The 224,293-nt window shown below is 67.6% G+C and carries 207 protein-coding genes, 3 tRNA genes, 5 pseudogenes and 1 other annotated feature (2 of these 216 only partly in view); of the genes and pseudogenes, 95 read left to right on the top strand and 120 right to left on the bottom strand.

The window, feature by feature from the left end; genetic code table 11:
* The gene (locus tag AC0QTQ_RS10160; protein WP_480256465.1) for an IS3 family transposase occupies window positions 1–71 on the top strand (it extends 1,158 nt beyond the left edge of the window). Within the gene, window positions 1–71 belong to an annotated coding region that runs on past the window's edge; the region does not span the whole gene.
* 214 nt (window positions 72–285) lie between these two features.
* Here the strand turns inward: AC0QTQ_RS10160 and AC0QTQ_RS10165 are convergent.
* The 6 genes from AC0QTQ_RS10165 to AC0QTQ_RS10190 are packed head-to-tail and all read right to left on the bottom strand — an operon-like array spanning window position 286 to window position 4,111.
* Window positions 286–759, bottom strand: a complete 474-nt coding sequence (locus tag AC0QTQ_RS10165; RefSeq protein ID WP_480256466.1) for a c-type cytochrome — start codon at window positions 757–759, stop codon at window positions 286–288.
* The gene (locus AC0QTQ_RS10170; protein WP_480256467.1) at window positions 756–1,211 is read right to left on the bottom strand and encodes a c-type cytochrome; all 456 of its coding nucleotides are present in this window, start codon (window positions 1,209–1,211) and stop codon (window positions 756–758) included. The genes AC0QTQ_RS10165 and AC0QTQ_RS10170 overlap by 4 nt, the downstream gene beginning before the upstream one ends.
* Window positions 1,208–1,747, bottom strand: coding sequence for a methylamine dehydrogenase light chain (locus tag AC0QTQ_RS10175; protein ID WP_480256468.1), 540 nt, complete (start codon window positions 1,745–1,747; stop codon window positions 1,208–1,210). The genes AC0QTQ_RS10170 and AC0QTQ_RS10175 overlap by 4 nt, the downstream gene beginning before the upstream one ends.
* A gap of 27 nt (window positions 1,748–1,774) precedes the next feature.
* The gene (locus AC0QTQ_RS10180) at window positions 1,775–2,380 is read right to left on the bottom strand and encodes a thioredoxin domain-containing protein (RefSeq protein WP_480256469.1); all 606 of its coding nucleotides are present in this window, start codon (window positions 2,378–2,380) and stop codon (window positions 1,775–1,777) included.
* A gap of 28 nt (window positions 2,381–2,408) precedes the next feature.
* Window positions 2,409–2,939 (bottom strand): MauE/DoxX family redox-associated membrane protein, encoded by a 531-nt coding sequence (locus AC0QTQ_RS10185; protein WP_480256470.1) that lies wholly within the window; start codon window positions 2,937–2,939, stop codon window positions 2,409–2,411.
* Between the two features lie 5 nt (window positions 2,940–2,944).
* Window positions 2,945–4,111, bottom strand: a complete 1,167-nt coding sequence (locus AC0QTQ_RS10190) for an amine dehydrogenase large subunit (RefSeq protein ID WP_480256471.1) — start codon at window positions 4,109–4,111, stop codon at window positions 2,945–2,947.
* 114 nt (window positions 4,112–4,225) lie between these two features.
* Between AC0QTQ_RS10190 and AC0QTQ_RS10195 the strand changes: the two genes are divergently transcribed.
* Window positions 4,226–5,320, top strand: coding sequence for a helix-turn-helix domain-containing protein (locus AC0QTQ_RS10195; protein WP_480256472.1), 1,095 nt, complete (start codon window positions 4,226–4,228; stop codon window positions 5,318–5,320).
* Here the strand turns inward: AC0QTQ_RS10195 and AC0QTQ_RS10200 are convergent.
* Window positions 5,286–6,090: pseudogene (locus tag AC0QTQ_RS10200) on the bottom strand (transposase). The gene AC0QTQ_RS10195 and the pseudogene AC0QTQ_RS10200 overlap by 35 nt on opposite strands.
* 118 nt (window positions 6,091–6,208) lie before the next feature.
* Window positions 6,209–7,594, bottom strand: coding sequence for an efflux transporter outer membrane subunit (locus AC0QTQ_RS10205; protein WP_480256473.1), 1,386 nt, complete (start codon window positions 7,592–7,594; stop codon window positions 6,209–6,211).
* Window positions 7,595–8,051: 457 nt separating this feature from the next.
* Between AC0QTQ_RS10205 and AC0QTQ_RS10210 the strand changes: the two genes are divergently transcribed.
* Entirely contained in the window at window positions 8,052–8,312 is a 261-nt protein-coding gene (locus tag AC0QTQ_RS10210) for a hypothetical protein (RefSeq protein WP_480256474.1), read from the top strand.
* A 13-nt stretch (window positions 8,313–8,325) separates the two neighbouring features.
* Window positions 8,326–8,520, top strand: a complete 195-nt coding sequence (locus AC0QTQ_RS10215; RefSeq protein ID WP_480256475.1) for a hypothetical protein — start codon at window positions 8,326–8,328, stop codon at window positions 8,518–8,520.
* Between the two features lie 675 nt (window positions 8,521–9,195).
* Here AC0QTQ_RS10215 and AC0QTQ_RS10220 read toward each other — a convergent pair.
* Entirely contained in the window at window positions 9,196–9,732 is a 537-nt protein-coding gene (locus tag AC0QTQ_RS10220; protein WP_480256476.1) for a TetR/AcrR family transcriptional regulator, read from the bottom strand.
* A gap of 85 nt (window positions 9,733–9,817) precedes the next feature.
* Between AC0QTQ_RS10220 and AC0QTQ_RS10225 the strand changes: the two genes are divergently transcribed.
* Window positions 9,818–11,338: an MFS transporter gene (locus AC0QTQ_RS10225; protein ID WP_480256477.1), complete on the top strand. Its 1,521-nt coding sequence runs from the start codon at window positions 9,818–9,820 to the stop codon at window positions 11,336–11,338.
* Window positions 11,339–11,355: 17 nt separating this feature from the next.
* Here AC0QTQ_RS10225 and AC0QTQ_RS10230 read toward each other — a convergent pair whose 3' ends face one another.
* From AC0QTQ_RS10230 to AC0QTQ_RS10290, 13 genes and pseudogenes are all read right to left on the bottom strand, one after another.
* The gene (locus tag AC0QTQ_RS10230; RefSeq protein ID WP_480256478.1) at window positions 11,356–13,128 is read right to left on the bottom strand and encodes an ABC transporter ATP-binding protein; all 1,773 of its coding nucleotides are present in this window, start codon (window positions 13,126–13,128) and stop codon (window positions 11,356–11,358) included.
* Window positions 13,121–14,200: an ATP-binding protein gene (locus AC0QTQ_RS10235; protein ID WP_480256479.1), complete on the bottom strand. Its 1,080-nt coding sequence runs from the start codon at window positions 14,198–14,200 to the stop codon at window positions 13,121–13,123. Before AC0QTQ_RS10235 ends, AC0QTQ_RS10230 begins: the two co-directional genes overlap by 8 nt.
* Entirely contained in the window at window positions 14,190–14,888 is a 699-nt protein-coding gene (locus AC0QTQ_RS10240) for a response regulator (protein ID WP_480256480.1), read from the bottom strand. Before AC0QTQ_RS10240 ends, AC0QTQ_RS10235 begins: the two co-directional genes overlap by 11 nt.
* A complete protein-coding gene (locus AC0QTQ_RS10245) occupies window positions 14,885–17,995 on the bottom strand; it encodes a multidrug efflux RND transporter permease subunit (protein WP_480256481.1) in 3,111 nt (1,036 codons plus the stop codon). The genes AC0QTQ_RS10240 and AC0QTQ_RS10245 overlap by 4 nt, the downstream gene beginning before the upstream one ends.
* Window positions 17,996–18,007: 12 nt before the next feature.
* Window positions 18,008–19,237 (bottom strand): efflux RND transporter periplasmic adaptor subunit, encoded by a 1,230-nt coding sequence (locus tag AC0QTQ_RS10250; protein ID WP_480256482.1) that lies wholly within the window; start codon window positions 19,235–19,237, stop codon window positions 18,008–18,010.
* Between the two features lie 421 nt (window positions 19,238–19,658).
* On the bottom strand, window positions 19,659–20,036 hold the full coding sequence (locus tag AC0QTQ_RS10255) for a single-stranded DNA-binding protein (protein WP_480256483.1): 378 nt from the start codon (window positions 20,034–20,036) through the stop codon (window positions 19,659–19,661).
* Between the two features lie 202 nt (window positions 20,037–20,238).
* A pseudogene (locus AC0QTQ_RS10260) lies at window positions 20,239–21,471 on the bottom strand (IS3 family transposase).
* A gap of 60 nt (window positions 21,472–21,531) precedes the next feature.
* Window positions 21,532–22,130: pseudogene (locus AC0QTQ_RS10265) on the bottom strand (antitoxin of toxin-antitoxin stability system).
* Entirely contained in the window at window positions 22,123–22,365 is a 243-nt protein-coding gene (locus tag AC0QTQ_RS10270) for a hypothetical protein (RefSeq protein ID WP_480256484.1), read from the bottom strand. Before AC0QTQ_RS10270 ends, AC0QTQ_RS10265 begins: the two are co-directional and overlap by 8 nt.
* A gap of 877 nt (window positions 22,366–23,242) precedes the next feature.
* Entirely contained in the window at window positions 23,243–24,091 is an 849-nt protein-coding gene (gene pdxY / locus AC0QTQ_RS10275) for a pyridoxal kinase (RefSeq protein ID WP_480256485.1), read from the bottom strand.
* Window positions 24,088–24,783: an MOSC domain-containing protein gene (locus AC0QTQ_RS10280; protein WP_480256486.1), complete on the bottom strand. Its 696-nt coding sequence runs from the start codon at window positions 24,781–24,783 to the stop codon at window positions 24,088–24,090. The genes pdxY and AC0QTQ_RS10280 overlap by 4 nt, the downstream gene beginning before the upstream one ends.
* A 485-nt stretch (window positions 24,784–25,268) precedes the next feature.
* Entirely contained in the window at window positions 25,269–25,514 is a 246-nt protein-coding gene (locus tag AC0QTQ_RS10285) for a hypothetical protein (RefSeq protein ID WP_480256487.1), read from the bottom strand.
* 43 nt (window positions 25,515–25,557) lie between these two features.
* Window positions 25,558–26,502: a hypothetical protein gene (locus tag AC0QTQ_RS10290; protein WP_480256488.1), complete on the bottom strand. Its 945-nt coding sequence runs from the start codon at window positions 26,500–26,502 to the stop codon at window positions 25,558–25,560.
* An 80-nt stretch (window positions 26,503–26,582) separates the two neighbouring features.
* On the opposite strand from AC0QTQ_RS10290, the gene AC0QTQ_RS10295 reads away from it, so the two are divergent.
* Both AC0QTQ_RS10295 and AC0QTQ_RS10300 read left to right on the top strand, forming a co-directional pair.
* Window positions 26,583–27,878, top strand: a complete 1,296-nt coding sequence (locus AC0QTQ_RS10295) for a hypothetical protein (RefSeq protein WP_480256489.1) — start codon at window positions 26,583–26,585, stop codon at window positions 27,876–27,878.
* Window positions 27,875–29,782, top strand: coding sequence for an acyltransferase family protein (locus AC0QTQ_RS10300; protein WP_480256490.1), 1,908 nt, complete (start codon window positions 27,875–27,877; stop codon window positions 29,780–29,782). The genes AC0QTQ_RS10295 and AC0QTQ_RS10300 overlap by 4 nt, the downstream gene beginning before the upstream one ends.
* 10 nt (window positions 29,783–29,792) lie before the next feature.
* On the opposite strand, the gene AC0QTQ_RS10305 is transcribed toward AC0QTQ_RS10300, so the two are convergent.
* From AC0QTQ_RS10305 to AC0QTQ_RS10350, 10 genes are all read right to left on the bottom strand, one after another.
* Entirely contained in the window at window positions 29,793–30,992 is a 1,200-nt protein-coding gene (locus tag AC0QTQ_RS10305; protein ID WP_480256491.1) for a glycosyltransferase, read from the bottom strand.
* A gap of 4 nt (window positions 30,993–30,996) precedes the next feature.
* Entirely contained in the window at window positions 30,997–32,133 is a 1,137-nt protein-coding gene (locus AC0QTQ_RS10310; protein WP_480256492.1) for a glycosyltransferase, read from the bottom strand.
* A 109-nt stretch (window positions 32,134–32,242) separates the two neighbouring features.
* Complete coding sequence (locus AC0QTQ_RS10315) at window positions 32,243–33,607, bottom strand: polysaccharide biosynthesis protein (protein ID WP_480256493.1); 1,365 nt, start codon at window positions 33,605–33,607, stop codon at window positions 32,243–32,245.
* Window positions 33,608–33,891: 284 nt separating this feature from the next.
* Window positions 33,892–34,635, bottom strand: coding sequence for a hypothetical protein (locus AC0QTQ_RS10320; protein WP_480256494.1), 744 nt, complete (start codon window positions 34,633–34,635; stop codon window positions 33,892–33,894).
* 131 nt (window positions 34,636–34,766) lie between these two features.
* The gene (gene fcl / locus AC0QTQ_RS10325; protein ID WP_480256495.1) at window positions 34,767–35,702 is read right to left on the bottom strand and encodes a GDP-L-fucose synthase; all 936 of its coding nucleotides are present in this window, start codon (window positions 35,700–35,702) and stop codon (window positions 34,767–34,769) included.
* A 40-nt stretch (window positions 35,703–35,742) separates the two neighbouring features.
* Window positions 35,743–36,291, bottom strand: a complete 549-nt coding sequence (locus tag AC0QTQ_RS10330; protein WP_480256496.1) for an acyltransferase — start codon at window positions 36,289–36,291, stop codon at window positions 35,743–35,745.
* A gap of 130 nt (window positions 36,292–36,421) precedes the next feature.
* On the bottom strand, window positions 36,422–37,540 hold the full coding sequence (gene gmd / locus AC0QTQ_RS10335; protein ID WP_480256497.1) for a GDP-mannose 4,6-dehydratase: 1,119 nt from the start codon (window positions 37,538–37,540) through the stop codon (window positions 36,422–36,424).
* A gap of 19 nt (window positions 37,541–37,559) precedes the next feature.
* The gene (locus tag AC0QTQ_RS10340; RefSeq protein WP_480256498.1) at window positions 37,560–38,765 is read right to left on the bottom strand and encodes a glycosyltransferase family 4 protein; all 1,206 of its coding nucleotides are present in this window, start codon (window positions 38,763–38,765) and stop codon (window positions 37,560–37,562) included.
* Between the two features lie 43 nt (window positions 38,766–38,808).
* Window positions 38,809–39,810 (bottom strand): NAD-dependent epimerase/dehydratase family protein, encoded by a 1,002-nt coding sequence (locus tag AC0QTQ_RS10345; RefSeq protein WP_480256499.1) that lies wholly within the window; start codon window positions 39,808–39,810, stop codon window positions 38,809–38,811.
* 716 nt (window positions 39,811–40,526) lie between these two features.
* Complete coding sequence (locus AC0QTQ_RS10350) at window positions 40,527–40,793, bottom strand: spike base protein, RCAP_Rcc01079 family (protein ID WP_480256500.1); 267 nt, start codon at window positions 40,791–40,793, stop codon at window positions 40,527–40,529.
* A gap of 428 nt (window positions 40,794–41,221) precedes the next feature.
* Between AC0QTQ_RS10350 and AC0QTQ_RS10355 the strand changes: the two genes are divergently transcribed.
* The 10 genes from AC0QTQ_RS10355 (at window position 41,222) to AC0QTQ_RS10400 (ending at window position 49,797) form a co-directional block, all read left to right on the top strand.
* On the top strand, window positions 41,222–41,701 hold the full coding sequence (locus AC0QTQ_RS10355) for an Lrp/AsnC family transcriptional regulator (protein ID WP_121534962.1): 480 nt from the start codon (window positions 41,222–41,224) through the stop codon (window positions 41,699–41,701).
* Window positions 41,702–41,809: 108 nt separating this feature from the next.
* The gene (locus tag AC0QTQ_RS10360) at window positions 41,810–42,391 is read left to right on the top strand and encodes an RBBP9/YdeN family alpha/beta hydrolase (protein ID WP_480256501.1); all 582 of its coding nucleotides are present in this window, start codon (window positions 41,810–41,812) and stop codon (window positions 42,389–42,391) included.
* Between the two features lie 120 nt (window positions 42,392–42,511).
* Window positions 42,512–42,664, top strand: a complete 153-nt coding sequence (locus AC0QTQ_RS10365; protein WP_480256502.1) for a hypothetical protein — start codon at window positions 42,512–42,514, stop codon at window positions 42,662–42,664.
* Window positions 42,664–44,046 carry an FAD/NAD(P)-binding protein gene (locus tag AC0QTQ_RS10370; protein WP_480256503.1) on the top strand — a complete coding sequence of 461 codons (1,383 nt, stop codon included), beginning with the start codon at window positions 42,664–42,666 and terminating at the stop codon, window positions 44,044–44,046. Before AC0QTQ_RS10365 ends, AC0QTQ_RS10370 begins: the two co-directional genes overlap by 1 nt.
* A gap of 124 nt (window positions 44,047–44,170) precedes the next feature.
* A complete protein-coding gene (gene msuE / locus AC0QTQ_RS10375; RefSeq protein ID WP_480256504.1) occupies window positions 44,171–44,737 on the top strand; it encodes an FMN reductase in 567 nt (188 codons plus the stop codon).
* A gap of 113 nt (window positions 44,738–44,850) precedes the next feature.
* Window positions 44,851–45,747, top strand: coding sequence for a TauD/TfdA dioxygenase family protein (locus AC0QTQ_RS10380; RefSeq protein WP_480256505.1), 897 nt, complete (start codon window positions 44,851–44,853; stop codon window positions 45,745–45,747).
* A 30-nt stretch (window positions 45,748–45,777) separates the two neighbouring features.
* Window positions 45,778–47,145 (top strand): LLM class flavin-dependent oxidoreductase, encoded by a 1,368-nt coding sequence (locus tag AC0QTQ_RS10385; protein WP_480256506.1) that lies wholly within the window; start codon window positions 45,778–45,780, stop codon window positions 47,143–47,145.
* A gap of 13 nt (window positions 47,146–47,158) precedes the next feature.
* Complete coding sequence (locus AC0QTQ_RS10390) at window positions 47,159–48,001, top strand: ABC transporter permease (protein WP_480256507.1); 843 nt, start codon at window positions 47,159–47,161, stop codon at window positions 47,999–48,001.
* 31 nt (window positions 48,002–48,032) lie between these two features.
* The gene (locus AC0QTQ_RS10395) at window positions 48,033–49,013 is read left to right on the top strand and encodes an ABC transporter substrate-binding protein (protein WP_480256508.1); all 981 of its coding nucleotides are present in this window, start codon (window positions 48,033–48,035) and stop codon (window positions 49,011–49,013) included.
* A 13-nt stretch (window positions 49,014–49,026) separates the two neighbouring features.
* Window positions 49,027–49,797 carry an ABC transporter ATP-binding protein gene (locus AC0QTQ_RS10400; protein WP_480256509.1) on the top strand — a complete coding sequence of 257 codons (771 nt, stop codon included), beginning with the start codon at window positions 49,027–49,029 and terminating at the stop codon, window positions 49,795–49,797.
* A gap of 38 nt (window positions 49,798–49,835) precedes the next feature.
* On the opposite strand, the gene AC0QTQ_RS10405 is transcribed toward AC0QTQ_RS10400, so the two are convergent.
* The 3 genes from AC0QTQ_RS10405 to AC0QTQ_RS10415 are packed head-to-tail and all read right to left on the bottom strand — an operon-like array spanning window position 49,836 to window position 52,902.
* On the bottom strand, window positions 49,836–50,660 hold the full coding sequence (locus tag AC0QTQ_RS10405) for a hypothetical protein (protein ID WP_480256510.1): 825 nt from the start codon (window positions 50,658–50,660) through the stop codon (window positions 49,836–49,838).
* A complete protein-coding gene (locus AC0QTQ_RS10410; protein WP_480256511.1) occupies window positions 50,657–51,364 on the bottom strand; it encodes a hypothetical protein in 708 nt (235 codons plus the stop codon). Before AC0QTQ_RS10410 ends, AC0QTQ_RS10405 begins: the two co-directional genes overlap by 4 nt.
* A gap of 5 nt (window positions 51,365–51,369) precedes the next feature.
* Entirely contained in the window at window positions 51,370–52,902 is a 1,533-nt protein-coding gene (locus AC0QTQ_RS10415) for a PAN domain-containing protein (RefSeq protein WP_480256512.1), read from the bottom strand.
* A 141-nt stretch (window positions 52,903–53,043) separates the two neighbouring features.
* Here AC0QTQ_RS10415 and AC0QTQ_RS10420 point away from each other — a divergent pair, with 141 nt between their 5' ends.
* A complete protein-coding gene (locus tag AC0QTQ_RS10420) occupies window positions 53,044–54,798 on the top strand; it encodes a bifunctional helix-turn-helix transcriptional regulator/alpha/beta hydrolase (RefSeq protein ID WP_480256513.1) in 1,755 nt (584 codons plus the stop codon).
* A gap of 378 nt (window positions 54,799–55,176) precedes the next feature.
* Window positions 55,177–55,365, top strand: a pseudogene (locus AC0QTQ_RS10425) (IS3 family transposase); the annotation flags it as partial.
* A 227-nt stretch (window positions 55,366–55,592) separates the two neighbouring features.
* On the opposite strand, the gene AC0QTQ_RS10430 reads toward AC0QTQ_RS10425, so the two are convergent.
* Complete coding sequence (locus AC0QTQ_RS10430; protein ID WP_480256514.1) at window positions 55,593–56,795, bottom strand: M24 family metallopeptidase; 1,203 nt, start codon at window positions 56,793–56,795, stop codon at window positions 55,593–55,595.
* 992 nt (window positions 56,796–57,787) lie between these two features.
* On the opposite strand from AC0QTQ_RS10430, the gene AC0QTQ_RS10435 reads away from it, so the two are divergent.
* From AC0QTQ_RS10435 to AC0QTQ_RS10455, 5 genes are all read left to right on the top strand, one after another.
* Entirely contained in the window at window positions 57,788–58,624 is an 837-nt protein-coding gene (locus AC0QTQ_RS10435) for a TniQ family protein (RefSeq protein WP_480256515.1), read from the top strand.
* A gap of 54 nt (window positions 58,625–58,678) precedes the next feature.
* Window positions 58,679–59,290: a hypothetical protein gene (locus tag AC0QTQ_RS10440; RefSeq protein ID WP_480256516.1), complete on the top strand. Its 612-nt coding sequence runs from the start codon at window positions 58,679–58,681 to the stop codon at window positions 59,288–59,290.
* Between the two features lie 714 nt (window positions 59,291–60,004).
* Window positions 60,005–60,145 carry a helix-turn-helix transcriptional regulator gene (locus AC0QTQ_RS10445; RefSeq protein WP_480256517.1) on the top strand — a complete coding sequence of 47 codons (141 nt, stop codon included), beginning with the start codon at window positions 60,005–60,007 and terminating at the stop codon, window positions 60,143–60,145.
* 92 nt (window positions 60,146–60,237) lie between these two features.
* Entirely contained in the window at window positions 60,238–60,816 is a 579-nt protein-coding gene (locus AC0QTQ_RS10450) for an SOS response-associated peptidase (protein ID WP_480256518.1), read from the top strand.
* Between the two features lie 288 nt (window positions 60,817–61,104).
* The gene (locus tag AC0QTQ_RS10455) at window positions 61,105–63,624 is read left to right on the top strand and encodes a DEAD/DEAH box helicase family protein (RefSeq protein WP_480256519.1); all 2,520 of its coding nucleotides are present in this window, start codon (window positions 61,105–61,107) and stop codon (window positions 63,622–63,624) included.
* A gap of 70 nt (window positions 63,625–63,694) precedes the next feature.
* On the opposite strand, the pseudogene AC0QTQ_RS10460 reads toward AC0QTQ_RS10455, so the two are convergent.
* A pseudogene (locus AC0QTQ_RS10460) lies at window positions 63,695–63,937 on the bottom strand (IS5/IS1182 family transposase); the annotation flags it as partial.
* A 566-nt stretch (window positions 63,938–64,503) separates the two neighbouring features.
* Between AC0QTQ_RS10460 and AC0QTQ_RS10465 the strand changes: the two are divergent.
* Window positions 64,504–65,732 (top strand): IS3 family transposase gene (locus tag AC0QTQ_RS10465; RefSeq protein WP_480256520.1). Its coding sequence is split into 2 segments (ribosomal slippage): window positions 64,504–64,792 and window positions 64,792–65,732, totalling 1,230 coding nucleotides; the frame shifts between segments, so codons are not numbered across the junction.
* Window positions 64,785–64,901 (top strand) — a sequence feature (AL1L pseudoknot). It overlaps the preceding gene by 117 nt.
* Before the next feature lie 99 nt (window positions 65,733–65,831).
* Here the strand turns inward: AC0QTQ_RS10465 and AC0QTQ_RS10470 are convergent.
* The 24 genes from AC0QTQ_RS10470 to AC0QTQ_RS10585 all read right to left on the bottom strand — a co-directional run bounded on the left by AC0QTQ_RS10470 (window position 65,832) and on the right by AC0QTQ_RS10585 (window position 89,674).
* A complete protein-coding gene (locus AC0QTQ_RS10470) occupies window positions 65,832–66,203 on the bottom strand; it encodes a bacteriophage spanin2 family protein (RefSeq protein WP_480256521.1) in 372 nt (123 codons plus the stop codon).
* Complete coding sequence (locus AC0QTQ_RS10475; protein ID WP_480256522.1) at window positions 66,200–66,880, bottom strand: lysozyme; 681 nt, start codon at window positions 66,878–66,880, stop codon at window positions 66,200–66,202. The genes AC0QTQ_RS10470 and AC0QTQ_RS10475 overlap by 4 nt, the downstream gene beginning before the upstream one ends.
* A 73-nt stretch (window positions 66,881–66,953) precedes the next feature.
* Complete coding sequence (locus AC0QTQ_RS10480) at window positions 66,954–67,250, bottom strand: hypothetical protein (RefSeq protein WP_480256523.1); 297 nt, start codon at window positions 67,248–67,250, stop codon at window positions 66,954–66,956.
* 15 nt (window positions 67,251–67,265) lie between these two features.
* The gene (locus AC0QTQ_RS10485) at window positions 67,266–68,279 is read right to left on the bottom strand and encodes a pyocin knob domain-containing protein (RefSeq protein WP_480256524.1); all 1,014 of its coding nucleotides are present in this window, start codon (window positions 68,277–68,279) and stop codon (window positions 67,266–67,268) included.
* Window positions 68,279–69,199 (bottom strand): hypothetical protein, encoded by a 921-nt coding sequence (locus AC0QTQ_RS10490; RefSeq protein WP_480256525.1) that lies wholly within the window; start codon window positions 69,197–69,199, stop codon window positions 68,279–68,281. Before AC0QTQ_RS10490 ends, AC0QTQ_RS10485 begins: the two co-directional genes overlap by 1 nt.
* On the bottom strand, window positions 69,196–75,696 hold the full coding sequence (locus AC0QTQ_RS10495) for a coiled-coil domain-containing protein (protein ID WP_480256526.1): 6,501 nt from the start codon (window positions 75,694–75,696) through the stop codon (window positions 69,196–69,198). The genes AC0QTQ_RS10490 and AC0QTQ_RS10495 overlap by 4 nt, the downstream gene beginning before the upstream one ends.
* A gap of 39 nt (window positions 75,697–75,735) precedes the next feature.
* Window positions 75,736–76,038: a hypothetical protein gene (locus tag AC0QTQ_RS10500; protein ID WP_121535063.1), complete on the bottom strand. Its 303-nt coding sequence runs from the start codon at window positions 76,036–76,038 to the stop codon at window positions 75,736–75,738.
* 53 nt (window positions 76,039–76,091) lie between these two features.
* Complete coding sequence (locus AC0QTQ_RS10505; protein ID WP_480256527.1) at window positions 76,092–76,538, bottom strand: hypothetical protein; 447 nt, start codon at window positions 76,536–76,538, stop codon at window positions 76,092–76,094.
* An 80-nt stretch (window positions 76,539–76,618) separates the two neighbouring features.
* Window positions 76,619–77,062: a hypothetical protein gene (locus AC0QTQ_RS10510; RefSeq protein ID WP_480256528.1), complete on the bottom strand. Its 444-nt coding sequence runs from the start codon at window positions 77,060–77,062 to the stop codon at window positions 76,619–76,621.
* A 2-nt stretch (window positions 77,063–77,064) separates the two neighbouring features.
* The gene (locus tag AC0QTQ_RS10515) at window positions 77,065–77,301 is read right to left on the bottom strand and encodes a hypothetical protein (protein WP_480256529.1); all 237 of its coding nucleotides are present in this window, start codon (window positions 77,299–77,301) and stop codon (window positions 77,065–77,067) included.
* Between the two features lie 112 nt (window positions 77,302–77,413).
* Window positions 77,414–77,827 carry a hypothetical protein gene (locus tag AC0QTQ_RS10520; protein WP_480256530.1) on the bottom strand — a complete coding sequence of 138 codons (414 nt, stop codon included), beginning with the start codon at window positions 77,825–77,827 and terminating at the stop codon, window positions 77,414–77,416.
* Entirely contained in the window at window positions 77,824–78,150 is a 327-nt protein-coding gene (locus AC0QTQ_RS10525) for a head-tail joining protein (RefSeq protein ID WP_480256531.1), read from the bottom strand. The genes AC0QTQ_RS10520 and AC0QTQ_RS10525 overlap by 4 nt, the downstream gene beginning before the upstream one ends.
* Window positions 78,150–78,482: a DUF2190 family protein gene (locus tag AC0QTQ_RS10530; protein WP_480256532.1), complete on the bottom strand. Its 333-nt coding sequence runs from the start codon at window positions 78,480–78,482 to the stop codon at window positions 78,150–78,152. The genes AC0QTQ_RS10525 and AC0QTQ_RS10530 overlap by 1 nt, the downstream gene beginning before the upstream one ends.
* 81 nt (window positions 78,483–78,563) lie before the next feature.
* Window positions 78,564–80,693: a head maturation protease, ClpP-related gene (locus AC0QTQ_RS10535; protein ID WP_480256533.1), complete on the bottom strand. Its 2,130-nt coding sequence runs from the start codon at window positions 80,691–80,693 to the stop codon at window positions 78,564–78,566.
* On the bottom strand, window positions 80,677–82,146 hold the full coding sequence (locus AC0QTQ_RS10540) for a phage portal protein (protein WP_480256534.1): 1,470 nt from the start codon (window positions 82,144–82,146) through the stop codon (window positions 80,677–80,679). Before AC0QTQ_RS10540 ends, AC0QTQ_RS10535 begins: the two co-directional genes overlap by 17 nt.
* The gene (locus tag AC0QTQ_RS10545; RefSeq protein WP_480256535.1) at window positions 82,146–82,352 is read right to left on the bottom strand and encodes a phage head-tail joining protein; all 207 of its coding nucleotides are present in this window, start codon (window positions 82,350–82,352) and stop codon (window positions 82,146–82,148) included. Before AC0QTQ_RS10545 ends, AC0QTQ_RS10540 begins: the two co-directional genes overlap by 1 nt.
* A 5-nt stretch (window positions 82,353–82,357) precedes the next feature.
* Window positions 82,358–84,526 (bottom strand): phage terminase large subunit family protein, encoded by a 2,169-nt coding sequence (locus AC0QTQ_RS10550; protein WP_480256536.1) that lies wholly within the window; start codon window positions 84,524–84,526, stop codon window positions 82,358–82,360.
* On the bottom strand, window positions 84,526–85,188 hold the full coding sequence (locus tag AC0QTQ_RS10555; protein WP_480256537.1) for a hypothetical protein: 663 nt from the start codon (window positions 85,186–85,188) through the stop codon (window positions 84,526–84,528). The genes AC0QTQ_RS10550 and AC0QTQ_RS10555 overlap by 1 nt, the downstream gene beginning before the upstream one ends.
* Window positions 85,189–85,330: 142 nt before the next feature.
* The gene (locus AC0QTQ_RS10560; RefSeq protein WP_480256538.1) at window positions 85,331–86,047 is read right to left on the bottom strand and encodes a hypothetical protein; all 717 of its coding nucleotides are present in this window, start codon (window positions 86,045–86,047) and stop codon (window positions 85,331–85,333) included.
* A 95-nt stretch (window positions 86,048–86,142) separates the two neighbouring features.
* A complete protein-coding gene (locus AC0QTQ_RS10565; RefSeq protein WP_480256539.1) occupies window positions 86,143–86,958 on the bottom strand; it encodes a hypothetical protein in 816 nt (271 codons plus the stop codon).
* Between the two features lie 44 nt (window positions 86,959–87,002).
* Window positions 87,003–87,587: a hypothetical protein gene (locus AC0QTQ_RS10570; RefSeq protein WP_480256540.1), complete on the bottom strand. Its 585-nt coding sequence runs from the start codon at window positions 87,585–87,587 to the stop codon at window positions 87,003–87,005.
* A 202-nt stretch (window positions 87,588–87,789) separates the two neighbouring features.
* Window positions 87,790–88,401: a hypothetical protein gene (locus AC0QTQ_RS10575; RefSeq protein ID WP_480256541.1), complete on the bottom strand. Its 612-nt coding sequence runs from the start codon at window positions 88,399–88,401 to the stop codon at window positions 87,790–87,792.
* Between the two features lie 36 nt (window positions 88,402–88,437).
* On the bottom strand, window positions 88,438–88,785 hold the full coding sequence (locus AC0QTQ_RS10580) for a hypothetical protein (protein WP_480256542.1): 348 nt from the start codon (window positions 88,783–88,785) through the stop codon (window positions 88,438–88,440).
* A 448-nt stretch (window positions 88,786–89,233) separates the two neighbouring features.
* Window positions 89,234–89,674 (bottom strand): hypothetical protein, encoded by a 441-nt coding sequence (locus AC0QTQ_RS10585; RefSeq protein ID WP_480256543.1) that lies wholly within the window; start codon window positions 89,672–89,674, stop codon window positions 89,234–89,236.
* Between the two features lie 46 nt (window positions 89,675–89,720).
* Here AC0QTQ_RS10585 and AC0QTQ_RS10590 point away from each other — a divergent pair, with 46 nt between their 5' ends.
* Window positions 89,721–90,170: a DUF4236 domain-containing protein gene (locus tag AC0QTQ_RS10590; protein WP_480256544.1), complete on the top strand. Its 450-nt coding sequence runs from the start codon at window positions 89,721–89,723 to the stop codon at window positions 90,168–90,170.
* A 113-nt stretch (window positions 90,171–90,283) separates the two neighbouring features.
* Here the strand turns inward: AC0QTQ_RS10590 and AC0QTQ_RS10595 are convergent, their stop codons facing one another.
* Window positions 90,284–90,487 carry a hypothetical protein gene (locus AC0QTQ_RS10595; RefSeq protein WP_480256545.1) on the bottom strand — a complete coding sequence of 68 codons (204 nt, stop codon included), beginning with the start codon at window positions 90,485–90,487 and terminating at the stop codon, window positions 90,284–90,286.
* Window positions 90,488–90,575: 88 nt separating this feature from the next.
* Here AC0QTQ_RS10595 and AC0QTQ_RS10600 point away from each other — a divergent pair, with 88 nt between their 5' ends.
* Both AC0QTQ_RS10600 and AC0QTQ_RS10605 read left to right on the top strand, forming a co-directional pair.
* Entirely contained in the window at window positions 90,576–91,211 is a 636-nt protein-coding gene (locus AC0QTQ_RS10600) for a LexA family transcriptional regulator (RefSeq protein ID WP_121534994.1), read from the top strand.
* A gap of 77 nt (window positions 91,212–91,288) precedes the next feature.
* Window positions 91,289–91,729 carry a glycine zipper family protein gene (locus AC0QTQ_RS10605; RefSeq protein ID WP_480256546.1) on the top strand — a complete coding sequence of 147 codons (441 nt, stop codon included), beginning with the start codon at window positions 91,289–91,291 and terminating at the stop codon, window positions 91,727–91,729.
* A gap of 241 nt (window positions 91,730–91,970) precedes the next feature.
* Here AC0QTQ_RS10605 and AC0QTQ_RS10610 read toward each other — a convergent pair whose 3' ends face one another.
* Window positions 91,971–92,762: a hypothetical protein gene (locus AC0QTQ_RS10610; protein ID WP_480256547.1), complete on the bottom strand. Its 792-nt coding sequence runs from the start codon at window positions 92,760–92,762 to the stop codon at window positions 91,971–91,973.
* 440 nt (window positions 92,763–93,202) lie between these two features.
* Between AC0QTQ_RS10610 and AC0QTQ_RS10615 the strand changes: the two genes are divergently transcribed.
* The 9 genes from AC0QTQ_RS10615 (at window position 93,203) to AC0QTQ_RS10655 (ending at window position 97,748) form a co-directional block, all read left to right on the top strand.
* Window positions 93,203–93,337 (top strand): hypothetical protein, encoded by a 135-nt coding sequence (locus AC0QTQ_RS10615; protein ID WP_480256548.1) that lies wholly within the window; start codon window positions 93,203–93,205, stop codon window positions 93,335–93,337.
* Window positions 93,337–93,603, top strand: coding sequence for a hypothetical protein (locus AC0QTQ_RS10620; protein WP_480256549.1), 267 nt, complete (start codon window positions 93,337–93,339; stop codon window positions 93,601–93,603). The genes AC0QTQ_RS10615 and AC0QTQ_RS10620 overlap by 1 nt, the downstream gene beginning before the upstream one ends.
* A gap of 255 nt (window positions 93,604–93,858) precedes the next feature.
* Window positions 93,859–94,185, top strand: coding sequence for a DUF2312 domain-containing protein (locus tag AC0QTQ_RS10625; RefSeq protein ID WP_480256550.1), 327 nt, complete (start codon window positions 93,859–93,861; stop codon window positions 94,183–94,185).
* Window positions 94,185–95,357, top strand: a complete 1,173-nt coding sequence (locus tag AC0QTQ_RS10630) for a DNA polymerase III subunit beta (RefSeq protein WP_480256551.1) — start codon at window positions 94,185–94,187, stop codon at window positions 95,355–95,357. Before AC0QTQ_RS10625 ends, AC0QTQ_RS10630 begins: the two co-directional genes overlap by 1 nt.
* Window positions 95,357–95,551 (top strand): hypothetical protein, encoded by a 195-nt coding sequence (locus AC0QTQ_RS10635; protein ID WP_480256552.1) that lies wholly within the window; start codon window positions 95,357–95,359, stop codon window positions 95,549–95,551. Before AC0QTQ_RS10630 ends, AC0QTQ_RS10635 begins: the two co-directional genes overlap by 1 nt.
* Window positions 95,552–95,645: 94 nt before the next feature.
* Entirely contained in the window at window positions 95,646–96,335 is a 690-nt protein-coding gene (locus AC0QTQ_RS10640; RefSeq protein WP_480256553.1) for a hypothetical protein, read from the top strand.
* Window positions 96,332–96,484 carry a hypothetical protein gene (locus AC0QTQ_RS10645; protein WP_183077537.1) on the top strand — a complete coding sequence of 51 codons (153 nt, stop codon included), beginning with the start codon at window positions 96,332–96,334 and terminating at the stop codon, window positions 96,482–96,484. Before AC0QTQ_RS10640 ends, AC0QTQ_RS10645 begins: the two co-directional genes overlap by 4 nt.
* Window positions 96,484–96,720, top strand: coding sequence for a DNA-binding protein (locus tag AC0QTQ_RS10650; protein WP_121534710.1), 237 nt, complete (start codon window positions 96,484–96,486; stop codon window positions 96,718–96,720). Before AC0QTQ_RS10645 ends, AC0QTQ_RS10650 begins: the two co-directional genes overlap by 1 nt.
* A complete protein-coding gene (locus AC0QTQ_RS10655; protein ID WP_480256554.1) occupies window positions 96,720–97,748 on the top strand; it encodes a tyrosine-type recombinase/integrase in 1,029 nt (342 codons plus the stop codon). The genes AC0QTQ_RS10650 and AC0QTQ_RS10655 overlap by 1 nt, the downstream gene beginning before the upstream one ends.
* Before the next feature lie 101 nt (window positions 97,749–97,849).
* On the opposite strand, the gene AC0QTQ_RS10660 is transcribed toward AC0QTQ_RS10655, so the two are convergent.
* From AC0QTQ_RS10660 to AC0QTQ_RS10685, 6 genes are all read right to left on the bottom strand, one after another.
* Window positions 97,850–98,596 carry a hypothetical protein gene (locus tag AC0QTQ_RS10660; protein WP_480256555.1) on the bottom strand — a complete coding sequence of 249 codons (747 nt, stop codon included), beginning with the start codon at window positions 98,594–98,596 and terminating at the stop codon, window positions 97,850–97,852.
* Window positions 98,596–99,678, bottom strand: coding sequence for a hypothetical protein (locus tag AC0QTQ_RS10665; protein WP_480256556.1), 1,083 nt, complete (start codon window positions 99,676–99,678; stop codon window positions 98,596–98,598). Before AC0QTQ_RS10665 ends, AC0QTQ_RS10660 begins: the two co-directional genes overlap by 1 nt.
* Before the next feature lie 2 nt (window positions 99,679–99,680).
* Window positions 99,681–101,915, bottom strand: a complete 2,235-nt coding sequence (locus tag AC0QTQ_RS10670; protein WP_480256557.1) for a sensor histidine kinase — start codon at window positions 101,913–101,915, stop codon at window positions 99,681–99,683.
* Window positions 101,912–103,465 (bottom strand): N-6 DNA methylase, encoded by a 1,554-nt coding sequence (locus tag AC0QTQ_RS10675; RefSeq protein WP_480256558.1) that lies wholly within the window; start codon window positions 103,463–103,465, stop codon window positions 101,912–101,914. Before AC0QTQ_RS10675 ends, AC0QTQ_RS10670 begins: the two co-directional genes overlap by 4 nt.
* 580 nt (window positions 103,466–104,045) lie before the next feature.
* Window positions 104,046–104,122, bottom strand: a tRNA-Arg gene (locus AC0QTQ_RS10680).
* A 52-nt stretch (window positions 104,123–104,174) separates the two neighbouring features.
* A complete protein-coding gene (locus tag AC0QTQ_RS10685; RefSeq protein ID WP_480256559.1) occupies window positions 104,175–104,633 on the bottom strand; it encodes a GNAT family N-acetyltransferase in 459 nt (152 codons plus the stop codon).
* Between the two features lie 246 nt (window positions 104,634–104,879).
* On the opposite strand from AC0QTQ_RS10685, the gene AC0QTQ_RS10690 reads away from it, so the two are divergent.
* The 5 genes from AC0QTQ_RS10690 to AC0QTQ_RS10710 are packed head-to-tail and all read left to right on the top strand — an operon-like array spanning window position 104,880 to window position 110,371.
* Window positions 104,880–106,490, top strand: a complete 1,611-nt coding sequence (locus tag AC0QTQ_RS10690) for a peptide ABC transporter substrate-binding protein (protein ID WP_480256560.1) — start codon at window positions 104,880–104,882, stop codon at window positions 106,488–106,490.
* 52 nt (window positions 106,491–106,542) lie between these two features.
* A complete protein-coding gene (gene oppB, locus AC0QTQ_RS10695; RefSeq protein WP_480256561.1) occupies window positions 106,543–107,466 on the top strand; it encodes an oligopeptide ABC transporter permease OppB in 924 nt (307 codons plus the stop codon).
* Window positions 107,467–107,491: 25 nt separating this feature from the next.
* Complete coding sequence (locus tag AC0QTQ_RS10700; protein WP_480256562.1) at window positions 107,492–108,397, top strand: ABC transporter permease subunit; 906 nt, start codon at window positions 107,492–107,494, stop codon at window positions 108,395–108,397.
* 1 nt (window position 108,398) lies between these two features.
* The gene (locus tag AC0QTQ_RS10705; RefSeq protein ID WP_480256563.1) at window positions 108,399–109,370 is read left to right on the top strand and encodes an oligopeptide/dipeptide ABC transporter ATP-binding protein; all 972 of its coding nucleotides are present in this window, start codon (window positions 108,399–108,401) and stop codon (window positions 109,368–109,370) included.
* Window positions 109,367–110,371, top strand: coding sequence for an oligopeptide/dipeptide ABC transporter ATP-binding protein (locus tag AC0QTQ_RS10710; RefSeq protein ID WP_480256564.1), 1,005 nt, complete (start codon window positions 109,367–109,369; stop codon window positions 110,369–110,371). Before AC0QTQ_RS10705 ends, AC0QTQ_RS10710 begins: the two co-directional genes overlap by 4 nt.
* 36 nt (window positions 110,372–110,407) lie before the next feature.
* On the opposite strand, the gene AC0QTQ_RS10715 is transcribed toward AC0QTQ_RS10710, so the two are convergent.
* The 6 genes from AC0QTQ_RS10715 to cysS form a co-directional block, all read right to left on the bottom strand.
* Window positions 110,408–110,926 carry a chemotaxis protein CheD gene (locus tag AC0QTQ_RS10715; RefSeq protein ID WP_121534703.1) on the bottom strand — a complete coding sequence of 173 codons (519 nt, stop codon included), beginning with the start codon at window positions 110,924–110,926 and terminating at the stop codon, window positions 110,408–110,410.
* A 10-nt stretch (window positions 110,927–110,936) separates the two neighbouring features.
* A complete protein-coding gene (gene cheB, locus AC0QTQ_RS10720) occupies window positions 110,937–111,941 on the bottom strand; it encodes a chemotaxis-specific protein-glutamate methyltransferase CheB (protein ID WP_480256565.1) in 1,005 nt (334 codons plus the stop codon).
* A gap of 58 nt (window positions 111,942–111,999) precedes the next feature.
* Window positions 112,000–115,053 (bottom strand): methyl-accepting chemotaxis protein, encoded by a 3,054-nt coding sequence (locus AC0QTQ_RS10725; protein WP_480256566.1) that lies wholly within the window; start codon window positions 115,051–115,053, stop codon window positions 112,000–112,002.
* A gap of 116 nt (window positions 115,054–115,169) precedes the next feature.
* On the bottom strand, window positions 115,170–115,943 hold the full coding sequence (locus AC0QTQ_RS10730) for a squalene/phytoene synthase family protein (RefSeq protein WP_480256567.1): 774 nt from the start codon (window positions 115,941–115,943) through the stop codon (window positions 115,170–115,172).
* Complete coding sequence (cimA, locus tag AC0QTQ_RS10735) at window positions 115,940–117,562, bottom strand: citramalate synthase (protein ID WP_480256568.1); 1,623 nt, start codon at window positions 117,560–117,562, stop codon at window positions 115,940–115,942. Before cimA ends, AC0QTQ_RS10730 begins: the two co-directional genes overlap by 4 nt.
* 46 nt (window positions 117,563–117,608) lie before the next feature.
* Complete coding sequence (gene cysS, locus AC0QTQ_RS10740; protein WP_480256569.1) at window positions 117,609–119,066, bottom strand: cysteine--tRNA ligase; 1,458 nt, start codon at window positions 119,064–119,066, stop codon at window positions 117,609–117,611.
* A gap of 235 nt (window positions 119,067–119,301) precedes the next feature.
* Here cysS and AC0QTQ_RS10745 point away from each other — a divergent pair, with 235 nt between their 5' ends.
* A complete protein-coding gene (locus AC0QTQ_RS10745; protein WP_480256570.1) occupies window positions 119,302–120,246 on the top strand; it encodes an alpha/beta hydrolase family protein in 945 nt (314 codons plus the stop codon).
* A gap of 3 nt (window positions 120,247–120,249) precedes the next feature.
* On the opposite strand, the gene AC0QTQ_RS10750 is transcribed toward AC0QTQ_RS10745, so the two are convergent.
* From AC0QTQ_RS10750 to recA, 4 genes are all read right to left on the bottom strand, one after another.
* Entirely contained in the window at window positions 120,250–121,044 is a 795-nt protein-coding gene (locus AC0QTQ_RS10750) for a class II glutamine amidotransferase (protein ID WP_480256571.1), read from the bottom strand.
* 84 nt (window positions 121,045–121,128) lie between these two features.
* On the bottom strand, window positions 121,129–121,419 hold the full coding sequence (locus tag AC0QTQ_RS10755) for a DUF1330 domain-containing protein (protein WP_121534696.1): 291 nt from the start codon (window positions 121,417–121,419) through the stop codon (window positions 121,129–121,131).
* Window positions 121,419–124,076: an alanine--tRNA ligase gene (gene alaS, locus AC0QTQ_RS10760; protein WP_480256572.1), complete on the bottom strand. Its 2,658-nt coding sequence runs from the start codon at window positions 124,074–124,076 to the stop codon at window positions 121,419–121,421. Before alaS ends, AC0QTQ_RS10755 begins: the two co-directional genes overlap by 1 nt.
* A 114-nt stretch (window positions 124,077–124,190) precedes the next feature.
* Window positions 124,191–125,258, bottom strand: coding sequence for a recombinase RecA (gene recA, locus AC0QTQ_RS10765; protein ID WP_480256573.1), 1,068 nt, complete (start codon window positions 125,256–125,258; stop codon window positions 124,191–124,193).
* Between the two features lie 193 nt (window positions 125,259–125,451).
* On the opposite strand from recA, the gene AC0QTQ_RS10770 reads away from it, so the two are divergent.
* Window positions 125,452–126,045 (top strand): hypothetical protein, encoded by a 594-nt coding sequence (locus AC0QTQ_RS10770; RefSeq protein ID WP_480256574.1) that lies wholly within the window; start codon window positions 125,452–125,454, stop codon window positions 126,043–126,045.
* Window positions 126,046–126,060: 15 nt separating this feature from the next.
* Here AC0QTQ_RS10770 and AC0QTQ_RS10775 read toward each other — a convergent pair whose 3' ends face one another.
* The 4 genes from AC0QTQ_RS10775 to AC0QTQ_RS10790 form a co-directional block, all read right to left on the bottom strand.
* A complete protein-coding gene (locus tag AC0QTQ_RS10775) occupies window positions 126,061–128,259 on the bottom strand; it encodes an ATP-binding protein (protein ID WP_480259220.1) in 2,199 nt (732 codons plus the stop codon).
* A gap of 202 nt (window positions 128,260–128,461) precedes the next feature.
* Window positions 128,462–129,634: an RsmB/NOP family class I SAM-dependent RNA methyltransferase gene (locus AC0QTQ_RS10780; RefSeq protein ID WP_480256575.1), complete on the bottom strand. Its 1,173-nt coding sequence runs from the start codon at window positions 129,632–129,634 to the stop codon at window positions 128,462–128,464.
* A 267-nt stretch (window positions 129,635–129,901) separates the two neighbouring features.
* Entirely contained in the window at window positions 129,902–131,350 is a 1,449-nt protein-coding gene (gene guaB / locus AC0QTQ_RS10785) for an IMP dehydrogenase (RefSeq protein ID WP_480256576.1), read from the bottom strand.
* A 69-nt stretch (window positions 131,351–131,419) separates the two neighbouring features.
* Window positions 131,420–132,385 (bottom strand): TDT family transporter, encoded by a 966-nt coding sequence (locus AC0QTQ_RS10790; RefSeq protein ID WP_480256577.1) that lies wholly within the window; start codon window positions 132,383–132,385, stop codon window positions 131,420–131,422.
* Window positions 132,386–132,893: 508 nt separating this feature from the next.
* Between AC0QTQ_RS10790 and AC0QTQ_RS10795 the strand changes: the two genes are divergently transcribed.
* The 6 genes from AC0QTQ_RS10795 to AC0QTQ_RS10820 all read left to right on the top strand — a co-directional run bounded on the left by AC0QTQ_RS10795 (window position 132,894) and on the right by AC0QTQ_RS10820 (window position 138,799).
* Window positions 132,894–134,003: an OmpP1/FadL family transporter gene (locus AC0QTQ_RS10795; protein WP_480256578.1), complete on the top strand. Its 1,110-nt coding sequence runs from the start codon at window positions 132,894–132,896 to the stop codon at window positions 134,001–134,003.
* Between the two features lie 136 nt (window positions 134,004–134,139).
* Window positions 134,140–135,000: an ATPase gene (locus AC0QTQ_RS10800; protein WP_480256579.1), complete on the top strand. Its 861-nt coding sequence runs from the start codon at window positions 134,140–134,142 to the stop codon at window positions 134,998–135,000.
* A gap of 55 nt (window positions 135,001–135,055) precedes the next feature.
* Window positions 135,056–135,976, top strand: coding sequence for a homoserine O-succinyltransferase (locus tag AC0QTQ_RS10805; RefSeq protein ID WP_480256580.1), 921 nt, complete (start codon window positions 135,056–135,058; stop codon window positions 135,974–135,976).
* An 87-nt stretch (window positions 135,977–136,063) separates the two neighbouring features.
* On the top strand, window positions 136,064–137,002 hold the full coding sequence (gene ppk2 / locus AC0QTQ_RS10810; RefSeq protein WP_480256581.1) for a polyphosphate kinase 2: 939 nt from the start codon (window positions 136,064–136,066) through the stop codon (window positions 137,000–137,002).
* Complete coding sequence (locus AC0QTQ_RS10815) at window positions 136,995–137,612, top strand: TetR/AcrR family transcriptional regulator (protein WP_480256582.1); 618 nt, start codon at window positions 136,995–136,997, stop codon at window positions 137,610–137,612. Before ppk2 ends, AC0QTQ_RS10815 begins: the two co-directional genes overlap by 8 nt.
* 14 nt (window positions 137,613–137,626) lie before the next feature.
* A complete protein-coding gene (locus AC0QTQ_RS10820; protein ID WP_480256583.1) occupies window positions 137,627–138,799 on the top strand; it encodes a pyridoxal phosphate-dependent aminotransferase in 1,173 nt (390 codons plus the stop codon).
* An 80-nt stretch (window positions 138,800–138,879) separates the two neighbouring features.
* Here AC0QTQ_RS10820 and AC0QTQ_RS10825 read toward each other — a convergent pair whose 3' ends face one another.
* From AC0QTQ_RS10825 to AC0QTQ_RS10840, 4 genes are all read right to left on the bottom strand, one after another.
* Entirely contained in the window at window positions 138,880–139,491 is a 612-nt protein-coding gene (locus AC0QTQ_RS10825; RefSeq protein ID WP_480256584.1) for a LysE family transporter, read from the bottom strand.
* A gap of 2 nt (window positions 139,492–139,493) precedes the next feature.
* Entirely contained in the window at window positions 139,494–139,940 is a 447-nt protein-coding gene (locus AC0QTQ_RS10830; protein ID WP_480256585.1) for an Lrp/AsnC family transcriptional regulator, read from the bottom strand.
* 193 nt (window positions 139,941–140,133) lie between these two features.
* A complete protein-coding gene (locus AC0QTQ_RS10835) occupies window positions 140,134–140,727 on the bottom strand; it encodes an outer membrane protein (RefSeq protein WP_480256586.1) in 594 nt (197 codons plus the stop codon).
* A 265-nt stretch (window positions 140,728–140,992) separates the two neighbouring features.
* Complete coding sequence (locus tag AC0QTQ_RS10840) at window positions 140,993–141,832, bottom strand: DUF2059 domain-containing protein (protein ID WP_480256587.1); 840 nt, start codon at window positions 141,830–141,832, stop codon at window positions 140,993–140,995.
* 190 nt (window positions 141,833–142,022) lie between these two features.
* On the opposite strand from AC0QTQ_RS10840, the gene AC0QTQ_RS10845 reads away from it, so the two are divergent.
* The 14 genes from AC0QTQ_RS10845 to AC0QTQ_RS10910 all read left to right on the top strand — a co-directional run bounded on the left by AC0QTQ_RS10845 (window position 142,023) and on the right by AC0QTQ_RS10910 (window position 157,549).
* Window positions 142,023–142,112: transfer RNA gene (locus tag AC0QTQ_RS10845), tRNA-Ser, on the top strand.
* Window positions 142,113–142,548: 436 nt separating this feature from the next.
* Complete coding sequence (gene kdpF / locus AC0QTQ_RS10850) at window positions 142,549–142,635, top strand: K(+)-transporting ATPase subunit F (protein ID WP_121534678.1); 87 nt, start codon at window positions 142,549–142,551, stop codon at window positions 142,633–142,635.
* Window positions 142,636–142,644: 9 nt separating this feature from the next.
* Window positions 142,645–144,330, top strand: coding sequence for a potassium-transporting ATPase subunit KdpA (gene kdpA / locus AC0QTQ_RS10855; RefSeq protein ID WP_480256588.1), 1,686 nt, complete (start codon window positions 142,645–142,647; stop codon window positions 144,328–144,330).
* A 53-nt stretch (window positions 144,331–144,383) separates the two neighbouring features.
* Window positions 144,384–146,408 (top strand): potassium-transporting ATPase subunit KdpB, encoded by a 2,025-nt coding sequence (gene kdpB / locus AC0QTQ_RS10860; protein WP_480256589.1) that lies wholly within the window; start codon window positions 144,384–144,386, stop codon window positions 146,406–146,408.
* Between the two features lie 10 nt (window positions 146,409–146,418).
* Window positions 146,419–146,997 (top strand): potassium-transporting ATPase subunit KdpC, encoded by a 579-nt coding sequence (gene kdpC, locus AC0QTQ_RS10865; protein ID WP_480256590.1) that lies wholly within the window; start codon window positions 146,419–146,421, stop codon window positions 146,995–146,997.
* An 8-nt stretch (window positions 146,998–147,005) separates the two neighbouring features.
* Window positions 147,006–149,699: an ATP-binding protein gene (locus tag AC0QTQ_RS10870; protein WP_480256591.1), complete on the top strand. Its 2,694-nt coding sequence runs from the start codon at window positions 147,006–147,008 to the stop codon at window positions 149,697–149,699.
* Entirely contained in the window at window positions 149,696–150,382 is a 687-nt protein-coding gene (locus tag AC0QTQ_RS10875; RefSeq protein WP_480256592.1) for a response regulator, read from the top strand. The genes AC0QTQ_RS10870 and AC0QTQ_RS10875 overlap by 4 nt, the downstream gene beginning before the upstream one ends.
* A gap of 176 nt (window positions 150,383–150,558) precedes the next feature.
* Window positions 150,559–151,503, top strand: coding sequence for a LysR family transcriptional regulator (locus tag AC0QTQ_RS10880; RefSeq protein ID WP_480256593.1), 945 nt, complete (start codon window positions 150,559–150,561; stop codon window positions 151,501–151,503).
* 82 nt (window positions 151,504–151,585) lie between these two features.
* Window positions 151,586–152,434: an ABC transporter ATP-binding protein gene (locus tag AC0QTQ_RS10885; protein ID WP_480256594.1), complete on the top strand. Its 849-nt coding sequence runs from the start codon at window positions 151,586–151,588 to the stop codon at window positions 152,432–152,434.
* Window positions 152,434–153,231: an ABC transporter permease gene (locus AC0QTQ_RS10890; RefSeq protein ID WP_480256595.1), complete on the top strand. Its 798-nt coding sequence runs from the start codon at window positions 152,434–152,436 to the stop codon at window positions 153,229–153,231. The genes AC0QTQ_RS10885 and AC0QTQ_RS10890 overlap by 1 nt, the downstream gene beginning before the upstream one ends.
* Before the next feature lie 17 nt (window positions 153,232–153,248).
* A complete protein-coding gene (locus tag AC0QTQ_RS10895; RefSeq protein WP_245965310.1) occupies window positions 153,249–154,328 on the top strand; it encodes an aromatic ring-hydroxylating oxygenase subunit alpha in 1,080 nt (359 codons plus the stop codon).
* A gap of 3 nt (window positions 154,329–154,331) precedes the next feature.
* A complete protein-coding gene (locus AC0QTQ_RS10900) occupies window positions 154,332–155,288 on the top strand; it encodes a PDR/VanB family oxidoreductase (protein WP_480256596.1) in 957 nt (318 codons plus the stop codon).
* A 9-nt stretch (window positions 155,289–155,297) separates the two neighbouring features.
* Window positions 155,298–156,368 (top strand): Rieske 2Fe-2S domain-containing protein, encoded by a 1,071-nt coding sequence (locus AC0QTQ_RS10905; protein ID WP_480256597.1) that lies wholly within the window; start codon window positions 155,298–155,300, stop codon window positions 156,366–156,368.
* A 188-nt stretch (window positions 156,369–156,556) separates the two neighbouring features.
* Window positions 156,557–157,549 (top strand): ABC transporter substrate-binding protein, encoded by a 993-nt coding sequence (locus tag AC0QTQ_RS10910; protein ID WP_480256598.1) that lies wholly within the window; start codon window positions 156,557–156,559, stop codon window positions 157,547–157,549.
* Window positions 157,550–157,593: 44 nt separating this feature from the next.
* Here AC0QTQ_RS10910 and AC0QTQ_RS10915 read toward each other — a convergent pair whose 3' ends face one another.
* The 5 genes from AC0QTQ_RS10915 to AC0QTQ_RS10935 all read right to left on the bottom strand — a co-directional run bounded on the left by AC0QTQ_RS10915 (window position 157,594) and on the right by AC0QTQ_RS10935 (window position 161,454).
* A complete protein-coding gene (locus tag AC0QTQ_RS10915) occupies window positions 157,594–158,184 on the bottom strand; it encodes an NYN domain-containing protein (RefSeq protein WP_480256599.1) in 591 nt (196 codons plus the stop codon).
* Window positions 158,185–158,307: 123 nt separating this feature from the next.
* Window positions 158,308–158,883, bottom strand: coding sequence for a YceI family protein (locus AC0QTQ_RS10920; RefSeq protein ID WP_121534667.1), 576 nt, complete (start codon window positions 158,881–158,883; stop codon window positions 158,308–158,310).
* Window positions 158,884–159,016: 133 nt separating this feature from the next.
* Window positions 159,017–159,541 carry a hypothetical protein gene (locus AC0QTQ_RS10925; protein WP_480256600.1) on the bottom strand — a complete coding sequence of 175 codons (525 nt, stop codon included), beginning with the start codon at window positions 159,539–159,541 and terminating at the stop codon, window positions 159,017–159,019.
* 108 nt (window positions 159,542–159,649) lie between these two features.
* Window positions 159,650–161,059, bottom strand: coding sequence for a type I glutamate--ammonia ligase (glnA, locus tag AC0QTQ_RS10930; protein WP_480256601.1), 1,410 nt, complete (start codon window positions 161,057–161,059; stop codon window positions 159,650–159,652).
* A 56-nt stretch (window positions 161,060–161,115) separates the two neighbouring features.
* Entirely contained in the window at window positions 161,116–161,454 is a 339-nt protein-coding gene (locus tag AC0QTQ_RS10935; RefSeq protein WP_113901462.1) for a P-II family nitrogen regulator, read from the bottom strand.
* Window positions 161,455–161,654: 200 nt separating this feature from the next.
* Here AC0QTQ_RS10935 and AC0QTQ_RS10940 point away from each other — a divergent pair, with 200 nt between their 5' ends.
* Both AC0QTQ_RS10940 and AC0QTQ_RS10945 read left to right on the top strand, forming a co-directional pair.
* Entirely contained in the window at window positions 161,655–162,290 is a 636-nt protein-coding gene (locus AC0QTQ_RS10940; RefSeq protein WP_480256602.1) for an NAD(P)H-hydrate epimerase, read from the top strand.
* 61 nt (window positions 162,291–162,351) lie between these two features.
* A complete protein-coding gene (locus tag AC0QTQ_RS10945; protein ID WP_480256603.1) occupies window positions 162,352–163,206 on the top strand; it encodes an NAD(P)H-hydrate dehydratase in 855 nt (284 codons plus the stop codon).
* On the opposite strand, the gene AC0QTQ_RS10950 is transcribed toward AC0QTQ_RS10945, so the two are convergent.
* Window positions 163,203–163,724: a Hint domain-containing protein gene (locus AC0QTQ_RS10950; RefSeq protein ID WP_480256604.1), complete on the bottom strand. Its 522-nt coding sequence runs from the start codon at window positions 163,722–163,724 to the stop codon at window positions 163,203–163,205. The genes AC0QTQ_RS10945 and AC0QTQ_RS10950 overlap by 4 nt on opposite strands.
* Window positions 163,725–163,866: 142 nt before the next feature.
* Here AC0QTQ_RS10950 and AC0QTQ_RS10955 point away from each other — a divergent pair.
* A tRNA-Leu gene (locus AC0QTQ_RS10955) sits at window positions 163,867–163,950 on the top strand.
* Between the two features lie 106 nt (window positions 163,951–164,056).
* Here AC0QTQ_RS10955 and AC0QTQ_RS10960 read toward each other — a convergent pair.
* The 7 genes from AC0QTQ_RS10960 to AC0QTQ_RS10990 form a co-directional block, all read right to left on the bottom strand.
* Window positions 164,057–164,836: an SDR family NAD(P)-dependent oxidoreductase gene (locus AC0QTQ_RS10960; RefSeq protein ID WP_480256605.1), complete on the bottom strand. Its 780-nt coding sequence runs from the start codon at window positions 164,834–164,836 to the stop codon at window positions 164,057–164,059.
* 82 nt (window positions 164,837–164,918) lie between these two features.
* Window positions 164,919–165,758 (bottom strand): fumarylacetoacetate hydrolase family protein, encoded by an 840-nt coding sequence (locus AC0QTQ_RS10965; protein WP_480256606.1) that lies wholly within the window; start codon window positions 165,756–165,758, stop codon window positions 164,919–164,921.
* Between the two features lie 125 nt (window positions 165,759–165,883).
* The gene (locus AC0QTQ_RS10970) at window positions 165,884–166,576 is read right to left on the bottom strand and encodes a GntR family transcriptional regulator (protein ID WP_480256607.1); all 693 of its coding nucleotides are present in this window, start codon (window positions 166,574–166,576) and stop codon (window positions 165,884–165,886) included.
* 108 nt (window positions 166,577–166,684) lie between these two features.
* Window positions 166,685–168,193 (bottom strand): TRAP transporter large permease, encoded by a 1,509-nt coding sequence (locus AC0QTQ_RS10975; protein ID WP_480256608.1) that lies wholly within the window; start codon window positions 168,191–168,193, stop codon window positions 166,685–166,687.
* On the bottom strand, window positions 168,193–168,732 hold the full coding sequence (locus AC0QTQ_RS10980) for a TRAP transporter small permease (protein WP_480256609.1): 540 nt from the start codon (window positions 168,730–168,732) through the stop codon (window positions 168,193–168,195). Before AC0QTQ_RS10980 ends, AC0QTQ_RS10975 begins: the two co-directional genes overlap by 1 nt.
* A gap of 146 nt (window positions 168,733–168,878) precedes the next feature.
* Entirely contained in the window at window positions 168,879–170,084 is a 1,206-nt protein-coding gene (locus AC0QTQ_RS10985; protein WP_480256611.1) for a type 2 periplasmic-binding domain-containing protein, read from the bottom strand.
* Window positions 170,085–170,234: 150 nt separating this feature from the next.
* The gene (locus AC0QTQ_RS10990) at window positions 170,235–171,176 is read right to left on the bottom strand and encodes a LysR family transcriptional regulator (protein WP_480256612.1); all 942 of its coding nucleotides are present in this window, start codon (window positions 171,174–171,176) and stop codon (window positions 170,235–170,237) included.
* 108 nt (window positions 171,177–171,284) lie between these two features.
* Here AC0QTQ_RS10990 and AC0QTQ_RS10995 point away from each other — a divergent pair, with 108 nt between their 5' ends.
* The gene (locus tag AC0QTQ_RS10995) at window positions 171,285–172,037 is read left to right on the top strand and encodes an SDR family NAD(P)-dependent oxidoreductase (RefSeq protein WP_480256613.1); all 753 of its coding nucleotides are present in this window, start codon (window positions 171,285–171,287) and stop codon (window positions 172,035–172,037) included.
* Between the two features lie 38 nt (window positions 172,038–172,075).
* On the opposite strand, the gene AC0QTQ_RS11000 is transcribed toward AC0QTQ_RS10995, so the two are convergent.
* The 5 genes from AC0QTQ_RS11000 to AC0QTQ_RS11020 all read right to left on the bottom strand — a co-directional run bounded on the left by AC0QTQ_RS11000 (window position 172,076) and on the right by AC0QTQ_RS11020 (window position 178,061).
* Entirely contained in the window at window positions 172,076–173,314 is a 1,239-nt protein-coding gene (locus AC0QTQ_RS11000; RefSeq protein ID WP_121534205.1) for a pyridoxal phosphate-dependent aminotransferase, read from the bottom strand.
* 8 nt (window positions 173,315–173,322) lie between these two features.
* On the bottom strand, window positions 173,323–174,834 hold the full coding sequence (gene amaB / locus AC0QTQ_RS11005) for an L-piperidine-6-carboxylate dehydrogenase (protein WP_480256614.1): 1,512 nt from the start codon (window positions 174,832–174,834) through the stop codon (window positions 173,323–173,325).
* A gap of 22 nt (window positions 174,835–174,856) precedes the next feature.
* Window positions 174,857–176,272 (bottom strand): hypothetical protein, encoded by a 1,416-nt coding sequence (locus AC0QTQ_RS11010; RefSeq protein ID WP_480256615.1) that lies wholly within the window; start codon window positions 176,270–176,272, stop codon window positions 174,857–174,859.
* 250 nt (window positions 176,273–176,522) lie between these two features.
* Window positions 176,523–177,281, bottom strand: a complete 759-nt coding sequence (locus AC0QTQ_RS11015; protein ID WP_480256616.1) for an HpcH/HpaI aldolase family protein — start codon at window positions 177,279–177,281, stop codon at window positions 176,523–176,525.
* Window positions 177,282–177,362: 81 nt separating this feature from the next.
* The gene (locus AC0QTQ_RS11020; protein WP_480256617.1) at window positions 177,363–178,061 is read right to left on the bottom strand and encodes a response regulator transcription factor; all 699 of its coding nucleotides are present in this window, start codon (window positions 178,059–178,061) and stop codon (window positions 177,363–177,365) included.
* An 89-nt stretch (window positions 178,062–178,150) separates the two neighbouring features.
* Here AC0QTQ_RS11020 and AC0QTQ_RS11025 point away from each other — a divergent pair, with 89 nt between their 5' ends.
* The 3 genes from AC0QTQ_RS11025 (at window position 178,151) to malQ (ending at window position 182,050) form a co-directional block, all read left to right on the top strand.
* The gene (locus tag AC0QTQ_RS11025) at window positions 178,151–179,770 is read left to right on the top strand and encodes an FAD-dependent monooxygenase (protein ID WP_480256619.1); all 1,620 of its coding nucleotides are present in this window, start codon (window positions 178,151–178,153) and stop codon (window positions 179,768–179,770) included.
* A 1-nt stretch (window position 179,771) separates the two neighbouring features.
* Window positions 179,772–179,942: a hypothetical protein gene (locus tag AC0QTQ_RS11030; protein ID WP_480256620.1), complete on the top strand. Its 171-nt coding sequence runs from the start codon at window positions 179,772–179,774 to the stop codon at window positions 179,940–179,942.
* A gap of 107 nt (window positions 179,943–180,049) precedes the next feature.
* On the top strand, window positions 180,050–182,050 hold the full coding sequence (gene malQ / locus AC0QTQ_RS11035) for a 4-alpha-glucanotransferase (protein ID WP_480256621.1): 2,001 nt from the start codon (window positions 180,050–180,052) through the stop codon (window positions 182,048–182,050).
* A gap of 3 nt (window positions 182,051–182,053) precedes the next feature.
* Here the strand turns inward: malQ and AC0QTQ_RS11040 are convergent, their stop codons facing one another.
* Complete coding sequence (locus AC0QTQ_RS11040) at window positions 182,054–183,019, bottom strand: XdhC family protein (protein WP_183077531.1); 966 nt, start codon at window positions 183,017–183,019, stop codon at window positions 182,054–182,056.
* A 251-nt stretch (window positions 183,020–183,270) separates the two neighbouring features.
* Here AC0QTQ_RS11040 and AC0QTQ_RS11045 point away from each other — a divergent pair, with 251 nt between their 5' ends.
* From AC0QTQ_RS11045 to AC0QTQ_RS11055, 3 genes are read left to right on the top strand one after another with little or no spacing between them, the layout of a single operon-like run.
* Window positions 183,271–184,569, top strand: coding sequence for a c-type cytochrome (locus AC0QTQ_RS11045; RefSeq protein ID WP_480256622.1), 1,299 nt, complete (start codon window positions 183,271–183,273; stop codon window positions 184,567–184,569).
* A gap of 14 nt (window positions 184,570–184,583) precedes the next feature.
* A complete protein-coding gene (locus AC0QTQ_RS11050) occupies window positions 184,584–185,057 on the top strand; it encodes a (2Fe-2S)-binding protein (protein WP_128147259.1) in 474 nt (157 codons plus the stop codon).
* The gene (locus AC0QTQ_RS11055; RefSeq protein ID WP_480256623.1) at window positions 185,050–187,368 is read left to right on the top strand and encodes a xanthine dehydrogenase family protein molybdopterin-binding subunit; all 2,319 of its coding nucleotides are present in this window, start codon (window positions 185,050–185,052) and stop codon (window positions 187,366–187,368) included. Before AC0QTQ_RS11050 ends, AC0QTQ_RS11055 begins: the two co-directional genes overlap by 8 nt.
* A gap of 78 nt (window positions 187,369–187,446) precedes the next feature.
* On the opposite strand, the gene AC0QTQ_RS11060 is transcribed toward AC0QTQ_RS11055, so the two are convergent.
* The 4 genes from AC0QTQ_RS11060 to speB form a co-directional block, all read right to left on the bottom strand.
* Window positions 187,447–189,060: an FMN-binding glutamate synthase family protein gene (locus AC0QTQ_RS11060; RefSeq protein WP_480256624.1), complete on the bottom strand. Its 1,614-nt coding sequence runs from the start codon at window positions 189,058–189,060 to the stop codon at window positions 187,447–187,449.
* A 157-nt stretch (window positions 189,061–189,217) separates the two neighbouring features.
* A complete protein-coding gene (locus tag AC0QTQ_RS11065) occupies window positions 189,218–190,255 on the bottom strand; it encodes a DUF475 domain-containing protein (protein WP_480256625.1) in 1,038 nt (345 codons plus the stop codon).
* A gap of 118 nt (window positions 190,256–190,373) precedes the next feature.
* Window positions 190,374–190,799 carry a DUF1499 domain-containing protein gene (locus AC0QTQ_RS11070; protein ID WP_480256626.1) on the bottom strand — a complete coding sequence of 142 codons (426 nt, stop codon included), beginning with the start codon at window positions 190,797–190,799 and terminating at the stop codon, window positions 190,374–190,376.
* Window positions 190,796–191,764 (bottom strand): agmatinase, encoded by a 969-nt coding sequence (speB, locus tag AC0QTQ_RS11075; protein WP_121534191.1) that lies wholly within the window; start codon window positions 191,762–191,764, stop codon window positions 190,796–190,798. Before speB ends, AC0QTQ_RS11070 begins: the two co-directional genes overlap by 4 nt.
* Before the next feature lie 513 nt (window positions 191,765–192,277).
* Between speB and AC0QTQ_RS11080 the strand changes: the two genes are divergently transcribed.
* The 4 genes from AC0QTQ_RS11080 (at window position 192,278) to AC0QTQ_RS11095 (ending at window position 194,962) form a co-directional block, all read left to right on the top strand.
* Window positions 192,278–193,375 (top strand): hypothetical protein, encoded by a 1,098-nt coding sequence (locus AC0QTQ_RS11080; RefSeq protein WP_480256628.1) that lies wholly within the window; start codon window positions 192,278–192,280, stop codon window positions 193,373–193,375.
* Between the two features lie 336 nt (window positions 193,376–193,711).
* A complete protein-coding gene (locus AC0QTQ_RS11085; protein WP_480256630.1) occupies window positions 193,712–194,215 on the top strand; it encodes an RrF2 family transcriptional regulator in 504 nt (167 codons plus the stop codon).
* 133 nt (window positions 194,216–194,348) lie between these two features.
* Complete coding sequence (locus AC0QTQ_RS11090) at window positions 194,349–194,483, top strand: hypothetical protein (RefSeq protein WP_281272464.1); 135 nt, start codon at window positions 194,349–194,351, stop codon at window positions 194,481–194,483.
* A 122-nt stretch (window positions 194,484–194,605) separates the two neighbouring features.
* Window positions 194,606–194,962 carry a TfoX/Sxy family DNA transformation protein gene (locus AC0QTQ_RS11095; protein ID WP_480256631.1) on the top strand — a complete coding sequence of 119 codons (357 nt, stop codon included), beginning with the start codon at window positions 194,606–194,608 and terminating at the stop codon, window positions 194,960–194,962.
* Window positions 194,963–194,984: 22 nt separating this feature from the next.
* Here the strand turns inward: AC0QTQ_RS11095 and ndk are convergent, their stop codons facing one another.
* The gene (gene ndk / locus AC0QTQ_RS11100; RefSeq protein WP_121534187.1) at window positions 194,985–195,407 is read right to left on the bottom strand and encodes a nucleoside-diphosphate kinase; all 423 of its coding nucleotides are present in this window, start codon (window positions 195,405–195,407) and stop codon (window positions 194,985–194,987) included.
* Window positions 195,408–195,619: 212 nt separating this feature from the next.
* Between ndk and AC0QTQ_RS11105 the strand changes: the two genes are divergently transcribed.
* Complete coding sequence (locus AC0QTQ_RS11105; protein WP_480256633.1) at window positions 195,620–197,476, top strand: ABC-F family ATP-binding cassette domain-containing protein; 1,857 nt, start codon at window positions 195,620–195,622, stop codon at window positions 197,474–197,476.
* Between the two features lie 171 nt (window positions 197,477–197,647).
* Entirely contained in the window at window positions 197,648–198,652 is a 1,005-nt protein-coding gene (locus AC0QTQ_RS11110) for a Fe(3+) ABC transporter substrate-binding protein (RefSeq protein WP_480256634.1), read from the top strand.
* A gap of 51 nt (window positions 198,653–198,703) precedes the next feature.
* Here the strand turns inward: AC0QTQ_RS11110 and AC0QTQ_RS11115 are convergent, their stop codons facing one another.
* Window positions 198,704–199,483 (bottom strand): hypothetical protein, encoded by a 780-nt coding sequence (locus AC0QTQ_RS11115; protein WP_480256635.1) that lies wholly within the window; start codon window positions 199,481–199,483, stop codon window positions 198,704–198,706.
* Window positions 199,484–199,641: 158 nt separating this feature from the next.
* On the opposite strand from AC0QTQ_RS11115, the gene AC0QTQ_RS11120 reads away from it, so the two are divergent.
* The 6 genes from AC0QTQ_RS11120 (at window position 199,642) to AC0QTQ_RS11145 (ending at window position 206,287) form a co-directional block, all read left to right on the top strand.
* A complete protein-coding gene (locus tag AC0QTQ_RS11120) occupies window positions 199,642–200,577 on the top strand; it encodes a nucleoside hydrolase (protein WP_480256636.1) in 936 nt (311 codons plus the stop codon).
* A 106-nt stretch (window positions 200,578–200,683) separates the two neighbouring features.
* On the top strand, window positions 200,684–202,111 hold the full coding sequence (locus AC0QTQ_RS11125) for a protein adenylyltransferase SelO (protein ID WP_480256638.1): 1,428 nt from the start codon (window positions 200,684–200,686) through the stop codon (window positions 202,109–202,111).
* Between the two features lie 38 nt (window positions 202,112–202,149).
* Window positions 202,150–202,851 carry an endonuclease/exonuclease/phosphatase family protein gene (locus AC0QTQ_RS11130; protein WP_480256640.1) on the top strand — a complete coding sequence of 234 codons (702 nt, stop codon included), beginning with the start codon at window positions 202,150–202,152 and terminating at the stop codon, window positions 202,849–202,851.
* A gap of 105 nt (window positions 202,852–202,956) precedes the next feature.
* The gene (locus AC0QTQ_RS11135; RefSeq protein WP_121534180.1) at window positions 202,957–203,853 is read left to right on the top strand and encodes a DMT family transporter; all 897 of its coding nucleotides are present in this window, start codon (window positions 202,957–202,959) and stop codon (window positions 203,851–203,853) included.
* Between the two features lie 87 nt (window positions 203,854–203,940).
* Window positions 203,941–205,215 carry a phosphopyruvate hydratase gene (gene eno / locus AC0QTQ_RS11140; RefSeq protein ID WP_121534179.1) on the top strand — a complete coding sequence of 425 codons (1,275 nt, stop codon included), beginning with the start codon at window positions 203,941–203,943 and terminating at the stop codon, window positions 205,213–205,215.
* A gap of 13 nt (window positions 205,216–205,228) precedes the next feature.
* Window positions 205,229–206,287 carry a hypothetical protein gene (locus AC0QTQ_RS11145; protein WP_480256642.1) on the top strand — a complete coding sequence of 353 codons (1,059 nt, stop codon included), beginning with the start codon at window positions 205,229–205,231 and terminating at the stop codon, window positions 206,285–206,287.
* Between the two features lie 58 nt (window positions 206,288–206,345).
* Here the strand turns inward: AC0QTQ_RS11145 and AC0QTQ_RS11150 are convergent, their stop codons facing one another.
* On the bottom strand, window positions 206,346–206,600 hold the full coding sequence (locus tag AC0QTQ_RS11150; protein WP_480256643.1) for a DUF2798 domain-containing protein: 255 nt from the start codon (window positions 206,598–206,600) through the stop codon (window positions 206,346–206,348).
* Window positions 206,601–206,765: 165 nt separating this feature from the next.
* Window positions 206,766–207,875, bottom strand: a complete 1,110-nt coding sequence (locus tag AC0QTQ_RS11155; protein ID WP_480256644.1) for an anhydro-N-acetylmuramic acid kinase — start codon at window positions 207,873–207,875, stop codon at window positions 206,766–206,768.
* A 61-nt stretch (window positions 207,876–207,936) separates the two neighbouring features.
* On the opposite strand from AC0QTQ_RS11155, the gene tyrS reads away from it, so the two are divergent.
* Complete coding sequence (gene tyrS / locus AC0QTQ_RS11160) at window positions 207,937–209,187, top strand: tyrosine--tRNA ligase (RefSeq protein WP_480256645.1); 1,251 nt, start codon at window positions 207,937–207,939, stop codon at window positions 209,185–209,187.
* A gap of 140 nt (window positions 209,188–209,327) precedes the next feature.
* Here the strand turns inward: tyrS and AC0QTQ_RS11165 are convergent, their stop codons facing one another.
* Window positions 209,328–209,915: a peptidylprolyl isomerase gene (locus AC0QTQ_RS11165; RefSeq protein WP_121534174.1), complete on the bottom strand. Its 588-nt coding sequence runs from the start codon at window positions 209,913–209,915 to the stop codon at window positions 209,328–209,330.
* Window positions 209,902–210,414, bottom strand: a complete 513-nt coding sequence (locus AC0QTQ_RS11170; RefSeq protein WP_121534173.1) for a peptidylprolyl isomerase — start codon at window positions 210,412–210,414, stop codon at window positions 209,902–209,904. Before AC0QTQ_RS11170 ends, AC0QTQ_RS11165 begins: the two co-directional genes overlap by 14 nt.
* A 162-nt stretch (window positions 210,415–210,576) precedes the next feature.
* Here AC0QTQ_RS11170 and AC0QTQ_RS11175 point away from each other — a divergent pair, with 162 nt between their 5' ends.
* The 8 genes from AC0QTQ_RS11175 (at window position 210,577) to AC0QTQ_RS11210 (ending at window position 218,213) form a co-directional block, all read left to right on the top strand.
* Entirely contained in the window at window positions 210,577–211,767 is a 1,191-nt protein-coding gene (locus AC0QTQ_RS11175; RefSeq protein WP_480256646.1) for a phosphoglycerate kinase, read from the top strand.
* A 136-nt stretch (window positions 211,768–211,903) separates the two neighbouring features.
* A complete protein-coding gene (locus AC0QTQ_RS11180) occupies window positions 211,904–212,794 on the top strand; it encodes a fructose bisphosphate aldolase (RefSeq protein ID WP_480256647.1) in 891 nt (296 codons plus the stop codon).
* An 83-nt stretch (window positions 212,795–212,877) separates the two neighbouring features.
* Window positions 212,878–213,513 carry a hypothetical protein gene (locus AC0QTQ_RS11185; RefSeq protein ID WP_480256648.1) on the top strand — a complete coding sequence of 212 codons (636 nt, stop codon included), beginning with the start codon at window positions 212,878–212,880 and terminating at the stop codon, window positions 213,511–213,513.
* A gap of 127 nt (window positions 213,514–213,640) precedes the next feature.
* The gene (locus AC0QTQ_RS11190) at window positions 213,641–213,937 is read left to right on the top strand and encodes an FtsB family cell division protein (RefSeq protein WP_480256649.1); all 297 of its coding nucleotides are present in this window, start codon (window positions 213,641–213,643) and stop codon (window positions 213,935–213,937) included.
* Window positions 213,938–214,069: 132 nt separating this feature from the next.
* Window positions 214,070–215,074, top strand: coding sequence for a pyruvate dehydrogenase (acetyl-transferring) E1 component subunit alpha (gene pdhA, locus AC0QTQ_RS11195; protein ID WP_121534169.1), 1,005 nt, complete (start codon window positions 214,070–214,072; stop codon window positions 215,072–215,074).
* A 12-nt stretch (window positions 215,075–215,086) separates the two neighbouring features.
* A complete protein-coding gene (locus AC0QTQ_RS11200; RefSeq protein WP_480256650.1) occupies window positions 215,087–216,454 on the top strand; it encodes a pyruvate dehydrogenase complex E1 component subunit beta in 1,368 nt (455 codons plus the stop codon).
* A 10-nt stretch (window positions 216,455–216,464) separates the two neighbouring features.
* Complete coding sequence (locus tag AC0QTQ_RS11205) at window positions 216,465–217,751, top strand: pyruvate dehydrogenase complex dihydrolipoamide acetyltransferase (protein WP_480256651.1); 1,287 nt, start codon at window positions 216,465–216,467, stop codon at window positions 217,749–217,751.
* A 126-nt stretch (window positions 217,752–217,877) separates the two neighbouring features.
* A complete protein-coding gene (locus AC0QTQ_RS11210) occupies window positions 217,878–218,213 on the top strand; it encodes a carboxymuconolactone decarboxylase family protein (protein ID WP_113898795.1) in 336 nt (111 codons plus the stop codon).
* A 42-nt stretch (window positions 218,214–218,255) separates the two neighbouring features.
* Here the strand turns inward: AC0QTQ_RS11210 and cysE are convergent, their stop codons facing one another.
* The 4 genes from cysE to AC0QTQ_RS11230 form a co-directional block, all read right to left on the bottom strand.
* Window positions 218,256–219,074: a serine O-acetyltransferase gene (gene cysE / locus AC0QTQ_RS11215; protein ID WP_480256652.1), complete on the bottom strand. Its 819-nt coding sequence runs from the start codon at window positions 219,072–219,074 to the stop codon at window positions 218,256–218,258.
* A gap of 87 nt (window positions 219,075–219,161) precedes the next feature.
* Window positions 219,162–223,079, bottom strand: coding sequence for a baseplate multidomain protein megatron (locus AC0QTQ_RS11220; protein ID WP_480256653.1), 3,918 nt, complete (start codon window positions 223,077–223,079; stop codon window positions 219,162–219,164).
* Entirely contained in the window at window positions 223,079–223,534 is a 456-nt protein-coding gene (locus AC0QTQ_RS11225) for a C40 family peptidase (RefSeq protein WP_480256654.1), read from the bottom strand. The genes AC0QTQ_RS11220 and AC0QTQ_RS11225 overlap by 1 nt, the downstream gene beginning before the upstream one ends.
* On the bottom strand, window positions 223,531–224,293 hold the 3' portion of the coding sequence (locus tag AC0QTQ_RS11230) for a DUF2163 domain-containing protein (protein WP_480256655.1). It continues 128 nt past the right edge of the window; only the last 763 of its 891 coding nucleotides appear in the window; its start codon lies beyond the right edge, outside the window; the stop codon is at window positions 223,531–223,533. The genes AC0QTQ_RS11225 and AC0QTQ_RS11230 overlap by 4 nt, the downstream gene beginning before the upstream one ends.

The raw sequence follows: 224,293 nt of genomic DNA on the forward strand, positions 1-224,293 counted from the left end.
GGAACATCCCGCCCGCAGAAGCCGAGGCCAACTTCCATGCGGCTCTGGAAACTGAGACAATGGCCGCGTAACTGACGTCAATCAGCCTCCGGAAAACCCGGAGCGGTTCACTTTCAGCCCGGGCTCGCCCCCTCAAATAGGGGGCGATAGGGCTCACCGGATTTGATCACGGCGTGAATGGTGCGGCCCGTCTTCGCGGCGCTTACAGCATAGTTATGCCCGCTGCTTACTCGGCCTTATCTTGCCGAATAGTCTGCGACACATCCGCGCAGTGCGCTGTCATCGTCAGGGCCACGGGTAGGCCGACGGCGTGTACCCCTCTGCGGCAAGATGATCCACCACATCGCGACGGATATCGACGACATTACCTGTCGTATTCTGCCGTAATTGTCCGAGCTCCTCCGCATCGAAAGGGATAAAGTCCGTTGGCTTGGATTTGCCGGCCCAGACATCAATGATGAAGTTCAGCAGCGCCGCTGTATCGGCGTCCGACAGACCGTCACCGCGCACATTCGGAACATTGGCCAAATAGGCCCTTCTCACAGGCGAACTGGCGAAGTATCCGATCGAATCCACAAAATCCGGGATCCCCGCCTGTGGAAGCCCCCGGCCATTGGCCATATGGCAACCGATGCACTTCAGGACGTAATTGGTGGCAACGCTGCGCTGAGGTCCCGGCATGATCTTGTCGATGTCGGCAAGGGCGAAACCGGGCAGCAAGGCGAGGAAACTGCACAGAAAGAACGACTTGAGTTTCATGGCGCCGCCCTCTCTCTCATCTTGAATAACGCAGCATGGTCGGGCGGCGCCTCGCGCAGGGCCGCCAGTTTCGCGGGGGCCAGTCTTGGGCTGACCCCGTTCAGGTCGCCCAGAACGTAACCCGTGATGGCGAGCACCTCCGCATCGGTCAGCCCGGCATGCGATGGCATGACAAGACCGACATATTCCATGCCGTTGGCGGAAATGCGCCCGGTCAGCCCCGAAAGCAGCACTCCGCCCAGATAGGTGGGCGCCTCCTCGCCAAGGCTCGCGAAAAGCGCGCGATCTGCCAGAGGAGGGGCCAGCCCGGGGGCGCCGGCGCCTGCCTTCTGATGGCAGGCCGCGCAGATTTTGTCGAAGAGTTCCGCCCCCGCGCTCTGGTCCTGCGCGGCGGCCGACGCCGCAAGCGCAGTCAGGCAGAAGGCGAGTGTCACCCTGGCGCCGATGATCATTCCGCAAGCCCCACAACGATGGCCAGTGTGCAAAGAATGCTGTTGTCGGTATTCGCCAGGCACCAGCTCGATTCCGACGCAAGGCCCATGCGATAGCCCGGTCGGTCCCCTTCTTGCCGCGAGCAACCCTCGGTCTCGCAGCCGCCGGAGCCGCAGCAATCGTTATAGCTGACGAGATAGTCCTTGTTGTCATTGGGGTTGCGGCAGGTGCCGACCCAGGCGACTTTTGAAGGGGTAGAACCGGGCGGGCACTGCGTGACCGTCCCGCCGCAATGGCTGCACAGCCCGCCATGCAGCGAACAGTAGCGCCAGTATTCACAATCCTCGGGCAATTCGTCAGGCTCGCCGAAACCGCGCGCCATGGCGGCGCCGCCGATCGTCTCATAGGGCAGCATCGGCAGGACGGTGCCGCCGACCAGTGCCCACCCGGCCCGGCTGAGGAATGACCGGCGCCCGGCCCGATGGGCGATTCCGCGCGACGTGTTCTCGACCCGCGCGTCGAGCCAGTCGAAGAACTGGGAGATCAGGTTTTTCACAGGGTGTCTCCTTTGCTTGATGACGATCTAGTGCGCGGGCTGCGCATCTTGGGTGGACAGATAGGTCTGGATTGACGGGGCCTTGAGATCGAAAGCATTGAACAGGCTGTCGAACTGTTCACGGCTGTTGATCAACCCCTTGGCCCGGATGACGCCGTGCTGATCCAGAAGCACGGCATAAGGCAGCCGCGCAACACGGTAGCTCAGCCCCAGTTCGGTCGAGACCACATAGGGATAATCCTCCAGCTTGGCCGATGTGATGAACCGGTCATGCAGGGCCAGATCGCCCCCGTCCGAGGCAAGCACCACCTCGAGCCAGGCCCCTTCGGCCTTGCGGATATGGTTCAGAATAGGCAGCAGCTTCTTGCAGACCGGGCAGGTCGGCGACAGAAAGAAGACAAGCGTGCTCTTGTCGGCACGCGGGCCGATCGTGAGCAAGCCGCCAGTTCGGCTCTCAAGGGTGAATCGCGGCGATGCCATGCCGACCTGCGGGCCGGCGTCGTTCACCAAGGCGCCCATCGGCGCGACCCGCTCGAACAGGATCCCGATTTGTCGCCCCATGGCGAGCAGACCGAACGCGAGGCCAAGGATCATGACGAACATGGCCACATTCAGAAATACGAGTGCAGTCATTTCATTCTCTCTTCAGATGGTTGCGGCATCAGATCGTGCGCTGTGCAAGCGCAGCGTTGGACAGGATGCGATCGACGATGAGGAAGGCGAGGGTCAGCATCGCGCCCACCGCAAGCGCGGCAAGCGTGGCGCCCATTGAGGGCGCGGTCGCCGGCGCTGCCACCGCCGAAAGCCCCGCGATCGTCGCCAGAACGAGGTTGCGCAGCACCAGCGGCGCGCCGAGCGGTTGCGCCGCGCCGCCGCAGCCGCATTCCACCGTGGTGCGGCCCCGCAGGACATTGATGCCCATCGCCAGCGCGTAAAGCAGGAACAACCCCGCCCCCAGAGCAAGCGCAGCGACCGTGAGGCCCGGCATCACCGTTCCGATCACCACCGCCACCTCGGCCAGAACCAGCGCCGCGGCGGCAGGGCGCACCAGCGCCGCCGGCAGGATGCGGTAATCGGCGACAAAGCCGGTGAACTCGGTGAACTCGGTCAGTTTGTGAAAGGCGGCGCGGGCGAAGATCAGCGCGGTGCTCGTCGCCCCAGCCATGCCAAGCAGCGAGAAAGACTGTTCCATGCGTCTCACTCGGCCCCGGGCGCCATGTCGATCACCGTCGCGAAGCCCGTGCCCGTGGCGGCAGCCGTGCGGCGCAGCGCGAATTGCGCTTCGGGGACGACCTCGTAGCGAACGATCTCATCCTCTTTGAGGCTCAGCGAATACAGTGAAGGCGTCTCGGCGTCGGAGACGAAAACCGAGGACACCGCATTGACCTGTGACCGGAACAGACGCTTCCGCGCCTTGAGGTCATAGGCCCAGATCTCGGCGGACGCGTGATAATGCGCGCCCGGCTCTTTGATCTCCTTCATCGCCATGAAGAGGACGCCATGCGCCTCATTGATCGTGAAGGGATTGTAGCCGCCGGGGGCCCACTTGAGATCGGCGCCGATCGCAGGGATGGTCTCGACCAGCTTCACCGTGTCGCCGGCATCCGACAGACGCACGATCGCTCCGCCGTAGGTGATGAAATAGAGGTCCCCCTTATAACGATCATAGGTCAGATAGATGGGGTCTTTGTTCGGGTCGAAGACGGGCTTACCGCGGCTTGTGGTGAAAGTCTTGCCGGTCTCGTCCAGCTTCACACTCATGAACGCTCCATCGGCGCAAATGGTCGAGAAGCCGCTTCCCTCAAGCGTCGGATAGATGCCAAAGCAGCCCGGCGTCGGGATCTCGACCGCGAAACTGGAGGCGGCCAGATCCACCACCGTCACCGATGTTGCCGGGGTCGAATTCTGGATGAACAGAAAGCGTTCATCCGCGCTGAGCCGCGTCAGGGACTGATTGGTGGTAAATTGCGCGATCTGCGTCGGCAAGACAATTTCCTTGCGCACGCTGAGCGTCGGGATATCGAACACGGTCAGCACATCGGAGCGCGGACCGCGCACCATCCGCGCCTGAAAGTTCGAGGCGTAATAGGCGGTCCGCCCATCTCGCGAGATCGCCGAATGGGCCTGAAAGCCCGCGGCCATGGTGCCCTTGAAAGCCAGATCATCGGCCCCATAGACCTTGATTGCGCTGGCTGCGTTCCACCCTTGACTGTTCACAAAGACATTCGGGCCAGGTGCAATGGCCGCGAGTGCGGTCGGGGTTTCGAATTCGAAGGGGGGATGGGGGGCCTCGTCCTGGGCAAACGCGGCCCGGGTGGCCAGGCTGGCAAACAGCAAAAGCCCCAAGGCAAGTTTTCGTGTCATCGAGATCTCCATGCAGATCAATGTCGCTCGAACCTGCATCCTCACTGCAGCGCGGCGAAAGCCAGATTTTCCCGTAAATTTCGCCTGGGTTTTGAGCGGTTTGCAAAACCGCTCATGTTCCGGACCAGTTGTGCCGCGCCCGATCTTGCTGCGCTGCGCCGCCAGAACGACGGTGACGCGGCTCTGCCAGATGGGATTACCGCGATGAATGCTCCGTGCCTGACCTATTCCGTGAGGTCCTTCTTCGATGCCACTGACCAGGAAGCCGGGCTTCCGGGCTGGGAGCAGCGCTACATGCGAACGCGGGGCGGCAGTTTCGAGGGAAGCGTGACGAGGGCGAGTCTTGGGCCGGTAACAATTATCGAAGAGCGTAGCAGCGTCGGCATGCTTCAGTGGAGCGCGCCGCCTCCCGGCAAGATCGTCATCGCCGTTCTCGCCTCGGACCAGAAACGTGGCTTCAATGGCAAGGCCGTCGCTGATTGCCTGATGTTGCAGCGCGGAGGGAGTGAGATCCTCTGCCACAGCAACGCCGCGCTTCCCGTAAGAGGTCTGATGATCGAGGTCGACGAGGCTGCCGTTGATCTCCCAACAGGGCTGTTCCGGAGGACAGCCATCGTCGTACGCCCGTCCAGCAAGCAGATTCTGGATATTTCACGCTACTTCGAGCAAATCCTGCAATCGGCGCCCACGACCATGCGGATCGCCCCAACGATCCTTCAGCAGGAGATTGTCCAAATCCTCATGGATAAGGTGCAGTACTTGGTCGATCAATTCAAACAAAACGAATGCCGCCTCTTGGACGGCCGAACGACCGCCGCCGATATACTGCTGCGTGCCGAGGGCTTCTTCATTGAAAACAAGCCTGAGGACATCACCATCCAATCGCTATGCGAAGGTCTGGCCATAAGTCAGGCCACCTTGCGCAACGCTTTTGCTGAACTTCTGTCCATGACGCCGCGCGAGTGGCTCATCGCACGAAAGCTCGATATCGGACACAGGTTGTTGTGGGAAGGAACTACCACGACGACGCAACTGGCCATGGCAAGCGGTTTCGGGCATCTGGGCCGCTTCTCGACCTACTATAGAGAAATTTACGGAGACCTGCCGTCCACCAAAGATGATGTCCCGGGAGGTGGTGTAGCTCGCTGCGGGCCTCGCGCTTTCAAGCGGGCGGTCAGTCGCTCTGCGCTGCAGGCAGGCCGACAGTGAGATCATCGCAGACGGGTGCGAGCGTTTCCAGCGTCATGTATCTGGGGCGCAGGACCGTCCATTCCTCGGCCTGTTCCATCAGGATGGCGCCGACGAGGCGCCGGATCGAGGCCTCGTGGGGAAGAGCCCGACGACATCGGTCCGCCGCTTGATCTCGCCGTTCAGGCGCTCGACCGGATTCGTGCTGTGCAACTTCGCGCGGTGCTGGGCGGGGAAGGTCATGTCGGCCAGCACGTCCTCTTCGGCCCTGTCCATGAGCGTGGCGAGTTTCGGCAGCTTGGGCTGCATCTGATCCGCCACCAGCGGCCACTGGGTCTTGGCCGTGGCGATAAAGGCCGAGACCACCCTGCGGCTGCTCCTTCCGGCATGGGCGAGCGCATTGCGCTCGAAATGTCCCTGGCCGCGCTGCCAGGTGGTCGACAAAACCCGGGCCGTGGCCGCTGTGATGCCCGCATGCGCATCGCTGATCACCAGCTTCACACCCGAGAGGCCGCAGCGGACAAGATCGCGTGAGACACCTCGGTCCAGAACGGCTCGGCCTCGGAAGCGCCGATCGCCGGTCGACACTGCCGGCCCGCGTCTGCCGGTCGCGATCGCGATCGCGATAGCCGTTGCGCTGCGCCAGTCGCTCGGGGCTGTTCTCGCCGGCGTCGGCGCCCGAACTCCAGCTCCATCAGACGTTCGGCGGCAAAGCCGATCATCTCACGCAGAAGATCGGCATCTCCGCTCTTCTTCACCAGCGCGCCCAGGTCCATCATCCGTTTGGTCATCGGCTCTGTTCCTCGGTTCAGATTAGTGGTCGCAGCCCGACCCTACCGAGAAACCCGATTGCCACCGACACCTACACCACGCCAAGGGGCGTCACCCTTTGCGGTGAAGTAGCTTCTCTCAGCGGAAAGGTGCGGCGGCGGCGACCGAGACCGATGTATAGGCAAGCGCGTAATCGCGCAGCGCCTCGGCAAGGCTGCTTTGAGCCGTCAAAAGATCGCGTTCCGCATCGAGGACGATGAAGAACTCCCCTTCCCCGCCACGCCAAGTTTCGCGTGACAGATTGGCGGTCTCTTGCGATGTGGCGACTAGGCGCCTTTGGATTACTACGTTGTTCGCGCCCCGGCTCCAGGCCGTGAGACCGTTTTCGACATCCTCGATTGCAGCGAGCACGGTCGCACGCCATTTGATCTCGGCCTGAACAGCGCGCGATTCCGCCGCCGAAAGATTGGCCTTGTTCGCGCCACCACTAAAGATCGGCAGGTTGATCTGCGGGCCGATCTGCCAGGGCGTCACATTTCCGCTGCCTCGGGTGTGGGTGGGCAGGATGCTGCCACTGATCGAGACCGAGGGCCAAAAGGCAGCCTCGGCCACGCCGACACGGGCAACAGCAGCGGCAAGGCGCCGCTCAGCCACTTTCACGTCCGGACGCGCCCGGATGACCTCGGCCGGCACACCGACCGAGGGCTTGCCGCGTGCCACGGGCTGCGATGCGCCGCGCTGGACGGTGTCCAGAATATCGGCCCGGCGGGTGCCGGTGAGGGTGGCGAGGCGATTGACCGCTCGGTCGACGCCGATCTGAAGCGCCGGTAGCGCCGCATCGGACTGCGTGACGGCCTTTTGCGCCTGCAGCTCTTCCAGCTTGCCCGACTGGCCAAGTCGCACCATATCCCGTGTCATCTTCAGCGTCTCGCCGCGGCTGGCGATGCTCTTGCGAGTCAAGGCGATGCTTTCCTGATAATAGCGCAGTTCGATATAGCTGTTGGTGATCGCCGCCGCGACGGAAAGGCGTGCAGCCTCTTCGGAAAGCTTCGCGGCCTCCAGTTCGGCAAGGGCGGCGGTGCGCGCCGCACCGTTGCCACCGAGAATATCCAGGAGCCAAGAGGTCGAAAGACCGGCCGAGGTTTGCTCGGTGATCACTTTCGTGCCCTCGGCGTCACCTCGCTGCTCGCTCGCATTGGCCGAAAAGGTGGGAAACATGGCGCTGCGGCTGCCCTGATACGCAGCCTCGGCCTCATCGATGACGGCGACGGCTTCCTTTATGTCGAGGTTGCGCGCCAGCCCCTGAGCTACCAGCCTATCCAGCGTATCGTCGCGGAAGGCTTGCCAGAACGGGCCGGCAGCGCTTCGGCTCATGGTCTCGCCAGAAAAGCCTGCGGGAAGCTCTGCCATGGGCGCGGAATATTCGGTGGTGACACAGCCTGTCAGAAAGAGCGTCAGAGTAATGGCGATCAGTTTTCTGGCGACGCGCTTGGTTTTCCGCGTGCCGGTTTTCTGGGGTTCCATGCTCGATTTTCCTATGATTGAAGGCTGCCGTGAGCAGAGGTCGCGCTGAAAACGCTGATCGGTTGGTCTCTGGCGGGGGGACCGTATGAGCCGCTCCTGTTGTGTATTGGAGTGAAATGGCTGGTTGTCGGCACAACTTTTCCGGGAACAGATCTTCGCACTGAGGGCTCCAGATAATGGCAAGCCTATGCTATGGCTCAAAACTGTCCAGAATCCGTGCAGGACTGATCCAGAAATCATCCGCATGCAAAAGCTCTACGGACTTTCATGGAACGGGGAGCGAGATCGTGTTCCTCTTCTGATGCGAGGAAAGCACCCGCTCCAGTCCCTACCAGAACATCAAGATTTCAGGCGGCGGCTCAGCTGTCGCTCAGGGGCGCGGCATAAAGCCCGCCCTTCGCCACCAGTGAGCTGCTGCCGGTTTCGTGGACAGCTGGTTATCCTTGTGGCGGCCGTGATGGTGATCGCCGGCGTCATTGTCGCCCAGAAGGGGGAGAAAGGCAGAGGGAGAACTAAGTGGATGAACGGCCTTTCCACCAACCCGCTGCTATCGTGGCGGCATAGGTGGAGACCCGAAGACGTCGGGCTGCGCGAGCGCATGCGCCTGCTGGCAGGTGAACAGCGCCGGTTTGGCCATCGGCTGCGCCACGTTCTGCTGAGACAGAAGGGGCTGGTGACCAACCGCAAGAAGACCCCGCGACTTTTCCGCGAAGACTGAGGAGGATCAGAGAATGAACCAGTGGATCTTTTCCCCTGCGAAGCTCTCGGTTCGCAAGCAGCGGGGGAGCAAGAAGGCAACTGGGTCCCGGCCGCCGCCACTGACCGTCGCCGTGCCGAACGCGCGCCGGTCGGTGGATTTCGTCCACGACCAGTTCGCCCATGGCCGCCGGTCCTGCGTCTTCGACGTGATCGACGACGTCAGTTAGGAATGCCCCGCCGTCGTCGACACCTCAATCTCTGCCCGCGGTGTCGCGCGGGCACTCTCAGCTGTGATCGCCTGGCGCGGCGAACCCGGTCTGATCGTCAGCGATCAAGATGAGATGGGACTGTGACCCCGGTTGGGCCGCGTAAGCTCATCGAATGAGTTCACCTCGAACACAATGCGGCATTACCCCCACCCAGAACTGAAAATGGATGCGTGAAGTTTACTTTATCCCCCGTCAAGACGGGGAGGGCTACCGGGGCCTTCCCCCCCCAAAAAAAAGCTGATGTGAGGCTGAGAGGCCGGTTGGGGCGGATTCTGGAGGTTCGCCGCATATGCAGGAATATCCCTGACCGACTGAGAAAGCAGACATTCAAACAGAGCTTTAGTGCCGAGCCCAGCCCTATGACGCGGAGGGCTTTTTGCCGTCCGTGCGACGCACGGCCGGGCATCCGCAGGACTCGGTGAGAGCGGTTCTTCGACCAATGCTCTGCACTTCTGGCAGCCGGTCGTCGTGGCGCGAAGAACTTCTGCCGGATGGCGGCGCGACATGGCCACCGCAGCAAGTTGCAAAAGGCGGCCGACCATGTTGGACGTTACGGACGCCCCCCGCGCTGCACCGAACACGATGACCGCTATGCACCTCCGTCGAGAATGCCTCGACAGCAGTCGGGAGCGCTCAGCTGGTCAGATGATCCAAGATCGCCTCGACATCATCGAGGAATGCCGTCCAGTCCCCCTTTTCGTCGATACCGTTCAGTCGCATGAGGAAGAGACCCTCCACTGCCAGAAAGGCGACGCGCGCGGTCCGGGCCGCGGCCGAGCAGCCGCCGAGCCGGTGAAAGATGCCACGATACCAGTTGCGCGTCTCGCGTCGGTTGACCGGGTCTTCCAGATAGCTGACCAGAAGTCCCGCCATCTTGGCATTCATCGCCTGCTGCGAGGCCCGGGTCGCCGCGATGTAACGCCGGACAAATGCCACGGGATCGACGTCTTCCTCGGTCCCCATCACGGCATCGAACTGGCTGGTCCAGCGCTCGACCAGAGCGCGCACCAGATCATCCTTGCTGGCAAAGGAATATTGCACCCCGCCCTTCGAGATCCCCGCCGCTTGCGCCAGCGCCCCGATGGTCAGCGCCGCCCCACCGCCGGTGCGCACGATCTCCTCGGCAACATCCAGCAATCTGTCGCGGGTGATCGTCGGCTTCCGGCCCATTGGTCTTTTCGTCCATGAGTTCTCTATTGAATTCCATACGTATGTATTTATTTGGGGGGACGCAACAGGTCTATACAGGTGCCCGATGCCCACTCGCCCCCTCGATCCGAAACGCTGGCTGGTGCTGCTGGCCGTGATGCTGGCCTTCCTGCCGGTGGTGCTGGACATGACGATCCTGCATGTGGCGGTGCCGACGCTGACCCAGGCCATTGCGGCGTCGAATACCCAGGTGCTGTGGATCATCGACATCTATCCGCTGCTGATGGCGGGGCTGCTGGTGCCGATGGGCACCTTGGCCGACCGGGTCGGCAACCGACGCATCCTGCTGACCGGGCTGACAGTTTTTGGGCTGGCCTCGGCGCTGGCGGCCTTTGCGCCCTCTGCGCCGATGCTGATCGCGGCGCGGATGCTGCTGGCGCTTGGCGGGGCGATGATCATGCCCTGCGTTCTTGGCATCATCCGCCGCACCTTCGAGGACCCGGCCGAGCGCGGCCTTGCACTGGGGCTGTGGGGCACGGTGGGCGCGGCAGGTGCGGCGGTGGGGCCGCTGATCGGCGGCGCACTTCTGGGGCATTTCTGGTGGGGGTCGGTCTTCCTGGTCAATGTTCCGGTGATGCTGATCGTGCTGCCCGCCTGCTGGCTGCTGCTGCCCCGGCGCGAGGAGATCACCCCCGGCCATTGGGCCATCGGCCAGGCGCTGCTGCTGATCCTTGGCATGATCGCCACCGTCTATGCGATCAAGGCGGGGTTTGGCGCGAAGCAGCCGTTGTCGGTCGTCCTGCTGGTCCTGGCTCTCGGCGCGGTGCTCCTGTCGATTTTTGTCCGCCTGCAGCTGCGCAGCCCTGAACCGATGCTGGATCTGTCGCTGTTCTCGCGCCCGGCGATCGTGGCAGGGATCATCATGGCGGTCGTGGCCAGCGGCTCGCTGGCAGGGGTCGAACTGACCCTGGCGCAGGAGCTGCAATATGTGCTGGACAAGACGCCGCTTCAGGCCGGGCTGTTCATGATCCCGATCATGGCGGCCGCGGCGCTCGGCGGGCCTGTGGCCGGCTGGTTGTCGGGGCGCTTCGGGCTGCGGCCGGTGGCCTGCCTGTCGCTGGCGGTCTCGGCAGGGGCGCTTGCGGGCCTTACCGTCACGGATTTCCGTGCCCCCGGGCTGATCGTGCCGGCGCTGCTGGCGGTGCTCGGTCTTGCCCTGAGTATCGGACTCACGGCCTCGTCCATCGCGATCATGGGCGCCGCCGACGCCAGCGAGGCGGGGGCGGCGGGTTCGCTTGAGGCAACGGGGTATGAACTGGGCAGCGGTCTGGGGATCACCCTGTTCGGCGTCTTCATGTCGGTGGTTTTCGAACGCCATCTGGTGCTGCCCGAGGGCGTTCCCGAGGCGCTGGCCGATCAGGCGTCGCGCTCGATCGGGGATGTCTATATCGCCGCCCAGCACCTTGGCCCCGGCCCGGGGGCGGCGGTGATCTCCGCCGGCAAGGCCGCGTTTTCCGCGACCCATTCGGTGCTGCTGACCACCGCGGCCCTCTTGATGAGCCTGCTGACGGTCCTGGTGTTTTTCCTGCTGTCGCGGGCGCGCTCAAAGGCCGCCGGCCAGCCCTGAACGCTTCTCGCCTGCGGTCACGTGCCGGCGAGAAGCCCGGCATAGACACCGCCCCGTGCGGCCAGCGCCGCATGGGTGCCGGTCTCGACCACCCGCCCGTGCTGCATGACCACGATCAGATCGGCATCGCGGATGGTCGAGAGCCGGTGCGCGATGGTGATGGTGGTGCGCCCCTTCGACAGCCCCTCCAGCGCCTGCGACATCGCGCGCTCGGTCCGGGTGTCGAGTGCGCTTGTCGCCTCGTCGAGAAGCAGGATCGGCGGATCACGCAGGATGGTGCGGGCCAGCGCCAGCCGCTGTTTCTCACCGCCCGAAAACCGGAAACCGCCCTCGCCGACCAGAGTGTCATATCCCTTGGGCAGGGCAACGATATGATCGTGGATCTGCGCCACCTTCGCGGCCGCGATCATCTCGGCTCCGGTCGCCTCAGGCCGGGCAAAGCGCAGGTTCTCGGCGACCGATGCATGGAGCAGATAAGGTTCCTGCGACACCACCCCCAGCATCTGCGACAGCGTCGCAAGGCTCAGATCGCGCAGGTCCGCCCCGTCAAACCGGATCGCGCCCGCCTCGACATCGTAAAGCCGCGCCAAAAGGTAGCCGAGCGTCGTCTTGCCCGAGCCTGTCGGGCCGACAATCGCGACATGGCTGCCGGCGGGGATGGTCAGGCTGACATCATTCACCGCCGGGCCGCGCCCGTCGGCATAGGCAAAGCTGACATGATCGAGCTGCACCGCACCGCGCATCTCGGAGCGCGGGATCGTGACCGGGTCCGTGCGCTCGGTGATCTCGACCGGCTTGTCGAGATAGTCGAAGATGCGGGCAAAGAGGGCGCGGGTCTTGCGGGTGTCGCGGCCGATCTCAAGGAGCTGCTCGAACGGCCACAGCAGCTGTTCCTGAAGCGCGATCATCGCCACCAGCGTGCCGATGCTGGCCGCGGTCCCGCTGTGCATCAGCAAACCGCCCGCAAGCAGCGTCAGCGCGGGCAGCGTGGCCAGCGCGAAGCCGATCAGCGACCACTGCCATTCGCCCGCCGTATGCGACCGGACCTCCAGCTGCGCCAGATCGCGAGAGATGCGCGCAAAGCGCTGCGTCAGCCAGGGGCCACGCCCCATGGTGCGGGCCAGGATGATGCCAGGGGCCGACAGCGTTTCCTGCACCGCGGCGGACATGTCGGCGGCACGCGCCTGCTGCTGAAAGGTCAGCGCCTCGCGGCGCCTGGCAACCCGGGCGCTGATCAGCACGGTCATCGGCACGATCAGCAGAACGAACAGGGCCAGCCTCCAGTCCAGAAGAATGATCGCCACCGCTGTCATCGCGACCGCGCTGAGCGAGCGGCCGAGCTCGTTCGCAGTATCGGTCATCAGCGATTGCAGCCCGGCAATGTCGCCCGCGATCCGCGACTGCACCTCGCCGCTGCGGGTACCAGTGAAGAACCGCAGCGACAGCGTCTGCAGATGCGCGTAAAGCCGGACCCGCAGGTCATGCAGGATTGCCTGACCGATGCGGGCGCTCAGCACGATCTGCAGCGCGCCGATCCCGGCCGAGGCCAGCGCCGCCGCGATCATCCCCCCCGCCAGCCAGATCAGCAGCGAAAGATCCTGCTGCGGCAAGGCGATGTCGATGATCGCGCGCAGCAGGAACGGCCCGGCAAGCCCGATGGCCGACGCAAGGATCATCAGGCCCCCCACCGCCGCGATCCGCGCCCGGTAAGGGGCGAACAGCCGCAAGACGCGCCGCATCGACACATGCCGCGCGGCCAGGGCGTCATACTCCTCGAAATCGTCAGTCATCGGTTTCTCCAGCGGGTGAGGCGCGTTTGGGCAGCCGGATTTCCACGGTCAGCCCCGGGGAGGCCTGGGGCAGGATCCGCGCCTCGCCGCCATGGGCGCGGGCGATGGCGCGCACGATGGACAGGCCGAGACCCGAGCCGCCAAGGCTGCGCCCGCGCGAGGCCTCGGCCCGCCAGAACCGGTCGAAGGCACGTGCCTGATCTTCCGCGCAGAGGCCCGGTCCGGTATCGCAACAGCGAAAGATCACTTCGTCGCCTTCGGCCCGGGTCTCGACATGGACCTGGCTTTGCGGCGCATAGCAACGGCAGTTTTCCAGCACCGCGACACAGGCCTGACGCAGCCGCGCCCGGTCGGCCACGATCCGGGCCGGAGCGAGCGCGCGGGTCAGCGTGATGCCCGCCGCGGTCAGCTCCGCCTCGAGCCCGTTCAGCGCGGCGCCGACCTCCTCGGCCAGATCGAAGCTGCCATAGCTCAGCTCCAGCTGGCCTGCGTTGCTGAGCGCGAGCGTGCGCAGCTCCTCGACAATGGCCGAGAGCTGATCGACATGCGCGATCAGCCGCGCATAAAGCTGTGGCGTCGGATCGAAGACGCCGTCCGACAACCCCTGCAAGCGGCCGCGCAGGATGGTCAGCGGAGTGCGCAACTCATGCGCGATGGCCGAGTTGGAATAGGCAAGCTCGGCCTCGGCGCGTTCCAGACGCTCGGCCATCCCGTTGAAATCCGCAAGCAGATCTGCGGCTTCGCGGAAGCTGCCCGCCGGCAGGGCGGCGCGGGCGGAAAAATCGCCGGTCGCGATCCGCCGTGCGGCCCCGGCAACCGATTTCAGCGGCTCGACGATGCGCCGCGCCAGCCGCCAACCGATCCCCGAGGCCGTCAACAGGCCGAAGGCGAGCACCGTCAGCACCATGACGGTGTCGGCCGTGCGCCAGCCGGCATATCCCTCGGGCTCGGGATAGAGCCATTCGTAGATGAAGAGGAAATAGGCCATCAGCCCCAGATAGACGATCAGCGCCGCAATCAGCGTCAGCGCGATCATCGTGCGGGAAATACGTGCGTTCAGGTTAGCGGGCATCGGGCGCATACAGTCGGTAGCCGATCCCGCGCACACCTTCGAGCATGTGGTCTGAGCCCGCAGCAGCCAGCTTGCGGCGCAGATTGCTCATGTGGCTGTCAACGGTGCGATCCAGCGCAGAGCCCTCGGGCAGACAGGCGTCCACCAGATCGCCCCGGCTGAAGGCCCGCCCCGGAAAGCGCGCCATATGGGCGAGGATGCGGTATTCCGTGGGTGTCAGATCCAGCACGACCGGCCCGGCTTCGCCGGCGAGCACGGCGCGATAGGCCTCAGGATCGACCGTCAGGGGGCCCACGCGCAACAGGTGATCGGGGCCATGCCCCCTCGTGCGGCGCAGCACGGCGCGGGCGCGGGCCACCACCTCCAGCGGGTTGAAGGGCTTGACGACATAGTCATCGGCGCCGATCCGCAGGGCCTGCAGCTTGTCCAGATCCTCTGCCAGCGCGGTGACCATGATCACCGGCGTCTCGCCGCGGCGGCGGATCGCGGCCAGCACTTCATAGCCGTCCTGCCCGGGCAGCTTGATGTCCAGCACCACCAGATCCGGGCGCAGGCGCAGATGATGCGCCAGCCCCGTCGTGCCGTCGCGGGCACAGATCACGCGGAACCCCTCGCGCGCGAAATAGGTTTCGAGGATCTCGGCGATCTCGGGCTCGTCTTCGATGATCAGGATCAGGGCATCACTCATGGCGCGGCCTTTCGGAGTCTGTCGGGCACCGCCCCACGATTCAGGCGGCTGACAGTGACATAAAGCACCGGCACGAAGAAAACGGCCAGCACCGTGGCCGAGACCATCCCCCCGAAGACGCCGGTGCCGATCGCATTCTGAATTTCGCAGGCGGCGCCCTGCGCCAACATCAGCGGCACGACACCCAGGGCAAAGGCAAGCGAAGTCATCAGGATCGGGCGCAGGCGCAGGCGCGCAGCCTGCATGATCGCGCGATGCAGCCCCAAACCCCGCTCGCGCAAATGGCGGGCATATTCCACCATCAGGATCGCGTTCTTGGCCGATAGCCCAATGATGGTGACAAGGCCGACCTTGAAGAACACGTCATTGTCCGCACCGCGCAGCAGCACCGCGCTTACCGCCCCCAGAACCCCCAAGGGCACCACCAGCATCACCGCGAAGGGCACCGACCAGCTTTCGTAAAGCGCCGCCAGCACGAGGAACACGACCAGCATCGAGGCCGCGAGCAGCATCGGCGCCTGATTGGCCGACTGCTGTTCCTGCAGCGATTGCCCGGTCCATTCCACGGCAAAGCCCTGCGGCAGCTGTTTTGCGAGCCGCTCCATCTCGGCCATGGCCGCCCCGCTCGACACACCGCTTGCCGCCTCGCCCGAAATGCGCGCCGCCGGATAGCCGTTGTAGCGGTCCAGTTGCAGCGGCGTGCTTTCCCAGACCGGGGTCACCACCTCGGACAGGGGCACCATGCCGCCGTCCAGATTGCGCAGTTCCAGCCGCAGCACGTCTTCGACATGCATCCGCGCGGCGGCGTCCGCCTGCACGATCACCTGTTGCATACGCCCCTGATTGGGGAAGTCGTTCACATAGGTCGATCCGATGGCGGTCCCTATCGTCTCGCTGATCATGTCGAACCGAAGCCCGAGAGCCTGGGCCTTTTCCCGGTCGATGTTGAGCGCGATGCTCATGCCGTCGGGCAGGCCCTCGCTCATCACACCGGACAGCAGCGGGCTCGCCGCCGCCAGGGCGAGCAGCTGGTCTTCTGCCGCTTTCAGGGCGGCGGGGCCAGCATTGGCGCGATCCTCCAGCCGCAGCGAAAAACCCGAGGTGGTGCCCAACGCTTCGATCGCCGGGGGGTTCATGATCGTCGCGATGCCTTCGGGGATATCGGCCATTGCGGCTTCGGCGGCGGCGATTTCCTCATCCACGCTGGTCTTGCGCGCGCCCCAGTCCTTCATGCTGGTGAAGGCCTGCGCCGCATTCGGGCCCGAGCCCGAGAAGCCGAAGCCGAGGATCACGGTGTTCTCGGTGATGTCGGGGCGGGTCGCGGTATGGGCCTCGTAGGCGGCGATCACGGCGCGGGTGCGCTCTGCGGTGGCGCCGGCGGGCAGTTCGAACATGGCCATGAAACTGCCCTGATCCTCTTCGGGAACGAAAGAGGTCGGAATGCGCATGTAGCCAAATGCCATGCCACCGATCAGCGCGACATAGAGCACCAGCATCCGCCCGCCGTGCCGCAGGGTCAGGCCGACCCAGCCGGTATAGCGTCGGGTCAGCGCGTCAAAGCGGCGGTTGAACCAGCGGAAGAAGCCGCGAGCCTCGCCATGCCCGCCGGTCGGTTTCAGCAGCGTCGCGCAAAGCGCCGGCGTCAGCGTCAGGGCGAGGAAGGCAGAGAACAGGATCGACACCGCCATCGACAGCGTGAACTGGCGATAGATCGCGCCGACCGATCCGCCGGCCAGCCCCATCGGAATGAAGACGGCGGCCAGAACCAGCGTGATGCCGACGATGGCGCCCGAGATCTCGCGCATCGCCTGCTGCGTCGCAGCCCGGGGCGAAAGGCCCTGCCGCGCCATGATACGTTCGACATTCTCGACCACGACGATGGCGTCATCGACGATGATGCCGATCGCCAGCACCATACCGAACATCGTCAGCACATTGATCGAATAGCCCGCGAGCCACATCACCGCGAAGGTGCCCAAGAGCGCGATCGGCGCAACGATGATCGGGATCAGCGTGTAGCGCAGCTTTTGCAAGAACAGCAGGATCACCAGAAAGACCAGAACCATCGCCTCGATCAGCGTCTGGATCACCTTGTTGATCGACACCTTCACGAAGGGCGCAGTGTTGTAGGAGATCGAGACCTCGATATCCTCCGGCATGGCAAGGCGCAGTTCCGCCAGCCGGGCCTCGATCGCGGCGGAGGTGCGAACGGCATTGGCGCCGGGCGACATCTGGATCGCGGCGGCCGCCGCCCCCTTGCCGTTGCTGCTGACGCTGAAGGCCATGGTCTGCGCGCCAAGCTCCAGCCGCGCGACATCGCCCAGCACAAGGCGCGCGCCGTCGGTATTGGCGCGCAGGGGGATCGCGGCAAAGGCTTCGGGCGAGGTCAGCTGCCCGCGGATGGTCAGCGGCGTCGAGATGCGGGTGCCCGGAACCGTCGGCTCGTCGCCCACCCGGCCGGGTGCAGCCGCCGCGTTTTCGCGCGCGACGGCCTCGGTCACGTCGCTCATCGTCAGACCATAGGCAGACAGCTTCGCCGGATCGACCGAGATCCGCATCGCCCGTTCCGAGCCGAATTGCTGCACGCGCCCGACCCCGGGAACCCGCTTGAGCTCCTCAGCCAGGTTGCGGGTCAGATACTCGCCAAGGCTCAACTCATCGGTCGCACCTGCGCGCGACTTGAGCGTGATGACCATCAGAAAGCCCGTCTCCGCCGCCTCGACCCCGATGCCAGCACGGCGCACGGAGTCGGGCAGCAGCGCCTCGACGGTCTTCAGGCGGTTTTGCACCTCCACCTGGGCCATCTCGGCGTTTGTTCCGGGTTTGAAGGTGACGGTGATAGTCGCGCCGCCTGTCGAATCCACGCTCGACTCGTAATACAGCACGTTCTTGACGCTGGAGAGTTCCTTCTCGATCGGGCGGATCACGCTGTCGCTGACGGTTTGTGCGTCGGCCCCGGCATAGCTGGTGAAAATGCTCACGCTGGGCGGCGCGAGATCGGGGAACCGAGCGACCGGCAGCTGTGGGATTGCGACGATCCCGGCAAGCGCAATGAAAATGGCGATCACCCAGGCAAAGACCGGGCGCAGGATGAAGAATTGCGGCATTGCACCTGTCTCTCAGAGGTGGGGATTTGACGAGGGGACATCTGCGGCACGGGGGGTGACCGCTGTCACGCTCCCCGCGGGCACCCGGTCCTGCCCACGGATCGCCACAGTCTCGCCGGGCATCAGGCCCGAGGCGATGACGACACGGTTGCCGACGCGTGCGCCCAGCTGCACGTCGCGGCGCATCGCCATGCCCTCTGGCGAGACGATGACAAGCTGTGCCCCACCGCTCGCGGTCCGCAACACCGCTTCCTCGGGCACCAGCAGCGCATCGGGAAGCACGCCGTACGGCAGTCTTGCGCGCACGAACATTCCGGGCAGCAGGGCAAGGTCGGGGTTTGCGGCCTCGATGCGGACGCTGACATATCCCGTCCCCGGATCGACAATCACGTCCGAGGATTTGAGCTTGCCCGTCAGCGGCTTTGCCCCGTTGCGGTCAGGCAAGATCCGCACCGGCCCCACCCCGTCTTCGGCGGCGAACAGGATGGCATCCAGATCCTCGGCTGGCAGGCGCAGGTCCACAAAGATCTTCTCAAGATCCTGCAGCACTGCCAGCGGATTCTCGCTGCCCGGTGAGGCAAGCGCGCCAACATCGGCCAGCCCGGCCGCGACGTAGCCATTGATCGGGGCGCGCAGGGTGGCGAAATCGAGATCCAGCCGCTTGCGCTCCACCACGGCGCGCGCCTCCGCGACACCCGCACGGGCAAGCAGGAGATCGTTGTTCGCCGTGTCGCTCTTTTCCCGGCTGATCGCATTCATGGCAAGCAATCCTTCCGCGCGTGCGGCGGTGCGCTGCGCATGGGCCTCGACGGCTTCGGCGCGCGCAAGCGCCGCTTCTGCCATGACAAGATCAGCCTTCAGCGGAGCCGGATCGATACGGAACAAAACCTCGCCGACCGGGATTCGGGTTCCTTCATCCACATGCCGCTCCAGGATCAGGCCACCGACCTGCGGACGGATCTCGACCCGCCGAAAGGCGGCAACTCGGCCCGAGCGCTCGGTCTCGAGGATGATCCGCTCGGGCTGAACCGTCGCGACGCTCAGCAGAACGGCCATCTCCTCCCCGATTGCATCCGCCGGAGCCGCATCGGGGTGAGTGGCCAACTTGGCCAGGGCAAGCGTTCCTGCCATCAGGCCAAGGAATGCGAGGATCAGGATATTGCGGCGTGCCATATTGCATCCCATCGGTTTCATACCGCCGACAAATGGCACCGCACGATGGACATCCCGCCGATGTTTCATGGAGGCATTGTGGAGACCGGATCGGGGCGACGATCGCACCACACGCCCGGCTCGTCGTGAGACGACCGGGCGCGGCCTATCCTCCGCGGCGCCCCGCCAGAGGTGCCGGGCGCGAGCGCCCCGAGGTCACATGTAGTGCGACCGCCCGTCGAGGTCCGCGAAAGTTGGAGAGGAGCGGTGACAGCATGAAACATCGATATAATGCTCCGAAGTTGCGCTGAGCGCTGATGCTGCACCACGCTAGAGAGGCCGCTTCGAGAGAAGCGGAGATTCGACATTCCGGCCTGTTGAAGGGCCGAAATGGACCGAAAGGTCGTTTCCTCGTCGCAAAACGGCCCTGCAGGACGATAGTCGCCCGCCTTTTCCGAAACGCGCTCCGATGGCGCCCGGCGCCTCTCGCCGCCGGGGCTTCGTATCCGGCTCAGAACGGGACGTCATCGTCATCGATGCACTTGCCCTCGTCGTTCTCGGTCTGCTTGGCGCGGCTCAGGAAATCGACCGTCTCGGCGATGATCTCGCAGCCGTCGCGGTCAACGCCCGCAGCATCGGTCCACTTCGTGTCGTGGATGCGGCCGCGGACCAGAACCTTCATGCCCTTCTCGCAATGCTCCTGGACCGTCTTGCCGAGGCCGTTGGAGCAGGTGATCCGGTAGCCGTTTTCATCACGGATGACGCGGCCTTCGGCATAGCGCGGGCGCGAGGTGACTAGGCTGAAGTGGGTGATGCCGGTGCCGCCCTGGGTGGTGCGGCTCTCGGGGGCCTGACCGATGTTGCCAGCGCGGATGACGATGTTCTGCATGGGTTTTCTCCGTTGCTTCCTCGTAGGGACCTTCCCTCCGACGAGACCCGGCCAAGGCCGTCGGGAGACACCCGCAACTGCCGCCTTGGCGGCAGCCCGCCCGCCCCCAAGGCCCCAGGTGGAGCGGGCAGCCGCGCCCGGCGCGGCAACACGGCTGGGAGCCGCGGGGGTTGCTGGTGGAAGCTGACCTGCCACGGGTCTTTCATCCAGCCGCGACCGGAGCCCGGTTGGTATTTACGCCGATCGACGCGGGTTGAGCAATCGCCCGACGCGCGGAGCTTTCATCTCGCGCAGCGGGGCGGGCGATTGCGGTGGTCAGGGCCCGCGCGTAGTCAGCCGGGGCTTGGTAATCCAATGCCGAATGGGGACGCTCGGTGTTGTAGTCTGCGGCCCAAGCCGCGATCACGACGCGCGCATGTGCCAGGTTGCGAAACATTGTCTCGTTGAGCAGCTCGTCGCGCATCCGCCCGTTGAAGCTTTCGACGAAACCGTTCTGCATGGGTTTGCCCGGCGCGATGTAGTGCCACTCGATCCGGTGCTCGGAACACCACCGCAGGATGGCGTTACTGGTCAGCTCCGTCCCATTATCGCTGACAATCATGCCGGGTTTGCCGCGACGCTCGATCAGAGCGGTCAATTCCCGCGCCACACGGCGCCCCGAGATCGAGGTGTCCGGGATCGCCGCGAGGCATTCCCGGGTGACGTCGTCGACCACGTTGAGCACCCGAAAGCGCTGGCCGCCCGCGAACTGGTCATGGACGAAATCCAGCGACCAGCGCGCATTGGGCCGCGCCTCGACCAGGATCGGGGCTCGCGCCCCGATAGCCTTGCGCCGGGCCTTTCGCTTGCGCACCGTCAGTGTTGTCGGGAAAACAGTCCCCCGGACTGTTTTCTGATCCTCCTCCATCCTCGCGGTAGAGCCGATAGATCCGGTTGATCCCGGAAGGCTCGCCCTCGCGCCGTAGCAGCACGAAGAGGCGCCGATAGCCGAACCGCCGACGCTCGTTGGCCAGCTCCCGCAACCGCCCGCGCAGCACCGTGTCCGGCGCGCGCTGCGCCTGGTAGCGGACCATCTTGCGATCCGCCCCGGCAATCCGGCACGCCCGCCGTTCCGAGAGCCCGAGAAGAGCCTTCAGGTGCGCGACCGCCTCGCGCTTCACAGCGGGCGTCACCACTTTTTTGAAACCAGTTCCTTCATCGCCGCCAAGTCCAGCATCTGCTCGGCCAGCAGCTTCTTCAGCTTGGCGTTCTCATCCTCAAGCATCTTTAGCCGCTTCGCCTCCGACACCGTCATGCCACCGAACTTGGCCTTCCAGTTGTAGAAGGTGCCTTCCGACATGCCGTGCTTGCGGCACAGATCCGCGCACTTTGCGCCTGCCTCGTGCTCAGCCAGGATGCCGATGATCTGTTCGTCCGTGAACCTCGTTCGCGTCATTGTCCGTCCTCAGGTTGGGCCGGACTCTAATCGACGGTGGAGGAAAAATCCCGTGGCAGGTCAGATGGTCTCATCGACGACGTCATCCGAAGACAGATAGTCGTATTCGCGCTCGAGCTGGCGGTAGAGCCAGCGAGCGAGATCGCGCAGAGCCTCGATCATGGTGTCCTCCGCATCGGCGGTCATGTCTGGCAGCTCGGGCTGTCACGCCCGACTGAGATCGCCATGCAATATTCGTGATGATAGTGGCCACGATGGCTGGCCTCGGCGCGAAGCTGATAGAAATTGCGGCGCTGGGTCGCCAGAAGAACATCAGCGATGCGATGCAGTTCGGTATCCTGCGGCGCGTATTCCCTGATCCCGCGCGGCGCGCCCTTGCGGTAGGCATAGAAGGTTTCGAAGCAGGCACCATCGCCCTGACTTCAGAACCCCCGGAACCAGATGCAGGGTTCCTGCCGTGTGCCGCCGCCCATCAACCGGACGGTTCGGGTCTTGAGGTTCAGCCCGAGGATTTCGGCGACGCGCTGGAAATCCTCATAGACGGTATTGTCCCAGTCATCGTCGAAGCCACCCTCGCGATACCAGGCGCGGGCCTTGTCCCTGGCTGCATCAGAAAGCTCCTCGAGGCGATAGACGGTGATCTCGATGACCTCACTCATAGGGATTGCCTCCCTCCAGAACGGTGGAAAGCCAGCCATCGGTATTGATCCAGTCCACCGTCTCGTCGGTAGCGAGATCGAGGACCTGCGCCCCGCCGCCGAACCCGTCGATCCTCGGGCGTGAGCAGCTATTGGCGTTCTGCATCCCCCATAGGCCGGTCAGGCGGAACTCCTTGGCGCAACGAAGCACGAAATTTATGATATGCTCGGGATCACCACTGCCATCATCATGCATCCAGAGTTCCGACCATTGTGCTCCGGCTGGATGGAAAGCTGAAGGCCATTCTCGGGCGGGTCTTCCCCGGCACTATGATCCGACAGCGCGGAGTAGAGGTGGAGCGCACCGCAGGCAGGAGAAGTGGGTGAAAGAGTCGGCCATGTCAGCCTCCTGAAACAAGAAAGCCCGGCGCAGGTCCAGGCGAGATGACGTGGAATGGGTGAGGTTCATGCCGCCTGCGGCAGGCAGAGGAGATGGGCCGAGGTTTCGCGCCAGAAGGAATCGAGCAGACGGGCCTTCCAGCACAGCGGCGCGGCAACGCAAGGCAAGGGCCTCGGCATGAGCGCGAGTCCTGAAGGCCATGCCGCGCAAACGGCATGCCTCGGTCACGACCCGCACCAAATGATAAATTTGGTACTTGGTACAGATTCAGATTGCCTTGCTAATTGAATGCACAGTGCAAATTGAAAACAAACCGTCCAGTCCATCATCGGCGCAACGGACAGTCTATCGGCTTGATGTTTCGTCATGTTTTCCAGTGTCATCAACTCGTTGCGCGGCGGCTTGTGCATCTCGTGTTTCGGCCCGACACCCGCCTTTCGCCCGTTTCGACCGCGCACGGCACAGATGGAGCGCCGAAAATGGCGACGCCATCAAAGCGTCCTTCGGGCTTCCGGCGGGGCCGGCTCAGGCGCCATGGCCACCACATCAGTCACTCCGTCCTGCGTCGCGGAGCTGTGACCACGGACCCGTGCGGGCAAGATCGATCGGGGCAACCCTAAACACGCTGGCGTTGCCACGGCCAAGACATTCGGCGCGCGCCGATCGTCCCGTCCGGCGTTCACCGTGTCTGCGGAAGAATCGGTGAGAAAGCCGCTGTCCATGTCCTGCGGGCTCAGCTGGGGCCCAGCGTCAGCAGCACGCGGCGGAACTCCGGATCGCTCAGAACCACCTCTCCCGCGCCGAGCGCCTGCGCATGACTGAGCGCGCGGGTGGTGAGGGTTTGCGCGGTTTCGATGGCATCGGGAAGCGCCAGGCCCCGCCCGATCCCCGCGACCACCAGCCCGGCGAAAAGATCGCCGGTGCCCGAAAGCGCGATGGGCAGGCGCCGGATCGGATGGCGGCTGATGTCGTCGGGGCCGAGCCGAACGGTTTCGAGCTGGCCGTCGGGGGTATCGTCAAGCACGCAACCGGTGGCGATCAGATGCGCCGCGGGGGCGATGCGCAGCGCCTCGCGCGCTGCCTGAAGATCGGTCAGCGCATGGATCTCCCGCCCGATCAGCCAGGCGAGCTCGAACGGGTTCGGCGTGGCGAGATCGGCCATCGGCAAGAGCCGGTCGCGCATCACGTCGGCGATGGCCTCGGGGACATAGAGACCCGGCCCCTCGTCGCCCATCACCGGGTCGCACAGATAGCGCAGGCGCGGGTTCGCGGCCTTCGCCTCGGCGACGAAATCCGCCACCATCTCGGCCACGTCGAGCGAGCCGATATAGCCCGTGACGATGTAATCCGCCCGTTCCGGCAGCCCGCGTTCGCGCGCCCCCTGCAGCAGGTCCGAGAAGAACTCGGGCGGCAGCGCACGGCCGCGCAGGGTCGGGTAATCGGGGGTGTTCGAGAACACCACGGTGGGGATCGCCGCCACCTCGAGCCCCGCCGCCTGCATCGGGAACAGCGCGGCGGAATTGCCGACATGGCCGAAGACCACCTGGCTCTGGATCGAGATCACGAAGGGGGGTGGGGTCATGCGGTGCCGTCCAGTCTTGCGCTCCAGTCCTCGACCCGGCGGCTCTCCAGCCGCCGGACCGCGTATTTGCGCCAGCCCTCGGCCAGAACCCCGAGCGCGGCGATGCCCTCGAGTTCGCCGAGGTTCATCCGGTCCACATAGAGCGCATGCCAGAGCCGGCGCAATGTCCAGTCGGGGGCCACCCGCTCGATCAGCTTCAGCCGGTCGCCCGGCGAGACGGTGCCGGGCTGCAGCACCCGGTAATACCAGCCGGTGCGCCCGGTCTGTTGCACCCGGCGCGCCATGTCGGGCACATCGAAGCGGCGGTTCAGCTTCCAGCAGGGCTGGCGCCCCTGCGACACCTGGATCAACGCCGTGCCCAGACGGAAGATGTCGCCCACGGCCACGGCCTCTTCGGTCAGCCCCGAGGTCGAGAGATTCTCGCCGAAGCCGCCGGGCGCGCCGAGCGGCGGCAGATCACCGAGCTCGGCCCGCCACCGGGCGTAATGCTCGAGCGGATAGTGGTGCACCGCCTTCTCGACCCCGCCATGCACCCGCCGGTCGGCCTGTTCGTCGCTCTCGAACCCCTCTGGGCCAAGCGTCAGCGGACGGTCCACCGGCGTCTTGCAGATCCCGCTCGGCGCCTCGCTGCCCGGCAGGGGCGCGACCTGGCCGGTCAGCAATGTGATCCGGGGATTGGGGACAGGGATCATCGGGGACCTCAGACGTTTTGCGCCACTTTGGCAAATCGCTGGCCCGTTCAAAAGTGCCCGCGTCGAAGAAACTGACTGGCCCACCCCCCCTGCACGGCAATCATCCGGCCGCCGCTGTGGCGCAGGGCGTCGACGACGCGGCGCCGCAAAGACCGCCGGTGGCGGAAGGCGGCCCTGGGGCGCAGGTGCCGGGGGGCTGCCTGGATCACCACCGGGGACCGGACGCGACATCCCGCCGAGCAGGCGTTCCAGCTGCGCCTCTGGCAGCAGCGGGAAATTCCGTTCGTGGATCAGTCGCGGCTTGCCGGAAAAGGACGGCACCTTCTTCAGATCGTCCAGCCTGGTGTCGAGCCGGGCCGGCGACAGAGATATCGGTGTCGAGAAGGAGAATGCGGTCGAGCCCGCGGATCTCGAGGCCAAGCGGATCAGCCCGGGGACGGTTCCGCAGATCCTCCGACACGCGGATCAGCCCGGGGATCTCCGGGTCAGTCCGGCGCTGGCCGGAGCGCCTGCAGGCCGGCGCTGTCGCGCGCAGCCGCCCATTCCGTGGCCACGACGCAGCCCGCGAGGGCCGCGAGCGCATCGGCCACGGCGTGCGGACAATTCACCCAGTTGCAGCCCCAATGCGTGATGGGCTCCAGGCCATCGGGCGAAAGCGGCACGGTGAACTGCTCGCCAGCGAGCGCTGTCGCGGCCGCGAGCGCGGCCCTGGTCACGATGAATGCGGTCATCTCGGTTCCTTTCTCCGGATTGCGGATGGGCGGTCGCGCCGCGTCACGGCGCCACGCCGGATCTGGCGGCGACCCAGGCCTCGGCGATGGCCCGTTTCGTCGCGTCGTCCGAGGCGAGCACCACCAGCGCATAGAGTCGGCATTTCACCCCGGCGGCCGCCGCATCCTGACCGAACAGTGCCGTCTTGGCGCCCGTGTTGGTCGGAACGAGCGTTCCGCCGGCGATCGCGATCAGCGGCATCTCGACGCCGTTGCGCGCGAATTTCTCTTCCTGATAGGCGGCATTCTGGGCGCGGTGCCAGGACAGCACCGCATCGGCGCCCGAGGCGATGTCGCCGAAGGCGCTGGCGCCGTTGCCATGGCGCCAGCTCATGCCATTCACCCCAATCCCGGGGTTCAGCATTCCGTAGGTTGCCTCATCCCCGATCGCCATCACGATCCCCGCGTTCATCGTCTCGAAGCGCAGCCCAGCGGTGACCGTCAGCGCCGGATTTGTCGCAAGACCGAAACGGTGCGTGCCGATCATGATGTCGTCGACACCGTCGCTCTCGATCCAGTGCAAGATCCCGTCGGTGCGGTAGACCGGCTTTTTCGCCGCCGTCGCCTGAAGGAAGCGATGGCCATTCCCGCTCCTGTCGAGAATGGCACCGACCGGGTTTCCGTCTGCCGTGACCGGAATCGTCATCGCCGCATCCTGAAACAGGGTCGAACGGTCGGAGGGGTCATACCAGGCGGCAGCCCCGGCCGCGGCGGGTGACGCCGCCCGGCGCTGGTTTACGGCGAGGGCGGTGAGGGAGAAACTGTTGCCGAGCATGCCGGTTTTCCTTCTGATGATGGGATATCGCGCCGAGAGGTTTTTCCGGCGCAAGAAAGCGGTCGCGACCGCCCTGCCCCACGTCTCCAAACCAAGGGGCCCGATCTGCCGGACGAAGACTGGCAAGAACTCGTTAATACCGGTTTTTTCCTGCGTGCGCGGGGGTCGGCGCATTCTGTCCTTTCGTCTTGCAGTTGCAGCATGCTAGCCTTCTGAGCGACAGATCCGGGACGAACCAGTGAAAGGGACTTTCCGTGAATTTCAGCAAGGCATTGGGTTCTTTATTCAAGCATGTGATCTTTTTCCTGACCATCATCGGGTTTTATCTGCAGTTCTCTCTCGGTTTTCCTTATTCGGTTTTCATTCTGGCGGGGATTTTGCTCGCCTTGCCGGCACTGGTCGCGCGGCCCCTTCTCTTTGTTCCCGCGGCACTGATGTCTTTTGTCGGGCTCGTGTCCGTTTTGGGCACTCTTCTGGGCGGCATTTTCGACAGCGGTCAGATCATGTCGCTCGGGCTTCTGGTGCTCAGCCTCGTCTCGGCGACAGGGCTTGCGGCGGCCGCCCGTCGCTTCGGGCCGCAGAAGGTCTCGATCTGGTTCTGGCGCCTGTCCCTGCTTCTCATCATCGGCGCGGCGCTCGAGGTTCTCGGCCCCCTGCGGCCCCTCAGCGACGCGGTGAGGGCATCCATCTACCCGACGGGCCTCCTATACGAAGGCGAAGCGCGGGACCTGAGCAGTGCCGGCTTCATCCGGCCGATGCTGTTCACCTCGGAACCCTCGCACCTCGGCAAGATGCTGGCGGTGTTTCTGATCGTCTCGGCCGCGAATACGAACCGACGCGTCAAGCACATGCTTGCAGGCGCCGTCGGTTTTGCCGTCGTCGCCAGCCCCGTCATCCTGCTTGCGATTGTGGTGCCTGCGCTGCTGATCTTGCGCGATCGCGGGATCCGCCGGGTGTTCGGCTCGCCACCGATGCTCTTGCTGCTGGCGCTGATGTCGGCGGGAACCGTCTATTTCCTGTTCGAAGCGGCCCGCACGCGGCTTGGGCTCTTCGGCGGCGCGCTGGACCCAAGCGCCTATCTGCGCATCGTTCGGCCGATATACATGCTGCGCGAGGCGACCCTGCACCGGCCGCTCTTCGGTTATGGCCTCGGGGCGGATGACAGTCTCGAGCAGGTCACCCGCGCCGCAACCGCCGCGGGCCCCTATGTGGGCTTCGTCAGCCAGAACCTCGCCAAGGTCGGCTCCCAGTACGGGTTTTCCCAGATCGGGATCCTGCTCAGCTTCGGCTGGCTGGGCGGCCTTGGCTGGCTTGCGGCGACCGCCTCCCTGCCCCGGACATTCGGCGGAGACAGGCTGGCCTTCTGGGCGTTCTGGATCGGCTACGGCTTCTTTCAGGGCGCCATCAATACGCCCCTTCACCTCGCCCCCCTGTTCCTGCTGGCCACCGCGCGCCCCTTCGAAACCTGCGCCCGCGCCCCGACACACCGGTCCAGGCCCCTGACCGGCGCCATGCCTCAGCCCTTGCCGCGTCTCGGGTCAGCCACATGACTGCACGCTCCCAATACCGCTCGGACATCGACGGTCTGCGCGCGATCGCCGTGCTCTCCGTCACCCTGTTCCATCTCTCCCGGCCGCTCGTGCCGAACGGCTATCTCGGCGTCGACGTGTTCTTCGTCATTTCCGGTTACCTGCTCACCGGGATCATCTGGGCCGAGATGCACGACGGCGCGTTCTCGATCCTCACCTTCTACAAGCGCCGGATCCGTCGGATCCTGCCTGCCCTGATGGTGTTCCTGCTGATCGTCAGCGCCGCCTCGAGCGTGATCCTGCTGCCGACGGATCTCATCGGCTATGCCAGGAGTCTGCTCGCCAGCCTTGTCTTCGTGCCGAACATCTACTTCTGGCGCGACACCGATTATTTCGCCCGTGCCGCCGAGGACAAGCCGCTGCTCAACCTCTGGTCGCTCGGGGTCGAGGAGCAGTTCTACATCGTCGTCCCGCTTCTTCTTCTGCTGCTGCTGCGGTTCATGCCGCGACAGGCCACGCGGATGATCTGGCTTCTCGTCCTGCTCTCGTTCTGTTCGAACTGGTTCCTCAACGGAGCCGGCGGGGCGAGTCCGGCCTTCTATCTGCTGCCCACCCGTGCCTGGGAACTCGGTCTGGGCTCGGCCTTCGCGATGACCCGTCACCGCCCCGGATCGCCGCTCTGGGCCTGGGCCGGGCTGGCAATGATCCTCGTCGCGCTGGTGGTCCCCATGCCGCGTCTCGGAGGCCTTCCCGCCGGCACTCTTGCGGTGCTCGGAACCGGTCTCGTGCTGTGGAAAGGGATGTCCGCGACCGACCTTACGGGCCGACTTCTGGCCTCTGGCCCCTTCGCCTTCTTCGGCAAGATTTCCTATTCCCTCTACCTCTGGCACTGGCCGCTGATCGTCCTGGCCAGCTACCGGCTGGTGCGCCCGCCGTCGCCGCTGGAACTCGCGGCCATCGGTCTCGCCTCGGTCGTCGCCGGCTGGCTCAGCTGGCGCTACGTCGAAACCCCGTTCCGGCGTCGCACGACCCCGTTTCCGATCGTGGGCTGGTCCGTCCTCTCCGGCGCCCTTGCGGTGACGGTGGTCGGGCTCGGCCTTCTGCAAAGCGGCGGATTGTCCGGACGCCTGAGCGCGGAGGCCGCGCGCATCAATGCCGCCGTCGGAACCCATTACCGCTGCGAGGTGACGCGACTGTTTTCCTTCGGAGCCTCCCGCGCCTGCGACCTGACGCTCGACGCCCGCGGGATCGACGGCGCCGAAATCGTGCTGCTCGGCAATTCCCACGCCCAGATGTATGCGCCGCTGGTCCGGGACTGGGCCGAGGCGCATGGCGTTTCCGCCGTCCTGGTGCCGCTCAATGGCTGCCTGCCCACCACCACGCTCAACATCGGCCCCGGCTGCCTGCAGATGGCACGCAAAAACCTCGATGCGGTCAGACGCCTGCCCGCCGTCAGGCTGTTCATCGTGGCGCAGAGCTGGCCCACGGAAACGCTTTACGACGCCGAGGGCACGCCGGTGGCCGCGCCGGACGAGCCCGCCCAGGCCGATGCCACGGTGAGCCTCGCCCGGGAGCTCGCGGGCAACGGCGCCAAGGTCCTGCTGGTCGGCCCGCTTGCCGTTCCCGGTGCCGACATCGCCTCGATCGCCAGTCGCGAAGCCGCCTATGGCCTGCCGCAAACCGCGCCGTGGCAGCAGGACCGCGCCGTCTGGGAGGATCGCTTCGCGCTGGCCGTGCAGCGCCTCGAAGCCTCGGGATTCGGCGTGATCCGGCCCGACACGGTGCAATGCGCCGGCCGGAGCTGCACCTTCATCGACGCGGCGGGCTCGATCTTCGCCGATGACAACCACGTCGCGCGCGCGGCCCTGCCCAGATTTGCGCCGCTGTTCGACGCGGCCCTCGACGCGGCGGCGCCCCCGAAATAGGTCCGGTGGTTCAGACGCCGTCGCCTGACCCGGTTTTCAAACGCTCCGCAAAAGCGATCAGGCTCCGGGCGCGATCACGCCAATCGAACTGATCTGCAGCCTTCATCAAAGCCCTGTCCGACATCCGTCGAAGACGGGTCTCGTCATCGATCACCTGCGCCACGACGTCAAATGCCTCGTCCGCCGAGCCGACCGCCAGATAGTCCTGCCCCGGCTCGAAATCGATCCCGGCCATCGCCGGGGCCAATGCGACGATGGGGAGACGCGAAAAGACATAGTCGAGGATCTTCAACTTGAAACCGCCCCCGAGATCCTCGAGAACCAGCGCCACCCGCGCGTCGGCCGTCACCTCCGACAAGGTGTCGAATTCCCCGGTGAATTCGACGGAACGATGAGAAAGACGCAACATTTCAAGCGCTTTCGCCCCGATCCGTCCGGCGATGCGAAGCCGCGGCGGCGCGGATTCGGCGCCAGAAAGATGCCGTTCGTAGGCCGCGAGGATCGACCGCAGATTGTGCAGCTTTGCATTCCATTCGAACGAGCCCACAACCACGGCAAGCGGTGCGGTCTGCGCGAATGGGACCGGCTCGGATGGCGTTCCACTATAGCCGGGTTGGACCAGAAGACAGGGAACATTCGGCGCAAGGCTGGCGTAACGCTCCGCATCTTCGCGGGTGATGGCCGTGACGCCATCGACCCGTCCCAGAAGGTCCATCTCCATCCGCCGGTATTTCCGGGCATCGCGTAACTGGAGCAGTCGCAATAGCGGGTTCTCGACCTTGCGCGCAATGGCGGGACGGATGTCGATATCGACGTTATGCGACACATAGATCACGGCCCCCGCCTTCCCCGTGAGCAAGGGTGCCGCCGGCGCGACGCAGCTTTCGCTGAGCACGATGGCATCGAACGCCTCGCTCTTGATCAGCCGCCGCAACTGCTGGCGCGCGACACGCGGCATGGCGCGCTCCGCGGCGCGCGGCAGGCCGCCAAGAAGACTGCGCAGATCCGCAAGGCGCCCCGGACGGGCGCGCGGTCCGGACCAGGTCACGCGCAGCAAGGCCTTCGGAACCTCCGGCACACCGCCCCCGCAGAAGACATGCAGCGCCGTCCCGTCTGTCTCCGACAAGGCCTCGATGAGCCCGGCGTTGAATTTCAGATCCCCGGCGTTCGGGGGATAGGGGTAGGTGCGCGTGACGAACAGGACTCGCATGCGTTCATGTCACTCCATTGAGAATGGCCCGGGCGAAGGTCTCGGGCCTGTGCTCGGCAAGAAAGGCCTGCGCCGTGGCCGGGGCAGCGACGGGGGCCGACAGGGCCCGGGCAAGCGCGCGCGCATCGGTCGCGTCGATCGCGATGCCGAGCCCGTGCGCCTCGGCCTGCCAGCCGATGAAGCCGGTGTTCTGGGTGATCAGCGGCTTGCCCGCCGCGGCCGACCAATAGGCCACACCCGACGAGCCGACATGGTTCTGATAGGGCGCGAGGACCACGTCGCAGCCGGCGATTTCGCACGCCAGTTCCTGATCCGGCACATAGCGGTCGACGAGGGTCAGCAGGCTCTCCGGAAAGGCGGCGCGGGTCTCGCTCAGCGCGGTCAGGAACGCCGCGCGATCCTCCGCGTCAAGCCGGCCGACAAAGCGGATTTCCAGGGCGGCGCGCGTCTCGGGGGCAAGATGCGCGACGGCCTCCAGCAGGCGAAAGATCCCCTTGCGCCGGGTGAGCGCCCCGAACAGCAGCGCGACCCGGCGGCTTCCCCGCCCGGGCGGCCCGGCCGCGGCCAGAAGCGACAGATCGGGCGCCGGATCGGGGGAGAAGCGGAGCAGGCCGAGACGCCGTGCGATCGGCTGTGCGCTGGCCCATTCGTCGAGGGTGAAAAGCGCGCGCAGCGCCGGACGCCGGGCCGCCGCATAGCTTGTCCAGCGGCGGACGGCGTCAAGTCGGCTGCGCGCCGTGGCCGGAAGGTTCCAGCCATTCGGCGGCCGGAAGATGATCCCGGACACCTGCCCGTTCACCGGGCGCCGGTCGAGAATGGCGCCGTAAAGCGCGTGGTCGAAGAAGGGCAGGAACAGCTGTCCCCCCTCGGCCGCGAGCAAGGCGCGCGCCTTGCTCCATTGCGCCCTTCCCCGCCGAAGCAACCCGCCGCCGGAAAGCTGCGCCAGCTCGTCCTGCGGCAGGATCTCGACACGGATGCCATGCGCCGCGGTCACCGGCGCCAGCCGCGCGGCAAGCTCGGCCCCCGCGACGAGCCGCAGGTGCTCCACCCGCGGATCCCGGGCCGCCGCCTGCAGGACGATCCCGGCCCAGAAGGCGCAATGCCCGGCGGTGAGGGGTTCAAAATAGGTCAGGCGGGTCACGTCTCACCTCCCGTTTCCACTGCATCTCAAGAGCGAACCTTCCTCGTTTCCAGAATGTCCGTGAACATCGGCGCCGGCATCCGCGCGCTGTCGCGAAAGGTCATTGCCGTCAGCCCCCCTTCACACCGGGGAAGATCCGCCCTTTGCGCATCCCCAATATGCCGCCGCCGATCGCCAGAAGGTTCAGCACGCCGACCGCGGTGAGGGCCGCCGCCACATGCAGCCTTGCGACGCCAGCAGACATCGCCAGATTGAGCGCCAGCACGCCAAGAAGAAACAGCGTGATGCGCCCCCATCGCAGCGCCGCGAGCACCGGGCGCAGCAGCCCATGCCGCGCTTCGGCCAGCCAGAGCACCTGCGCGGCACCGATCGTCAGCGAGAGCGCGAACACCACGGCATAGCCAAGATCGAGGCCGCGAGCCTGATAGACGAGCGCCCCCGCGACGAGGGTGAGCGGCATCCGCACTGCCACGAGGAGCGACAGCCTGCCGGCGCTGCCATAGGCCTGCACGGCCCAGAAGAACGGCGCCGAGACGCTGGTGAAGAAGGTGCCAAGCGCGAGCCAGAGCAATGCAGCAATGAGCTCGGGCGAGGAAGTGCCCAGCCAGAACCGGTAGATCAGCCCCGCGTGAACCGCGAGCGCGATCATCCCCGGTCCGATCAGGACGAGCTGACCGACCAGCGCGTCTCGCAGCAATTGCGTCGTTGCGGTGCCATCGCCGCGTGCGGCAAGTCCGGCAAGACCCGGCAACAGCGCGCGCAGCGCCTCGCCCACCGCCTGACTGACGACCATGGGCAGGCGCGAGGCCAGGGTGAAATTGCCGAGCGCCGTTGCGCCTGCCAGGCCGACAATGCTCATCTGAAACAGCGGCTGCAGCGCGTTTTGCACCATCGCCAGAGGGCCGAAACCGCGCACCAGATCGCGCAGATCCGCGATCGGAGCCGGCGCCACCCGCACCCGGTCCTTTGCGGTCAGCGCGCGGGCGAAAAGGAAATCGGCCAACGCGGCGCAGGCCTGGGCGAAAGCGAAGGACAGGATCGGCGCGAGCGGCAGCAGAAAATAGAACGCGAGGGCAAGCACGCTTTGCACGATCACGCGCAGGATGGATTTGACGTTGAACCAGTATTGTTCATGCTGCCCGAGCCGGATCGAGATCGTCCAGTTCGCGCAAAGCTGCAGCAGACCGGCCAGCACCGTGACCCCGATCGCCGCTCCCTCTGCCCCGGCCAGCGGATAGCTTGCCACACTGGCGAGCGCGACCAGACCGATGGCGAGCGCCGCGAGAGCCAGCAGGCGGCGCAGCAGCGGCAGCGCCGCGGCGACGGTCTCCTTCCCGATCCGGTAGGTCAGCGCATTGGTCACCCCCATGTCGAAGATCAGGACCGTCATCAGGGTCGCGTTGACGCTCGCCCATTGCCCCACCAGCTGCAGCCCCCCCAGCCGGGAAAACACCCCGAGGAGCAGAAAGTTCATCCCGGCATTCAGCAAGAACGCCGCCATGATCACGACACGCGAGCGTCGGATGTTGCGCTGCGTTGCCGAGAAATGATCCGTCATCAGGGGGCGACCTCACCGAAACATGCCATTCTGAAGCCAATCAGCACAATGCGACGGAAGGCCGTAATCCGGCGCGAGAAATCCACGGCGCTTTCGCCAGGATGCCGCTTTTGCGCAGAATGCCGGCCGCAAACGGACGATGGGCGACGCTCCCGGCAGGGGTGTTTGCAATGCCAGGAGGAGAGTGTGACATCCTGCACCTATTTTGCCGACATGTAGCCGTGAGCAAGCAGCCAGTCGCCATAGAGGAGCTCGATATTCGATCTGACCAAAGGCGCGTCCATGGGATCACCTTGAGGCCGCACATGACCCGGATGAAGCATCGTCTTCTTGTCGACGAACATCAGTCGATGCTTCAGATCTTGGACAACCCGTTCCGGAAGAAAACGCCGCAAAAGTCTCCCGGCGTGGAAACTCCTGCTGAGACTTTGCACGGCGATTGAAATCCTGATCTTGATGCCGGACATGAAGGCCTCCCGGTTCTTGTCCCCGAGCCTGCCCGCTTCCATGACCGCCAGCTGTGCGATGTCGGGTCGATAGGAGACTTCAAGAAATTCCGAGACTCTCTTGAAAATGACTGGAATTCGATCCTCGACATCCTCGTAGCGCAGAACAACGGTTTGCGATCCGTGCTCAGAAAATTCCGCTGTCTTGATATGATCGGAGATCGCACTCATCACCTGATCCTCGGAAAATCCCCAAACCCGGATCATTGATTCAGCGATCTGACGCAGGTCCCGGATCGTGTATATCTCCATGACCCTTTCGGGGCAGGACAGGACATTCGGATCGAATGGGTCGTGCGTCTTCAGAAGAAAGGTTTCCTCGCGCAGAGCTGCCGCCTCAACCTCGGCGCGCCCCGTCTCAAAGCCTTCGGCTTTCCAAAACCCCAGGCTCTTCACGCCCACGCTCTGCTCAAGATAAAGGCGCACGAGATTATACACGAAGGTGGATCCAGATCGCGGCATGCCATTGCAGATAATCAACATTTTGGATTGCCCTTTTCTATTCTTCAATCGCGACCTCGCGCCCCGCACCGACGTTGCGAGACGCGGCTCTTCGGGTGCATGCCGCGTCAGGCATGGTCGCGCAGGAAGGTCTCGTAGGTCGAGGCGATCCCGTCCTCCAGGCTGCGCACGCGGTTCCATCCCATCGCATGCAGCCGCGAGCTGTCCATCAGCTTGCGCGGCGTGCCGTCGGGCTTCGTGCTGTCGAAGACCAGCGCCGCCTTGTAGCCGACGACACGGGCAATGGTCTCGGCCAGCTCCCGGATCGAGACCTCGACCCCCGAGCCGACATTCACATGCTCGTAGCCCGAATAGCCCTTGAGCAGGAACACGAGCGCATCGGCCAGATCGTCCGCATGGAGGAACTCCCGCAACGGCGTGCCCGAGCCCCAGACGACGACCTCGGGCGCGCCGCTCTGCTTGGCCTCGTGGAACTTGCGCAGAAGCGCCGGCAGCACATGGCTGGAATTCAGGTCGTAATTGTCGCCCGGCCCGTAAAGGTTGGTCGGCATCGCCGAGATCCAGTCGCGCCCGTATTGCCTGCGATAGGCCTGCGTGAGCTTGATGCCGGCGATCTTGGCGATCGCATACCATTCGTTGGTGGGCTCGAGCGGCCCGGTGAGCAGGCTGTCCTCGAGGATCGGCTGCGGGGCCATCTTCGGATAGATGCAGGAGGAGCCGAGGAACAGGAAGCGCTCCACATCCGCGGCATGCGCGGCATGGATGATGTTCGCCTCGATCATCAGGTTGTCGTAGAGGAAATCGACCGGACGGGTGTTGTTGGCAAGAATGCCGCCAACCTTGGCGGCGGCCATGACGATCGCATCGGGGCGGGTCCGGGCCATCCAGGCGTGAACCGCCGCCTGATCGATCAGGTCGAGCACGTCACGCCCGGCGGTGATGACCTCGCACCCCTCGCTGGCTAGGCGGCGCACCACCGCGCCGCCGACCATGCCGCGGTGTCCGGCCACCCAGACCCGCTTGCCGCTCAGTTCATATCCCATGGCCTGTCATCTCCCTGCCTGTCGTCCCCGGGGCCGCATCTCAAATGAAAGGAACGTAGTCCTTGCCCGGGCAATACCTCTGCTGCTGCTTCGGCCTTTCGGCGATCCGGCGCGCCGGCATGCCCGCATAGACCCCCCAGGGCGCCGTCGACCGGGTCACCACCGCACCGCCCGCCACGACGCAGCCTTCCGCCACGCGAACCCCCGGCAGGACGATGACCCGCGGTCCGATCCAGACCCAGTCACCGATCTCGACCGGCTCGAACACGGCGGTGAACTGTGGGTCGCGGAAGTCATGCTCTGCCGTCCAGATCATCGCCTCGGAGGAGATATTGACGTTCCGGCCGATCCGCAGCCCGGCACGCCCGTCGAGCTCGCAGCGATGCCCGACCGACGTCCCGCTGCCGATCTCGATCCCCTTCGGCCTGCGCAGATGTGCGCCGCCATAGATCACCGCGCCCGGCGCGAGCTTCATGCCGAACACGCGCCGATAGAGAAGCCGCCGCAGGCGCTGCGAGGGCAGATGCCCGACCAGGGCCAGCGCAAGCAGCTGCAATCCATAGAGATGGCGCCGACACACGGCCCTCACGCGGCTCGCCTCCGTGGCCCGCGCGACAAAGCGAGGCTTCGGCGCAGGCCGATCCGCTCGTCGATGACATGTGCCATGCCGCGGATCCCGCGTCCGTGGGGCTGCCCCATTGCGCGCCGAACGGTCACCGTCACCCCTCCACACTCACCGGCAATTCCAGCCCGTGCGCGCGCAGCAATGCGTTGCGGCGTGCGGCCTTGAGATCCTCGCTCACCATCTCGGCGCACATTTCCTGTGCCGTGATCTCGGGTCCCCAGCCCAGTTTCTGTTTCGCCTTCGACGGATCGCCCAGCAGCGTCTCGACCTCGGCGGGGCGGAAATACCGCGGGTCGATCCGCATCACCACATCGCCCGGCTTCAGCGCCGGGGCCATGTCGCGCTCGATCGCAGCCACCGTGGCGATCTCGTCGACGCCGGTGCCGCTGAACTCCAGCGTCAGGCCCAGCTCCCGCGCCGTCCAGGTGATGAATTCGCGCACCGAATATTGCACCCCGGTCGCGATGACGAAATCTTCCGGCGCCTCCTGCTGCAGCATCATCCACTGCATGCGGACGTAATCCTTCGCGTGGCCCCAGTCGCGCAGCGAGTCGATGTTGCCCATGTAAAGACAGGGTTCGAGCCCCATCGCGATATTGGCAAGCCCGCGGGTGATCTTGCGGGTGACGAAGGTCTCGCCACGGCGCGGGCTCTCGTGGTTGAACAGGATGCCGTTGCAGGCGTAGATGCCATAGGCCTCGCGGTAGTTCACCGTGATCCAGTAGGCGTACATCTTCGCCACCGCATAGGGGCTGCGCGGATAGAAGGGCGTGGTCTCGCGCTGCGGGATTTCCTGCACCAGACCGAACAGCTCCGAGGTCGAGGCCTGGTAGAAGCGGGTCTTCTGCTCCAGCCCGAGAAAGCGGATCGCCTCGAGCAGGCGCAGCGTGCCGATGGCATCGACATCGGCGGTGTATTCGGGCGCCTCGAAGCTCACCGCCACGTGGCTCTGCGCCCCGAGGTTGTAGACCTCGTCGGGCTCGATGTCGCGCAGCAGCCGGGTGAGGTTCGAACTGTCGGACAGATCGCCGTAATGCAGCTTGAAGCGGGCATGGCCCGAATGGGCATCCTCATAGATATGGTCGACCCGCTGGGTATTGAACAGCGAGGCGCGGCGCTTGATGCCATGCACCTCATATCCCTTGGCAAGCAGAAACTCGGCCAGGTACGAGCCATCCTGCCCGGTGACCCCCGTGATCAATGCCTTCTTCATGATGTGCACTCCTGTCCGGTTAGTTTGCCCGGCTGTCCATGATCAATTTTTCATATTCGGAGAAAATCTGTGCCCGGTTCATGTGCTGGCGAATGAACGCCCGGCCCGCCTGCCCCATCGCCCATTGCCGGGCCGGATCTTCCAGCAGGGAGGTGACGTCTTCATATAACCGCTCGTCATCGCCCGGAGACACGCAAAGCCCCGCCCCGGATTTCGCCGCAAGATCGTCCAGCGGGCTGTCCGCCTGGGCGATGCACACGAAGGGCCGCCCCGCCGCCATGATCGAAAACAGCTTCGACGGCAGCGCATAATTGGCGACATTCATCGCCTGCGGCACGAGATGGATATTTGCCGCCTGCAGCGTCGCCGTCAGGTCCGCCGCGGGCACGAGTGGCAGGAAGGCGACGTTCCCGATCCCGCGCGCCGCCACCTCCTGCGCGATCCTGTCCCGTTCGGACCCGTTGCCGCGCAACACGATGTCGACCTTGACCGCGGAGCGGGAAAGCCGCTCCATCAGCGGAAGCAACTGGTCGATATTCTGTTTCTTGCCGAAATTCCCGGAATAGGTGATCACCTTCGGCGCGCCCGGATCGATCGGGGTTTCCGGCCCGACGCTCCCCCAGATCGACAGCACCTCGATCGGGCGCCGGCAGCCGATGTCGCGCAACTCCCTGGCCATGCCGTCGGTCAGGACAATGACGGTCTGCGAGAAATTGAGACCGATCCGTTCGATCAGGCGCAGGAGGCGTGGCATCATCCCGCCCCGGGTGATGCCCAGCGAGCTGGCCAGCCCGCTTTCGATATCGTGCACCACGGCGATGATCTTCGCGCCGGTGAACAGCCGGACGATCTTCGCCCCATAGAGCGTCAGCACACTTGGCACATAGGCGACGATCGTCTCTGTGCCGCGAAACTTCTGCCGCAGCCCGGCGCTGATCATGTAGCGCAAAAACCGCAGATCGTTGCGAATGCGTTCCCTGAAGCCGCCCGATCCGCGCGCCGAGACGGCGACCCGTTCGATCGCGACGCCCTCGTGGGTCTCGTGATCGCGCTGCCCCTCCGCCCAGGCCGCAAAGGGCGCGATATCGGGATAGTGCGGGCGGAAGGCGACCGTGCGCACCTCATGGCCCTGCGCGGCAAGATGAAATGCCAGTTCGCTGCAATAGGGGGCCGAGCCGATTTCCTCAGGCCAGAAATAGGGGGAGAGATACAGGATTCGCGTCATGAGGAAGTCCATGGCCTGGACCGGCCGGAAACAGGTGACGTCATCACAGGAATTCCCCCCCGCCTTGCGCCAGCCAGTCGCGCAGCCCGCCCTCGAGCCGGTCCGCCGTCGGCATCCCCGCGCGTTCCGCCCAGCCCGGCAGGATGTTGGTCGAGACCATCAGCTTTTCGATCCGGTCCGGATGGATGCCAAGGCCCGCCGCCGACATCGGCCGCAGCAGCGCCGCGGCCGATTTGAGGGCCGCCGCCGGCACCATGAAGGTGCGCGCCTGCGGAAAGGCGACCTCGCGGAAGGTGTCCACGATCTCCTCGATCGTGTAGCGATTGGAAAACGCCCCGTTCAACAGCACCAGAGGCTCCTCCACTGCCGCGGCATGCAGCATCCACGACAGCAGATCCCCGACGTAGATGCAGGACTTGATTGTGTCCCGACGCCCCGGATAGAGGAAAACCCCCTTCTTCAGCATCCGCGCCAGACGGGTGAAGTTGCCGCCCTCGCCCAGCCCGAAAACCACGGCGGGACGCACGATCACGAGGTGACGGTCCGCCTCGTCGCGCAGCCAGTCGCGATGGATGATCTCGGCCATCGCCTTCGAACGCCCGTAGTCGGATACCGGCGACAGCGCGCTGTCCTCGTTGCGCGGCTCCTCTCCCGGTCCGTAAACCGAAATCGAGCTGGTGAAGACGATCCTGCGGCTCCGGTGACGTCGTGCAAAGGACGCGATTTCCAGGGCGCCGCGCACATTGGTGTCATAATACTCCCAGGGCTGATGCCCCGGGGTGGTATGAACCGCGGCGAGATTGAAGATCCGGGACACGGACTGGCCAAGATCAACTCCGGACAGGTGCCGCACATCCGCGCGCCGATACTCGACGCCGGAAACCGGGCGCTCCGGCTCCCGGATGTCATAGCTGATGATGCGATGAAATCCGTCGGCGCGCAGCCGCTGCAGCAGGTGCGTTCCGATGAACCCGGAGCCTCCGAACACGACGGTCAGCTCGTCCACCGGATTCCCCGGAATACGGGAGGTCGTGGTGGCGTTCATCTCATTTCCACAAGGCGGATAGTCATCGAAATATAGAACCTCAAATTGCCTGAATGATTTGGCGCTTCGGAGCGTGAGCGACAAAATCCCGCGGAAATGCGCATGAACCAATCACGGCTTCAGAAAACCGCGGAACCCCTCTGAGGAGACGGTAGTCTGAGCAAATCGCCGCGTGGGCCTGGCCACGTTGGCTGATCTTCGATTTCATTCTCCAATTTCAGTACAGAAATTTCGCCTCGGACACTGCCGGGATTCATCGCCCCGCAGCACAATACTCAACATCGAACACGATAACTTTGTCTATGAGGCTCATGCTAGGCTACGGGTGCAGGAGCGTCAATCGCATCGCTCCCGGATCGGATCGAGCATCAATCAATTCGCATAATTTGCACGCAAATCACGCTGAAAACATATGCTTTCGCGCAATCGACATACGAATGAAAAATATTCATAATAAAAGTGCATTCATTTTGCCGCGATTTTCCGCCACCTGCTCGGGAGAGGAAATAATCCCTTGCAACAGAAGACGTCCGGCTTTGGCTCTGCGCGTCGAAAGACGGGGCGGATGACGATTTATCTCGTCCGATCGCGGGGCATGGGATGAGGTGCGGCGTCCCGTCATCGCCGCACCTTACCACGGCCCCGAGGAACCAGCGCATCATCTGCCGCCCGAAGGGGCAGGAAACCCCGGTCGGCGAGATGCGCTGGCTGCATCTTCATTCAAGCGCGAAGACATGGAGGCCCGAGGCCGTGGTGCCGGTCGCCAGGATCCGGGACACGCCGAGCGGCACGATCATGTAGGCGGTGACAGGGACGGTGCGGGTCTTCCCCGAGGCGGTGACAAGGGCGACATTGCCGCCGGCGCTGGCATAGAAGGCAATACCCGTCACCGCGAGATCGGTGGTGTCGCTCGGCGTGACCGGCACGAGGTCGAGCGCCGGTCCGGAAAGCGGCATGGCGCGGTTCTTGAAGGGGGTCGACATGGGAAACTCCTCTGTGGCTCGGATCGGGTGATCCGGAAGCGGTCTTAAGTCGTTTCGGTTTCGGGGGAGTTGTGGCAGCGCACGCCCGCCGGCCGCTGCGGCCGCCCCGTCGCGGGCAAGCTCACCCCGGGGGAATATTTCCCCATAATCACGACCATTTTTGACGTGATTATTCCATTGCAAACACGACAAAGATTGTCGTAATTTCATGGGCAGGCGGAGGGGGCCGGACCGGCCCGGTCTTCCGGGCTCGTTCCGGCCTGACGCAGCCTTCCCTTCCGGCGCCGCAAGACCTCGGCGTCCCCTTGAAACCGGCGGAGTATCGAAGATGTCCAGACAGCGTCCCCTCGACGATGGCCCCCACCCGCGGACCGCGCCCCGCCAAGGCCGGTCCCCGCTTTCCCGGCGCGGACGGAAGGGGGGGCACGATGCGTGATTTCCCCCTCGACCGGATCGACCGGAAGATCCTCGACCAGTTGATGCGCGACACCACATTGCCCGTCGCGCAGCTTGGCGAACGCGTCGGCCTGTCCCAGACGCCCTGCTGGAAGCGCGTGCAGAAGCTCGAGGCGGCCGGGATCATCACCGGCCGCGTGGCCCTCGTCGATCCCGAGAAGATCGGCCTCGGCCTCACCGTCTTCGTCGAGATCGAGGCCTCGGACCACAGCCCCGAATGGCGCAGCCGGTTTCGCGACACGATCCCGAAATTCGACGCGATCGTCGAGGTCTACCGGATGGCCGGCGACATCGACTACCAGCTCAAGGTGATCGTGCCGAGCATGGCCGATTACGACCGCTTCTATCTGGAGTTCACCCGCGCCCTGCCGTGCCGGAACGTGACCTCGAAATTCGCGATGGAGACCGTGCAGTCGACGACGGCGCTGCCGATCGACACCGTGACCCCCTGAGCCTTCGTCGCCGCTTCCGGCGGGAGAAGATCCTTCTCGAAACCGGCAGAAGTTTGGAATCGCAATACACGATTAACTTGGTAGTCTTTATGGGAAAGGAGATCCGAAATGATCAGAACGCTTCTCGTTCCGGGCCTTGACGGCTCCCCTGCCCCGCATTGGCAGCACTGGTGGGCGGCCACCGATCCGACGGCGATGATCGTCGAGCAGCACTCGTGGTCCGCGCCGATGCCCGAGGCCTGGTTCACCGAGATCGCGGCGGCGACGCTGATCCACCCCGGCGCGGTTCTGGTCGGCCATTCGCTCGGCGCCATCGCCATCGCCAACCTGCTGTCCAGCTGGCCGCAGGTGAAGGTTGCCGGTGCGCTGCTCGTTGCCCCCGCCGATCCGTCGAGATGCGCGCGCATCGCGCATTTCGGCACCGTCGCGCAGCATCCTCTCGGCACCAAGGTGCTGGTCGCGGCCAGCCGCAACGATCCGTGGATGGAGCAGACCCAGGCCCGCGCCCTCGCCCGCAGCTGGGGCGCCGAGTTCGTCGACATGGGTGATGCCGGGCATATCAACGTCGAGTCCGGTCATGGCCCCTGGGCCGAGGGCAAGGCCCTGCGCGACATGCTCTGGCCGCCGCTCGGCCGTCTGCCGCCGGCGCAGCGCGCCCCGGTCCTCGCCGCGCAGGAGGCCCGCCGATGATCTCGCCAGCCTCGCGTTTCACGCCGCGCCCCTCGCCGCGGACCGTCGTCTTCGTCCTGTGCTACCTCGGGCTTTTTGCCCTCGGCATGAAGTGGTGATCCAGCCAGAAGGAGTTTTCGCATGTATTTCTGTTGTGCCCATGATCCGGGACTTCTCCTCTTCACCCAAGGCGAGCCGCAGGAGGCCCGCCTCTCGGCGCCGATGCACGCCGCGCTGGCGATGGCGGTCGCAGCCGCGCTGCTCGCGCTTGCCTGTTTCGCCGGGGCCGCGTGATGGACGGCGGGGCGGGCTCCGGCATGTTCGGGCGGCCGCAGATCCTGGTGATCGGCGGCGGGGCGAGCGGCGTTCTGATGGCGGCGCAGCTGCTGCGCCGGGCCGATGTGCAGATCGAGGTCACGCTCCTCGAGCGCGCCGGGCGGCCCGGCCGCGGCATCGCCTATGACACCGACGATCCCGACCATCTGCTGAACACGCGGGTGGCGCAGATGAGCGCCTTTCCCGACGCGCCCGCCGATTTCGAGCGCTGGCTGCAGACCGAGGGGCGGCGGGTCTCGGGTGCGGATTTCGTCGATCGCGGCACCTATGGCCGCTACCTCGAAAGCCTGCTTGCCCCCTGGCGCCGCGGACCCGACGCGCGGCGGCTGACCTCGGTGCAGGCCGAATGCCTGCGACTGAGCGAGACCGCCGAGGGCGTCAGCGCCACGCTTGAAGATGGCCACGTCCTGCGGGCGGATTGCGCCATTCTGGCGACGGGGCATGCGGTGCCCGCGGCCCCGCCCCGTCCGCTGCGCGGAGCGTGGGATTTCACCCCGCCCGATGATCCGATGGCGACCGTGGCGATCATCGGCACCGGGCTGAGCATGGTCGACCATGTCGCCACGCTCCTGCGCGGCGGACACCGCGGCCCGATCTATTGCCTGTCGCGACGCGGCCTGCTGCCGCAAGCGCATGCCACGACGCCCTCCTCCCCCTGTTTCCCTCCGCAGATCCCCCTCGGCGCCCCGGTCAGCCAGACGCTGCACTGGTTGCGCGGCCTCGTGCGCCTGGCCGAGGCGCAGGGCGGAAGCTGGCGCGATGCGGTCGATGCCATCCGGCCCCGGGTCGCGCAGATCTGGCAGAGCTGGCCGCAGGCCGAGCGCGCGCGCTTCCTGCGCCATGCCGCCTCCTGGTGGGAGGTGCACCGCCACCGCATGCCGCCCGCCTCGGCCGAACGCATCTTCCGCGCCACTGCCAGCGGCCAACTGCGGATCCTGCGCGGCAGCTTCGTCGCGGCGACCGAGCAACCGGACCGGCGGATCGTCCTGGCGATCGCGCCGCGGCGGGGCGACAGCCCGGATCGGCTGATCGCCGACCACGTGATCGACTGCCGCGGCATCCGGCGCGACCCGGCCCGGCACGCGGCCCCGGTGATCCGCGACCTTCTGGCGCGCGGCGCGGCGCGGCTCGATCCGCTCGGCCTCGGGCTCGACACGACGACCGCGGCGCGGGTGATCGACACGCAGGGCACGGTGTCGGAACGGGTCTTCGCCATCGGTCCGGCCGCGCGCGGCGCACTGTGGGAGATCACTGCGATCCCCGACATCCGTGAACAGACCAGTGCCCTCGCGCGGGCCTGCTGCACGCCGTCAGAAACCGCGCTGGCCGCGGGGGAGTGAGCTTCTCCCGACGCCGCCCGCGACGCGTGGTTTCACCTCTTTCACCGCCAATCTTTGGAATGGAGCGACAGGCTCGGACAGTATACATTTAAATCACGATGGATTTAATCGTGTAGGAGTCGAAATGAGCGAGATCATTGGCTTTGCGGGGAGTCTCAGCACCCCCTCCCGCACCAGGGCGCTGGTGGATCTGGCGGCGCGGCACAGCGCCGTTCACGCCGGGCGGGCAAGCGCCGTCATCGACCTGACGGATCTCGGGCCCAGCCTCGGCACCGCGCGCCACCTCGACGACCTCGCCCCCGAGGCCCGCAGCGCGGTCGACCGTCTGATCGGCGCCGACGCGCTCGTGGTCGGCAGCCCGGTCTTCAAGGGCAGCTATACCGGCCTCTTCAAGCACCTCTTCGACCTGATCGAGCCGGAAGCGTTGCGCGGCAAGCCGGTGCTGCTGACCGCGACCGGCGGCGGCCAGCGCCACGCGCTGGTCATCGAGCATCAGCTGCGCCCGCTCTTCGGCTTCTTCGAGGCGGCGGTCGTCGCCACCGGGGTCTATGCCGCGGCGGCAGAATTCACCGACGGGGTGCCGACCGCCCCGGCGCTGATCGCGCGGCTTGACGCCGCGGCGGCCCAGCTTGCCGCCGCGATCGACACCGCCGCCCGCCGCGCCGCCGCGCTTTCCGCCCACGCCGCCTGATCCGGCAGCCCTCCCCCGCGCCTTCCCGTTCCCGCCCCCGCACCCGCCGAACCGCCCGGTCCGGCCGCGGCGGAGCCATGCCCGTCGCCCCCAGCAGAAAGGAGACCCCGCCCATGACCCAGCACAAGACCATCCCGCCCGGAACCCCGGTCCTCGAGATCCTGCCGCTCACGCCGGTTATCGGCACCGAGATCCGCGGTCTCCGTCTGTCGGGGGACCTGCCCGCCGCCGTGATCGCCGAGCTCAAGACGCTGATCGCGCGCCACAAGGTCGTGTTCTTCCGCAATCAGGAGCATCTCGACGAGGCCGCCCAGCACGCCTTTGCGCAACGGCTGGGCGACCTCCACCCGCATCCGACCCCGTGCGGCACCGACGCGGCCTCGGCCCTGCGCGAGGTCGACTTCGTGCAGGGCGGGCGCGCCGATCAGTGGCACACCGACGTGAGCTTCGTGCCCGCCTATCCGAAATATTCGGTGCTGCGCGGCGTGGTGATCCCGGCCACCGGCGGCGACACGATCTGGGCAAACACCGCCGCCGCCTACAACGCCCTGCCGCCGGCGCTGAAGCGCCTCGCCGAGGCCCTGCGGGCGGTGCACAGCAATGTCTGCGACCATGCCGCGCAGCGGCCGGAGGCGACCGGCGCCGAAGCGGCGCATTCCGCCGCGCGCTTTGTCGCGACGACCGTCCAGACCGAGCACCCGGTGGTGCGCGTGCATCCGGAGACCGGCGAGAAGACCCTTCTTCTGGGCAGCTTCGTGCAGCGGATCTCGGGCCTGTCGCGCGCCGATACCCGGCAGTTCCATGACCTCTTCCAGGGCTTCATCACCGCGCCCGAGAACACCGTGCGCTGGCGCTGGCAGGCCGGCGACGTGGCGATCTGGGACAACCGTGCAACCCAGCATCTCGCCCTCGACGACTACGGCACGGCGCCGCGCGTCATGCGCCGGGTCACCGTCGACGGTGACATTCCCATCGGCGTCGACGGCCGCAAGAGCACCGCGATCGCCTGACCCCATCCAGACAGAACAGGAAACAGACCCATGACCCAGCAAAACAAACCCCGCCAGATCAGGCTTGGCGCCTTCCTTCCCGGCGGCGGCCAGCACGTTGCCGCCTGGCGCCACCCCGACCATCCGGCCGATGGCGCCACCAGCTTCGAGGTCCACAAGGCGCTGGCCCAGACCGCCGAGCGCGGGCTCTTCGACGCCTATTTCCTCGCCGACGGGCTCGCCGTTTCCTTTGCCGGCGGCACCGAGGGCGGCAATGCCAAGGTTGCGGGGTTCGAGCCGGTGACGCTGTTCTCGGCGCTTGCGCCGCTGACCCGTCACCTCGGTTTCATCGCCACCGCCTCGACCACCTATGAAGAGCCCTACACCACCGCGCGCAAGTTCGCCTCGCTCGACCTGATCTCGGGCGGGCGTGCGGGCTGGAACGTGGTGACCACCGCGACCGAGGCCGCGGCGCAGAACTTCAACCTCGATCAGCAGCTTCCGCACGCGACGCGCTACCGCCGCGCACAGGAGCATGTCGAGGTGGTGAAGAAGCTGTGGGAAAGCTTCGAGGATGACGCCTTCCTGCGCGACAAGGAGAGCGGCGTGTTCTTCGACCCGGCCAAGGTGCACCCTGCCGATCACGTGGGCGAGCATTTCAAGGTGAAGGGGCCGCTCAACGTGCCGCGCTCGCCGCAGGGCCATCCGGTCATCGTGCAGGCCGGCCAGTCCGACGACGGCCGCGCGCTGGCCGCGGCGACCGCCGAGGTGATCTTCACCGCGCATCAGCACCTCGAGACCGCGCAGGAGTTCTACCGCGACATCAAGGCCCGCGCGGCGGCGAACGGGCGCAACCCCGATCACGTCCTGATCATGCCCGGCGTCTCGCCCTTCGTCGGCCGCACCGAGGCGGAGGCGCGCGAGAAATACGAGCGCCTGACCTCCTACATCCTCGAGGAGGACGGCATCACGCTGCTGAACGGTCTGACCGGCGGCACGCTCGACCTGCGCGGCTATGACCTTGACGGCCCGCTGCCGCCCGCCCCGCCGACCGAGGGGATGAAGTCGCGCCAGGCGCTGATCCGGCAGATTGCCGACGAGAACGGCTTCACCATCCGCCAGCTCTATCAATGGGTGGCCTCGGCGCGCGGGCATTACACCGTCATCGGCACCGCCGAACAGATCGCCGACACGCTGCAGGAATGGTTCGAGAGCGAGGCGGCCGACGGCTTCAACATCCTGCCACCGTGGTTCCCGACCGCCCTCGACGATTTCGTCGAGCTGGTGATCCCCGAGTTGCAGCGCCGCGGCCTGTTCCGCACCGCCTACGAGGGCACGACGCTGCGCGAGAACCTCGGCCTGCCCTTCCCCACGCATCGCCACGCGGTCAGCCTCGGCGCCGCGCAGGCGGCCGAATGAGCGGAGGACGGCGATGACCTATGACCTCACCGAAACCGACTCCGGCCCGCGCCGCCCGGGATGGGGGGCGCGCACGGGGCTCTGGCAGGGGCTGCGGCCCCGCCTCGGCCGGGCCGCGGCCGATTACGGGCTCCTGCTCGCCTTCTTCGCGGGATGGCAGATCGCCAGCACCGCGGGCTGGCTGAACCCGGCGGTGTTCCCGCCGCTCGACCGGGTCGCGCGCGCGCTCTGGACCGGGATCGGCTCGGGCGCGCTTCTCGACGACATCGCGATCTCGCTGCAGCGCGCCGGGATCGCCTTCGGCGCGGCGGTGGCCCTCGGCATCCCGCTCGGGCTCTTCATGGGGCAGATCCGCGCGGTCGAGCGCGCGCTCGATCCGATCCTGCAGCTGTTCCGGCAGACCTCGGCGCTCGCGCTCTACCCGGTCTTCATCCTCCTGCTCGGGCTGGGCGAGACCTCGAAGGTCTTCGTGATCTTCTGGGCGACGCTGTTCCCGATCCTGCTCGCCACCACCGGCGGGGTGAAGCAGGTCGACGCGCGGCTGATCGAGATGGCGCGCAGCTTCGGTGCCACGCGCACGACGATCTTCCGCAGGGTGATCCTGCCCGCCTCGGTGCCGCCGATCTTCGTCGGCCTGCGGCTGTCGGCGACCACCGCGCTGCTTCTGCTGATCGCTGCCGAGATGATCGGCGCCAACAAGGGCATCGGCTTTCAGGTGATGAACGCCCAGTACAACTTCCAGATCCCGCTGATGTTCGCCGCGATCTTCCTTCTGGCCGCGCTCGGCCTTGCCGCGAACGGCCTGCTGGTCGTGCTGCAGCGCCGGCTGTGCCGTTGGACCGCCCCCGAACTCTGACCCCTTCCCCCATACCAGGACCGGACATCACATGACCCACGCTTTCAAACCCCTGATCGGCGCCGCCTTTGCGCTGATCGCCCTCGCCGGCGCTGGCCGCGCCGAAGAGGTCACGCTGCGCTACCTTGCCAATCACGGCAGCGTCGCGGCGCATGAACTCGCCCGGGAACTCGGCTATTTCGACGGCACCGGCGTCGCGGTCGAGACCACCGGCTTCGTCAGCGGCGGCCCCGAGTCGCTCTTCGCCCTCGCCTCGGGCAGTGTCGACATCGGCTCGGCCGCGACCTCGGCGGTGATCAACGCGATCGCCAGCGGCAATGACTTCGTCGCCGCCTATCCGAGCAACGGCATCAATGACGCGGTGCAGTCGAAATTCGAGGTGCTCGCGGACAGCCCGATCCACGAGATCAGCGATCTGGTCGGCAAGACGATCGCGGTGAACACGCTCGGCGCCCATCTCGACTATACCGTGCGCGAGGCACTGCATGCCGCGGGCCTGCCCGAAAACGCGGTGAACCTCGTCGTCGTGCCCGGCCCGCAGCTCGAGCAGGTCCTGCGCTCGGGCCAGGTCGACGTCTCGGCCTTCGGCTACTGGCAGACCACCTTCGAGGGCGCGGCCCGGGCCCATGGCGGTCTGCGCACCGTCTTCGATGACACCGACGTTCTGGGCGAGATCGCCGGCGGCTTCGTCGTGCTGCGCCGGGACTGGGTGACGGCGCATCCCGAGGCGGCGCAGGTCTTCGTGCGGCAATCGGCGCGCGCGCTGGATTACGCCCGCGAACACCCCGAGGAGACCCGCAAGGCCATCGCCCGGATCCTCGCGGCGCGTGGCGAGAACCCCGAGGTGGCGCAGTACTTCGCCGGCTTCGGCGTGCGTCCGGGCGGGCTCGCGGTGGATCGCGACGTGCAGTTCTGGATCGATGTCCTCGTCCGCGAGGGCAAGCTCGCCAAGGGCCAGCTCGCCGCATCGGACGTGCTGCTGGTGTCGGGCGACAGCCCGGTGTCGAACTGAGGGGAGCCGGCGCATGTCGATCTATCCCCAGACGATCCGCGGCGAGGTCACGATCCGTGACCTTTCCAAGTCCTTCCAGCTGCACGGCGGCCCGCTGCGGGTGCTGAAGAACCTCGATCTCGACATCGCCGCCGGCGAAAGCCTTGCCATCGTCGGGGCGAGCGGGTCGGGCAAGACCACGCTGCTGCGCATCCTCGCCGGGCTCGAGGAGCCCGACCGCGGCGCGGTGCTGATCGACGGCGCCCCGGTCCACGGTCTGGGCAAGGAGCGCGCGGTGATCTTTCAGGAGCCGCGGCTGCTGCCCTGGCTGACCGTTCTCGGCAATGTCGCCTTCGGGCTCGAGGTGCAGGGCACGCCCCGCCCCGAGGCCGAGAGCCAGGCTCGCCACTACCTGCGCCTTGTCGGCCTGTCCGAGTTCGAGACCGCCTGGCCGCACCAGCTCTCGGGCGGCATGGCGCAGCGCGTCGGCATTGCCCGGGCGCTGACGGTGCAGCCCGAGATCCTGCTGCTCGACGAGCCTCTCGGTGCGCTTGACGCGATGACCAAGATGACGATGCAGCAGGAGCTGTGCCGGATCTGGGCCGAGGAAGGGGTGACCATGGTGCTGGTGACCCATGATCTCGAGGAGGCGATCTTCCTGGCCGACCGCGTCCTCGTGCTGTCGAAGGACAAGGGCACCCCGCCGCGGCTGATCGACATCGACCTGCCGCGGCCGCGCGACCGCAGCACACCGCGCTTCGTGCGCTTCCGCCAGCAGCTGATGGCCGAGTTCGGGCTGCACTGACCGCGGCGGCGCGGGGCGGGCCCCTCCCGCCCCGCGCGTCAGTCCGAAATCCGCCGCACCTCGAAGCGCAGCCGCGCCGCACAGGCCGCAAGGCCCGCCTGCGCCAGGATCGTCTGCGTCGTGGCGTCGCCCGCGTCCATGCCGATATCGACGCGCAGCGTGGCTGCCGCCTGGCGTGGCGAGACCAGATTGGCCTGATAGTCGATCTTGGCCTTCAGCGCCGCCGCGCCCGGCACCCGCACCCGGCCGATGTAATTGCACGGGCCGATCTGCGTCCAGCGGATCCCCGAGGCGCCGATCGACAGGCGTTCCGGGTCGAAGGCACCGCCCCAGGCGATGGCGCGCGGCGCCAGCGAGGGCGCCATCATCGGGCCGAGCAGCGCGCGCATCTCCTGCGGGCAGTCCTCCTGGCTGTCCTCGACCAGGGCGGGTTGCCAGGTGCCATCGAGCGGCGTCATCGGGCAGGCGCCGATCGCCGGGTCGATCGCGGTGCGGGCCGGCGCCGCCGCGTCCGGCTGCGGCCCCGCGGCGGCGGGCGCGGCGTTTCCGGGCACCGCGGACGCCGCGCCGCGCAGCAACAGCTCGCGGTCGGGCTGGCAGATGCCGTCTCCCCCCATCTCGAGGTCGAGGCGCTGCGGCGTCGCCGGGCTCCAGCTCAGCGCGCCGTCAAGCTCAAGCAGCACCGCCTCGGGGCCGTCTTCGGGCGCGGCAACGCCGATCTTCGCCGCCACCTGTTCGGGCGTCAGCCCGCTTGGCGCACAGCTGCAGCCACCGGGCGCACAGCGCACCAGCGTGACGCCCTGCTCGGCCCGAAGCGCACCGGGCAAGAGCAGCGCAAGCAGCAGGAGCGGATAACGGATCATGGCTGCACCCATTCGACGGGGAAGGAGATGGTCCAGTTGCACGGCCCGCCCTCGGTGCGGGCGGTGACCCTCCAGGTCATCCGGAACCGCCGCGGATCGAGCAGGTCCAGCTGGCCGACGGACTGCAGCGCACCGCCCTCGTCCGCGACCTCGGCGGTGCCGATGCTCTGGCGCGGCGAGATCTGGCGGAAGGCATGGGGCGAATACTCCGGGTCCGGCGCGGCCGCCATCGCCGCGGCCTGATAGCGCGCGCCGTCGAACACCCCGCCCCAGGTGATCCGCATCGTATGCCGGGGCTGACTGGCGAGGCGGGAGGTGAACATCGCCGTGCCGAGACCGCATTGCACGCTTTCGACCGTCACCGGCCCCTCGCGCCAGATCCCGTCCTCGGGCACCATCTCGTCGAACATCTCAAGCTCGCATTTGCCGTCGCCGCCCATCACGGTGTCGATCTCGTCGGGGCTCAGCAGGCTCCAGGCAAGGGTGCCATTGGCCTCGACCAGCGTCGCGCCGAGGCCCGGCGGCGGCGCGATGCCGGCGGTCAGCGCCGCCTCGGCGGCATCGACCGCGGCAAGCCGGCAGCGGCAGCCCCCCGCGTCACAGCTGGCAATCGTCACCTTGTCGGCGGCACGGGCGGCCGGGGCGAACAGCAGGGTCAAGGCCAGCGTCAGGAGCGGCAGGCCGGAAGAACGGGGTCGGTTCACGGGTCTCACTCCTGCTTGAACAGCGCGTCGAGGACCTCGGCGGCGCTGCGTCCGCCAAGGTCGATGGCCTTGCCGCGCAGCCGCTCGGGAAGCGTCGCGTCGGGGCCGGCCGGGCTTGCGGCAGCATCGACCGGAATCACGAAGCGCTGCCCGGCCGCCCCGGTCACGGTGATGCGCGCGGCAAAGACGGTGTCGCCCCCCTCGCCGCGGACATCATAGACGCCGGGCAGGAACTCGGCCGCGACCGGGCCGGTGACCGCCTCCGGCAGCGCCCAGGCCTCGGGCGGCACGTCCTGACCCGGGGCGGGCACGGCGGACCAGGAGATGGCGATGGCGTGACCACCGGTGGCGGGCTCGAGCTGCAGCGTGACGGCGGGTTCGGCCGCGGCCGTCATCGCCGATTTGAGCCCCGAGACGCAGCACGCGCCCGGCACCGGCCCGGGCGCGCTGTCCTTGAGATAGCAGGCGCCGAGCCCGCCATCCTGCGGCCGCACGAAGGTCCAGGCGGCGCAAGGATCATCGGCCGCGCAGACCGCGGCGCAATCGGACCACACCGCCCCCGGCGCATCGAAGCCGAAGGAGGCATAATCCCCGCCCGGCATGTCGATTGCGTCCTGCGCGCCCCAGAGTGGCGCCGCGGTCGTTCCGACCGCGCGCAACGCACTCGACGACAGGCCGATCCCGCCCAGGTCGGGCACCTCGCCGGCGATCCGCTGGCAGCCGCCGAGGAAATAGATGTCCTGGCACAGCTCCCATTCGCCCACCACCCGCGCGCTCCGGGCCCAGTCGTTCAGGCTTTGCCCGTCGGGGCGCAGGACGCGGGTGAAATCGGCGGTGTCACGGTCGAGGAAATAGCTCTCGCCCGTGAACCCGGGTTCGGCGAACAGCATCACGCCCGGCACCGCGGGCGCGGCCGGCGCGGGCGCCGGCGCCGGGGCCACCACGGTCTCGGCCAGCGCCGCACCGAGGCTTGCGGCGTCATGCGCCTCGAGATAGCGCCCGCCGGTGGCCTCGGCGAGGCAGGCGACCTCGGCCCCCTCGGCGGCGCTCAGGCCGAATCCCACCACATGCGCGGTGAAATTGGCGCCGGCCGCCTCGAGCGCGGCGCCAAGCGCACAGGGATCGCCACCGCAGGTTTCAAGCCCGTCGGTCACCAGCACGACATTGGCCGCGGTCTCGGTATAGCGCAGCGTTTCGGCGGCGCGCAGGACCGCGTCCGACAGCGGCGTCTTGCCAAGGAACCGCATCGACCCGACCGCGGCCGAGACCTCGGACCCGCTGCCCACGCGCGGCGCCACCAGCGTTTCGATATCGCTGCAGTCGCCCTTGCTCCGGTGGCCATAGGCGATCAGCCCGAGCGCCTGCCCGGCCGGCAGTTCGGCCACCACCCGCGCCACCGCCTCGCGCGCGATCTCGAGCTTCGGCCGCCCGTCGATCTGCCCCCACATCGAACCCGAGCCATCCATCACGATGATCGTGCGCGCCGGCTCCTCGGCCAGCGCCGCGGAAACCACGGATCCGAGGCCGAGCGCCCCCACCAAACCCCCCCTGATGATCCAAGCCCTCACCGCAGATCTCCCAAGCAACGCGACACTGGTCCCGTGCTAGGGACTTCACGGGGCGCGCGCATACGCCATTTGGTGTATGATCTTGCGATCCGAGCCAGCGACGAGTGTGTCATGCCGAATCCCGCCGATACCCCCGCCGAGCCCCCCGCCGACAGCGCCCCGATCGATGCGAGCACCGACCTCGACATCATCTCGAACACCTTCCGCGCGATCCTCGACCAGGACGCCTTCGAGGCGATGATCGCGAGCTGGCAGGCCAAACTCGACCGGATCGGCGATGACACCCACGCGGCGGCGCAGATCGCACTGCCGCTGCTCGCGCAGCTGGCGCTGGCGCAGCGCACGCTCGAGGCGCTCGATCTGCCGGTGGTCGACGATCCGCTGGTGCGTGCGGTGCAGGACGTGCCGGGACCGGCGCTGGTGCTCTCGCCCGAGGGCCGGATCGCCACGATCAACACCGAGGGCGTGCGGCTGATGGCGGCGCGACAGGGCGCGTTCCTCGACCCCGATTGCATCGACCCGCGCTCGGCCGCCGATTTCCGCGCGCTGCTGCGGGCGGCGAATGCGCGCGCCAATCACGCCCAGGCGATCTTGCGGCTTCTGCCGCAGGCGCAGGAGGGCCCGCCCGTGCCGATCCTGTGCGAGGCCTATTTCCTGCCCGCGCCGCAGGACAAGGCCTTTCTGGTGATCCGCTCGCTCGAGATCGAATGGAGCCCGCGCGCGGCCGAGATGCTGTCGCAGGCCTTTGGCCTGTCGTCGGCGGAACTCGAGGTCGCGCGCCTCTATTTCGCCCTGCGCGATGTGGCTGCGGTGGCCGCGGCGCGCGGCGTCTCGCTGCTGACCGCGCGCACCCAGCTCAAGGCGGTGATGGCCAAGGCCGAAACCCCCTCGCAGGTCGATCTGATGCGGCTTCTGGCGATGACGGCAAGCCGCGCGCTGAACGACCAGCGCAGTCAGAGCGCCGCCTGGCGCGATCCGCTCGGGCGCGAGCAGCAGATGACGCTGCCGGACGGGCGGGTGATCGCCTGGACCTGGATGGGCGATCCCGAGGGCCGGCCGGCGGTGCTGCTGCGCGGCTTTCCGATGTGCTACCTGCTGCCCCCGGAAAGCGAGGAGCGGCTGCGCCAGGCCGGCATCAAGGTCTATGCGCTCTCCCGCCCCGGCTACGGCAATTCGAGCCTCGACCCGGCGCTGAGCCCGCTAGACGACAATCTCGCGGCGCTGCGCGCCTTCCTTGACGCGGTGATCGAGGGCCCCTGTCTCGGCATCGGGCTGTCGAACGGGCTCGTGCCGCTTCTGGCCGAGGCGAGGGCCAATCCGGGGCGGTTCCACGGGCTGCTTGCGGTGGGCTATACCGGGGCGCTCGACCGCAGCGGGATCAAGCGCTTGCAGCCGGCGCAGCAGGCGATGATGCGGCTTGCGGGGATCCTGCCCTGGCTGGTCGAAATGATGGCGAAACAGGCCTTCCGGATGATCCGCCAGCACGGCGTCGACTGGTATCTCGAGCGCGCCTATCGCACCCGCCCGCGCGACATCGCCACCTATGCCGAGCCGAACCTGACGCCCTTCATCCGCAACGCCTGCGCCCATATGCTGGCACAGGGGCCGGGCACCTTCGTGCGCGACCTGCATCTGGCGCGAGCCGATGTCGATCGCGCGATCGAGGCGCTTGAAGTGCCCCTCGTCTGGCTGGCCCCGACCGAGGACGGGGTCTTCGACGCGGTGCAATTCGCCCGGCTGCACAGCCGCAATCCGCATGCCCGGCTGGTGCCGGTCGAACAGGCGGGCGAGCTGCTTCTCTATCAGCGGACCGGGATCGTGCTCGAGCAGATCGAGGCCCTGTGCAGCCCCCGCCTGCCGGGCTGAGGGGGGCAACCGGGCCTCATGACGACAGGCCTTGCGATGGTCGCGACTTGAGTCCGGCGCTCCGTCCGCCGGGACCGTGTCCATGGTCTGGCGGGCCTGGATCTGTGGCGAAAGGCCAAAAGCGCCGGGCTGTCACCGATCCGCCCCCCGGGATGCCCGGGAGATGCAGCCAGCCCCCATTTGTTGCTCGACATCCAAAGGCCGCTCTGACGCAGAATTATATTGCGTATAATCCGTGTATTGGGTTTCCGCCTGATATCCAGAATACCGTTCTGCCGACATCGAAGACCCGTCTTTCGACATCGTTTCTCCGAGCCGGGCCGGAAATGTCTGGGATCGAGCCATGGGAACGCCACTGGTCCGAGGCCCATGGCGAGGTCCGCGATGGAAAGCTTCTTCTCATCGCTGAAGACCGAACGGACGGCACGCAAGGTTTACCGCACCCGCGATGCCGCCCGCGCCGACGTGTTCAATTATATCGAGCGCGTCTACAATCCGTGGCGGCGCCATTCCGAACCCGGCGATCTAAGCCCTATGGCATTCGAGCCCCGAGCTATGCAAACTTAACCTAGGTCCACCAAACCGGCAGCAGCCCAGCTCGGCCTGTGCAAGTCTGCTCTCTGGGCAACATGCAGAAATTGTCGCCAATATTTCACGCGGCTCTGAGAGTGAGGCTTTCGCAGCTATGCGCCGTCATCGCGAGACGATTTTCGAAGCTATGCAAGGCGCTGGCCTGCCGCCCTGGCCTACGTTTTGTCGCACAGCCTGACTGTGTCGGGCTGTGCGACTTACGTTCAGCCGACCACGTTGAACTCCGGCCCGTAGGGATAGCCGGTGATGTTCTCGTTGCCATCATCGGTAATGATCAGGATGTCGTGCTCACGATAGCCGCCCGCGCCAGGTTGGCCCTCCGGTATCGTCAGCATCGGCTCCATGCTGATCACCATTCCGGGCTCCAGCACTGTGTCGATATCTTCACGCAGTTCAAGACCTGCCTCCCGACCGTAGTAATGCGACAGCACGCCGAAGGAGTGACCATATCCGAAGGTGCGGTATTGCAGCAGATCACGCTCGGCAAAGAAGGCATTGATCTTATCCGTGACCTCCGCACAGCTGACCCCCGGCTTTAAGAGGCTCATCCCGTATTCGTGGGCATCCACATTTGCCTCCCAAACCAGCCGGGACGCTTCATCGACCTCGCCCACGAACAAGGTGCGCTCAAGTGCGGTGTAGTAGCCCGAAATCATCGGGAAGGCATTCAGAGAAAGGATATCTCCTCGCTGCAACTGTCGTGCGGTGACCGGATTATGCGCGCCATCCGTGTTGATGCCGGATTGGAACCAGACCCAAGTGTCGCGGTACTCAGCCCGCGGAAAGCGCTTGGCAATTTCCAGTTCCATTGCGTCGCGCCCGGCCATCGCCACGTCGATCTCGCGTGCGCCTTCCCGGATCGCCTCCCGGATCGCGTACCCTCCGACGTCCGCCACGTTGGCTCCATGTCGGATCATCACCAGTTCGGCTTCGGATTTGTGCATCCGCTGATGCATCGTGGCAGGGGCAATGTCCCTGGTCGCGGAAGGCTTCAGGAATTCGTCCAGCAACGCCTTTTGCGCCAGGGAGATGTGGTCGCCCTCATAGCCGATCACCTGACCGGTGCCGGTGACGCTGAGGATAGCGCGCCAGTAGTTGTTCCTCTGCCAGTCGGTGTAGGTGATGTTGTCGCCGTGACAGCGTCGCCATGGCTGCGCCGCGTCGATGCCTGCACTGATCGTGACGCTGTCAGTCTGGGTCACGACAAGGCCGTAAGGTCGGCCGAACGAGCAGTAGAGGAAACCCGAATAGTAGGCGATGTTGTGCATGGAGGTGAAAACGCAGGCTTCTACCCCCGCCTCCGTCATGCGGGTCCGCAGACCTGCCAGACGCTGATCATATTCGGCGGCCTCAAATGGCAAGACGCGGTTGCCTTGGTGGAAACGGTAGAATTCGGGACGGTCCATCGGAACATTCCTTCTCGAAGCGTGTCGCTGGAAGGAGAGCCCTCCCCTCCCGCGATAACGGAAAAGCAAGACCCCGGCGTTCAGGATGGGTGACAGGGCGCGCGATACCCGCGCTGGCGACGCCATCGCCTGCCCTGTGCCGATCATTGCCGTAAACAAAACGCCGGACAAGCCCTGAATGCCCAGACCTGCAATTTCAGAGGCTTTAGGTCCGGTTCTCGTCAGGGTGATGAAAATATTCGCATGCAGTACTCCCCCTTTAGCGGTCGCAGCGCGTGATGCACACGTCGGCAGCGGCCCCGAGTTGGAACGTTAGTGCGCAGGCAATCCACGTCGCCCGACGTGCGATGATCATGTTCAGGGCATAGGGGACTGCGGCCGCAACTGGCGGGAAGACTGCTGGACCGGAGGTCGCAAAATTTGGCAGCAGGATCAAAGGAACACCAGACATTCCGATTCCGATCGCAGCATAGCGATGCGGTCCGGGTTTTTCTCCGAGCAGAACCCCTGCAAGACGCGTCAACAGCAACGGTTCGATGAAGAAGATCGCGATAGCCGTCGTAATGAGCATGGTTTTGAAGGCCGCAATCAGGCTCAGGCTGATGACCGCAACGCATTGGCCTGACAGAATGAGAAAGGCCGCCCTAAGAGGCGATGACGCGTCAGCATGAAGGCCCCAGCTGGCAGACCGGCCTGCACCAGGGCATCTGCCGTTCCCGTGCTTGGGCAGGTTCCGGGCTCCGACGTCGCGAACGACAGGAAAGTCCGCACCGCCGACAGTCGCCCCAGACATTGCTGCGCCAAGAGACAGCCGTCCGCTTTTGGCAAGCCGCGCTCCGGCGGCGGAACGTGCTCGACCATCGGCTCTGGGCCGCGGAAGCGTCATGTGCGGTCATCGCCTGATAGCCTGCCTAACCCCCTTTTACCGATCGGCTCTGAACCAGCCTCGCCTGTTCTCGCATGGTTCCAGGACAAGACCGATACGGAATCCGATGCCTTTCCCTCTGCCTCTCCGCCCGATCCCGGCCCCGCGTGAAACCGTCCTCTCTTTCCTTTCGAGTTTTGCCGCGATGAATGCCGCAACGATGAGCGACTTCTCGATCGACCTCGGCCATCAGATCCGCCGGTTCCTGGACTTCGACGCCGCCGCGCTCGATCGGCTGGCTGAGGCGGCGGGCTTGGAGCCCGCGATGCGCGATGACCTGCTGTCCTGGACCGGGGTTGCGGCGCGCGATCTCAGGCGGCGCTACCGGGGCGCGGCCTTTGTCTCGCGCGCCCTGCGCAATCCGGTCATGCGGGGCTGCCCTCTCTGCCCGCGGGAGAATGCCCAGGCGGACCCCGACCAACCCGAGCGGGCGATGGCGATGCGCGGCGACAGGCTGTTGCGTTCGGTCAATCTCTGCTGCCGCCATCACCACCCTCTGGTGCCACTCTGGGATGCCGCCAGGCCCGCCGAAAGGTTCGACAGTGCGGCCTGGCTGCGCGATCTCGCGCCGCGGATCATGGCCGGGGCGTTCGATCGCCCGAAATCTGCCCCGACGGTCTATGATCTCTGGCTCGACAGACGGCTGGAGACCGGCGCCGATCCGACAGGACTTGCCGGCCATGGAGTGTATGCGGCGACCACGATCTGCGAGCTCTTCGGTGCGGCCCTGCTGCGGCAGCGGGCGTATGACAGCTCCGGGAATGCCGAGGGGGCAGACGCGTGCGCCGCCGGCTTTGCCGTGCTCTCGCAAGGAGAGGGGGCCTTCCGCCAGGCCCTGCGGGACCTCGCCCGGAACGGCACCGGCACACAGGTCGCGCCGCGGCAGGCTTTCGGAAAGCGCTAGGACGCCCTCGACGACGATCTGACCGATGCCGACTTCGATCCGTTCCGCACGCTGTTGCGGGACGGCATCGTCGAGACCTGGCCGATCGCGGCCGGGGAAACCGTCCTGAGCGAAGCGCTGCCCGCGCGCCGGTTGCATAGCCCCACCACCGCGGCGAAGGAGGCCGGGGTCACCCCGCGGCTGATCGAGCAGATCATGACCAATGCCGGTACATTGCCGACCGAGGATCGCCACCCTCCCGCGCTGCGGACCTGCGATGCGGCCCGATATGGGCGGCTTCTGGCCGAGATCCTGTCGCGGGCCGGCCCGAGCGAGATGCAGGCCGCCATCGGCGCGACCGAGGCGCAGCTTCGCCCCCTGACCGGGCATCCCAAGGTCAAGGCGCCCTGGCGGATCGCCGACGGGCTGACGCTGGTTGCGGAGCTGGACGCCCTGGCGCGATCCGTCCTGGCGGGGGATCGGACCGGGAGGGGCTCCAGTTCGCGAAACAGCGCACCGGCCTGCCCGTGGGCGCGATGCTGGATGCCATCCGGCGGGGCAACCCGCCTCGGTCTTTGCCAACAGCGTCGGCAAGAAACGCGGCGACTGGTATCCGGCGCTGCACCAGGCCGGGCATGCGCCCGCATTCTGGAGCCGGCACCCGGTGACGCGGCGGGCCGTCCTTGATGTCCCGCAGGACGACAGGACCGAATTTCACCGCCGTTTCCTGATCCGACGACGATGCAGAGGGAATTCGGGCTCCACCGCCAGATCTGCCCCACCCGGCTGCGCGCCGTCGGCGTCATGCCGTTCTCGCCGGGCGGGGCAGACTTCGGCCCCGTCTATCTGCGTCGGGAGGCAGAGCCTGATTTGCGAAGGGCGGCAAATGGCGGCGCGGGCTGACGCTCCACATCCGAAGACAGGGGGAAGCGGCCGGGAGAGGCCACAGCCGGCCAGCCCGGTGCCAGAACAGCACCATGATCTCAAAACCCATCTTTTGTCGAAAAACGGTCTTTGGATGCCGAACGACAATTGCCACATGCGGAAGATTGGCGACCCCACCAGAAGCAAGACAACCGCGCGTTTTCAACCGGCTGCGGCGTAAAGCGGGCGAAACGGCATAGACGCGAAATCAATGACTTACAGGTCTCCTGTGTAAACGCTTCTGATGCAGTTTTCGTCGCGGTCTCAGGTCGCTCGACGCCGGCGCGCCTGCGTTCATCCTTGGCAAGATGACCACCGAGAGGAGCACACCAAGACCACGCTGCAAGGGCGGGTCCATCCCGGTGAAATCCTGAAGCACGAAGTCCTGGACGAGATGGGGATCAGCGCGGGCAAGCTCGCGAAGCGCATCCATGTCCTCCGCCCCGGATCGAGCATCTATGCGAGGAAAAGACCTCGATGACCATCGACACCGCGAGGTGCCTTTCCCGCGCGCTCGGGACCACGCCCGAGTACCGGATGAACCTGCAGAAGACCTATGACCTGCTGACCCGCGGGCCGGACGACCTCGGCGGCATTCGCCCGCTTCTGGTGGCGTGATATACTTTCCGCCCCGACTGATCGCAGAGGAAGGTAGTATTGAAATGTGCGGGCGTTTCATCGATCCGAACCTTCGGAACACTGAGGTCGAGATGTCGCAGATCAAGATCGCCCCGTTCCCCCGGCGCTACAACGTCAAGCCGACGGACGAAGTTGTGATCCTTGCAAAGCACCCGCCGATGGCATTCACGGCACGCTGGGGCTTGATCCCATCCTGGTTTTCCGGTGACGCCCCGAAGGACTGGAAGGCGGCTACCTTCAACGCACGGATCGAGGATGCGCCTACGAAGCCGACCTTCCGGCAGGTCTGGCGCCACGGTCGCTGCCTGATCCCGGTGGGCGGGTTTTACGAATGGACGGGACCGAAGGGTCGCCGCCAGCCACACTTCTTCCGTTCGGCCGGGAATGAGGAGAACCTGTTTCTTGCAGGGCTGGCAAGTCGCTGGCACGACCTGTTGACCTGCACGATCATGACCCGCGCTGCAACCGATGCAGTGGCGGGTCTGCACGAACGGATGCCGGTGATCTTGAACGCCGACGAGCGCGAAGCCTGGCTTGGCGGTTCCGATGGCGAAGGCCTTGGCGAAGGAGCCAGACTCGAACACCACTCTGTCAGACCGTTCTCGATGCGCGATGACGGGCCCGAGCTGATTGAGGCGATCGGCGACTGAGGCCCACCGGCGGCCAAGGGCGGTAAGCGGCCTGATGGCAGTAATGCATTGCGCGCGCAGCAAACTCGCAGAGCTGACATTGATAAAGCGCGCAAGGACCACACTGCCTAACATCCTGTGTCGAGCTGTATGCACTCAGACGAGGGTGCGGCAGGGGTGAGAGCGAGGTGGACAAGAGAGGAATTTCCAAATAACCAAAGACCCTAGCGTCGGGCGGCATTGAATAGCCGGATCACACGGGATAGCTTCGACGCTGTGTTTTTATCCTTTTCAACTAGGTGATTTCACATGGTCGACTTCAAGAAGAAGCTTGGTGGCAAAGTAGTCGAGAAGCCGACCGATCCAATAAAGCTTTACGACACGCTTGATCGCGAAGCCGATAAGGGCCCGTTGCGTCCCGCCCAGGAAGCGGTGCTCAAAGGCTGGTTCAAGAGGCAGGAAACGAGCCGCGACGTCATCGTCAAGTTGCACACGGGTCAGGGCAAAACCTTGATCGGCCTCCTGATGCTGCAATCCCGGTTGAACGCAGGCCATGGGCCGGTGGTCTATCTCTGTCCGAACAATTACCTCGTAGACCAGACACGCGAGCAGGCACGGCAATTTGGTATACGCACTTGCGCCTCCGACGGAGATCTTCCGGAGGAGTTTTTGAACTCTGGGTCCATCTTGGTCACGTCCGTGCAAAAAGCGTTCAACGGGTTGACGAAATTTGGCTTGAGCAAGCAGTCGGTCTCAATCGACACGATGTTGATGGATGACGCGCACGCCTGTTCGGACAACATCCGGAACCAATGTAGAATCCATATTCCAAGGGAAGAGCAGGCTTACAGTTCGCTCAAGGCGTTGTTCGCTGCGGATCTGGAACAGCAGGGCGTCGGCACATTCGCCGACATCGAAAACGACAAGCGTGACGCTTTTTTGTCGGTTCCGTATTGGGCGTGGATTCCGCGTGAAGCAGATGTCGCCGGCATCCTATCGAAAAATGCCGACCGCAAATCGATCAAGTTCGCCTGGCCCGTTCTCAAAGACTATCTGCATCACTGTCAGTGTGTCGTCTCAGGGGCGGCCATCGAGATCGAACCGTACGTCGCGCCGCTAGACGCTTTTGGATCGTACTGGAAGGCAAAGCATCGCATCTTCATGTCCGCAACTGTCACAGACGACGCGTTTCTCGTAAAAGGGCTCCAGCTTTCGCCCGAGACTATCACCAATCCGCTCACTTACGACGATGAGAAGTGGTCTGGCGAAAAAATGATCTTGCTTCCGTCACTTGTCCATGAGGACCTGGATCACAGCAAGATAGTGCAGAACTTTTCCCAAAGCAGTAAAAAGCGAAAGTTCGGTCGAGTTGCCCTTGTTCCGAGCTTCGAGAGAGCCAAGCCGTGGGAGGCCGGAGGAGCGACGGTGGCTAACACCGACAACATCGGCCATTTGATCGACGCGCTTTCCAAAGGCGAGGTCGACGATACCGTGGTTTTGGTGAACCGCTATGATGGGATCGATCTTCCGGACAAGACCTGCCGTATCTTGATCTTCGACTCCAAGCCTTTCGCCGAAAGCCTCACGGACCTCTACGAAGAACAATGTCGCCCGGGCAGTGCCACCACCCTCATGCGTGCCGTACGCACGGTCGAGCAAGGGATGGGAAGAAGTGTTCGCGGAGAAAAGGACTATTCGGTCATCATCGTGATAGGATCGGACCTTGTCAGGTTACTTCGGGACAAGGCGTCGCGTCGCTTCTTGTCGCCCCAAATGGCTGCGCAGATCGAGATAGGCCTGGAAATCACCGAGATGGCCAAGCAGGACATCGACGAAGGGATGGAACCGTGGAAGGCGTTGACCGACCTCGCGCACCAATGCCTAAGGCGAGACGACGGCTGGAAGGCATTTTACGCGGAGAAGATGGACAAAGTCGTCTTGGCTAAATCCGATCAGACCGCATTGCAGGTCTACAAAACCGAACTCGAGGCGGAACGGGCCTACATCGACGGCGACTACGCTGGTGCAGCGAACACAATCCAATCGCTCGCTGACAGCGGCGCGTTCGATAAGGACGAGAAGGGTTGGTACCTGCAGGCCCAAGCCCGCTACAGCTATGTCTCGAACCGCGTTGAAGCCGACAAGCTGCAAGTAGCCGCCCACAAGCGCAACCGATTGCTCCTCAAGCCGCCAACCGGCGTGACGGTCACCAAGCTTACAATCGTCAGCCAGGGTCGCGCCGAACGCGTCAAGAAGTGGATCGCCGACCAGGGCGACTATGCCCAGCTCAACGTCAATGTCACCGACATCCTCGGCAGGCTGGTGTTTGGAACGAAGGCCGATAACTTCGAATCTGCGTTGAACGAACTGAGCATAGCCCTTGGCTTCGTAGGCGAGCGACCCGATGCGGAATGGAAAGAAGGGCCGGACAATCTTTGGGCTCTGGACGACAATCAATACGTCCTGTTCGAGTGCAAGAGCGAAGTCGACATCTTGCGCGCCGAGGTCAACAAGCGCGAAGCAGAGCAGATGAACCGCTCGAGTGCATGGTTCGCCAAGCACTATGTGGGCATGAATGTCAAACGTCTGATCGTGCATCCGGCAGGCAAGATCGAAAGCGCCGCCGCATTCACCCACACGGTCGAAGGCGTGCGCGAGGCCGACCTTAGGCGTCTCGTCAAAGCCACCCGTGAGTTCTTCAAGTCCTTCGAGAGCCAGAACCTGGCCGATTTGAGCGCCAACCACATTCAGACGGTTCTGAACGCGCACGGTTTGTCGGTGCCCGACCTGCTGTCGAAATACTCGCGCAAACTGAAGGATGTGAAATAGGGGGGAGGCTACCTGACGGCATTGTTGCTCTTATCGACTGCCAGCCGTGGCGACCCCACCCGCTCTGAGTTCAGCCAACGGCTGTGATTTCGGCGGTGCCGAGTGCTTCGTGTCTGTGTCTGTTCATGATGAAGATGCGGATCTAGATCTCCGCCGACTGTCAATCCGGGTCACGTGATTTCACGCGCTTACCAAAGGCCATAAGGCAGTTCATTCTCGCCACTACTCGGCTGCGGACGTGATCCCAACGCTTCCAGTTGGCCCATCTCAGGTGATGCGTCTCGCTGACGATTTCTTTGCGCACCCGGGCTGAGCTTATTTTGCCGCGGTGCTGCTGAACGTCCAGTTTCAGGAAGCCGCATTGCGTCAGTGTCAGCGGCTCGAACGGCAGCAATGGGCCGAACAGGTCGACGCGGCGACTCGATCCCGTCGGACGCCGCGACGCCGCATCGCCGCTTCGAGCCCATTTCTGACGGACGCTTCTATCGCGACAGACCAAGCCGTTTGCACAGACTACCAAGCGCTACGGCAACGAGCGCACCTAGACCACCAAGGATGGCCCAATACCAGTTGGGAGCGTCTTCAGGTAAATAACCAGCGCCAATGTAAACTATAAGCCAGATGGCGACCGCTTCGATGAGGTAGGTCGGCGTTTTACTCATGTCCACCTAAAATCCGTAACCAACCATGGCAATGCACTGTAGATATCATATCTGATTTTTCTTCGACGCAATGATCACTTCGTCCGCATCAGCGACATTCGCTCAAGATTTTGCCGCGCCAAGCCATGACCGACTGCTTCGGGGAAGCCGTCCTGTGGCGTAAGTGACCCGCCCCGGGTTTGCCGGAGGCTCCAACTCCTGAGTAGGATGGAGCATCATGAGCAAGACCACGAACAAGTTTTCCCCTGAGGTGCGCGAACGCGCTGTGCGGCTGGTGTTGGACACCGAAGGCCAGCACGGGTCGCGCTGGCAGGCCATCGTGTCGATCGCCGCGAAGATCGGCTGCTCGGCGCATACGCTGAATGACTGGGTCAAGAAGGCCGAGGTCGACAGCGGCAAGCGCGCCGGCATCCCGACCGAGCTGGCCGAGAAGATGAAGGCGCTGGAGCGCGAGAACCGCGAGCTGCGTCAAGCGAACGAGATCCTCCGCAAGGCCAGCGCATATTTTGCGATGGCGGAGCTCGACCGCCGGTCGAAGTGATGGTGGGCTTTATTGATGCGCATCGGAGTGCGCACGGGGTCGAGCCGATCTGCAGCGTTCTGCCGATTGCCCCCTCCACCTATTACGATCACCTGGCCAGGCGGGCTGATCCCGCCCGGCGGTCGTACCGTGCGCGCGGGGATGAGGCGCTACGCCCCGAGATCCGGCGTGTGTTCGATGAGAACTGGCGGGTCTACGGCGTCCGGAAGGTCTGGCGGCAGCTTCGCCGTGAGGGTTTCGATGTGGCCCGCTGCACGGTCGCGCGGCTGATGAAGAGCATGGGTATTCAAGGCATTATCAGGGGCAAGCCGCACAGGACGACGATCCCCGACAGGAAGGCGCCCTGTCCGCTGGACAAGGTGAACCGCCAGTTTCGCGTGCCCGCGCCGAACAGGCTCTGGGTGTCGGACTTTACCTATGTCGCCACATGGAAGGGGTTCGTTTATGTTGCCTTCGTCATCGATGCCTATGCCCGCAAGATCGTCGGCTGGCGCGTCAGCCCCTCGGCGCATGCCGGTTTCGTTCTCGATGCCCTGGAGCAGGCGGTTCACGAGCGCCGTCCCGGCAAGGGTATGGGGTTGGTCCACCATAGCGACCGCGGGTCGCAATACCTGTCCATCCGCTACAGCGAAAGGCTGGCCGAGGCAGGCATCGAGCCCTCGGTGGGCAGCGTCGGTGACAGCTATGACAACGCGCTGGCCGAGACGATCAACGGGCTGTTCAAGGCCGAGGTCATCCACCGCCGCGGACCATGGCGCAGCTTCGAAGCGGTGGAATACGCGACGCTGGAATGGGTCGACTGGTTCAACAACCGCCGCCTGCTCGAGCCCATCGGGAACATCCCGCCCGCAGAAGCCGAGGCCAACTTCCATGCGGCTCTGGAAACTGAGACAATGGCCGCGTAACTGACGTCAATCAGCCTCCGGAAAACCCGGAGCGGTTCATAAGCGCCACCCCGGCTGGCGGCTTTGGGCCGGGAGCACCGTGTTGCTCCGTTCGGTCACTCACGCGACCTGCCGCCTCTCCCGCCGCCCCCTGACCGCGCGCCAGATCTGCTCGGGCCAGCGCAGCGGGCTGTCGAGGAGGAGCGCGACGGCGAAGGCGAGGATCAGCCAGGGCGGGCCGGAGCCCTCGACCACCACGCTCTCGACGCTGTCCGCACGCAGTGTGTTGGCGTCGGCGGATTGCACGACGTCGCGGCCGGCGGTGGCGGTGCGGATCGCCTGATCGCGCTGCGTGCTGGTGCCCAGCGTCTGCGCCGCGGTGCGCGCGGCCTGCCCGTTCGCGGCGACCTTCGGGCCGCCCAGCAGCCCGGGCAGCGCGCCGCAGGCACCAAGTGCGAGGCAGAGCGCCAGCGCGCCCCCTGCCCGGCTCACAGCCCGCTCAGGCACAGGTCGCGCTCCGCCTCCCGCCGGCGCACGAGACCGCGCACCACCTGCCCGCCCGCCTTGTTCCAGAGCCGCAGCGCGTCGCAGGCGCCGCGCAGATCGCCCGCCCGGGCCCGGCGCGCCATGCTCGAGCCACAGAAAGCGCCGGAGCCGATGTTGTAGGCGGCCGAGACGAAGGCCGCGCGGGTCTCGCGCGACAGATCGGCCGGCAGACACGGCCGGATCTCGCGCTCGAACTGCGCGATGCGCACCGCCAGACGGCTGTCGCATTCGGGCGGCGTCGCCACCTGCCCGGGCCGCACGTTCTGCGTGTCCCCGTCGCAGATCGTCCAGACGCCGACGATATCGCGGTACGCGCGCAACTCGCGCCCCTCGAAGGGAGAGATGACCGCCGCAGCAAGCGCCAGCACCGCGCCGAGCCCCGCCATGGTGCGCCGGCCCGCGGCGCCGCTCTCGTCGGCGCAGAAGCCCCGGCCCCGCCGCCATTTGCGGATCAGCAACGCGAGGTTCACCACCGCGATCAGCAAGCCCACGATCGGCACCAGCTGCGAGGCGAGGGTCGAGGCGCTCTCGAGCGAAGGCCACCACACCGGGAAGCTGATCGCCCCCGGGATCGTCCCCCAGCCTGCCCGCGTCGCAATCTGGTCGAGTTTGTCAGTCGTCACTGTCCTGCCCCTTTCCGGCAACAAAAAACCCGCCGGCGGCGGGTGCATCTTCATGGGTTGTCTTGATCGCCCGTCAGTCGGCGGGGGCATCGTGCGGCGGCAGGGTCACGGGGCCGTCCGCGGTCACCGTGATCGGCGCCGGGAAGCGGGTCGCCTCGGGGGCCTCGGCGCCATGCGGCAGCACGATCGTGACATGCCACGCGCCGTTCACCTGCTCGGGCTGCCCGACGATCCAGTCGTGCGGCGCCTCGGGGTCGGCGGTGTAGGTGGCAAGGTCGATCGCCTCGCCGTTCAGCACCAGCACATCGCCTGCGACGGAAACCGCCAGTGCATCGTCGCGCCGCATCGGGCTCAGGGTAATCAGAAACATGAGAAATCCTTTCGGTCAGAACCATCTGCCAATGGCCGTCGCTTCGGCAATCAGGGCCGAGCCGATGGAGGCCGCGGACAGCACGGTGATGCCGCCGCTGCCGGCAGAAAGCGGCCGGGCCTTGGCCCATACGGCACCGCTTGCGCGCACCGAGGCCGAGACATTGGGCGGTGCCATGAATGCCGCCGGGAAGTTCCAGGTGAACTCCGACGACGTGTAGATCGCGCCGGCCACCGCCGTCACGGCGCTGATGGAAAGCGAGGCGATGCAGCAGATCTGCGTGCCATCGGCGAAGCGGACATACTCGCCGTTCGCGTTGCTGCCGCGCTCGATCACGGCGCCGGTGGGCACACCCGCCGCCTGCCCGACCGTGCCAAGGACATTGCCGCTGTCATAGAGGCGGCGCCACGGGCCCCAGGAGGTGACGGCGTAGCTCTTGCGGATCCAGATCTGCCCGTTGTTGGGCGTCGCATAAATCTGCGTCGTCTGGTTCGGGGTCGGCCGCAGCACGAGCACGCCGTCGCCGACGGTCGCCCCGGTCGGCAGCGTGCCGAGCGTGGTGGCGTTCGAGACCCACCAGAACCCCTGCGGGATGTCGAAGCGGTCGATGTTGTCGAGCGCCGGGCTGGACATCGCCCCGAGCCCCATCCAGCCCGGGGTGAGCAGACGCCCCGCCGTCGTGTCGGAGGCGGATTGCACCACGGCGGTGCCGCTCAGGAGCCCGGTGAGCTGCAGGCCGGCGGCGGTGATCCGCGCCCGTTCGACCCCGCCGGTCGCCAGGCCGAGAATGTTGGCACCGGCGCGGAACAGGCCGGTGTCGGCATCCACGGCAAAGGCCATCGAGGGCGCGGCGGCGGTGCCGTTCGCGAGGGCGGCCACATATTCGGTCTGCAGCCAGCTCGCCATGGCCTCGCAATAGGCGCCGAGGGTCGGGAACCACCCGAGATAGCCCTGCGCGTCGGAGGCGAAATTCGCCGATCCGAGCACAGGCGGATCGTTGGGCGGGGCGGTATAGGTCGGTCTTGCCATCAGGCCACTCCGGTCAGGGTCAGTGTTGCTTGGGTGCTCCCGCCGCCGGACAGCGACGGGAAGAAGTCATCGGCGATGCCGTAGATCGCGACGAAGAAATCCGTCATGTCATCGCCCGGGTAGAAGTAGGCGGGCGCGAACTGCGCATCCTCGAGCGCGCGCTGGATGCGCCGGTTGGCGCGGGTCTCGAAGGAGATCTCCCACTCGGCCCGGCGCGCCGTCGGGCGCTTGGTGAAGCTGATGTTCCCGAACTCGTCGGCCTCGCGCCGGGTGTAGCCGGTGAAGCCGGATCGGGTGCCGTCCAGAATGGTGCCGATGTATTCGGATCTGCCCGCGACGATCTCGGCGACGGAGGCGACGCCGCCGGGGTTCGAGATGGTGATCTCGGCGCGGCCCCCCGGCATGGCGCCGAGGTCGGTCAGCACCACCTCCGGGTCATAGGTCTCTTCATAGGTGAAGAAATCCAGCCAGCTGGAGATGCCGCTGACATCGAGGAGCTGAACCGTCCTGTCATAGACCGTGCTGCCGCCGGCATCCGTGATCGCCAGACGCAGAGCGACGGCCACGATGTCGACAAAGGCGATCGCATCCATCCGCGACGGCAGTCCGATGGTATAGGCGATGCTGTCCGCCTTCGCGGTGTCCTGCCCGAGCGTCTTGTCGAAGGCGCGCCAGCGATTGGTGCTGCCGACCTCGACCCAATAGGTCGGGACATTGCCGGCCTCGGTCGGATCGCGCGCCGTGTTGGCGTTGGCGACGCTCTGATAGACCCGGTGGGTGACGGTCGAAATCACCCGGTCGCCCAGGTTGAACGTGGCGCCCGCGGTCCAGACGGGATGATCGTTCTCCGGCACGTTGCACGCAAGCAGGCTCCCCTCCGAGACCTCGAAGGGGATGATCATCATCGCCTGGCCGCTCATGCCTCTGCCTCCCGTCGCTCTTCGATCGCGCGGATCTTCCGAAGATCCGTGTTGCGCGCGAGGTCGAGCTGCCGTGACTGCTCGCGGAGCTGCCGGATCTCGGCGCGCAAGGCGTCCCGCAGCGCCTTCATCTCGGCGATCAGCGCGTCATTCGCGCCGCCCAGCATCCGCTGGGTCTGGCCCGCGGTGTAGATCCGGCTCGGGCCGGTCGCCTCGAGCTCGGGACCGTTCTCGCCGACCAGCCGGAGCCCGCCGTCATGGGTGCCGCCGCGGGCGAAGGCGGGGAAGCCCTGCGATGCGATCTGGTCTTTGACGAGATCCTCCGTGGCTGCGCTGAAGAGCCTCCGTCCACCAAGCGGGCCGGTGACCAGGAAGGCGAAGGGGCTGACCCGCTGAAGCCGGTAATCGCTGAGCGCGTAGGAGGCCGGCGCGGGCGGGCTGTCCTGTGGCGCGACCGAGGCGAGATAGGCCGCCTCGAGGCTGCCGGTCGGGTCGTAGATCGTCGAGGACAGGAGGTCGGCGGCGTCATAGCCGGCGATGGCGCGGCGCAGCTGCAGCGCGGTCTGCCCGGTCGTGTCGAGACCGATGATCCCCGCCATCGCGGCAAGGTCGGCGTCAGTGACGAAATACGCGCCGGCCGCATTTGCCGTCATCCCCGCGGCATAGGTGTTGAGGCCGGTCACCGCGGTCTCATGCGCGGCGCGGGCGGTCTCGGCGCGCACGGCGGCGGCGAGATCGCCAAGCGCACCGCGCAGCGCCGTCATCGGCGCCGCGATCGAGGCCTCGGTCGTGGCCTCATACCAGGTCGAGAAGGCCGCGGTCGGGTCGAAGCGGAAGCTGCCGCCAAGCGTCAGCGTGCCGCTCGTGCTGCCCGAGATTGCGCCGAGGAACGTGCGCTGCTGTGCCGTCAGGCCCGAGAGGTTGACCAGCCCCGTGACCGTGCGCTCGACCGTCCCGGTCGTCGCCGTCAGGATGCGGCGCTGATCGTCGGTCAGCACGCCCCTCGCCTGCATCGCGATCACCCGCGCCACATATTGCGTGCCGGACAGCAGCATCAGGCGCTGATCGCTGGTGAGCGCCCCGCCCGCGGCGAGCGCCAGCTGCCGGGTGACGGTGGCGCTCACGGCCGCCAGCATCGAGCGCTGATCGGTCGAGAGGGTGCCGGTGGCGGCAAGCGCCAGCAGCCGCTGCACCGTCCCCGACGAGGCCCCAAGCATCGCGGCCTGTGCCGCGGTGAGGCTTCCGGTTGCCGTGATGTTCACCGCCCGCAGCACCGTGGCCGAGACCGCGCCCAGCAGGCGCAGCTGATCCTCGGTGGCGCCGCCGGTCGCGCGGAAGGCAACGGACTTCTGCACCGTCTCGCTCACCGCGCTCAGCAGCAGGCGCGCCTCCGCGCTCAGCGCCGAGAGCGCGATCGTGCCGGAAAGCGTCTTCTGCACCGCGGTGCTGCCCATGCCGATCTGCGTGAGGTAGAGCAGCCCGGTGGCCGAGACCCCGGCCAGGTCGATCGCCGCCCGGATCGTCGCCGAGGCGGTCGTCGCCTGCGTCTTGAGCAGCGCGATCTCGGCCGCGGTCAGGCTGCCCGCATAGACCGTCGCGAGGGTGATCGCCCGGGCGGCCGAGGTGGCGGCGCTGAGCAGCAGCGCCCGCGTCGCGGCATCCATGTCCGAGACCAGCACGCCGGTGATATTGGCGACATAGCGGCCCTGCTGGGAGAGCAGGATGCGCCGCGCATCGGCCGAGAGATCGGCGCCCAGCGTGGCCTCGATCAGCGCGGCATAGCTGCCCTGCTCGTCGATCACGATCCGGCGCACATCGGCGCTGACCCCGGGCGAGAGCGACGCCATGACCGAGACGCCATAGGCGCCGACCGTGCCGAGCGCGAGACGCTTCGCCTGGGCGTCGATGTCGGTCGCGAGCGTCGCCGTCACCACCCGGGCAAGCTCGCTGTTGCCGGCAAGCGCCACCTGCATCGTCTCGGCATCGAGCCCGGCCCCGGCGAGCAGATGGACCGTCTTGCACAGCGTCGAGACGGTGTCGACCGCCAGCCGCGTCAGATCGGCGCCGATCCGGTTCTCGGCGGCATAGGTCACCGTCTTCACCATCTCGCTCGCCCCGGTCAGCGCCAGCCATTTGAGATCCGGCGTCAGATCCGAGCGGGTGATGAAGTCGATAGTGCTGGTGATGCCGGTGTCGGCATTGCGCAGCAGCGCCTTGAGATACTCCGGGATCTGCGCATCCTCGACCGCGGTGATGCTCAGGTCGATCTGCTTTTGCAGGCTCGCATAATTGATCGCGGCCGCGGCCGCGATGGCGTCGTCGAGCGATCCGAGCTGGCTGTTCAGCGTGGCGATCTGCGCCTCGCTCAGCGCATTGCCGGCGGCGAGCGTGTCGGCCACCTCCTGCATCAGGTCGACCTGATCCTGGTAAAGCCCCTGGATCACGTCCCACCGCGCCCCCTCGATCTGCGAGGCGCCCTGCACCGTGCCGAGATCCGACAGCACCCGCGCCTGCGCGAGCGCCAGCTCGGTCGCCGAGCCCGCGGTCGCCCCCACGGCGTCGAGATAGGTCTGCGCGACGCCGGTCAGCCCGTTGACCGCATCGAGGTCGCCCGCCAGCGCCGAGGCCAGCCGCGTCTGGTATTGCGCCTGACTGAAGGCCGTCGCCTGGGTCGGCGAGACCAGCGCGCCCGAGGTCGAGCGCATCGTGCGGATGAACTCGGCGATGCTGTCCGCCGCCTTGTACCATTGGCCCGCGGCCTTCGCCGCCGCCTTCTGGCTTTCGGTGACCGCGTTGATCGTCGCATCGAGGCTCGTCGACACCGCGCCGAGCAGGGTCTCGAGCTCGGCCGTGAGCCCCGACACCGCCGGCAGGATCTGGTCCATCACCCCCGCCATGCCCACGAGCTCGGCCCAGAGCGCGCGGCCCGCCTCGGTGGTCAGGTCCTGCGCATCGATCAGGGCGCGATATTCCTCGCGCGAGCGCGGCAGCGCGGCGTTATAGGCGGCCAGCGCCGTCGTCGCCTGCCGGGTCAGGATCGCCTGTTGTTCGGCCGCCGAGTAGAACGTGCCCCAATAGGTCGAGACCGCCGAGGTGAAGCCGTCGGCTCCGCCAAGCAGATCCTCGAGCGCCGAGGACACCGCCGCGCCGGCAAGGCCGGAATAGCGCTGCGCATAGCCGAGGGTGTCGAAGGCGCCGTTGACCGTGGTCAGCGCGGTGCTGAGCCGGGTGAGCGCCTCGGTCGCGGTCTCGCCCGTCGCGATCAGCTCGTCGAGACCGCCGATCATCAGCGCATAGGCATCGGCCGCGTCGGACATCGCCGCGGCAAGCGCCTTGCCGATCTCCTCGTCGCTGAGCCCCTTGGTCGAGACCTTCAGCTCATAGGCGAAGGCGTCGAAGGTCTCGGTCGCGATGCCCAGAACCGAGGCCATCGACAGGATCGAGGCCTGCGTGGCGTTGATCGCCTGGGTGATCGGATCGGCCACCTCGGCGCTCGCGGGCTTCGTGCTGGTGCTGGTCGAGGAGCTGAGCCCCCAGAAGCGCGTCTTCTTCACCCGCTTGTAGGCGGAGACCAGCACATCGGTGTCGGTGATCACCGCCCGGATGCCGGCGTCGAGGAGCTTCGTCTTCGTCCCGAAGAAGCTGACCAGCCCGGCGATGATCGCGACCGGTCCGGCGATGGCGCCGATCGCCGAGCCGAGCGCGCCGAGCGAAGAGGCGATCGAGCCGCCGGCCCCGCTCAGGAGCGCGCCGACATTGCCGGTGAGGTTCGCGAAGGCGGTGGTGACCGAGGTCGAGAGCCCGGCAAGCCCCGCCGAGAAGGCGCCCGAGATCGAGCCCCAGGCGGAGGACATGATCGAGCCCGCGAAGTTGCTCATGCCGAGCGAGAGCGCCGAGAAGGCCGTGCCGATCCCGGACAGCGCGCTGCCGGTCGCGGCCGCCGCGGCGGTGCCACCGGCCGAGACCGAGCCGTTCAGTCCAAGGCCGATGACGATCTGGTTCTTCATCGCCAGCGCGATCGCCTGCTTGAGCCAGGAATTGAGCGCATCGGTCATCGAGCTCAGCCCGCCCTCGAAGCCGTCGACCAGCCCGGTCGAGATCGCGTCCGACAGATCGCCCACAAGCGGCAGGCTGTCGGCCAGCTCGACGTTCAGCGCGCGGATCGCCCGCGCGAACTCGTCCTGCGACAGCGCCGCCTGCAACGGCACCAGCTTCGCGAGCTTCTGCCGGTAGGCCTCGAGCGGATCGAGCGACGCCCGCAGCGCCTCGAGCTCGCGCTCGTATTTGCGTGCAAGCCTGTCCGATGCCTTCGCACTCGCGCTCGCGGTCTTCTCCGCCTCGTTCCGCGCCTTGATCTTCAGCTGCAGATCCTGCTCGGCGTAGATCACGCTTTGCCGGTCGGAGAAGAGCGCCCGCTCGGAGGCCGCGACGATGCCGGCATCCACCCCCGCCGCCAGCTGGGCAGTGCGATACGCCTCGCGCTCGAGGTCGAGCTGCCGCTGCCTGCCGGCAACAACCTCGTCCTGCCCGGCATTGATCGCCGAGATCTGGGCCTGGATCACCTGGAGCCGATCACGGGCCGCAGCCGCGTCGGAGGTGGCCGCCGCACCGAGCCGCGCCGCGAGCGTCGCCGCGGCACTGGCGGCGTCGTAGGTCGCCGCGGTGACGCCGTTCATCGTGGCGAGGATGGTTTGAGCCGACAGGTTCCCATTTGCGGCCTGCCTCGCCAGCTCGCGCAGTTGCGTCGGGATGTTCTCCGTTGTGCCGTAGACCCGCTTCAGCCACTCGTTCAGCTCGGCAGTGGCCTTTGCGGCCTCCTCCGGACCATCTGCGGCGCCGATTGCCTGGATGCGCTGCGTCAGCGCGATGGCACCCTCACCGGTCAGCTGGAAACGCCTGCTCAACTTCTCCAGCGCGTCACCAGCATATTTCCCATAAAACTCATACTGTTCCGCAAACTCTTTGATGTCAGATGCGACATCCATCTCTGAAATCGCGGTGATAGACGCCTGCAGCTTGTCGAGGGCATCGAGCTGCGCGAGATCGCGCAGCACGGCATAGGTCTCCCGGGCTGCGCCGGAGTAGCGACCGAATTTCTCGATCAGATCGGCGGACGACATGGACGCATCTGCGGCAGCGGAGCGATAGGCATCGGTCGCATCGCGCAGGTCGTCCATGGTCTTCTTGAGCTGTTTCCCGCCGTTGTCGGCGCCGATCAGGTTCATCGCCAGCGGACCGAGCACGGCAATGGCGCCGCCGGCCAGAATGCCCCACAGGCCGAACACGGTCAGCATGTCGGCGGCCTGAATGCTGAGCGCCTGCATATAGTTACCTGTGACGGCGCCCTGTTGGCCGACTTGGTTCAGCTGGAACGCCATCTGCTTGAGAGCGTTCTGCCCGCCGCCGACGCTCGCGAAGAGCCCCTTGCTCGCGGTGCCGGCAGCCGCGGTGGCACTGGCCGCGGCTTTCGTCGCCGGTGCGATGCCGAGCATCTTCTGCGCGGCCATGTCCAGCACCTGGTTCGCCTGCGCCTGCGTGATCGCGCCGGTCTTGACCGCGGCCGCCATCGACTGCTGTGCTGCCTCATAGCGCTTCGAGCTTGCATAGACCGGGTCGAGCGAGGCCCGCAGCGCCTCGTATTGCCCAGTCGATTGGGCAATGGCTGCCGCCTGCTCGCGCAGCGCCTGCTCAGCCCGCTCGGCCGCGGTGGCCACGCCCATGTAGCGGCTTGCCGCCTGCTCGAGGACCTGCTGGGCCTGCGCCTGCGTGATCGCGCCGTTCTGCACCGCGGCCGTCATCGCCTCCGTCGCCGCCTCATAGCGCTTCGAACTCGCATAGACCGGATCGAGCGAGGCCCGCAGCGCCTCGTATTGCCCGGTCGATTGGGCAATGGCTGTCGCCTGCTCGCGCTGCGCCTGCTCAGCCCGCTCGGCCGCGGTGGCCACGCCCATGTAGCGGCTTGCCGCCTGCTCGAGGACCCGCTGGGCCTGGCCCTGCGTGATCGCGCCGGTCTTGACCGCGGCCGCCATCGACTGCTGTGCCGCCTCATAGCGCTTCGAGCTCGCATAGACCGGATCGAGCGAGGCCCGCAGCGCCTCGTATTGACCGGTCGAGAGCGCCACCGCCGCGGCCTGCTCGCGCTGCACCTGTTCGGCCCGCTCGGCCGCGGTGGCCACGCCCATGTAACGGCTCGCCGCCTGCTCGAGCGCGATGTTCGCCGCGCGCTGCGTCGCGTCGCCCCGCTCCACCATCGCGGCCAGATCCTGCTGGATCTGGCGATAGCGCTGCGAGGCGGCGAAGGCCGGATCGAGCGAGGCGCGCAGCCGGTCGAAGGCGGTGCCAGAGCCCGCGACCGAGCGCGAGATCCCGGCCATCGACTGGTTGACGTTCGCCGCCATTCGCTGCGTCGTCGCCACCAGCGTGCGCGACCGGCTTTCGTATTGCGAGAGGTCGAGCGTGGCGCTCACCTGCATCGCTGCGGGGCTGCTCATCGACATGTCGGGGCTCCGATCGTGCAAGGGGAAACGGCGGGCCGCTCAGCCCGCCGTGCTGTCATCGAGATCCACCGGCGCGATCGCCAGCGGGTCCTCTCCGGCCTTCAGGGCCGCGCAATAGCCCGCGCACATCGCCGCGAGCGTCTCGATCTCCCAGGGCTCGGACAGCCGCTCCGTCGCCCGGGCGAAGGCTGCGATCTCGGGCCAGTCGGTGGCGCGCGCCTCGGCGAGCCCGGGCCGGAGCGGCCCGAGGATCTGCATCGCCTCGACGAGATACTGCCCGGCGTCGAGCACCGGCAGGCGCAGGTCGCGGCCGCGCCTTTGCGCGAAGGTCAGCCGCGACACCGTCCAGCTTTTGGGCACCGAGTGCAGGTGCCCGAGCTGGCGCGCGTAGAGGATCAGGCGGCCGCGGCGTTTCCCAGGTAGCTGTCGCGGCGCGAGGCGAAGGTCAGCACCTGTTCGACGAAGGAGCGCTCGCCCTCCTGCCCGTTCACCATCTGCAGGTTCAGGAACCAGCGGATGTCGTCCTCGGCCACCGTCAGCGCCGCCTCGCCGCGCGAGACATTCTCGAAGCCCGCGATCAGCGGCACCGCGCTGTCGACCATCTGCGCGTGCAGATCCTCGAGCATCTGCACGTCCTTCTTCGGCTTCGCCTTCATCCGCTCCTGCTGGGCCGCCCGCAGCGCCTTCTGCGCCGTGCGGCTCTCGGTGCCGCGCACCAGCACGATGCAGGGCTTCGTCTGCTCGGCATCGGCGTAAAGCTCGGCGCCGGTGACCGGGTGCAGCAGGTGCACGCGGCCGGGCTTCTCGGCCGCCGAGCGGCTGTCGAACTGGGCAAAATCCATCGTCTTCTTCCTCTGTCTCTTGTCTTGGGGGTGGGTCGCAGAAATGGCCGGCCGCGGGGGAACCGCGGCCGCGCCCTGTGTCAGGCGGCGACGCGCACGACGGCGCAGTTGATCCGGGCCTGCCCGCTCATGCCCTTCTGCGTCGAGGCCGAGCGCGCGCGGTCGCGCACATTCGCGACCTTGCCGTGGAAATAGGAGATCTCGCCGTCGGGATCGGTGATCTTGAAGGACACGTCGTCGTTGGTGTTGGTCTTCGCGATCAGCAGCGCCTGGCCGGTGTCGGCGGCGCCGCTCAGCAGGAAGGTGAAGTCGGTCGTGCCGCCGTCGACCGCGCCGTTGGTGTGCAGCACCCGGCCCTTTAGCGTGGTCTCGGTCGAGTCTTCGGAGGTGTCGCCGATCTCACCCCATTCGAGGATCTCGCCGACCTCGGCAAAGCTCATCGCGCCGAAGCCCGTGGCGTCGATCGTGGCGGGCTTGCCCGCGGCCACCTCGATGGTCGCGCCGATATAGGTCATGTTGGTCATGGTCAGCCTTTCTTCTCAGTGCCCGAGGTCTCGGGCGTTGCGGTCTTCGCCGGGGCGGCGGCCGTGGCCGCGGTCCCGGTGATCTCGATCGTCTTCGCGGCCAGCCGGCCGCGCAGGACGTTGCGGTTGTCGACAGTGCTCAGCACCGGCTGCGGGATCTCGACCGGCTTGCCGGCAGGCAGCAGGTGCCCGGTCGGAAGGGTCAGATCGGCCTTCCCCAGGTTGGTGACTTTCGGCATGTGCGCCTCCTCAAATGACGAGGCCCCGCACGCCGGCGGGGCCCCGGAACGCCCCGGCCGCGGAATTGCGGCCGGGGCGGTTTGCTGCGGCGGGCGCGGATCGCGCCGGCCCTCAGCCGCCGATCGGGCCGCGGTACTCGACCCCGAAACTCACGACGACGGTGCCGATCCGCTGCTCGCCCTCGCCGTTGAGCGTGGTGGTGATGTCCTCGGGCAGGCAGCGGATGCCCTGGGCGTGCATCGCTGCGGTCACGCAGGCCTCGATCGCGTCGGCGTCGAGGTCGATCTCGTCCTCGAGCTCGGCCGCGCCGAGGCGCTTGGCCACCACCTGCAACCGCAGCGTGCGCTGTGCCTGCTTGAGCGTCAGCGGCGCCACCCGCTCCTGCGGCGTCACCACGCCGATCACCGGCAAGAGCTCGGCATTGATGCCCCCCGCCCAGGCCGAGAGCAGCGTGAACCCCGACATCCGCGGATCGGCCGCAAGCGCCGCCCGCGCGATCGCCCGGAAGCTCCCCCGCGCGCTCACGGGAAGATCCGTTCAAGTTCGCAGATCACGAAGGCTTCGGCGTCGGGGGAGGCACTCGGCCGGATGTTGGTGACGGCATAGACCCGACCGTTGCCCGGCTCGATCCGGTCGCCGCGGGCGAGTTCCGGGACAAGGCCGCCGCGCAGTTGCCAGGTCGGGGCGAAGATGATCACCTCCCGCCCGTCGTCATCGACGGCGTCGACCGGCGCCTCGCGGAACATCGACTGCACCAGACGCGCCGGACGACCCGCCGCGGTGTAGCGCACCCGGTCGCCGAAGAGCGCATTGAGCGTATGCGCCACCCCGTCGAAGATCGACGACATCAGCGGATCACGCCATCGAGCAGCACGCGGCCGGTGGCCGACCCGCCCGCCGCGAGCGCAGTCGCCGCGCCGACCAGCGTGTTGCCGGTGTCGGTGGTGGTCATCGCCTCCGCCGTCGCGTCCCAGTAAATCGGGGCGCCGGTGGTCCAGGCCTCGGCCGCCACCTTCGGCAGGTCGAAGACGCCGCGCCGCACGAGCACGACCTCCTCGCCCGCGGCGGCAGCCCCTTGGGCGACACCGCGGATCGCGCCGACCGTGACAAACGCGCCGGACGACACGTCAGCGGGCGCGGGAAGGGTGATGTGCTCACCCGGGCTGTTCCAGTTCTTCATCTCGGATCCTCTCTGATCAGGGGGCAGGAACGACGAAGGGCGGCCGAAGCCGCCCTTTCGTCAGGTCAGTGCTGGTGCCGCTCAGGCGCCGGCATTCTTCCAGGCGCCGCGATGCTCGACCGCGGCGGCACCGAAGATGTGGCGCGCGTTCATCACCACGGCATCGGGGTTCATCCCCTCGATCGTCTGCACCGTCGGCGCGGCATAGCCGTCGAGATAGGCATGGGCGATCGGCGGCAGATCGCCCGAGACCAGATACCAGGCGGTGTCCGAGCCGCCCGCAGCCGCGCCGAGGTTCGGCACCACGCCCGGCGTCAGCGTCGACTTGAACGGGTTCACCTGCCCGTCTGCCGCCGGCGTCGTCGCCGCGGTGAACTGCAGCGCCACAAGCTCGAGCGCGGGCGGCACGATCAGCCGGTCCGGCTCGACCTGCATGAAGTCATCCTTGTCGGTCGAGCCGAAGGGGCGCTGTTCCCACATCGCCTTGCGCCCGGCCGAGACGCTGGCGATTGAGATCTCCGCCGCGGTGGCCGCGAGGTTGCCGTGATCGGCATGGAACAGCGCCTTGCCATCGGACTTCAGCTTCGCGTTCGCGCGGAAGAGCGACCAGACCATCGAATTCTCCATGGTCCGCGCCGCCATCGCGAACTCGCCGGGGATCCGGCTGAAGGCGCCCATGTCGTCGTTCACCACCGCCTCGAAAGTCAGCCGGATCATGCGGCCGCGCCGCTCGACCTTCAGCCCCTCGGCCTCGTCCGACAGGACCGCCTCCTCGTATTCGCCGTTCTCGCGCACCCGCTTCAGCGCGAAATCACCACCGAAGCGCACCGCGTGCAGCTCGCGGAAATCAGTCGCAGTCTGCGCCGCGCCGGTCACCAGCTGCCACGAGGCCGCGCGGCGCTGATAGGCCGCCAGCAGATTGCGGTTCATCACCTCGGTGGTGATATAGGCGAAGTCGCTGACGCCATAGGCGCCGCCCATCATCGTGGTCGAGGCCATGCCGCGCTTGATCGCCTCGATGTCGTTGTAACCGCGTGCGGGCCCGGCCAGCTCCATCGCCATGTGCCGCAGACGCATGCCGCGGAACATCGTGGCCGGCCCCTCCGCCTGCCCCATCAGCGCGCCGATCATCCCCTCCATCCGGGTCTCGGTCTCGTCGCGGCCGATCCGCGCGGCGGGGGTGGCACTGCGGCCGGCGGGCTCGTTCGCCGCCATCGTCGCAAGGATGCGCGAGCCGGCATCAGCCACCGTCACGCCGCCGTCGATCAGCGCGTCGAGATCGGCCTGCATGAACCGGCCGGCGGCGACATGCGGCGCCGCCATCTCGCGGATGGCCTTCACCCGGGCGCGCTCCTGCGCGATGCCCTCGGCCGCCCCGCCCGGCGCGGCCATGGTGGCGGGCGCCGGCGGGGTCTGCGGCGGCGTGGCGGGGGCCGCCGGCGCGGCGGTGGTCTGGGTCTGGGTGCTCATCTCGGGGTCCTTGTGCTGGGTGCCGTCGGCGACGGCGGGGGAGCGACCGGGCCGCGGGGCCCGCTCAGGTTTGGGGGCCGCCGCAAGCCGCGCCTGCAGCTTGTGGCGCGCGCTCATGTAGGCGGTCTGGACCGTCGCCAGCGTGGCCGGCACGGCCTGCGCAGGGCCGGCCGGGGCGACGGCCGCGCTGGTTCCTTCTGCGGCGATCCCGTCGGCAAAGCCGTTCGCGATTGCGGCCTCGGGACCGAACCAGGTCTCGGCCTTCATGATCTCGCGACACTCGGCCGCGGATTTGCCCGAGGCCGCCGCATAGACCGCGGCATAGGTGTTGGCGGTCAGGCCGAGCTGGTCGGCCGCGCGGCGCGCCTCGGCCTCGTTGCCCCAGATCGCGCCCGAGGGGTCGTGGATCATCAGGTGAGAGCCCGCCGACATCAGCCGTTCCGCCCCCGCCATGAAGATCAGCGACGCGGCCGAGGCGGCGATCCCCTCGACCACGATCCGGCAGCCGCCCGGGTGGCCCGCCAGCATCGCGCGGATCTGCTCGCCGGCATCGACATGGCCGCCGGGCGAATTGAGGCGCACCGTCACCCGGCCTTCGCCCAGGGTGGCGAGCGCCTGGCGCACCATGCCGGGGGCGAAGAACACGTCCTCGTCCCACATCCAGCCGACCCAGTCGTCGAGCAGCACGTCGCCGCTCAGGATCAGCTCTCCGCCCACGATCAGGTCATTGCCCGTCCGCATCGGTGTCGTCCTCCTTCTTCGGGGCCTCTGCCGCCGGTTTGAGATTGCTGTCGCGTGCCGCCGGCGCGGAAAGGCCGGCGGTCCTGTCCGCCTCGGCATCCTGCTTGCGCTCGGCGCGGATGCGCTCTGGGTCGCGGCCGAGCTCGCGCTGCGCGCCCTGGCGGCTTGCGAGCCCCGCGTCGATCTCCTCGACCATCGCCGGGATCTCCTTCGTCGGGTCGACCATGATCCGCCGCGGCGGCGTCCAGTCGATGGTGAAGTCGAGGCCTTGGTGCCCGGCAAGGGCGAGCCCCTCGCGGAACCACCGTTCCATCCCGGCGCCGAACTGCATGATCATCAGCCCGCGCTGCCACATCCGCACCAGCCGGTCGAGTTCGTTGCGCCCCATGCGCGCGCTCGAGAAGTTCACCTGCCGCAGGTTGCCGGTGAGCGACTCGAAGGTGATGCCGAGCCCCACCGCGATCGTGCGCAGCCCCCAGGTCATGAACTCGTCATAGCCCTCGATCGAGGGCGGGTTGACCGGCACCGCGTCGGCGCCGTCGGGCAGGCTGACAATCGCCCCGGGCGCGAGCTGATCGAGCCCCGCGCCGCTGTCGGCCGGCCGCAGCGCCCCGCCCGTCCACTTCAGCATCACCGCCATCAGCGACGAGATCTTCTGCTTGAGGATCTGCGCCTCCTGGTAATCCGCGATCTCGCCAAGCGTCATCATCACCGGCGCGAGCCACGGCACCCCGCGCAGCTGGCCAGCGCGCTCGAAGCGGCGGATGTGGATCACGTCGGACCAGTGCACCCGGCTCGACTGCAGCGGCCGGCGCGTCAGCACCGCCCCGGGGTGCTCGTTGTAGAGGTGATAGGCCTCGATCGCGCCGGTCGGGCCGTATTCCACCCCCTCGATCACCGGGTTCTCGCCCCAGGACGAGACCGTGGTGTCGAGGCAATCGACCTCCAGCAGCTCGACCTGGTAGGGCAAGGGCAGATGCCGGCCATAGGCCCCGCGCCGCCAGCGCCGGCGCAAGAGCACCTCGCCATCGGCGAAGACCGTCGACATGCAGATCTGCTGCATCTCGAGGAGGTCATACTCGCCAAGCGCGTCGATCTCGGTGCTCAGCAGGTGGCGCTGCAGCAGGTCCTCGACCGTCGCCTTGGCGGTCTCGCCCGCGGTGCGGATCGAGGGCACGATCCCCTCGCCCACCACATTCGCCACCACCACGTCGCGCGCCCGCGTCGCATAGGCGCGGTTGCGGATCATGTCGCGGCTGAGCTGGCGCAGCCGGGCGCGCGAGCCAAAGGCCGCCGCATCCGCCGCCGTCGCCGGCGCCTTCCAGTCATAGGTGCGCCGCCCGCGCGAGGCGGCGTCGTAGTTCATCAGGTTCGCCGTCTGCACCCGTGCCGCGACGCGCTGCAGGGCCAGTTGCGGCGCGAAGAAGCCGATCGTCCGGTCGAGGATGTTCATCACAGCCCCCGCGTCGTGCGGGCATAGCCCACCGAGAACCGGGGCGCCGCGCCGGTGCCGGAAAGGTCGGCCTCGATCAGCCGCAGCGTCTCCTTCATGTCGGCGAGCGAGCGGAAGGTCAGTTCCTCGCCATTGACCCGGGCGTGCGACACGCCCTTCGCGATCGCCGCCCGCAGCCGGTCGGCGTCCTCCTGTGTGAAAGCCATGGGTCCTACCGTCTCCGCAGGAAGTTGATGGATTGCGGCAGGGCCGCCGTCTCGGGCGTGGCCCGCGCGCTGCCGGCGTCGTTCGGCCGCGCGAGCGGCACCGCATTCGTGTTCATGAGCCCCGCCACGCACCAGCCGGGCGGCGCCTCCCAGTTCACCCGGGCAAGGCCCAGATGCTCGGCGAGCGCGAGCGCCTGCACCGAATGGTCGAGCGTCTCGTTGCGCTGCACGCCGGGCTTCTTCTCCCAGCCCTTCTCGCCGCGTTGCTCGGCCAGAAGTTCGGCGAGGTGTTCGGTCTCCATCCAGGCGGCGACATGCTGGGCGTTGATCCGGGTGCCGTCGCGTTCGAGCGCCGCCAGCACCGAGTCCTTGAGCCGGTCGACCGCCATGTTCAAAAGCCGGATGCCGCGCGCCTTGCGCCCGCCCGAGGCCCGCTCGGGCGCCTCGTGCCAGACCCGGTCGACCTGCCGGAAGCCGCCCCGCCCGATCGACAGATAGAAGCGCCCGCCCTGCCCGGCCCGCGCCCGCTTGCGCCAGAACTTCTCGGCATTGTCCGACCATCCGGCGGGGCCGTTGAAGTCGATCACGACGCCCACCGGCTTCAGCCCCCAGTCCTGCCCCTCGACCGGATAGACCCGGTCTGGCAGCTCGGCCAGAACCTCGGCGTCCTCGGCATAGCGCCCTGGATCGACCGCGCGATACTTGCCGTCATCGCCCGTCGCCCGCGGCGCCGCGTCCGGCGGCTGGTGGATCGCGAAGCGGTCGATGATGATCCGCTCGCCATCCTCGCCGAAGGCCACGACCGAGACCTCGAAGCGGTTGCCTTGCACGTCGACGCAGGTCACCACGAACCGCGCCCATCCCGGCGCGATGCCCTTGTCGAGCGGCCGCGCCCGGGCGCGCAGGGCTTCCACCGTCAGCGCGGTCTCGTCTTCCGTCCTCGGCCGCCGATAGGGCATGCCGAGGTCGGTATAGAACACGCCGGCCAGGTCGATATCGTCGCCCGAGATCGCGAAGGCGCGCCGCGCGCTCTCGTAGCGCTGCACGAGCTCGGACCAGTTCACGAAGGCTGCCGCGACGCCGTTCAGCGCATAGCTCGCATAGGCCGTGTGGCGCAGCTCGGGGTCATCGATGCGCACGAGGCGGCGCCGGCCATCCGCATCGACGGTCCGCGCCTCGTGCAGCCAGCCGCCGCGCCCCTGCATCGCGCGGCGGTTCAGCTCCACCTTCTGGCGGTGGCTGATCGTGCAGCCGCAGTGCGGGCAGACCATCTGCGCCCGCGTCCCCGCCTCGCCGGGGTCGAGCTCCTCGGGATAGTCGAGCCGCTCGAAGGTCGGCTCGAAGAGTTCCGCGCAGTCCGGGCATTCCCAGTACCAGCGCCCGCGCGTGCCCTCGTTGTAGAGCTTGACGATGCCGCCCGTCACCTCGGGCATCCGGTGCGGCTCGAGCGCCGCGACCGGCGCGGGCTTCGTGTCATCGACCGGGAAGGCCGGCGTGCTCTCGGCGACGACGCAACCGCGGCTCATGAAGGTGCGGATGCGCATCATCGCCATGCCGAAGGGCGTGTTCTCGGGCGCGTCCTTCGGCCCGAGGCGCTGCGGCATGTGGTCGTAATCGGTCAGCAGAACCATACGCTGCGAGCGCGAGGACAGCTGGTTCGCGACCGGATAGCCGATCCCGAGGCGCACTCCGCGGAAGCGCTTGCGGCTGAAGGTGCTGTCGTCGCGCGCCCGGCCGAGCCGCTCGAGGAGCCGCGGGCTGTTCTCGACCGCCGGGTCGAGCTTCTCCTCGACCCAGGCGTCGGCATCGGTCTTCGTCATGTGGATCAGCTGCACCGGCCCCGGCGCGCAGGTCACCGCATGGGCGGCCACCGACAGCAGCATCTGGCTCTTGCCGCTCTGCGCCGGCCCGGTGAAGATCACCGCCTTGAACCGGCGCGACTGCGTCATGTCCTGCGGCTCGACCATGTAGGGCGTGACCGCGCGGCTGTAATCCTCCCACTTGCCCGCAACCGGCACCCGCAGCGCCCGCTCGGCCGCCTCGGTCACGCTGATCCGGCTCGGCGGATCGAGCAGCGGCAGCGCGTCGGCGATCATCTCCTCGGGCGTCACGAAAGGCGGCAAGGGCGGGATCCGCGAGAGCACCCCGATGCCGCGATCGACCATCTCGACCATCAGACCGGAAGCTCCCCTTGCCGCGTGCCGAGCGCGATCACCGCGCCGGGGCGCGAGAACAGCGCCTCGATCTTCTGGCGCACCTCGTCGCGGGTCTGGTCGCAGCGGTTCTTCAGCTTCTCGACCTGGTCGGGCGAGATAGAGAACTCCATCTCGGCGAAGTCGGGCAGCGTCTCCATCGCCGAACCGAAGGTGACGAAGATGTCGTCGAGCGCCGCGCGCATCCGGTCGGCCCGCACCAGATCGCCGCGCTGTTCGGCGACGCGGTTGCGGTGATACTCGGCCTCGGACCACTTGCGCAGATCGTCGGCCGTCAGCGCCGCCTCTTCCTCCGCCTGGTCGTCGTCGAGGTTGCGGAAGGCAAGCGCCGCCTGCGCCGCCAGCTGATCGCCCCGCGCCTTCGTCGCCTGCAGCCTGTCCTCGCGGTGCTGCCGCCAGGCATAGCACTGGCGCAGCGAGAACTCGTAGGAGACGCCGTTCTGCCCGCCCGAGAGCACCGGCATGCCGAGGCTCACCCATTTGGTGATCGTGTTCTCGGACACGCCGAAGGCGCGCGCGAGCTGCACCCGGTTGAGCGGCGTGCCGTCATCCTCCACCCCATCCGGCAACGGATAGCGCGCAAGATCGAGCACGCTCCCGTCGTCGAGCGTGATGGTGTTCATCGGTGATCCTCAGCAATAACAACAACAACCCCAACACCAACAGGCGACTGGAATTGCTCGGCAAAATGAAACAGGGCGCGAATTACCCGTGCGACGAGGGTGCCCGGGAAGGACCCGGGCGGCGGCGGCAGGGCCCTTCGGCCTAGCGAAGCCTCTTGTAGAACATCTGGCTCAGCGTCCTCGACAGATGGCCTTGCAGCCGCGCCTCGAAGACCGCCATCGCCTCCTCGTGGAAGTCGAGCCGCGGCGCGTATCTCGGCACCTTGTCCGTGAGGATCGCGACGATGCCGATATTGCCCGAGGCGTCCTTGCGGTAGATCCCCGGATAAAGCCCCGACTGCGGCACGAAGTAGGTCGACCGCTTGCGCTTGCGCCCACGCAGGGTCGAGCGCGCGGTGGCGTTCGCGGCATAGTCGCGCTGGATCTTCAGCGCCGACATCACCTGATTGCGCTCGCCCACCGACCAGTTGCCATAGGCATCGAGCCGTGCCTCGTCGGCCGGGATCACCGCCGAGATCAGCCCGTCATAGGCCAGCGCCCGCTGCATCTGACCCTCGAACCCGGTCGGCCGGCGCGTCCCGCCGGCTTCCTCGACCTTCAGATAGTCGCGCGAGGCCCGCGTCGGGCGTTCCATCACGGCTGCCGTCAGATCGTCGACCCGCGCCTTCTTCACGTAGAAGGCGTTCTCGGTGAACGTCGTCGGCCGGTCGAAGACGATCGTCATCCGGTCGCGGATGTGGTCTTTGACTTCGTCTGCCGTGTCGTTCAGCGCCCAGGTCGCGGCGATGCGGAGATCCCGCTCGGCCATCACCTTCAGCGCAGCGACGAAGCCCGAGACGTCCAGAGCAATCTCGGCCATCTCCACCTCGCGAAACAGGAACGCCCGGTCGGGTGGTTCCCGCCGGGCGCTCGTGTAGATCATAGGAAGAGATATGCCGCCGACGGGGATAAGCGTCAATCCCCTTTGTGCAGGCCACCGCCATAGCCCTGCATCCGGTCAAGGACAGCGACGAGCGCCTCGATCAGGCGCTTGCGGTGCGTACCGTCAGCGCTCCAGCCATGCGCCGACAGAACACCGCTCAGGTCCATGTCCTCGAGGCAGACCGCATCCACGAGACGCCGGTCGAGGATGATCGAGGCGCCGGCCCCGCGCGCACTCGGCCGCACCCGGCGCACCACCATCGCCGCCCCGTCGCCGATCCGCCGGCGCAAGAGCGCGATCTTGCGCGCTTCCTCCAGCCGCAGGTCGGTCACGTCGACGCCCCGGCCCGAGCCGCCCGTCCGGCCCTCGAGGCTCGAGAGCTTGATCGCCCCGGCCTCGTGCCGCTCGACGAGCGTGCGATAGAGCCGCGCGATGGCGATCTGCCCGGGCGTGAAGGGCGCGGGCTTCTGTGCCGCCTGCGCCCGCGCCTCCATCCGGTCGAAGACATCGGCCGCGCGCACCGCCCGGCGCGGCTGCGCCTCGCCCGGGCCCTGATAGCCCGCATCCTCGATCGTGTTGCGCGTGCCCGGCCGGATCTGGCGCACGGTGAACACCCGGCACGCCCCGCGCGCCGGCGCCACCGGGATCTCGGGGCCGCAGACCTCGGGCGCCGTCGCCGCCCGCAGCAGCGCCGCGCGCCGCCCCGCCTCGCCCATCGTGAGCCAGCGCCCCGGCGCCACATCGGCCGGGCGCACCGCCAGAAGCTCGGGCGCCGCCAGCCGCTCAGCCGCACTCAGCCGCGCCCAGTCATGCACTGAAATGCTCACCTGCTGCATCCAATATGCCATCGCACTACTCTCGCCGATCTGCAGTCCAGAACCATCGCGTGTGCTCATGCCGCCCCCCCGGCCTGCACCATCTCGGCGATGGCCTCGCAGCGCACCACTGCCGCGCCACGCCGCTCCAGGAACTGGCGGTCGACTTCAGACACGAACCGCCCCACGGCCAGCGCCTCGCGCACCATCCGCATGCGCCGGTCAGCCTCGCGCCCCCGCTCGCGCACCTGCTCGACCGCGAAGCCGCCCGGCCACAGCCGCGTCTCGCGCAGGTGCCGCAGCAGCTCGGGCGCCCAGCCCTCGGCCAGCGCCCGCCGCCCGAGATCGGCCGCGAACACCGCCCGGATCAGCGGCGAGCCGTCTTCCCGCGGCGGCTGGATCTGCCCGGCCCAGTTGAGGATCTGGTTCGCGATCGGCAGCCGGTCGCGGTCCTTGCCCGCCGGGTTCGCCGCCACCTGCTCGGCCAGCGCCTCGAGGTTCAGCCCCGTCATGTAGGCGAGCCGCGCGCAGAGGTCGCGGCACATCTCCTCGTATTGCGCCCGCGTCAGGCTGCTCGGCCGCGCCAGCCCCCGCCGCTCAAGCGGCTCGATCAGCAATTCCCGCACCCGCCGCTCGCCGGCTGCCTGTTCTGCACTGTCCATGCCCGTTTCCTTCTCATCGCATTGCCGAAGTTATCCACAGGTGCCGTTGCCCGGCCGTCACGGCCGCGTCTGTCTTTTCTTGTCTTTTCTTGTCTCTTCTTCTCTAGGCAGAACTGTCACACGACAGGCGTGACTGTCCCGGACTGTCCGTGACAGTCACAAACCGTCACGCGTGACACTCACGGGACAGTCACATCCCCGCCTAGAGCCATCTCTCGCGCCGCGCATGCAGCAGCGCCGCGCCATAGGACTGCCCGTCCCGCCGGCCGCGCACATTGGCAAGCATCCACTCGTCCATGCGCTCGATCAGCAGGTCGCTGCCCAGAATGGCGTCCGACAGCCCGAGCTTGCCCAACCCGTCGCGCAGCCGCTCGCGCCGCTTACGCACCGCCGCCGCCTCGCGCGACATCTCGCGCGCCTCGCGCCGATCGAGGGCATCGCGCACCTGCTCGAGAACGACCGGGTGCATCAGCCGCACCTCGTCGCCGCAGCGGCACCGCCGCCAGCCCCGGAACGGCCCGAACTCGGACCGCCGCAGCTCGCCAATCCGCCGCCGCTCGACCCGCAGCATCACCGCCAACTCGTCGTCGTCATCGGGCAAGGTGCCGATCGGGCTTTCCGTCTGCGACATGTCGAACAGCGCCCGCGCCATTCCCTGCGTCTCCCAGGACGCCAGGCGGAAGGTGCGCGAGGACAACCAGCGGTGATGCCACCACTTCACGAAGGAATGCGCGTCGAGCCGCTCGTCGCGGCCGATCGGATATTCCTCGAGCTCGTCCATCTGCACGAGCCGCGGCCTTGCCGGATCGATCATGTCGTCACCTCCTGCGCAGAGTGCCCGCGCCCTGCCCTAGATCCGCGCCGCCCGCGGCCCGATCGCCGCGCAAACCGCATCAAGCCGCTTGCGCAGCCCCGCCGCCCGTTCGGCGCAGTCCGCCTGCACCGCGGCGATCTCGGCCCGGATCGCCTCGATCTCCTCGTTGCCGCCCGCGGGGCCGAAGTCCCGCTCCCGGATCTCGGTCACCCAGCCGGGCAGGCACCAGGTGCCCACGGCCTCGGCAACCGTCTTGTCGGTGTCCGCCCCCTTGTAGCGCTTCGCCTTGCGGTCATAGGTCAGCACCAGCATCTCGATGATGTCGCCGCGCTGTTCCTGCGACGGCTGCCGCAGCACCTGCTTTGCCTCGGTCTTCTGGACCATCGTCTTCTCCTTGATCGGTTTGGGGTTGGGTTCATCGGCGCCACGCCGGCGTTTGGTGCATCTGGGGCAGAAGTGCTTGCCAGATGGATTGCTCCACCCCTTGGACAGGGCCGCTCGTCTCATGGCGTGGCCCGAGCTAGCTGCGGTGCGCTTCGAGATCGTTCCGAGCGGCTTGCGCATGTCAAACGAGATTTGCGCGCAGCACGCATCACAGCTGATCAGGGCTCGCTCACCGCCGGAAAGCACATGGATCACCTTCGCCGTCATCGCCGCCGCTCCTGCGCGCAAAGCCCCAAAGGGGCGCGGCGGGATCGGCCCGCCGCGCCAGTTGGCCGGCCTGCCGTGTGGCGCCCGTGGACAGGGTCGCAGGCCGGCGGGAAATCCGAGGCGGGGCTCATCGCGGGCCTCCGCTCGCCCGGGCGGGCATCAGCCGAGAGACCGAACGCGCTCATGCTTCCTCTCCGTCAACGGCAGCGGCGAGGCGGTCGATCGCGCCGCGGGCCTCGTGCACTTCCTTGCGCGCCCGCGCCCGGTCGCCCCGCCCCGAGGCGAGATCGGCAACCGCACCGACCGCCTCGCCCACCTCGCGCGCCGTCTCCGACACGCACAGCATCAGGTCGATCGCCTCGGTGGTTTCGGGCAGGCTGCGCGCCAGCCAGCGTCGCACGACCGGGTCGCCGACCGCATCCTCGAGCGCCATGATCTCGACCAGCGGCCAATCCAGATGCCCCGCCAGCCGCTTCGAGAACGTGCCCTTGCGCGTCGAGAACCCCGAGCTGTCCAGCGGGATGCCGAGGCGCGCGTCGACGAAGCGCGCCGCGTTCTCGACCCCGCCCGCGCGCGACACCAGCGCGTGCATGAACTGGTTGATCATCACCCGGTCAGACATGGGCCACCTCCGCAGAAGGCCGCCACCAATTGCGCAAGACGCCGGCTTGCGGCAGAATTTCCGCATTGGAAAAATGATTTGGTTTTTGGGGGGCCTCGAAATGGCAATCCGGTTCCGGAAACGCATCAAGCTGATGCCGGGCGTGCACATCAACCTTAGCAAAAGTGGGATCAGCACGACCGTCGGCCCGCGCGGCGCATCCGTGAACGTCGGCAAGAAAGGGGTCTACCTCAACACGTCCATCCCCGGGACGGGCATCTCCGCGCGCACCAAGCTTCTGGACGGCAAGAAGACGGTCGCGACCAAGGCTGCCCCCGTCACCGCGGCACGACGCTTGACCCCGATCGCACCGGAAGAGCACCGATACGACCCGCCTCCCGCGATCCTGCAAACGCCACGACCGCCGCCCCTGCCGGAACAGACCAGCCCTTTCAAGGCAATCATGATCGGGCTTCTGGCCGTGGTCCTCGCGCTTATCCTCTTCGCTGCGCTCTAGAACGAGAACAGCCCGAGAAACCGGGATTCCGTGACGCGGGCCCTCAGCTGTGAGAAAGCTCTGGCATGGGAAAGCGCGCGCAAGGCTCGAACCGCGGAAGGCAACTGGCATCATCACGCAGCCTCCTCGCGGAGCGGCGGATGGGCGGCCATGTAGTGGCGCACGCGGTCGACGCTCGACAGCGTCGGGCTCGACCGGCCCGCGCGCCATGCGTCCCAGGTGCCCCATTTCGCGTTGATCGCAGAGCGCAGCACCGCCTGAGGCGAGCGCCCGGTGGCGTCAGCGTAAGCAGAGAGGTCGAGGATGAGCTGTTCCATGGCATATGGTATAGGGTATAAAAACCCCTATTGCCAAGGGTCTTATTACGCCATTCGCGAAGCCGGATATGTGGGTATATTTCCCCTCATGGAAACCACCTTCAAACTGGCACTGGACCACGCCCTCGCGGAAACCGGTAAGTCGCTTCGCAGCATCGCGATTGCTGCGGGGGTTTCCTACGAGCAGTTGAAGAACCTGAAGCAGGGGAAATCCCAGACGACGAATGTCGATGACGCGAGGAAGGTGGCCGCCGCCTTCGGCGTTTCCCTGGATGACTTCTATGCAGGGCAGCTGCATTCATCGACCGCGATGATCGCCGTCGCCGGCCGTGTCGGTGCCGGAGCAGAAGTCGAATTGGTTGATGCCTTCGGCAAAGGAAACGGCTTGTTTCACGTTGCCTGCCCGCCGCAGCTCAATCCGCACGGCATCGTCGCAGTCGAGGTCGAGGGTGACAGCATGTCCCCCGCCTATCCGCCCGGAACGATCCTGTTCTACAGCCGGGATGCTCTCGGCGTACCGACCGAGGCCATCGGCCGGGTTTGTGTTTGCGAAGATGTCGGCGGCAGGGCTTGGGTGAAGCACATCAAGCCGGGGCTCGAGGAAGGAACCTTTTCCCTTATTTCCCTGAACCCGCACCACGATCCGCAGCACGGCATTCGGCTGCAATGGGCGGCCCCCGTAAAGTTCAGCCTGCCGCCCGAGTTCGTCAAACGTATAGAATAATTCGCATTTTCAGCTTGCGAATCCGCTCACGATCCTGTGATGATCTTTCCTGAAGACGATAATCATTTGGAAAGATCATGTTCAGAAAACCCGCGGCGCTGCTCTGTGCCGGCTCATTCCTCTTCCTTACAGCCTGCGAGCCCGTGCAGCCGCTTTCCGAGTATCGACCCGCCGTCGATCCAGGCAAGACCAATCAGGCGCGCTACGAGAAAGATCTTCAGGCCTGCCGCGCCGTCGCATTGCAGGTCGAGGCGGACTACAAAGAGCGCCAGCAAAAAGAGATGGGCAAGAACCTTGCCGCAGGCCTCATTGTCGGCGCGCTGGTAGGCGCCGCCGCCGGCACCAATACCGGGTACCGCAATGACTATATCCTGACGGGCGCCGCGGTCGGTGCTGCCGCTGGTGCCGGGTCGGGGGATTACGACCACGACCTCGTCACCTATGGCCCGCGGCGAGTTGTCGATCGCTGTATGGCTGGCCGTGGCTACACCCTGCTCACCGACTTTGGGCGTGGCTAACCACCCTCCCTGCCCGCAACACAAGCCCGCCGAAATGGCGGGCTTTTCTTTTCAGAGGAGAATCTGAAGAATTGCACCCAGCCCTGAGCTGACGGTCAGGCGAGCGCGATGCTACGCGGCTCTATCCTTCGAAGCGGTCCTTCGAAGGGTAATGAAGCAAAACTCTGGCCGAGGGGGAGTGATGAAGTCGGATGAGCAAGCCCATGAAATTTAAGGCTTGCCGCACGAAGCTCCGGCACTGCTAATCAGCAGGGTCTTTGGCTTCGCCCCTTGATAGCTTCCCGGCCTCTTCTGCGGAAACGTCAACATCAAGCTCATCCGGGTGCGCGAGCGCTTCCTTGGCGGCTTCCTCGAAGTAATCCTCTTTCTCTTCGACGACATCCGCCGCTCGCTCCATCTCCTGTTCGAGCAGAGTCGGCTCGCTCCACCCCATCATCGTGCGGTAACGCTTCGCAAAGTCCGTCTCGGTTCGAGACATCCCCGGGCTTCCATCGATCGAGAACTTTTCTCGTGCAATTACCGTCGAAATGTTGTGCAACCATGGGTTCGCGCTCATAGCGTGCCCGATCATCATATACTCAGCGTCGTCGATGACTTTTTCCGTGGTTGAGGTGCCTCGCCTCGCAGTTACCGCAGGCTTCACTAGGCGGCCCGTGGCCGTAACGAGGGGGAACAAAAAAACGAAGGGTTTGGCCCCGTAGATTTCGTTCAGTATGGCATTGATTTTTGCCGGTTTGTCTTGCTTCTGAAATAGTCGCGCCTTGATTGTCTGCCGCGCAGCTTTACCGACATAATAGGGAATGAGTGTGTCTCGTGATTTCAGGCCAATGACATACAGGCCGCATGCCCTGCTGATGTCGTCGATCGCGATGCCGCCCGTGCGGATCCTGCCTTGGACCGCCTCTGCCTGCTCGAATACTTGTTTGGTGGCGGCATCGGGATCAAAAACCATGAAGCGGTTAACGCGGTGACGCCTGCTCCGCATGGTTTCGAAGAAAAACGGGCCCATGCAGCGGAAACGATAATTGGTCATAGGAAATCCTAAGCAGTGTTTGCTTGGAGCATCTACCGGAGCCGGTCCGCGGTCAATTCACAAGCCTGGCGCGACGGCGTCCAGCGCCACACACTCCGAGCCGTGCACGCCGCCGGCCCTAGGCGATCAGTCTAACGTCTATGCTCAACCAGAGAGAACGGTCGCTCAGCTCCCCGCCCATCTCGGGTCTTTGGGCTTCCTTCGCACCTCGACCATCTGCCCCCCCCCGAGATGGCGTCCTTCGCCATCCCGGAGAGATTACCTACGGGTCGTCACCGCGGTAATACTGATAGCCGCGCCAGAGAGCCCGACTCCAATAAATGGGGCTTTTATACCCCTGTAATGTTGACAAGGGGTCTATTATCCCCATACATTTCTCCCCATCACCCGCCGCTGACACCCACCCCGGGCCGATCGCGGGATCACCGATGGAGGACCACATGGGCAAGCCCAACCTGCACATCTCCGACCTGCTGCTCGCGGCGCTGATCTGCGCCGGCAGCCTGGTCATCGCCCGCGCCGCGCTCGACACCGCGCTGGCGCTGCCGCAGCTTTCCGCCGGGGCGCTGGTCTGATGGTGCTGCCCGTCTCCCCCCTCGCCCGCCTGCTCGACCGGCTCACGCCGCTTGAGCCCGAGGACCGCGTCGACGCGATCGTCGGCGAGATCACCGCGACCAGCGCCGGCCAGCTCAACCTGTCCATGCGGCCTGCGTGGATCGAGCTGCACGGCATCAAGACCACGGGTCCCGACCTTGCCACGCTCTGCGCGCGCTGGATCGCGGCGGCGGTCGATGCCGCGCCGCTGGCCGAGGCCCGGGCACGCCTTGCGCTGACCGGCTGATTGCACGGCGCGGGCGCCGGGACCTCCCCGCCGCCGCCCGCGCAGCCGCGACCCCGGCGGCGCCACCACTCACGATGACCACAGCTGCCGCCGGGGCAGTGATCCGGGCATGTCGCCCGGTGCGGGCGGGATTGCATTCGGCTGGCACCCGCCCGCCAACCCCTCACGGAGGATCAGATGTTCATGCCCCCCGCCCCCGATCCCCAGAAATCCACGCCCGCGCCGCCCCCGGGCGGCAGCGAGACGCAGGCCAGCATGGCTGACCTTACCGCCATGCCGCCGGTCGACACGGGCGGGCGGATCCCGGTCAAGAATACGCCCGCCGACGTGGCGGTCGGGGATCATCTCTACAACGTCACCGCCGACGAGCTGCGCCAGTTCATCGAACAGTATGAGCGCCTGAACGCCGAGAAGCAGGACATCTCCGAGCAGCAGAAGGACGTGATGGCCGAGGCCAAGGCGCGGGGTTACAACACCAAGGTGATGAAGATCATCATCGCGATGCGCAAACGCGACCGCGACGATCTGGCCGAGGAAGAGGCGATCCTCGAGATCTACATGCAAGCACTTGGGGGGCGGTGATGAACGCTCAATCCAAGATCTCCGCCGATACGCACCAGATCGCCAGCGCCCATATCCCGCTGGCGGAGTTTCGCCGCGCCGCACGACTGATGGCACAGGTGGTGCCGCGCTGGAACTCTATCCCCGTGCTTGGCTATGTGCGCGTCACGATCGGCCACGGGCGCGTCCGCCTGTGCGCGACGGACCTCGACATCGAGCTGACCGTCAATATCGACGCCGATGTGGCGTTCGAGGGCGAGGCCGCGGTCATGATCCGTGCTGCTACGCTCGCATCCTTCGCGGCGGCCGCGCGGTCCGTGGTCAAGATCTCGGTGCACGCACCGGCGGGCGAGGACACGCCGAGCATGATCGTGATGGACGGCGGAGACATAGTGGTGCGTCAGCGTGCCCTGATCCCGGTCGGGGATTTCCCGCAGTTCTCCGCCTCGACCGTCAAGACCGCCACCTGGACGCAAACACCTGACAAGCTGCGCCGGATGATCCACCTGTGCCGGCACTGCATCAGCTCTGAGGAGACGCGGTATTACCTGAACGGCATCTACCTGCATGCACGCCCCGATGGCAGCACCCTGCGCGCGGTGGCGACGGACGGGCACCGTCTGGCAGTCGTGGATACCGACACGCCGATCGAGGCGATACCCGGCCAGAGGCTTAGCGCCACCATCCCGAAACATCTGGTGGATCTGCTGAAGCAGATCACGCGGCCCGGAGGCAACGCCCCTCTGACGGTCACGATGTGGGAGCGCCACGTGCATATTCATGGGGCGGACATCGAGATCAGCGCCAAGCTGATCGACGGCCGTTATCCAGAGTACAGCCGCGTGATCCCCGCCGCATCTGATGCAATCTGCTGCACCATCTCCGGGGCAGAGCTGACCCGGCTGCAGCGTGCGGCGGCTGGTGCCGACTATGACGCCCATATCGCTCGCCTCGACGCCAGCAAGGGAATGATCTGCATCGGCAACCGGGACGGCGGGATCGAGATGCCGATCGGCATCAAGTGCAAGGATGGCATGGCTCCGCCGGTTTTCGGCTTCAACCTTCGCTATCTCGCCGAACAGGGCCGGGTTACGCCGATCTTCACGGTCAAGGGCGCCGACCCCAGAGATCCGTTCATCATCCACGGTGACGATCCAGACGCCATGTTCGTTCTTATGCCGATGAGGGTGTGATGGAACAGCCCCACCACCACCCCGCCCGCGTCAGCCTAGCGCCGCTGCCGGACGGGCTGCGCCTGCCGCATGACGATCCGCGCGCCGAGACGGCCCCCGCCCCCGGCGTCATCACCCCCGCCCGCCGCCTGCGCCGGCGCACCCCGGTGCTGGTCGCAGTGCTGCGCGAGCTGCTTGCGGAGCGGCACCAATGAGCACCGTCCTGCCCCTGCTGATTCTGATCGCGGCGGTCGTCGCCCTTCTCGCCGCGCTCGCGGTGAGCATCGAGCTGGACGAGGAGGACGACGAATGACCGCCCTGCGCGTCCTGATCGGCTGCGAGACCAGCGGCATCGGCCGGCGGGCATTTGCTGCCCGCGGCCATGACGTCTGGTCCTGCGATATCCTGCCCGCCGAGGACGGCAGCAACCGGCACATCACCGGCGACATCCGCGACGTTCTGGGCGACGGCTGGGACCTGTTGCTGGTCGCGCATCCCCCGTGCACGCGCCTGTGCCGCGCCGGGCGCCGCTGGCTGTCCGGGCCCGGGGCGATGACACCGCCCAAGACCCTGCCGAAGGGGCGCAGCTGGGCCAGCATGATCGCCGAGTTCGAGGATGGCGTCGACCTGCTCACCGCCTGCTGGCGCGCCCCGATCGCGCGCGTGGCGATCGAGAACCCGGAGATGCACGACCTCGCCAAGGCACGCATGCCCGCCGACCTGCCGGCGCCGCAGGTCGTGCAGCCGCATTGGTTCGGTCACCCGGAATACAAGGGAACCGGCTGGTATCTGCGCGGGCTGCCGCCTCTCCGGCCGACCAACAGGCTCGAGGAGCCCGTTCGCGGCAGTGAGGAATGGAAGTCCTGGAACCGCGTGCACCGGATGCCTCCCGGGCCCGACCGCGCCCGCCTGCGCAGCCGGTCTTTCCCGGGGATGATGCGGGCAGCGGCCGAACAATGGGGCGATCACGCCCTCGAAGAGGTCACGAGGGCCGCATGAACCACGAGGGGAAAGAGGCCCCGGCAGGGGCGCGGCTGCACCAGGCGCTCGCCACCGCCCGCGCGGCCCTCGCCGAAATCGCAGCAATCAGCGGTGGCCCGATCCGCCGCATCGCGCAGGATGCGCTCGAGAAGATGGAGACCGACTGATGGGAAAGCATGCACCGATCACCTACCAGCCGCGGCTGCTCGGCGTGGCGGAAGCGGCGGCCTATCTGTGCGTTAGCGTGACCAAGCTGCGCGAGCTGCCCATCCCGCGCCGCGCGCTTGACGGGCGGCGCCTTTATGATCGGATCGACCTCGACCAATACGCCTCGGCCCTGCCCTACGAGGGCGAAATCTCGGAGGTCAGCGAATGCGACAGCCTGTTCGGGGTACGGGGCTGATGCTGCCGCGGGTTCAGCGCATCCGGCGCGGTGACCGCGTGCTCTGCTATCATCGGCCGACCGGGACGCGCCTGCCCGAGCTGCCCGAGGATCACCCCGAATTCATCGCGGCCTGGGCGAAGGCCGAGGCCACAAAGCGCGATTTCGCCCCGCCCGTGGCGGCCGGCACGCTCGCCGCCGTCATCCGGCGCCTGCGCGCCTCGAAACGGTGGTCCGAGCTAGGGCTTTCCTACCGCCGGGCGATGCTGCGGCACTGCGACGCGATCACCGAGCTTTACGGCACGGCGCCCGCCCGCGGCATCCGGCAAAAGCACATCGAGGCGGATCTAGCCAAGCTCGACCCGAACCCGGCGAACCAGCGGCTGAAGGCATGGCGCCTGATCCTCGCGCAGGCGAAGAAGGACGGCGATATCGAGAGCGACGTGAGCATCCTGGTGTCGAAGATCCCCACCAAGACGGTGGGTCATGCCACCTGGACGCCCGACGAGGTCGCGCGCTTTCGTGCCCACTGGGCGCTTGGCACGGTGCAGCGGGCGGCCTTCGAGCTGCTGGCCTGGACCGGCGCCCGGGTGAGCGATGCGGCCATCCTGACCGACAGCAACATCGGCCGCGACGGCGTCCTTTCCTTTCGCCAGGTGAAGACCGGCGGCATGGCCTATGTGCCATGGACCTGCCCGCTGCCGTCCTGGGCGGTGTCATGGGAGGACGAACGCGCCACCGTCCGCGCCGCGATCGAGGCCACGTCCGGCGCGACCATGATCCAGACGACCTATGGCAAGGCGCGGACGGTGAAGGGGCTGTCGAACCTGATCAGCGATGCAGCGAGGGCCGCCGGCATTCAGGGCCGCTCCGCGCACGGGCTGCGCAAATACCGCCTCACCGCGATCGCCGAAGCGGGCGGTTCCGCGCATGCGATCATGGCCTGGGGCGGGCACGCGAGTCTCTCGGAGGCCGAACGGTACACCCGCGCCGCGAGCCGCAAGGCGCTGATCCGCGGGGCGGACGGCGATGCCAATCAGTACCCATAGCACTGACTGTAGGGAATTTGTAACAACAGCGGAAATGGCTTCTCACGTTGAGGAGCGCACAGTTTCTGCGTCCTTGACGAATGATATGCAATAGCCTGAGATCAAACTAAAAGAGACGGGCCAAACCAGGTTCGCCGAAATGCCGGATCTTGGAGCTCGGCGAAGAATGGATCCCATAGGCGCCGCTGCGCTTCTTCGATGACCGTCAGATACTCAGGAACGTTCTGTAGGCGTCGCCAAACCATCCCGTCGTTCTGACTGAGGCAGAAGTCGATCGCCAAAATGGGATCCAGAGGCAGCACGGGTACCCGCGGGCCCGGGCTCTGCAAGAGCCCCTTCCATTCTCCATGGATCGCGCACAGCATTCCCGGCAGGAAATCGCTTGAAGCGAACGCGTCCTGGGCGTGGCCGCCGCGCTGGAAGTGGAAAAGCGGATGCGGTTCCCTCGATGGATTTTGTCCAGCGTCATCTCCTACTCGGCGCGACGGCGCGTACATATCGGTGTCGAGCCGCCAGTGATCCTGCAGCTCAAACAGCGCGTCCCCAGCGTCCAGAAAACCCTCCACGCGGACTTGGTATTCCGCGCGCCAAGGCACTATCTGGCCGTCGCGCCACTCATATTGAAAATCGAGGAATGCCGAATGCAGGGTACATCCAACGGGATGAAGCCCATGGTTACGAGGGGGCGGCAATGCGAGCCCATTGCCACGAAGTCGGTGACTGCTGGCCCAGTCACTTTTGAAGCGACCAAGGTTAGTGTAGATTGAGTCCGAGGTAATCTCAGTCGCCGGCTCACGTCGCAATGCTCCAGCCAGTCGCTCTAACTCATCAGGCAACGCCACCGTCATTAGGCCATCCGTGTATATGGCTGAAGCCGCTTGAGGTCCTCCTTGTCGAGCCGCGGATCGTTCCGGTTCTGCAGGGCGGTGGCCAAGGAAGCGTATAGAGGATCGAGCCACGATGGCATTGGGCTTCGCGGTTTAATTTTGACCCCTCTAGCAGGATCGACAGGGATAAACTCGAAACGCTGCTCCATGCTCAGTAGACAGTATCGCCATGGACGCTTACCCATGCTCCCCCTCGGCATTGTCAACGGCTCAAGGTCGCCAAAGCTTTTGCTCATCTGCTCAACTCGTTGTTCGATTTCCGTGCCAGCTAGCGGCGAGGATCCACCGATCTTATCCTGCCACCATTGCTCAATCCCACGTGCCCACCAGCGCGGAAAATACTCGTTCGCGACGCCTCGAAAAGTATAATCCGATAGCGCTTCGACCACGTCAGGCCACCCCTTTGATGCCTTTATGTCGACTCCCAGCCGAAAACCCAGGATATTCTCATCAATAAGCAAACCGGGGTGGATTAGTAACCTGATCAATGGATAGGCACGCAGATGGACGCGATCAGCGACCGCAAAATCGGATTGGAAGCCAGAACTGCCCCACTGGCTCCATAAATCCTCGCTGAGATCTATGACCGACAAAAGATCCGGCTCGCCCCCTTCCAGCACATCGTAAATCTTCCGGACCCCTAGCAGCTTGCGTCGAACAGAATCGCGAACAGCAGGTTCGCTCAGACTCTCCTTTTCAATCTTCATGTCAAAGATGTCGTCGCTGCTTGAATCGCTACCGATATTTTCGAGCACCTTGTTGCGAAGAGAAAAACGCACAATAGGGAAAGGCGGAAGCAATTTCTTCTGCTGTGCGACCCGAATGCTTTGAGACATTCCAGGGCCAGTCTGTTGCGGACCGAGCTCATTAGAAAGATCGACATCCATCAGCACACCGGCTGGATTCAGCTTGCCTGTGTCAAGCTCTCCTGCCGCCTCACGCGCGCTCATGTGCTCGATCGGCAGCCCCCCCCCTTGCGCAAGATCCTGCGCGAATGCCTTTGCCTCCTGTGGACTGTCGTCGATCAGCAGCCAAGAAGCCATCGTCACTCCTCCTCTTCCGCGGGTAGACGCACCTCTAGGCAAGTGGCAAAACCGGCCGGCGGATCTACAACCTCGATATCGCCGCCCGCCTTGGAGATAATTTGATGCACGATCCAAAGTCCGAGGCCTGTCCCAGAATACTGCTCGGCAGTACCAGCTGTGGCCGGTGCAGCCACGCGCGAAGTGAAGAATAAGTCGAATACTTTTTCTCTATTTTCCTCTGGAATGCCGTCACCCGAGTCGCTGAACCGGATAACAATCTGGTCGTCGTTCTCGCGCCCCGCTTTCACTTCGATTCTGCGCTGTCCCTCGGTTCGCCGCAGCGCCTTGAGCGAGTTAGAAAAAAAGTTCAGTAAGATCGATGCTACTTCGGCTGAATGCATCGGCCTCGTGTAGAGCGGATCATATTCAGGAGTATCGATCTCCATCATAATCCCGGCTTTCTCCGCCAACTTGCGGACGCCAATCGCGAACTCACCGATTGCTTTGCTGACGCTGATCGCCGAAAGCTGACGCACGGATCGAGCCGACGCCAATTCATTGAGATAAGCGGTTAGCGCGTCGAGGCGACTAAGCATTGCATTAGCTCGCTCGGCTTGCTCAGCGAACGCTTCGTCACCGTCTCTCGCCTGTAGCGCCGTTTCGAAGACGGCGCGGAAATCCATTCGGACAGCTTCGAACGTCATGCCAGTTTCATGGCTGAACTCGGATGTTGTGAGCCCGAGCGTCGCGAGAAGACGCAGCAGCGCGGCCTCGTCTGCAAGCTCAGCATGTTGTTGCTCCAGCAGGGAAATAGACTCCTGCAGGATCTCAGCGGCGCGTTCCCCCTGAGCCGGCCCTTTATCCTTCATTTGTTCGGCTTGGTTCTCGTTCAAATCGCCATCTTCGGCAGAGGATTCGTCTCCGCTATCGCGTCCGCGGCGAAGAACTTCTTCCGCTTCTTGTACGCGTTGTGCCGCTTTACGCAGACGATCCAACGCATCCGACGTCTTACGCTCGGTAGACCCTCCTGCGCTTCGTTTGCGGCCACGGTCCTCGGCTATCCGATTGACTGCTGTTGCCAAAACGGCTGTTGCCAGGCCCGTAAGTTCGCTGAACGCGTCGGTCTCGATCAGGCCTTCGCGCGAGGTATGCTCTTCAAACTGCAATCCTTCGGGATCGTGCACTTCGATCACGCCGAAGAAGTTGCGGTTGGCGACTGGTGCCAGCACAGAGCCGCGCTGCGCATAAAGCTGATCGAGGTGTAGCCAGTCATTTCCCGACTCACCATAGGGCACGACCCGAAAGCCATTGCGATAAAGCCTGATCCCGCCCTCTTCACGCAAAATGTCGCGCGCTCGTGTGAACACGAGGCTTGGCAGGAGATCGGACGCGAGAATGAAGTAGTGCGCCTTCATCGCAACATCCCGAAGGAACCTGTAGGCGGGGGGATTCACATCATCGCGATGCTCATGATGGATGCGGTGCCAACCCCGATCAGGTCCAAACTTATTCTGCGTCACTCGCCACTCCGCGATCCCCATCTCATCAACCCGAAACTCAATGGTCGCATGCCGATGGTCGAGGATCTCGCTCTGGAAATCCGCCACCAGTTTGGGGTCATTGAAAAGATCGCCCTCGCGAAGGAAGCGAACCTCGAAGCCCGGATCAGCGTCCGGCCGCCGCTCAACAGGCGCGACCGGAAACGGCTGCTGAAGCGCGAGCAACCCACGCCAGCAACGCCGGATTTGGGCATCAGACCATTCGTCGCGAAGCCTCTCGATACGAATTTTGGTGCCGGGAGCCGCTGGCGGCTCGCTTCCAAGATAGACCGGAACCTCGTCGAGGTTGCGGCCACCCTCGAACTTTTGCCAGTCAACAACCAGTTCGATCCCAGGGTCGTTGGCGTTCACCCAGGTCTTTAGACGAAGCACGCTTCCAAGACGCTGCGTGGAGAAGCGCCCGATGCCTTTTCGACCGGCGCGCTGGCGTTTAAAGACACGAGATCTCGGCTCCTGCACCTTAAAGGTGCTGGCAAGACGAAGAAAGCCAGCGACGAGCTCCTCACGGGTCATGCCGGTTCCGTCATCTTCAATAGTCAACGCGTCACATTCAAGCGTGACAGTTACGCTGCGAGCATCGGCGTCGAAGCTGTTTTTGACGAGCTCGATGAGCGCGGTCTCTTGACGCCCGACCAGCTCACGCCCAAGCCGATCGATAAGTCCTGCGTCTGTCGTGAAGTGCAGTTCCTCAGTCATACCCGAACGCCTCCTCGCCGCGCCGAGCGAAGGTTCAGCGCTTCTTTCATCATCTCGGCTGCGGCGAGCTCCCAATCTTGGCCAAATACAGCCGGCAGAAGTAGCTCATCGGCGACCGCTCTCGCATGTTCGAAGTCACCATTTCGAATGGCACGATCAGCGCTCTCGAAGGCTGCCTTCGTCCGATTTAGCTTTGCCACCAAGATAGGAAATCGGCGGGCGTCGGTCAGCTCGAACTTGAGGACGCCGCCGCCATATGCCCGGCCGATGCGTTCTGCCGCAAGCTGACCAAAACTCGAGATTATGCTGAGCGACGCTACCATACGATCTCTCGCGCTCATGTTCGGCATGAAGTGAACCTGATGCAGCGTGTTGGTGCAATACACGCGGTCTGCTGCGAGAACGAGCCTCGGCCCTCGATCGTTCATATAGGTGAAGATCGCATCGCAGCCTGGCCCGATGTCGACCTTCCACCACGGCGATCTCTTGTTGAGCCAGACGACATCGCGGCGCTTGCCGATAGGAATCGCCGCCAGCCGTCCCCGTACCCCCGGACGCGCTTTCGAGACATCCTGCGGAGTGAGTAGCCAGGTCTTCTCCCCCCTCGCCGCAAATGCCTTCAGCTCAGCATTCGAGATTCTCAAACCGGAGACATGGCGAGCGCGTGCCGCGATCGGGGTCAAATCACCAAGGTCAATACCAGCTGCGGAGCACTCCTCATCAGATAGCAAGAAGGCCTTGTTGAAACCCGTTACCGCGCCGATCGACAGCGTCGCTATCTCGCCAAGCGGAACAGCGGCAGAGAGAGCATCTTGAAAGCAGGCTGGATTAGCTGGGTGGATGTCTGCCATGCGTTCACCCGCCGCTGACCATCGCGTCGCCTCGGGTAGAGAACATGAACCCAAATTATAGCCCCGCGCAAGGACGATAGCGCCGCGCTCTTCGGCATTGCTCGACCATGACGGTCGGTCGACGGTCTGGCGAATCTCAACATGTGCGAATTGCTGGCACACACGCTCGAGCGCGTCTCGCCCGTAACACGAGAAGATGGCTGCGCCCGGTACAACGACCGCAAGACGACCGCCAGGCGCCAAGAACCGCAGTGCATGCAGGACGAAGGGCACCCAGAGGCCGGCGGCTCCTTTGATTCCGAAGCGCTGGCGCAACTCCTCACGCCTGGCGCTTGGCAGCATATGATTACGAGTGAAGGGCGGATTGCAGATCACGCCGTCGACTCGAGCGACATATTCGGGGTCTATTTCGAGGAAGTCGCTGCACACCAGCAAGTGCTCCGGTGCGAGCCACCGGCGTACCCGCGCAACAGCCAAATTGTCCAGATCGCAACCGATCAACCTGAGATTGGCGGTACAACCAAACTTGCGATCCGCGCAGGACTTCGCCGCACGCAAAAGTGCGCCATCGCCGACACTTGGTTCCAACAACGTCTCGCGTCCAGACTGAACCACCCAGTCGGCGAGAATGTCTGCCATTGTTTCAGGAGTATAGTAGGCTCCGAGATCCTTGATCGTAGGACGGACCGATGAACTCATCTATTCCTCTGAATTCGGCATCTTGGTTTGCTGGTAGCAAGACATATCAGACGCCCTCTCGGGCGGGAACCGCTATCTGCAAAAGACGCGGAAGCAAGGCGGGCGTGCGAGGCGCGTTCTCACGAGGCGAACGTTTGCATGTTCAGGCCACGAGGTACTATTCACTATTCGCGAACAACTTCGGACTTGATGACCGCCCGGTGGTCGATGTCCCTCGCAATGCGGGTATCTATTGTTACCCTCGGCCAAGCTGAGCTTCGGTTGGCTTAGTCCGCCGAGGCCGGCGCGAACGAGCGGTAGCTTCCGGTACCGCCCTGAACTTGGCAGCAAGGCAACGGTTCGGGCGCGAAGCGGACGTCGGCTATGCCCCTCCTCTAGCGACAGCAGCTTTGGGCCAACGCCAGCGTCCAAGGTAGAACTTGAGCGGAAGCCCTACATAGACAGAGGTGGTAACCTGCCCCCAGGGGAATGGGCTTTGGGGCCAATGACGGAAGAACGAAACATAAACGCAGTAAACGCCCCCGGAAATCCCCGTAAACGCAACCGATAACGCCACAATTTCAGCACGTTGCCGGAAGATTGGCGACCCCACCAGGACTTGAACCCGGAACCTAGCGCTTAGAAGGCGCTTGCTCTATCCAGTTGAGCTATGGGGCCGCACGCCCCCCGTTTTGCGCGAAGCGGCGCGCGCGTGCAAGCCCGCTCGGGCTCAAAGCGCAATCGTCATGTAAACGCTCATCGGATCAAGCCGGTAGCCCTCGAAGGGCGGGCAGGTCTCGAAGCCCGCGGCAAGGTAGAGCCCGCGCGCCGCGGCAAAGCTGTCCTGCGCGCCGGTCTCGAGGCTGAGCCGGGAAAACCCCGCCGCCCGCGCCTCGGTCACCAGATGGCCGAGCAGCATCCGCGCCAGCCCCCGCCCGCGCAGCTCATAGAGCACATGCATCGACTTGATCTCGGCATGCCCCGCGTCGATGCGCTTCAGCGCGCCCATGCCGATGGGCCGCCCCTCCTCGCGCATCACGTAAAACAGGATGCCGGGTGCCGCGAGCGCGTCGGCGGGCAGCATGTGGATCGACTCGGGCGGGGTGTCGGCGTGCATCGCCTCGGTGTGACGCGCATGCAGCAGCGCGAGCTCCTCCTGCACCGGGTGTTCGAGCGTGATGGTGATCATGTCCTGCCTCCCCGTGGCGATCTGTCGCCTCTTGCGTGACCATTCTCGCCGCTTCTGCGGGCGAAGAAAAGACCGGCCATGCGGCTTCTTGCCCGGGCGATCGCCGCGCCCGGCGAAGTTCCGCAGGGCCGCAGCGTCATTCCCCGCGCGCCCCCTTGCCCGCAAAGCACGACGGCGGCTAGCATTCCCCACCCGATCCCGCGCGGAGCACCGTCATTGCCGCCCCGCGCCCATCCCGGAGGATTCATGAAGCTTTCTGTCGCCATTTCCGCCCTCGCCCTTCTCGCCGCCGCCCCCGCAGGGATCGCGGCGACCGTCCCCGAGGGGACGAAACTTGCCGCCAACCAGAGCTATACCTTCTGGCTGCTCGACGCGATCAAGTCGATGGACCCGCAGATCAACACCGATGTCGAGGGCTCGGACATCCTGCGCAACCTCTTCGAGGGGCTCTACAACGAGGGACCGAAGGGCGAGCTGGTGCCGGGTGTGGCGACGGGGTTCGACCTTTCGGACGACAAGACGGTCTATACCTTCCACCTGCGCCCCGAGGCGAAATGGTCCGACGGCAAGCCGGTGACGGCGCAGGATTTCGTCTATGCCTGGCGCCGGCTCGCCGATCCGAAGACCGCCTCGGAATACGCCTGGTACATGGAGCTGATGCAGGTGAAGAACGCCGCGGCGATCACCGCGGGCGAGAAGCCGGTCGAGGAGCTGGGAGTGAAGGCGGTCGATGACCACACGCTCGAGGTGACGATCGAGACGCCGCTGCCCTATTTCCCGCAGATGCTGGTGCATGGCTCGACCTTCCCGGTGCGCGAGGACGTGATCGCGAAATACGGCCAGGACTGGACCAAGCCCGGCAATCTCGTCGGCAACGGCGCCTATGTGCTGAGCCAGCACCTGCTGGGCGAGCGCATCGAGATGGACAAGGCCCCGACCTACTGGGATGCCAAGCACACGGTGATGACCCATCTCACCGCGCTGACGATCAACGACAAGAACGCCGCGCTGACGCGCTATCTTGCGGGCGAGCTCGACCGGGTCGAGATCCCCGCCGGGCAATACCCGCGCCTTGCCAAGGAATACCCCGATCAGGCGAAATCGACGCCCTATTCGTGCAGCTACACCTATCTGGTGAACCTCTCCGACAAGGGCCCCGAGGCGCTGAAGGACGTGCGCGTGCGCAAGGCGCTGTCCTATGCGATCAACCGTGACGTGATCGTCGACAACGTGCTGCAGGGCGGCCAGAAGCCCGCCTACAACTGGACCCACTGGGCGACCGCGGGCTTCAAGATGCCCGATATCGACTATGCGCACTGGACCCAGAAGGAGCGCACCGAGAAGGCGAAGGAACTGCTCGCAGAGGCGGGCTATGGCCCCGACCACCCGCTGAAGCTGACGCTGAACTACAACACCTCGGACGACCACAAGAAGATCGCGATCGCGGTGCAGCAGTTCTGGAAGCCGCTCGGCGTGGCGCTGACGCTCAACAACATGGAGTGGAAGGTGCACACCGACAAGATGCAGAACCAGGACTTCGACCTCGCGCGCTATGCCTGGTGCGGCGACTACAACGAGGCCTCGACCTATCTCGACTTCTTCACCTCCTACTCGGGCCACAACAACGGCAAGTTCCTGAACGCCGACTATGACCGGATCATGAAGGAGTCGAAGACCGCGGCCGATCCGCAGCCGCTCTACACCGAGGCCGAGCAGATCCTCGCGGATCAGATGCCGCTCCTGCCGATCTATCACTATGCCAAGGTCGACATGGTGAAGGCCGACATCAAGGGCCTGCCGACGGAGAACGTGATGCAAACCTGGTACGGCAAGGACCTCTTCCGCGTCGCCCCCTAAACCGCAGCCCGGGTGCGGGGCCCGTCCCCGCACCCAGCCACCGGACTTCCGCATGATCGTCTACATCCTCAAGCGTCTGGCCATCGCGATCCCGACGCTCCTGCTGCTCATCGTCCTGTCCTTCCTGCTGATGCACGCGGCGCCGGGCGGCCCCTTCACCCAGGAGCGCGGCCTGCCACCCGAGGTGCTGGCGAACCTGAACGCCAAATACGGGCTCGACCAGCCGCTGTGGCGGCAGATCGTCTCCTATGTCTGGGGCATCGTCAGCGCCTTCGATTTCGGCCCCTCCTTCGTCTACAAGGACCGTTCGGTGAACGACATCATCGCGCAGGGGTTCCCGGTGACGCTGACCTATGGCTTCCTGTCCTTCATCGTCGCGGTTCTGGTGGGCGTCACGCTCGGCGCCATCGCCGCGGTGCGCCACAACACGGTGATCGACTATTTCGCCGTGGGCCTGTCGATCGGCGCGCAGGTGCTGCCGAATTTCGTGATGGCGCCGATTCTGGTGCTGGTCTTCACCCTCGCCCTGCACTGGCTGCCGGGCGGCGGCTGGCGCTTCAACGACCCGCATTTCTGGGTGATGCCGGTGATCGCGCTCTCGACCTCCTACATGGCCTCGATCGCCCGGATCATGCGCTCGTCGATGCTCGAGGTGCTGACCTCGAACCACATCCGCACGGCGCGGGCGAAGGGCCTGTCGGGCCTGCGCATCGTGCTGCGCCACGCGCTGAAACCCGCGCTGCTGCCGGTGATCTCCTATCTCGGGCCTGCCTTCGTGGCGATGATCACCGGCTCGGTGATCGTCGACATCTATTTCTCGACCGGCGGCATCGGCAAGGCCTTCGTCGACAGCGCGCTGAACCGCGACTATGCGGTGATGATGGGGATCACCATCCTCGTCGGCGCCCTCACCATCCTCTTCAACCTCGTCGTCGACATCATCTACGGATGGATCGACCCGAAGATCCGGTATTGAGCCCATGGTCATCGACAGCCAGAAAATGCAGTCCCTCGCCGCCACCACCGCGCGCGAGGACATCGCCGGCCGCTCGCTCTGGGCCGATGCGCGGCGCCGCTTCCTGCGCAACAAGGCGGCGCTCTTCGGTCTTCTGCTCCTTGTCTTCGTCGTGCTCTTCGCGCTCTTCGGCAACAGCCTCGCGCGCTGGAGCAATGACGAGATCGACTTTTCCGTGATGGGCCAGGCGGCCGAGCTGGGTGGCCCCTCGTTCGAGACCGGGCATTACTTCGGCACCGACGACCTCGGCCGCGACCTCTTCGCGCGCACCGTCCAGGGCACGCAGATCAGCCTCGCCGTCGGCATCATCGGCTCGGCGATCGCGGTCGTCGTCGGCACGCTCTGGGGCGCGACCGCGGGCTATTTCGGCGGCCGCATCGACAACATCATGATGCGCACCGTCGATATCCTGCTGGCCATCCCCTACATGTTCGTGCTGATCCTGCTGCTGGTGATGTATGGCCGCTCGATCACCATGCTCTTCGCCGGTGTCGGGCTGATCTCCTGGCTCGAGATGAGCCGGATCGTGCGCGGCCAGACCCTGTCGCTGAAGAACCGCGACTATATCGAGGCGGCGCGCGCCATCGGCGTGCCGGCACGCACCATCATCCGCCGCCACATCCTGCCGAACCTGATCGGCGTCGTCACCGTCTTCGCCACGCTTCTGGTGCCGAACATGATCCTGACCGAAAGCTTCATCTCCTTCCTCGGCCTGGGCGTGCAGGAACCGATGACCTCGCTTGGTGCGCTGATCTCCGAGGGCTCGGGCACCATCGCCTATGGCACGCTTTGGCAGCTCGCCTTCCCGCTTCTCTTCTTCGTCACCACCCTCTTCGGCTTCTTCTTCGTCGGCGACGGGCTGCGCGACGCGCTCGACCCGAAGGACCGCTGACATGGCGCTGCTCGATGTGAACGCCCTCTCCGTCCGCTTCGACACGCCCGAGGGCATGGTGCATGCGGTCAACGAAGTCTCCTTCTCGATGGAGCGCGGCGAGACGCTGGGCATCGTCGGCGAATCCGGGTCCGGCAAGAGCCAGCTCAGCTTCGCGATCATGGGGCTTCTGGCGAAGAACGGCCGCGCCACCGGCTCGGTCCGCTTCGAGGGCGAGGAGATCCTGAACCTGCCCGAACGCGCGCTGAACAAGCTGCGCGCCGACCGCATCGCGATGGTGTTCCAGGACCCGATGACCTCGCTCAACCCCTATATGCGGATCGCCGACCAGATGGCCGAGGTGCTGGAGCTGCACCGCGGCCTCGACCATCGCACCGCAGTGGCCGAGGCGGTGCAGATGCTCGACGCGGTGCGCATCCCCGATGCGCGCAACCGGGTGCGGCTTTTCCCGCACGAGTTCTCGGGCGGCATGCGGCAGCGGGTGATGATCGCGATGTCGCTGCTGTGCCATCCCGACCTGCTGATCGCCGACGAGCCGACCACCGCGCTCGACGTCACCGTGCAGGCGCAGATCATGGCGCTTCTGGCCGATCTGCAGCGCGATTTCGGCATGGCGACGATCCTCATCACGCATGACCTCGGTGTCGTCGCCGGGTTTTGCGAACGCGCGATCGTGCTCTATGGCGGGCGGATCATGGAGGAGGCGCCGGTCGATCCGCTCTTTGCCGAACCGACGCATCCCTACAGCCGGGGCCTTCTGGACGCGATCCCGCGGCTCGACGCGACCGGCGCGGCGCTGCATGCGATCCCCGGCAACCCGCCGAACATGACCGGCGCACCCGTGGGCTGCCCCTTCGCGCCGCGCTGCACGCTGGCCGACGATCTGTGCCGCGCGGCGATGCCGCCGCTCGCCCCCTTCGCCCCGGGCCGCGCCCGCGCCTGCCACCGCCCGATCCTCGAGGTGACCCGATGACCCGCCCCCTGCTCGAGGCCCGCGACGTCCGGGTCAGCTTCGAGATCCGCCACCCTTCCGATCTGCCCTGGACGCCGCCCCTGCTGCTGCACGCGGTGAACGGCATCTCCTTCCGCCTCGAGCGCGGCCAGACCCTCGGCATCGTCGGCGAGTCGGGCTGCGGCAAGTCGACCCTCGCGCGCGCGCTGATCCGGATGCTGCCGGCGACCGGCTCGGTGATCTGGGAGGACGGCACCGACCTGCTCACCCTCTCGCCGCGGCAGATGCTGCGCTACCGCGCCGAGATCCAGATGATCTTCCAGGACCCGCTCGCCTCGCTCGACCCGCGGATGACGGTGGGCGAGATCATCGCCGAGCCGCTGCGCACCCACCGGCCGCGGATGGGCACGGCCGAGCGGCGCGAGAAGGTGCGCGCGGTGATGGAGCGGGTCGGCCTGCTGCCGAACCAGATCAACCGCTACCCGCATGAATTCTCCGGCGGGCAGTGCCAGCGCATCGGCATCGCCCGCGCGCTGGTGGTCGAGCCGAAGCTGCTGATCTGCGACGAGCCGGTCTCGGCGCTCGATGTCTCGATCCAGGCGCAGGTGATCGGCCTGCTCGAGGAGCTGCGCCGCGACCTCGGCCTGACGATCCTGTTCATCGCGCATGACCTGAGCGTGGTGAAGCATCTGTCGGACGAGGTGATGGTGCTCTACCTCGGGCGCATGATGGAAAAGGCACCGTCCTCGACGCTCTTCTCCGACCCGCGCCACCCCTACACGCAGGCGCTGCTCTCCGCCGTGCCGATCCCCGATCCGCAGGTCGAACGGACGAAACGGGTGATCGCGCTGGACGGCGAACTGCCCAGTCCGATGAACCCGCCCTCGGGCTGCGTCTTCCGCACCCGCTGCCCGCGCGCAACCGGGTTGTGCGCCAGCCCCCCGCCCGAGGAACGCACCTCCGACGCGCGCCATCACACCTTGTGCCATTTCCCGGGCCCCGCCGCCGAGCTGATCGGCTGAGGTCGCGGCCACCGGGGTCGGTCGGGCCACCCGGGGTCAGTCGGTGAACAGCTCGACCCCGTTGCCGGCCCGCGCCGGCGGCGGACGCTGGATCACCGCCGCCTCGCCCAGAAGCCGCTGCCGCACCCGCCCGGTCGTCGGCCAGAACTCGATCCGCCGGGCCTGGGTGCCGCCCAGGCTGCGGCTGATGCAGGCGATCCCCTCCCGGTCGAGGAAATCGAGCACGAAGTCGACATTCTTCTGACCGATATCCGACAGCCCCGCGATCATCCGCGCCCCGCCGAAGACCTTCGCGCGCAGGTTCGGCCGGTGCGCGCCGCGCTTGATCAGCGCGTTGATGAGCAGTTCCATCGCGTTGACGCCGAAGCTTGCGGCCTGGATCGCGTCGCCGCGCCCCTCGGGCAGCAGGAAGTGGTTCATCCCGCCGATCCGCGCATCCTCGTCGAACAGGCAGGTCGCGATGCAGGAGCCGAGGATGGTCGAGATCGGCCGCTCGTCCGCGCCGACGACGAATTCCCCCTGAGCGATGTGGATCGGGCGTGCCGGTGCGTCCACGAACCCCTCCCTAGACCGGGCGCGCGGCGGCGCGGCACAGATCGAGGATCGCCGCCGACATCTCCGGCAGGGCGACCGGCCGTTCCGCCGCCCCGATCTCGAGCGCCGCGCGCGGCATGCCGAAGACGACCGAGGTTTCCTCGTCCTGCGCCAGGCAGCGCGCGCCGCCCTGGCGCAGCGCCAGCATCCCCGCGGCTCCGTCGCGCCCCATGCCGGTGAGCAGCACCGCGACGGTCCGCTCGGCCACCGGTTCGGCCGAGCGGAACAGGACGTCGACCGAGGGCCGATAACCGCCGACCTTCTCGCCGCGCCGCAGCCGGCAGCGTGGCGCCAATCCCGGCGCAAGTTCGAGATGCGTCTCGCCGCCCGGCGCCATCGCCACCATGCCCTGCACCAAGGGCTCGCCCTCGCGCGCCAGCACCATGCGCGGCGCGATCCGCCCCGCCAGCCGTTTCGCGAAGCTGACGAGGAAGCCTTCCGGCATGTGCTGGGTGATCAGCGTCGGCGGGCAGTTCTCCGGAAAGCCCGCAAGCAACGTCTCGAGCGCATCGACGCCCCCCGTCGAGGAGCCGATCAGGACAATGCGCCCGTTCCAGTCGAACCCCGTCGCCGGCGCCACCCGCAACCGCGGCCCGGGCAGCCGGAGCCGCGCCCCCGCCGCCGCGACCAGCAGATCGGCCAGCGAACTGAAGGCTGCGGTGAAGCGCCCGCTCACCGGCTTGCCGATGCACTCGACCGCGCCAAGCGCCAGCGCCTCGAGCGCGGCACGCGATCCATTCTGCGTCTGGCTCGAGATCATCACCACCGGCATCGGCCGCAGCCGCATCAGTTTCTCGAGAAAGGCGAGGCCGTTCATCCGCGGCATCTCGACATCGAGTGTCAGAACGTCGGGATGCAGCGCCTTGATCAACTCGCGCGCCTCATAGGGATTGGTGGCCTCGCCCACGACCTCGAGACGCGGATCGGGCGCCAGCACGGCCCGGATCAGGCCGCGGATCGTGGGGGAATCGTCCACGATCAGCACCCGTTTCGGCGGCTGCGCCCCGCCGGGCGCACCGATCGTCTGGCACAGCTCAGAAATCTTCCCAATCCTCCTCGAACGCAACGGCCGCCTGCGCTGTCGCCCCCGCCGCCCGCGCAACCGAGGCCTTGTGACGGGCGAGGTCGATCGGCCGCGCGGCCACCGGGGCCGGCGCGGGTTTCGCCGCCACACCGGCGGTGCGGAACTGTGCCGTGGTCGCGGACAGCGCCTGTGCCCCGCGGGTCAGCGCGTGGCTCGCCGCCGTCGTCTGCTCGAACATCGCGGCATTGTGCTGCGTCACCTGGTCAAGCTGGTTCATCGCGGTGTTGATCTCCGCAAGCCCTGCCGACTGTTCCTGCGCCGAGGCGGCGATCTCGGACACCCGCGCGGCAATGTCATTCACCGCAACCAGGATCCGCTGCAAGGCGCTGCCGGTCTCGCCCACCAGATCGACACCGCGCCGGACGTGGTTCGACGAGGCGGTGATCAGCGTGTCGATCTCGCGCGCGGCCTCGGAGGAGCGCTGCGCCAGCGCCCGCACCTCGGAGGCGACAACGGCAAAGCCGCGCCCCGCCTCGCCGGCCCGCGCCGCCTCGACCCCCGCATTCAGCGCCAGCAGGTTGGTCTGGAACGCGATATCGTCGATCACCCCGATGATGCGCGAGATCTTGCGCGACGATTCCTCGATCTCGCCCATGGCCGAGACCGCCTGCTGCACGATCTGCCCCGAGCTTTCCGCGCTCTCGCGAGCCTGGGCGACGACGAGATTCGCCTCCCCCACCCCGGCCGCGGCCGAACTGACCGAGGAGGTCAGCTGATCGAGCGCCGCCGCCGTCTCCTCGAGCGTGGCAGCCTGGCGTTCGGTGCGGCTGCTCAGGTCCTCGGCGGCGTTGGAGATCTCGCGCGCCTCACCGTCGATCTCGGCGGCATTGTCGATCACCACCTGCACCGCCTGCGACAGCGTCGTCACGGCGCGGTTGAAATCCGCGCGCAGCTGTTCGTATTCCTCGGGGAAGGCCTGCTCGAGAAGGCTGCACAGATCGCCGGTCGCCAGCCGCTCGAGCCCGATGCGCAGCGCCTCGACCACCGCCTTCTGGCCGGCCTGCATCGCCTCGTTGCGCGCCTGCTCCAGCCGCAGCGCCTCCTGCGCCTCGGTGACGTCATTCGCGATCAGCACGATCTTCAGCAGACGGTCGTTGCGATCGGGCACCGGGGTGATGCTGCCCTCGGCCAGCAGGCAGCGCCCGCCCGGCGCGGTCAGCCGGAAGCGCCCGGCGATCGGTTCGAGATTCGCGAGCCGCGGCCAGAACCCCTCGAGCCCTTCGACACCATCGATCAGTGCCTCGTGCGACAGACCGATCAGCGCCTCCGCCTCGACGCCAAGCGCGGTCACCAGATTGGCGTTCACCCGTGCCAGTGTGCCCGTGGGCGCGAATTCGAAGATCAGCTGATAGTCGTCGATCGCCGAGAGCAGCGCCCGGTTCATCCGCAGCTCGGTCACATCGCGCCACTCGACGACATAGCCGATGCGCCCCTTCTCGGGCTGCGTGATCTCGATGATGTCGAGGCCGAAACGCCCCTCGCCGACGACAATGTCGGCGTGGTAGGGCAGGTTCGCCGAGTCGCTCAGGATGGCGCGGGCATGGGCGGGGTTGCGGTGGAACATGTCCATCGACTTGCCCACCAGATCCTCGGCGTCGATCTCCGGGGTAACCTTGCGGAAATCCTCGATCCGGGTGCCGATCATCCGCACCACGGCGTCGTTGACATAGCGGATGTTGAACTCCGCATCGACCATCATCATCGCCGCCGAGGAGTTGCGGAAGGCCGTGCCCTGCGCCGCCGCCTCGCGCCGCGTGACCTCGGCCTCGGCCAGATCATCGCGCAGCCCGGCGAGCGCCCGGGCGATGTCGCCGATCTCGTCGCCGCGCTCGCCATCGTGGACCTCGGCGTCATAGACCCCTTCCGAGATCTTGCCGACCGTGCCGGTGAGCCGGGCAAGCGGTTTCGAGACCGAGCGCGCCATCCAGGCCGAAAGCCCGCCGAGCAGCACAAGCAGCATCGCGCCGTTCAGCGTCAGCTGCCGCGCGAGCGCCCGTGCGGGCTCGAACAGCTCCTGCGTGCCCTGCTCGACCACCGCGGCATAGGTCCGGCCGAACAGCGAGACCGGCGCGAAGACCGCCATCACCTCGGCGCCGGTGATCCCCGCCTCGATCACATGCCCGCTCTCGCCGGCAAGGGCGCGCTGCACCGCCGGGGTCTGCACCTCACCGGGCACTCCGCCGGCCGGGGCATGGCGCAGCGTGCTTTCGAGAGCCATGTCCGTGTCGACGACATAGCCCTGCCCGGTTTCGCCCAGGGCACGCGGGTCGGCCATGATCGCGGAGAGCGGGGCGGCAGAGGCCTTGAACACCAGAACGCCCAGCAGCATCCCTTCGGTGCTGCGCAGCGGGCGGGCGAGGAAGACCACCTCGGGCGCGCCGGGATCGCGGATGAAATCTGACACCACCGGCGCATCGCCGGATGCCGCCTGTGCCGCCGCCACCACCTGGGCAAGCGGGCTGTCCTTTGCCGCGCCCTCGCGCAGGTTGGTGGCGAAATCCTCCTGCTTGTTCATCGAATAGATCACGTTGCCGGTGACGCCCACGAGGTAGATGTCGAGCAGGTTCTTCTGCTCGGCCAGGGCGACGAACCCGGGGTGATAGCGGCGGTGCAAAATGGTGTAATCATTGACATCGCCGGGATAGTCGAGCTTGAACCGCTCGGCCGGCGGGTTCGGGTTCGCCTCGATGAAGGCCTTGCGCAGATAGTCCTGCGGCGCCGTGCCGAGCCGCTCCCAGGCGGCGCCGAACTCGCGCAGCGCGCGCGTGGTGCCGGCGTTGCTCGCCGTCGCGCCGAGATCGGAGGTCAGACCCGCGGCCCAGTGTTCCAGTGCCGTGCCGCGCATCTCGAGGCTCTGCTGCAGCCGGTCGGTTCCCTCGCTGGTGAGGATCTTGCGCGCCACCCCATAGGAGGACAGTCCCATGATGGCGAGCGCCACCACCGAGATTGCCACCAGCATCAGCGGCAACCGGACCCCAAGTTTGATGCGTTTCAGAACCTTCATGCCTTCGCCTCCGGAGGCGCGCGGCCTTGCGCGCGCCTGTCACCATTTCGCGGACCTCCGCGAGGGCGAGGATGAGCGGAACTGCTGAAGATTCCTTTAAGCGCGACGCGCCGGCATCAAATTGTCAGCGCGGCGCGCAACAGCCCGAGGCGACGGGAAAATTCCGACAGGCCGAGGCCGTCCTGCGCCACCCGCTCGGGCGCGCGTGCCGCCAGCCGCAACACCGCGGGCGCCTGCCAGCCGGGCAGCATCGCACGGCGCACCGGGGCCGGGGCGCGGCGCAGCGCGCGGCGCGCGGCATCCAGCTCGGCCAGTGCCGCCCGGGCGAGGCCCGAGATCGCCTCGGGCGCCACCTCGGGCAGCGGCGCACGGCCGCGGGCAAGCAGCTCGGGCACGGCACGGAACCAGGCCGCCAGCCCCGCCGCCGCGCCGAAACGCGCCAGCGCCGCCTGCGCCGCGGCATCGGCGCCGAAGACCGCGCCCGCCGCGCGAAACAGGTTGCCCGAGGTCTCGCCCAGATAGGTCGAAAGCTCCGCCGCATCGGCAAAGGGCTCGCTCCAGCAATCGCGGCGCCGCGCCTCAGCCAGCGCCACCAGGTGCGGGGCCGCCGCGCGCAGCGGCACCAGCGCCGCGCCGATCTCGTGGCGCGGTTCGTGGCCCTGCTCCGCCAGCGCCTCGAGCGCATCGACCCACCATTGCAGCCGCATCTCGGCCACCATCGGCTCGCTCGAGGCCCAGGGCGCGCGGGCGATCTCGAGGTTCGCCGCGTAAAGCGGCCAGAGCCGCGCGCGTTCCTCCGCCGGCACCGCCATCGTCGCGGCGAACCGGTCGGGATCGCCCGCCTCGACCCGCGCCGCGGCGGCGGCCACGCTTTGCCCGAGATCGCTCATGCCGGCTGCGCCCCGTCGCGCGCAAGCTTCCAGGTGATCGCGTCGAGCAGCGCCTCGAAGGAGGCGTCAACGATGTTCGGGCTGACCCCCACCGTCGACCAGCGCAGCCCCTTGCTGTCCTCGCTGTCGATGATGACGCGGGTCACGGCCTCGGTGCCGCCATGGGTGATGCGGACCTTGAAGTCGACCAGCTTCATGTCCTCGATGTGGCACTGATAGGGGCCGAGGTCCTTCGCCAGCGCCTTCGAGAGCGCGTTGACCGGGCCGCCGTCGGAGCCGTCGGCGACGATCCCCTCGGACACGCTCAGCCGCCGCTCGCCACCGATGTTGACGACGACCACCGCCTCGGACAGGTGCCCCATCCGGCCACGCGCATCGCGCCGGCGCTCGACCGTGACGCGATAGCGCTCGACCGAGAAGAACTCGGGCAGCAGGCCGAGCTCGCGCCGCGCCAGAAGCTCGAACGAGGCCTGCGCGCCGTCATAGGCATAACCGCGGTCCTCGCGCTCCTTGATCTCGTCGAGGATCGCGCCAAGGCGGGCGTCCTTCGGATCGACCTCGATCCCCATCGAGGCCAGACGCGCGCGCAGGTTCGACTGCCCGGCCTGGTTCGACATCGGGATGAGCCGCGCATTGCCGACCAGCGCCGGGTCGATATGCTCGTAGGTGGTCGGGTCCTTGAGAATCGCCGAGGCATGGAGCCCCGCCTTGTGGGTGAAGGCCGAGGCGCCGACATAGGGGGCCGAGCGCAGCGGCACCCGGTTCAGGATATCGTCGAGCTTGCGCGAGAGCTTCGTCAGCCCGGCCAGCGCCGCATCGGTGATCCCGGTCTCGAGCTGCGAGCGGAACGGCTCCTTCAGCAGCAGCGTCGGAATGAGCGAGGTGAGGTTCGCGTTGCCGCAGCGCTCGCCCAGACCGTTGAGCGTGCCCTGCACCTGCCGCACGCCTGCGAGCACCGCGGCGAGCGAGCCCGCCACCGCCTGCCCGGTGTCGTCGTGGCAATGGATGCCCAGCCGGTCGCCGGGGATTCCGGCGGCGATCACCGCGCTGACGATCGCGCCGATCTCCTGCGGCAGCGTGCCGCCATTGGTGTCGCACAGCACGATCCAGCGCGCCCCGGCCTCCAGCGCCGCGCGCAGGCATTCGAGCGCATAGGCCGGGTTCGCCTTGTAGCCGTCGAAGAAATGCTCGGCGTCGAACAGCGCCTCGCGCCCCGAGGCCACCAAATGCTCGACCGAGGCGCGGATGTTCGAGATGTTCTCGTCGAGCGCAAGCCCAAGCGCGGTGGTGACGTGATAGTCATGCGTCTTGCCGACCAGACAGACGGCGGGCGTCGCGGCGTTCATCACCGCCGCCAGCACCTCGTCATTCGCCGCCGACCGGCCCGAGCGCTTGGTCATGCCGAAGGCGGTGAAGGTCGCGCGCGTCTCGGGCCGCTCGGCGAAGAACTCGCTGTCGGTCGGGTTCGCGCCGGGCCAGCCGCCCTCGATATAGTCGATGCCGATCGCGTCGAGCGCCCGCGCGATGGCGATCTTCTCGGAGACCGCGAACTGCACGCCGGCGGTCTGCTGACCGTCGCGCAAGGTGGTGTCGTAAAGATACAGTCGCTCGCGACCCATGGCTGGCTCCTCCCGCCCCGTCAATTCCGCTGGTTGCCGTGCCCGCTCAGAGCGGCGGCAGCTTCGCCGCGTCGAACCCCGCCCCCGGCAGCAGCTCGACCCCCGCCTTCGACATCCGCACCTCGACGCCGGCGGCGAGCAGCGCCGCCTTCATCGCGTCGACCGGCGCGAAGTCCTTGGTCTCCATCGCCGCCGCGCGCAGATCGGACAGCCGCGCCGCATGGGCGGAGAGATCCGCCTGCGGCGCCGCGGCCCAGGCCCCCATGGCGGGCTCGAGCAGCCCCATCAGCTGCGCCGAGGCAACGAACTCTGCGAGTTGTTCATTCAGCTTAAGCTTTTCGGGGTGATCCGCTGCGAGGTGCGCTCGCTCTTTTGCCAACTGCCCTAAGGCTTGCCCCTGATGCTGCAGGAAATTCAAAGCACCGGCAGTATTTAAGTCGTCCGACAACGCCGCTAAAACCTCGGGCCCCGGATACGTGGCAATGACACCTTCAGTCAGCGAACGCCAGCGGAGTAGCGCCCGTTTCGCGTCATCCGCCTTGCGCTGCGTCCAGTCCATCGGCTTGGTGTAATGCGTCTGCAGGAAGACGAAGCGGATCACCTCGCCCGGGATGCCCTTGTCGAGCAGGTCGCGCACGGTGAAGAAGTTGCCGAGCGACTTCGACATCTTCTTGCCCTCGACCTGCAGCATCTCGTTGTGCAGCCAGTAGCGGGCGAACTGCCCCTCGGGATGGGCGCAGCAGCTTTGCGCGATCTCGTTCTCGTGGTGCGGGAATTGCAGGTCGATGCCGCCCGCATGGATGTCGAAGCTCGCGCCAAGCAGCTCATAGCTCATCGCCGAGCATTCGATATGCCAGCCCGGCCGGCCACGGCCCCAGGGGCTGTCCCAGCCCGGCAGATCGGCGTCCGAGGGCTTCCACAGCACGAAGTCCATCGGGTCTTCCTTGAACGGCGCCACCTCGACCCGGGCGCCCGCGATCATGTCGTCGACCGAGCGGCCCGACAGCGCGCCATAATTGGTGTAGCTGCGCACCCGGAACAGCACATGCCCGTCCTTGGCATAGGCGTGCCCGCTCTCGATCAGCCCGGCGATCATCGCGATCATCGCGCCGATGAAATCGGTCGCCCGCGGCTCGAGCGTCGGGCGCAGCGCGCCAAGCGCGTCCATGTCGGCGTGATACCAGGCGATGGTTTCCTCGGTGCGGGCGCGGATCAGCTCCTCGAGCGTGCCCTCGGCCCCCGCCTCTTTCCGCGCGCGCGCCGTCGCGTTGATCTTGTCGTCGACGTCGGTGAAGTTGCGCACGTATTTCACATGCCCCGCGCCATAGACCAGCCGCAGCAGCCGGAACAGCACGTCGAAGACAACGACCGGCCGGGCATTGCCCAGATGCGCGCGGTCATAGACGGTCGGGCCGCACAGATACATGCGCACGTTCTGCGGATCGAGCGGGACGAAAACCTCCTTGGTGCGGGTCTTCGTGTTGTGCAGGCGGATCTCGGTCATAAGTCCTCGCAGGCTTTCCCGGCGCGGGCTTAGCAGGTTCATCGATCTGTGGAAATGCGAAGAACGGCCCGCGTGACGGATGTCAGCGGCAAATAATGATGCAGATGAGGGTGGCACGGTTCTTCATGCGCCTTTACTAGCGCGCCGCCGCCGGCCTGTGAAGCCCCTTCGTCTGGACATTGCCCCCGGCCTCGGTCACGCTGCGGCCGATGACCAGAAGCCGTGCGATCTTTCGATGACGATCCGTCCCGCCGACACGCCCCTGCCCGCCGAGGGGCAAAGCTATGCCCGCTGTCTCGAGCTGGTCGAGGAACACCAGGGGTTCCTGCGCGATTACACCCACCACAGCCTGTGCTATCTGCCGGGCCGCGGGGAGGCGGGCAGACACCTCGTCGTCACGCTGGGCAACCTGTCGTCCTATCACGAGAAGGGCGAACGGCTGCCCTGGGCCTATGGGCTGGTGGCGAAGCAGGGCTGGTCGATCCTCGGCGTGATGAACAAGCGCGGCGACTGGTTCCGCGAGCCCGAGATCCTCGCCGTGCTGGCCGAGCTGCGCGACAGCGGCTTTTACGACGCGTTCGATCAGGTCTCGACCTATGGCGCATCGATGGGGGGCTATGGTGCGCTGGCGCTCGCCCCCTATTTCCCGCGCGCCCATGCCGTCGCCTTCGCGCCGCAATCCACGCTGAACCGCCGCGCCGCCCCCTTCGACAAGCGCTATCGCTATGGCCGGGGGCTCGGCGACTGGAGCGCGCCCGAGGCCGATGCCGCACGCGGGGCGCAGGCGCTGGCGGGCGGATACATCTTCTATGACCCGTTCATCGCACCCGACAAGGCGCATGTCGCCCGGATCACGGCGCCGCAGCTGATGAAGCTGAAGCTGCGCCATTGCGGCCATGCGCTGCCGCCGGTGCTGATGCGGATGGAAATTCTGAAGCCGCTCGCCCTTGCCGCGCTGCGCCGCGAACTGACCGAGCAGAGCTTCGCGCAGATGTTGCGGGCGCGGCGCAACTCGGTGCGCTATCTCGACCTGCTGCTCGAAAGCGCCCGCACGCACGGCCATCCGGGCCTTGGGCTGCGGGCGGCAGACGCCGCGCTCGCACGCATCGACAACTGGAAATTGCGACGCCAGCGCAAGGCCTTGCTGGAGGATCTTCAGAAACTGGATGAGGCCGGCTGAGGCTCAGGCCGCAGCCTGCCACAGCGCCGGGGCGAAAGGTTCGATCCGCACCGACTTGCCCTCGAAAGTGCAAAACGAGCCGGGCGGGATCTCCTGCCAGTCGCCCTCGTCATCCTCGAGCGGCTCGGAGACCACGGCCCGGCCGCGGCGGGTTTCCGACCAGCGGTGATAGAGCGTCGGCGCAGCCTCGTCGCTGGCATAGCGCACCGCATAGAGCCGCACGCCATCGGACAGCGCCGCCGTCAGCCGCAGATAGGGCGCATGGCCGCGTTCGCGCGCATGCGCCTCGAACCGCGCGGCCGCCCGTTCGAGTGCGCATTTCGGATCGGCCTCGAGCCCCTCGCCGAGCGCCACCAGGAACAGCGCTTCGCTGTCGGTCGCGCCCTTGCGCTGCGGGTAAAGACTGTCGGGGATCATCATCTCGGCGTCGCGGCGGAAGGCGTCGAAGCCGCCGATCTGGCCGTTGTGCATGAAGCTCCAATGACCGACGACGAAGGGATGGCAATTGTTGCGCGAGGTCGCGGTGCCGGTCGAGGCGCGGACATGGGCAAGGAACAGCCCCGATTTCACCGTGGCGGTGAGCGAGCGCAGGTTCGGGTCCGACCAGGCCGGCATCACGTCGCGGTACAGCCCCGGTTCCGGCTTTTCACCATACCAGGCGACGCCGAACCCGTCGGCGTTGATCGCCGTGTGACAACGCGTCGCACAATGGCTTTGATGGATCAGCGAATGCCCCGGTCGGCTGACGATATCCTCAAGGAAGGTCGGCTGTCCGATATAGGCGGCCCAACGGCACATTCTGGCTCTCACACGGCACGAAACGCGCCGCCCTCACTCATGCTGCGTTGCGGCAATGTAACACGGCGATGACGGCGCGCAAAGTCACTCGATCGCTTCGACGATCACCAGATCGCGCTCGGCCGCGCCCTTGGCATGGGCGAGCGCCGCCTGATACTCGGGCCCGCGATAGCAGGCCTCGGCCGCCTCGAGGCTCGGGAACCAGGCGACGACATTGCGCGCCCGCTCCTTGCCCTCGAGCTGCACATAGCGTGCGCCGCGGGCCAGGAACTTGCCGCCCGCCTTGGCGATCGCCGGCCCCGCGGCCTCGGCATACTTGCCATAGGCCTCGGGGTTGGTGACGGTCACATGCGCGATCCAGTAGGCGCCGGGCATCAGACCGCCCCCGCCAGAACCGCACGCGCGGCCGAGACCGCCTCGGCGGCCTTCGACGGATCGGCCCCGCCCGCCTGCGCCATGTCGGGACGGCCACCGCCGCCCTTGCCGCCAAGCGCCGCCGCCGCCGCCTTGACCAGATCGACGGCCGAGACGGTGCCGGTCTTGTCGGCGGTGACGCCCGCCGCGACCGCCGCCTTGCCGCCGGTATCGGCGACGACCAGAACCGCGCCCGAACCGACCTTGTCCTTCAGCGCATCGACCAGCGCCGGCAGGTCCTTGCCCGAGACGCCGGTGACGATCTGGGCGAGGAACTTGACCCCGCCGATGTCCTCGGCCTCGGGGCCACCCGCCGCCCCGCCGCCCATGGCGAGCTCGCGGCGCAGCTGCGCCACCTCGTTCGCCAGGTGCTTGCGTTCCTCGGCCAGCGCATGGACGCGCTCGACCAGATCCGCGGTCGAGGTCTTCAGCACCGCCGCAGCCTCGGCCGCCAGCGCCGCCTGCCCCTTGAGATAGTCAAGCGCCACCTGCCCGGTCAGCGCCTCGACCCGGCGCACGCCGGCCGAGGACGCGCTGTCGCCCAGCACGACGAAGGCGCCGATCTCGCCGGTGCGCGCCACATGGGTGCCGCCGCACAGCTCGAGCGAATAGGTCTTGCCGGCCGGGCCCTTGCCCGAGCCAAGCAGCTCGCCCATCGACACGACGCGGACCTCGTCGCCGTATTTCTCGCCAAACAGCGCCTGCGCGCCAAGGCCGCGGGCGTCGTCGGGGGTCATGATCCGGGTCTCGACCGGGGCGTTCTGGCGGATGAAGGCGTTCACCTCGGCCTCGACCGTGGCGATCTCCTCGGCGCTCATCGCCTTCGAGTGGCTGAAGTCGAAGCGCAGCCGGTCCTCGGCGTTGAGCGAGCCCTTCTGCGCGACGTGCTCGCCCAGCGTGCGGCGCAGCGCCTCGTTCAGCAGGTGGGTGGCCGAGTGGTTCGCCCGGATCGCGCCGCGGCGCTTGTGGTCGACCTCGAGCCGCGCGCCCTGCCCGACCGAGATCTCGCCCATCGTCACCTCGGCGATGTGCAGGAACACCCCCGCGACCTTGCGGGTGTCGGTCACATGCGCCTCGCCGGTCTCGGTGCGGATGATGCCCGCATCGCCGACCTGACCGCCCGATTCCGCATAGAACGGCGTCTGGTTGACGACGATCTGCACCGTGCCCTTGGCCGATTTCACCTCGGCCCCGTCCTGCACCAGCGCAAGGATCTGGCCCTCGGCCTTCTCGGTGTCATAGCCGAGGAATTCGGTCACGCCCTTCTCTTCGGCGATCTCGAACCAGATCTTGGCGTCCTTGGTCTCGCCCGAGCCGGCCCAGGCGGCACGCGCCTTCGCCTTCTGCTCGGCCATCGCGGTGTCGAAGCCGCTGGTGTCGACGGTCATGCCCTTCTCGCGCAGCGCGTCCTGCGTGAGATCCAGCGGGAAGCCATAGGTGTCGTAGAGCTTGAAGGCTGCATCGCCCGGCAGCACGCCGCCCTCGGGCAGCGCCGAGACCTCGTCGTCGAGCAGCTTGAGCCCGCGGTCGAGCGTCACGCGGAACTTCGTCTCCTCGAGCTTCAGCGTCTCCTCGATCAGCGCCTGCGCGCGCACGAGTTCGGGATAGGCCTCGCCCATCTGCCGCACCAGCGCCGGCACCAGACGGTGCATCACCGGATCCTTCGCGCCCAGCATGTGGGCATGGCGCGCGGCGCGGCGCAGGATGCGGCGCAGCACATAGCCGCGGCCGTCGTTCGAGGGCATCACGCCGTCGGCGATCAGGAAGGAGGTCGAGCGCAGGTGGTCGGCGATCACGCGGTGATGCACCTTGCCCGGGCCGTCGGGGTCCTGGCTCGTCACGTTCGCCGAGGCCTCGATCAGCGAGCGCATCAGGTCGGTGTCATAGTTGTCGTGCTTGCCCTGCAGCAGCGCGCCGATGCGTTCGAGCCCCATGCCGGTGTCGATCGACTGCATGTCGAGGGTGCGCATCGAGCCGTCCTCGAACTGCTCGTTCTGCATGAACACGAGGTTCCAGATCTCGATGAAGCGGTCGCCATCCTCGTCCTTCGAGCCGGGCGGGCCACCCCAGATGTGGTCGCCGTGGTCGAAGAAGATCTCGGTGCAGGGGCCGCAGGGGCCGGTCGGCCCCATCTGCCAGAAGTTGTCCTTCGTGGCGATGCGGATGATACGCTCGTCGGGCAGGCCCGCGACCTTCTTCCAGATCTCGGCCGCCTCGTCATCGGTGTGATAGACGGTGACCAGAAGCTTGTCCTTCGGGATGCCGAAGTCCTTGGTCAGCAGCTCCCAGGCATAGGGGATCGCGCCGGTCTTGAAATAGTCGCCGAAGGAGAAGTTCCCCAGCATCTCGAAGAAGGTGTGGTGACGCGCGGTATAGCCGACGTTGTCGAGGTCGTTGTGCTTGCCGCCGGCGCGCACGCATTTCTGCGCGGTGGTGGCGCGGACGTAGTCGCGCTTCTCGACGCCGGTGAAGCAGTTCTTGAACTGCACCATGCCGGAGTTGGTGAACATCAGCGTCGGGTCGTTGCGCGGCACGAGCGGCGAGCTTTCGACGACGCGGTGGCCGTTGCGCTCGAAGAAGTTGAGGAACGTCGATCGGATATCGTTCAGGCTGGGCATATCTCTGGCCTTCCGGGGCAATTTGCTTCCGTTTAGCCTTCGCGCCCGCCCCTGTCCAGAAAGCAAAAGGCCGGGCATGGGCCCGGCCTTGCACAAGGGGCGTCGATCGGCGCCTCAATCCTCGGTGAGCGGTTCGTCCTCGCCGCCGGCGCTGAAGTCGAGGCCGTGGCTCGCGCGGATCTTGTCCTCGATCTCGTAGGCGAGATCGGGGTGGTCACGCAGGAACTGCTTGGCATTCTCGCGGCCCTGGCCGATGCGCTCGTCGCCATAGCTGTACCACGAGCCCGACTTCTCGACGACGCTCGCCTTGACGCCCAGATCGATCAGCTCGCCGACCTTCGAGATGCCTTCGCCATACATGATGTCGAACTCGACCTGACGGAAGGGCGGCGCGACCTTGTTCTTCACCACCTTCACGCGGGTCGAGTTGCCCACCACCTCGTCGCGGTCCTTGATCGAACCGATGCGGCGGATGTCGAGACGGACCGAGGCATAGAATTTCAGCGCGTTGCCGCCCGAGGTGGTCTCGGGGCTGCCGAACATCACGCCGATCTTCATGCGGATCTGGTTGATGAAGATCACCATGCAGTTCGAGCGCCCGATCGAGGCGGTCAGCTTGCGCATCGCCTGGCTCATCAGGCGGGCCTGGGCGCCCACCGTGGCGTCGCCCATGTCGCCCTCGATCTCGGCCTTCGGCGTCAGCGCCGCGACCGAGTCGACCACGACCATGCTCACCGCGCCCGAGCGCACCAGCGTGTCGACGATCTCGAGCGCCTGCTCGCCGGTGTCGGGCTGGGAGATCAGCAGCTCGTCGAGGTTCACGCCCAGCTTCTTCGCATAGAGCGGGTCGAGCGCATGTTCGGCGTCGACGAAGGCGCAGACGCCGCCCTTCTTCTGCTCCTCGGCGATGCAATGCAGCGTCAGCGTGGTCTTGCCCGAGCTTTCCGGCCCGTAGATCTCGATGATGCGTCCCTTCGGCAGGCCGCCGATGCCAAGCGCGATGTCGAGACCGAGCGATCCGGTCGAGGTCGCCTCGATCTCCATCGCCGGGTTCTCGGCCCCGAGTTTCATGATCGAGCCCTTGCCGAATTGCCGCTCGATCTGTGCCAGCGCCGATTCGAGCGCCTTCTGCTTGTCCGCCTTGCTTTTGTCATTCATCTCGAAAAGGCCTGCCGTTGACATGGATCGCATCCTTATCCCACAGTGCGCCGACCGCGGCAATCTCGGGGCCGTCCGCCATTCGTTCTTATTTCGTTCCATGTCATATGAGCACAATACAAGAACATTGCAACAGTTTTGTTCTGTCGCGCGGACGGCAATGATTGTTTGACGCCCTCTCCCGGGGCACGAACGAGGCAAGACAACGAGGGGCAGGATGCTCATCTTCTGGGATCAACGACTGGTCTTTCTGGCAACGCCGAAGGCCGGCTCCAGTGCGGTCGAGGCCGCGCTCGAGCCGCTTGCCTCGGTGGCGATGAAGCGGCCCGATCCACTCAAGCACATGTCGGCGCAGGATTATCTTGCGCATCTGGCGCCCTATCTCGAGGCGACGAGCGGCGAGCGTTTCACCACCGTCGCGCTGATGCGCGAGCCGGTGGGCTGGCTGATGTCCTGGTATCGCTTCCGTCAGCGCGACGCCTTCGACGGCGAGGACGCGGCGATCCGGCGCCACAGCTTCGAGACCTTCGCGCGCAGCTACATGGACCCGGCCGACCCGCTGCGCAGCGAGATCGGGCTGCAGTCCGACGTGCTGGCCGATGCCGCGGGCGCGCCGCTGGTCGACCGGATCTTCCGCTACGAGACGATCGACCGCTTCGTGCATTTCCTCGAGGACCGGCTCGATTGCGCGATCACCCTGCCCCGGGTCAACGTGCCGCCCGCCGCCGACGTCAAGCTGACGGGCGAAAGCGAGGCGGCGCTGCGCGCGACGATGGCGGCCGACGTCGCGCTCTATGACAGCCTCGGCTGAGGCCGTCGCGCCCGCTCAGTGCCGGATCTGGTTCTGCACCGTCGCGGTCAGCTCGCTCAGCGAGAAGGGCTTCGGCAGGAAGACCGAATTCGTCACCGGCGGGCGGCCGTCGCGGAACACGTCCTCGGCATAGCCCGAGACGAAGACCACCGCCGTGTCGGGGCGCGCCTTCAGCGCCTCGGCGACCCAGCTCGGCCCGTCCATCCCCGGCATGATGACATCGGTGACGAAGACATCGAAGATCAGGCTCGGGTCCTCGAGGATGCGCAACGCCTCCTCGGCATTCTCCGCCTCGAAGACGGTATAGCCGCGCAGCTTCAGCGCCCGCGAGGCGAAGGCGCGCACCGGCGCCTCGTCCTCGACCAGCAGGATCGTCGCGCTCACCGGCTCGGGCGGCAGCACCGGTGTCGCGCGCGCCTCCTCGGGCTCGACCAGCGCCAGCCGCTCGTGCGCCGGCAGATACAGGGTGAAGCAGCTGCCGCTCGCCACCACCGAATCGCAGAAGATGTAACCGCCGGTCTGCTTGACGATGCCATAGGCCGTCGACAGGCCCAGCCCCGTGCCCTCGCCCGTGCGCTTCGTGGTGTAGAACGGCTCGAAGATCTTCTGCAGCTTGTCGGCGGCGATGCCCACCCCCTCGTCGATCACCCGCACCACGACCCAGTCCCCCTTGGCGACGGTGGCGCGGTCGCGCTTGAGGTCCTCGGTCAGGGTGACGTTCTCGGTCTCGATCCGGATCTCGCCGCCCCCCGGCATCGCATCGCGCGCGTTCACCACGAGGTTCATGATCACCTGCTCGAGCTGCCGCTTATCGGCACGGATCGGCTTCAGATCGGGGTCATGGGTCAGGTTCAGCACCACCTTCTCGCCGACCAGCCGGTTCAGCAGATGGGTCAGATCGGAGAGCGTGTCGCGCAGGTCGATGATGCGCGGGTTCATCGTCTGCTTGCGCGAGAAGGCCAGCAGCTGCCCCACCAGCGAGGCCGCGCGGTTCGCGTTCTGGCTGATCTGATCGAGGTCGGCATAATCCGGGTCGCCCTTGTCGTGGCGCAGCATCAGCAGATCGCAATGGCCGGAAATCGCCGTCAGCAGATTGTTGAAATCATGCGCCACGCCGCCTGCAAGCTGACCGATCGCCTGCATCTTCTGGCTTTGCACGAATTGCGCCTCGAGGGTCTTCAGCTGCGTCGCATCCGACAGGACCGCGACAAGGCCGACCGTGCCTTCCTCGACCATGCGGCTGAGCGTGACCTGCAGATAGACCTCGCGGTCGCCGCGGCGGGCGCGCAGCACCTCGGGGCGACGGTCGGCGCGGCCGGCAACGGCATCGGCGACCCAGTCGGTGACCGGCCGGCCGAGCCCCTCGAACAGGTCCGACAGCCGCGCCTCGGGCGCGATCTGACCGAGCAGCGCACGCGCCGCGCGGTTCACCGCCAGCACCCGCCCGTCGGCACCAAGCCGCATCAGCGCCACCGGCAGCGACTCGAAGGAGGCCGGATCATGCGGCGCCACGCGCCCGGCCGGCAGCGGCAGCAGATAGATCTCGCTGCGCCCGCCCGGCCCCTCGATCTCGGCGATCACGCAGCGCAGCGGCCCGTCCGGGGTGGCGATCTCGTGCTCCTCGCCCGGGTGCAGCGGCAGGTCGGTGAAGATGCGGTCCAGCGTGCGCACCCGCTCGCCGACGATCCGGCGCAGCGCCTCGTTCATGAACAGGATCGTGCCCGAGCGCGAGGCGGTGAGCATCGGCAGGCTGATCGTCTCGGCGCCGCGCCCGCCCGTCGGCCGCTCGGTCATATCCTCGAGCCGCCACAGGAATCCCTCCTCGCCGATCTGATGCACCGAAAGCCGCACATGGCCGCGCCGGGTCACCAGATCCTCGCGCGTCGCGCCAAGTGCCGCGGCCTTCTGCTGCATCCGCGCGAGCGTCGCCGCCGGATGGGCGAAGACCTCGCTCATCGCATGCGCAAGCGTCTGCCCGCCGCGCGAACCGAAGCGTTCAAGTGCGGCGGCGTTCTGGAAGGTGATCTCGCCATCCGGGTCGGTGGTGAAGGAGGGCGAGGCGTCCTGCTCGACGAAATGCGAGATCGCCTCGCGCAGCCGGGCCCGCCGGCGGGCGAGCGAAAAGCCCGCAAGCCGAACCGTCGCCGCGAGAACGGCCAGCGTTCCGGCGACCGAGGCGAGCAGCAAGGTCATCATCCGCTCGGGCACGAGCATCGCGGCGACGGCCGCGACAAGCGCACCGCCCAGAAGGTAGATGGCTCCGGGCGCGAGCTTTGCCGCCGCGCGACCGAAGGGCAGCAGGGGCTGATCGGTATGCGACACGCGCCTCGTCCTTTGCAGATTCGTCTTTCCAGCATTCGGGGTCAAAAGGCTTAAGGCCCCCTTAACGCGATGGAAGACTCAACCCTCAGGCGAGTCAATCACCGCGGTGAAACAGTGCCGCGAAAAAACCGTCGCCGCCATCGAGCGGGGTGAACCGGCGCTCGTCGTCCATGTGCCAGCCGGTCTCGCGCGCAAAGGCCGCCGCCTGTGCCGTGTTCTCGACCGAGAGCAGCGAGCAGGTCATGTAGAGAAGCCGCCCGCCCGGCGCGACCCGCGCCGCCGCCTCGCGCAGGATCTGCACCTGCAGCGTGCACAGCGCCTCGAGCCGCTCGGGCGTCAGCCGCCATTTCGCCTCGGGCGTGCGCCGCCAGGTGCCCGAGCCCGAACAGGGCGCGTCGACCAGGACAAGGTCATAGTCCCGCCCCAGCCGGCCCGGCGCCACGGTCGAGATCCGCGCCCCCGCCCGCGCCGCCCGCACCGGGATGTCGCGCATCCGGCCCGGGTCGACGTCATGCGCCTCGATCCGCGCCGCGGGGGCGCGTGCAGCCAGCGCCAGCGCCTTGCCGCCGCCGCCCGCGCAATAGTCGAGCACTCGCATCCCCGCGGCGACCGGCACCCGCGCGATCGCCGCCTGCGAGGCCGCGTCCTGCAACTCGACCAGACCCTCGCGATAGGCCGCCGACGCCTGGATCCGCCGCGCGCCCTCGATCACCTCGAGCGCGGTCTCGGCCAGCGGATGCGGCCGCGTCGCGATGCCCTCGGCCGCCAGCGCCGCCTGCACCGCGGCGCGGTCACCGCGCGCCAGGTTCACCCGCAGGAAGACCGGCGCGCGGGCGCGCATCTGTGCGCTCACCGCGCCATAATCGGCGCCCAGATCCGCCCGAAGCTGCGGGCGCAGCCAGTCGGGCCAGTCGAGATCGGCCAGCGCGCCCGCGTCGGGCACGGGCTGCGCCAGCCGCGCCGCCTCCTCCTCGGTCAGCGGCGCCGGCGCATGGCCCGCGCCGGTGAACAGCGACGCGAGATCCAGCCCCTGCGCGCGGGCGAGCCCCAGCACCAGCGCCCGCCCGCTCTCGCCACCGCCAAGCGCGGCGAAGCTGCCGCGACAGCGCAGCACATCGAAGACATGGTCGCGCACCGCCGCCCGGTCGCCCGAGCCCGCAAACCGGCTCGCCCGGCCCCAGTTCGTCAGCGCCCGCTCGGCCGGCGTGCCGTCACGCAGCTGGTCGAGGATCGCGATCGCGGCGGCAAGGCGGGCGGCAGGGGTCATCGGGGGTCCTTTCGGGAGGGGAAGACGGGGGCGCTGCCCCCTCGGCCTGCGGCCTCACCCCCCGGAGTATTTTCGCCAGGAAAAAACCAGGGGGCTTTCTTCCTGACCGAAATACCTCGGGGGTGAGCGGCCCCGGCCGCGAGGGGGCAGCGCCCCCTCACCGAGCGAAGTCGCAAGGCCGGCGGTGCGGCCTTGCGCATGAGATCAGGGACTTGCCGTGGCGGCGTGCCCGGCGCTTGCGCGTCGGGCGCTCGCCGGTTGGAAGGCTCACCCGATCCGGTAGTTCGGGCTTTCGCGGGTGATCTGCACGTCGTGCACGTGGCTTTCCTTCAGCCCGGCGCCGGTGATGCGCACGAACTCGCAGCCGCCGCGCATCTGCGCGACCGTCGCGTTGCCGGTGTAGCCCATCGAGGCGCGCAGGCCGCCGACCATCTGGTGCAGCACGGTCGCCACCGGCCCCTTGTAGGGCACCTGTCCCTCGATCCCCTCGGGCACCAGCTTGTCCGACGCCGCATCCTTCTGGAAGTAGCGGTCGGCCGAGCCGCGCGCCATCGCGCCGAGCGAGCCCATGCCGCGATAGGACTTGTAGGAGCGGCCCTGATACAGGATCACCTCGCCCGGCGCCTCGTCGGTGCCGGCGATCGCCGAGCCGACCATCGCGCAGCTTGCGCCCGCCGCGATCGCCTTCGAGAAATCGCCCGAGAACTTGATCCCGCCATCGGCGATGACCGGCACGTCGCCCGCGCCCGAGCAGGCATCCATGATCGCGGTGAGCTGCGGCACACCGACCCCCGCGACGATGCGCGTGGTGCAGATCGAGCCCGGGCCGATGCCGACCTTGACCGCATCCGCGCCCGCCTCGATCAGCGCTTTCGTCGCCGCCGCGGTCGCCACGTTGCCGGCCACCACCTGCACGTCCTCGCGATATTTCTTGATCCGCTCGACGGCAATCGCGACGCCCGCCGAATGGCCATGCGCGGTGTCGATCACGATCAGGTCGCAGCCCGCATCGACCAGCGCGCAGCTGCGCTCGTAGCCCGCATCGCCCACGGTCGAGGCGGCGGCGGCGCGCAGCCGGCCCTTGGCGTCCTTCGAGGCGAGCGGGTGCAGCACCGACTTCTCGCTGTCCTTCAGCGTCAGCAGGCCGGTCAGCTTGCCGTTCCCGTCGGTGACCAGGAGCTTCTCGATCCGGCGCGCCTTCATCAGGTTCATCGCCTCGTCGCGGTCGGCCGGTTCGTGCAGGATCGCGAGATTGTCGCGCGTCATCATCGCCGAGACCGGGGTGCGGTCATCGGTGGCGAAACGCATGTCGCGGTTGGTGACGATGCCGACGACCTTGCCCGAGGCATCGACCACCGGGAAGCCCGAGACGTTGTAGCGCGCAACCAGCGCCTTCGCGTCGGCGAGCGTCTGGTCCGGGGTGAGCGTGATCGGGTTGTAGACGATGCCGCTTTCGAAGCGCTTCACCCGGCTGACCTCGTCGGCCTGCTGCGCGACGGTGAGGTTGCGGTGAATGACGCCGATACCGCCGGCCTGCGCCATGGCGATCGCCATCGGCGCCTCGGTCACGGTGTCCATGGCCGAGGACAGGAGCGGAATGTTCAGCCGGATCGTCTTCGTCACGAAGGTCGAAACATCGGCCTCCGACGGCAGGACCGAGGAAGCGGCGGGAACGAGAAGAACATCGTCGAAGGTGAGCGCCTCGCGAATCTGCATCGGAATCTCCTTGGCAGGCTACGTTTGGCACGCCCCTGTTTCACGCATCGGCGCCGGATGCAAGCCCCCTCAGGCGATGGCGGCGTTGGTTTTGATCGCCAGCGTCCCCTTCGCCCAGAGCTTGGTGATCTGCAGCGCGATCGGCACGATGATCACCGTGGCCGCGACCAGCAGCACCGCGCCGGGCAGCGTCCAGGCACCGCCGAGCACAAGCCAGAAACTCGCGGTCGAGGCCAGCGGGAAGGTCAGCGCCCCCCAGAGCGGGCTGAACCCCGCCGCAAGCAGCCAGCGCGCCCGCACCACGAACAGCGCCAGAAGGATCACGCTGAGCGCGGCGAAGGCCAGCGACAGCCCCCCCGCATTGAACCCCGTCGCCACCGTCCCCAGCAGCGAGGCCGGCGCGAGATGGATCGCCAGCAGCGGGCGCAGCGGTGCCGGCACGCTTTCCTGCGCGAATTGCCCGATCGAGAGGCTCCAGATCACCAGCGCCGCCAGCAGCGCCAGCCAGAACAGCGCAAGCGCCAGCGTCGCCAGCCCCAGCCCCTGCGCGGCAAGCGCGGCGACGATCCAGCCCGAGAAGGTCAGATGCCACACCGGGTTCACCCGGCGCTGCTCGGCCGGGCCATGGGCAAAGGTCCACAGCACCGCGACGGTGAGCGCAAGATGGGCGACGATGCCCAGGAGCAGGATCGGCCGTGCCTGCGCCGGCGAGATCGGCCCGAAGGCCAGCGCCAGCAGATAGATGCACAGCACCGCCGCCGCGAGCCCGGCACGGCCGGGCAGGATCCGCAGATCCTCGAGCCCCACGGCCGGACGGCGCATCAGCTTCACCACATAGGTCAGCAGGGCAAACAGCGCGAAGAGCACCACCGCCCCGAGGAAGAGGTCCGCAAGCCCCGGCGGCAGCGCGAATTGCCCGACGCCGCGGCGCCAGCCGAGCGCCAGCCCCAGAAGGCCGAGCGTTGCCGGAAAGATCGCCGGCGGCGTGCGCCGCCACAGCCCCTTGGGCGTGGGTTTCGGGGGGTGGAAGGCCATGCTGTCCTCGCGCGCTGTCTGTCCCTGCCCGCACGGCCTCGGCCGGCGGGCGCGCGGAAGACTGCAATATTTCGCCGCCAAGGGAAAGCCGGGCCGATCGCCGCAGGGGGAGCGGTTGCCGGCTGGCGCACCCCCCTGTTGCCCAGATGTCGACGATCGGAACGGAGATCGGTTTTCCGCGTCCCGTTAAGTTCCGACTTACCAGTTTCATGCTTAATGGCCTCACCACCCACGGAGCCCGAGTCAGGAGACACCCGATGAGATCACCCCCCTCGCCCGGCACCGCCCGCGGCCGCCCGCGCGGTCCCGCATCGCCCGCCGGCGGGTTCCGGCTCTGCGACGGGGGCGCATTCCGCATCCCCGCGCCAGCCGTGGCGCCGCGGTCACAGGCTGCAGCGCAGCATCTCCACGCGACGCGACGTCAGGCCGCAGGCCGAATTGATTCACGTTTACGTCATGCTACGGTCGGGCGTGGAGAGAGGTCTCACACTCTAGGGAAGAGGTTCAAATGAAACACATTCTTATGGGGGCAAGCCTGCTTGCCCTCAGCGCGGGAGCCGTGTCCGCAGGCGGGATCGAACGGTCCACCCAGTCGGTCGGCGTCCTGTTCGAGAAGGGCAAGGATTACATCGAGCTGTCCTATGGCCGGATCCGTCCGTCGGTGAGCGGCGTCGGCGTCTATACCGGCGCGAACACCGGTGGCGTGGCGCAAAACCACTACCTGCCCGGCTTCGCCTACAAGCACGAGTTCAACGACAAGCTGTCGATGGCCGTCATGTACGACCATTTCTATGGCGCCAACATCGAGTATCCGCTTGGTGGCGCGGCGGAATTCGCCGGCACCAACGTGAACGTGCAGTCCGAGGGCTATACCGCGCTGATGCGCTACAAGTTCGACGACAACTGGTCGATGCACGGCGGGCTGCGCCTGTCGAACGCCTCGGCCGTGGTCGGGCTGAGCGGCCTCGCCTATGGTGCGATCTCGGGCTACAACGCCCACTTCTCGAATGACTGGGCCACGGGCTATTCGCTCGGCGCCGCCTACGAGAAGCCGGAGATCGCGCTGCGCGTCGCGCTGACCTACCAGTCGAAGGTGACGCACAAGTTCGACACCACCGAGAAGATGGGCTCCGCCACCATCGCCACCGGCTCGACCGAGGTCGATACGCCCGAGGCCGTGACGCTCGACTTCCAGACCGGCGTCGCCCCCGACTGGCTGGCCTTCGGCTCGATCCGCTGGGTGCACTGGAGCCAGTTCACCATCGACCCGGCCTGGTTCACCGCCACCACCGGCGGCGGCCTCGTCGATCTGAACAACTCGACGAGCTACACGCTCGGCGTCGGGCACAAGTTCAACGACGCCTGGTCGGGCTCGGCCTTCGTGATGTACGAACCCGGCGGTGGCGATGACAAGCTCGTCTCGCCGCTCGCGCCGACGCGCGGGTACACCGGCATCGGCCTTGCCGCGGTCTACACCCACGAGAACGTCAAGGTCACCGGCGCGCTGCGCTACCTGTGGCTGGGCGATGCCGATGCGCAGACCGCCGGCACCGCGCGCGCGAAGTTCACCGACAACCATGCCGTCGCCGCGGGCGTGCGCGTCGGCATCAGCTTCTGATCCGCAAGGATCGGCGGGGCCTTGCTGCCCCGCCCGAAACCGCAAGGCCCCGCCCCGGCGGGGCCTTCGCATTTGCCCGAAACCCCGTGACGGCGCCGCCCGCGCGCGCTAAACGGGGCCAAACACGGGGGTTCGGATGATCTATCGCAATCGGGCGGAGTGGCTGGCGAGCGCGCGCAAGCGGGTGCTTCTGTTCGGCATGTCGGGGCTGGGCAAGACCTATCTCGCCTCGATGCTGCGCGGCTCGGGCTCGGGCTGGTTCCACTACTCGGTCGATTACCGGATCGGCACGCGCTACATGGGCGAATACATCGCCGACAACTTCAAGCGCGAGGCGATGAAGAACCCCTTCCTCGCCGAGCTGCTGCTGTCGGATTCGGTGTGCATCGAGTCGAACATCACCTTCGACAACCTCGCGCCGCTGTCCACCTATCTCGGCAAGCCCGGCTCGGCCGCCCGCGGCGGGCTCGCGCTCGAGGAATACGAACGCCGCCAGACCCAGCACCGGCTGGCCGAACAGGCGGCGCTGCTCGACACGCCCTATTTCATCCGCCGCGCCGAGGAGATCTACCGGATCCCGAATTTCGTCTGCGACTCGGGCGGCTCGATCTGCGAGGTGGTGGACCCCGACGACCCGGCCGACCCGATCCTGACGGCGCTGTCGAAGAACCTGCTGATGGTCTGGATCGAGGGCTCGGCGGCGCATACCGACGAGCTCGTGCGCCGTTTCGACCGCGCCCCGAAGCCGATGTATTACTCGCCCGATTTCCTCGACCGAAAATGGGTGCAATACCGCGTCGAGCGCGGCCGGCGCGAGGACGAGGTCGACCCCGACGATTTCGTGCGCTGGACCTATCGGCAGGCGCTCGACCACCGCCAGCCGCGCTATGCGGCGATGGCGCGGAACTGGGGCGTGACCGTCACCGCCGAGCAGGTCGCCCTTGTCCGTGACGAGAAGGATTTTATATCCCTGATCGCGCAAACCCTTCCCGCCTGAGCCGGAATCGCTTCGAGCATTACCTCAAGATCACACCGCAAGTATCGGAAACATCATGCCTGTCACCCTTCCCGAAACCCTCCCCGCATACGAGATCCTGTCGCGGGAAGGCGTGATGGTGATGTCGCCCGGGCGGGCCGCCTCGCAAGATATCCGACCGCTGCGCATCGGCCTGCTGAACCTGATGCCGAAGAAGATCCAGACCGAGAACCAGTTCGCCCGGCTGATCGGCGCGACGCCGCTGCAGATCGACTTCCAGCTGATCCGGATCACCTCGCATCAGACGAAGAACACCGCGGCCGAGCACATGGAGACCTTCTACCGCCCCTTCGAGGAGGTCGAGGCGACCGGCGAGAAGTTCGACGGCCTCATCATCACCGGCGCCCCGATCGAGAAGATCCCCTTCGAGGAAGTGACCTACTGGGACGAGATCAGCCGGATCTTCGACTGGACGCAGAGCCATGTCTTCTCGACCTTCGGCGTGTGCTGGGGCGGCATGGCGATGGCCTATCATTTCCATGGCGTCCAGAAGCACGCCCTTGCCCACAAGGCCTTCGGCTGCTTCCGCCACCGCAACCTCGCGCCGACCTCGCCCTATCTGCGTGGTTTCTCGGATGACGTGCTGGTGCCCGTCAGCCGCTGGACCGAGATGCATCAGGACGAGATCGACGCGGCCGGGCTGACCACGCTGATCGCCTCGGACGAGACCGGCCCCTGTCTGGTCGAGGATGCGGCGCATCGCGCGCTCTATATCTTCAATCACTTCGAATACGACAGCGGCACGCTGAAGGAGGAGTATGACCGCGACGTCGCGGCGGGCAAGGCGATCAACGTGCCGAAGAACTACTATCCCGACGACGACCCCACGCAGGTGCCGCTGAACCGCTGGCGCAGCCATGCGCATCTGCTCTATGGCAACTGGATCAACCAGATCTATCAGGACACGCCCTACGATCTGGCGAAGATCGGCGACTGAGCCCCCGGCCGGGCGCCCGCGCCCGGCTTGCGGCCGCCCGCCCGCGGCCTATAGTGAAGCGCATTCACATCACCGCGGGAGGGCGCCATGGGCAAGGACAGGAAATCCGACGACAAGGTCGCGCTGCCCGCGGCGGTCGCCGCCGAGGCGAAGGACGAGGGCATTCCCTTCGTCGGCGACATCACGAAATACCTGAAGACCGAGGCGCCCGAGGCGGTGCGCAAGGCGATCGAGACCGCCGACAAGGACCAGATCCTGTCGAAATCCTACCCCTACCGGGAAGAGATGAAGAAGAAGGACTACGAGGCGCAGATGGCGGCGCTTCAGGTCGAGCTGGTGAAGATGCTGTGGGACCTGAAAGCCACCGGGCGGCGTCTCGTGGTGCTGTTCGAAGGGCGCGACGCGGCCGGCAAGGGCGGCACCATCGACCGGCTGCGCGAGAACCTGAACCCGCGCTCGGCCTATGTCGTCGCGCTGCCGAAGGCCACCGAGCGCGAGGCGACGCAATGGTATTTCCAGCGCTATGTCGATTGGCTGCCGGCGGCGGGCGAGATCGCGATCTTCGACCGCTCGTGGTACAACCGCGGCGTGGTCGAGAAGGTCTTCGGCTTCTGCACCGACCCGCAGCGCGAACGCTTCTTCGCCCAGCTTCCCGATTTCGAGAAGATGCTGGTCGACGAGGGGGTGATCCTCGTCAAGATCTGGCTCTCGGTCGACCGCGCCGAGCAGCTCAAGCGCTTCCTCGACCGCGAGAAGGACCCGCTCAAGCAGTGGAAGCTGAGCTGGGTCGACGTCGAGGGGCTGAAGAAGTGGGACGACTACACCGCGGCGATCAAGGAGACGCTTGAACGCTCGCACACCGTCTCGGCGCCCTGGACGGTGATCCGCTCGGACGACAAGATGCGCGCCCGTATCGCCGCGGTGCAGACCGTGCTCGGCGCGGTCGAGTTCGCCCGCAAGGACCGCAAGGCGATCGGCGAGATCGACGACAGGATCTGCGGTGGTCTCGACATCCTGAATGGCTAAGCAGGGCTACCATCACGGCAACCTGCGCCAGGCGCTGGTCGAGGCCGCGCTCGAGCTGATCCGGGCGCAGGGGCCGGGCGGCTTCACGCTGTCCGAGGCGGCCAAGCGCGCCGGCGTGACGCCGGCCGCGGTCTATCGCCATTTCGCCGGGCGCGAGGACCTGATCGCCGAATGCGCGCGGCAGGGCTATGCGATCTTCGCCGATGTGATGGAGCACGCCTGGAACGGCGGCGCGCCGGCGCCGCTGGCGGCCTTCGGCGCGACCGGACGGGCCTATCTGGCCTTCGCCCGCCGCTTCCCGGGCCATTACGTCGCGATGTTCGAAAGCGGCATCGCGCCGAACCGCTCGCCCGAGCTGGCGGCGGGGGCCGAGCGGGCCGAGGCGGTGATGCTGCGCGCGACCGAGGCGCTGCTGTCGGCCCTGCCCGCCGCCCGCCGCCCGCCCGCCAGCATGGTCGCCGCCCATGTGCGCGCGATGAGCCATGGCGTGGTCGAGCTTTTCGCCCGCGCCGCCCCCGGCACGGCCGGACCCTGGGCGCCCGAGGACCTGCTCGAAAGCGGGATCGGCATCTATCTGCGGGGGCTGGGCATCCTGCCCCCGGACAAGTGAAGGAAGACACGACAATGGAACTGGCGGCACGCGTCGCGCATATGCGCGGCACCGGCGGCAATGGCTGGGGCATCCTCTATCGCGCGCGGGCGATGATCGCGGCGGGCGAGAAGGTGGTGATGCTGACGATCGGCGAGCCCGATGTGAAGACCGATCCCGCGATCCTCGCCGCGATGGCGCAATCGGCGGCGAACGGCCACACCGGCTATACCGACATTCCCGGCATCCCTGCCCTGCGCACCGAGATCGCCGCCCGCGTCACCGCCCGCACCGGAGTCGAGACCCGGGCCGAGAATGTGCTGGTCACCCCGGGCGGTCAGGCCGCGCTTTACACCGCGCATCAGGTGCTGCTCGATCCGGGCGATGTCGGGCTCTATATCTCGCCCTTCTACCCGACCTATACCGGCACGATCCGCGCGAGCGGCGCCGAGGCGCGCGCGGTCGAGGCGCGGGCCGAGGCCGGGTTCCAGCCCGCCAAGGCCGACATCCTCGCGGCCAGCGCCGGCGCGCGCACGCTGCTGATCAACTCGCCCAATAACCCGACGGGGGTGATCTATACCCCCGACACCATCGCCGGCATCGCCGGGGCCTGCACCGAGGCGGACCTGTGGCTGATCTCGGACGAGGTCTACGAGACCCAGGTCTGGGAGGGCCCGGCAATCAGCCCGCGCAGCCTGCCGGGCATGGCCGAGCGCACGGTGGTGCTGGGCTCGCTGTCGAAAAGCCATGCGATGACCGGCTCGCGGATCGGCTGGATGGTGGCGCCCGAGGAGGTGATCGACGCCGCCCACGAGCTTGCGGTCAACACCACCTATGGCGTGCCGGGCTTCATCCAGGATGCCGCGCTCTTCGCGCTGCGCCGGGGCGCGGGGTTCGAGGCCGCGGTGGCCGCGCCCTTCGGCCGACGGCGCGACATCGTGCGCGACGTGATGGCCGGCAGCCCCGTCGTCGGGCTGACCCATCCGGCCGGCGCGATGTATGCGATGCTCGACATCCGCCGCACCGGGCTCTCGGGCGAGGAATTCGCCGCGCGGCTCCTCGACGAGGAGAAGATCGCGGTGATGCCGGGCGAGAGTTTCGGCGCGCCGGCGGCGGGGCATCTGCGGATTGCGCTGACGCTCGAGGATGGCGCGCTCGAGGCGGCACTGCTGCGGTTGCGCGCCTTTGCCGAGGCGCTGGCGGGCTGAGAGGGCCTGAGGGGGCGCCGCCCCCTCGCGGCTTCGCCGCTCACCCCCGAGGTATTTTCGGCAAGGAGAAAGCGCCGGGGTCAGGTCAGCGCACTGGCGAGGGCCCAGAGGCCGAAGCCTGCCATCATCAGGCTGGAGACCCGCGCGGTCCAGGTGGCGAAGGCGGCGGGCAGGCGATGGTGCAGCGCCGCGACCGTGCCCGAGAGGAAGATCCACCACAGCATCGAGCCCGCGAAGATGCCGGTGACGACGAGGACCGCGGAAAGCGGCCCCGCGGCATCGGCGAGGCCCAGGCCCGCGAAGATCGCGGCGAAGCTGAGGATGGTGGCCGGGTTGGTCATCGTCAGCGCCCAGGTGGTGGCCGCGGTCGCCAGCAGGCCGCGCCCCTCGGCCGCGCGGGCGGGCGCCGCGGTGACGGTGCCGCGCGGCCAGCCCTTCCACGCCAGCCAGAGCAGGAAGGCGCCGCCGATGAGCCCGAGCGGCAGCGAGATCCGCGCGAGAAAGGCCGAGAAGGCGGCAAAGCCCGCGGCGGCGGCGGCGGCATAGGTGGCATCGGCCGCGGCGGTGCCGAGCCCGCCTGCCGCCCCCGCCCAGAAGCCGCGCGCGAGCGTGCGCTGGATGCACAGCGCCCCGATCGGGCCGAGCGGTGCGGCGATGGCAAGGCCCACGAGCAGCGATTTCAGGAACAGCATGATTACCCCCGATAGCGGAACGGCGGCTCGACCACGGTCGAGAGCGCCAGCATGGTTTCCGAGCGCGCGATCCAGCCGCCCGATTTCAGTTCACTGAGAAAGTCCTCGACCGCGTCGAGGCTCGCCGCGCGGATCTGCACCAGATAGGACCAGGGCCCGGTGACGTGATGGCAGGCGGTGACCCGCGGCAGCTGCGCCATCGCGGCGCGGAAGGCGCCCTCGTCCGCCGTCGGCGCCAGCGCCACCCAGACGAAGCCGGTGACCGGCAGGCCGACCGCCTCGGGCGCGACGTCGGCGCTCATCCGGCGGATCACGCCACGCTCGATCAGCCGGCGCAGCCGGTCGTTCACCGCCGAGGTGGAGAGCCCCACAACCGCGCCGATCTGCGCCAGCGAGGCGCGTGCATCGTCCGAGAGAAGCGCCGCGATCTTGCGATCAATGTCATCCATGGCAGGCTCCGATGCGGCCATTCAGTGATTTCACCGAATGTTTTGCGAAATACACCCGCCTGCAACGGAAAAAATTCAGAACCGGAAAATCTGCGGCGCCGCCCCTGCCAAGGCAGCCCCATTCCGGAAAATTTGCGGCCGGGCAAGGCGCCTGCCCTGCCCGGCCGTCCGGATCATGCCGGAGACGTCGTCCTCAGAAACGATAGGACGCGGTCATGCCGACGGTGGTCAGGTTCAGGTCCTGCTTGCTGCCGTCGAAGTTGTTGCCCTTGCGGTAGTCGACTTCACCGCCGAGCGCCCATTTGTCGTTGAGCTGGTATTTCACGCCCACGAGCGCCATCGGCACGGTGTCGGAATAGTCGGTGCCGGCGGACTTGACGTTGACCATCGAGGCGCCGAGGCCCGCATAGGGCAGCCATTTGCCGGTGGGAACGCCGGCGATCAGCTTGAGATCGGCGAAGTCCTTGACCTTCTGCTCGGTCGCGCCCTTGCCGGTCTTCATGCCGGCGCCCGAATAGGCGAGCTCGCCGCCCAGGACGTATTTGCCGAAGTCCTTCATGTAGCCGGCGTGCACGCCCGCATAGGCGCCGTCGACGTCGAGGGTGCTGTTGGTCTTGCCATAGCCGAGCTGACCACCGGCATAGAACCCGGTCCAGTCGACATTGCTGGTCACGACGGGCGCCGGCGCGACGACCGGGGCCTCGGTCACGGGCGCGGTATAGCCGCCCGCGAAGGCGGAACCGGCGACCACGGCAAAGGCGCTCGAAGCCATCAGGATGCGTTTCATTTTCGTCCTCCTTTCGGGGCTGTCCCCCGTGGATCTGTTTGCGGTCTGCTGTCCGCAGCACCGAGCTATAAGTCCTTGGGAAACAATCAATCCCCCGCCACGGTTCCATCGGCCAACTGCCGCCGACGCGTGATCCGGGGGAATTTCGGCCGCCCCGCCGCAAGGCCTTGACCCATTGCATGGAAACGCCCCCGCGGCGGATTTCGCGCGCGGAGGCGTTCACCTGACTGTCACATCGAGTTGAAAAGGCGTGTGCGCGCCGTGCCTAGAGCTCGGCCGCCGTCATCCGCCGCGCAAGCGCCGCCCCGAGCGCGGCCGAGCTTTCCTCGTAGACGAGATCGAATCCCTCGAACTGCGCGCGCAGCAGCGCCTGCCCCGGCGCCGAGGCCGAGAACCGCGCGATCCGGTCCAGATCATCGGCCGGCAGCGAGCCATAGGCGAGGAACAGATAGCCCTGGATCCAGCTGGTGACGTCGGCGCGGATCTCCTCTTCCTGCGCGGCGACATCGGCGAGCATGTCGCTTTCGGTCACCTCGTAGGGGAAGGCGCCGCCCTCGGCCATGGCGCGGTAGAAGGCGAGGTTGGCGTTCATCCCGCCGACCACGTTCGGCTCGATCAGCCCGGCGGCCTCGATGATGCGCTCGACGGCGGCGAAGCGGTGGTCGCCCTGCGCCTGCGCGGTCTCGGCCGCCGCGATCGCGGCATCCTCGGCATCGGGATCGAGCAGCGCCTCGCGCGCCGAGATCTCGTGCTCGACCACCCGCTTGCCGGTGTCCGAGGTGAGCCAGGTCTCGATCGCCGCCTGATCGGCGCCCTTCAGCGCGGCGGCGAAGGTGTCCTGATAGGCCGGCTGCAGCCGCGCCGGGGCGTGAATCGCCTCGACCTCGGCGACCCAGCCGGGATCCGAGGGCTCGCCGGTCATTTCCTCGGCCAGATCGCGGCCATAGGCGACGCCTTCCTTCTGCAGGATGGTGAAGAGCGCGTCGGTGTGCAGCAGGTGCGAGATTCGCGCGGGGTCGGCATGGGCCCCGGGTGCTGCAAATGCAAGCGCGAGGCCGAGCGCCAGACGGCGCAGGGGAGCGGCGGGGGAGGAGAATCGAAGCATCGTCGCGGGCCTTTCGCGCGGGAGATCGTGGCGCAGCATAGCCCCCCCGGCCCCGCTGCCAAGGCCCCGCCGCATCGCGCAGACAGGCGTTTTCGGGCCTGTGGCGCATCCGCGCGAAAAAGATGAAAAAAGCGGTTGCATGCCCCCGCGCGGCAGGCTAAATCCGCCTCCACAAGACGACCACCGACGCGGAGAGGTGCCGGAGCGGTCGAACGGGGCGGTCTCGAAAACCGTTGTGGGTTTGCGCCCACCCAGGGTTCGAATCCCTGTCTCTCCGCCACTTTTCCAAGAAGTTTTGAACTGTTTTCAGAACCTTGCGGGATCGTGCGCGTTCTGCGCAGCGCGTCATCCCCTCCCCGTCCCTTGCCCCGATCCGACCTTGCCCGGCGCAATCGGCGTCAAGATGCACGCTGCGGCCGTCGCGACCCTCGCTCGGTTCCGGTGACACGGACGGGCCCGACATCCCCGCAAGGAATGCTCCGGCGCGGCGAAGCGCGGGGCAGCTTTCCCGCGCCGGCAAAAGCCGCCCCTTTACGCGATCTTTATGCCTCCGCGCCGCCTTTCATATATCCCCTTCACGCCTGCCCGGGCGATCCCGCTGCCATGACAACAGCGGGAGACTGCCATGGCAGACCTCATCTATCTCGCGCTCGGGCTGGCGGGCTTTTGCCTTTTCGCCGGCGCCCTGCGCCTCATCGACAGGATGTGAGGACGGCATGTTCGATATCCTCCTGGGCCTCGCCGTCGCGGCGGGGGTTTTCGGCTTCCTGATCCTCGCGCTGTTGCGCCCCGACCGGTTCTGAGGCGCGACGATGCACGATCTTCTGGGATATTTCCTCTTTTGCGCAGTGCTGACGGCGGGCGGATGGGCGCTGGCCGGCCTGATGACGCGCGTCTATGCGGCCGAGCGCACGCCGCTTTCGCCCGTTTTCGGCCCGCCCGAGCGGGGGGTCTACCGCCTTGCCGGCATCCGCGCCGATGTCTCGCAGGGCTGGAAGGCCTATGCGCTTGCCGTTCTGGTCTTCAACCTGACGGGGTTCGTCGCGCTCTATGCGATCTTGCGCCTGCAGGGCGCCTTGCCGATGAACCCCGATCGCATTGCCGGCATGCCGGCCGATCTGGCCTTCAACACCGCGATCAGCTTCGTCACCAACACCAACTGGCAGGCCTATTCCGGCGAGGCACAGCTGAGCTATCTCGCGCAGATGGCCGGCCTGACGGTGCAGAACTTCGTTTCGGCGGCGACCGGCATGGCGGTCGGCATCGCGGTGATCCGCGGCTTCACCGGCGAGAGGGGCGCGGGGCTGGGCAATTTCTGGGCCGACATGACGCGCTCGGTTCTCTATGTGCTGCTGCCGCTGTCGGTGGTGGTGGCGCTGGTGCTGGCCGTGCAGGGCGTGCCGCAGACGCTGCTGGGCGCGGTGCACGCGACCACGGTCGAAGGCGCCGATCAGCTGATCGCGCGCGGCCCCGCCGCCGCACAGATCGCCATCAAGCAGCTTGGCACCAATGGCGGCGGCTTCTTCGGCGTGAACTCGGCCCATCCGTTCGAGAACCCGACGGTGCTGTCGAACATGGCCCAGTGCCTGTCGATCCTGCTCATTCCCGTCGCCTTCTGCTTCGTCTTCGGCCGGATGGCGCAAGACCGCCGGCAGGGCTGGGCGATCTTCGCCGCCATGGGTGCGATGTTCGTCCTTGGTCTCGTGGTGATCTGGTGGGGCGAGACCGGCGGCAACGCGGCCCTTGGTCTCGGCACCAACATGGAGGGCAAGGAACAGCGCTTCGGCGCCGGTCTCTCCGCCCTCTGGGCCGCGGCGACCACGGCGGCCTCGAATGGCTCGGTCAATGCCATGCAAGACAGTTTCATGCCGCTCTCGGGCCTTGTCGAGATGGTCAACATGATGATCGGCGAGGTGGTCTTCGGCGGCGTCGGCGCGGGGCTTTACGGGATGCTGCTCTATGTCGTGCTGGCGGTCTTCCTGGCCGGGCTGATGGTCGGGCGCACGCCGGAATACCTTGGCCGCAAGATCGAGGCGCGCGAGGTGACGCTCGCGATGCTGGCCTTCCTGTCGATGCCGCTCGGCATTCTGGCGGGCGGGGCGATCTCGGCCACGGTGCCGGCGGCGCTGGCCTCGGTGCAGGAGGCGGGGCCGCATGGGCTGAGCGAGATCCTCTATGCCTATTCCTCGGCCGTCGGCAACAACGGCTCGGCCTTCGGCGGGTTCGGCGCGGCGACGCCCTGGCAGACGACGGCCCTTGGCCTGCTGATGCTCCTCGGCCGCTATGCCATCATCGTGCCGATGCTGGCGATTGCCGGGTCACTCGCCGCGAAGAAGCGCGCCGTCGTCACCTCGGGCACCTTCCCGACGCACGGGCCGCTGTTCGTGACGCTGCTGATCGTGACCGTGGCGATCCTGGGCGCCCTGACCTTCTTCCCGGTGCTGGCGCTTGGCCCGATCGCGGAACAGACCGCCCTGGCGGCGGGACACAGCTTCTGATCCCGCGCGGCCTTGCCGGGCCGCGCCTCCCCCCTTCAGTTCAGGGACACCCCATGTCCACCTCCTCGACCGCCCAGCCGGGCCTTTATGCGGCGGCACTGCGGGCCGCCTTCGCCAAGCTTCACCCCCGCGCCCTGATCGGCAACGCGGTGATCTTCGTCACCGCCGTCACCGCCGGGCTGACCAGCGTTCTGGCCCTGCGCGATCTTGCCATCGGCGCGCCGGGCTGGGGCGTGACCCTTCAGCTGGCCTTCTGGCTCTGGGTCTGCGTCCTTTTCGCCAATTTCGCCGAGGCGCTCGCCGAAGGCCGCGGCAAGGCCCGCGCCGACAGCCTGCGCGCGACCAAGGCCGAAACCATGGTCCGGCTGCTCGCCCGCGAGGACGACCCCGCGCCGAAATCGGTGCCGTCCTCGGCGCTGCGGGCCGGGCAGCTTGTGCGTGTCGAGGCCGGAGACCTGATCCCGACCGACGCCGAGGTGATCCGCGGCGTCGCCTCGGTCGACGAAAGCGCGATCACCGGCGAAAGCGCGCCCGTCATCCGCGAATCCGGCGGCGACCGCTGCTCGGTCACCGGCGGCACCCGGATTGTTTCCGACAGCCTGATCCTGAGGATCACCGCCGAGCCGGGCAAGAGCTTCCTCGACCGGATGATCGCGCTGGTCGAGGGGGCGGAGCGGCAGAAGACCCCGAACGAGATCGCGCTGAACATCCTGCTTGCCGGGCTGACGCTGATCTTCCTCTTCGTCGTGGTCACGCTCGCCCCCTTCGCCCGCTATTCGGGCATCGCGATCCCGGTCGTGACGCTTGCGGCGCTGTTCGTGACGCTGATCCCCACCACCATCGGCGGGCTTCTGTCGGCCATCGGCATCGCCGGCATGGACCGGCTGGTGCGCGCCAATGTCATCGCCAAATCCGGGCGCGCGGTCGAGGCCGCGGGGGATGTGGACACGCTGCTGCTCGACAAGACCGGCACCATCACCTTCGGCAACCGGATGGCCGACGCCTTCCATCCGGCCCGGGGCGTGAGCGAGACGCAACTGGTCCGTGCCGCCTGGCTTGCCTCGCTCAGCGACGCCACGCCGGAAGGCAAGTCGATCGTCGATCTGGCACGCCGGCTGCTCCCTGCCCTGACCGGCGAGACCGCGGACACGGGCGAGCCGGTCGCCTTCTCGGCCCAGACCCGGCTTTCCGGCGTCGATCTGCCGGACCGGCGGCTGCGCAAGGGCGCGGTGGATGCGGTGGAGCGGTTCGTGGGCAAGCCTGCCGATCCGGCATTGCGCGCGAGGATCGACGAGATCGCCCGCTCCGGCGGCACGCCGCTTCTGGTGGCGCAGGACGACGTGATCCTCGGCGCGATCCATCTGAAGGACGTGATCAAGCCCGGCGTGCGCGAGCGCTTTGCCGAGCTGCGCGCCATGGGCATCCGCACGGTGATGATCACCGGCGACAATCCCCTGACCGCCGCCGCGATCGCCGCCGAGGCCGGGGTGGACGACTTCCTCGCCGAAGCGACGCCCGAGATGAAGCTCGACTACATCCGCCGCGAACAGGCGGGCGGGCGGCTGGTCGCGATGTGCGGCGACGGCTCGAACGACGCGCCCGCGCTGGCGCAGGCGGATGTGGGGGTGGCGATGAACTCGGGCACACCCGCCGCGAAGGAGGCGGCAAACCTGATCGACCTCGACAGCGATCCGACCAAGCTGATCGAGGTGGTGATGGTGGGCAAGCAGCTGCTGATCTCGCGCGGGGCACTGACCACCTTCTCGATCGCCAATGACGTGGCGAAATACTTCGCCATCCTGCCGGCGATCTTCGTCGCCGCCTTTCCGGGGCTCGGCGTTCTGAACGTCATGGGGCTCGCCTCGCCGCAAAGCGCCCTTCTGTCGGCGGTGATCTTCAACGCGCTGATCATCGTCGCGCTGATCCCGCTGGCGCTGCGCGGGGTGAAATACCAGCCCTCGAGCGCCGCGGCGCTGTTGCGGCGCAACCTGTCGATCTACGGGCTGGGCGGGCTGATCGTGCCCTTCATCGGCATCAAGGCCATCGACATGGCCGTCACCGCCCTCGGCCTGGCATAAGGAGGCTTCCATGCTGACCCTGTTCCGCCCCGCCCTCGTCCTGCTTGCGGGCATGACCCTTCTCACCGGCCTCGCCTATCCGCTGGCGATCACCGCGATCGCACAGGCGCTGGTGCCAGCCGCCGCCAACGGCAGCCTGATCGTGCAGGACGGCACCGTGATCGGCTCGCGGCTGATCGCGCAGGACTTCGCGGGCGCGCGCTATCTGCATCCGCGCCCCTCGGCCGCGGCGTTCAGCGCCATGCCCTCGGGCGCCTCGAACCTCGGCCCGAGCTCGGCGGCGCTGCGCCGCGAGGTGGCGGCCCGGCGCAGCGCCTGGGAGGCCGCGAATGGCGGCACGGCCCCCGCGGACGCGGTCACCGCGTCGGGGTCCGGCCTCGATCCGCAGATCTCGCCCGCCAACGCCCATGGCCAGGCGGCCCGCATCGCCGCGGCCCGCGGCCTTCCCCTCGCCGAGGTGAGCCGGATCATCGCCGCCCATACCGAGAGCCGCTGGCTCGGCCTCTATGGCGAGCCGCGCGTCAACGTCCTGCTGACCAACCTTGCCCTTGACGCCGCGACGCCGGTGGCGCCTGCTGCGGCGAACTGAGAGGTCAGATGTCCGAACCCTCCCGCCCCGAACCCGAGGCCCTTCTGCCCGAGGCCCGCCGCGAAGGCCGGGGCCGGCTGAAGGTCTTTCTCGGCGCCGCGCCCGGTGTGGGCAAGACCTTCGCCATGCTGCAGGCCGCGCGTGATCGCGCGGCCGAAGGCGTCAGCGTGCTGGCCGCCGTGGTGGAAACCCATGGCCGCGCCGAGACCGAGGCGATGCTGCGCGGTTTCGAGGTCCTGCCGCGCCGGACGGTCTATCATCAGGGCCATATTCTGCAGGAGATGGATGTCGACGCCCTGATCGCCCGCCTTCCCGGCCTCGCGCTGATCGACGAGCTGGCGCATTCGAACCTGTCGGGGGGCCGGCACGAGAAGCGCTGGCAGGATGTCGAGGATGTGCTCGCCGCCGGGATCGACGTCTACACGACGATGAATGTCCAGCATGTCGAGACGCTGAACGACACCGTCGCGCGGATCACCGGGATCCGGGTGCGCGAGACGGTGCCCGATCAGGTGCTTGAACTCGCCGACGAGATCGAGCTGATCGACCTGCCGCCGGACGAGCTGATCGCGCGGCTGCGCGCGGGCAAGGTCTATGTGCAGGATCAGGCGGCGCGGGCGGTGGCGAACTTCTTCGCCAAGGGCAACCTGACGGCGCTGCGCGAGCTTGCCATGCGCACCGCCGCCGACCGGGTCGATGCGCAGCTCAAGGAACACATGGCGGCAAACGCGATCGAGGGCCCCTGGCCGACGCAGGAGCGGATCCTCGTCGTCCTGCCCGAAGGTGCCGTCGGCCGCGACGCGGTGCGGATCGCCCGGCGCTCGGCCGACCGGGCGCGGGTCGAGTGGCTGGCGGTGGCGCTGACCAGCCTGCGCGCCGAGACGCAGCGCGATCTTGCGGGCGATCCGGGCACGTCCTCGCTGCGTCTGGCCGAACGGCTGGGGGCCGAGGTGACGGTGCTGCAGACCGAACGCGATGCCGCCCAGGACGTGCTGGACTTCGCGCAAAGGCACAATGTCCGCCGCATCGTCGTGCCGCGGCCCGCCCCCAGGGCGCGGCTTGCGCGCTGGCTGTCGCCCTCGCCGCATGAGGCGGTGGTCGCCGGCCTGTTGCGTGGCGCGACGCAGTTCGAGCTGACCCTCGTCACCGACGAGGAAAGCCCGGCGCGCCAGCGTCAGCGCCGTCGGCCGGCCCGGGCCGATCTGCGCGCCCAGCTGCGCCCGCTCGGCCTTGTCGCGCTGGCGGTCGGCGCGACGACGCTGCTCGCCCTTGGCGCCGAGCGGCTGATCCCGGTGCTGAGCCTGTCGCTGCTCTACATGACGACGGTGGTGGCGGTTGCGGCGACGCTCGGGCGCCGGCCGTCGGTTGCGGCTGCGGTGCTCAGCTTCCTCGCCTACAATCTGTTCTTCACCGACCCGCGGATGACGCTGCACATCTGGAACCGGGGCCAGTTCGTGACGCTGGTGCTGTTCCTTGCGGTCTCGATCCTGACCGGCAATCTCGCCGCACGGCTGCGCGACCGGGCCGTTGCGCAGCGGGCGATCTCGGACCGGACGCGCAAGCTTTACGACTTCTCGCGCCGGGCCGCGGCGGCGGCCTCGGTCGATGACGTGGTCTGGGCGGCGGTCAGCCATGTCGCCGCGGTGCTCGAATGCCACTCGATCTTGCTGTTGCCGGACGAGAGCGGGCAGCTTGCGATTGTCGGGGCCTTTCCGCCCGAGGACCGGATGGAGCCGCGTGAACTCTCCGCGGCGACCTATGCGCATGCGCATGGCGAACCCGCGGGCAAGGGCTCGGCGACCCTGCCCGCCTCGCGCTGGCTGTTCCTGCCGCTGCTGGCCGCCGAGCGGCGGATCGGCGTTCTGGGCCTGGCCTACGAGGACGGGCACGAGCCGCCGCCCGGCGACCGGCGGCTGGTCGAGGCGCTGGCCGATCAGGTGGCGCTGGCGCTGGAGCGGGTGCGGCTTGCCGATGATCTGGCGCAGATCCGCGTTGCAAGCGAGACCGAACGGCTGCGCACCGCGCTGCTGTCCTCGGTCAGTCACGACCTGCGCACGCCGCTGGTGTCGATCCTCGGTGCGGCCGAGGGGCTGACGCAACCCGGCCTGACCGCCGAGGCGCGCGGCACCCTTGCCGAGACCATCCGCGACGAGGGCGACCGGCTCGACCGCTATATCCAGAACCTGCTCGACATGACCCGCCTCGGCCATGGTGCGCTGACGTTGAAGACCCATGCCACCGACCTGCGGGAGCTGGTGGGATCGGCCCGCAACCGGCTGCGCGGCCCGCTGCGGGGTCATCCGGTCGCGGTGGCGATCCCCGTCGACATGGCGCCGGCGCAGGTCGATCCGGTGCTGATCGAACAGGTGCTGGTCAACATCTTCGACAACGCCTGCAAATATGCCGGGCCGGGCCGCGCGATCCGGATCGCGGCAAGCCAGTCGCGCGGGCGGGCGGTGCTGTCGGTCGAGGACGAGGGGCCGGGCCTGCCACCGGGCGCGGCCGCCCATGTCTTCGACATGTTCTGGCGCGCCGAGCAGGGCGACGGCGGACAGGCGGGAACCGGCCTCGGCCTTGCCATCTGCAAGGGGATCGTGGAAGCCCATGGCGGCGCGATCCGCGCCGAGGCCGTGCATCCCGACGGGCGCGGCACGCGGATCGTGATGGAACTGCCGCTCTGGAACCCGGAGGTATCCGCATGACCGCCGCTGCCCGCATCCTGATCGTCGAGGACGAGGCGCCGATCAGGCGCTTTCTGCGCGTCGCGCTGGAAACCGAAGGCCATGTCGTCTCCGAGGCGGCGACGGCGCGGGACGGCATCGCGCTCGCCGCGCGCGAGGCGCCGGCGGCGATCATTCTCGATCTCGGCCTGCCCGATGCGGACGGGATCTCGGTGCTGAAGACGGTTCGCGAATGGTCGCAGGTGCCGGTCCTGATCCTCTCCGTGCGCAGCGACGAGGCCGGCAAGATCGCCGCGCTGGATGCCGGCGCCCAGGACTATGTCACCAAGCCGTTCTCGACCGGCGAGCTGCTGGCACGCCTGCGCGGATTGCTGCGCGACCGGGCGCGGGACGCGGTGCCCGCCGCGCTGACGCTCGGGCCGCTCGCCATCGATGCGATCGAGCATCGCGCCAGCCTGTCGGGCGAGGACCTGAAGCTGACGCGCAAGGAATTCGATCTGCTGTGGCTTCTGGCCGGTCACGGCGGACGGCTGGTCACACAGGACATGATCCTGAAGGCGATCTGGGGACCGGCCCATGCCGGCGACAGCCAGTATCTGCGCGTCTATATCCGCCAGCTGCGCGCCAAGCTCGGCGATGATGCCGCCGACCCGCGCTGGATCTTCACCGAGCCGGGGGTCGGCTATCGACTCGCCGACAGATGAGCCGCGCCGGCCCTCCTTGACCTGACGCCGCATTTTCGCGCCGCCCGCCCGCGCACCGGGCAGGTGGCAGGCGCCGGCGGCCGCGGACGATGCCCCGGCCGCCACCGGCGCCGCCACAGGGCGTTGACTTCGCCCCCGCCGCGCAGGCGAATGGGCGAAAGACAGCGGCGGACCCGATGCACAGCAGATTTCTCGTCTATTACGACGCCATCGTCCGGCACGGCTCGATCCGCCGGGCGGCCGAGGTGCTCAATGTCGCGCCCTCCGCGATCAACCGCCATCTCAACGAGCTCGAGGAGACGCTCGGCACCCCGCTGTTCGAGCGGCTGCCGCGCGGAGTGCGGCCGACGGCGGCGGGCGAGCTGCTGAGCCTGCACATCCGCACCACGCTGCGCGACTACAGCAAGACCCTGTCCGAGATCGAGCAGCTGCGCACCGGCGCGCGCGGACACCTCACCATCGCCTGCATCGAGACCGCGCTCAACGACGTGCTGCCCGATGCGATCCTCGATTTCGGCACGCGCTTCCCGCGGATCGAGCTGACGGTGCGCGGCATGCCGTTGCTCGACTGCATCAAGGCCGTGGGCAGCGGCGAGGCGGACATGTGCCTGATCTTCAACCCGCCGCCGAAACATGCCCTGTTCCAGGTCGCCGGCGCCGATTTCCCGCTGGGCATCATCGCGCCGCCGGACCACCCGCTCGCACAGCGCAAGAGCCGCGCGACGCTGTCCGACCTCGTGGGCGAACAGGTCCTGCTGCCGGACGAGACGATCACCATCTTCGAGCAGATCGACCACGTGATGGCCACCAGCGCGCTGCGTCTGGCGCCGCGGGTGCGGTCGAACAGCATGGCCTTCCTGCGCGCCTTCGTGCTGCGCGGCGGCGGGCTGTCGGTGATGACCCCGGTCGGGATCGCCGACGACATCCGCGCCGGGCGGCTGGCCTTCCTGCCGCTGCGCGATCCCGGGATCACGCCGCAGCGGCTCATTGCGGGGGTCGCGGATGCCTCGATGCCGGTGGCGGTCGCGAACTTCTCGCAACAGCTCAAGGCCTTCCTGCCGGAGTGGCTGGCGACGGTCTCGGCCCCCGAGCGTTCTCGAAACGAGACCGCAGGCATCTGAAAACGGCGCTATATGGGCGCACTGATTTCGTGTTTCTGTCCTCGGGCGAACAGGACGAACCACACGGAACGCGACACCCCAGATGCCGATCACATCCGACGATCATGCCATTGCGCCAATGGCATGTGCTCCCGCCTATCCCCCGGGGGCGGCGCGCCCCCTTGCCCCGCCCGCGGTGGCGCTCGAGCATGTCAGCCAGGTTTTCCGCGGCACCGGCGGGCAGAGCGTCACCGCGCTCAGCGACATCTCGCTCGAGGTCGCCGCGCACAGCTTCACCGTGATCGTCGGCCCCTCGGGCTGCGGCAAGTCGACGGTGCTGCGGATGGTCGCGGGACTTTTGCCGATCCGCGCCGGCACGGGGCGGATCTTCGGCCACCCGATCGAGCGGCCGCGCGACGACACCGCGATGGTGTTCCAGCGCCCCGCATTGCTGCCCTGGCTCACGGTGACCGACAACCTGCTGTTCCCGCTGCGCCATCGCGGCCGCCCGGTCACCGGAGCGGACCGCGACCGCGCGGCGCGGATGCTCGAGACGATCGGGCTGCAGGACTTCGCCCGCAGCTTCCCGGCCGAGCTGTCGGGCGGCATGCAACAGCGCGTCGGCATCGGCCGCGCCCTGCTCGGCGCGCCGTCGTTGCTGCTGATGGACGAGCCGTTCTCGGCGCTCGACGCGCTCACCCGCGACGAGATGAGCTTCGAGCTGCTGCGCCTGCGCGAACGCCATCGCAGCGCGGTGCTGTTCATCACCCATTCGATCCCCGAAGCGGTGCTGCTGGCCGACCGCATCTGCGTGATGTCCGCCCGCCCCGGCACGATCCGCGAGACGATCGAGGTCGACCTGCCGGCGCCGCGCGGCCCGCAGACCCTGCGCCTGCCGCGCTTTCATGACCTGTGCGAGCATCTGCGCGCGCTGCTGACGGAGCGCGCCTGATGCCCCTCTTCCGTCTCTTGCGCGCAAGCGCTCCGCTCTGGCTGCCGCCCGCCCTCGCCGTCGCCGGCCTTCTGGCGCTGTGGGAGGTCACGGCGCGCGCCGGGCTGATCCCGCCTTTCCTGCTGCCCGCGCCAAGCGCCGTCGCCGCCGCCGCCCTGGCGGTGCCCGCGCCGCAATGGCTCGGCCATGTCTGGGCGACGCTGCGCATCGTCCTGCTCGGCTTTGCCGCGGCGGTGGCGATCAGCCTGCCGCTTGCCGTGGCGATCTCGCGCTTTGCCCTGTTCCGGCGCAGCATCTATCCGATCCTGCTGGTGATCCAGTCGACCCCGATCGTCGCCATCGCGCCGATCCTCGTCGTCACGCTCGGCGCCGGAGATCTGCCGCGCGTCGTCATCACCGCGATGATCGCCTTCTTCCCGATCGTCGTCGGCACCTCGACCGGGCTCCTGCAATGCCCCGACGAGCTGATCGAGCTGTCGCGCTCGCTTGGTGCGACGACCGGGCGCGAGTATCGGCAGATCCGCCTGCCCTATGCGCTGCCGCATCTCTTCTCGGCGCTGCGCGTCGCGATCACCCTCGCGGTGATCGGCGCGGTGGTGGCCGAGTTCGTCGCCGCCGACGAGGGCGTGGGCTACTTCATCCGCACCTCGACCGCCTTCTTCCGCATCCCGCTGGCCTTTGCCGGCCTCGCCCTGCTCAGCGCGCTGACGCTGGCGCTGTTCGGGCTGGTCGGGCTGGTGCAGCGCCTGTTCTTCCCCCACAGCCTCGCCGCCTCCGACGCGCGGCGCTCCTCCTGACAGACAAGGAAAGACCCGTGACCAACGCCCTTCCCTCCGATTTCCGCTCCGAAGACGGCCCCTCGGCCGAGGCGATCGCCGGCTTCCGCGCCGGGATGGAACCCTTCTGGCATCCCGTTCTCGAGGCCGCCTCCCTCGCCGACCGGCCCCGCGCCGTCACCTTGCTGGGCCGGCGGCTGGTGCTGGTGCGGCTCGACGGTGTCGCCACCGCCTTCCCCGACACCTGCCGCCATTTCCAGGCGCAGCTGTCACTTGGCTCGGTGGTCCGGGTCGACGGCCGCGAGCTGTTGCAATGCAACTATCACGGCTGGGCTTTCGCGGGCGACGGCGCCTGCGCGCGCATCCCGCAGCTGCCCGCCGGCCGCTGCATCCCGAAGACCGCCGGGCTGCGCCGCTTCGCCGTCGCCGAGCGCCATGGCCTGATCTGGGTCTGCCTCGCCGAGGAACCACGCTTCCCGATCCCGGACTTCCCCGAGGAGGCCGACCCGCGGTTCCGCAAGGTGCGCCTGCTCGAGGAGCACCCGATGCGGACCAGCGCGACGCGGATGATCATGGGCACGCTCGACGACACCCATTTCCCCTGGGTGCACGAGGGCATCCTCGGCGACCGCGCCCATCCCGAGCCGCCGCTGCACCGGGTCTGGCGCGAGGGCGCCGAGCTGATCGTGCAATACGAGGCCGACCAGCCCGCCGGGATCATGACCACCGACATGTCGCGCCCCGAAAGCGATGCCGGCGCGACGGTGCGGCTGACCTATACCGACCATGTCGGCATGCCGAACGTGATCCGGCTGGTGAAGGAGTCCGCCGCCGGGCGCTATGTCGTCTGGCTGGCCACCTCGCCGGTCGATTACAACCTTACAATCAACTTCTGGATCTTCGCCCGCGACTACGATCTCGCCGCCGAGCGCGACCCGGTCTATCTGCAGATGGCCGCCCATGTCCGCGAGCAGGACCGGCCGCTGATCGAGAGCCAGCGCCCCTGGATCGTGCCGCCGTTCTGGACCCAGATCGAGCTGCCCCTCGGCCCGGGCGATCTGCCGCTGATCGAGTATCAGAAGTGGATCGAGGAACTCGGCATCGCGACGGCGGTCTGAGCGATGACTGCAGATCGTTTCCTGCTCCGCATCACCCGGATCGCACCGCTTGCCGAAGGCGTCCTCGCCATCACGCTTGCCGCCCCCGACGGCGCGCCGCTGCCCACGGCGGCCCCCGGCGCCCATGTCGAGATCGAGATCCCGGGCGTGGGCCTGCGGCCCTATTCGCTCACCGGCGACGACCCGCGGCGCTATGAGATCGCGGTGGCGCTGGCCACACCTGGCCGCGGCGGATCGCGCCGGATCCACGACGGCTGGCGGGTGGGCGACGAGGTCCGGGTCTCGGCGCCGCGCGACGGCTTCGGACCGGCGCGCGCGAACGGCCCGGCGCTGCTGATCGCGGGCGGCATCGGGATCACCCCGATGCTCACGATCCGCCGCGCGCTGATCGCCGCGGGCCGGCCGGTCACGCTCCATCACGCCGCGCGCGGCGCCGGCGGGGTCCTGTTCCCCGAGGCGCTGCGCGCGGCGCCGGGTGCGCCGGTGTGGCATTACGACACCGCCTGCGGCCCGCGCCCGGACCTTGCGGCGCTTGCCAGCTCCGCCCCCGCCGGAACCGAGGTCTGGTGCTGCGGCCCCGCCGGGATGATCGACGCGGCGCTTGCCGCCTTTGCCGCCCGGCCCGACGTCGCGCTGCATGTCGAGCGCTTCACCGCCCCCGCCGCACCCGAGACCCCGCCCGCCGACGCCGGCGCGTTCACCGTCGCGCTCGCCCGCAGCGGCCACCGCTTCACCGTCGCGCCGCACGAGCCCCTGCTCGAGCGGCTGCGCGCCGAGGGCGTCCTGCCCGAGACCAGCTGCGAAGGCGGCGTCTGCGGCACCTGCCTGACCCGCGTGCTCGGCGGCGCGATCGCCCATCACGACTATTACCTCTCGGCCGCGGAACAGGCCGCGGGCGACCGGATGCTCGTCTGCGTCTCGCGCGGGCAGCCGGGCACGACCCTCGTTCTCGACCTCTAGGAGCGCCTCATGTTTCTTCCCGCAAAGACCACCCGCACCGAAACCGCGCTGCCGCGCGCGTGCAGCCTTGCCGAGGGCGACTGGCACATCCTGTCGGGCTTCTGGCACCCCGTCGCCTGGTCCGGGGAGGTGGCCGCGGCGCCGGTGCCGGTGCGGTTGCTTGACGAAAGGCTGGTGCTGTGGCGCGACGAGACGGGCATCGTCCATGCCGCGAAGGATCTGTGCCTGCACCGCGGCGGCAGGCTTTCGCGCGGCAAGGTCTGCGCCGGGCAGATCACCTGCCCGCTGCACGGGTTTCGCTATGACGGCAGCGGCGCCTGCCGCAAGGTGCCCGCGCTCGGCGCCGAGGTGCCGATCCCGAAGCGGCTGCGCCTCGACATCCGGGCCAGCGCCGAACGCTATGGTCTGGTCTGGGTCTGCCTTGCCGAAAGCCCGCGCGCGCCGCTGCCGGACTGGCCGCTGATCGAGGCGGGCATCGGCACGATCGCCCGCGTCCCGTCGGCGGTCTGGCAGGCCTCTGCCGCGCGCCATGTCGAGAATTTCAACGACCTGTGCCACATCCCCTTCGTGCATCCCGATACCTTCGGCGGCGACGAGGACCGCACCATCGCGCCCTATCGGGTCGAGATCGGGACGGGCACGCTGTCCTACGAGGCGGAATATACCGAGCAGACCCGCTACAAGACCCCCGGCGCCGCGCCGCAGGGCCGCCGCACGCGGCACTACGCCTATGCGCTGACCCTGCCCTTCGCCTCCTGGCTGACGATCACCGACGCGGAATCGGAGTTCCACGTCTTCGACATCGCCTCGCCGGTCAGCGCGATGACGACCCGCATCTTCCAGATCCTCGTCGACCGCACCGGCCGGTTGCAGCCTGCCGAGATGATCGCCTTCCAGAACCGGATCAACGCCGAGGATGCGCCGCTTGTCGAGGCGCAATCGCCGCTCGAGCTGCCGCTCGACCTGCGCGACGAGATCCACATCCCGGCCGACCGGATGTCGATCGAATACCGGCGGATGCTGGCGGGGCTCGGGCTGGGCGCCGAGACGATCCTCGGCCCGACGGCCCCCGGGGACTGAGGCCCCCGCATATCGACACACGCCGCGCCGCGCCCCTCTCCGGGGGCGCGGTCCGTGCCGTTTGCGGCCCGGTTTCCGGCGTGCTAGGCGCTCTCGTTTCGAGACCTCTGCGGGCGATAATCGGCGCTATTCAGGGGCGGTCCGGCCGTGCAGTGATCGATCCGGCGCAACAGGAAAGAGCCCTCATCATGGATATCAGACTGCGACTTGCGGCCCTTGCCGCGACCCTCACCCTTGCCCTCGGCACTGCGGCCGGTGCCGCGGAACCGGTGATCTATCAGCTCGGCTGGGTGCCCGGCGGCACCAATGCGATCGAATATTACGCCCTCGCGAAGGGCTATTTCGCCGCCGAGGGGCTCGACGTCACGATCCGCAGCGGCAATGGCGCGACCGACACCCTGTCCAAGGTCGCCGCCGGTGCGGCCGACATCGGCAATGTCGGGCTTGACGCCGCGCTGGCGGCAGCGGCCGAGCAGAAGGTGCCGGCGAAGGTGATTTACGCGCTCTTCACCAAGAACCCCGGCTCGATCCATGTCGGGGCGGGTTCGGGGATCACCACCCTCGCCGACCTTGCCGGCAAGAAGATCGCCCTGCCCGCCTATTCGAGCACCACCGTCACCTGGCCGCTGTTTGCACGGCGCAACGGGCTCGACCCCGACCGCATCGACACCGTCAAGGTCGATGCGAGCGCGCTTGCCCCGATGCTGGCCAGCGGCCAGGTCGACGCGATCGTGAACTGGGTCACCGTCGCCCCGCTCGACCGCGCAGTGATGGCCGCGGCCGGGCGCGAGATGGTGGAGATCCCGATGTCGGAGCACGGGCTTGAAAGCTACAGCGCCGCGCTGGCGGCGGGCGACACCTTCCTTGCGCAGCGGTCCGAGGTCGCCCGGGCCTTCCTGCGGGCGCTGGCGAAGGCGACGCCCGCGGCGATCGCCGATCCCGACGGGGCGGCCGCGGCGATCCATGCGCTTGTGCCCGAGGTCGATGCCGCCATCGCCGCACAGGAATTCCGCGCCGCGATCCCGCTGATCGAGAACGAGGTGACGCGGGCCGCGGGGCTCGGCCGCTTCGACCCGGCGCAGGTCGCCAAGACCTGGGACTGGGTGGCGCAATCGCAGGGCTTCGCGCCGGCGGCGCTCGACCCGATGTCGGTGATCGACATGTCCTTCGTGCCCGAGTGAGCCCCGGGGCCGCGGGCGGCACGCCGCCCCGGCCCGTCCCGGCCTCAGTGCGGCTCGCCCCCGGTCACCGCAAGATCGAGCCACAGCGCGCCGGCCCGATAGCCGCCGCGCACCAGTGCCCCGGGCCGCGTCACCTCGGGATAGGCCTCGGCCCGGTCGCGGAAACGGTCGTTCGAGACGATCCGGGCGCCATAATCGCGCGCCACGGCCAGAAGCATCTCGTCGGCCTGCATCCCCTTCGGCACCACCATCACCTGATCGACCGGCAGCGCCAGCAGCGAGCCGAGCGCATCGTCGCGCAGATAGCGGCCGACCAGCTTGTAGCCGACATTGGCATCGAACACGACACCGGGCACGAAGCCGAGCGCGTCGAGCTGCCCGATCACCTCGCGCAGGGTCTCGACCTGCGGCGTGCCCTCCCGCCAGTGCATGACGTTCGACCCGTCGACGAGAATCCAGTTCGAACGCCGCGCCGCCGGGCGAGGACGGCGCCGCAGACGGAGGAGGACCAGCAACACCAGGCTGACGATCGCAAAGACGCCGCCAGGAAGCAGCAGATCGGAGAACCCGGGGATGGTCAGCGCGGCCGCAATTGCCGCAAGGGACAGGATCAGCAAGACAATCGGTGCAATCATGGCGCGAGGATACGCCCCGCCCAAGGCGCTGCCAAGCCCGCAGCAGCGGCGGCCACGGCTGCGAAAAATGAAAACGGCCGCGGGGTCTGCCCGCGGCCGTTTCGGATCTCAGGTGCGAACCGATTACTCGGCCTTCGCGGCCTCGATCGAGATCGCGATGGTCACGTCATCGCCGACGTAGGGCGCATACATGCCCATGTCGAAATCGGTGCGCTTGACCGTGGTGGTGGCTTCGAAGCCGACCCACGGCTTCTTCATCATCGGATGCTCGCCCATCTGGGTCATCGTGGCGTCCAGCACGACCGGCTTGGTGATGCCGTTCATCGTCAGATCGCCGGTGATCTTGCCGGTCTTCTCGCCGGTCACCTCGATCGAGGTCGACTTGAAGGTGATGTCGGGGTTCTTGTCGGCGCCGAAGAAGTCCTCGGTCAGGAAGTGCGCGGTGCGCTCGTCCCAGCCGGTGAACAGCGACTTCGCCGGGAAGCTGACGGCAACCGAGCTGTCGGCCGGTTTCTCGGCGTCGAACATGATCTTGCCGTTGAAGCCCGAGAACATGCCGGTGGTGGTCGAGAAGCCGAGGTGGCTGTAGTGGAAGACGATCTGGCTGTGGCTCGGGTCGAGATCATATTCGACCGGCTCGGCGACGGCGACGGTGGCAAGGCCGAGGGCAAGGCCGGCGGCGAGAAGAAGCGATTTCATGCGGGAGGACTCCGTGTTGCATGGGATGGCGCCAAGATGCCGCCACGGCAGGGCCGGCTCAATTCCACAGATCCAAACAGAATCTGTGCGCAGCCGCTCATAACCGGGGCGGAATAGGCGATTTCCCGCCCTTTCACCGACAGTTGGCGCGCAGCACCACGATCTGATCGACTGCTCCGACCGCATTCGACATCCGCCGGTTGAAGGCCGGATCGAAGGGTGCGGCGGTGCAGCGGCCGTCGACACGCAGCACCGAGGCCGCGATCTCGGCGCGCTTCGCCTCGCTCAGCCCGAGCTTGCGCCCGCACAGCCCCTTCGCGACCGCGCTCGCGGTGCAGATCGCCACGCCGCCGCGCGCCGGACGATAGACCTCGCGCCCCATGATCTGCTTGAGCGTATAGACATCCGTGCCCTGCCGCTGCGCCTCGAAGGCCCAGTCGGCCTCGCTGACGCCGCTCGAGCGCACCGGGTCTTTCCAGACGAAGGTGAACAGCAGCACATCCGCGCGCTCGCCCGCCGGGCGGGGCATCGTGCCCCAGCCGACGAGATAATCGCCGACGGTCGCCTGCCCCCGCCGTCCCCCCGCCTGCGCAGCTTGCGGCAGCGCCCCGAGCAGCATCAGCGCCACGGCGAAACCCCGAATGAAATGGAAAAACATCATTTGCCTCATGCCTGAAATGACCGGGATGAGACCCGAGATGCGGGGGAAGCGCAATGCAAAAGGGCGCCCCGAGGGGCGCCCTTTCTCTCGCTGTCCCGGACGGGATCAGCAGGAGTAGTACATCTGGTACTCGATCGGGTGCGGGGTGTGCTCGTAGGCGTAGACTTCTTCCCACTTGAGCGCGGTGTAGCCCTCGATCAGGCCCTTGGTGAACACGTCGCCGGCGAGCAGGAAGTCGTGATCGGCTTCCAGCGCTTCCAGAGCTTCACGCAGCGAACCGCAGACGGTCGGGATCGCGGCCAGTTCTTCCGGCGGCAGGTCGTAGAGGTCCTTGTCCGACGCCGGACCCGGATCGATCTTGTTCTTGATGCCGTCGAGGCCGGCCATCATCAGCGCCGCGAAGGCGAGATAGGGGTTGGCCGCCGGATCGGGGAACCGGGCTTCGACGCGCTTGGCCTTCGGCGATTCGGTCCACGGAATACGGACGCAGCCCGAGCGGTTGCGGGCCGAGTAGGCGCGCAGCACCGGGGCTTCGAAGCCCGGGATCAGACGCTTGTACGAGTTCGTCGACGGGTTGGTGAAGGCGTTGAGCGTCTTCGCGTGCTTCAGGATGCCGCCGATGAAGTACAGCGCTTCCTGCGACAGGTCGGCATACTTGTCGCCGGCGAAGAGCGGCTTGCCGTCCTTCCAGATCGACATGTTCACGTGCATGCCCGAGCCGTTGTCGCCCTTCATGGGCTTCGGCATGAAGGTCACGGTCTTGCCGTAGGCGTGGGCCACGTTGTGGATCACGTACTTGTACTTCTGGATGTTGTCGGCCTGCTCGACCAGACCACCGAAGATCATGCCCAGCTCGTGCTGGCAGGTCGCGACTTCGTGGTGGTGCTTGTCGACCTTCATGCCCATGCGCTTCATGGTCGAGAGCATCTCGCCACGCAGGTCCTGGGCTTCGTCGACCGGGTTCACCGGGAAGTAGCCGCCCTTGTGGCCGGCGCGGTGCGCGAGGTTGCCGGTCTCGATGAGCGCATCGGTGTTCCAGGCAGCGGCCTCGGCGTCGATCTCGTAGCCGACCTTCGCGGGCGTGACCGAGTAGCGCACGTCGTCGAAGATGAAGAATTCGGCTTCCGGGCCGAAGAAGGCGGCATCGCCGACGCCCGAGGACTTGAGATAGGCCTCGGCCTTGTGGGCGACCTGACGCGGGCAGCGGTCATAGGCTTCGCCGGTGTCCGGCTCGACCACGTCGCAATGCACGCAGAGGGTCTTTTCCGCATAGAAGGGGTCGATGTAGACCGACGAGGCGTCCGGGATCAGTTTCATGTCGGACTGATCGATCGACTTCCAGCCGGCGATCGACGAGCCGTCGAACATGAAGCCTTCCTCGAAGAAGTCCTCATCGACGAGATCGGCCACCACCGTCACGTGCTGCAGCTTGCCGCGCGGGTCGGTGAAGCGGACGTCGACGTATTCGACTTCCTCCGCCTTCATCAGTTCGAGAGCTTTCTTGACTGCGCTCATTGCAAATAACCCTTTCCTTTGAGCATTGGGTATCCGGGCCACCGGCCCTGAATTCTTCAGACCGCGTCGTCGCCGGTTTCACCGGTGCGGATGCGGATCGCCTGTTCCACGGGAGAGATGAAGATCTTGCCGTCACCGATCTTCTCGGTGCGGGCGGCGGAAATGATCGCCTCGACGGCGGCCTCGACCATCTCGTCGGGCAGCACCATCTCGATCTTCACCTTGGGCAGGAAATCCACGACATATTCGGCGCCGCGATAGAGCTCGGTATGGCCCTTCTGCCGGCCGAACCCCTTCACCTCGATCACCGAAAGCCCCTGGATCCCGGCTTCCTGAAGCGCTTCCTTCACCTCATCGAGCTTGAAGGGCTTGATGATCGCCTCAACCTTTTTCATACCGCCGACTCCCCCCTTCAGGTCTAGCCGAACCTCACTGACCACTTTCCAGCCGGGCTCGCAATCGGCTAGGCTGGGGCCGGGTCGAGCAGTCCGGCAATTCGCAATGCGTCGCACATTTTTTGTGCAGATGGCGCATTATAGCGGCGAAAAGAAAAGACTTCGAGGGGATTATGGCAGAAATTCTGACATCTGCCCAAATGCGCGCCATCGAACAGGCGGCGATGGCCGCCGGAACGGTCAGCGGCCTTGTGCTGATGGAGCGGGCGGGCGCGGGCGTGGTGGCGGCGATCCTCGAGACCTGGCCGGCGCTTGCGACCCCGGCCGAGCCACCCTGCGCGGTGGCGCTGTGCGGACCGGGCAACAATGGCGGTGACGGATTCGTGGTGGCGCGGCTGCTTGCCGCCCGCGGCTGGCGGGTCGCGACCTATCTTCTGGGCAGGCCCGAGCGGCTGCCGCCCGATGCGCGCGCGACTGCCGAGGCCTGGAGCGCCCCGCCCGGCGCCCGCGCCCTGCCGGCAGAGGCGCTGGCGGCGGAGGACTGGACGGGCTGCCGCGCCGGGGTGGTCATCGACGCGCTCTATGGCATCGGCTTTCGCCCGCCCCTGCCCGCCGCCGCGGCGCAGATGCTGGCCATCGCCGGGCAGATCGTCGCCGCGCATCCCGAAGGCTGGCGGCGTGTCGCGATCGACATCCCCTCCGGCCTCGCCGCCGACAGCCCTCCGCCGGTCGTCCCCGCCTGCGATCTGGTCGTCACCTTCCACCGCGAGAAGCCCGTGCACCCGGCCCTGCGCGCAGCGGGGCTTGCCGTCGTGACCGCGGATATCGGGCTGTGATTCACCCTTTCCTCACCCTCGCCGCCCTAGCCTGCGCCGATCCCACCGCCGGAGCCTTGGCATGATCCGCCACATCACCCTGACCGAAGAGATGCGCGCCGCGCTGCGCAAGACCGTCGAGGCGCATAAATACGGCCATGGCCATGCGCTGGTGCTGGCGGGCGGCGTCGGCCACGGTGGGGCGGCGCGGCTGGCCGCGCGCGCCGCGCTGCGGGTCGGCGCGGGGCTTGTCACGCTGCTGCCGCCGCAGGCCGCGATTCCGGAGAACGCCGCCCAGCTCACCGCGGTGATGCTGGCCGCCCTTCCCGATGGCTACAGCCTGCGCGGCAAGCTGCAGGACCGGCGGCTGAACGCGCTCCTGCTCGGCCCGGGCCTCGGCCTGCCGCGCGCGCAGGAGATGGTGCCCGCCGCACTCTGGGCGAAGCGGGCGACCGTGCTCGACGCCGATGCGCTCAGTGCCTTTGCCGCCGACCCCGGCCAGCTCTTCGCGCAGCTGCATGAGAACGTGGTGCTGACCCCGCATCTGGGCGAATTCGGCCGGCTCTTCCCCGACCTTGCGACGGCGCTTGCCGACGGCGTGCTGACCCGGGTCGAGGCGACGCGTGCGGCCGCCGACCGGGCCGGCTGCACGATGCTGCTGAAAGGCGCCGAGACCGCGATCGCCGCGCCCGGCGGCGAGGCGGCGCTGCATCTGGCCACCGGCGCGCGCGCCGCGCCCTGGCTCGCCACCGCGGGCTCGGGCGATGTGCTGGCCGGCATCCTCACCGGCCTGCTCGCGCGCGGGTTCTCTGCCTACGAGGCGGCCTGCACCGGCACCTGGCTGCATGTCGAGGCGGCACGCAGCTTCGGCCCCGGCCTGATCGCCGAGGACCTGCCCGACGAGCTGCCGAAGGTGTTCCGCGCGATCCTGCTCTAGACCACGGCGGCGAGCGGCGCGCAGCCGATCTCGACGCCGTCGGCATAGATCACCTCGGCCGCGTCGAAATGCAGGGTGAAGAGGCGCACCTTCTCGGCGCCCACACGGGCGATGAACTGCCCGTCGATCAGCCGCGAGACCTCGATCAGCGCCTCCTTGCGGCCGAAGAGCGCCTCGGCCCGCCAGTCGCGGATCAGCACCTGCGTGCCCTCGCCCAGCAACAGCGCGCGTTCGGGCCGGTCATGGCCGAGCGCGCCGGGAGAGATCTGCACCAGCCCGTCCCGCGCCGGCATCGCCGTCGCGGCGCGCAGCCGGCACATGCCGGAGCGGGTGATGACCCGATCGCCCGGGACCAGGAACTCGACCGGCAAGAGCCCGTCGAGCGTCGCCACCCGGGTGCCGAGCGCGATGCCGGCCAGGGCGGCGCCGGCGTGAAGATACGGGTCGACAACGGATGCGGAACGGGTGCCGGGTGCATCCGCACCCTGCGTCTCCCGTCCCGAAGGGGGCCTGTCCATCGGGTCTGTCCTGCTCGTTGTGCCTTGAAGGCGCGCCGTTTTCGGCTTTGTTTCGAGATTAGAACGAATTCCCTCATCGGGCGAGGATTTTTTCGCACGCCCCCTGTTCAGGCCACGGGGGCGTTGCTAGAAGGCGGCACGTGCGGGTGTGGCGAAACTGGTAGACGCACCAGATTTAGGTTCTGGCGCTTTTGGCGTGGGGGTTCGAGTCCCTTCACCCGCACCACATTGAAATCCCCCGAGATGTTCGCCCCCGGATCGGAATCCTGGGGCCGTCGCGCCGGCCTGGTGCCGCCCCGCCAGCGCGCCTCCGCTGGCGGGGCGGCATCGCCTCAGCCGAGGGTGCGGCCGCCGTCGACCACCAGATCGGCGCCGGTGATCAGGCTGGCCTCGTCCGAGGCGAGGAAGGCCACCGCATTCGCGATGTCGGCGGGCATCGGCAGGCGGTCGGTGCAGTGCTGCGCCAGGATGACCTCGAGCGCCTTTTCCTTCGAGCCATAGCGCTTCAGCAGCATCGCCTCGACCAGCGGCGTCCAGACCCAGGTCGGGTGCACCGCATTCACCCGCACCCGATAGCCGCTCTTGCCCGCGCTCATCGCCGCACTGCGGGTCAGTGCACGCACCGTCGCCTTGCTGACGTTGTAGGGAATGGCGTCGACGCTGCCGAGGAAGGCCGTGGTCGAGCCGATGTTCACCACCGCGCCGCCGCCCGTCTCCTTCATCACCCGGATCGCCTCGCGGGTGCCGAGGAAGGTGCCGTCGGCATTCACCGACATGATCCGGCGCCATTCCGCCATCGGCAGTGCATCGATCAGGAAGCTCGCGCTGCCGACGACACCGGCGGCATTGACCAGCACGTCAAGCCGCCCGGCCTCACGCACCACCCCCTCGAGCGCGCGCTGCCAGTCCTCCTCGGAGGTGACATCGAGCGGCACGATCTGCGGCGCGGGAAGCCCCTCGAAGGCTGCCATCACCGCCTCGACCCCGTCGGGCTTCTGATCGGCCAGGAACACCCGCCCGCCCTCCTGCGCGATGCGCAGACCGATCGCCGTGCCAAGCGCGCCGACGCCGCCGGTCACCACCGCGGTCTTGCCCGCAAACCTCATGTTCATCGAACCGTCTCCTTCGTGGGCGCGCCCCCGGGCGCCGCCGGTTGGGGTTTCGCGCCGCCTGCCCGCCAGGCGGCGCAGGGCGTCATTCGTCGACGACGCCGTTCTTCAGGGTGCCGATGCCGGTGATCTCGACCTCGACCTGCATGCCGGGCACGAGATAGAGCTGCGGCTTGCGGAACTTGCCGACCCCGCCCGGCGTGCCGGTGGCGATCACGTCGCCCGGGCTCAGGGTGATGACCGTCGAGATGTAGGCGATCATCTCGGGGATGCCGATCGCCAGATCATCGAGCCGCGCGCGCTGCACCACCGCGCCGTCGACGCGGGTCGTCAGCTCGGCCCGGGTGATGTCGTCGATCGCATCGGCGGTGACGATCCAGGGGCCGATCGCGCCCGAGGCCTCGAAGCTCTTGCCCGGCCAGAACTGCGGCGTGTGGATCTGGAAGTCGCGGATCGAGCCCTCGTTCACGCAGGTATAGCCGAGGACGTGGTCGAAGGCCTCGGCGGCCGGGATATGCCGGCCGCCCTTGCCGATGATCACCGCAAGCTCGCCCTCGTAGTCGAAGGCCTGGCTGGCCTTCGGCCGCACGAGCGGCGTGCCATGGCCCACCAGCGAGGCGGGGTAGCGGGTGAAGATCGACGGGTGGGAGGGCCGCTCGCGCCCGGTCTCGGCGATGTGCGACAGATAGTTCAGCCCGATGCAGAGGATCTTCCCGGGTTCGGGGATCGGCGGCAGAAGGCGGACATCGGCGAGCGGGCGGCGCGGACCGAGGCCCGCGAGCTCGGCCACCGCACCGGCGGCCACGACCGCGCGCAGGTCGGGCCAGCGCGACCGCAGCACCGATCCGGCATCGAGAACCTCGCTGCCCTCGACCGTGCCATAGCTTGCCTGACCGCTCTGGTCGGTGAAAGAAACAAGACGCATTCGTCACTCCTCGTGATGGCCGGCAGGCGCCGGCATGGGTTGCCCGCCGGGCAAGATGCTCGTGTGCGCATCACCGCGATGCGCATCATTCCGGGATGGGGAGCGGGGCGCGCGCCCCGCGATCGTCAGGGCGCGGGGGACACGTCCCTGGGCCAGTTTGCCAACAGCTTTTCCTCGGTCGCGTGGTAATGCTCGAGCAGCAGCGTCGTCGCCCGGTCGGTGTCGCGCCGCAACACCGCCGCGAGGATCTCGGCATGCTCGTGCTCGACGTTGCGCGCGCTGCTGGTGGTGACCGGGCTCGACCAGACGCGATAGATCTCGGTCGCGGAGGCCAGCTTCTCGCAGATGTCGATCAGCGCCGGGATGCCGCAGGCCTCGACCAGCCGCGAATGGAAGGCGCGGTGCGCGCTGAACCATTCGGGGTTGCCGTGCAGCTCGTCGCCCGCGCTGCGGCGCGGGGTGCGGGTCAGGCGGTGATGCGCCGCCAGCACCTCGGTTTCCCACTCGACACCGCCGCGCTCGATCGCGAGGGCCAGCGCCAGCTTCTCGTTGTGGCAGCGGATCAGCGTCAGGTCGCGCAGCTCCTGGCGGTCGAGCATCGGCACGAAGAACCCCTGCCCGATCGACGATTGCACCAGCCGGTCGCCGCTGAGCAGGATCAGCGCCTCGCGGATCACCGTCGTGCTGGCCTCGTAGGCCTTGCCCAGGAGGCTTGGCTGCAGCCGCGCCCCGGGGGCAAAGCGGCCGTCGAAGATGTCCTGGCGGATCCGCTGATAGACGTCCAGCGCCAGCGATTTTGCGTCACCTCGTTTCGACATGGTCCTGCGTCTCTGCTTCCTGTTTCCGGTCTTGCCCCGCTCCGGTGCGGGGTCGGGGCACGCCGCGGGTCACGCCCCGCGGCGTTCGGTCAGCATAGGCCATCGCGCTCACTGGATCATCTGCGCCGGCAGCCAGGTCACCAGCTGCGGGAAGACGGTGATCAGGATCACCACCGCCAGCGCCAGCGGCACGAAGAGCAGCACCCCCGAGAACACGTCCTTGAGCGAGATCCGGTGGCCGATGTTGATCTCGGGATCCTGCGCCATGCGGTGACCGATGAACACCAGAAGCCCCACCGGCGGCGTCAGGATGCTGATCTCGGCCATCAGCACCAGGAACACCCCGAACCACATCGGGTTGTAACCGGCCGCGACGACGATCGGCATGATCAGCGGCACGGTCAGCAGCATCATCGCGATCGCGTCCATGAACATGCCGAGCACGAGGTAGAGCACGATCAGCAGCGCGAAGAACACGAAGGTGTTGCTGGTCAGGCTCAGCATGTGCGACGACAGCCATTGCGCGGCACCGGTGACGGCCAGCAGCCGGCTGAGGATCGCCGCGCCGATGATCAGCATCAGGACCGAGCCCACGGCCGAGAGCGTGCCCCGCGCCGCCCCAGAGAGCGAGCGCAGGAAGCTGCGCCGGTCCTGCACCGCAAAGCAGTATCCCATCGCCCCGAGCGCGCCGACCGAGGCGCATTCGGTCACCGTCAGGAAGCCGCCGCCAAGCCCGCCGAAGATCACCGCGATCAGCACCGGCACCGGCCAGGCCTCGGCGACGATGCGCAGCTTCGCGCGCGGGCTCAGCGCCGGGCCGGCCTCGGCCTTCGCGGCCTTCGCGCCGCGCGCCGCCTCGCCGACCCAGTCGGGGCGGAACAGGGCGATCGCCACCACGGTCAGCACATAGGCGAGGGTCAGCAGGATGCCCGGGATCGTCCCCGCCAGCAGCTGCGGCCCGACCGGCACCTCGGCAAAGCCCGCGAAGATCACCATCATGATGCTCGGCGGGATCAACTGGCCGATGGTGCCGGCGCTGAGCACCGCGCCGACCGCAAGGCGCTTGTCATAGCCGAAGCGCAGCATCTCGGCGATCGCGATCCGGCCGAGCGCATAGGTGCTGCCCACGGTCGAGCCGCTGATCGCGCCAAGGCCTGCCCCGGCGATGTTCGTCGTCGCCGCAAGGTTGCCCGGCAACCAGAAGAACAGGATCCGCGCCGCCGCGTAAAGCTTGGTGGTGATGCCCGAATACCAGAGCATCAGCCCCATCAGCACGAACATCGGCAGCACGATGAAGGTCGCGCTCGAGGCCGAGGTGAAGGGCGTCTGCGACAGCGTCGCATCCAGCGCCCGCGTCCCCATCACCGCATAGAGGCCAAGCGCGCCCGAGATCCCCATCGCCAGCCCGACGCTCATGCCAAGGCCCATCAGCGCGAACATCATGCCAAGCGCCACCAGCGCCCGCAGCTCGCGCGCCATGTCGACGAAGAAGAGCCCCCCGAAGGCGGCCGCAAGGACCGTCAGCAGGATCACCCAGCTCACCCCCTTCCAGGGGTGAAGCGGCGCCGCAGCGTCGCGGCCGGCCAGATCGGCGGTCGGTGTCGTTGCCTTGCTCATCACAGTGCCTCCGGGCTTTCGAGATGGTCGTCGGAATCGGTGTCGCGGCCCTTCAGCACCACGACGAGGTGGCGCAGCAGGACGAGCGCATAGCTGAGGAAGCCGATTGCGGTGACGAAGCGCACCGGCCAGATCACGATCTTGTAGGCGCCGGTATATTCGCCGTCGATCATGCTCTCGTAGGCGACATGGAAGCCAAGCAGCGCCATCCGCAGCAAGATCGCGATCGCCACCAGCGCGACGATCGCCTCGGCCAGCTTCAGCGCGTTGCGGCCCAGCACCTCGGTCAGCATGGTGACGCGCACATGCTCGTGGCCAAGGCCGGCCCACCAGATGCCGATGAAGACCATCGGCACCATCAGCCAGTATTCCGTCACCTCGAGCGCGCCGGGGATCGGGGTGTTGAACAGGTTGCGCGACAGCACATCGGTGAAGGTCAGCGCGACAAGGGCATAGAGGCAGAAGGTGCCCAGTCCGACGAGGACGGACTTGCCCAGGCTCCATATCGAGGTCTTGCGCCGGTTCGGGGGCGTGATCATGGACACTCTCTCGAGTTGGGATGCCGGTGCCGCCACGGGCAGGCACGGCATTGCGATGGGGATGGGGCCCGCCCCTGGCGCGGCGCCGGAGGCGGGCCGGATCGCCCGGCGCCGCGTCCGTGCCGGCGCCGGGCGGGACCTGCCGGTCAGCGGGTCGCGGCGGCGTAGGGCGCGACGATCTCGCTGCGGATCCGCTGCGCCAGCAGCGCGAAGTCGGGCAGCGTGCCGCCCTTGGCGACGAAATCTCCCCAGGAGGTGTACGCGCCGCCAAAGCCGAATTCATCGCTCAGGATGGTGCGCCACTTCGCGCGCAGCGCGGTCAGCCGGGCGACCTCGGCGGCGGGATCGGCCACTTCCTTCGGGCTGGCGGCCACGGCATTCGCGCGCACCGCATCGTGGAAGTCATCGACCTTCTTGCGCATCTCGGCATCGGGGGTGGTGTAGATCACGCCGCTCGCGATGCTCGAGGTCGCGGTGCGCAGCTGCTGCTCGAGCGCGGCCTGCAGCAGGTCGGACGAATATTGCGCCGTCTCGTCCCAGATGATGTCCTTCAGCTCCTGCGGGAAGGCCTTCCAGGTGTCGAGGTTGAAGCCATAGACCGCCTGCGCATAGGCGGTCAGCCCGACGCCGAGGTTGAAATACTTGGCATGGTCGAAGAAGCCGTTCGCGCCGGCATCGGCCAGCCCGCCCATCCAGCAGTCGATCACGCCCGACTGGAACGACTGATAGACCTCGGTGATCGGCAGCGCGACCGGGGTCAGGCCGAGGTTCTGCGCCTCCTTCGTCCAGGTGTCGCCGGCAACCCGGCTGCGCTTGCCGGCAAGCTCGGCGAGCGTCGCATTGTCGTCGCGGCACAGCACGCCATAGGGCCCGGTGATCGAGAACGAGGGCATCACCGCGAAGATCCCGGCATCGAGCAGCTGCTGGCTGTGCGCCGTCATGCCGGCGTTCCACTCATAGCCCGCAAGCGCCGTGGTCGCCACCTCGAGCACCGGGTTCTGCTCGGTCGGGATCGCCAGGCTGCCCTGCCACTGGTCGACCGAGAATTTCGCCGGCTCGTAGGCGGGCAGGACGAAGCCGAAGTCGAACAGCCCGGCACCGAGCGCAGAGGTCAGTTCCGAGGCAGGCACGAGGCTGCCGGCATAGTAGTATTCGAAGGTGACCTTGCCGCCGCTGCGTGCCTCGACGCGCTTGGTGAAGGCCTCCATCGGCGCGGTGAACCAGCTGTCCGGCCCGTAGAGCGAGGCAACGCGCAGCGTCATCGGCTTCATCTCGGCGAGGCTCTCGGCCGAGGCGCCCGTGAAGGTGAAAAGCGCGGCCGACAGTGCAGCCCCCGCCACCAGGTATTTCATAACAATCTCCTCCCCTTGGCGATGTCAGCCGTCCCGCGTCGCAGGCCCCGGGCCGGGGTCCCTGCCCGACCTCCCGAGAGCGTTCCTCCCGCGCCGACGGGAACGACTTTGCATCATGGAATCGATTCTTACTTTCGAAATATTTTCCCGTCAACTCTCCCGCCGTGCCGCGGGGCCATTTCCGCCCTCGCCCACGACGCCCTCGCGCCGCATCAGCGCCTCGAGCCAGTCCATGAAGACACGCAGCCGCGGCGCCAGGTGGCGGCGGCGGGCGTAGAGGATCGAGAGCGGCACCGGCGCCGGACGGAACGCGGCCAGCACCTCGACGAGCTGCCCGGTGCGCAGCTCCTCGCGCACGCCATGGGCCGGCAGTTGCACCAGCCCATGCCCCGCAAGCGCCGCCGCGACATAGCTTTCGGCATTGTCGACGCACAGATGGCTCTGCATCGGCACCGAGATCGCCACGCCCGCGCGCCGCCCCTCCCACAGCGCCTCGGCCGCAGGCATCCGCAGCGCGTAATTCACCAGCAGATGCCCTCCGAGATCCTCGGGCGTTTCCGGCCGGCCGTGCTCGGCGAGATACCCCGCCCCGGCACAGGTCAGGATCGCCACCGTGCCGAGCCGGCGGCAGATCAGCTCGCTGTCCTCGAGCTCGGCCATCCGCACCACTGCATCCACCCCCTCGGCGATCAAGTCGGTCATCCGGTCGGTGGCACTGAGGTCGATGGCAAGCCCCGGATGGCGGGCGCGGAACTCGGCCAGATGCGGGATCACCACATGCCGGGCCATCCGGCTCGGCATGTCGACCCGGATCCGCCCCGCAAGCGCCTCGGGCCGGTCGCGAAACAGCCCCTCGGCCTGCGCCATCGCGTCGACCAGATCGCGCGCGGTCTCGAGGAACTGCAGCCCCTCCGGCGTCGGACGCACGACGCGCGTCGTGCGCGCCAGAAGCTGCGCGCCGAGCCGGTCCTCGAGCGCCTGCACCGTGGTCGAGACGGTCGAGCGCGGCAGCCCGAGCGCCGCCGCCGCGCGGGTGAAGTTTCCGCTCTCCACCACCCGGATGAAGACCTGCATCTGCTGAATTCTGTCCATGCCGATTGTTCGCGCCTTTCGACAGATGATGTCAATGGCGGCCGGTTTATCCGTCATCCCCGTCGGATTATCTCTGCCGCAGATGATTTCCGGCAAAGGAGAAGGAAAATGGCGATTGCTCTGGTGACCGGTGCAAGCCGCGGGCTTGGCCGTGACATGGCGCTTGCGCTGGCCCGGGCGGGCACCGATGTGGTGCTGACCTATCTGGGCAGCGCGGCGCGGGCCGAGGCGGTGGCGGCCGAGATCCGCGCGCTCGGCCGGCACGCCGCGGCGCTGCAGCTCGATGTGACCGACAGCGCGTCCTACGGCGGCTTCGCGGCCTCCCTTGCGGCGCTGCTGCCGGCCGAGTTCGGCGCCGATCGGCTCGATGCGCTGGTGAACAACGCGGGCGTCGGCATCAACGCGCCCTTCGCCGAGACCTCGGAGGCGCAGCTCGACCAGATGCTTGCCACCCATCTCAAGCCCGCCTTCCTGTTGACGCAGGCGCTGCTCGGCCTGCTCGGCGACGGCAGCGCGGTGGTGCATGTCTCGACCGGGCTCGCGCGCTTCGCGCTGCCGGGCTATGCCGCCTATGCCGCAGCGAAGGGCGGGATCGAGGTTCTGACCCGCTATCAGGCGAAGGAGCTCGGTGCGCGCGGCATCCGGGTGAATGTCGTCGCCCCGGGCGCGATCGAGACCGATTTCGGCGGCGGCGCGGTGCGCGACGATGCCCGCGTCAATGCCTTCATCGCCAGCCAGACCGCGCTTGGCCGCGCCGGCCGGCCCGAGGACATCGGCCCGGTCGTCACCTTCCTGTGCTCGGACGCGGCCCGCTGGGTCACCGGCCAGCGCATCGAGGTCTCGGGCGGCATGTTCCTGTAAGGATGCGGCCGCCCCCGGCGCGGGGGGCGGCCCGCCGCTCAGCGCGGCCGGGTCAGCGTGGCGCAGGCCCGCGCGATGCGGTCAAGCGCCTCGCGCAGCTCGGCCTCGGAGGTGGCGTAGGAGATCCGGAAATAGGGCGAGAGGCCGAAGGCCGCCCCCGGCACCATCGCCACGTCGGCCTCGTCGAGCAGCCAGGCGCAGAAGGCGCGGTCGCTGTCGATGACCCGGCCCGAGGGCGTCACCGCCCCGATCAGCCCGGCGCAGGAGGCGAAGGTGTAGAACGCCCCCTCGGGCACCCGGCACTCGATCCCCTCGATCGCGTTCAGCCCGGCCACGACCAGATCGCGACGGCGCCGGAAGCTCTCGGCGCGCTCGGCCAGAAGCTCCTGCGGCCCGGTGAGCGCCGCCACTGCCGCCGCCTGGCTGATCGAGCTCGGGCAGGAGGTCGACTGGCTCTGCACCACCGCCATCGCCCGGATCAGCGCCTCGGGCCCGCCGGCATAGCCGATCCGCCAGCCGGTCATCGCATAGGCCTTGGAGACCCCGTTCACCGTCAGGATCCGGTCCTTCAGCCGCGGTTCGAGCGCCGCGGGCGTGACGAAGCGGAAGCCGTCATAGGTGATGTGCTCGTACATGTCGTCGACCAGCAGCCACAGCTGCGGATGGGCAAGCAGCACATCGAGGAGCGGGCGATAATCGGCCTCGGCATAGGCCGCGCCGGTCGGGTTCGAGGGCGAGTTCAGGATCACCCAGCGGCTGCGCGGGGTGATCGCCGCGGCCAGATCCCCGGGCGTCAGCCGGAACCCCTGCGCACCATCGCAGGGCACCGCCACCGGCACGCCACCCGCGATCCGCACGATGTCGAAATACGAGGTCCAGCACGGCGTCGGGATGATCACCTCGTCGCCCGGGTTCAGGCTTGCCATCAGCGCGTTGAACAGGATCTGCTTCGCGCCGGCGGCGACGGTGATCGCGCTGACCGGATAGTCGACACCGTTCTCGCGGCGGAACTTCTCGGCGATCGCCGCCTTCAGCTCGGGCGTGCCGTCAAGCGCGGTGTATTTCGTCCGCCCCTCGGCCATCGCCTGCGCGGCACCGGCCTTGACGTGTTCGGGCGTGTCGAAATCGGGCTCGCCCGCACCAAGGATGATCGTCGGCCGGCCCGCGCGCTTCATCGCCGCGGCCCGCGCCCCGATCTGCAGGATCTCGGACACGCCAAGCGTGGCGATCCGATCGGCCGGGACGAACCCGGCCGTTTCAGGCATGTGAACGGTCATTTCCGGCCTCAGTCGATGTCGAAGGTGACGCCCTGGGCGAGCGGCAGCTCGCGCGAGAAGTTGATCGTGTTCGTGGCCCGGCGCATGTAGCCCTTCCACGCATCCGACCCGCTTTCGCGGCCGCCGCCGGTTTCCTTCTCGCCGCCGAAGGCGCCGCCGATCTCGGCGCCCGAGGTGCCGATGTTGACGTTGGCGATGCCGCAATCCGAACCGCGCGCCGACAGGAAGGTCTCCATCTCGCGCAGATCGAGCGTGAAGATCGACGAGCTGAGCCCCGCGCCCACGGCGTTATGCGCCTCGAGTACCGCGTCGAAATCGCTGTATTTCATCACATAGAGGATCGGCGCGAAGGTTTCCTCGAGCACCGGGCCGACCTGTTCGGGCATCTCGACCAGCGCCGGGTGCACGTAATAGGCCGCGTCCGAGCCGATCGCCTCGCGTGCGCCGCCATGCACCGTGCCGCCGGCCGCGCGCGCCGCCGCAAGCGCGGCCTGCATCGCGTCGAAGGCCTGCTTGTCGATCAGCGGGCCGACAAGGGCCTGGGTCTCGAGCGGGTTGCCGATGGTGACGCTCGCATAGGCCTTGATGAGCCGCGGCACCAGCGCGTCATAGACACTTTCATGCACGAAGAGGCGGCGCATCGTGGTGCAGCGCTGGCCCGCCGTGCCCATGGCGCCGAAGGCCACCGCGCGCAGCGTCATGTCGAGATCGGCCGAGGGGCAGACGATGCCGGCGTTGTTGCCGCCGAGTTCCAGGATCGAGCGACCGAAGCGCGCCGCCACCTTCGGCCCGACGATGCGGCCCATCCGGGTCGAGCCGGTGGCCGAGATCAGCGCCACGTCCGGGCTTTCGACCAGCACGTTGCCGACATCGCCCGCGCCGATCAGCACCTGGCTCAGGTTCTCGGGCGCCGCACCGAAACGGGCGAGCGCACGGGCAAGGATCGCCTCGCAGGCAAGCGCGGTAAGCGGGGTCTTTTCCGACGGTTTCCAGATCACCGCATCGCCGCACACGAAGGCCAGCGCGCTGTTCCAGGCCCAGACCGCGACCGGGAAGTTGAAGGCGGTGATCACGCCCACGACGCCAAGCGGATGCCAGGTTTCCATCATCCGGTGGCCGGGGCGTTCGGTGGCGATGGTCAGGCCGTAAAGCTGACGGCTGAGGCCCACGGCGAAGTCGCAGATGTCGATCATCTCCTGCACTTCGCCCTGGCCCTCGGACGGGCTCTTGCCGGCCTCGATCGAGACGAGCTTGCCAAGCGCCACCTTGTCGGCGCGCAGCTCCTCGCCCAGAAGACGGACAAGCTCGCCGCGCTTCGGCGCCGGCACCAGACGCCAGGCCTTGAAGGCCTCCTTCGCGCGGGCGACGGCGGCGGCGGCGGTCGCGGGCGTGTCCGGGGTCAGCGCGGCGATCTCTTCGCCGGTCACCGGCGAGAAGCTCGGCATCGTGCCGGCCGTGGTGCGCGCGGCGTCAACGCCAAGGGCTTCGAGCAGGCTCCGGGTTTCGGGTGCAAGCGACATGAGAGGTCCTTCCTGTGGTCTTTTATTCGAGGAAATAGGTCAGGCAGACGAGCGCCGCGGCGGCGCCGAGCCCGTAGAGGGTGAAGGCGCGGTTCACCCCGAAGGTGACACGCGCCGGCATCAGGCCGAGAACCCGGCCGGTGATGATCGACATCGCCGAGATCGGCGAGGCGGAGATCGCGAGCGCCCAGGCGAAGCACAGCGCAAGGGCCAGGGCAAGCGGATGGGCGGCGCCCACGGGGCCCGAGCCGAAGAGCTGCGCCGCCAGCACCATCACGATCGAATGCGGGATCATCGCGGCACCGGCGAGCGGGATCAGCACGAGGCAGCCGAGGATGACGGCCAGCGCCGGCAGCGCGCCGCTCTCGATCAGGGCGCCAACGCCAAGCGCGTTCAGCGCAACCGAGACGCCCGCGCCGATCACCGCGGCGGCGAGGAAGATCGTCGCCTCGTTCGCCATCGTGGCCGAGGCCTCGGAGAGGGCATCGAGCGGGCGCTGCGCCCCTGCCCCGCGCGCCGCGGGCTCGAGCCGCGGCCAGAGGACGGCAAGGAGCGGCAGCACCAGACAGGCGGCAACAAGGAAGCTGACATCCAGCGCCCGGTGCAGCCCGAGGGTGACGGCAATCAGCCCCGCCACCGCGGCAAGGATCGCGGCAAGCGCCCGGTCCCCGCCCGGCACTGCCTCGCGCTCGGGATCAGGGGTGCCCGCGCCACGATCGAGCAGCAGACCGCCCGCCGAGACCAGCATCGCCGCGCCGAAGCTGAGCGCGAGGAAGAGCACCGGATCAAGCCCCGGGATCGCCGAGGTGACGATGGCAAAGCCGACGCCGATCGGGTTCCACACCGTCATCATCAGCGTGCCGCGCAGCGCGGCGAGCGTCACCGGCGCCGGGTCGATGCCGGGCTTGCCCTCGGCCTTCGCACGGGCGGCATGGTCGGCGGCGATGTCCGACATCATGCCGATCGTGCCGATGTTGAACAGCACCGACAGGAACTGTGCCCCGAAGGTCATCGCAAGGGCGCGCAGCCGCGCCGGATAGGCGAAAAGCCGCGCCGCCGCGGCGCCGATCACCTTCGAGGCGCGCACCGGCGCCCGGATCAGGCCGAGCGTTGTCAGGAAGGCCGAGAAGGCGGTGCCCTGAAACAGCGCGCGCTGCATCGCCGGCAGCGCCTCGGGCGCGAGGAGCGCGACCAGCGCCGCCACCACCAGCGCGCCAAGCGCGAAGCGGCGCGCGATGCGCTGCACCTGCGGCAACCGGATCAGCGCGAGCATCACCGCGGCCGCGGCCGCCACCCAGTCGAGAAGGCCGAGGCCGGGCAGGAACCGCCCGCCCACCTGCCCCGCGACCAGCGCGGCGATCATCGCCACAGCGAGCCCGCCGGCGATCCGGTTCAGCGGCAGCACCCCGGTCCGGGGCAAGATCCGCGGCACGCCCATCACCCGTTCCTCCGCACCCGGAGGGGGCGTGCGGCGCCGGCGATGCCGGGGAGCGAGAGCGGAAGGAGGGGAGACGTCATTCTGTATGTGCCGCGTCAGATGGATGCCTGAAGCGGAATACGCCTTTTCTGCCGGCCCTGCATAATGACGAATCCGGCGGAGTTGATGCGCCCGGGGAATGAGTGGCCGGGAACGGGAGACGGGGCGCATCGCCGGCCGGGCCCGCCGCTGCGGCAGGCCCGACCGAAGGTCAGAAGCCCGCGCGCAGGGTCCGCAGCCCGGTGCCGAGCACGCCGACATCGGTGCCGACGGCGAGGAAGGCGACACCCTGTTCGGCATAGCGCCGCGCCACCGCCGGGTCGGTCGAGAGGATTCCCGCCGCCCGTCCCGCGGCGCGGACGCGCGCGATCGCGTCGCGGATCGCATCCTGCACCTCGGGCGCCGCGCTGTTCGTGCCATGGCCCATGTCGGCCGTCAGATCGGCCGGGCCGATGAAGACCCCGTCCACCCCCTCGACCGTCAGGATCTCGTCAAGCGCGGCAAGGCCCTTGCGATTCTCGACCTGCACCAGCAGGCAGACCTCGTCATTCGCGGTGGCAAGGTAATCGCCGATCGCGCCATAGCCGGTGGCGCGGCCGAGCATCGCACCGACGCCGCGCACGCCCGCGGGCGGATAGAGCATCGAGCGCACCGCCTCGCGCGCCTGCTCGGCGCTTTCGACCATCGGCACCAGAATCGTCTGCGCCCCGATGTCGAGCATCTGCTTGATCCGCGCGCGGTCGTCGTCGCGGACCCGCACCACCGGATGGGTGCGCTCGGCCACCGCGCGCAGCTGGTCCATCACGTCGCGCAGCCCGTTCGGCCCGTGCTCGCCGTCGATCACCATCCAGTCGAAACCGCAGTGCGCGGCAAGCTCGGCCACCGAGGCATCGGCCAGCGAGACCCACAGGCCGATCTGCGTCTCGCCGGTCTTCAGCCGGGCCTTGAAGGGGTTGTGCGGTGCGGGCATGGGAGTTCCTCGTCTGGGTCGTTGCGGCGCCACCCTAGCGCGCCCGAGCCCGGAACCGAAGCCCCCTCGCCGGAAGCCCCGTCAGTCCTGCCGGCAGATCGCGAAAAGCGCGCCGCGCGAGGTGATGCCCAGCTTGTCATAGGCACGCTTGCGATAGGTGGCGACGGTGGCGGGCGACAGCGCCAGCTCGGCCGCGATGGTCTCGGCCTTCTTGCCGGCCAGCACGCCCAGACAGACCTCGCGCTCGCGCTCGCTCAGCGCGGTCAGCGCCGGCGGCAGGGCCGAAGGCGTGCGCGCCTCGGCATCGAGCAGCACGAGCCGGCCGACCAGCTCGGCAAGCTCCGCATCGAGCCGCGCGGCCTCGCCCTCGCCATGATAGAAGTTCACGAAGAGCCGCCGGGTCGCGCCCGCGGCCAGCACGCTCAGCTTGCCCGCGAGCCCCGGCCGGGCGAACAGCGCCTCCCAATAGTCGGGATCGACGCCCGCACTCTCCGCCCCGAGCCCGCGCAGCTGCAGCGATCCGGGGGCGAGCGAGAGAAGTTCCGGCAGCAGCGGATCGCGGCGGAAGGCGCCGTCCAGGTACTGCGCCGCCATCGCCTCGCCGACATGACCGGCCGAATAGTTGCACGACAAGAGGCAGCGCGCCCGATCGGCGCTGACATCGAAAACCATCACCTGCCGCGCCCCGGTGCGCTGCGCGAGATCGAGGAGCGGCGCCGCACAGCCCGCCTCGCCAAGGGACGCAAGACAGGCCCCGATCAGACCGTAGACACCGCTCATCCGTCCCCTCCTGTCCCCTGCTTTGAAGGACATACCCGCCCGCCCCGGCGCGGTAAACAGGGGCGGGAGACTGTTTCAGGGAGGACGGCATGAGACCCGCAGGCCGCGCGGACACCGCATCGCTTTATTTCACCTATCCGCAATTCGCGGCGCCCGAGGGCGCGGCGCGCGCGGGACTTGCGCGCGACGTGGCCGTCGCCATCGTCGGCGCCGGCCCCGTCGGCATGGTCGCGGCGCTGACGCTTGCCCAGCAGGGCATCGCCTCGGTGCTGATCGAGGCGAAGGACAGCTTCAACGACGGCAGCCGGGCGATCTGCATCGCGCGGCAAAGCTTTGCCATCCTCGACAGTCTCGGCGTGGTCGCGCCCTTCCTCGAGAAGTCGCTCGGCTGGACCACGGGGCGCAGCTTCTACCGCGGCCGGCAGATCCTCGAGTTCCACATGCCCGACGGGCCCGAGGAAAAGTTCCGCCCGATGTACAACCTCGAACAGCAGTTCATCGAGGCCTATCTGTGGCAGGCGATCGACGCCAACCCGCTGATCGAGACGCGCTGGCAAAGCCGGCTCGAGGGGATCGAGATCGACGAGGCCGGCGCGCGGCTGACCGTCGCCGACCCCGAGGGAAGCTACAGCTTCCACGCTGACTGGGTTCTGGCCGCCGACGGCGCGCGCAGCGCGGTGCGCAGCCAGCTTGGCCTGCGTCTGCAGGGGCAGAATTTCGAGGGCCGCTATGTCATCGCCGACGTGCAGATGGATCACGACTATCCGACGATCCGCCGCGCGCTGTTCGACCCGGCCTGCCGGCCCGGCGCGACGGTGCTGATCCACCGCCAACCCGACAACATCTGGCGCATAGACTATCAGCTCGCCGATGACGAGGACCCGGCCGAGGCGGTGCGCGAGGAGGTCGTGCGCGACAGCGTCGCCGCGGTGCTGGCCGAGATCGGCCACACGGGCCCCTGGGAGCTTGAATGGTGGTCGATCTACTCGGCCAACACGCTGGCGCTTGACGACTACCGCAAGGGCCCGGTGATCTTCATCGGCGACAGTGCCCATATCGTGCCGATCTTCGGCGTGCGCGGGCTGAACAACGGCATCGCCGACGCCCAGAACATCAGCTGGAAGCTCGGCCATGTGCTGACCGGCAAGGCCGGGGCGGCGCTGATTGACAGCTATACCCCCGAGCGGCGCGGCGCGACGCTCGATGTCTTTGCGAATGCCTCGAAAAGCGCGCGCTTCATGACGCCGCCCACCCGCGGCTGGCAGATCCTGCGCGACGCGGCGCTTGGCCTCGCCCTCACCCACCCCTTCGCGGGCGAACTTGCCAATCCGCGGCAGATGACGCCCTTCACCTATGCCGAAAGCCCCGCGGTGCTGCCCGACGATCCGGGCTTTGCCGCGGGCCCCGCGCCCGGGGCGGCGATGATCGAGGCGCGGGTGGGCACCGGGTTCCTGTCGGACCGGCTGGCGCGCGGCAGCTTCACGCTGGTCTGCTTCGATCCGGCCCTTGCCTCCGCGGTCGAGGCGCTGCCGGACGCGCCCGCCGTTGCCTGCCTGCCCTGGCCCTCCGCCGCGGCCGACCGGCTTGGCGCCGGGCAGAATGCCGCCTATCTCGTCCGCCCCGACCTGCATGTCGGTGCACGCTGGCAGGCGGCCACCGCCGAGACGGTGCGCGCTGCACTCGACAACCTGTGCTTCCGGGAGGTGTGAGATGACCCAGCACGAAATCGAACAGGTCTACGAGGCGCTGGCCGAGGGGATCGACCGCGCCGCGCCCGAGGCGCCCGAGCTCTACCTCGCCCGCGTCTGCCTGCTGCTGGCGCGCGAGCTGCCCTCGGTCGAGGCGGCGCTAGCCGCCATCGCCGCGGCGCAGGCGAGCTGAGACGACGAGAACGGGCACGCTGCAACGCAGCGCCCCGTTGCCGCCTGCCCGGGGGCCGGCTATGCTCGGGCAAAGGCGCGGCAATTTGGCCGCGCAGCGGAGGACAGATGACCCCGATCGAAGAGATTGCCGCGGCGGCCGGTGTCGCCCGGGTGTGGCACGACATCTTCGGATCGGATCAGGTGATCCCCGAGGCACGGCTGGCGCGGATCCTCGCGGCGCTTGGCTATCCGGTGGGCTCGGCGGCCGAGATCGCGCGCAGCCGCGACCGGCTCGCCGGCGAAGCGGCGACGGCCCCCGCAATGATCGTCACCGAGACCGGGATCGAGACCGCGCTTCCCGCCACGCTGCCGCAAGGTGACATCGCCGCGCTGCTGGTCTGCGAGGATGGCACGAGCCGGCCGATCGCGCTTGCGAATGGCCGCCTCGCCGCGGTGACCGAGCCCGGCTATTACCGGCTGGTTCTTGGCAGGACCGAGCTGACGCTCGCCGTCGCGCCGCCCACCTGCCACGGCATCGACGCCATCGGCGATCGGCATTTCTGGGGCCCGGCGGTGCAGATCCCGGCCTTGCGCGGCGCCACCCCCACCCCCTTCGGCGGCTTTGGCGAGCTGGCGGAGGCGGCGCGCCTCTTTGCCGCGCGCGGCGCCGATGCGATGATGATCAACCCGGTGCATGCGCTCTTTCCCGGGCACGGCGCGGGCTACAGCCCCTATTCGCCCTCGAGCCGGCTGTTCCTGAACACCGCGATGGCGGACCCGGCGCTGCTGGGTCTGCCGCCGCTGCCGGCCGCTCCGGGCGGCGACCTGATCGACTGGGCCGGCGCCCTGCCCGCACGTCACGCCGCGCTGCGGGCGATCTTCGCCACGCTCGATGCCGAGACCCGCGCCCGCATTGCCGCGGACAGCGCCGCCGAAGGGCCGGGCCTGCGCCGCCACGCAATCTTCGACGCGCTCGACAGCCGGTTCCGCCCGACGGGCGCGGATGGCTGGCGCGCCTGGCCCGCGGCCTTCCACGACCCCGACGGCGCGGCGGTGGCCGAGTTCGCGCGCGAAGAGGCCGAGGAGGTCGAGTTCCACCTCTTCACCCAATGGCTGGCCCGCGAGGGGCTGGCCGCGGCCCAGGCTGCTGCGCGCCAGGGCGGCATGGCGATCGGGCTGGTGGCCGACCTGGCCGTCGGCGTGCATGGCGCGGGCAGCGACAGCTGGTCGCTGCGCGGCCAGATGCTCGACGGGCTGACGATCGGCGCGCCGCCCGACCCGCTCGGCCCCCAAGGGCAGAACTGGCTGCTGAGCAGCTTCTCGCCGCGGGGCCTGCGCGACAGCGGCTATGCCCCCTTCATCGCGATGCTGCGCGCGACGCTTGCGCGCGCGGGCGGGCTGCGCATCGACCATGCCTTCGGGTTGGCCCGGCTCTGGGTCGTGCCCGACGGGCAAAGCTCGGCCGAGGGCGCCTATCTGAGCTATCCGTTCGAGGACATGCTGCGGCTCGCCGCCCTTGAAAGCCACCGCGCACAGGCGCTGATCGTGGCCGAGGATCTGGGCACCAAGCCCTTCGGCTTCACCGAGGCGATCGAGGCGAAGAAGATGCTCGGCATGCGCGTGCTGTGGTTCGAGCGGGCGGGCGATCAGGGCTTCATCGGGCCGCAGGATTACGCGCCGATGAGCCTGGCGATGACCGGCACGCATGACACGGCGACGGTGGCGGGCTGGTGGACCGGACGCGACCTCGACTGGGCGGAGAAGCTGCACCGCTTCGGCCCCGGGGAAAGCCGCGCCGATGCCGACGCGCATCGCGCCTGGGACCGCGGCCGGCTGTGGGGCACGATCGGCGCGGGCGCGCCCTGCCCGGCGGTCGACGACCCGGCGCCGGTGGTGCGTGCCGCCCTGCGCCACCTTGGCCACACCGCTTCGCGCCTTGCGCTGGCGCCGCTCGAGGATCTGCTGGCGCTGCGCGAGCAGCCGAACCTTCCGGGCACGATCGACGACCACCCGAACTGGCGTCGCCGCCTTGACGCGCCGCTGGCCGAGCTGCTCGATGACCCAGCGACCGCCGAGCGGATCGAGACTCTCGCCACCGCCCGCACCGAGGCCTTCCCGGGGCATTAGACCTCAGCCGGCGACGACCGCCTCGGCCAGGACCTCGGCCAGCACCGAGGCGGCAAGGGTGCGCGCGTCGCGGGTCGAGGGGATCACCCCGATCGGGCCGCGCAGCCGGGCAAGATCGGCCTCGGCCACCCCCGCCGCGCGCAACCGTGCGAGCCGGTTTTCCGCCGTGCGCCGGCTGCCCTGCGCCCCGACATAGAAGGCGCGGCTTGCCAGCAGGTGGCGCAGGATCGCGGGCTCCCAGTCGTGATCGTGGAAGAACAGCACCCCGGCGGTGAAGGCATCAAGCGGCACCTGCGCGACAGCCGAGGGCTGCGGCAGGTGCACGACCGTGGCGCCGCGGCCGTCGAGCGGGGCGAGCGTCTCGGTATCGGGCGAGGCGAGCACCGTTTCATAGCCCGCCCCGGCGACCATGCGCGCGAAGGCCACGGCCTCGGGCCCCTTGCCGAAGACGGCAAAGCGCGGATCGGGCAGCACACGCAGCACAAGTTCGGCCTGCGGATCGGCGCCGAGGCTCAGCCCGGCCCCGGACACGGCCAGCGAAAACGGCGCGCGCGCCGCCAGCCGCGCCCGCAGATCGGCCAGCACATCGGCCGAGGGCGCCGGCAGCACGAGGATGTCGAGCCCGCCGCCGCAGGGCAGCGTCAGGTCGATGAAGGGCGAGCCCGCACCATAGCGAAGCCGCCGCGCGACGCCCTCGCCCGCCACGGCTTTCGCATGTTCGGCAATGTCGGCGTCGATGCAGCCCGAGGACAGCGTGCCCGCCACCGCGCCCGCACGGCCAAGTGCCATCGTCGCGCCGACCGGGCGATAGGACGGCCCCTCGGTGCGCAGGATCAGGGCAAGGGCCGACGGATCCGCAAGCGCCGCAAGCGGCAGGTCGCTCGCCCGGATCGTCGCCCGCGCCGGGCCCTTCCCCGTCTCGGCTCCCGGCATCGCGGCGGCACCCCGCCGCAGGTCCTGTTGCTGCATCGTCATTTCCCCGTCTGGGCACCCCGATCCGGCACAGATGGGCCCGGGCCCCGTCTGCGACCATAGGACGCGGCGCGAGGGCCCGTCCAGCCTGTCTCGGGAATGAGACAGTCGCTCCCGCAAAGCCAGGCGGGTGCAGGGCTTTTCCGGTCCGCCTCGATTGACGCGGGGGGCCGTTGCGCTATTTGGTCGCAGGTCATCCGGGCCTCTTGCCCGGATTTTCCGCACAAAGACCAAGGATTGATGCCCTGATGCTTAAATCCACGCTCTCCATTCTGGCAGGTGCCGGCGTTCTCGCCCTCGCCGGTTTCGGGATCTACGCGTATCACTCGCCCTATGCCGTCGAGCCGCCCTCGGCCCGCCCGGCGTTCGACCCCGCCCAGGTGGAACAGGGACGCATCCTCGCCGCCGCGGGCTATTGCGCCACCTGCCACACCGCGGCCGGCGGCGCGCCCTATGCCGGCAACTTCCCGGTGACCACCGATTTCGGCACCATCTATGCCTCGAATATCACGCCCGACCCGGAAACGGGGATTGGCAATTGGTCGAAGGCCGCGTTCCGCCGTGCCATGCACGAGGGCGTCGACCGCGAGGGCCGCCACCTGTTCCCGGCCTTCCCCTTCGACCACTTCACCAAGATGACCGACGCCGATGTCGATGCGGTCTATGCCTATCTGATGACCGAGGTCGCCCCGGTCAAGGAAGCGACGCAGGCGCCGACCATCCCCTTCCCGCTGAACCAGCGGATCCTGCAGGCGGGCTGGAAGCTGCTCTTCGTCGATTTTGGCCGCTACACCGACGATCCGACGAAATCGGCCGAGTGGAACCGCGGCGCCTATCTGGTCGAGGGCGTCACCCATTGCGGCGCCTGCCACACGCCGCGCAACAAGGTCGGCGCCGAGGAGAAGAGCGCGCGCTTTGCCGGCTCGACGATCGACGCCTGGAGCGCCCCGGCGCTGACCGCCGCGAACCCCTCGGCGGTGCCGTGGACGGCCGCGGACTTCACCCGTTACCTCTCGACCGGCGCGGGGGTCTATCATGGCATCGCCGCGGGCCCGATGGCGCCGGTGGTACATGCCGGGCTGCGCGAGCTGCCCGAAAGCGACCTGACGGCGATCGGCGTCTATCTGGGCGATGTCGTCGGCGCGCCCGAGGCGGACCCGGCCGCCAGCCCCGCGGTGCAGGCAAGCCTGGCCGCCGGCCGCCCCGATCCCGCCTGGCGCGCCGATGAGGGCGAACGGCTTTACGCCACCGCCTGCGCCGCCTGCCACTACAACGCCGAAAGCATCGTCGCCGAACGGCCCGAGCTGGGCATCAACTCCTCCACCCGGCTCGACGATCCGTCGAACCTGATCCACGTGATCCTCGACGGGGTGTCCTCGGCCGAGGGCACGCCCGGGGTGGTGATGCCGGCCTTCCGCGACGCGCTTTCCGACCAGCAGATCGCCGCGATCGCCGCCTATCTGCGCGACAAGCGTGCCGACCTCGCCCCCTGGACCGACCTCGAGACGCGCGTGGCGCAGATCCGGGCGCACCAGGGGACGCATTGACGAGGACAGATGAGATGATCGAATTCAGCATCAACGGACGCGCCGTCAGCGTCGACGTCGACCCCGATACCCCGCTGCTGTGGGTGATCCGCGACGAGGTCGGGCTGACCGGCACGAAATTCGGCTGCGGCATCGGCATGTGCGGTGCCTGCACCGTGCATGTGGGCGGGCGCGCGACGCGCTCGTGCATCACCCCGGTCTCGGACGTGGCCGGGGCCGAGATCACCACGATCGAGGGGCTCGACCCGGCGGGCGAGCACCCGCTGCAGCAGGCCTGGCGCGAGCTGAAGGTGCCGCAGTGCGGCTACTGCCAGTCGGGCCAGATCATGCAGGCCGCGGCCTTCCTCAAGGACATCCCGAACCCGACGGATGCCGATATCGACGCGGTGATGACCGGCAACCTGTGCCGCTGCATGACCTACAACCGGATCCGCGAGGCGGTGCGCGAGGCCGCGGCCGCGATGCGGGGGGAGAAGACCAATGGCTGACACCCTGCGTTTCCCGCCCAACAAGCGCGCCCTGCCCGACCTGAGCCGGCGCGGCTTCCTCGTGTCGCTGTGCGCCGCGGGCGCCGTCTTCGGCTTCCCGAAACAGGGCGCCGCGGCGATGGACCCGGCCGCCCCGGGCGGCCTGCCGCCAGAGGCCGCAGGCGCAAGCTACGAGCCCGCGATCTGGTACTGGATCGACAGCAAGGGCATCGTCAACGTCAACATCATCCGCGCCGAGATGGGCCAGCATGTGGGCACCGCCATCGCCCGGATCCTTGCCGACGAGCTCGGCGCGAACTGGGATGACGTGCGCATCACCCATGTCGACACCGATCCGAAATGGGGCCTGATGGTCACCGGCGGCAGCTGGTCGGTGTGGCAAAGCTGGCCGGTCTATCGCCAGGCGGGCGCCGCGGGGCGCATCGCGCTGGCCGAGAAGGCCGCGGCGCTCTGGGGCGTCGATGTCGCGACCGTCACCGTGACGAACGGCACCGTCACCGCGCCCGGCCATTCGGCGGGCTTCGGCGAGCTGGTGGCCGCGGGCATCACCCGCGCCTTCACCGAGGACGAGCTGAAGGCGCTGCCGCTCAAGCCCGCCTCCGAGCTGACGCTGGTCGGCAAGGACGTCACCGCGCTCGACATCGCCAACAAGACCACCGGCGCCACGATCTATGGCATCGACGCGCAGGTCGAGGGCATGGTCCATGCCGTGCCGCTGATGCCGCCGACCCGCTATGGCTCGGTGATCACCGCGATCGACGACAGCGCGGCGAAATCGGTGAAGGGCTATCAGCAGACGCTGACGCTCGAGGACCCGTCCGAGACCGTGCAGGGCTGGGCGATGGTCATCGCAAGCAGCCATTGGGCCGCGGTCAAGGCCGCGAAGGCGATCAAGGTCACCTGGACCCCGGGCCCGGCGGCCACCGTCGACGAGGCGCAGATCCAGGATTACGGCCGCAAGCTGATCGCGGACGAGAGCACCGGCGCGATCCTCGACACCGGCAACAGTGATGTCGATCCGGTCTTCGCCAAGGCGGCGGACGTGTTCGAGGCGGAATACACCACCGCCTCGGTGCTGCACTTCCAGCTTGAACCGCTGAACGCGCTCGCCTTCCGCAACGCCGAGGGCGTGTGGGAGATCCACTCGGGCAACCAGTGGCAATCGCTCGCCCTGCCCTGGCTGCAGACCGCGCTTGGCGTCGGCGACGGCGAGGTGGTGATGCGCAGCTACATGCTGGGCGGCGGCTTCGGCCGGCGGCTGAACGGCGACTATGCCGTGCCGGTGGCGCTCGCCTCGAAGATGCTCGACGGCAAGCCGGTGAAGATGGTGATGTCGCGCGAGGCGGACGCCGCCTTCGACAGCCTGCGCGCGCCCTCGGTGCAGCACCTGAAGATGGCCTTCGACGCCGACAAGGCGGTGATCGCGATGGACAGCGCCGTGACCGCGGGCTGGCCGACGAAGGTGATGATCCCGGGCTTCATGCCGAAGGGCACCAATGGCGAGCCCTACGATCCCTTCGCGGCCGATGGCATCGACCACTGGTATGACGTCGGTGCACAACGCGCCCGCGCGATCTCGAACGACCTTGCCGAAAGCACCTTCCGGCCGGGCTGGCTGCGCTCGGTCTCGCCGGGCTGGATCAACTTCGCGGTCGAAAGCTTCATGGACGAGGCCGCGCGCCACATCGGCGCCGACCCGCTGGCGTTCCGGCTCGATCATTTCCGCGCCACCGGCCGCAACGCCGGCGAGGCGCCGAACGCGACCGGCGGCGCGACGCGGCAGGCGAATGTGCTGCGCCGGGTGGCGGAGCTGTCGGGCTATGGCAAGGGCGGGCTGCCCGACGACACCGCGATCGGCATCGCCACCACCTATGGCCAGTCGCGCTCGATGCCGACCTGGGTCGGCGGCGCGGCGCAGGTGCATGTCGACCGCGCCTCGGGCCGGGTCGAGGTGCAGAAGATCTGGCTGGTCGTCGATTGCGGCACCGTGGTCGACCCCGACGGCGCCAAGGCGCAATGCGAGGGTGCGGCGCTGTGGGGCCTGTCGATGGCGCTCTTCGAGGGGACCGAGATCGCCGCGGGCCTGCCGCGCGACCGCAACCTCGACAGCTACACGCCGTTGCGGATGATCGACACGCCCGAGGTGGTGGTCGAGTTCGTCGAAAGCACCGAGGTGCCGACGGGGCTGGGCGAGCCCGGCACCACCGTCGTCGCCCCGGCGATCGCCAATGCGATCTTCGAGGCGGTCGGCGTGCGGATGCGGCATCTGCCGATCACCCCCGCCGAGGTGCTTGCGGCGCTCGCGGGCTGACCCCGGTCCAGGGCCACGGAAACCGAAAGGGCGCGCCGATGGCGCGCCCTTTTCCTGTCCGGCGATCACGGCGGTGGATCACACGCCGCTGTCGAAGGGCTCGAAGGCCTCGGGCCGGGCGCGGCGCCAGCGTTTCAGATAGCCGAAGCGGTCATCATCCTCGCGCAGCAGGAAGCCCTCGGGCATGTAGGGATAGACCTCGTCGCCCACCACCATGTTGCGGTCCTTCTCGCGCATCATCAGGTGATGCGGCAGGAAGCCGCCCGGATGGTCGAGCCCGGCCGCGCCGGTCATCTCGGCCAGCGCCTTCAGCGTGTTGCGGTGGAAATTCGCCACCCGCTCGGCCTTGTCGGGCACGACGAGCGCCCGCGAGCGCGACTTGTCCTGCGTCGCCACGCCCACCGGGCAGCGGTTGGTGTGGCACGACTGCGCCTGGATGCAGCCGATCGCGAACATGAAACCGCGCGCCGAATTCGCCCAGTCGGCGCCAAGCGCCAGCGCCTTGGCGATGTCGAAGGCCGAGATCAGCTTGCCCGAAGCGCCGATCTTCACCCGCTCGCGCAGGCCCGCGCCGCGCAGGGTGTTGTGCACGAAGGTCAGCCCCTCGACCAGCGGCATCCCCATGTGGTTCGAGAATTCGAGCGGCGCCGCCCCGGTGCCGCCCTCCTTGCCGTCGACGACGATGAAGTCGGGGGTGATGCCGGTCTCGAGCATCGCCTTGACGATGCACATGAATTCGCGCCGGTGCCCGACGCAGAGCTTGAAGCCCACGGGCTTGCCCTTCGACAGCTCGCGCAGCTGGCGGATGAAGGCCATCATCTCGAGCGGCGTCGAGAAGGCCGAATGCGAGGCGGGCGAGATGCAGTCGACGCCCATCGGCACATCGCGTGCCTCGGCGATCTCGGGGGTGATCTTCGCCGCCGGCAGCATGCCGCCATGGCCGGGCTTGGCGCCCTGGCTCAGCTTGATCTCGATCATCTTCACCTGCGGGTCGGCGGCCTGACGCGCGAATTTCTCGGGGTTGAAGGAGCCGTCGTGGTTGCGGCAGCCGAAATAGCCCGAGCCGAGTTCATAGATCAGATCGCCGCCGCCCGCGCGGTGATAGCGCGAGATCCCGCCCTCGCCGGTGTCATGGGCAAAGCCGCCCGCCTTCGCGCCGCGGTTCAGCGCCTCGATCGCGTTCGAGGAGAGCGCGCCGAAGCTCATCGCCGAGATGTTGTAGATCGAGGCGGAATAGGGCTGCGTGCAGTCGGGCCCGCCGATCGTCACGCGGAAATCGGTGTCGGCGATGTGGCGCGGCCGGATCGAATGGGTCAGCCACTGATAGCCCGAGCCATAGACCTGGATCTTGGTGCCGAAGGGGCGCGCATCCTCGACGTTCTTCGCGCGCTGATAGACGATCGAGCGTTCCTCGCGCGAGAAGGGTTCCTCGTCGGAATCGCTCTCGATCAGGTATTGCCGGATCTCGGGACGGATCTCCTCGAAGAGGAAGCGCAGATGCCCGATCACCGGGTAGTTGCGCAGGATCGAGTGTTTCGTCTGGATGATGTCGCGCACGCCCATCACCGCGAGCGCCCCGAACACCAGCACCCCAAGCCAGAACCAGGCGGAATGCGCCAGTCCGAAAAGGCTTGCGACACACAGGATGACGCACAGCGCCAGCGGTAGGTAGCGCTTATAGAGCTTGCCCATGGGTTCTCCTCGGTTTCCGGCGGGCGGGCGGCCCGGCGGATTCGTCCTCGGCCCGGACTGTGGCCTGCCCCCGTGTCGGTGTCGAGCCGCGCGATGGCCAGCGGGTGGCGGAATCTGCCGTTGCGGCAACCCCGGCTTGCCAGGACGGCAGGCGCGCTCAGGCCGCTTCGTGGTGGCGGCGGAAGCGCAGCGAGGAGAAGAAGGCCAGCCCGATCAGCGCCGCGCCCAGAAGGCCGGTGATGACCTCGGGCACATGCATCATCGTCTGCAGGAACATGATGAGGCTGAGGATCAGGATCGACCAGAAGGCACCGTGTTCGAGATAGCGGAACTCGGCCAGGGTGTTCTTCTCGACCAGCATGATCGTCATCGAGCGCACGTAGAGCGCACCGATGCCAAGGCCGATGGCGATCAGGAACAGGTTCTGGGTCAGCGCGAAGGCGCCGATCACCCCGTCGAAGCTGAACGAGGCATCGAGCACCTCGAGATAGAGGAAGGCGCCAAGGCCGGCGCGCGCCGTCTCGGCGGCGAGCGAGGCGCGGTCGAGCACCTGGCCCAGCACCTCGACGGCCAGGAAGGTCAAGAGCCCCGCCACCGCGGCAAAGAGGAAGTTGCCCTCGGTGCGCGGCGGCAGCAGCCACACGAAGAGCAGCACCACCGCCAGCACGAAGCCGATCTCGAGCCCGCGGATCGAGGCGCAGGCACGCAGCCGGCGCTCGAGCGCGGCGATCCAGTCGATCTCCTTGCCCTCGTCGATGAAATAGGTCAGCGCCACCATCATCAGGAAGGCGCCGCCGAAGGCCGCGATCGAGACATGGGCCGAGCCGACGATGCGGGCGTATTCGGCAGGGCGCGTGGCGGCGAGGTCGAGCGCCTCGAGCGGGCCGATGCCGGCGGCGATCACCACGATCAGCAGCGGGAACAGGATGCGCATGCCGAAGACGGCGATGACGATGCCCCAGGTCAGGAAGCGGCGCTGCCAGGCTGGGCTCATGTCCTTCAGCCGGTTCGCGTTGACGATCGCATTGTCGAAGGAGAGCGAGACCTCGAGCACCGCCAGCACGGCGGCGATCAGCAGGAACGAAAGCGCGCCTGCCGCGCTGTGCGAATAGCCCCAGCCCAGCCAGAAGGCGAGCGCGAGCCCCACCCCCGTCAGCACAAAGGCCCACCGGAAGTAATGATACAGGTCGCGCATGATGGCTTGCCTCGCAGTCTCGCTGCGCTGGAGATAGGGGCGTGGCCCCCGCCCTGCAAGGCGAGGCCGCCGAAAGCGCGGCGCGGCGTGCCCTTGCCGCAACAGCCGCCCGGCCCGCTCAGTGCACCCCGGCGCGGGCGAGCCAGCCCTCGATCCGGCTGCGGTTGCCGCCGAAATCGAAGGGCCCGAAAACCAGATGACCGCGCACATGCACGCGGTCCCCCTCGATCCAGAGATTGGAGATGTCGGGCAGGCCCCAGAGCGCCGAGCGGGTGACGACGGTGACCAGCCCCTCCTCGACGCTGCCCTCGATCAGCGCGGTGCGCGGCGTCGCCTCGACCGCGGTCACCAGCGCCGCCAGCGTCGCCTTCGGCTCGGTCACCTGCCGCACCGCCTCGAAACCGCCCGGCGCCGGCCAATCGCCCACCCCATGCGCCGAATCCATCCGGTGATAGAGATCGGCCGGCAGCGGCGCGAGCCGGACCCAGGCCCCGAGCCCGAGCACGGCGAGCAGGAGAAGCGCGGCGACGAGGCGCAGGATCATGCGCGCCCCCGGCGGGTCCAGCCGTAAAGCGCGATCAGCTCCATCGCCACATGGGCGCCGGCGATCGCGGTGGCGCCGGTGGTGTCATAGGGCGGCGAGACCTCGACCACGTCGCCGCCGACCAGATTGATGCCGGCGAGCCCGCGCAGGATCGCCGCCGCCTGCCACGAGGCCAGTCCGCCCCAGACCGGGGTGCCGGTGCCGGGCGCAAAGGCCGGATCGAGGCAGTCGATGTCGAAGGTGATGTAGCACGGCCGATCGCCCACCACCGCCTTGATCCGCGCCACGGTCTCGGCCACCCCCGCCTGATGCACGAAGGGCGCGTCGAGGATGGTGACGCCGCAGGTGTCGGGGTTGTCGGTGCGGATGCCGACCGAGACCGTGGTCCCGGGCGCCACCACCCCGGTCTTCAGCGCCTTGTAGAGGAAGGTGCCGTGGTCGATCCGGCTCATGTCGTCATCGGCCCAGGTGTCGGAATGGGCGTCGAACTGGATCAGCGCCACGGGGCCGAATTTCGCGGCATAGGCGCGCAGGATCGGCAAGGTGATGAAGTGATCGCCACCAAGCGTGATGCTGCCCGCCCCGGCGGCGAGGATGCCCGCAACATGCGCCTCGACCCGGCCCGGGAAGGACGGCGTGTGGGCATAGTCGAAGGCCAGATCGCCGTAATCGACGACGGTCATCTCGGAAAGCGGATCATAGCCCCAGCCGAAGGGCGCATCGGGCGCCTGCAGCGCCGAGGCCTCGCGGATCGCGCGCGGCCCGAAGCGGGTGCCGGGCCGGTTCGTCACCGCCTGGTCGAAGGGCACGCCGGTCACCGCCAGATCGACCCCGGTCAGATCCTTGGTATAGCGCCGGCGCAGGAAGCTCGTGGCACCGCCGAAGGTGTTCTCGAAGGCCAGCCCGCGCGCCTCCGCACGGGTGAAAGCCATGTCGACCTGGGTCTTCGCGTCCTCGAGTGCCATCTGGTTCTCCTGTCTCGCGCCCTAGCTGAACCGACGGTGACAAAAGGTCAAGCATGGGCGCAGGGGCAGGCATCGGGTTGGGACGAGGATCAGTCGGCGGGAAGCGCCAAGAGTCGACGCTCGGTCCATGCGTCGGGCACCGTTGAACCCGGCCCGTTGCCGCCGGTCGCCCCGTTCGACACAAGCCGCCAAAGTGGCCGGTCGAGCGCGCCGCAGCGCGGGGACTGATCTGCCCAAAACCGCCCTCCACGCGGATCGCAGCACAAAGCTTGGCGCGGTCGCGGAGGGCGGTCACCGGACCTTCACAGGCCGGAAACGGGGCTCCCTGGCCAGGCGGACGGCGAAGAAACGAGCGCGCGGATGCAGAGGACTTCTGGCTCGGACCACTTGCTTTCCGCGCTCCGCGACCGGATATGGAAGCCGCGCGTGGGGCTAACGATTAACCGCTTTGGGTCACACTCTCGCCCCGATCCTCCTAGAGGTTACGCATCACAGGCATTTGTGAGTTTTTCCATGCTTAACGCAAAATATATTACCCTTCTCATCGCGTCGGTCTCGGCGGTCACCGGGCTTGCGCTGTTCGGAATCGCCTGGGCGGGTGTTCAGGCTGCCATTCTCCACGTCCGTAACGGCGATCCATCCGAGGCTCTGATCGTCGGCGCGATGGCGCTTGCGGCCTTTCTGACCTGTCTGATGTTCGTGATGTCGGGGATGTTGCGCCAGTTCATCGAGCTCGGCGCAAGGCCCGCCCTGCGCGGTCCGATCCGTTTCGGCGCAAGTCTCGTGCTACTCGCCCTTCTGCTCGCCTATGCCGTCGTGCAGAAGGGGACGGGAGCGCTGCTGTTCGGCTTCCTGCCGCGCGATGCGCTTTTCCCGATGACGCTGATCTTCGCCGTCCTCTTCTGCGTCGTCTTCATCTATCCCGGCCTCGCCTACCCCAAGGGCGTCAAAGAGCCGCCTCGTGTCGTGGCGCCCAGGCCGCGGATTGTCAACGAGCCCGCTCAGCTGCCTCCGGTCCTGCGCGTCGCGCTGCTGATTGCGTCTATCGCAACCATTCTGCTCGGCCTTTTCGCCACCTATGCGTTCCTATTCGGCCGTGTCATTCCCGATCCCGACATCATCGAGGCAAACCGCAAATATCTGCCTTTGAGCGCATTTCTGGCGTCTCTGCCGTTCGGCCTCCATATCGCGACACGGCCGATCACAGATGGCCGGACGCTGATCGATCATCTCCGGGCGAAGGGGCCTTTGCTGCTAACATTCGTCGGGATCAACGGGCTTATCTGCGTCGCCCTTCCCGAGCGCGGCCTGCCGATCCTGGCCAATGCCGTGCTCGACGCGAGACCCGAAACCCAGTCTTATCGAGTGATTTCCGCGAAGCCGCGATCGGGCATCAGGTTCTGCGGCGCGAAGGTGGAGATCGAGCTCGACCCCGCGACCGGGCGCCGCTTCGACCTCTGCCACATGCCGGTCGAGATCGCCAAGCGGGCAAAGCCCGGCGACGCGCTCTATTTCCACGGTAGATCGGCGGGCTTCGGCCTGACGCCCGAGGGGATCATGTTGCTGTCGGTTCAGGGCGGTGCCGCGCCGGGCGCGGTGCCAACCCCCTAGGCCCGGCTGCTTCAACACGCCACCATGCAGCGTGCAACGGGCGGCCTGGCTTCGAAAGGTCCCGCGAACGCCTGGCGGGGTCGGGGCCTGCTGACGACAAGCGATGTCGGCAAACTCCGCATCGCTGCCGCCTCAGAGGCGGTGGCGGAGGGCAGCGATTGCAGATTTCTGCGGATGCGATGCCACAGCGTCACAGGGCGCCTACCGCCCTTGGCGTCACGGCACGCACGCCCCCGCGCCTCGCCCCTGAAAAAATCATGCATCGCGGATATCTGATCTGGGTCAAATCGCGCCGGCCCGGTTTCGCCTATGGGATGCTGAACAGAGGGCCCTGCCATGAGACTGACGACGCGAACCAACCTGGCCATGCGCACGCTGATGTGCTGTGCGGTCAATCCCGGCCGGATCGTGCGCAAGCACGAGATCGCCGCCGCCTGCAACGCCTCGGAAAACCACCTCGCGCAGGTCGTCAACACCCTCGCGCAGCGCGGCTTCATCGAGACGCAGCGCGGCCGCTCGGGCGGGCTGCGGCTGGCGCGGCCGATGGCCGAGATCGGCGTCGGCGAGGTGCTGCGCGCCTTCGAGGCCACCCTGCCCTTCGCCGAATGCTTCGATGCCGAGGCGAACACCTGCCCGCTGAGCGAGGCCTGCCTGTTCCGCGTGGCCCTCGGCAAGGCGCTCGAGGCCTTCTATGCCTCGCTCGACAGCTGCACGCTCGCCGATCTCGTCGCCGACAATGCCGCGCTCGACCGGCTGCTGAACCTGCCTGCCGAGCGCACGATCTCGCTGTGCGGCCGGCCGCAGGGGCAGAGCCCCGACGAGGCCGTGGCCGGGCTGTAACATCCTCGCGAGCCCGGCCCGGAACGCGCGACTTCGCTTGACCGGATGCGCGCGCCAGCCTACCTCCCGCCAACGTCTCGCCGTTTTCAAACTGCCTCATGTCGAGGCATGTCGGCGTTGCATGAGGCAAGAGATGCAGAGCACGCAACAGTCGGGCGCAGCCCAACCGGCCCCGTCCGCGCAACCCGCCCCGCAGCAGCAGGCCCAGTCGACCCCGGTCGTCCAGCAGGGCGCACCGGTGAAGATCACCGACTGGGCGGCGATCTGACCGCCTGACACGGGCGCGCGCGGGCTGCTGCCTGCGCCCGCCAGACCCGCGGCGCCCGTCCCGGCGGCTTGTGCCCCGGCGCCCCTTCGGCGAGACTGCGCCATCTTGCGCAGGAACCCGCCATGCCCCGCCCCCTCACCGACATCTCCGGCATCGGCCCCGCCACCGCGGAAGGCTTCGCGCGCGCCGGCATCCCCGATGCCGAGACGCTGATCGAGATCGGCGCCGACGCCGCCTATTCGGCCTGGCTGATGGCCGGCAACCCGCCCCATTTCATCGGCTATTACGCGCTGGTGATGGCGCTGCAGGGCCGCCCCTGGAACGATTGCCGCGGCGCCGAGAAGGACGCGCTGCGGCTCCGCTTCGACGCGATCAAGGCCGCGGCCCGCGCCCCCTCAGCGGGTGGCGCCGGACAGGACAAGGGCCGCCTCCGGCTGGAAGCGGCCCTTGACGAGATTGGTGTGGGGCTGCGCCGCTGAGGCGCCGCGAACCGGATCCGGCTCAGCCGACCAGTTCGAGGCCCGAGAAGAAGTAGGCGATCTCGACCGCGGCGGTTTCCGGCGCGTCCGAGCCGTGCACCGAGTTCTCGCCCATCGACAGCGCGAATTCCTTGCGGATGGTGCCGTCGGCGGCGTTCGCCGGGTTGGTGGCGCCCATCACTTCGCGGTTCTTCGCGATCGCGCCTTCGCCCTCGAGCACCTGCACGACGACCGGCTCCGACGCCATGAACTCGCACAGTTCGCCGTAGAACGGACGGTCCTTGTGCACTTCGTAGAACTTGCCGGCCTGCTCGAGCGACAGACGGATGCGCTTCTGCGCGACGATGCGCAGGCCCGCTTCCTCGAACTTGGCGTTGATCTTGCCGGTCAGGTTGCGGCGGGTCGCATCGGGCTTGATGATGCTGAGGGTGCGTTCGATGGCCATGAGGGAAGCCTTTCTGGGAGGGGACCGGGACTGTCCGCCCGGTCAGGTTTTGGTCTGGCGCCTGCTAGCATGGGGAATCGGCGATGAAAACCCCGTCTTTCGGGCAGGTATCGCGGCAAAACGCGATATCTGCATGACAGCCACGCCATTTCACGCAAGCCGCCCCCGCACGCCCCGTTGACGCGCGCGCGCCGCTCGGGCATGGCTCGGCCATGCTGAAGATCGACACCATCACCTATGCCGTCGAGGGCCGCCCACTGTTCGAGGGCGCCTCTGCCACCATTCCCGACGGCCACAAGGTCGGCCTCGTCGGCGCGAACGGCGCGGGCAAGACCACGCTCTTCCGCCTGATCCGGGGCGAACTCGCGCTGGAAAGCGGCGAGATCAGCCTGCCGTCGCAGGCCCGCATCGGCGGTGTGGCGCAGGAGGTGCCCTCCTCCTCGACCTCGCTCATCGACACCGTGCTCGCCGCCGATACCGAGCGCGCCGCGCTGATGGACGAGGCCGCCCACGCCACCGATCCGCACCGCATCGCCGAGATCCAGACCCGGCTTGCCGATATCGACGCCTGGTCGGCCGAGGGCCGCGCCTCGGCGATCCTGAAGGGGCTCGGTTTCGACGCCGAGGCACAGCGCCGCCCCTGCTCGGATTTTTCCGGCGGCTGGCGGATGCGCGTGGCGCTTGCCGGCGTGCTCTTCGCCCAGCCCGATCTGCTGCTGCTCGACGAGCCGACCAACTACCTCGACCTCGAGGGCGCGCTCTGGCTCGAAAGCTATCTGGTGAAATATCCGCATACGGTGATCATCATCAGCCACGACCGGGAACTTCTGAACCGCGCCGTCGGCTCGATCCTGCATCTCGAGAACCGCAAGCTGACGCTGTGGCAGGGCCCCTACGACCAGTTCGCCCGCCAGCGTGCCGCCGCCCGCGCCGCCCTGGTGGCCGAGGCGAAGAAGCAGGACGCCCGCCGCGCCCATCTGCAAAGCTTCGTCGACCGCTTCAAGGCGAAGGCCACCAAGGCCGCCCAGGCCCAGGCCCGGGTCAAGATGCTGGAAAAGATGGAGCCGATCACCGCGCCCGAAGAGGCGGCGAAGGTCGCCTTCTCCTTCCCCGCGCCCGAGGCGCTGAACCCGCCGATCATCGCGATGGAGGGCGCGGCCGTCGGCTATGGCGGCAAGCCGGTGCTGCGCCGTCTGTCGCTGCGCATCGACCAGGACGACCGGATCGCGCTGCTGGGCCGCAATGGCGAGGGGAAATCCACCCTGTCCAAGCTGCTCGCCGGCAAGCTTGAGGCCTCCGAGGGGTCGATCACCCGCTCCTCGAAGCTGCGCATCGGCTATTTCGCCCAGCACCAGGTCGACGAACTCGACCTCGACGCGACGCCGCTCACGCATCTGCAGCGTCTGCGCCCCGAGGAGGCGCAGACGAAGCTGCGCGCGCGCCTGGCGGGCTTCGGCCTTTTTGCCGATCAGGCCGAGACCATCGTGCGCAAGCTCTCGGGCGGGCAGAAGGCGCGCCTGTCGCTGCTTCTGGCCACGATCGACGCGCCGCATCTGCTGATCCTCGACGAACCGACGAACCACCTCGACATCGAAAGCCGCGAGGCGCTGGTCGAGGCGCTGACCGCCTATTCGGGCGCGGTGGTTCTGGTCAGCCATGACATGCACCTGCTCAGTCTGGCCGCGGACCGGCTGTGGCTGGTGAAGGGCGGCGCCGTCGCCCCCTATGGCGGCGATCTCGAGCAATACCGCGCCGAGCTGCTGGCGGGCGATCCGGCGGACAAGCCCGCACCGAAGCCGAAGGACAAGCCCGCGCGTCCCTCGCGCGACGCCATCCTTGCCCTGCGCGCGGAGGCGCGCAAATGCGAGGAACGCGTGAACAAGCTTGCGGAAATGCTTGAAAAGCTGGACGAAAAGCTGTCAGACCCAGAGCTTTACGACGCCTCCCGCGCAGCCGAGCGTGACAAGTGGCTGCGCAAGCATGCCGAGGCGCGCGACGCGATGACCCGCGCCGAGGAACTGTGGATGGAGGCCCTCGAGGCGCTCGAGACCGCCGTCGCGGCCGGCTGAGCTCCGGCCATTCATCTTGCCCCAAAGACCTCGGAGGGCGGCGCAGCCGCGGGGGCAGCGCCCCCTCGGCCCGCACCGCCCCGCGCGGCATTCCCGATTTCTTCACTCAGGTATTGACCCCTGTGCCACGCTCGGGCATAGAACGTCAAAACCTGACCAAAGGAGTCACCCATGACCGCGCGCATCCTTCTGGCCCTGACCACGGCGCTCGCTGCCACCCCGGCGCTGGCCGAGGAGGTCAATGTCTATTCGCACCGCCAGCCCGAGCTGGTGCAGCCGCTCTTCGACGCCTTCACCAAGGAGACCGGCATCGACGTCAACGTCGCCTTCGTCGACAAGGGCATGGTCGAGCGGCTGGTGGCCGAGGGCGCGCGCTCGCCCGCCGATCTGGTGATGACCGTCGACATCGCGCGACTGATGCAGGTGGTCGATGCCGGCGTCACCCAGCCGGTCGAGGATCCCGCGCTCGACGCCGCGATCCCAGCCGAGTTCCGCGACCCGGGCCATCAGTGGTTCGGCCTGACCACCCGCGCCCGCATCGTCTATGCCAGCCGCGATCGGGTGAAGGACGGCGAGGTGACGAGCTACGAGGATCTCGCCGATCCGAAGTGGAAGGGCCGGATCTGCACCCGCCCCTTCACCGCCGATTACAACGTCGCGCTGACCGCGGCCTATCTCGCCCATCACGGCGAGGAGGCAACGCGGACCTGGCTCGAGGGCGTGAAGGCCAATCTCGCGAAGAAGCCCGAGGGCAATGACCGCAGCCAGGTGAAGTCGATCTGGGCTGGCGAATGCGACATCTCGCTCGGCAATACCTATTACATGGGCCAGATGGTCGCCGACCCGGTCGAGAAGGACTATGCCGCCGCGGTGCGCATCGTCTTCCCGAAATTCGAGGGCGGCGGCACGCACATGAACATCTCGGGCGTGGCGATGACCAAATCCGCCCCGAACAAGGACGCGGCGCTGAAGCTGATGGAATTCCTGGCCTCGGACGAGGCGCAGCGGATCTATGCCGAGACCAACAACGAATTCCCGGTGAAGCCCGGCGTGCCGCGCTCGGCGCTGGTCGAGAGCTGGGGCGAGTTCACCCCGGACGCGCTTGGCCTTGTCGAGGTGGCGAAGCTGCGACCGACGGCACTGAAGCTCATCGAAAGCGTCAACTTCGACGGCTAAAAGACTGAAACAAAAGGCCCCGCTTCGGCGGGGCCTTTTTCTGTTCCGGGCTCACTCGGCCGCAAGAACCACCGGCTGCGGCGCGGCGCCGACGCGCACGCAGGGCAGACCGGTGAGCTGATCGAGATCGGCCGCGAACTGCCGGCGCAGGCGCGCGGCGTCAAGTTCCGAGAAGGCGGCGATCGGCGCGGGCTGCGGCTGGCGCAGATGGAAGGCGACAAGGCGCGAGAGCTGCCGCGCGGGCAGCGTGATGCCGCTGCGATGGAGCCGCTGCAGCATGGCGAGCGCGGTATCGGGCAGCTCGGGCTCGACGGAAGCCGGGGCGGCAAGCTCCGCCTCGGGCACCAGTGCGGCCAGCGCCTCGGCGGGTGTCGGGTCGACCAGCAGGATGGTTTCGCGCGGCGCAAGCGTGGCGATCAGCTCGGAGGCCAGATCGAACCAGCCGCGCGGCTCGGCCAGCAGATGCGGCGCAAGCGTGTCGAAGGCCGGCATCTCGCGGCGCGCGGCCTGTGCCCGCCACAGCCGCGGATAGAGCGCATCGAGCGGCAGCATCGGCAGCACCAGCCGCCCGACCGGGCCGCGGATCTTGCGCGCGAAGGCGAAGGCGCGGGCCTCGGCGAGCGGGAAGAATCCCCCCATCCCCGCCGCGGCGCGACCGCAGATCGTCTCGTCGACATGCACCCGCCCCGAGGCCACCGGCCCGAGCACCGCCCGGCCAAGCCCGGCCGCGGTGAGCGCGTCCTGCCCCTCGGCCAGGCTGCGCGCGACAGTGGCACCAAGAGCCCCGGTGCCGGGCATCGAGAGAAACACGTGATGGTCGGTCGTCCGCATCTGCCTGCCTGCTCTTTTTTTCTGGGTCCGGGCCGGAAACCGGCGCCGTGTGACTCATCGTTAACCATTGAATGTGGCGAAGATTGGGCCCGGGCGGGGCGGCGGACGATGGACTTCGGCCGCGCCCTGCGACACTCTGCCCGCCGAAGGAGACCGCCATGACCCGCAAGATCATCATCGACACCGACCCCGGCCAGGACGACGCCGTCGCCATCCTGCTGGCGCTGGCGAGCCCCGAGCTCGAGGTGCTGGGCATCACCTGCGTCGCGGGCAATGTGCCCTTGCCGCTGACCTCGAAGAACGCGCGGGTGGTGTGCGAGCTGGCGGGCCGCGCCGACATCAAGGTCTTTGCGGGCTGCGACCGGCCGCTGGTGCGTCCGCTCGTCACCGCCGAATATGTGCATGGCAAGACCGGGCTCGACGGCATCGCGCTGCCCGAGCCCGCGATGGCGCTGCAGCCGGGCCACGCCGTCGATTTCCTGATCGAGACGCTGCGGCGCGAACCCGCGGGCACGGTCACGCTATGCCCGCTCGGGCCGCTGACGAACATCGCGACGGCGCTGCAAAAGGCGCCCGACATCGCCCCGCGGATCGCCGAGATCGTGCTGATGGGCGGCGCCTATTTCGAGGTGGGCAACACCACCCCCGCCGCCGAGTTCAACGTTCACGTCGACCCGCAAGCCGCGGAAATCGTGTTTCATTCCGGCGTTCCTCTGGTGGTCCTGCCGCTTGACGCCACGCATCAGGTGCTGACCAACCGCGCCCGGATCGAGGCGTTTCGCGGCCTTGGCACGCCGGTGGGCCATGCCGTGGCAAGCTGGACCGATTTCTTCGAGCGTTTCGACATGGAGAAATACGGCTCGGAGGGCGCGCCGCTGCATGACCCCTGCGTCATCGCCTATCTGCTGCAACCGGACCTTTTCGAGGGGCGCCACATCAATGTCGAGATCGAGACCGTGTCCGAGCTGACGATGGGGATGACGGTTGCCGACTGGTGGCGGGTGACCGATCGCGAACCGAACGCCTATTTCGTCGGCCGGGCGAATGCCGAGGGCTTCTATGCGCTGCTCACCGAGAGGCTGGCGCGGCTGTGAGCGCGGCGCCTCCGGCGGGCGTCTTTTGCCAGCGAAAGGCGGCCGTCGCCTTCAACTCCGCGCGCGCGGGGCTTGACCCGGGCGGGCGGCGGCGCAGATCAGAGGGATGACGATGACCCTGCCCTTCGACAATTCCTATGCCCGCCTGCCCGAGCGGTTCTTCGCGCGGCTCGATCCCGCACCGGTGCGAGCCCCGGCGTTGCTGGCGCTGAACCGCGATCTCGCCTTGCGGCTTGGGCTTGACCCCGATGCGCTGGCCACGCCCGAGGGCGTCGCGATGCTTTCGGGCAATGCCGTGCCCGCGGGGGCCGCGCCGCTCGCCCAGGCCTATGCCGGGCATCAGTTCGGGGGCTGGGTGCCGACCCTTGGCGATGGCCGCGCGGTGCTTCTGGGCGAGATCGTGGCGCCGGACGGGGCGCGCTTTGATCTGCAGCTGAAGGGCGCCGGGCAGACGCCCTTCTCGCGGCGCGGCGACGGGCGGGCCTGGCTCGGCCCGGTGCTGCGCGAATATCTGGTGAGCGAGGCGATGGCGGCCTTCGGCGTGCCGACGACGCGGGCGCTCGCCGCGGTGGCGACGGGCGAGGTCGTGGTGCGCGATGCGATGGGGCGGCCGGGCGCGGTGCTGACCCGCGTGGCCGCGAGCCATATCCGCGTCGGCACCTTCCAGTATTTCGCCGCGCGCGGCGACACCGAGGCGCTTTCGCTGCTCGCCGATCAGGTGATCGCGCGGCATTATCCCGAGGCCCGGGGGCCGCTTGAGTTGCTGCGCGCGGTCGTCGCGGCGCAGGCGCGGCTGATCGCCGCCTGGATGGCGCTTGGCTTCATCCATGGCGTGATGAACACCGACAATATGGCGGTTTCGGGCGAGACCATCGACTATGGCCCCTGCGCCTTCATGGACGCCTATCACCCCTCGACGGTGTTCTCCTCGATCGACCAGTATGGCCGCTATGCCTATGCCAACCAGCCGCAGATCGCGGTGTGGAACCTCGCGCAACTCGCCACCTGCCTGCTGCCGCTGATGGGCGACCGCGAGGCGGCGATCGAGGTCGCGACCGAGGCAGTGAACGAGTTCGTGCCGCTCTATCAGACCGAGTGGCTGGCGCGCTTCGGCCGCAAGATCGGTCTGGCCGCCGCAACGCCCGAGGATCAGCCGCTGATCGAGTCGCTGCTCGGCCGGATGGCGAGCGAGCGCGCCGATTTCACCCGCAGCTTCCGCGGCCTCGTCATCGGCACCGCGCGCGCCGAATTCGCCGAGCCCCTGGCCTTCGACACCTGGGCGCCCGACTGGCAGGCGCGGCTGGCGCGCGAGGCGGATCCGCAGGCGGTGATGGCGGCGGCGAACCCGGTGCGCATTCCGCGCAATCACCGCGTCGAGGAGGCGATCGCGGCGGCGGTCGAGGGCGATCTTGCGCCCTTCACGCGGCTGTCGGCGGCACTCGCCGATCCTTTCGCCGCCGATCCGGCGCTTGCCGATCTCGAGGCCGCGCCGCGGCCCCACGAGATCGTGCACCGGACCTTCTGCGGCACCTGAACGTCACCGATCAACCCATTGCCAGACAAAGATTTCGCATGAGCCTGCGCATCGCCTCCTACAACACGCACAAATGCGTCGGCACCGACGGGCAGCGCGACCCGGAGCGGGTGCTGAGCGTGATCAACGCGCTCTCGGCCGATGTCATCGCGCTGCAGGAGGTGGACCTTCGGCTGGGCGAGCGGCCCGCGGCGCTGCCCGCGAAGCTGATCGAGGCCGAGACCGATTTCCGCCCTGCCGATCTGCCGCGCACCGGGCCGGAAAGCCTTGGCTGGCATGGTCAGACGGTGCTGGTACGGCGCGGCACGCGGATCCTCGAGGCCGAGGGGATCGCGCTGCCGGGGCTCGAACCGCGCGGCGCGCTGCGCCTGACACTCGCGCGCAGCGGCGCCGATCCCTTCGTGCTGGTCGCCGCGCATCTGGGCCTGCGCCGCACCGACCGGCGCGCGCAATGGGCCCGCATCGCGCGCGAGCTTGGCCGCGGCGGGCCCGGCCCCGCGCTCGCCATCGGCGATTTCAACGAATGGTCGTCGAAGCGCGGCTTCGAGGCGCTGACCGGGCTCGACATCCATGCGCCGGGCGCCACCTACCCCTCGCGCGCTCCGCTCGGCCGGCTCGACCGGCTGGTGACGACGCCGGGGCTGCGGGTGCTGCGGATGGGGGTGTTCGACAGCCCGCTGGCGCGGCGCGCCTCGGATCACCTGCCGATCTGGGCCGATGTCGAGGGGCTGCAGGTCTGACAGGGGCGGCGCGATTGTGCGCCACACAATCGCGCGCTGGACGGCCGGCGGCGCTTGCGGCACAGGGGCAACAGGCGGACGGCTCCGCCAAGGGCAGGACCTTCAATGGAAAATCTTCGCGGCAGCCTGCTGATGGTGGGCGCAATGCTCGGCTTCGCGCTCGAGGACATGTTCATGAAACGGCTGACAGCGGAGCTGCCGGTCGGCCAGATGATCATGCTGCTGGGCGCGCTTGGCGCGGCGATTTTCGCCGCGGCGGCGCTCGCGCGGCGCGAGAACCCGTTCACCCGCCGCCTGTTCACCGGTCCGGTGATCTGGCGCAGCTTTGCCGAGTTCGTCGCGACGATGTTCTATGTCAGCGCCATCGCCTTCACCCCCCTCGCCCAGGCCTCGGCGATCCAGCAGGCGGCACCGCTCGTGGTCACGCTCGGCGCGGCGCTGTTCCTGAAGGAGACGGTCGGCTGGCGGCGCTGGCTGGCGATCGGGGCGGGCTTCGCCGGCGTGATGATCGTGATCCAGCCCGGCACCACGGGCTTTTCCGTGCTGTCGCTGCTCTCGGTGATGTCGGTGATCTGGATCTCGGCGCGCGATCTCATCACCCGGCGCATCGGGCGCGGCGTCACCTCGCTGCAGCTCGCCACCTGGGGCTTTGCCGCGATCGTGCCCGCAGGGCCGATCATGCTGTGGTTTCTGGGCGATCACCTGGTCCCGATGCAGGCATTGCAATGGGCGATGCTGTGCGGCGCGGCCCTGTTCGGCGCCGCGGCCTATTACATGCTGATCGCCTCGGTGCGGATCGGCGAGATGTCCTTCATCACCCCCTTCCGCTACACCCGGCTGATCTTTGCCGTGGCGATCGGCTGGGCGGTGTTCCGCGAACCGCCGGGCCCGGCCACCCTGATCGGCGGCGCGGTGATCGTGGCCTCGGGGCTTTACACGATCTGGCGCGAGGCAGCGCGCCGGCGTGCAAACGCCGCTTTCGTCGCTAACATGCCGCGGTGACGCCGAATTCACCCACTCGGCGCTTTTCGGACGCGCCGGCGCGGGCTATAGAGAAGCCGACTTCAGCCACCCAGTGAGGGCACCGACATGAGCACGATCATCGACATCCACGCGCGCGAGATTCTCGACAGCCGCGGCAACCCGACCGTCGAGGTCGACGTGATCCTCGAAGACGGCACGATGGGCCGCGCCGCGGTTCCCTCGGGCGCCTCGACCGGCGCGCATGAGGCGGTCGAACGCCGCGACGGCGACAAGGCGCGCTACATGGGCAAGGGCGTTCTGGAAGCCGTGATGGCGGTGAACGGCGAGATCGCCGAGAACCTCGTCGGCGAGGACGTGACCGAACAGGTCGCCATCGACAACATGATGATCGAGCTCGACGGCACGCCGAACAAGGGCCGGCTCGGCGCGAACGCCATCCTCGGCGTCTCGCTCGCCTGCGCCAAGGCCGCGGCCGATTTCACCATGCAGCCGCTCTATCGCTATGTCGGCGGCACCTCGGCGCGCATCCTGCCGGTGCCGATGATGAACATCATCAACGGCGGCGAGCATGCCGACAACCCGATCGACATCCAGGAATTCATGATCATGCCGGTGAGCGCGGGCAACATCCGCGACGCGGTGCGCATGGGCTCGGAAGTGTTCCATACGCTGAAGAAGGAACTCACCGCCGCTGGCCTGTCGACCGGGCTCGGTGACGAGGGCGGCTTTGCGCCGAACCTCAGCTCGACCACCGCGGCGCTCGACATCATCCTGAAGTCGATCGAGAAGGCGGGCTACAAGCCGGGCGAAGACATCTATCTGGCGATGGACTGCGCCTCGACCGAGTATTACGCCGACGGCAAGTACAACATGAAGGGCGAGGGCAAGGTCCTCACCGCCGAGGAGAACGTCGCCTATCTGGCCGATCTGTGCGCGAACTACCCGATCATCTCGATCGAGGACGGCTGCGCCGAGGACGACTGGGAAGGCTGGAAGCTGCTGACCGACACGCTCGGCGGCAAGATCCAGCTGGTCGGCGACGACCTCTTCGTGACCAACCCCGAGCGTCTCGCCCGCGGCATCAAGGCCGGCGTCGCGAACTCGATGCTGGTCAAGGTAAACCAGATCGGTTCGCTCACCGAGACCCTCGCCGCCGTCGACATGGCGCATCGCGCGGGCTACACTAACGTGATGTCGCACCGCTCGGGCGAGACCGAGGACGCGACCATCGCCGACCTCGCCGTCGCCACCAACTGCGGCCAGATCAAGACCGGCTCGCTGGCGCGTTCGGACCGGCTCGCGAAATACAACCAGCTGATCCGCATCGAGGAAATGCTGGGCGAGACCGCGGAGTTCGCCGGCCGTTCGATCCTGAAGTAAGGGGCGCGGGCCGGTGACGATTTTCATTGTCGGTGGCTCGAACTCCCTGATGAAGGACGGGTGGGTGACCTCACTCACCCGTCTTTTGCCATCCGAGCAGATCGCCAACATCTCGATCGGCGCCACGCATTCGATGACGGGGCTGTTCCGGGTGATGACGCGCAGCGATCTGCAGCCCGGCGACACCATCGTCTGGGAATATGCGCTGAACGAGATCAACCATAACCAGCGCGGCCACCGGACCGAGGATCTGCTTCGCGTCCTCGAACATCTGCTGCGACTGTGCTCCCGGCGCGGGATAAACTTCGCCGCGGCCGTCTTCACCCCCCGGCAGATCGAGGCGCTTCCCGCGCGGCCGGCGTATTACGATGCGCTGCTGCAGCTCTTCGCGCATTACGGCGTGCCCAGCTTCGATGTCTCGCCCCGCTGGTGCGCGGCGAACCGGGCGTCGCGCTTTCCGGCGAAGCTGTTCAAGGATGCCGCGCATTACGTCATCGAGCCCCGGCTGATGCGCTTCATCGCCGAAGGGGTCATCGACGCCATCGGACGCGCCTGCGTCCCCGCCGAGGTCACACCGCGCTACACCGGGGCGACCGTGCCGCGGCTGGTCACGCCGCAAGACGGCGTGCCGTTCCACAACACGATCCTCGACCTGACCCTGGCCGAGGTTCCGAGCGCCAGCTTCACCCTGTCGCAACACGGCCATATCCTCGGCTTCTTCGCGCTCTGCCCGCCCGGACTGCAGACGGGGCTGCGTCTGACCCTTGCCAATGGCCAGACCGGCGGTCGCTGGATCCGTATCTCGACGACGCCCGAGGGCAATTACGCGCGCCCGCAGTTCCGGGCCTTTTCGCTGCTGCAGGCCGACGGCGCGGCGTGGCGGTGCACCCGGGGCGACCGGCTCGAGGTGCGCCCGGCCGAAGGCACCGGCCGCTACTACGCCGAATTCGAGCTTCGCGCGCACCTGTCCGCGATCAGCCGCCCGTTCCAGCCGAGCTTCGCCGGTTTCCTGCTCGAGGTTGCCGAGCAATCGCGCGACGACAGCGCTCCGAGACGGGGATTCGGCCGCTGACGCACAAGTCGGCGCGCCGAACGCGGTGCCCGAAAACACCGTCGCACGACGCGCCAGATCAGACCGGATCGGAAAATCGCCGCATCAGCGCGAAGGCCAGACGGAAGGCCAGCGGCCCGACGCCGAGCGACAGGACGAAGGCCACGGGCCAGGCCATGGCGAAATGGTGCAGCCACAGCCCCGGCCAGCCTTCCGGCAGACCCTGCGCCAGCACGCTGAAGATGAAGGTCATCAGAAAGGCCATCATCCCGGAGATGAACAGCTGCGCAAGCAGGATGGTGCGCTTCTCGCGCTTGGGATCGGTTTTTTGCATGTGATGTCTCGACTGTGGGCAAGGCCCGAGAAAAAGGTGCCGCGGGATCGAGACTTCGACAAACACCCACAGCCCTCGGGCTGCAGGGGCCGGGATAACCAACCGGCCTGACATTTTTCGGCTCAGCCCGCGTAGCGCCCCGGGCCGGCTCCGTCAAGCCCGCGCTCAGCTCGGCGCGCTGAACTGGCCGCCGCCCACCAGCGCCGCGACGCCCGTGGTGCTTGGCCCCGAGGTCGGCAGACCGCGCGCCACCCGCACCGCGAGATAGGCAAAGGCCTGCGCCTCGAGCATGTCGCCATCGAGGCCGAGATCCTCGACAGGGGCGACGGGGCAATTCAGCCGCCGCGCCAACTCGACCATCAGCGCCGTGTTCATCCGCCCGCCCCCCGAGACGTAAAGCGCCGCCGGCGGTTCGGGGAAATGCTCGAACCCGCGAACAACCGAGGCCGCAGCAGCGGCGGTGAGGGTCGCCGCGGCATCAGCGTCGGAAAGCCCCTCCACCGATTTCAGAAGATCCGGAAATTCGTTGCGATCCAGTGATTTCGGCGGAATGCGCAGGAAGAACGGATGGGCCAGGAAGCGCTCGACCAGGTCCGGGTCGGCGGTCCCCGCAAGCGCGAGCGCGCCCCCTTCGTCGCGCAGTCCGCCCAGACGGGCATGGACCAGATCGTTGATCGGCGCATTCGCCGGGCCGGTGTCGAAGGCGAGGATCGCGCCCGCCACCTCGGGCCCCGCCGCGCGCGGGTCGAGCCAGGTTACATTGCCGACCCCGCCGAGGTTCAGGAAGGCCACCGGCGCCGACAGCCCCGCCCATTGCGCCGCGGCGAAATGGAAGAAGGGCGCAAGCGGCGCGCCCTGCCCGCCCAGCTCGACGTCGGTCGAGCGGAAATCCCACACCACCGGCCGGCCCAGCACCTCGGCCAGCACCCGCCCCGAGCCCGCCTGATGCGTGCGCCGCACCCCGCCAAGCCCCTGCGGGTCATGCGCAAGGGTCTGGCCGTGAAAGCCGATCACCCGGGCGTCGACCATGCCCGCCAAGAGCTCGGCATGGGCGGTCTCGACGACCTCGGCCGCGGCCTCGACCTCCGGCGCGCCCGGCCACAGGCCAAGGGCCGCGCGCAGCACCTCCTGCTCGGCCTCGGAATAGGGGCGATAATCGGTGCGGCCGAAATCGAGAATGCGTGTGCCGTCGGTCAGCACCATCGCCGCATCGACCCCGTCGAGCGAGGTTCCCGACATCGTTCCCGCCGCCCAGACCGGCCCCGGCTTCAACATGGCTTCCCCTTTGGCTGCCTGCCGGATATACGGCAGGACGTGTAGAATAGGGACAAGCACGATGACCTACCATCCCCGATCGGACTTCCTCCGCATCATCATCGAGCGCGGCTTCCTGGCGGATTGCACCGACATCCAGGAACTCGACGCGGCACTGACGAAGGGGATGGTCACCGCCTATATCGGCTATGACGCCACCGCGGCGTCGCTGCACGTGGGCCATCTGCTCAACATCATGCTGCTGCGCTGGTTCCAGAAGACCGGCAACAAGCCGATCACGCTGATGGGCGGCGGCACCACCAAGGTGGGCGACCCCTCCTTCCGCTCGGAAGAACGGCCGCTGCTGACGCCCGAGAAGATCGACGAGAACATCGCCGGCATGCAGCGCGTCTTCGCGCGCTTCCTCGACTACCGCGACGAGGCGAACGGCGCGATGATGCGCAACAATGCCGAGTGGCTCGACAGCCTGAACTACCTCGATTTCCTGCGCGACATCGGCCGGCACTTCTCGGTGAACCGGATGCTGTCGTTCGAATCGGTGAAGTCGCGACTCGACCGCGAGCAGTCGCTCAGCTTCCTCGAATTCAACTACATGATCCTGCAGGCCTATGACTTCCTCGAGCTGAACCGCCGCTATGGCTGTCTGCTGCAGATGGGGGGCTCGGACCAGTGGGGCAACATTGTCAACGGCATCGACCTGACGCGCCGGGTGCTCGACCGCGAGATCTTCGGCCTGACCACGCCGCTGCTGACCACCTCGGACGGGCGCAAGATGGGCAAGTCGCAGGGCGGCGCGATCTGGCTGAATGACCAGATGCTCTCGCCTTACGAATTCTGGCAGTTCTGGCGCAACACCACCGATGCCGATGTCGGGCGCTTCCTCAAGCTCTATACCGACCTGCCGGTCGAGGAATGCGAGCGGCTCGGCGCGCTTGGCGGGGCCGAGATCAACGGCGCGAAGATCATCCTCGCGAACGAGGTGACGACGCTGCTCCATGGCGCCGAGGCGGCCGCCGCGGCCGAGGCCACCGCGCGCGAGGTCTTCGAGAAGGGCGGCGTGGGCGAGGACCTGCCGACGCTGGCGCTGAGCGCCACCGAGGTTGCCGACGGCATCAGCCTTGCCCAGCTCGTGCTGCGCACCGGGCTCGCGAAGACCGGCAAGGACGGCAAGCGGCTGATTTCCGAAGGCGGGCTGAAGGTCAACGACGAGACCTGCGTCGATGCGGGGCGGATGTTCCATGCCGCCGACCTCGCCGAGCCGGTGAAGCTGAGCGCGGGCAAGAAGCGCCACGCCCTCGTCACGCTGGGCTGAGGACAGCCCGGGGGCGCCGCCCCCGGACCCCCGGCCTCTCTCGACCCGGAAAAACCAAGGGCGCCCCGATCGGAGCGCCCTTTCTCTTTCATCTTGCCACAAATACCTCGGGGGTGCGGGGGCAGCGCCCCCGCCCGGCCTCACTCGATCGTCGCCGAGACGATGTAGTCCGGGTCCTCGACGAGGCCGTTCTGCGCGGGATTGCCCTTTTTCAGCCGGTCGATCACCTCCATGCCGGAGACGACATGACCGACGATCGTGTACTGGCCATCCAGATGCGGCGCCGGGGCGAACATCACGAAGAACTGCGAGTTGGCCGAATCCGGGTTCGCTGAGCGCGCCATGCCGACCATGCCGCGGCTGAAGGAGCGGTTCGAGAATTCCGCCGGAAGATCGGGGTATTTCGAGCCGCCCATCCCCGCCATCGAGGTGTCCGCGCCGCGCTTGCCGAACTGCACGTCGCCGGTCTGCGCCATGAAGCCGTCGATCACCCGGTGGAAGACCACGTCGTCATAGGCGTGCTCATTCGCCAGCTTGACGATCCGCTCGACATGCTTGGGTGCAACGTCGGGCAGCAGGTCGATCACCACCTTGCCGCTGACCGAGCCGCCGATCTCGAGCACCAGATTCGGGCCCGGTCCGTCGGGCACGGTGGTGCCGTCCTGAGCGAGCGCCACGGTGGCGCCGAGGCAGAACGCCCCGGCCAGGAAGAGCTTACGCGTCAGCATCGGCGGCGACCTTCACCTTGATCATCCGGTCGGGGTTCGCCGGCGGCTCGCCACGCATGATCTTGTCGACGAATTCCATCCCCGAGATCACCCGGCCATAGACGGTGTACTGGCCGTTCAGGAAGTGGTTGTCGGAGAAGTTGATGAAGAACTGCGAGTTGGCCGAGTTCGGGTTCATCGAGCGCGCCGCGCCGAGCGTGCCGCGGTCATGCGGGATGCGCGAGAATTCGGCGGGCAGGTCGGGGTACTGCGAGCCACCCGTGCCGGCGCGGCGGGGGTTGTAGTCCTTTTCCATGTTGGCGTTCTCGACATCGCCGGTCTGCGCCATGAAGCCCTCGATGACGCGGTGGAAGGCCACGTTGTCATAGGCGCCGTCGCGGGCAAGCTGCTTCATCCGCTCGGCGTGCTTGGGCGCGATCTCGGGCATCAGCTCGATCACGACATCGCCATCCTTGAGCGTCATGATGATGGTGTTTTCGGGGTCTTTGATCTCGGCCATCGCTGGTCCTCCTCGAATGTTTGGCGCGACCTTACGCAGGAGCCCCGCCCAAGAAAAGAGCAAAGCGCCAGAGGCCGTTGACGGCCCCGTCACGGCGGGGCAAGTTTGCGTGAGCAGCATCGGCGGATGGTCCTTCGCCGGTCGCGCAATGAGGAGAGTGAAATGGCCTGGAAAACCCTCGACGAGATCGACCTTGCGGGCAAGGTCGTGCTGGTGCGCGTCGACATCAACGTGCCGGTCGAGAACGGCGTGGTGACCGACGCAACCCGGATCGAGAAGATCGTGCCCACGGTGAAGGACATCCTCGCCAAGGGGGGCAAGCCGGTGCTTCTGGCCCATTTCGGCCGCCCGAAGGGTCAGGTCGTGCCGGAGATGAGCCTGAAACCGCTCGTGCCGACGCTCGAGAAGGCGCTTGGCGTGCATGTGATCTTCGCCGAGGACTGCATCGGTGGTCCGGCGAAGAAGGCCGTGGCGGCGATGCAGCCGAGCGAAGTGGTGCTGCTCGAGAACACCCGCTTCCATGCCGGCGAGGAAAAGAACGACCCCGAACTCAGCGCGGCGATGGCGGCGCTTGGCGAGGTTTATGTTAACGACGCCTTCTCGGCCGCGCACCGCGCGCACAGCTCGACCGAGGGCGTGGCGCATATCCTGCCCTCGGCCGCGGGGCGGCTGATGGAGGCCGAGCTGAAGGCGCTCGAGGCGGCGCTTGGCAATCCGGTGCGGCCGGTGACGGCGGTCGTCGGCGGCGCCAAGGTCTCGACCAAGCTCGACCTGCTCGGCAATCTGGTGAGCAAGGTCGAATATCTGGTGATCGGCGGCGGCATGGCGAACACCTTCCTCGTCGCGCAGGGCATCGACGTGGGCAAGTCGCTGGCCGAGCATGACATGGCCGAGACCGCGAAGGCGATTCTCGCCAAGGCCGCCGATGCCGGCTGCCGCGTGGTGCTGCCGGCCGACGTCGTCGTGGCGCGCGAGTTCAAGGCGGGCGCCGAGAACGAGGTGGTGGCGGCCGATGCCTGCCCCGCCGATGCGATGATCCTCGATGCCGGCCCGAAGGCGGTCGAGGAGATCTGCAAGGTCTTTGAGGCCTCGAAGACGCTGATCTGGAACGGCCCGCTCGGCGCCTTCGAGATCGCGCCCTTCGACACCGCGACGAATGCGGCGGCCAAGAAGGCGGCCGAACTGACGAAGGCCGGCGCGCTGGTCTCGGTCGCGGGCGGCGGCGATACCGTCGCGGCGCTGAACAAGGCCGGCGTCGCCGCCGATTTCAGCTATATCTCGACCGCGGGCGGGGCCTTCCTCGAATGGATGGAAGGCAAGGAACTGCCCGGTGTTGCGGCACTGATGAAATGACAAGGGGCGGCCTTCGGGCCGCCCTTCCCCTGTCTGGGCCCCTGTTAGCGTTCTCAGAATTGCGCGAAGGGGGACAAGGGGTTATCCGGGGACCAAGGCCGGGGAACCGGCGCAACCAGCTTGCATGGAGACCATGATGGCGAACGCGAAAATGCTCGAACAGATGAAGAAGGGGCAGGGTTTCATCGCCGCGCTCGACCAGTCGGGCGGCTCGACGCCGAAGGCGCTGAAGCTCTATGGCGTGAACGAGGACGCCTATTCGAACGAGACCGAGATGTACGACATGATCCACGCGATGCGCTCGCGGATCATCAAGTCGCCCGCCTTCACCGGCGAGAAGGTGATCGGCGCGATCCTGTTCGAACAGACCATGGACCGCGAGATCGACGGCATCCCGACCGCCACCTTCCTGTGGGAAAAGCGCGGCGTCGTGCCCTTCCTGAAGATCGACAAGGGGCTCGAGGCCGAGGCCAAGGGCTGCCAGATGCTGAAGCCGATCCCGGGGCTCGAGGCGCTGCTCGACCGCGCCGCCGCCGCCGGCATCTTCGGCACCAAGGAACGTTCGGTGATCTCGGCCGCCAATGTCGAGGGCATCCGTGAGGTCGTGGCGCAGCAGTTCGAACTGGGCAAGACCGTCATCGCGCATGGTCTGATGCCGATCATCGAGCCGGAAGTGACGATCTCGATCGCCGACAAGGCCGATGCCGAGGCGATCCTGCTCGAGGCGATCCTTGAACAGCTCGAGGGGCTCGAGGACGGCAAGACGGTGATGCTGAAGCTGAGCCTGCCGACGATCCCGAACTTCTACAAGCCGCTGGTCGATCACCCGAAGGTGCTGAAGGTCGTGGCGCTGTCGGGCGGCTATCCGCGCGACGAGGCGAACCGGATCCTGGCGCAGAACGACGGCATGATCGCCTCGTTCAGCCGTGCGCTGACCGAGGGGCTGAGCGCGCAGCAGTCGGACGCGGAATTCGACGCGGCGCTCGGCGCGGCGATCGACAGCATCTACAAGGCCTCGATCGCCTGATCGCGGCTTGCGACGCGAAAATCCGTGCTATCGTGGCACCGGCCGGGCTCCCTTCGGGGGCCCGTTTCGTTCGGAGCCCTCGGATGACACGACACTGCCTGCCGCTTGTCCTGGCCGCGCTGATCGCCGGCTGTGCGCCCCAGCCGCCCGCGGCGCCGGACGGCTTCCTTCCCGATGCGGTGGTGCTGACCCCCGATCCGCCGGAGGGCTGGCCCTGGAAGATGGGCACGATGGAGGTGACGCTGGACGGCGCCGCCCATCCCTACACCACCTACGATTTCTCGATCGGAGCCATCGACGCCTCGGTGCAGCTGAGCTGGGAGCCCGACGCGGATCATTCGGTCACACCGGGCGGCGCGGTGCATTTCCTGCTGGGCGGATCGCCCGGCGGCACGCCGAAACCCGACTCGGACGAGATCTTCGTCAACGCGATCTTCCCCGACGTTCCGGCAAGTGGCACCCGCACCGGGCAGGTGACGGTCGACTGGCTGCTGGGCCCCACGCTCGACGGGCCGAAGCTGCGCAGCCGCGGACCGGCCGAACTGACAATCGAGCAGCTGAGCCGCGATGCCGCCGAGCCGAGCCGCGGTCAGGTCACCGGGCGCATCCGCGCCACCCTGTGCGATGCGCAAGGCGACAGACTGACCCCGGGCGGCGCCTGCCACGCCTTCACCGCGCGCTTCGACACCCGGGTCTTCATCAGCCTGAAACCCGAGTGAGTGCAGGAAAAACAGGGCCTTCCCTGCCTTTCGGGGATTCACAATCCGCCGCGGCTGTGGCAGGATGAACAGATCGCCCGACAAGAGGCGGATGCGCCGGGGCACCCCGGGGGACAGAGGCAGCAGCATGTTTCACAAACGCCCCGCCGTCGGGCCCTTCATCTTCTTCTCGATTGCCGTCGTGCTCGGCCTCTATTTCACCTTTGCCGCGGTGCAGGGGTCGTACGGCATCTTCCGCCGGGTGCAGGTCGATGCCGAGATCGACCAGCTGACCACCGAGCGCGACGCCCTGCGCAACGAGGCCGAGCGGATGGCGAACCTGACGCACCGACTGTCGGACGAATATCTCGACCTCGATCTTCTCGACGAGCGCGCCCGCGAGGTGCTGGGCACCGTGCGCCGCGACGAAATCGTCATCCGCTGAGCCCCCCTTCCCGACGGCCGCCCTGCACCCGCTTGCGGGCAGGGTTGACGCATGTGCGATTGCATCCCCATCCGCCTTGCTGTATGAAATGGTTTAACGTTGAACTATTTTCTGCGCAGGGGAGGAAGCCGGATGGCAACTCGCAAGACCCCCGAGACGGCCGCGGTTGACGGCGCCAATGTCTCGAAGGACGATCTTCTGAAATATTATCACGAGATGCTGCTGATCCGCCGGTTCGAGGAGAAGGCAGGCCAGCTCTACGGCATGGGGCTGATCGGCGGGTTCTGCCACCTCTACATCGGCCAGGAGGCGGTGGTCGTCGGGCTCGAGGCCGCGGCGAAAGAGGGCGACAAGCGCGTCACCTCGTACCGCGACCACGGCCACATGCTGGCCTGCGGCATGGACCCGAAGGGCGTGATGGCCGAGCTGACCGGGCGCGAGGGCGGCTACAGCCGCGGCAAGGGCGGCTCGATGCACATGTTCTCGAAGGAGAAGCACTTCTACGGCGGCCATGGCATCGTCGGCGCGCAGGTGCCGATCGGCGCGGGGCTGGCCTTCTCGGACAAGTACAAGGGCAATGACAACGTCACCTTCGCCTATTTCGGCGATGGCGCGGCGAACCAGGGCCAGGTCTACGAGACCTACAACATGGCCGAGCTGTGGAGCCTGCCGGTGGTCTTCGTGATCGAGAACAACCAGTATGCCATGGGCACGTCGGTCAAGCGCTCGACCAAGTCGACGACGCTCTACGGCCGCGGCGTGGCCTTCGGCATTCCGGGCGAGCAGGTCGATGGCATGGACGTGCTGGCGGTGAAGGCGGCGGGCGAGAAGGCGGTGGCGCACTGCCGCGCCGGCAACGGCCCCTACATCCTCGAGATGATGACCTATCGCTATCGCGGCCACTCGATGTCGGACCCGGCGAAATACCGCACCCGCGAAGAGGTACAGAAGATCCGCGAGGAGCGCGACGCGATCGAACACGTGCGCGAGCTGCTGATCTCGGGCGGTCACGCCACCGAAGACGACCTGAAGGCGATCGACAAGGAGATCAAGGCGACGGTGAACGAGGCCGCCGAATTCTCCAAGGAAAGCCCCGAGCCCGCGCTGAGCGAGCTCTGGACCGATATCTACGCCTGAGGGAGACTGACAATGGCAACCGAAATCCTGATGCCCGCGCTCTCCCCGACGATGGAAGAGGGCACGCTTGCGAAATGGCTGGTCAAGGAGGGTGACACCGTCACCTCCGGCCAGATCCTCGCCGAGATCGAGACCGACAAGGCGACGATGGAATTCGAGGCGGTCGACGAGGGCACGATCGCGAAGATCCTGGTGCCCGAAGGCACCGCCGGCGTGAAGGTGAACACCCCGATCGCGGTGCTGGCCGAGGACGGCGAAAGCGCGGCCGACGCGGTGCAGAGCGCCGCCGCCCCGGCAGCCGCCGCCCCTGCCCCGGTCGCGGCCACCGCCGCCGCGCCCGCCGAGGCGCCTGCGGCGCCGGTCTCGAAGGCCTCGGCCGACTGGCCCGAAGGCACGCCGATGAAGACGATGACGGTGCGCGAGGCGCTGCGCGAGGCGATGGCCGAAGAGATGCGCGCCGACGAAAACGTCTATCTGATGGGCGAGGAAGTCGCCGAATACCAGGGCGCCTACAAGATCAGCCAGGGGCTGCTGGACGAGTTCGGGGAGAAGCGGGTGATCGACACGCCGATCACCGAATACGGCTTCACCGGCATCGCCGTGGGCGCGGCCATGGGCGGGTTGCGCCCGATCGTCGAGTTCATGACCTTCAACTTCGCGATGCAGGCGGTCGACCACATCATCAACTCGGCGGCGAAGACGCTCTACATGTCCGGCGGCCAGATGGGCTGTCCGATCGTGTTCCGCGGCCCGAACGGCGCGGCGGCGCGTGTCGGCGCCCAGCACAGCCAGGACTATGCCGCCTGGTATGCGATGATCCCGGGCCTCAAGGTGGTGATGCCCTATTCGGCGGCCGATGCGAAGGGCCTGCTGAAGACCGCGATCCGCGATCCGAACCCGGTCGTCTTCCTTGAAAACGAGATCATGTATGGCCGCAGCTTCGAGGTGCCGGACCTCGAGGACTTCACCATCCCCTTCGGCAAGGCGCGGATCTGGCGCGAGGGCACGGATGTCACCCTCGTCAGCTTTGGCATCGGCATGAGCCACACGCTCGAGGCGGCCGAGAAGCTCGCTGCCGAGGGGATCTCGGCCGAGGTGATCGACCTGCGCACGCTGCGCCCGATCGATTACGACACGGTGCTGGCCTCGGTGATGAAGACCAACCGCTGCGTCACCGTGGAAGAGGGCTGGCCCGTGGGCGCAATCGGCAACCACCTGTCGGCGGTGATCATGGAGCGTGCCTTCGACTATCTCGACGCGCCGGTGATCAACGTGACCGGCAAGGACGTGCCGATGCCCTATGCGGCCAACCTCGAGAAACTGGCGCTTGCGACCTCGGACGATGTCGTCGCGGCGGCGAAGTCTGTCTGCTACCGCTGAGGAGAAAAAGATGGCAACCGAAATCCTGATGCCCGCGCTTTCTCCGACGATGGAGGAAGGCACTCTGGCCAAATGGCTGAAGAAGGAAGGCGACACGGTCAAGTCGGGCGACATCCTCGCCGAGATCGAGACCGACAAGGCGACGATGGAGTTCGAGGCCGTGGATGAAGGTATCCTCGGCAAGATCCTTGTGGCCGATGGCACAGCCGGCGTGAAGGTGAACACCCCGATCGCCCTGCTGCTGGAAGAGGGCGAAAGCGCCGATGCGCTGCCCGCGGCGAAGGCTGCTCCGGCCGCCGCGCCGGTGGCAGCGGCTCCGGCCGCAGCCCCTGCGCCGGTGGCGGCTCCCGCTCCGGCGGCTCCGATGGCAGGTGGCAAACGGATCTTCGCCTCGCCGCTCGCCCGCCGCATCGCCGCCGACAAGGGGCTCGACCTCGCGGCGCTTTCGGGCTCGGGCCCGCACGGGCGGATCGTCAAGGCCGATGTCGAGGCCGCAACCGCCGCGTCCAAGGCCGCGCCCCCTGCCCCGACCACTGTCGCGGCAGCGCCCGCCCCGGCGGCGCCGGCCGTCTCGGCCAGCGCGGTGGCGAAGCTCTACGAGGGCCGCGCCTATGAGGAGGTCACGCTCGACGGGATGCGCCGCACCATCGCCGCGCGCCTGACCGAGGCGAAGCAGACGATCCCGCATTTCTACCTGCGCCGCGCCGCGCGGATCGACGACCTGCTCGCCTTCCGCTCGGAGCTGAACAAGAAGCTCGAGGGTCGGGGCGTGAAGCTGTCGGTCAACGACTTCATCATCAAGGCCTGCGCGCTCGCGCTGCAGGCGGTACCGGATGCGAATGCCGTCTGGGCGGGCGACCGGGTCCTGAAGATGAAGGCCTCGGATGTCGCGGTGGCCGTGGCGATCGAGGGCGGGCTGTTCACCCCGGTGCTGTTCGACGCCGAGGCGAAGTCGCTGTCGAAACTGTCGGAGCAGATGAAGGATCTGGCCAAACGCGCCCGCGATCGCAAGCTCGCGCCGCAGGAATACCAGGGCGGCAGCTTCGCGATCTCGAACCTCGGCATGTTCGGGATCGAGAATTTCGACGCGGTGATCAACCCGCCGCATGGCGCGATCCTCGCCGTCGGTGCAGGCGTGCGCAAGCCGGTGGTGAATGACGCGGGCGAGATCGAGGTGGCGACGATGATGTCGATGACGCTCTCGGTCGATCACCGGGTGATCGACGGGGCGCTTGGCGCGCAGCTTCTGGCGGCGATCGTCGAGAACCTCGAGAACCCGATCGCGATGCTGGCCTGAGGTCCGCGTCCGGAAACGACAAAAAGCCTCCCGTTTCCGGGGGGCTTTTTTGTTCTGGCTCAAGGCGCGGCGCGATCCGCCCCGCTAGGGTCGTCCATGGATGCACTCCTTCGGAAAGGACAAGTCATGGACTGGAAGGCGGAACTTGCGACGATCAAGGCCGAGATGGGGGATTACGCGAAGTGCCAGGAAGCCTCGTATCAGGGCTTCGGCGCGCTGCATGGCGCCTCGCTTGCGCCGGGGGCGCTCTCGACCAAGGAAAAGGAGCTGATCGCGCTGGCCATCGGCATCGCGCGGCAATGCAGCTATTGCATCGGGCTGCATGTGCAGGCCTGCATCGCGGCGGGCGCGAACCGGGCCGAGATCGAGGAAACGGTGAACGTCAGCGTGCTGATGGGCGGCGGGCCGTCGCTGATGTACGGGGTCAAGGCGCTCGAGGCCTATGACCAACTGTCTGCCTGAGATCCGAGGGGCCGGGCGTCGCCCGGCCTCGCTCCCGGGCCTTCAGCCCTCGCAGTTGCAGTTCTTCAGCTGCTGATCCATCCGCACCGCGGGCTGGTCGCAACCGGCCTCGCCGACGATCTTCGCCGGGACGCCGGCGACGGTCTTGCAGCGGGGCACGTCGTTCAGCACCACCGAGCCCGCAGCGATGCGGCTGTTGTCGCCGATGCGGATATTGCCCAGCACCTTCGCCCCCGCGCCGATCAGCACGCCGTTGCCGATCTTCGGGTGGCGGTCCTCCTCCTCCTTGCCGGTGCCGCCGAGCGTCACCGAATGGAGCATCGAGACATTGTCGCCCACCACCGCAGTCTCACCGATCACGATGGAATGGGCGTGGTCGATCATCACGCCCTTGCCGATCCGCGCAGCGGGGTGGATGTCGACACCGAACATCTCGGAGGTGCGCATCTGCACGAAATAGGCCATGTCGCGCCGGCCCTGCCGCCACAGCCAATGCGAGATCCGATAGGCCTGCAGCGCCTGATAGCCCTTGAAGAACAGGATCGGCTGCAGGAAGCGGTGGCAGGCCGGGTCGCGGTCATAGACCGCCACCAGATCGGCGCGCGCCGCACCGCCCAGCCCCGGGTCCGCGCCATAGGCCTCATCGGCGATCTCGCGCAGGATCTGCTCGCTCATCTCGCCCGAGGCAAGCTTCAGCGAAAAGCGATAGGCAAGCGCCCGCTCCATCGTCGGGTGATGCAGAAGCCCCGCGTGGATCAGCGCCCCCAGAAGCGGTTCGTCGCGCACGGCATCGCGCGCCTCGTCGCAGATCCGGGTCCAGACCGGATCGACCGCCGTCACCTTCGCGCGCATTTCCGCCATGACCAAGCTCCTTCGCTTTCGGGCAAGCCTATCACATAGGCCCGACCACACATAGGGGAAGGCCGGCCCGGAGAAAAGCCCGCAGCGTCAGGGCGCAAGCGCGATCCGTGCCGAAAGCCCCGGGCCGAACACATCCGAGATCTGCATCACCTCGATGGCAAAGGGCCCCGTGATCCCGTCCGCAGCCGCCTCCGCCAGGCTGTAGCTCCAGGCCGGCGTGCTCACCGTGGCCTCCCGGCGCACGGTCGTGCCCTCGATCACCCGCACCAGATACAGTTCCGAGGCCTCGCCCAGCGGCACCTCGTAGCCGTCCCAGCTGTCGCCGTCGATCCGGGTGCGGCGTACCCAGCTCAGATCCCAGCCCGCCCCTCCGCGCCCCGCGCGCAGATGGCAGGGGCTGAGCGGGCGCAGCCCCGCGCCGCGAAAGGCCAGCACCTCGTGCACATAGGACGGGTCGTCATAGCCGCGCCGCGCCGATCCGATCCGGTAGTGCCGCGCCAGCCCCCGGACCGAGGCCGCCAGCGCAATCTGCTCGGGCGCCTCGTCCAGCAGCACCACCGTGCTGCCGGCGGGCCAGACCTCGGGGATCAGCGCATCGGTGCCAAGCTGCCCGCGCAACAGCAGCGACAGGTCCCAGACATTCGGCAGCACCGGCACCGCCGTGGCGAATTGCAAAAGCTCCCAGCCCTCGGCACTGCCATCGCCGATCGCCAGCAGGTTCGCCCCCGAAAGCAGCCGCGTCCTGCTGACCGTTTCGAGATCGCCACCGGCCATCCGCACCCGCAAGGCCGGCCCCCGGTCCCACAGCCCCGGCCGCGCCGCCGGCAGCGTGCTCAGCGTCTCGCCGATCACCGCCCGCGCGGCAAGCGTGGTGTTGAGCGCATAGCCCTCGTCCTCGGTCGAGGAATAGACGACAACGGTGCCCGGCCAGGGCGTCGCGGTCACGGCCAGATGCGGGGCGACAGGATCTTCCGTTCCCGTCATCAGCGGCAGGTCGAGAAAGACCGGCGTCACCGGCACCGGCGCGGCGAAGGGGCGGGGCACCACCCGCTCCTCGACCTCGTCCGAAGGCCGGTAGATCGCCGGCTCGACCCGCACCGCCTCGACCGCGATCGCCCCCGCCTGCTCCAGCCGATCAAGGCGGTAGCGCCGCGCTCCCTCGGCCGTCTCGAGCGCCACCACATCCCCCGCGCCAAGGTGCCCGAGCGAGGGCGGAAGCGAAAACCGCGCCCCGTCGCGTGCCACCCGCGCTTCGGCCAGCCAACGCTCGGCAAGCCCCTGCGCCTGTGCCCGGGTCAGCGCCAGCGACAGCTCCGATCCCGACACCGCGCCATCCGCTTCGTCGGGGAACAGCGCCTCGGCCACCGCAACCTCGAAATCTCCATCCGCCTCGACGTAGGTCAGCCGCACCCGCCCCGCCATCTCGGCCTCGGGCGCACGTCTCGTCTCGATCACCGCGTCGCTCTCCTCGCCGAGGGCCAACGCATCGCGGTCAAGCTCGGCCGCCACCCGCCCGTCGCGCATCCGGAACACAAGCCGCCCCTCGCGCTCGAGCGCCTCGAAGCCATAGGCCAGCATCAGCGACTGCAGCATCGCCCGCCCGCTCTCGCCGCCCCCCGGCGCGAAACCGCGCACCAGCCCGTAAAGCCCGCCGACATCGATCGCCGTCACCCCGGCGCCCTCGCAAATCTCGGCCACCACATTTGCCAGCGGCTGCGACACCGCGCGGCCGGAAATCCAGTGCCCGCGCGCATAGTTGTCGGCATCGGCCCAAAGATCGGCGCGCCCCGGAAAGGCCGGATAAGGCCGGCTGTCCCAGGCCCAGACATGGGCGCGGCGCATGTTGACCATCGGCGCGCCATACAGATCGGAAACCGGGTTGTTCGCCGCCTCGCGCCAATAGCTGACCATGGCGCGCAGGTATTGCATCTGGATCAGCTCGTCGCGCCGCCCGTCCGAGAAGAAGGGCAGGCTCGATTCCGAACTTTTCGGATCGAGGAACTTGTTGGGCTGGTTCGTGCCCTTGTCGATCGCGGCACAGCCCATCTCGGTGAACCATACCGGTTTCGAGCCCGGAACCCAGGCCGTCGCCGTGGCGCTGCGTACGCCCCCCACCCGCTCGTGATGGGCATTCTCCCACCAGCCGCGGATGTCCTTCACCCGCCAGATCCAGGGCTCGCCCGCGGCGCCATCGGTGATCGGCGTGCGGATCTGCGCCGTGCGGTGTTCCTCGGCCGCATAATACCAGTCATAGCCCTCGCCGCCCGCGACATTGGCCTTCAGGTAGTCAAGCGCATGGATCGCGCCCCAATGCGCATCAAGATGCTCCTCGCCGTCGCGCCAGTCCGACAACGGCATGTAGTTGTCGATGCCGATGAAATCGACATTCTCGTCGGCCCAGAGCGGATCAAGGTGGAAATAGCGATCGCCATTGCCCGGCGCATAGCCCGCATATTCCGACCAGTCGGCGGCATAGCTGATCTTGCAACCGGGGCCCAGAATGGCGCGCACCTCGGCGGCAAGGGTGCGGAAGGCCGCCACCGCCGGGAAACTGTCACCCGCGCCGCGGATCTGGTTCAGCGCCACCATCTCGGTGCCGATGCAAAAGGCCTCGACCCCACCGGCCAGCGCGCACAGATGCGCATAATGCAGGATGAAGCGGCGCATTGACCATTCCGCCGGCCCCGCATAGTCGACCGTGGCCTCGCCCGGGGTGAAATCACCGGGCTGCGCCGCCCCGAAGAAGGCCGCCACCTCGGCCTCGGCGGCAAGGCTGCGGTCCGGACTGCCCGTGCGCCCCGGCGCGACCGACAGGGTGATCCGCCCGCGCCAGGGCATGACCGGCTGGCTCTCGGCCCCGGACAAGGGATCGGGCAGCGTGTTGTCCCCGGTCTGGTCCATCAGGATGAAGGGATAGAAGGTCACGGCCTTGCCCGCCGCCCGCAGCGCCGCAATCGCCTCGATCACCGCGGCATCGGCCGGCGTGCCGCCATAGATCGACGCGCCATCGGCGCGCGGCACCTCCTCGACATCGGCGCGCGACGTCCCCGAGACCCGCCAGCGCATGCCCCCCCCCTCGACCGTGGCATCGGCGATCTTCGGGCGCACCGCGCATTCGCCGCAGCGCAGGTCGCTGCCGAACCAGGACACGACCAGAGACACCGCCTCGCAGCCCGGCAATTCCTCCTCGAGCGCGGTCAGCGACTGCGTGAAATCGGTGCCCCCGCCCGGCGCGTTCTGGTTCACCACCTCGGTCACCGCCCCGGCACCGGTGCCCGATTTCTGATAGACCGGCGTTGTCGCCAGCGCGTATTCGCCAGTGCCCGGGATCATCGCCACCGCGCGCAAGCCCCGCACGAGGTCAGGCACCGCGTCGATCAGCGCCCCCTGCGCCGGCCGCACCACCTCGAAGGAGAACTGCGGCACCCGATTGCCATAGGCCGACAGCTCCAGATCCTCGAAAACGACATAGGCGATACCGCGATAGGCCGGCGCCGCCCCCGCCCCCTCCACGGCCTCGATCTTCGGATCGGGCAGCTGGTCCTCGGAGCCCGTATAGACGCGCATGGTCAGGCTGCCCGGCTCGATCTCGATCCCGTCCGCCCAGACCCGCCCCACCCGCAGGATCTCGCCCTCGCACAGCGCGATCGCAAGGCTCACCGAATAGCTGAAACTGGTGGTGGTGACCTTCGGCGCCCCCTTGCCACGCTTCTTGGTCTTCTTCGTCTCGAAGAAACGGGTTGCCCAGATCACCTGACCCGCAACGCGCATCCGCCCCCAGACACGCCCGACCGGTTCGCCCTCGCTCGCACTTGACAGCCGCAGCCGGTCGACCCGCCCGGTCTCCACCCGCTGCGAGCCCGCCCCCAGCAACCGCTGGTCGATCACCTGCCCGAGCGTCGCTCCGATCGCCCGCCCGATCACCGCGCCCGAAAGGCCGAGAACCGTCCCCCCGAACCCCGCCCCGACCAACCCGCCCGCGGCGGAAAGCAACAGCGTCGCCATCAGATGCCTCCCTCACAGAATTGAAACCGCGCCACGATCCGCCGCGCCCAGGGGCGCGAGAGCGGGCTCTCGATCACCCCATGGCCACTGTAGGCGTGCACGAAGCTCGCCCCCGCCCCGACCTCAGCCGCAATGCCCAGGTGCTTGGCCACGCCGCCCGCGCGCAGCCGGAACAGGATCACCTCACCGGGCCACTCGGGCAGGCTGCCCGCCTCCTCAGAGGCCACGACCAGATGCCGCCGCGCCGCCGCCCAGAGCCGTTCTTCGCGCGCAGGCTCCGACCAGTCGGGCGTGTAGGTCGGCACGGGTTCCGGCTCCTGCCCATGGATCTCGCGCCAGATCCCGCGCAGAAGGCCAAGGCAGTCGCTGCCCGCCCCCTCGACCGAGGCCTGATGCAGATAGGGCGTGCCGATCCAGCGCCGCGCGATCGCCACCGCCTGATCGCCCTCCGTCACTGGAACAGGCTCCCGCCGTCGTTGCTGCCGCCCTCGACCGGATAGGAGACCAGCCAGTCCTCCCCGGGAAGATGCGGGAAACCCCTGAAATTCCTGAAATTATCGAATTTCAGCCGACAGGTGTCGGCACGACGGTCGCAGCCCGCATCAAGCCGCACAAGGTCCCCCACCGCGACCTCGGCGCCCAGCCCCTGCCACAGCTCGACCACCCGCGCACCGCTGCCCTGAACCCGGTCGTTCTTGATCACGCCAAGAAGCCCCGCCGCCGCCCCGCTCAGCACGCGAAAGCGCCCCTTCTCGAACCAGCGGTCCTCGAAGCCCGCGACCGCGGCAAAGCGGAACACCCGCCCGTCCTCGACCTCCTCGGCGGCGATCTCGAGCCCGTAGCCGTTCCTCTCCAGATCGAAGCGGCAGGACGCATCCCCCAGCACCGCCGAACAGCGCGGATGATAGATCCGCCCGCGCTCGGCCGACAGCGCCTCGGTCAGCCCGCGCAGCTCGGCACTGAAGGCCCCCGCTCCGCGCGTCACCTCGCCGATCGTGCCGCGAAAGGTCTCGGCCCGGATCGCCACATCCGCCCAGTCGACGATCCAGGCCCGCACCTCGGCCCCGTCATAGCGCCCGGCCAGCAGATCGCCCTCCGTGATCGCCTCCGAGCTCAGCGCGCCCGCCCCCTCGCTGTTGTCGACCGAAAGCCCGGTGCCCTGCACCAAGGCCTTCGCCGTCATGCCGCTGCCGGGCTCGAAGCGGATCCCCTCG

Source organism: Paenirhodobacter sp. YD-8 (assembly GCF_056590935.1).

Coding starts and splice junctions, on each gene's coding strand:
- AC0QTQ_RS10165 (WP_480256466.1), bottom strand. CDS start 759: ATGAAACTCAAGTCGTTCTTTCTGTGCAGTTTCCTCGCCTTGCTGCCC.
- AC0QTQ_RS10170 (WP_480256467.1), bottom strand. CDS start 1,211: ATGATCATCGGCGCCAGGGTGACACTCGCCTTCTGCCTGACTGCGCTT.
- AC0QTQ_RS10180 (WP_480256469.1), bottom strand. CDS start 2,380: ATGACTGCACTCGTATTTCTGAATGTGGCCATGTTCGTCATGATCCTT.
- AC0QTQ_RS10185 (WP_480256470.1), bottom strand. CDS start 2,939: ATGGAACAGTCTTTCTCGCTGCTTGGCATGGCTGGGGCGACGAGCACC.
- AC0QTQ_RS10190 (WP_480256471.1), bottom strand. CDS start 4,111: ATGACACGAAAACTTGCCTTGGGGCTTTTGCTGTTTGCCAGCCTGGCC.
- AC0QTQ_RS10195 (WP_480256472.1), top strand. CDS start 4,226: ATGTTCCGGACCAGTTGTGCCGCGCCCGATCTTGCTGCGCTGCGCCGC.
- AC0QTQ_RS10205 (WP_480256473.1), bottom strand. CDS start 7,594: ATGGAACCCCAGAAAACCGGCACGCGGAAAACCAAGCGCGTCGCCAGA.
- AC0QTQ_RS10210 (WP_480256474.1), top strand. CDS start 8,052: ATGGTGATCGCCGGCGTCATTGTCGCCCAGAAGGGGGAGAAAGGCAGA.
- AC0QTQ_RS10215 (WP_480256475.1), top strand. CDS start 8,326: ATGAACCAGTGGATCTTTTCCCCTGCGAAGCTCTCGGTTCGCAAGCAG.
- AC0QTQ_RS10220 (WP_480256476.1), bottom strand. CDS start 9,732: ATGGGCCGGAAGCCGACGATCACCCGCGACAGATTGCTGGATGTTGCC.
- AC0QTQ_RS10225 (WP_480256477.1), top strand. CDS start 9,818: ATGCCCACTCGCCCCCTCGATCCGAAACGCTGGCTGGTGCTGCTGGCC.
- AC0QTQ_RS10230 (WP_480256478.1), bottom strand. CDS start 13,128: ATGACTGACGATTTCGAGGAGTATGACGCCCTGGCCGCGCGGCATGTG.
- AC0QTQ_RS10235 (WP_480256479.1), bottom strand. CDS start 14,200: ATGCCCGCTAACCTGAACGCACGTATTTCCCGCACGATGATCGCGCTG.
- AC0QTQ_RS10240 (WP_480256480.1), bottom strand. CDS start 14,888: ATGAGTGATGCCCTGATCCTGATCATCGAAGACGAGCCCGAGATCGCC.
- AC0QTQ_RS10245 (WP_480256481.1), bottom strand. CDS start 17,995: ATGCCGCAATTCTTCATCCTGCGCCCGGTCTTTGCCTGGGTGATCGCC.
- AC0QTQ_RS10250 (WP_480256482.1), bottom strand. CDS start 19,237: ATGAAACATCGGCGGGATGTCCATCGTGCGGTGCCATTTGTCGGCGGT.
- AC0QTQ_RS10255 (WP_480256483.1), bottom strand. CDS start 20,036: ATGCAGAACATCGTCATCCGCGCTGGCAACATCGGTCAGGCCCCCGAG.
- AC0QTQ_RS10270 (WP_480256484.1), bottom strand. CDS start 22,365: ATGCATGATGATGGCAGTGGTGATCCCGAGCATATCATAAATTTCGTG.
- pdxY (WP_480256485.1), bottom strand. CDS start 24,091: ATGACCCCACCCCCCTTCGTGATCTCGATCCAGAGCCAGGTGGTCTTC.
- AC0QTQ_RS10280 (WP_480256486.1), bottom strand. CDS start 24,783: ATGATCCCTGTCCCCAATCCCCGGATCACATTGCTGACCGGCCAGGTC.
- AC0QTQ_RS10285 (WP_480256487.1), bottom strand. CDS start 25,514: ATGACCGCATTCATCGTGACCAGGGCCGCGCTCGCGGCCGCGACAGCG.
- AC0QTQ_RS10290 (WP_480256488.1), bottom strand. CDS start 26,502: ATGCGCCGACCCCCGCGCACGCAGGAAAAAACCGGTATTAACGAGTTC.
- AC0QTQ_RS10300 (WP_480256490.1), top strand. CDS start 27,875: ATGACTGCACGCTCCCAATACCGCTCGGACATCGACGGTCTGCGCGCG.
- AC0QTQ_RS10305 (WP_480256491.1), bottom strand. CDS start 30,992: ATGCGAGTCCTGTTCGTCACGCGCACCTACCCCTATCCCCCGAACGCC.
- AC0QTQ_RS10315 (WP_480256493.1), bottom strand. CDS start 33,607: ATGAACTTTCTGCTCCTCGGGGTGTTTTCCCGGCTGGGGGGGCTGCAG.
- fcl (WP_480256495.1), bottom strand. CDS start 35,702: ATGGGATATGAACTGAGCGGCAAGCGGGTCTGGGTGGCCGGACACCGC.
- gmd (WP_480256497.1), bottom strand. CDS start 37,540: ATGAAGAAGGCATTGATCACGGGGGTCACCGGGCAGGATGGCTCGTAC.
- AC0QTQ_RS10340 (WP_480256498.1), bottom strand. CDS start 38,765: ATGACGCGAATCCTGTATCTCTCCCCCTATTTCTGGCCTGAGGAAATC.
- AC0QTQ_RS10345 (WP_480256499.1), bottom strand. CDS start 39,810: ATGAACGCCACCACGACCTCCCGTATTCCGGGGAATCCGGTGGACGAG.
- AC0QTQ_RS10350 (WP_480256500.1), bottom strand. CDS start 40,793: ATGTCGACCCCCTTCAAGAACCGCGCCATGCCGCTTTCCGGACCGGCG.
- AC0QTQ_RS10355 (WP_121534962.1), top strand. CDS start 41,222: ATGCGTGATTTCCCCCTCGACCGGATCGACCGGAAGATCCTCGACCAG.
- AC0QTQ_RS10360 (WP_480256501.1), top strand. CDS start 41,810: ATGATCAGAACGCTTCTCGTTCCGGGCCTTGACGGCTCCCCTGCCCCG.
- AC0QTQ_RS10365 (WP_480256502.1), top strand. CDS start 42,512: ATGTATTTCTGTTGTGCCCATGATCCGGGACTTCTCCTCTTCACCCAA.
- AC0QTQ_RS10370 (WP_480256503.1), top strand. CDS start 42,664: ATGGACGGCGGGGCGGGCTCCGGCATGTTCGGGCGGCCGCAGATCCTG.
- msuE (WP_480256504.1), top strand. CDS start 44,171: ATGAGCGAGATCATTGGCTTTGCGGGGAGTCTCAGCACCCCCTCCCGC.
- AC0QTQ_RS10380 (WP_480256505.1), top strand. CDS start 44,851: ATGACCCAGCACAAGACCATCCCGCCCGGAACCCCGGTCCTCGAGATC.
- AC0QTQ_RS10385 (WP_480256506.1), top strand. CDS start 45,778: ATGACCCAGCAAAACAAACCCCGCCAGATCAGGCTTGGCGCCTTCCTT.
- AC0QTQ_RS10390 (WP_480256507.1), top strand. CDS start 47,159: ATGACCTATGACCTCACCGAAACCGACTCCGGCCCGCGCCGCCCGGGA.
- AC0QTQ_RS10395 (WP_480256508.1), top strand. CDS start 48,033: ATGACCCACGCTTTCAAACCCCTGATCGGCGCCGCCTTTGCGCTGATC.
- AC0QTQ_RS10400 (WP_480256509.1), top strand. CDS start 49,027: ATGTCGATCTATCCCCAGACGATCCGCGGCGAGGTCACGATCCGTGAC.
- AC0QTQ_RS10405 (WP_480256510.1), bottom strand. CDS start 50,660: ATGATCCGTTATCCGCTCCTGCTGCTTGCGCTGCTCTTGCCCGGTGCG.
- AC0QTQ_RS10420 (WP_480256513.1), top strand. CDS start 53,044: ATGCCGAATCCCGCCGATACCCCCGCCGAGCCCCCCGCCGACAGCGCC.
- AC0QTQ_RS10430 (WP_480256514.1), bottom strand. CDS start 56,795: ATGGACCGTCCCGAATTCTACCGTTTCCACCAAGGCAACCGCGTCTTG.
- AC0QTQ_RS10435 (WP_480256515.1), top strand. CDS start 57,788: ATGCCTTTCCCTCTGCCTCTCCGCCCGATCCCGGCCCCGCGTGAAACC.
- AC0QTQ_RS10445 (WP_480256517.1), top strand. CDS start 60,005: ATGACCATCGACACCGCGAGGTGCCTTTCCCGCGCGCTCGGGACCACG.
- AC0QTQ_RS10450 (WP_480256518.1), top strand. CDS start 60,238: ATGTCGCAGATCAAGATCGCCCCGTTCCCCCGGCGCTACAACGTCAAG.
- AC0QTQ_RS10455 (WP_480256519.1), top strand. CDS start 61,105: ATGGTCGACTTCAAGAAGAAGCTTGGTGGCAAAGTAGTCGAGAAGCCG.
- AC0QTQ_RS10480 (WP_480256523.1), bottom strand. CDS start 67,250: ATGTTTCTGATTACCCTGAGCCCGATGCGGCGCGACGATGCACTGGCG.
- AC0QTQ_RS10485 (WP_480256524.1), bottom strand. CDS start 68,279: ATGGCAAGACCGACCTATACCGCCCCGCCCAACGATCCGCCTGTGCTC.
- AC0QTQ_RS10490 (WP_480256525.1), bottom strand. CDS start 69,199: ATGAGCGGCCAGGCGATGATGATCATCCCCTTCGAGGTCTCGGAGGGG.
- AC0QTQ_RS10495 (WP_480256526.1), bottom strand. CDS start 75,696: ATGTCGATGAGCAGCCCCGCAGCGATGCAGGTGAGCGCCACGCTCGAC.
- AC0QTQ_RS10505 (WP_480256527.1), bottom strand. CDS start 76,538: ATGGATTTTGCCCAGTTCGACAGCCGCTCGGCGGCCGAGAAGCCCGGC.
- AC0QTQ_RS10510 (WP_480256528.1), bottom strand. CDS start 77,062: ATGACCAACATGACCTATATCGGCGCGACCATCGAGGTGGCCGCGGGC.
- AC0QTQ_RS10515 (WP_480256529.1), bottom strand. CDS start 77,301: ATGCCGAAAGTCACCAACCTGGGGAAGGCCGATCTGACCCTTCCGACC.
- AC0QTQ_RS10525 (WP_480256531.1), bottom strand. CDS start 78,150: ATGTCGTCGATCTTCGACGGGGTGGCGCATACGCTCAATGCGCTCTTC.
- AC0QTQ_RS10530 (WP_480256532.1), bottom strand. CDS start 78,482: ATGAAGAACTGGAACAGCCCGGGTGAGCACATCACCCTTCCCGCGCCC.
- AC0QTQ_RS10535 (WP_480256533.1), bottom strand. CDS start 80,693: ATGCGGACGGGCAATGACCTGATCGTGGGCGGAGAGCTGATCCTGAGC.
- AC0QTQ_RS10540 (WP_480256534.1), bottom strand. CDS start 82,146: ATGAACATCCTCGACCGGACGATCGGCTTCTTCGCGCCGCAACTGGCC.
- AC0QTQ_RS10545 (WP_480256535.1), bottom strand. CDS start 82,352: ATGGCTTTCACACAGGAGGACGCCGACCGGCTGCGGGCGGCGATCGCG.
- AC0QTQ_RS10550 (WP_480256536.1), bottom strand. CDS start 84,526: ATGGTCGAGATGGTCGATCGCGGCATCGGGGTGCTCTCGCGGATCCCG.
- AC0QTQ_RS10555 (WP_480256537.1), bottom strand. CDS start 85,188: ATGAACACCATCACGCTCGACGACGGGAGCGTGCTCGATCTTGCGCGC.
- AC0QTQ_RS10560 (WP_480256538.1), bottom strand. CDS start 86,047: ATGGCCGAGATTGCTCTGGACGTCTCGGGCTTCGTCGCTGCGCTGAAG.
- AC0QTQ_RS10565 (WP_480256539.1), bottom strand. CDS start 86,958: ATGGCATATTGGATGCAGCAGGTGAGCATTTCAGTGCATGACTGGGCG.
- AC0QTQ_RS10570 (WP_480256540.1), bottom strand. CDS start 87,587: ATGGACAGTGCAGAACAGGCAGCCGGCGAGCGGCGGGTGCGGGAATTG.
- AC0QTQ_RS10575 (WP_480256541.1), bottom strand. CDS start 88,401: ATGATCGATCCGGCAAGGCCGCGGCTCGTGCAGATGGACGAGCTCGAG.
- AC0QTQ_RS10580 (WP_480256542.1), bottom strand. CDS start 88,785: ATGGTCCAGAAGACCGAGGCAAAGCAGGTGCTGCGGCAGCCGTCGCAG.
- AC0QTQ_RS10585 (WP_480256543.1), bottom strand. CDS start 89,674: ATGTCTGACCGGGTGATGATCAACCAGTTCATGCACGCGCTGGTGTCG.
- AC0QTQ_RS10595 (WP_480256545.1), bottom strand. CDS start 90,487: ATGGAACAGCTCATCCTCGACCTCTCTGCTTACGCTGACGCCACCGGG.
- AC0QTQ_RS10600 (WP_121534994.1), top strand. CDS start 90,576: ATGGAAACCACCTTCAAACTGGCACTGGACCACGCCCTCGCGGAAACC.
- AC0QTQ_RS10605 (WP_480256546.1), top strand. CDS start 91,289: ATGTTCAGAAAACCCGCGGCGCTGCTCTGTGCCGGCTCATTCCTCTTC.
- AC0QTQ_RS10610 (WP_480256547.1), bottom strand. CDS start 92,762: ATGACCAATTATCGTTTCCGCTGCATGGGCCCGTTTTTCTTCGAAACC.
- AC0QTQ_RS10615 (WP_480256548.1), top strand. CDS start 93,203: ATGGGCAAGCCCAACCTGCACATCTCCGACCTGCTGCTCGCGGCGCTG.
- AC0QTQ_RS10620 (WP_480256549.1), top strand. CDS start 93,337: ATGGTGCTGCCCGTCTCCCCCCTCGCCCGCCTGCTCGACCGGCTCACG.
- AC0QTQ_RS10625 (WP_480256550.1), top strand. CDS start 93,859: ATGGCTGACCTTACCGCCATGCCGCCGGTCGACACGGGCGGGCGGATC.
- AC0QTQ_RS10630 (WP_480256551.1), top strand. CDS start 94,185: ATGAACGCTCAATCCAAGATCTCCGCCGATACGCACCAGATCGCCAGC.
- AC0QTQ_RS10635 (WP_480256552.1), top strand. CDS start 95,357: ATGGAACAGCCCCACCACCACCCCGCCCGCGTCAGCCTAGCGCCGCTG.
- AC0QTQ_RS10640 (WP_480256553.1), top strand. CDS start 95,646: ATGACCGCCCTGCGCGTCCTGATCGGCTGCGAGACCAGCGGCATCGGC.
- AC0QTQ_RS10645 (WP_183077537.1), top strand. CDS start 96,332: ATGAACCACGAGGGGAAAGAGGCCCCGGCAGGGGCGCGGCTGCACCAG.
- AC0QTQ_RS10650 (WP_121534710.1), top strand. CDS start 96,484: ATGGGAAAGCATGCACCGATCACCTACCAGCCGCGGCTGCTCGGCGTG.
- AC0QTQ_RS10655 (WP_480256554.1), top strand. CDS start 96,720: ATGCTGCCGCGGGTTCAGCGCATCCGGCGCGGTGACCGCGTGCTCTGC.
- AC0QTQ_RS10660 (WP_480256555.1), bottom strand. CDS start 98,596: ATGACGGTGGCGTTGCCTGATGAGTTAGAGCGACTGGCTGGAGCATTG.
- AC0QTQ_RS10665 (WP_480256556.1), bottom strand. CDS start 99,678: ATGGCTTCTTGGCTGCTGATCGACGACAGTCCACAGGAGGCAAAGGCA.
- AC0QTQ_RS10670 (WP_480256557.1), bottom strand. CDS start 101,915: ATGACTGAGGAACTGCACTTCACGACAGACGCAGGACTTATCGATCGG.
- AC0QTQ_RS10675 (WP_480256558.1), bottom strand. CDS start 103,465: ATGAGTTCATCGGTCCGTCCTACGATCAAGGATCTCGGAGCCTACTAT.
- AC0QTQ_RS10685 (WP_480256559.1), bottom strand. CDS start 104,633: ATGATCACCATCACGCTCGAACACCCGGTGCAGGAGGAGCTCGCGCTG.
- AC0QTQ_RS10690 (WP_480256560.1), top strand. CDS start 104,880: ATGAAGCTTTCTGTCGCCATTTCCGCCCTCGCCCTTCTCGCCGCCGCC.
- oppB (WP_480256561.1), top strand. CDS start 106,543: ATGATCGTCTACATCCTCAAGCGTCTGGCCATCGCGATCCCGACGCTC.
- AC0QTQ_RS10700 (WP_480256562.1), top strand. CDS start 107,492: ATGCAGTCCCTCGCCGCCACCACCGCGCGCGAGGACATCGCCGGCCGC.
- AC0QTQ_RS10705 (WP_480256563.1), top strand. CDS start 108,399: ATGGCGCTGCTCGATGTGAACGCCCTCTCCGTCCGCTTCGACACGCCC.
- AC0QTQ_RS10710 (WP_480256564.1), top strand. CDS start 109,367: ATGACCCGCCCCCTGCTCGAGGCCCGCGACGTCCGGGTCAGCTTCGAG.
- AC0QTQ_RS10725 (WP_480256566.1), bottom strand. CDS start 115,053: ATGAAGGTTCTGAAACGCATCAAACTTGGGGTCCGGTTGCCGCTGATG.
- AC0QTQ_RS10730 (WP_480256567.1), bottom strand. CDS start 115,943: ATGAGCGATCTCGGGCAAAGCGTGGCCGCCGCCGCGGCGCGGGTCGAG.
- cimA (WP_480256568.1), bottom strand. CDS start 117,562: ATGGGTCGCGAGCGACTGTATCTTTACGACACCACCTTGCGCGACGGT.
- cysS (WP_480256569.1), bottom strand. CDS start 119,066: ATGACCGAGATCCGCCTGCACAACACGAAGACCCGCACCAAGGAGGTT.
- AC0QTQ_RS10745 (WP_480256570.1), top strand. CDS start 119,302: ATGACGATCCGTCCCGCCGACACGCCCCTGCCCGCCGAGGGGCAAAGC.
- AC0QTQ_RS10750 (WP_480256571.1), bottom strand. CDS start 121,044: ATGTGCCGTTGGGCCGCCTATATCGGACAGCCGACCTTCCTTGAGGAT.
- AC0QTQ_RS10755 (WP_121534696.1), bottom strand. CDS start 121,419: ATGCCCGGCGCCTACTGGATCGCGCATGTGACCGTCACCAACCCCGAG.
- alaS (WP_480256572.1), bottom strand. CDS start 124,076: ATGCCCAGCCTGAACGATATCCGATCGACGTTCCTCAACTTCTTCGAG.
- recA (WP_480256573.1), bottom strand. CDS start 125,258: ATGTCAACGGCAGGCCTTTTCGAGATGAATGACAAAAGCAAGGCGGAC.
- AC0QTQ_RS10770 (WP_480256574.1), top strand. CDS start 125,452: ATGCTCATCTTCTGGGATCAACGACTGGTCTTTCTGGCAACGCCGAAG.
- AC0QTQ_RS10775 (WP_480259220.1), bottom strand. CDS start 128,259: ATGCTCGTGCCCGAGCGGATGATGACCTTGCTGCTCGCCTCGGTCGCC.
- AC0QTQ_RS10780 (WP_480256575.1), bottom strand. CDS start 129,634: ATGACCCCTGCCGCCCGCCTTGCCGCCGCGATCGCGATCCTCGACCAG.
- guaB (WP_480256576.1), bottom strand. CDS start 131,350: ATGCAGATTCGCGAGGCGCTCACCTTCGACGATGTTCTTCTCGTTCCC.
- AC0QTQ_RS10790 (WP_480256577.1), bottom strand. CDS start 132,385: ATGGCCTTCCACCCCCCGAAACCCACGCCCAAGGGGCTGTGGCGGCGC.
- AC0QTQ_RS10795 (WP_480256578.1), top strand. CDS start 132,894: ATGAAACACATTCTTATGGGGGCAAGCCTGCTTGCCCTCAGCGCGGGA.
- AC0QTQ_RS10800 (WP_480256579.1), top strand. CDS start 134,140: ATGATCTATCGCAATCGGGCGGAGTGGCTGGCGAGCGCGCGCAAGCGG.
- AC0QTQ_RS10805 (WP_480256580.1), top strand. CDS start 135,056: ATGCCTGTCACCCTTCCCGAAACCCTCCCCGCATACGAGATCCTGTCG.
- ppk2 (WP_480256581.1), top strand. CDS start 136,064: ATGGGCAAGGACAGGAAATCCGACGACAAGGTCGCGCTGCCCGCGGCG.
- AC0QTQ_RS10815 (WP_480256582.1), top strand. CDS start 136,995: ATGGCTAAGCAGGGCTACCATCACGGCAACCTGCGCCAGGCGCTGGTC.
- AC0QTQ_RS10820 (WP_480256583.1), top strand. CDS start 137,627: ATGGAACTGGCGGCACGCGTCGCGCATATGCGCGGCACCGGCGGCAAT.
- AC0QTQ_RS10825 (WP_480256584.1), bottom strand. CDS start 139,491: ATGCTGTTCCTGAAATCGCTGCTCGTGGGCCTTGCCATCGCCGCACCG.
- AC0QTQ_RS10830 (WP_480256585.1), bottom strand. CDS start 139,940: ATGGATGACATTGATCGCAAGATCGCGGCGCTTCTCTCGGACGATGCA.
- AC0QTQ_RS10835 (WP_480256586.1), bottom strand. CDS start 140,727: ATGAAACGCATCCTGATGGCTTCGAGCGCCTTTGCCGTGGTCGCCGGT.
- AC0QTQ_RS10840 (WP_480256587.1), bottom strand. CDS start 141,832: ATGCTTCGATTCTCCTCCCCCGCCGCTCCCCTGCGCCGTCTGGCGCTC.
- kdpF (WP_121534678.1), top strand. CDS start 142,549: ATGTTCGATATCCTCCTGGGCCTCGCCGTCGCGGCGGGGGTTTTCGGC.
- kdpA (WP_480256588.1), top strand. CDS start 142,645: ATGCACGATCTTCTGGGATATTTCCTCTTTTGCGCAGTGCTGACGGCG.
- kdpB (WP_480256589.1), top strand. CDS start 144,384: ATGTCCACCTCCTCGACCGCCCAGCCGGGCCTTTATGCGGCGGCACTG.
- kdpC (WP_480256590.1), top strand. CDS start 146,419: ATGCTGACCCTGTTCCGCCCCGCCCTCGTCCTGCTTGCGGGCATGACC.
- AC0QTQ_RS10870 (WP_480256591.1), top strand. CDS start 147,006: ATGTCCGAACCCTCCCGCCCCGAACCCGAGGCCCTTCTGCCCGAGGCC.
- AC0QTQ_RS10875 (WP_480256592.1), top strand. CDS start 149,696: ATGACCGCCGCTGCCCGCATCCTGATCGTCGAGGACGAGGCGCCGATC.
- AC0QTQ_RS10880 (WP_480256593.1), top strand. CDS start 150,559: ATGCACAGCAGATTTCTCGTCTATTACGACGCCATCGTCCGGCACGGC.
- AC0QTQ_RS10885 (WP_480256594.1), top strand. CDS start 151,586: ATGCCGATCACATCCGACGATCATGCCATTGCGCCAATGGCATGTGCT.
- AC0QTQ_RS10890 (WP_480256595.1), top strand. CDS start 152,434: ATGCCCCTCTTCCGTCTCTTGCGCGCAAGCGCTCCGCTCTGGCTGCCG.
- AC0QTQ_RS10900 (WP_480256596.1), top strand. CDS start 154,332: ATGACTGCAGATCGTTTCCTGCTCCGCATCACCCGGATCGCACCGCTT.
- AC0QTQ_RS10905 (WP_480256597.1), top strand. CDS start 155,298: ATGTTTCTTCCCGCAAAGACCACCCGCACCGAAACCGCGCTGCCGCGC.
- AC0QTQ_RS10910 (WP_480256598.1), top strand. CDS start 156,557: ATGGATATCAGACTGCGACTTGCGGCCCTTGCCGCGACCCTCACCCTT.
- AC0QTQ_RS10915 (WP_480256599.1), bottom strand. CDS start 158,184: ATGATTGCACCGATTGTCTTGCTGATCCTGTCCCTTGCGGCAATTGCG.
- AC0QTQ_RS10920 (WP_121534667.1), bottom strand. CDS start 158,883: ATGAAATCGCTTCTTCTCGCCGCCGGCCTTGCCCTCGGCCTTGCCACC.
- AC0QTQ_RS10925 (WP_480256600.1), bottom strand. CDS start 159,541: ATGTTTTTCCATTTCATTCGGGGTTTCGCCGTGGCGCTGATGCTGCTC.
- glnA (WP_480256601.1), bottom strand. CDS start 161,059: ATGAGCGCAGTCAAGAAAGCTCTCGAACTGATGAAGGCGGAGGAAGTC.
- AC0QTQ_RS10935 (WP_113901462.1), bottom strand. CDS start 161,454: ATGAAAAAGGTTGAGGCGATCATCAAGCCCTTCAAGCTCGATGAGGTG.
- AC0QTQ_RS10940 (WP_480256602.1), top strand. CDS start 161,655: ATGCGCGCCATCGAACAGGCGGCGATGGCCGCCGGAACGGTCAGCGGC.
- AC0QTQ_RS10945 (WP_480256603.1), top strand. CDS start 162,352: ATGATCCGCCACATCACCCTGACCGAAGAGATGCGCGCCGCGCTGCGC.
- AC0QTQ_RS10950 (WP_480256604.1), bottom strand. CDS start 163,724: ATGGACAGGCCCCCTTCGGGACGGGAGACGCAGGGTGCGGATGCACCC.
- AC0QTQ_RS10960 (WP_480256605.1), bottom strand. CDS start 164,836: ATGAACATGAGGTTTGCGGGCAAGACCGCGGTGGTGACCGGCGGCGTC.
- AC0QTQ_RS10965 (WP_480256606.1), bottom strand. CDS start 165,758: ATGCGTCTTGTTTCTTTCACCGACCAGAGCGGTCAGGCAAGCTATGGC.
- AC0QTQ_RS10970 (WP_480256607.1), bottom strand. CDS start 166,576: ATGTCGAAACGAGGTGACGCAAAATCGCTGGCGCTGGACGTCTATCAG.
- AC0QTQ_RS10975 (WP_480256608.1), bottom strand. CDS start 168,193: ATGAGCAAGGCAACGACACCGACCGCCGATCTGGCCGGCCGCGACGCT.
- AC0QTQ_RS10980 (WP_480256609.1), bottom strand. CDS start 168,732: ATGATCACGCCCCCGAACCGGCGCAAGACCTCGATATGGAGCCTGGGC.
- AC0QTQ_RS10985 (WP_480256611.1), bottom strand. CDS start 170,084: ATGAAATACCTGGTGGCGGGGGCTGCACTGTCGGCCGCGCTTTTCACC.
- AC0QTQ_RS10990 (WP_480256612.1), bottom strand. CDS start 171,176: ATGGACAGAATTCAGCAGATGCAGGTCTTCATCCGGGTGGTGGAGAGC.
- AC0QTQ_RS10995 (WP_480256613.1), top strand. CDS start 171,285: ATGGCGATTGCTCTGGTGACCGGTGCAAGCCGCGGGCTTGGCCGTGAC.
- AC0QTQ_RS11000 (WP_121534205.1), bottom strand. CDS start 173,314: ATGACCGTTCACATGCCTGAAACGGCCGGGTTCGTCCCGGCCGATCGG.
- amaB (WP_480256614.1), bottom strand. CDS start 174,834: ATGTCGCTTGCACCCGAAACCCGGAGCCTGCTCGAAGCCCTTGGCGTT.
- AC0QTQ_RS11010 (WP_480256615.1), bottom strand. CDS start 176,272: ATGGGCGTGCCGCGGATCTTGCCCCGGACCGGGGTGCTGCCGCTGAAC.
- AC0QTQ_RS11015 (WP_480256616.1), bottom strand. CDS start 177,281: ATGCCCGCACCGCACAACCCCTTCAAGGCCCGGCTGAAGACCGGCGAG.
- AC0QTQ_RS11020 (WP_480256617.1), bottom strand. CDS start 178,061: ATGAGCGGTGTCTACGGTCTGATCGGGGCCTGTCTTGCGTCCCTTGGC.
- AC0QTQ_RS11025 (WP_480256619.1), top strand. CDS start 178,151: ATGAGACCCGCAGGCCGCGCGGACACCGCATCGCTTTATTTCACCTAT.
- AC0QTQ_RS11030 (WP_480256620.1), top strand. CDS start 179,772: ATGACCCAGCACGAAATCGAACAGGTCTACGAGGCGCTGGCCGAGGGG.
- malQ (WP_480256621.1), top strand. CDS start 180,050: ATGACCCCGATCGAAGAGATTGCCGCGGCGGCCGGTGTCGCCCGGGTG.
- AC0QTQ_RS11040 (WP_183077531.1), bottom strand. CDS start 183,019: ATGCAGCAACAGGACCTGCGGCGGGGTGCCGCCGCGATGCCGGGAGCC.
- AC0QTQ_RS11045 (WP_480256622.1), top strand. CDS start 183,271: ATGCTTAAATCCACGCTCTCCATTCTGGCAGGTGCCGGCGTTCTCGCC.
- AC0QTQ_RS11050 (WP_128147259.1), top strand. CDS start 184,584: ATGATCGAATTCAGCATCAACGGACGCGCCGTCAGCGTCGACGTCGAC.
- AC0QTQ_RS11055 (WP_480256623.1), top strand. CDS start 185,050: ATGGCTGACACCCTGCGTTTCCCGCCCAACAAGCGCGCCCTGCCCGAC.
- AC0QTQ_RS11060 (WP_480256624.1), bottom strand. CDS start 189,060: ATGGGCAAGCTCTATAAGCGCTACCTACCGCTGGCGCTGTGCGTCATC.
- AC0QTQ_RS11065 (WP_480256625.1), bottom strand. CDS start 190,255: ATGCGCGACCTGTATCATTACTTCCGGTGGGCCTTTGTGCTGACGGGG.
- AC0QTQ_RS11070 (WP_480256626.1), bottom strand. CDS start 190,799: ATGATCCTGCGCCTCGTCGCCGCGCTTCTCCTGCTCGCCGTGCTCGGG.
- speB (WP_121534191.1), bottom strand. CDS start 191,764: ATGGCACTCGAGGACGCGAAGACCCAGGTCGACATGGCTTTCACCCGT.
- AC0QTQ_RS11080 (WP_480256628.1), top strand. CDS start 192,278: ATGCTTAACGCAAAATATATTACCCTTCTCATCGCGTCGGTCTCGGCG.
- AC0QTQ_RS11085 (WP_480256630.1), top strand. CDS start 193,712: ATGAGACTGACGACGCGAACCAACCTGGCCATGCGCACGCTGATGTGC.
- AC0QTQ_RS11090 (WP_281272464.1), top strand. CDS start 194,349: ATGCAGAGCACGCAACAGTCGGGCGCAGCCCAACCGGCCCCGTCCGCG.
- AC0QTQ_RS11095 (WP_480256631.1), top strand. CDS start 194,606: ATGCCCCGCCCCCTCACCGACATCTCCGGCATCGGCCCCGCCACCGCG.
- ndk (WP_121534187.1), bottom strand. CDS start 195,407: ATGGCCATCGAACGCACCCTCAGCATCATCAAGCCCGATGCGACCCGC.
- AC0QTQ_RS11105 (WP_480256633.1), top strand. CDS start 195,620: ATGCTGAAGATCGACACCATCACCTATGCCGTCGAGGGCCGCCCACTG.
- AC0QTQ_RS11110 (WP_480256634.1), top strand. CDS start 197,648: ATGACCGCGCGCATCCTTCTGGCCCTGACCACGGCGCTCGCTGCCACC.
- AC0QTQ_RS11115 (WP_480256635.1), bottom strand. CDS start 199,483: ATGCGGACGACCGACCATCACGTGTTTCTCTCGATGCCCGGCACCGGG.
- AC0QTQ_RS11120 (WP_480256636.1), top strand. CDS start 199,642: ATGACCCGCAAGATCATCATCGACACCGACCCCGGCCAGGACGACGCC.
- AC0QTQ_RS11125 (WP_480256638.1), top strand. CDS start 200,684: ATGACGATGACCCTGCCCTTCGACAATTCCTATGCCCGCCTGCCCGAG.
- AC0QTQ_RS11130 (WP_480256640.1), top strand. CDS start 202,150: ATGAGCCTGCGCATCGCCTCCTACAACACGCACAAATGCGTCGGCACC.
- AC0QTQ_RS11135 (WP_121534180.1), top strand. CDS start 202,957: ATGGAAAATCTTCGCGGCAGCCTGCTGATGGTGGGCGCAATGCTCGGC.
- eno (WP_121534179.1), top strand. CDS start 203,941: ATGAGCACGATCATCGACATCCACGCGCGCGAGATTCTCGACAGCCGC.
- AC0QTQ_RS11150 (WP_480256643.1), bottom strand. CDS start 206,600: ATGCAAAAAACCGATCCCAAGCGCGAGAAGCGCACCATCCTGCTTGCG.
- AC0QTQ_RS11155 (WP_480256644.1), bottom strand. CDS start 207,875: ATGTTGAAGCCGGGGCCGGTCTGGGCGGCGGGAACGATGTCGGGAACC.
- tyrS (WP_480256645.1), top strand. CDS start 207,937: ATGACCTACCATCCCCGATCGGACTTCCTCCGCATCATCATCGAGCGC.
- AC0QTQ_RS11165 (WP_121534174.1), bottom strand. CDS start 209,915: ATGCTGACGCGTAAGCTCTTCCTGGCCGGGGCGTTCTGCCTCGGCGCC.
- AC0QTQ_RS11170 (WP_121534173.1), bottom strand. CDS start 210,414: ATGGCCGAGATCAAAGACCCCGAAAACACCATCATCATGACGCTCAAG.
- AC0QTQ_RS11175 (WP_480256646.1), top strand. CDS start 210,577: ATGGCCTGGAAAACCCTCGACGAGATCGACCTTGCGGGCAAGGTCGTG.
- AC0QTQ_RS11180 (WP_480256647.1), top strand. CDS start 211,904: ATGGCGAACGCGAAAATGCTCGAACAGATGAAGAAGGGGCAGGGTTTC.
- AC0QTQ_RS11185 (WP_480256648.1), top strand. CDS start 212,878: ATGACACGACACTGCCTGCCGCTTGTCCTGGCCGCGCTGATCGCCGGC.
- AC0QTQ_RS11190 (WP_480256649.1), top strand. CDS start 213,641: ATGTTTCACAAACGCCCCGCCGTCGGGCCCTTCATCTTCTTCTCGATT.
- pdhA (WP_121534169.1), top strand. CDS start 214,070: ATGGCAACTCGCAAGACCCCCGAGACGGCCGCGGTTGACGGCGCCAAT.
- AC0QTQ_RS11200 (WP_480256650.1), top strand. CDS start 215,087: ATGGCAACCGAAATCCTGATGCCCGCGCTCTCCCCGACGATGGAAGAG.
- AC0QTQ_RS11205 (WP_480256651.1), top strand. CDS start 216,465: ATGGCAACCGAAATCCTGATGCCCGCGCTTTCTCCGACGATGGAGGAA.
- AC0QTQ_RS11210 (WP_113898795.1), top strand. CDS start 217,878: ATGGACTGGAAGGCGGAACTTGCGACGATCAAGGCCGAGATGGGGGAT.
- cysE (WP_480256652.1), bottom strand. CDS start 219,074: ATGGCGGAAATGCGCGCGAAGGTGACGGCGGTCGATCCGGTCTGGACC.
- AC0QTQ_RS11220 (WP_480256653.1), bottom strand. CDS start 223,079: ATGGCGACGCTGTTGCTTTCCGCCGCGGGCGGGTTGGTCGGGGCGGGG.